We start from the raw sequence: 222513 nt of genomic DNA on the forward strand, positions 1-222513 counted from the left end.
GCCGTCAGCGTCCTCGAAATTGGAAAACCCGGAAGATCTACAGTTCGCCGGAGAAGTCCGCGGTGATCCAGCGGTCAGGCCGAATGGTGAACAGGATTCCCGGCTGCTCAGCCATTCCCGCGACGAACGCGCGGCCGCCTTCCTCCCCGAGGTAGCGGATCGCGATATCCTCGCGGACATCCAGCGGGGCGGGTGTGGTGGTGTCGACGACGGTGCCCTCGACCACGACGTACTGATACGGCGGGTCTTCGCGCTGCGCCACCAGGGTCACCACGCCCGCCCGCTCGATGAGCTTGGTCTTGCGGGACTTCACACCGGTGTTCACCAAGATGTTCCCGCCTGGGGTGTAGCCGTACCAGATCGGCACGCTGGCCGGCGGACGGCCGTCGCTTGCCGCCACGGACAGCACCGCGACATGCGCGCCGGCCAGGAACTCTTCTCGTTGGGTCTCACTGAAAGCAGCCATGGCGTTGTTCAACGACTTCGTGCGGCGGAGCTATTCCCCCAACCCGAGAATCAGCTTGCCGGTGTTTTCGCCACGGAACAGCTTGAGCAGGGTGTCGGGGAAGTCGCCGACGCCGCCGCGCTCGATCTGCTCGTGGGATTGCAGTTCGCCGCTGTGCAACCATTTCGCCAGTTGCGCAACGCCTTCCGGGTACCGCTTTGCGTAGTCGAAGATGACGAACCCGGTCATGGATGCGCGCGCGACCAGCAGCTGCATGTAGTTGGACGGGCCGCGCGGAGTGTCGTTGTACTGCGACACCGCACCGCACAGCACGATGCGGGCACCGTGCGCGAGCCGATTCAGGGCGGCCTCCAACGTCGCCCCGCCGACGTTGTCGAAATAGACGTCGACCCCGTCCGGGGCATGGGCCTTGAGTTCTTTACGCAGGTCGGCGCTCTTGTAGTCGATCGCGGCGTCGAAGCCGACCTCCTCGACCAGCCAGCGACGTTTGTCCTCGCCGCCGGCAATGCCGACCGCTCGGCACCCCTTGATCCGGGCGATCTGGCCGACGATGCTGCCCACCGAGCCGGCCGCGCCGGAGACCAGCACGGTCTGGCCCGGCTCTGGCTTGCCGACATCGAGCAAGCCGAAGTAGGCGGTCAGACCGCTGATGCCGAGGGCACTGAGATACACCGGCGCGGGCGCCAGCGCGGTGTCGATCTTGTTGACCTCGGTGCCGTCGGACAACGCATAGCTTTGGACGCCGAATATCCCGGACACGTCGTCACCGATCGCGAAACCGGGATGCCGCGATTCGACGACATGGCCGACGCCGAGCGCGCGCATCACTTCGCCGATTTCGACGGGCGGGACGTAGCTGCGGCCGGCATTCATCCACGTACGCATCGCCGGGTCGATGGACAGGTAGTCGACCTGGACGACTAATTGCCCTTCGGCAGCAACGGGTTTGGGTTCCTCGACGATTGTCCAGTTGCTGGCTGAGAGCATCTCGGTCGGTCGCGCGGCGAGTCGGCATTGGGTGTTGACGGTGGTCATGAGGCGGTCTCCTGAGCTGACGAGGTGGTGCGTGAAATGTTTGCGGCACAGCCGAAAGCGATTCGGCCGGCCGGGTCTTCGGCGGTCACGGGTATCACGGCGACGGTGTCGGCGCCGGCATCCAGATAGCTCCGGATCCGGTCGGCGACCTGGTCCGGTGTGCCCAGGGCGGCCAGCTGCCGGGCCAGTTCGAGTGGAATCGCCGCGGCCAGATCCGCCCGTCGGGCACCCGCGCGGGCCCGTTCGACGAGATCGGCGAATCCGAGTTCGCAGAACATCTCGCCGTATCCGGGTGGGGCCAGGTACACCGCGACTTGACCGGCCAGCTGGCGCAACGCGGCTTCACCCGGTTGCACCGCAACGGGAACCCACGCCGTGATGTGCGGCGGCGTCCGCCCCCTCGCGGCAGCGTCCCGGTCGATCTGCTCACGGATCTGCGAAACCCGCCGCGGTGACACCAGATTCAGCACGACTTCGTCGGCGAACTGAGCGGAGAGCTTCATCATCGACGGGCCGAACGCGCCGACGCCGATGCGGCTGTCCGGCAACGGATTCCGCAGCCGGAATCCCCGGCAGCGGACGAATCGGCCGTCGTAGTCGCTGCGCTCACCGCGCAGGATCGGTCGCAGGCAGTCGATCGTTTCCCGCATCCGCGCGGCGCTGTGCGACCAGTCCCGGTCGTGCCACCCCGACACGATGAAGGGGCTGGAGGCGCCCAGCGCGATATCGACCTGGGCACCGGTGATCGCGGCAACCGAGCTGGCGCTCAACGCGATCGAGGCCGGTGTCCGCACGCTGATCGGCAGCGGGCCGATCCGCAGCCCCACACCCGGCGCGCGAATACCGATGGCGGTGGCCAATGCGAACGCATCGAACGTCGCCATCTCACCGATCCAAAGCCCACCGATTCCGGCGGCGGCGACCGCCTCGGCGATCTCCATCGCCTCCAAATCGGGCCGGTCCAACCAGAACGGCAGGACCGCTTCGACCGGCGACCTCACAACATCGCCGCCTCGCTGGTCTGCCCCAGCAGGATACGGCCGGGCAGTTCGCGCGACGCCTCGTTCACCTGGAAGTGCGCCGTGGCGGTGAACGCATCGCGCAGTCGTCGTTGCAGCGGTGCGCCATCATAAATGGCACTGCCCCCGGCGAGGTCGTACATCGATCGCACGACATCGGCCGAGACGCGCGCCCCGTGCGTCGCGGCGAGCCGCAGCCGGGTGCGCGCCTCCAGTGGCACCGACGGCCCGTCTTCGGCTGCCTGCCAAGCAGTTTCGATGGCCTGGTAATAGCCGGCTCGCGCCGCTTCGAGGGCCGAATCGGCCGTGGCAACCGCCACCTGGATGGTGGACCGCTGAGCGAGCGTGCGGCTCGCGGCGACACCTTTCTTGGTGCCGGCGAGGTCGACGAAGTCGTCGATCGCGGCCCGCGCGTTGCCCATCGCCGCCGCGGTGATGCAGGCCGCGAAGAACCCGAACGGCGGGAACCGGTACAGCGTGCGGTCGATCACCGGGCCGTCGAAGATCGAGAGCACCCGGCCGTCGGGAACAAAGACGTCCTCGGCGACGGTGTCGTGGCTGCCGGTGCCACGCAGGCCGAGGGTGTGCCAGGTGTCCATGATCTGCAGTTGCTCGGTGGGCAGCGCCACCACCGCCGGTTTGTCGTCCAGCATGCAGCCGGCGAACAGTACGTCGGCGTGGGTGATGCCGCTGCAGAACGCCCAGCGGCCCGAGACCACCACACCTCCGGTGACCCGCGTGGCGGTGCCCTGCGGCGCCCACACCCCCGCCGCCAGGCCGCGGCCGTCGCCGAACAGTTCGTCACGGCTGTGCTGCGGCAGGTATGCGACCAGCAGGGTGGCGGTGATCCCGATCGACACACACCAGCCGGCTGATGCGTCGCCGCGCGCCACCTCCTCGGCGCACCGCAGGGCGACGCCGGCGGGCAGTTCGAGAGCGCCGACCTCGACCGGCGCACCCGCCCGCAACAGACCTGAGTCACGCAGTGCGTCAACCAGTTCCGGGGGCAGCCTGCGGCCGGAGTCGATCTGGTCGGCCATGCCGCGGGCCAGATCGGCGATCTCCCGCGCGCGGGCCAGGACGGGCGCGGTCATGACGTCGGTGTCCATACGTCCTCGCTTCGCACGACGGTGTGTGTGGTTCAGCCACGTTAGCACTACCGGTTTAGTTTTTGAACCGGTACATTGGCTGCACCATGGAATACCCCGACCTGTCCCATCGCTTCGAAGGCGAATCCGTCGCGCGGGCCCTGGAGATCGTCGGCGAGCGGTGGACCCTGCTGATCCTGCGCGAGGCATTCTTCGGTGTGCGTCGCTTCGGTCGACTGGCGCGCAACCTCCAGATTCCGCGGCCCACGTTGTCCACCCGGCTGCGGACCCTCGTCGACAAGGGACTCCTGGACAAGGTGCTCTACGCGAGCGATCCCGACCGTCACGAGTACCGGCTGACCGACAGCGGTCGAGACCTGTTCGCGGCGATCGTGGTGTTGATGCAGTGGGGCGACCAGCATCTCCCGTATCCCCAGGGTCCGCCCATCGTGCTGCACCACCAACCGTGCGATCAGACCGCCGAGCCGATGCTGGTCTGTGGGCACTGCCGACGAGAGATCACCGCATACAACGTCACGCCCGAACCCGGGCCCGGCTTCCGGGCGCCTGTGCTGACGAAGGCTCGGACGACCCGAAAGACCGTCGAAACCAAGTCGATTCAGCGCAAGCGCCAGAGCTGAGCCCGCGGTCACTTCCAGGCGAAGACCGGCTGCTCCAGTTCGTCGACCGGATCGTGGCGACCGTCGAGACAGAGCCAGCGCAGCTGTAACAGCACCGCACCGGTCGGCGCGTGAATGAGGTCATTCCCCAGCGGTATCTGCACGACCGGACGCGAACTCTCCGGGATGGTGATGAATCGCGGTGAGTCTGACCGCTGCAGTTGATGGATTCCGACGCGGTACACCGCCACGACTTCGTCCGGAGCCGGTTGCGGGTCGAGCCGACCGCCGCCCCAGATCACCACCGGGGTGATCACGTATCCGGAGCGGGTCGGATAGTCGTCGAGCAGGCCCAGCACGTTTGACGGGGTCAGCTTGATCCCGACCTCTTCATCCAGTTCCCGAAGAGCCGCGTCGACCGCGCTCTCCCCCGGATCGAGACGACCACCTGGAAGCGCCCATTGCGCCGGATGAGAGGTCAGGCGAGAAGTTCTGCGGCACAACAGGAATGCGGCGCCACCCGATACATCGACCATGCGACCGTCAAGCGTTTCCGGCATCGGGCGTCCGGCGATCCAATCGTCGACAGGCGCCGGATCGATCCGGTCCTCTCCGACCTCCGAGTCGACCAGCAGCACCGCGACCGCCGCGTGCCGTTTGGTCGGATCGGCCACCACGCGACGGTCATGAGCATCGAGCCGGTCCCGGATCTGCTCACGCAGCCGGTCGTCGTAGCGGATGGTCATGACCGCGAGCGTAGCGATCGATACGCCGGCCCGGCCCGTCTCAACCCGCAGTGACCCCAGGTGCCCACGTCCGCTGCTCGACGGCAACGGCCCGGGCGAGGGCAGGCAGACCCTCGCCGCCGTCGAGCGCCGCCGAATCTCCTCAAGGTCGAAGCCGAGGCTCCGCATCGCGGTGATCTCGTAGAGCCGCTCCGCCTGCTCGGCCCGGTACCGCCGATGGCCCGCGCCCGTTCGCGCGGCCGGCGGCGTCGGCGAGTTAACCGACGCTCCATTCCCGGTTGCCGGGTCCGCATTTCCGATTCTTTGACCTTCTCCCGCGACTGAAGATCGCGGGATTCCCTATGCCGGCTGCGCGTCATCGGGTCTTCTCGCTTGCGCGAGCACACCCGCGGTGACGGGTGTTGCCTCCGGTCCGGAGGTGAGCGCGGGCGCGGTGGCCCGGGCGAGGATGGTGTTGGCCGCCTGAATATCCGCGTGGTCTTCGTGGCCACATTGCACGCAACGGAATTCCGTTTGGCTCTTACGGTTTTCCTTCACGCTGTGGCCGCAGTTGCGGCACTCCAGACTGCTGTACGCGGCCGGCACAAACACCAGCTTGGTGCCGGACGCGGACATCTTGTGGTTGAGCCGCTGGGCGATCACACCCCAGCAGTTCGCGTAAATCCCCTTGTTCAAACCCGCTTTCGCGGCTTTCCCGTTCGGCAGGTAGTGCCCCACCATGTCGGGGTCGGGTTTGGGTTTCGGCGAGCGCACCATGTTGCGGGTCGCGAGTTTCTCCACGGCCACCACGCCGTAGGTGGCAGCAATGCGCGTGGTGGTTTTCTCGACCCAGTCCCGCCGCCGATCAGACACCCCGGCGTGTAGCCGTGCGACCCGCGCTTTGACCTTGCCGCGGCGGATACTGCCCTTGCGGGCGCGGGCAAGCTGACGCTGCAGCCGCACCAGCGTCTTGTGCTCGCTGCGGCGCATGATCGGTGCCCGCAGCATCGTGCCATCTGAGAGTGCGAGCGTGGTCGTCACTCCCCGGTCGATACCGACCGCCTGCCCCTGTCTGCCCGCAGCGGCGGTGACCGACGGCTGCGGGGCAGGAAACGCCACATGCCAGCGACCCGCTTTACAGGTGATCCGGGCCATCCCAAGCTTGCCCGCCGGCAGCGTGCGCGACAGCCGGAACTTCACCCGCCCTAGCTTGGGCACAAACATGTGCGCCCACTTACCGTTAATGTTCGCGACGCGGCTATCGCGGACACAGAATCCCTCGTCGACAAACTTGCGCCGCCATGTCGGCCGCCGGTGGGTGCCGGCGAAATACGCCGCCGCGGCGCGGTCGAAGTCCCGCAACGCTTGCTGCTGCACCGACGACGATCCTGACCCCAGCCAGTCGAACCCTTGACGGGCCTGGGCGAGTTGTCTCTGCCGGGCGGCGGGTCCGGGCGCTGAGCGCCCTGACCGGCCCCAAGTGAACTGCTCCACGGCAAGATTCCACACATACCGGGCATCAGCGCAGTGCCTGCACAGCATGAACGCTGCTTGCTCGCTGGTCGGATATAACCGGTACCGGTGCGCCACCGCTACGCCACCTTCCCCGCGCGCGCAGCGGCGACTTTCTGGTTCTCCACATACCGCCTGACCACTTCCAACGGTGCGCCGCCGACAGTAAAGACCAACCAGGACGGCGACCCTAAACACGTCATCCGCGCCAGATGCGCGAACTCCTGGCGCAGCAACCGTGACGACCTGCCCGTGAGGATCTGGACGAGTTTGGATACCGCCACCTGCGGTGGCAACCCGACGAGTAGATGCACATGATCGGGCATCGTCTCGACCTCGATCACGATCCAGCCGAACTCGGTGACCACCTCGGCGATGAGCTGTTTCAACCGCGTCTGGATCGGCCCACCCAACACATCACGGCCATACTTCGGGCACCAAATCACGTGGTACTTCACCGAAAACACCGACTTACGCGTCGACCGGTACTGCATGAACCCCACGGTAAACCCCACCTACGACAAACACGGCCCGCTACACGGACCGCAAAGACGGGATCGGCTCTCCCCCGACAGAAGTTGAAGGCTTGCACCGAAGAAAGTCTCTGTCATCGCCGCGAACCTAGGACCTGACGCTGCGTGAGGTGCAAGAGCGGAGCGCGTTCATCGCTCTGCTGATTTACTGGACGCAATGGCTGACATCACCGTGCTGATCCTCGACGACCACAATTGGTTTCGTGAACAGTTCGCCAAGCTGGACGAGCTGCAGGCCCAGACGCCCGTCGATCAGCGCGCCCTCGAGCGAGTCTGGTGTCCACTCGCGGACAAACTCGACGTGCACGCCTACATCGAGGAAAAGATTTTCTACCCGCAGCTACTGACCCGCGGCAGCGCCGACGCGGAGGGCGAGACGCTCGACGCCATCGGCGACCACAACGACATCCGCGATGGTGTCCGCGATGCCGGTACCGCGGCGATAGCCACCGACGAATGGTGGGCCGCGGTCGGCCGTACCCGAGAGGCCAACGACGATCACATGGCGGAGGAGGAGCGCGAAGGACTTGCCGACTTCCGGCGCAACGCCCCGGTCGGCCTGCGCGAGGCCCTCGGGCTTCAGTACCGCGAATTCATGAACGAACATCCGACGACGCGTGGGCTGAAGATCGTGGACCGCGACCCGGAGGAGTACGTCGCGCAGCAACAAAGCACGCCGAAGCCCAAGCGCACCGACTATTCGCTCGGCATCGGCAGCCTCAAGGGCGAATAGCGCTACCTGGTGCGACGACTCATGCGGCCTGGAGTCACCAGACCGCATGAGTCAACGGTTGCAGTGGGGTTTAGCCGTGACCGCAGCCGACGCCGGCGAGGCATCCGCCCGGCACGCCGTTCGGACCCGCGAACTGCCCGCCGGACCCACAACCGACGCCAGGCACACAGCCTTGGCCACCCGGTCCGCCGTTGGGCCCGCCGTCCTGACCCCCAGAACCGCAGGTGCCGTTAGGGGCACAGCCACTGCCGCCCGGATCCTGCTTGAAGATCACGTGAGTGGGGGCCGCACCGGTCTGGCCTGCACTCGCTTCTGCTGCCGCCACAGGCATTACAGCCATCGCTGCGGCAACCGCGCTACCAACAACAAACGGTTTCAACACACTGAAAATGGACATGACGGTGTTTTACCCCTTGCACACATGCCCAAAACATCGAATTTCACTCGTGATGATTGACGTTGTTGACGATGTTGCCGTCGGGTGCTCGGACGAAGAAACGCCGCAACGCTAGCTCGCCCGGCCCGGCCGGAGTCGGCGATTAATCTGGCGCCATGAGCGCTAACCGGGTTCCCGGCGGGGTAGTCCACAAGCTCCCCGCGGACCTGCGCACAGCGCTGTTGGGAAATTCCCCGGCCCTGGCGGCCTGGAAGGACATCACACCGTTGGCGCGCAACGAATTCATTTGCTGGGTCGATGACGCCAAGCAAGAAGCCACCCGCGCGCGTCGCATCCGCCGCACCCAGGAAGAGCTCGAGGAAGGTCAGCGACGACCGTGTTGCTGGCCGGGCTGCAAGCACCGCGAGCGCACCGGCAAATAAGTCCCGTCCGGACTCTTTACGACCTTTCAAACAAGTACTACGCTCCGTGGTACTACGGCACATAGTAGATGCTCGGCTGGCCTCGGAGCAGCGGCTTCAGCCGTGAGAGGACGGTTGCCATGAACCTCCGACCGGCTCATACCGCAGCGCGCGCGGGCATGAGCGTCGACGCGCGATACCACCCCTCAGCTGCCCTACGGCGGCAACTCAACAAGGTCTTCCCGAGGCATTGGTCGTTCCTGCTCGGCGAGATTGCGCTGTACAGCTTCGTGGTTCTGCTGATCACCGGGATCTACCTGACGCTGTTCTTCGACCCCTCCACGGCCGAGGTCACCTATCGCGGCGTCTATCAGCCGTTGCGCGGGGTGGAGATGTCACGCGCCTACGAGAGCGCGCTCAACATTTCGTTCGAAGTGCGTGGCGGCCTGTTCGTCCGTCAGATCCACCACTGGGCCGCACTGCTCTTCGCGGCATCGATCATGGTGCACCTGGCCCGCGTCTTTTTCACCGGAGCGTTCCGCCGGCCGCGTGAAGCCAACTGGGTGATTGGCTCGCTGCTGCTGATCCTGGCCATGTTCGAGGGTTATTTCGGCTACTCGCTGCCCGACGACCTGCTGTCCGGCATCGGTCTGCGCTGCGCGCTCTCGTCAATCATGCTGGGATTCCCGGTGATTGGCACCTGGCTGCACTGGGCCTTCTTCGGCGGCGACTTTCCGGGCACCACGCTGATCCCCCGGCTCTACGCGCTGCATGTTCTGGTGCTGCCCGCGATCATTCTCGCGCTGATCGGCGCACACCTGGCGATGGTCTGGTTCCAGAAGCACACCCAGTTCCCCGGCCCCGCCCGCACCGAGCGCAACGTCGTCGGCGTCCGCGTGATGCCGGTCTTCGCCGTCAAGTCCGGTGCCTTCTTTGCACTGACCACCGGCGTCCTCGGCGTGATGGGCGGGCTGCTGCAGATCAACCCCATCTGGAACCTGGGCCCCTACCTGCCATCTCACGTGTCGGCGGGATCGCAGCCGGACTTCTACATGATGTGGACCGAGGGCCTGCAGCGATTGTGGCCGGCCTGGGAGATCTACATCGGCCACCACACGGTGCCCGCGGCCGTCGGTGCCGCGATGATGATGGGCGTCGTGTTCGTGATGCTGACCATCTACCCATTTCTGGAAAACCGGTTCAGCGGCGACTCCGCGCATCACAACCTGCTCCAGCGTCCCCGCGACGTGCCGGTGCGTACCGGCATCGGGGCGATGGCGATCGCTTTCTATCTCGTGCTGACCCTGGGCGCGATGAATGACATCATCGCGCTGACGTTCCATATCTCGCTCAACGCGACCACCTGGATCGGGCGCACCGGCATGGTCGTGCTCCCGCCCGTCGTCTACTTCGTCACCTATCGATGGTGCGTGGGCTTGCAACGCAGCGACCGTGCGGTTCTCGAGCACGGCGTCGAAACCGGCATCATCAAACGGCTTCCGCACGGCGCGTACATCGAAGTGCACCAGCCACTTGGACCGCTGCCGCTGGAGTACCAAGGCGCCCCAGTCCCGGCCAAGTTGAACAAACTCGGCTTGGCTGGATCTCCCGGTTCGGGCAGTTTCCTGCACGCCGATCCCGCCGTCGAGGACGCCGCGCTTTCCGGCGCTTACCACGCGGCCGAACGGCGAGCACTGACGGCCCTGCGACACGGCTAGCGCGACGATGCGCGGTTGGGCGACGCCGTCTCGCGAGACATGATGGCGGGATGACCACCGAGATCCGCGTGCTCGACAGCGAGGGCGACCTGCTCGCCGCGGCCAACGTGTTCCGCACCGCCATGATCGGTTTCCCGCGACTGACGGACCTCGCCCCGGGGCAGATCACCCGGATGCTCGAGCCCGGCCGCACGATCGGCGCGTTCGTCGACGACCAACTGGTCGGCACCGCCGATGCCGTGACGAGCCGGCTCACCCTTCCGGGCGGAACCCTGGTCGGGCACGCGGCCGTGACGCACATCGGGGTTCTGCCGTCGTTCACCCGACGGGGTGTCGCCACTGATCTTGTTCGCCACCAGTTGCGCGACGTCGCTGCCCGCGGCGAAGCGGTGGCGACGCTGCGGGCGTCCGAAGCGAACATCTACGAGCGGTACGGCTACGGCGTGGCGAGTACATCGCAGACCGTCGAGGTCCAGACTGCGCGCGCGGCGCTGCGCCCCGGCGTCGGTGCGGGCGGTCCGGTGCGGTTGCTGGATCCCGCCCTCGTGTGGGATGAGTTGCCGCGCATCTACGCCGACCACCGGCCGTCGCGTCCGGGAACCATCGACCGCCCCGACGTGTGGTGGTACGGCGCGCGATTGCGCACCGAATCCGGGCCCGGCCCTTGGTATGTCGCGGTTCACGGCAGTCCTGGATCCGAGACCGGCTTTGTCCGCTACCGCCCGATCGACACCGACAAATGGTTCGTCAGCGATCAGCGCACCATCGTGGTGGAAGACTTCTTCGCGCCCGACATCGACTCCTACCTCGGCCTGTTGCGTTTCCTCCTAGGACTCGACCTGATCGATCGGGTGGTGTTCTGGATGCTTCCGCTCGACGACCCGCTGCGATGGCTGCTGGTCGACCAGCGCGCGGCGCGGGTGACCGCCACCCACGACGAAACCTGGCTCCGCATTGTCGATGTCGAGAAGACATTGACAGCAAGGCAATACGTGGGCGACGGCGCGGTGGCCATCGCCGTCGACGACCCACTGCTGCCGGACAACTCCGTTACCGTGGCGATCACCGGAGACGGCGCCGAACGAACCGACCAGCGCCCGCAACTGCGCATCGGTATAGCCGGACTCGCCGCGGTTTTGCTCGGTGGCGCCACGTGGCACAGTCTGGCCATTCCGGGAGTGGTCCACGCCGATGACCCCGCGCATCTCGCCGTGGCGGATCGATTGTTCGCGGTCCCGCACGCCCCGTACGCGGGATTCTTCTTCTGAACGCGTGACGCCGGTCGGTCAGGTGCAGCGCTTTCTCTTCGGCAACAACGCCATTGGGCGAGAATATGTCTGCCGCTCGAGTCCGCTGGATCAGACCAGGTAGTAATAGTGCTTGGAGTCACCATTGGTCGCGACGGCCTCCGCTGCAACCTTGTCGCCCGACTCGTCGAATCCGCGCAGGGCGTGGGCGTAGCGCACCGCCTTCAGGGTCGCCGAGAACTCTTTTTCCTCCTCGGGGAAGATCCGCTCGCCGGGGAACCAGTCGTCGAAGCCGACGTTCGTCAGCAGCTTTCGCAAATCGTCCTGCACGCCGGCCAGCAATACCACCACACCGCGGTCGGTTTCATCACGAACGAATTGGTCGATCCGCTGGATCACGACGGCATCCGGGTGGCGCACCCGCTTGAGCCGCAGCACCAGGTACTTGATGTTGTCCTTCGTGATTCGCTCGCCGAGTTCCTCGAGGTACTTTTCGAGTTCGGGTGCGGCACCGAAGAACAGCTCGCCTTCGAAGTCGAAGATCAACGTCGACGGATCGGACGGATCAGAGGGCACCCGCTCGCGGACCACCCGCTCAGGCGCCACTACCAATTCCCGCGACTTGAGCTTGGCCGCCCGCGGCACGAACAGCAGGATCGACAGTGCGACACCGAGCAGGACCGCGGTGTCCAGGTCGACGAACACGCCGACGAGCGCGGTGAGCATCACCAGGCCCGCGTCGTAGCGGGACGCCTTGATCGCGTAGCTCAAGCGCTTGACGTCGATCAGTCGTGCAGCAGTGATCAGCAGCAGTCCCGCCAGCGCGGCCCGAGGCATGTAGTGCAGCAGTGGCGCGAACAACAGCACGATGAGCGCGACGCCGATGGAAGCGATCACGCCGGAGAACCGGGTCGCGGCGCCGGCCTGGTAGTTGATCGGCGAGCGCGTCACCGAGCCCGAGCCCGGCACCGCCTGGAAGAAGCCGCCGGTGAGGTTCGCCAAGCCTTCGGCGATGATCTGCCGGTTGTAGTCGATCTTTGCCCGCTCTGGTAGGCGATCGCCTTGGCGATCGACAGCGCCTCGAGCAATCCGATGAACGCGATGGCCAATGCGCCCGGCGCCAACTGGGTCACTTCGTTGAGTTGCACCGATGGGATGTGCGGGTGCGGCAGGCTCTGCGGGATCTTCGCGGTCAGCTTGATCGCGGTGTTGCCGGTGTGATCTTCGGTCGCCCATCCGGCCACGTACGCGATCAGGGCCGCAAAGATCAGCGTTGCCAGCAGATCGAGTTGGGGCAGACCGAATCGCTTCACCACCCGCCGCAGCACGACGGCGAGCACGATGGTCGCGACGCTGATGACCAATGCGCGATAATTGAACGCCTCGCCATGGAACAGGGTGAGGTAGGTACGTTTGATCACCGACTGCCGTGCGTTCCCTTGGTCTTTCACTCCCAGCGCATTGCCGAATTGACCCAGCGCGATCAGAACGGCCGCGGACAGCAGAAAGCCGAGGATCACGGATTCGGAGATGTACCGGGTCAGATCCCCGAGCCTGAACACCGCAATCAAAATCTGGAAGGTGCCGACCAGGATGCCGAGCAGGAACAGCGCCTCGAACAAGACCGTCCGGTTCTCCGGGTCGATGAACGCCAGCGAACTGAACACCAGCAGCGATATGGCACTCGTCGGGCCGTTGACCAGATGTGACGATGACTGGAAAACCGACGCGACGAAGGTCACCACGATCGCCGAGTAGACGCCGAATTTGGGGTCGACGCCGGCCACCAATGCGTAAGTGATGCCCTGCGGCAGCGACACCGCAGCGACCGTGAGGCCCGCTATCAGGTCACGACGTGCTTTGTCCCCGTCGTAGTTCAGACTTTTGATGCGCTCCGAGATGCTCATGGGGTCTTCGTCTTTCGCCGCGAGTGTGCAGACGCGACCCTGGCCGGAGCCGAGGAGACCACGTCGTAGATGCCGTTACTGCCGAAGAACTTTTCCTGCGCGTCGTACCAGCTCTTGGCGATCGCAGTGATGGGGAACAGATTGATGGGTGGCAGCCGATCCGCGTGCTTGGCCAAGATTTCCGGCTTGATCGGCCGGTAGCCATACTGCGCAACCGTCTCCTGTGCCGGGTCGCTGTAGAGGTACTCGAGGTAAGCCTTGGCGTAGGACGCCAGCTTCTTGTCCTTGAGATTCGCGTCGACCCAGGTGACCGCTGGTTCGGCGAGAATGCTGACCGGCGGGTAGACGATTTCGAATTGGTCCTTGTTCTCCGCCACTTCGCGCAGGGCTTCGTTCTCCCAGGTCAAGTGGACGTCGCCGATTTTCTCGACGGAAAAGGTGGTGGCGGCGCCGCGCGCTCCGCTGTCGGCGACCTTGACGTGACTCAGCAACGCCCTGACGTAGTCGCTGGCCTCCTGCTCGCTGCCGCCGCGCGTTGTCACCGAACCCCAGGCCGCGAGAACGGTGAGCTTTCCGTTGCCCGAGCTGCGGGGATTGGGATTGATGATCTCGACACCGTCTTTGACCAGATCCGGCCAGTCGTGGATCCCCAGCGGATTGTCTTTCTCGACGACGAACACGATCGTCGAGGTGTACGGGACCGAGTGGTTCGGCAGGCGGCTCTGCCAGTCGCCCGCAATCAGGCCGCGCTTGCGCAGCGCGTCAATGTCACTCGGAAGTGCTAATGAGACGACGTCCGCCTTCTCATGGCCCTTGATGACTTCAGTGGCCTGCCGGCCCGAACCACCGTGCGACTGCTTGATTTCCACGGTGACGCCGGTTTTCTTGCGGAACTCATCGACGAATGTCTTGTCGATCGCGGCGTACAGCTCCCGGGTCGGGTCGTAGGAGACGTTGAGGATCTGGTTCGGCGCATTGTCGCGATTCAGATTGTGAAGCGCGAGCAGGCTGCCCGCGACGATGATCGCCACGATGCCGAGGATGTTGATCCGCGAAACGGCAAACGGCAGTTGTCCGCGGCGCCGTGCTGGGGGCGCGGGCTCAGTCATCGCCGCCTCCTCGTTTGGGAATCGCAGGGACCGCCATTGCGGGCAATAGGCCCTCCGCGCTGGGTTGTTCTCGCCAGCTGTGAGATTTGGAGCCTAGCCAGCGCGTCCCTGTACGACACCTGTGTAAATCAGCCTGATCGCAATGGGTTTGGGGGCGTAGCGTTTTAGCCGGTCAGCGGGGGTGGCGGCCGATCGGTGGCGACCCGGACCCGAGTCGTCACATCGGCAACTCCGGTACCTGCGTCCGACCATTACCCCTAATTGCGAAACGTGCCCACCCGCGATATCAGCGGCCTGGGTGATATCGCGGGTGGTGCTGAAACGAAAAAGAGTGCTGTCCGGACAGCGCCGCCTACTTAGACCGTCGCTCCAGCAGCTTTCGCACCAGCCGCAACTGCTGGTCGTGGCGTCCGATCAACACGGCGCTGGGCCCACCAGGAGTTGCCGGATAATCGGGGCCGCCCAGCGGCTGAGCTCCTCGCGATCGAGGCTGGCGATCGGCGGATTCACCAGGACGTAGCGGGTGATAGCCAGCCCGATGACGAAGGCGCCCATCAGCCCGATTCGCTGAACAGGATGGTCGGGGGTAGCGGTGATCAGCTTGGGCGCCACCTGCTCGGCGAACACCCGCCGCAACGTCTCGGCGGCCAGCGGACTGGTCATCGCGGCGCGCAGCAGCGCCAAGAAGGTTTCGTCCTCTTCCCATACCGCGAAGAATCGCGGCAGCAGGATGGCCGCCACGTCGGCGGGATCGACATCGGACAAGTCGGGCAGATCGATCTCGAAATCCGCTGCGGCCGCGAACAAATCCTGCTTGCTACCGAAGTAGCGAATGACCAACGCCGCGTCCACCCCGACGTCCGCAGCCACGGCCCGCAGGGTCGTCCGGTCGTATCCCTCGGAGCCGAAGCGACGGCGTGCGGCGGACAAGATGTCCGCGCGTGTCTGCGCGGCGTTGCGCGGCCTGGTCACGGTCATGACGGCGCCGGTCCCATCAACAGCAGCCGGAATACCGGAGCGGCCCACTGCCGCAACTCTTCTCGGCTGAGCTTGGCCGCTGGGACGTTGCCGAGCACCGATCGAGTTGCGGCCAGCCCGATAACGAAGGCGTCGGTCAGCGCGATGCGCTGCTGATCGTGGTCGGGGGTGGCGGCCTTCAACGTCGGGGCGACGTGGACGGCCAGGGTCTCGTTGAGCTTGTCGGCGGCGACACGGCTGGTCATCGCCGCCTGCAACAGCGCCAAGAACGAGTGGTCCTCTTCCCAGATGGCGAAGTACCGGGGCAACAACATGTCGGCGATATCGTCGGGCGCCGCGTCGGTCAGATCGGGAAGCTCGATGGCGAACTCGGTGGCGGTCGCGAAGAGATCCTGCTTGCTCCCGAAATACCGGGTCACCATCGCAGCGTCGACGCCGACGTCCGACGCGATCGCCCGCAGCGTGGTTCGGTCATACCCTTCTGCGGCGAACCTGCGGCGTGCGGAGTCCAGGATGTCCGCCCTGGTCTGCGCAGCATTGCGCGGTCGGTTCGTCATGTTCGACCAACTTTATGTCATCAGCCGTTGACTAACTCCACCGCCACGCGTAGGTTCAAGTCATCAATCGTTGACAAAAGTCATCGGTTGTTGAAAAGGACAGGATCGGCGATCCCATGATCGCGGTGCAGAGCAAGAAACTAATCAGCGAAAGTCCGGCTGTCGCAGCACAGTTGCAGCGACAGCTCCCAGCTTCAGAAACGGCAGTGTTGCCGACACACCACGTCGTCCACGGAGGGGCAAAAAATGAGCGCACGTCTGAGCGGCAACGAATTTGGGGCCCACAAAGCCGGCAGCGTCATAGCCGGCGTGCAGGGCGCTCTGCCTGAGCATCGCTATGAGCAGAGCGAAATCACCGAGATGCTCGCCGCGCTGCCGGCGTTCAAGGATCACGCGGATCTGCTGCGTAAGTTCCATGCAAGTTCCAAAGTCGACAGTCGTTACCTGGTTCAGCCGCTCGAGCAGTACGCCTCGCTGACCGACTTCGGCCGCGCGAATGACATCTGGATCGAGAACGCGGTCGAGCTCGGTTGTGCGGCAATGTCCGCCGCGCTCGACGAGGCCGGGTTGCTGCCCGAGGACGTCGACGTGGTGATGTCAACCACCGTCACCGGCCTCGCGGTGCCGTCGCTGGAGGCCCGCATCGCCACGCGGCTGGGCCTTCGCCCCGATGTACGACGGGTTCCGATGTTCGGCCTGGGGTGCGTCGCTGGTGCCGCCGGAGTCGGACGGCTCAACGACTATCTGCGTGGTGCGCCCGACGACGTCGCGGTGCTGCTGTCCGTCGAACTATGCTCGCTCACCTTTCCCGCGATGACACCCTCGCTGGCTTCCCTGGTGGGTAGCTCGCTGTTCGGCGATGGTGCCGCCGCGGTTGTCGCCGTCGGTAAACGCCGTGCCGAGCAGATCGGCGCTCGCGGTCCGGAGGTGCTCGGTTCGCGCAGCCACCTCTACCCCGACTCGCGGGACACCATGGGCTGGAAGATCGGCCCCACCGGTTTCGGCCTCATCCTCTCCCCGGATGTGGCCAACGTCGTTGAACAATATTTGGCCGACGATGTCGCGGGTTTGCTGTCCACCTACGGGGTGGACATCGCCGACGTCGGTGCATGGGTGAGTCATCCGGGCGGCCCCAAGGTCATCGAGGCAATCGTGTCCTCGCTCGGGTTACCCGACGACGCACTGGAATTGACGTGGCGCTCATTGGCCGAGGTGGGCAACCTGTCGTCGTCGTCGGTGCTGCACGTCTTCCGTGACACGATCGCCAAGCAGCCGCCGGCCGGTAGCCCGGGTGTCATGCTGGCCATGGGGCCCGGCTTCTGCTCCGAGCTCGTCATGCTGCGGTGGCGGTGACCCCGCGATGACCTGGTATGCACTGCTGGTCGGCGCGGTGGCCATCGAACGGCTCTTCGAAGTCCGTGTCGCCGAACGAAATCGCGCCGTCAGCAAGGCACATGGCGGCATCGAGTTCGGCGCCAGCCACTACCCGGCCATGGTGGCGCTGCACTTCAGCCTGCTGGTCGGCTGTCTCGTCGAGCCAATCGCATTGCACCGCAACTTCATTCCAGCTCTTGGCTGGCCAATGTTCGCGCTGGTGCTGGCAGCGCAGGTGTTGCGCTGGTGGTGCATCACCATGCTGGACTACCAGTGGAACACCCGCGTGATCGTCATCCCGGGCGCCAGTCGCGTCACCGGTGGCCCGTACCGGCTGATACCCCATCCAAACTACGTCGCCGTGATCACCGAGGGTGTGGCACTGCCGCTGGTGCACACCGCATGGCTGACCGCGCTTGTCTTTTCGTTGCTCAACGCGTGGCTACTCAGGACCCGGGTCCGGGTCGAGAACGCCGCGTTGGCGAGCCTCGCGTGATCGACCTCCTGGTGGTCGGTGGCGGACCGGCGGGGCTGGCCACCGCGATTCACGGTGCCCGGGCCGGGCTGGACGTGGTCGTCGCCGAACGGCGCCGGGGGCCGATCGGCAAAGCGTGCGGTGAAGGCCTGATGCCGCATACGCTGCGCCATTTGCAGGGGCTCGAGGTGTATCCGCTCGGTAAACCGATCCGCGGCATCAGCTACCGGGATGGTGATCGCCAGGTCGACGCGAAGTTCAAACGCGGCACCGGCCGCGGCGTGCGCCGAACCGTGCTGCACAGTGCACTGATCGACGCGGCAGTCGAAGCCGGCGTCGACATCGTCCATGACGAGATCCGCGGAATAAGCCAGGACGCCAACGGAGTTCGCGCCGGGCGGTGGAACGCGCGCTACCTGGCCGCGGCCGACGGGTTGCACTCCCCCATCCGCCGGTCGCTGGGCTTGGAACAGACCAGTCCCGGCCCGCGGCGCTGGGGCATCCGCCGGCACGTGCAGATCGCACCGTGGACCGACCATGTCGAGGTGCACTGGGCGGCCGGCGCCGAGGCGTACGTGACACCGGTCGCGGACGACTGCGTGGGTGTCGCGCTGCTCAGCTCGAGCCGGGGCGGATTCGACACTCACCTCGAGGAGTTCCCCGCGCTGCGTGCGCGGATCGACGGCCAACCCCACGAACCCGATCGTGCGGCCGGCCCACTGCGGCAGAAGGTTTCCAGCCGCACGGCAGGACGCGTGCTGCTGGTCGGCGACGCCGCCGGCTATGTAGACGCGCTCACCGGCGAGGGCCTCGGGCTGGCGTTCGGCGCGGCCGAAGCGCTGGTGGATTGCGCCCTCGCCGGCCGACCGGGCGATTACGACCGGCGGTGGCGTCAGCTGACCCGGCGCTATCGGATGCTGACCGCCGCTCTGCTGCAGGCCAGCGCCTTCGCGCCGGCCCGGTCACGCATCGTGCCGGCCGCGGTGGCCATGCCGGCGGTGTTCACCGGCATCGTGAATCTGCTTGCCCAGTAGCAGTTGCCGCCGTCAGACCTGATTGAATCCGCCATCGGCGTTGACGGTGGAACCGGTGGTGAAAATGGATAGTCATCCTCCCATCCGTCGGGTGACTCGCGAGAGTGCAACTAGCGGCAGCTCTTCTCGGGAAACGTTTCGCTAGTTGCACTCTCGGCGTCACCGCTAGGCGACCAGCGGTTTGGGAGTGTCGACGATCGAATACTCGCTGGCGTCGCCGGAGACCACCCGGCTGCGCTCGCCGCTGACACTAACCGGAATGTCGCCGGCGAGCGTGATGCGATGCACCGCACGGCGCTGATTGCCGTAATCGGAGACGGCGTAGTGCTGCGTCGCGCGATTGTCCCAGATTGCGACATCGCCGAGTTCCCAGTTCCACCGAATCGTGTTCTCCAGCCAGGTGATCCGATCTTGGAAGATCCGGTACAGCGACTGGAACTCCGAGCCGTTGAGTCCGACGAAGGACTTGGCGAATGAGCCCAGCAGCAGCGACTTTTCGCCTGACTCCGGGTGCACCCGGACCACCGGGTGTTGCGTCTCGTAATGCGTCGAGTGAAACTGGGACGCGTATTTCCCGATCGCCTCGGGGTCGGCTGTCACCGCTGCCAGCTTGGCCGGGTCGATCTGGGCGTAGTCAAATGCGTTGTTGTGCACGGCCCACAGGTTTTCCGCGAGCTCTTTTAGCGGCTGGGGAAGCTGTTGGTAGGCGGCAACGGTGGAAGCCCATGTCGTCGTGCCGCCGCAGGGCGGTAGCTCGACCGCACGCAAGATGGACGCTTTCGGTGGGCGGTCGACGAACGTGACATCGGTGTGCCACTGGTTGGCGCCACCACCGGCGATGGACTCCAACCGCATCACCCGGCTCCCCTCGAACTTCAGCGTCGGATGTGGCGTCGTGGGAACGCCCAGGCTTTCTGCGAACTCATAGTGCGCGTCGTCGTCGAGGTGATCCTGCCCGCGAAAGAAGATCACCTTGTGAGTGACCAGGGCGTGATTGATCGCCGCCGCGGTCTCGGCATGCACAGCACCCAGACGCACCCCGTCGACACGTGCCCCGATGTTCTCGCCCAGCTGCACCACACGTAGGTCACTGCTCATCCCTGCTCCTTCGTCGACATTCAAGCGTAGGCGGCTGACTACACCGGCTGTTGTCAGCTAATGTACACAGATGGCTACAGCGGAGGCAACGGTTTCGACCACGGCGAAGCCAATGGGCAAAGACAAGGTCAGCGCGGCCGTCCTCGAGGCGGCCAGCCAGTTGTTCGCCGAAAAGGGCCCGGCGGCAACCTCGATTCGAGAGGTCGCTGCCCGGGCCGGCGTCAATCACGGCCTGCTGCATCGTCACTTCGGTAGTAAGCGCCAACTTCTGGCGGCGACGCTGCAGCATCTCGCCGACAGCGCCGCGGCCCTTCGGACATCCGGGGCCTCGCAACCGCAATTGGAATCCGCCTACGAATTCCAGGCACGCGTCATGGTGCGCTCGGCCCTCGACGGCTTCCCCGTCGAGGAACTGCAGCAACGCTTCCCGGGCATGGAGGCGTTTCTTCAACAGGTACGCCCCGATCACAGCGATGATCGGACGGCGCGACTACTGGCCGCGCACGGCATGGCCCTCCAGGTCGGATGGGGGTTGATGGGGCCGACTCTGCGGGTGGCGTTCGGGCTGCAGGATCTCGATGACAACGAGATCCGCACGGCTGTCGCTGAGCAGATCGCCAGAATCGTTGCCGCTGAATAGCACGCTCGCGAACAGACCACTCTGTCTATGCGTGCTAATTTGGCTGTCATGCAGACCGCGGAGACTAAGCCGGCGCGGCCCGTCAGCGAGCGCCTCGCACCGCCGCAGCCACCGCGTGCGGCGCTTCGGACGACGGGTAGTGGCCCACCCCAGGTAGTTTCGTGACCACTGCGCGTGACAACACTTTCACCGCCTGCTCGAGAACGTGACTGCCCGACACGGGGTCGTCTAGTCCCCACACCAGATGAAGCGGGCGCGTCCAGTCGGCGAGCGCCGACTCCCATCGCTGATGGTGGATCGCCCGCTCGGCGTTGTACTTGATCAATAGGTGAGATAGCTTGTGCCCGTTGTCTTTCGACATGCCGAGCCACAGGTCGTCGAATTCGGAGTCGCTGAGCGGCGTTCCGCGCACCGCGTCGAGCGCGGAGCGGACCCGGCCGGCGCTGACCCGGCCGGCCAACAGCTTTCCGACCACCGGCAGGATCAGCAATTTCTGCATCCAGGTCGGCCGATAGGCGCTGTAGACGATCCCGCAGTTCAGCATGGTGACGTCATCGATGCCGAAGGGCAGCTGAGCGTGGTTGGCGCGATCGAGAAGTTCCTGACCGACGATTCCGCCGTAGTCGTGGACCACCAGCCGCACCGATGTGAGCCCGAGATGCGCGACGAGATCCTCGACGGTGTCCGCGGATTCGGCCACCGAATACTCGTAGTGGTCGAGTTTGTCCGAGGCGCCGTAGCCGAGGAAATCCAGGGTGATCACATCGTGGTCGGCGGCCAAGTCGGCCGCCATCTCGGCGTAGTCGTAGGACCAGGTCGGAAACCCGTGCAGCAGAAGGGCAGTGGGACCTGCGCCGCGCCGTCGGTAAGCGATCCGGTGGCCACGCCGGCTGGTCAAGTTGTCGTTCTCGGCAATCCATTCGGTCGCGTTCATCGCAGTTGCTCGATGGGGATGTCGTACCGGTCCCGGTACCGGCGCACCCGTTCGCAGACCTCGCCGGCGTCAAGGGCGGTGTCTGACCAGGTGTAGCGACCGTGGCCACCGTCGGACGGGTGGGCTGCCAGGAAATCACGCATCCGCTGCATGGTATCTGGGCGTAGCTCTCGGCCCAACGCTTGATAGATCCCGCCGATAGTGGCCCAGGGATCGTTCATGAAGTCGGTGAACTTGACGTCGATGATGCGATTGTCCGGGACCGCGCCGCTGTCGCGCAGCGCCATCTCAACCCGCAGGCCCTCGAGTAACTCGCGTTCGGATTCGGCATCCTCAGTGACGACGGTGGTCATATCGCGCAGCATGTCCTGGAAAAACTGCCATGCACCGACCGATTCCAGCTCCGCGACATCGTCAGGCATGGCGTTACCGTACGACTGTGCGCTTCGTGGCGAGCGAGTTCCGATGTAGCTCTGTGACCTCACCGTGGCCGGTACGTGCCCGTTGCTCAGCTACCTTTACCGTTCGGCCGATCGACAGCACAGGGTCGAGAATCGATGATGGGCAAGGAGTTTTATGGATTTCGAGGGTGACAATGCCCGCGAACTCATGTCGCTGGCTCACCAGGCTTTACGGATCGATGACGTCGACAAGGGCGCGCTGTGTGCGGCCGCGATCAGGGTCATCGACAACCCTCCTCGAGACGGGATCTTGCGGAACCTGGCTGACCATGTCTGCCAGGCCGTCTTCGACTGGGCGTGCTTCGACGGCTCCACCGCGCGGTTGGAGGGCGTGGTGAAGGGCTACGAGACGGCAGCGCAAACTCTGCGGGCGCTCCAGGTGGAGGACAGGCTGAACACGCTGCGCCACTGACCCGAATCCGCTATGGCTCAAGCATATTGGCGTAGAAACGCCGCCAGGGCCGGATTGACCTGATCGGCATGTGTCAGACTTGGCGTGTGACCGGCGCCTGGCACCACCACCAGGTCGACGGCATGTGGCAGGGCATCTCGGAGCATGCGCCCGAGCTGCACAGGCACCGGCTCGTCGGCCTCGCCGTGCACGACCAACACCGGCTGAGAGATTTCACCGAGACGCGCGGCGATGTCGTCGACACCCATCAGCACCTTGACCGCATCTGCCAGTCGATCATTGGGCTGCTGACGCCAGGACCGAAGCCAGTCGTCGTGAATTTCCGGGTCGCTGAGCAGCATGTCGAGGAGACCCGCGGCGACCGCATCCGGGCCGCCGGTGCGGAATCCTTCACTGATGCCCTGCATTTGAGCTAACGCCTCCGGCGGCCAAGCCGCCCCTGAGGTATCGATCAGGACCAGCGCCGTGGTCCGCTCGGGTGCGAGCAGGGCTGCGCGAAGCGACAAGAATCCGCCCTGCGAATGTCCGACCAAGGCTGCGCGGTCGATATCGAGATGATCCATCAAGCCCAGCAGATCGGTGGCCGAGTCCCAGTAGGAGTACAAGCCATGGTCGTCTTCGGTGAGTCCGTGGAGGCGCTCATCCCATACGAGACAACGAAACTCGGTGCGTAGAGCCTCGATCTGTGGGGCCCACATCCACCGGTTCATCAGGTTGCCGTGGCTGAAGACGACGACCGGCTTGTCGCCGCCGCCGTCCTCGAAGAACAACCTCTGGCCATTGACCGGTGCGAACGGCATCTGCCTATCCTGTCAGCGAAACATCGAGTACTGCCGCATTTTCAGAGCGAGCCCCGCCACGCGCCCCGTGCAGGGGCAGCACCGCGGTGCAGGGGCAGCACCGCGGTGCCGTACCGGACGGACCCGGCGAACCGAAAACCCGCAGCTTGAGCGGGCCGGTGGCCCGGTGCGAGTGGACGAATTCCTCGACGGTCATCGCTGGATGATATCCGTCGCGGCTGTTAGCCCAAAGCGGCTGTCAGGTAACCAGATCCACTACCGAAGGATGCCAGCTCGTCGTCGGGCACTTCGAAACCGTGGGCGGCGTAGGCCTGTTCGGTCGTCTTGATGTCCGTTCGCCAGCCGTGCGCTCCGAGATAGTCGGCGGCCGGGTTGCGGTCGCCGGTGTAGAACAGTTCGGCCAGGTTGATATTCGAGCCGATCCGTTTCGAACGCTCGGTGAGTCGCTCGGCCCAATCCGCGGGAACATTACGCATGTCCATGTGTTCGGTGGCGATCCGGCTACCGGGGGCCGAGAGGGCAACGATGTTGTCGAACAAGCGGTCCTGGGCCGCCGGCGGCAAGTACACCAGCAGACCTTCGGCGCTCCAGGCGGTCGGTTGCTGCGGGTCGAATCCGGCTTCGCGCAGTGCCGCCGGCCAGCCTTCGCGCAAGTCGATGGCGACCGTGGTCCGTTGAGCGGTCGGTGCGGCACCGAGGTCAGCAAGCGTGCGCGTCTTGAACTCGATGACCTGGGGTTGATCGATTTCGAAGACATTCGTGCCACTCGGCCACGGCAGGCGGTAGGCCCGGGTGTCCAAACCCGACGCCAGGATCACGGCCTGGCGAATCCCCGCCTCAGTTGCCTGCACGAAGAAGTCGTCGAAGAATCGGGTGCGCACGGTGATCTGCTCGTTCATCGCGCGGCGATTGAGCAACGGATCGTCACCGTGCTCGATCTGTCCATCGATCAGTTTGACGAAGGTGTCGATGCCAACCGCGCGGACCAGCGGGTCCGCCCACGGGTCGTTCAACAGCGCATCGGGGTTTCGCGAGGCCATTGCTCGTGAAGCTGCGACTGCGGTTGCGGTCGCGCCGACACTGGATGCCAGATCCCACGAGTCCCTGTCCGTACGAGCCATTTTCACCAGCACCTTCTGCGTGAACAATTTACTTAGTCTAGTTAATCATATCACGGAGTGGCCCGGAATTCGAAAAGTTAGGTCAGCTTGGCATATTCCCTGTGCAGCGCGTCGAGGTGACGGAGCGACTCGTCGCGAGGCAGAGTCGGCAACTCGACGGTGACGTGGTCGATACCGAGATCGCGGTAGCCCGCCAGGACGGCGGCCGTCACCTTCCCGACGTGGGAGGCGATCACCGGCACGTCGGGCTCGGCGATCTCGCGTAGCTTCGCCAGGTCACTGGCGAGCGCATCGGCAGAAGGACTCAGCGACAACCAGCCGGCGCCGAGGTCGGCGATGCGGGAGAAGTTCGCCGGACCACCGCCGACGTAGAGCGGTGTGTGCGGCTTCGTCAGCGGCTTGGGCCAACTGTAGATGGGGTCGAAGTCGACGAACTCGCCGTGGAACTCGGCCTTTTCCTTGGTCCAGATCTCGATCATGGCACGCAGCCGCTCGTCCATGACTCGACCACGCACCCGCGGGTCGACACCGTGGTTGGCGATCTCCTCGCGCAACCAGCCCACGCCCACACCGAACAGGAAGCGGCCCTGCGACACAAGATCCAGGGAGGCGACTTCTTTGGCCGTGTGGATCGGGTCGCGTTGCGTGACCAGTGCGATGCCAGTGCCGACGAGCAGTGACTCGGTGGCCACCGCCGCAGCAGTCAACGACACAAACGGATCCAGCGTTCGGTAATACTGCGGCGGAATCGGGCCGCCCATTGGATACGGAGTCTTCGTGTCGGCCGGGATGTGGGAATGCTCGGCGACGAACAGCGATCCGAACCCGCGCGTCTCGAGTGCGACTGCCAGGTCGACCGGGCCGATGCCGGAGGCATTGAAAAATGTGAACACACCTAAACGCATCGACGCTTCCTCCCGCACCCGACTGCCCGCCAAGTTTTTTGACAGCGCGCAGTGCAACTGCGCCGACCGGCGGCCTTATTCCGTAGGCTGCGGACTGTGGTGATTCGCGATCACGGCGATGTCGGAGACGCGCCTTCGGTCCCGCCGCCGCTGCAGCCGGTGTCCATTGCCGCGCAGCCGTCGGCGGCGGAGCAGGCTCGTACCATCGCGGCCGGCGCCAACGCGGCAACGCTGGCCACCCTGACCGCCGACGGCGATCCCTGGGCGTCGCTGGTGGCCTACGGACTGATGGGCGGCGCGCCGGTGCTGTGTGTGTCCAATCTTGCCGAGCACGGCCGCAACCTGGCCAACGACCCGCGTGCCAGCGTGTCGATTGTGGCGGCGAGCAGCGACGTCGACCCGCTGGCGACCGCCAGGATCACGCTGGCCGGCGTTGTCGTGTCGCCCGTCGGCGCGGACCGGGACGCTGCGCGAGCGGCGTATCTGGAGGCGGTTCCCGGTGCGCGGTTCTACATCGAGTACAGCGACTTCACCCTGTGGGTGCTCGGGGTCGATCGGGTGCGCTGGGTGGGTGGATACGGCCGGATGGACTCGGCTACCGGCGCGAATTACCTTGCCGCCGAATCGGATCCGGTGACGCCCGCGGCGGCACGCGCCATCGCACACCTCAACGCCGATCACGCCGACGCGCTCGTGTCGATGGCCCGGGCGTTCGGTGGGTATCCCGACACCGAGACCGCGGTGTGTACCGGCATCGATCGCTACGGCCTCGACCTCCGCGTGCACACCTTGCGCGGCGTCGCCTACACCCGGGTCGGCTTCCCGGACGCATTACATTCTGCTGCCCAATTACGTTCTGCCACTGCAGATTTGACCGACGCGGCCAACGCCGCACGGTAGGCGCTCACGTATCGGTACTCCGGCGACCGCGAGCCCGCAGTCGGTCGATGGCCGCCCGACGGAGCGGCTTGCGAGCAGTGGTCGGGACGTAGCGGGTCATTGCCTGCCCCGTTCTCTTGGCCTGGTACATCGCCAGGTCCGCGTCGCGGAGAATGTCCTCGGCACTGCGACTGTCGTCGGGACGCACGGTAACCAGGCCAATGCTGGCGCTGATCCAAACGTAACGTGCTGCAGCCGAACCATTTTGGCGATCGACGGCGATGGGCTCTGACAGGGCCGCGTGCAGCTGCCTGGCCAGGTGGTCCACCTCTGCGGGTTGTAGGCGTGCGGCCAGCAGCGCCACGAACTCGTCGCCACCGACCCGTCCGACCACGTCTTCGGTACGCAACGCGGCATCAAGGCGCTGCGCCGCGATCTGCAGGACGGTGTCACCGGCGTGATGGCCCAACGCATCGTTGATCGCTTTGAAGTTGTCGAAATCGATGAAAAGCACTGCGCTCAAACGCTGAGCGGCTCCGATGGAGTCGGTCATCACCTCGAGCACACGTGCGCGGTTGGGCAACCCGGTCAGCAGATCGTGGTTTGCCTGGTGCAGCAGCCGCTGGTGGGCGTTGTGGCTTTCGGTGATGTCGACGAACGAAACCAGCACCGACGAACGGACGGGATCAGTGGGGTCCAGCAGCGACCAGTTCACCGACACCCATATCCGCTGGCCGTCGGAGAGTCGGTCGACGCCGTAGACGGCGCCGTGGCGGGGGCTGGCGGTGAGCGTTTCCAATACGGGTCTCTGGTCGCGGCTCAGGAGTGCGCCGTCACCGTCGTAGATCGACACCGTCGCCAGCTTGGCGAACTCGACGGCATCGATACCGTTCTCCGGTACTCCCATGATTCGCAGCGCGGCGGGGTTCACGAATTCCACGCCTCCGCCGGCGCTGCTGACAACCACGCCTTCTTCCAAAGAGCGCACCACCGTCTGGAAGTGCTGCTCTGCGCGCCGGAGCGCGGTTTGGTCGGCGCACAGCACGACATACCCGTCGCTCATCGGTGACACCGACACCCGCATGGTCAGCGCGGAACCGTCGGCGGCACGGTGAATAGCGTGTTCGACTCCCCCGCAGGCGGCGATGCGCGCCGGATCCAGGGCGGCGCCGACCACCTCGCCGACCGGAAGCCCCAACGCGCGCGCGGCCGAGCTGCCGTAGATGGCCTCGGCCGCCGGATTCCAACTGGTGATCTCGCCGTGGGCGGTGGTGGCGATGACGGCATCGCTGACATGAGTGACCAGCGCCGCTTGAAAACGCAGACCAGCCTCGACGGCCTTCTGCGCGCTGAGAGCCCGAAAGATCACCTTGTGGGCCGGCTTGCCCTGCCACCGCGTGCGAATACCGAGCGCCTCGACGGTGAGAGTCGATCCGTCCAGCGGAAGAACGGTGATTTCCAGAGCCGGCGTCGCGTCGCCTTCGTACCGGCGCGCCTCGACGTAGTCACGCACCGCAGCCTGCGAATCCGGATGCAGGAAATCCGCGACGCGGCGCCCCAAGAGTTGATCGGCCGATTCAGCCGCCAAACTCCGTACCAACGCCTGGTTGACGTAGACATAGCGCCCGTCGACGTGGACGCAGATACCCACCGGGCTGTGGTCGAGAAGCCACTGGTAGCGCTGTTCAGCATCGGATCCCAGTGACATGCCTGAATTGCCGGACGCGTCCTCAGTTCGCCCGGCGATGGGCGCGCTGAGTTGAGTGTCCATCTGCCCCACGGTCTTCAATCGGCAGCATTACCACTAGTGCTGCTCAATGCAGATTAAGAGGTTCGGGCACGACAGTCACACCGAAAAAACATTTTCTTAAATTACCGGCTGCGCGATCGCACTCGGATCTCTGAGCTACGCGCGCAACCAAACGGCCTCGAATCCACTGACCAAAGCATCTCGCTGGCCGGAAGGACCGACTTTTAGCTCCCCGATTCGCTTGTCTGAATGTCGTACTTGCGCACAAATTCTCATGCTCCACCCAATGAGCAATCCGCCGCCAATGGTGGCGAGCGTAACTATGTGAAGAAAGCGCCGATTATCGCGTCGCCCTGGCGGCTTCGCGCCGAGCCTTTTCCTTCATGTGGGTTGAACAGCAATGCACCATCTCGAGGTGGTAGCGGTCGCTGCAATCAGGCGAGCAGTAGTTCGATGCGGCTGGTAGCCAATACGGATCAGACAGGTCGCGCTGTTGGTCGTGCGCTTCGAACCGGTGGCCGCAATGCACGCAGGTCTTGATCTTGATCTTGGCTTTGATCCCGATAGCCATGCTCTTCAGATTACGCGCCGTGGCCGCCAATCGGGGCTTTTTTCACGACGTTCACTAACGATCAATCGGCTCCGGAAACGCCTGGCGTGCAATAGGAAGCATCATCGGCCACAGCGAATTACATACCTTGCCAAAGTAATTCAGCGGCGATCGCTTCTCGCCCCACAGCCGTTGCCAACGCGATGCGCGACCATTCCGACCGGGTCGGCGACCAGCAGGCCACGGTCAGGCATATCGGCGCCACGGTCTGTACGCCTGCGGCCCGGGGCGGGCGACGCGGCTTCAACGCGATGCACCACGGGAATGAACCCCGTCATGAGGGCGTTCGGCCTGCGGTGGCGCGCACCAGGATTTGTCTTAATATCAGCCTACCGAGGATTCCTATGCGAAGTCGGAGGTCACGGCGTTGAGGATTCTCAAACTGGCATGGGTTCCGCTGGTCGTGGTCTTGGCATTGATAATCGGGGGCGTCGCTGTGATGCGACTCAACGGCGTCTTTCCCGGGCCCGGTCTGCCCAAGCCTGACCCCCGGGATGCGACCCCGCCGTACGCCCCCAAAACCGCCATCTACGAAATCCTGGGACCGCCCGGGACAACCGGGGTTGTGAACTGGATGGACGCGGAGTCACTACCGCAGAAGGCCAGCTTCACGACGCTGCCGTGGTCGACGACGATCGTCGCCGCGATGCCCGGCATCTTCGCCTATGTCATCGCCCAAGGTGACAGCCCGTCCCTCGGCTGCCGGATCACCGTCGACGGCAAGCTGGTCGATCAGCAGCAGGCCAACACCCGGAACGCGCAGGTTTCCTGCTTGGACAAGTCCGCGTGAGCGAAGAGACGAGCGACACAGACCAGATCCCCGTCACGCAGCGCACCGAAGTTGAGCACAAACCGCGACTGGCCCGCTCCATCCGCATATTGGGGCTGCCGATCGTCATCATCTGGGTGCTGTTGGCGGTCGGCGTCAACGTCTTCGTCCCGCAGCTGGAGAAGGTTGCCGAGGAAGTCTCGGTGCCGCTCTCGCCGTCCGACGCGCCGTCGGTGACCGGAATGAAGCACATCGGAGACAAATTCAACGAGTACGACTCCGACAACCTCGTCCTGGTGACCCTGGTCGGTGACAAGCCTCTCGGCCCGGACGCGCACCGGTATTACGACGATCTGGTCGCAAAGCTCAAGCAGGATACGGATCACGTCGAGCACGCGCTGAATTTCTGGGGGCAGCGATTCACGTCCTCGGGCGTCGAGAGCTACGATCACAAGGCCGCCTACGTCCAGGTCAACCTGAAGGGCGACCAGGGCGGAGCCGTCGGCGACAAGTCGGTGGATTCGGTTCGCACGATCGTGGAGGATTCGAAGCCGCCACCGGGGGTGAAGGCTTTCGTCGCCGGTCAGGGGGCCCTGACCGACGACACGATCGTGGTCGGCAACGCGAGCCTGGCCAAGATGACGATCATCACCATCATCATCATCGCGGTCATGCTGATGTTCGTTTACCGGTCCATCGGCACCGTGCTACTGACGATGGTCATCCTGTTCGTCGGACTGGCCGCCAGCCGAGGCGTGGTGGCGCTGCTGGGCGACACCGGCATCATGGGGCTGTCGACTTTCGCCGTCAACCTGCTGACGGCACTGGCCATCGCGGCGGGTACCGACTACGCGATATTCATGGTCGGCCGCTACCAGGAGGGCCGCGAACGGGGGCTGGACCACGAAGCCGCCTACTACGACATGTTCGCCGGTGTCAGCAAAGTGGTGCTGGGCTCGGGTCTGACGATTGTCGGGGCGCTGTTCTGTCTGAAAGCCACTCGGCTGCCCTACTTCAGTTCGCTTGCGGTTCCCTGCGCAGTGGGTCTGCTGGTCGTAGTGACCGCTGGAGTGACCCTGACGCCGGCGCTGATCGCGTTCGCCAGCGGCTTCGGCCTTTTCGACCCAAAGCGCGAGTTCAACTACACCCGGTGGCGCCGTCTGGCGACAGCCATTGTGCGGTGGCCGGCACCCATCCTCGCCATCTCGGTCATCCTGGCGACCGTCGGCGCCCTGGGGTTGATGGGCTTCACTCCGCGCTACAACGACCTGTATTACCTGCCGGACTCCGCTTCATCAGTGCAGGCGTACAACGCCGCCGACCGACACTTCACCCAGGCCCGGCTGAACCCGGACCTGCTGATGGTCGAATCGGACCACGATCTGCGCAATCCCACCGACATGCTGGTCCTGGACAAGATTGCCGGCGCCATCTTCCGGGTGCCCGGTATCGAACGGGTGCAGAGCATCACCAGACCGCTTGGCCCACCGATCGAAGACGGATCCATTCCGTTCCAGCTCAGTGTGCAGACCGCGCCGATCCGCGACAACCTCAGCTACCTGAAGGATCGCACCGCCGATATCAAGAAAATCGTCGGTTACCTCGACACCCAGATTTCCCTGCTGGAGCGCCAGTACGAGGTGACCAAGGAGCTTGCCGACGCCGCGGACGACAGCGCGAAAACGGCGGCGAAGACGGCGGCCATTACCGACGACATCCGGGACAATATCGCTAATTTCGACGATTTTTACCGGCCGATTCGCAGCTATTTCTACTTCGAGAAGCACTGCTATGACATCCCGATCTGCTTTGCCATGCGGTCGCTGTTTGACTCCCTCGACGGCATCGATCAGCTCGCCGAGCAGATCCACAATCTCGCCGGCGATCTCACCCACACGTCCGCCTCCACCCACGAACTGCTGGCGATCATTCCGCAGAATATCGCTGTCTCCAAAGCGATCCGCGATACGACGCTGACCATCTACAGCTCGTTCGACAGTCTGATCGATCAGTTCGATCGTCTGACCGATACGAACGCCGTGATGGGCAAGTCGTTCAACAACTCTCGGGTGGAGAGCCTGTTCTACCTGCCGCCCGAGATCTTCCAGAACTCCGACTTCCAGTTCGGGCTGAGCTTGATGGTGTCGCCGGACGGCAAGGCCGCCCGCTTCATCATCACCCACGCAGTGGACCCGGCGACGGCCGAGGGAATCGCGTCCGTTCCGCAGGAGCGTCAAGCGGCCAAGGAGGCGCTGAAGCTCACCTCGTTGGAGAACGCCGACATCTACCTCGGCGGCACGGCCGCAACGTTTTACGACATCGCCAACGGCGCCAAGTACGACCTGATGATCGCCGGGGTCGCCTCGATCGTGCTCATCTTCATCATCATGGTGATCGTCACCCGAGCATTGGTCGCTGCGGGCGTCATCGTCGGCACGATCGTGATGTCGCTGGGGGCCGCCTTCGGGTTCTCGACACTGATCTGGCAGCACCTCGGTAACTTCCAGTTGCACTGGGTGGCAACCGAATTCGCATTGATCGTGCTGTTGGCGGTGGGATCCGACTACAACCTGATGCTGGTGTCCCGAATCGAGGAGGAGATCGGCGCCGGCCTCAAAACGGGACTCATCCGCGGCATGGGTGTCACCGGTCCGGTGGTGACCGCCGCCGGCGTCGTGTTCGCCGCCACGATGGGCACGATGATCACCAGCGATCTTCGGGCGATCGGCCAATTCGGCACGACGATCGGCATCGGCCTGCTGTTCGACACCTTCGTCGTCCGATCGCTGATCACGCCGTCGATCATGACGGTGATGGGACGCTGGTTCTGGTGGCCGAAGCGGGTCCGGGTCCGCCCGGCCAGTCAGATGCTTCGCTCTGTCGGGCCGCGACCGCTGGTTCGTGCACTGTTGTACCAGCCGCGGCAAGTCCCGCCTGAGGCGTGAACAGGGCCGACTCTCACTCCGGACTCTGCGGGTCGACCCCCATCACAGCGCCAAAGCTTTCGGACAGGTACGCCATCATCCGCTGCCGCAGCCGTTTATCGCCTTGCGACGTATAATCTTCCGGCATCTCCAAGGCAGTGACGTAGGTGCTGGCGGTGACGGCCGACCACATAGTCAGGGCGCGCTGAAGCCGACGGTTCGTCGGATCGACTCCCATCCAGTCGGCGAGAGGCGCAGTCAGTACTCGCCTCCGGGCGGCCGAAACGGTCCGGTGCAAATTCCGCGTTGTGCTCACGATCCGAGCCATGGCGAGAAGGTGATCGAGCGGCACAGCACCCCGGCCTTCGACGATTGCGGTCACCGAAACAGCGGTGGCGCTCAGCAACGCGCGCTCCGGGTCGCCGCCTCGTGCCGTGTTTCTCAATGCGGCGGCCGTTGCCTGCGCCATGTCGTCGACGATCGACATGAGGACGGCCTCCTTCGCTACGAAATATTTGGCGAAATCAGCATCCGATACGGCGGCCCTGGCTGCGATCTGGTCGGCGGTGGTGGCGTCATACCCCTGGCGCGTGAAGAGTTCCAAGGCCGCGTCGATCAACCGCTCACGACAGTCGTCGGGCGGCAACGACTTTCCCGTTGAGCTGAACCCTGGGTTGGACCCCGTACCCACCGAGTGAGTATCCATCGCAGCCGTGAGTTTAGAGCCGAGTTCACAGATTGGGCCGCGCACCGAGTTGAACGGCTTTCATCCGGCCGTAGCGAGTCAGTGTCTTGTGACGACATCGGACCCGGCGTACAACGTCTCCGAACGCCCATGCACTCTTGACGAATGGACCACTACCGCCACAACGGGCTGACCTTCGACGTGCGCGACGCCGGGCCCGCTGACGGGCCCGTCGTTGTGTTGCTGCACGGCTTCCCCCAACACAACGACAGCTGGGACGTCGTCATAGACCGCCTGACCGCGCAGGGCTACCGCTGTCTGGCGCCCAACCAGCGGGGCTACTCATCGGGCGCCCGCCCGCCGCGTCGCCGCGACTACCGCATACCCGAACTTGTCGGCGACCTCGGCGCACTCATCGACGCCAGCGGAGCGCAGCAGGTGCACCTGGTCGGACACGACTGGGGCGCCGCGGTGGCGTGGGCCGCGGCCGCGGAGATGCACGAACGGCTCAAGACGGTGTCGCCGGTCTCCGTGCCGCACCCTGCGGCCTTCATCAAGTCGTTCGCCAACAGTCGTCAAGGTCTGGCGTCGTGGTACATGTATTTCTTCCAGTTGCCGCGCGTGCCGGAGTGGTCGATGAAGTGGCGCAACGGCGCCATGATGTCCAAGCTGCTGCAGCAGGCCGGGCAGGCGCCGGCGGCGGCCGCGCGGGATGCGCAGGCGATGCGCGAACCGGGAGCCCTGACCGCCGCGATAAACTGGTACCGTGCGATGCCGCTGTCCAGTCCGCGCGCGATCAACCAAAAAGTCTCCGTGCCAACGCTTTACGTGTGGAGCGATGGGGACACCGCGCTGATGCCCAAATCAGCCCACAACACCGCCCGATATGTGGACGGGGAATACCGGTTCGAGATCATGCCTGGAGTTTCGCACTGGATTCCCGATGAAGAGCCCGACAAGCTGGCCGACCTGCTACTCGAGTGGTTCGCCGCCCACTAAGTCCAGGCGGGATCGGCTGTCGCTCAAGGCTTTCTCGATCTGCGACCACGTCTGCTCGACGATCTGCGACACCGGCTGCAGGTCGATGATCCGCGAGGACACCTGACCGGTGTTCGCGACGCTGGCGTCCATGTCGCCATCGAAGTACAGATCGGTGATCCGGCCGAGCAGCTGTAACCCGGGCTCGGCGGCAGCAGCGCGCGCCGCCAACCCGGTCCGCAGCACCCGCATCGTCGGGTTGCCGGGCAGGTCCAGCATCACGGTGCCGTCATCGCCGGCCGCGATGATTTCGTTCTTGAAGTTGGCGTGCACGGAGGCTTCGTGACTGGCGAGCATGCGGGTGCCCATCTGCACACCCTCGGCGCCCAAGACGACTGCCGCCGCGGCGGACCGGGCGTCGCAGATCCCGCCCGCCGCGATGATCGGCAGATCGACTTTGTCGGCGACAAGGGGAAGCAGGACCAATGTCGACGCACCCAGGGCCGACTTGAACCCGCCGCCCTCCACGCCCTCAACCACCAGGGCGTCGACGCCCGCGTCAACGGCCTTCATCGCACCCTTCAGCGATCCGATGACATGGATGACGGTCATGCCGGCATCGTGCAGCCGGGTCGTGAACAGAGCCGGATCGCCGGCGGAGGTGAAGACGTGGTGAACCTCGGCGGCCACCAGTTCGTCGACGATCGACGGATCGCGCTTCCAGCCTTGGATCATCAAATTCGCCGCGACCGGACGGTTGGTCAACTCACGCACCCGGCGCAGGTCGGTGCGGCCTTCGGGGGTCAGGGTCTCGATCATCCCCAGACCGCCGCCTTCGGAGACAGCGGCGGCCAGTTCGGCCCTGGCGATGTAGGTCATCGGCGCCTGGACGACGGGATACCGAACGTTCAGGAGCGATTGGATGCGATTCGTCACGCCCTGATTGTCTGCCAGGCCGCAGCCGGCACTGAGGCGGGATGGTTCGCGCGGTGAGTCCGCGCGAACCAAAACTTGGTCGACCTGGCCCGCGCCGCGCACCATCAGGCAGGCATTGCCGCGAGAGTGCAACCAGCAGCGCATCTCTCGAGACGCGCCACCGCTAGTTACACTTTCGCGGATGGCGCTGCCACGGGGCGCTAGTCCGACGGGCCGAGCGACGTCGGCCTCACTTCCGTTGAAGAACGGTTTGCCGAGCGGCCAGCCGTCCGCGGCAAGCCGCAAAATGTACCATCGGGTACATTATGTTGTCAGACGAGTCGGCAGCTGGCCGCCTTTAACCGCAATACTGTCAACCCGGACGCTCCGATGCTGTACTTGGTAGTACATCGCATCATGCGTTCTCTGACGGAGAAAGGGCTTCGACGTGTCGCATCACTTCGACAGTCCGACGGGTCGCGAAGACCCTCGGCTGAACTTGTGCGATGTGTACGTCTTTGCCGGCGGAGCGGATACGACCGTGATGGCCTTGACCGTGAATCCTGCGGCAACACCGGAGACGGCCATGCCTTTCCGCGGCGAGGCGATCTACACATTTAACTTCGACACCGACCTCGACAGACATCAAAACGTCTCTTTCGCAGCTGAATTCGCCAGCTCGAGCAACGCCGACGACGGCACAGTCCAAACATTCACCGTGCGCCGAGTCGTGCAGGCCAGCCACGGTCAGGCCGGTGACGTGCTGGCGTCGGGAGTTGTTGGCGCGTCCGCGTCCGGCACTGACGGGGTGCGGGCCTTCGCTGGCGTCGTTCACGATCCTTTCGCCGGGGACGCCGCCGCGCTCAACGCGTTCAAGGGCGCTCTGCAGCGCGGTGAGTATCGGCCAACAAGCTTCGACAACCACGTCAACTACTTTCGCGAACGCACCGTTGCCGCGATCGTTGTGGAGGTACCCACCGACCTGATCTCGCAGACACCGCGTGTGGATATGTGGGCGACGGTGACGTTGCACGGCCATGCACCCGACCAGCAGGTCTCACGGTGGGGCTTGCCCTTGTTCACTCACATCTTTCTGCGCGACGACGAGCTGCGTGAACAGTTCAACCGCGCTGCGCCGCCGGAAGACGAAGCCGCCTTCGTCTCGAGTACCGTCGACACTGTCACCCGTTATGTGACCGCCAGCGGCGCCGCCACCGATCCGTCAGCATACGCGCGCCGAGTTGCTGAGCTGTTCGGATCCTTCTCCCTGCCTTACGAATTGGGTACTGCCGCATCGTTTGACTTCGCGGGGTTCAACGGACGAGCGCTGAACGACAACGTTATGGACGTCATGCTGACCCTGCTAGTCAACGCTCCACTGAGCACCGGAATCCGTCCCGACCCAGCGCGATTTGCCACCGAATGGCCATATCTTCTGCCCGCGGCCCCGGGCAGGCCCACGACACATCCGTCACGCGGAGGGAAATAGGAACCGCAAAAAGCATTCGTCGACATTCTGGGAGACGACGGCAGCGTCATGCAGCGCGAGAACATCACCATCGCGCCGTCGTGGCTGATGCGTCTTCACGTTGTCGTCATCGAGATACCCGAGGGCAGTTGGGGCGCTGGCGGTCAGACGATCGACACCGAAAAGATCAGCAAACTGATCGGTGCGACGCAGGGACCCGTTCGGCTGGCGGAAGCCGTCGAACTCGCCTTCAGGATGAAGCAGGCACGCTTGTCTTAGCGCCCGATCTGACAGACCAAGCAGCGCAATATCTTTCACTAGAAACTCCCCGATTGCCGACAGGACGGAAAATCCGCGGCCGACGCTTATCCGATGCCAGGCGTGGTGAGCATGAACGACAAGGTGTTTAGAAAAAGAGACGGCCAGTGCGCCGGCCGAACACGGACAGTTTGGGCGACCAAGGTTCGACCGCCAACAAGAGAGCGGTAGTGAACTTCATTGCGGCGAACCGTGCGATGGCGATGACCAAGCCATACCTTCCTCGTTGATCGCGATGCGAGCAACGTCATGAGTGTCTGTCCCCGTCCTTGTACTGTCAAGTACATACAGATAGACAGATACGGGCTTGAGCGAAGCTGTTAACAGTGTATATGTACGGAGCAGTACAATTGCGTCAAAATCAGGCATGCAACGTGTTTACGCGTCGACCGGTAGGCGGAGTCACGCCGATAGATCGGGGCCCACCTCGAAGGTGCGGACGTGATCGATGGCCATGTCCAACGCGACTTCCATCGGCCGCGAGTCGTGTGCGGTTTGAGCCAGCAGGTAGCCGCCTTGGAGCGCTGCCATCACCCCGATTGCCAGCAGATGGGCGTCGGCGTCGTCACGCAGTACTCCGCTCTGACGCATCCGCACGAAGGCATCGGCCAGCAACTGCTCCCATTCGTCGAAATGCTTTGCCAGCGCTACCCGGGCCGCGTCATTGACATCTGAAAGTTCGCCCGCCAGCGATCCGAGCGTGCAGCCCCAGGCGCCGCGGCGCAGGGCGTTGCTCTGGACGATCGCATTCCGCCATTGCTGGAGGCCGCGAAAGGAGTCGAGCTTCCCCAGTCGCAGCGTCTGCTTCGTCAGGATTTCTTCGGCACGCAAGGCAATGACGTCCTGAACCAGTTCATCTTTGCTGTTGAAATGCTGATAAAACTGCGATTTACCCGCCGTGCTGGCAGCGAGAATCTCCTCCACGCTGGTGGCTGCCACCCCTTTGACGTACATCAATTCGGCAGCCGCTCGAACGATGCGTGCTCGCGTATCTGCCCCACGCCCCTGTCGCCGCGCGGCGGGCTCCTCAGAGTTTGTGGGCACAGAAACATGCTACTGCGGGCAAGCCAAGGCCCCTGAGCAGTATTAATCCCCGAATTCGTCGCCCACGCTTTAGGTGCTGCTCTACCCGCGCGTTAATGTCATTCGGTCGGCTTCAGCGAACAAGTCGGTAGAAAAGTTGAGCAAGTCATGACTGCACCAGCAGATTCGTCGGTACTAGAGGCGCGGATCGGCCATCACTACGAGATGGACGGCACGTACCTCGTCGGCCGCGAGAAGCTCCGCGAGTACGCCCGCGCGGTGCAGGACTATCACCCCGCTCACTGGGACGTCGACGCGGCCGCGCAGCTGGGTTACCCGGATCTGATCGCCCCGCTGACATTCACCTCGACGCCCGGCATGACCTGTAATCGCAGGATGTTCGAGCAGATCGTCGTCGGCTACGACACCTATATGCAGACCGAGGAGTTGTTCGAGCAGCACCGCCCGATCGTCGCGGGCGACGAACTGACGGTCGACGTCGAGCTGACGTCGGTGCGCCGGATGGCCGGCCGGGACCTGATCACCGTGACCAATACGTTCACCGACGCGGCCGGCGAGCGAGTGCACACCTTGCACACCACCGTCGTCGGCGTCACCGCCGCGGACGTGGATCCGGCGATCAAGAGTGCCGTGCAGAACGCGATGATGCACGACGTCGACATCTTCGGGATCGGCGAACACGACTACGAAAAGACGGTGCGGCCCGACGGCGAGGTCCGGTTTGCCGATGAAGGCCTCACCCGCACACCGGGGACGGCGTCGTTCAACGACGTGAAGGTCGGCGACGAACTACCGGCGCGCCACGCCCGACTGACGCGCGGCGACCTGGTCAACTACGCCGGTGTGGCTGGCGACGCCAATCCGATTCACTGGGACGAGGGCATCGCCAGGCTGGCCAACCTGCCCGACGTGATCGCCCACGGGATGCTCACGATGGGTTTGGGCGCCGGGTTCGCCTCGACCTGGACGGGCGACCCCGGCGCAGTCACCCGCTACGCGGTGCGGCTGTCGGCTCCGGCGATCGTGTCGGCCAGAGAAGGTTGCGACATCGAATTCGGCGGCAGAATAAAGTCTTTGGACCCGGAGACCCGATCGGGTGTCGTCATCGTGACCGCGAAAGCCGAAGGCAAGAAGATCTTCGGCATGGCAACGCTGGGTGTGCGCTTCAGCTGACCAGGGCGGCTTCGGTGAGATACGCGCTTCGCCGGTGCTGCCGAGCGGCGCGACGGCGTGAACCCCTGCGGCGAACAGCTTTTCGACGAGAGCGCTCAGCGTGGCAGTCTCCACGTTGCCATCGGAGCCGAACGGCGTGATTGGGTAGGCGATGATGCCATGGATTGCCGGCGTCACGATGGTCTCCTCGGTGGGCGAAGCGGCGCTATTCGGAGAGAGCGTCGGGGTGACGCGCGAGGGCGCGTCGCGCGTAGTAGGCGAAGTTGGCCTGGCTGCGTTTGGCAGTCAGAGCCCAGTCGTGGGCCTCGCGAGCGAGTTCTTCGGGCAGTGGCTTGATCGTGCCGGCGGCCATCGCGGCCAGTTGCAGTTTGGCGCCGCGTTCGATCAGCACCGCCAGCGAGCAAGCCTCTTCGACGCTCGCCCCGGCGATGACCTGTCCGTGGTGTGCCAGCAGTACCGCTTTCTTCTGGCCCAGTGCGGCGCTGATGATCTCGCCTTCTTCATTGCCTACCGGGACGCCGGGCCAGGCCGGCAGAAATGCGCAGTCGTCGTACAGGGGTGTGGTGTCCATGTGGGAAACCACCAGCGGCACTTCGAGCATCGATAGCGCGGCAACGTGAAACGCATGCGTATGCACAATGCATTGCACATCGGGGCGGGCGCGATAGATCCACGAGTGAAAGCGGTTGGCGGGGTTGGCCATACCATCACCGGAAACGACGTTGAGGTCCTCGTCGACCAGAAGCAGGTTGGCGTCGGTGATTTCGTCGAACCCCAGGCCGAGTTGCTGGGTGTAGAAAGTGCCGGGCTGCTCCGCCCGAGCGGTGATCTGCCCGGCGAGTCCCGAGTCGTGTCCCGCGTCGAACAAGGCACGGCAAGTCAGTGCCAGTTTCTGCCGCAGCGTCCACGCGCTGTCGCCGAAATGTTGCTCCATCGCGTCGAGCGAGCGCCGTTTGAGGTCTTCTTTGGCGTCATTGAATGTGGCACCCACTCGAGAACACCTCCGGATCGACAATCAAGCGACGGGGACGGGCGGGAACGCCTCGATCTCCCCGCTTATCTTGCCCGACGATTCGGCGGGCCCGAAAGGCGCACGTGCTGGAGTACATTTCGGCAGGTGCCGCGGTAGGCCGGTGCAGCAGCGAGGGGGTGCAGGTGAATCGACGCGGGCTCGCAGTCGTCGCGCTGTGTGCGCTGATCGTCGTCGTCGGCGGATGGATGCTGACGCGGACGGATCACCCAGAGCCGGCACCGGCCACCGCTGGCGGAGTCGGCGAATCAATTTGCCCGATGACCACTCTGCCGCGCGAGGTGGTCGACACTGTGCGACGCATCCACGCGGGCGGTCCGTTTCCGTTCCCGCGCAGTGACGGCGAGGTGTTCACCAACCACGAGGGCCATCTGCCCAAACAGCACACGGGGTACTACCACGAGTACACCGTGATCACGCCGCGTGCCCGAGACCGGTCTGTGCGACGCATCGTGACCGGTGGAACACCGTTGGCCGATCCGAGTCAGTACTTCTACACCGGCGACCACTACGACTCGTTTTGTCTGATCACTGACGCGGGAAGGCAACGATGACGCGAGAGCCCGCCGAAAGCCGGCCGGTGGTCTACCGCATAGATGGCCGAAAGATCAAGTCCGTCAAGGACTTCTACCGTGAGATCGGGTCAGCTGTCAACGGCCCCGGCGGATACTTCGGTCGCAATCTCGACGCGTTGGCTGACTGCCTGCGGGGCGGATTCGGGACTCCCGAGCACCATCCTTTCGAGTTCGAATGGCAACACAGTGCGCTGTCACGGCGCTACCTCGACGCTGCGCGCCACGGGCAGCGGACGATGTTCGATGCGATACGGGAGGTCTTTCGCGACGCGGGGGTACCGTTGAAAACTGAGTGACAACCCTTCGAGAAAGCGTGGCCATGAACCGCAACACCCTCGCGGACGCCTCCGCCAAACTGATGAACCAGGGCCACCGGCTGATCCTGAAACTCAGCGGTAACCGATTGCTGTCCAACCCGTTTGGGATGCCAGCGGTGGAGCTGCACACGACGGGCCGCAAATCAGGGCTTCCTCGGTCCTGTTATCTGACCGCACCGGTGCACGACGCCCACCGCGTGGTGCTCGTCGCGTCGAAGGGCGGCGACGATCGCCACCCTGACTGGTACCGAAATCTCCAATCGCGTCCCGACGCCGAGTTGGTGATTTATGGCGAACGCCACACGATTCACGCGCGGACAGCCGACGCCGCGGAAAGGGCCGAGCTATGGCCGAAGATCGTTGCCGCATATAAGGGCTACGCCGGCTATCAGCAGCGGACCGACCGTGAAATTCCGGTGGTGATTTGCGAGCTGCGCACCTGAATTAGGTGCACAGAGTGGGGGCGTCGCAGACGTTTCCGGGGCAGTAAGTCTTGTGCGCCGCGTCAACCATCGTGCCGACATCTAGTAACGTGACGCCCCTCTTGTTCAGGTGGTCGTGAATGTCGTCGGCGATCTGCTGGGGCTGCCAACCCCACGTGAGGTCGTAGCAGATGAGGTGTGCCTCACCGATGAGCGCCTCTTCGGTGGTAGGAGGCCACGTCAGCCCGACCGCACTGAGCTTCGCGAGATATGCATTGTCTTGCGGAGTGATGGCATTCGCAATTCCGGTGCTACCCATCAATGCGGAACCGGCCATCGCGAGAAAGGCCAGTCTGGTGAGCGCGCGACGAGGGGTCATCTGGGTTCGCTTTCTCGAATGAATTGACGCGTAGCTGTGCAACTTCAGGTCTGCAGAATAGACGGGGGGCCGCTTTGGCGCGTCCTGATTCGACCGCAATTCCACGTCTATTCACTTTCGGCGGCCGACCTCAGTATCGCGCCGATGCTGTTCATTCCGGCCAGCACCACCTCGAGGGGCTCCGCATTCGCGGCATCCCAGTTGGCAATGACAGCGTAGGAGTATCGCCCGGTGGCTTGCTGGATGGTCCCGACATCAGCCCTAACGCCTGGATCTGAGCCAGTTTTGTTCCTAATCAAGATGTTTCGATCGGTCGGCACGTGCGCCAGCGGGTCGAGGCCGAAAGCAGACGCGACCATGGACAGGTCCATTCCTGTTGCCAGCCAGGTGTTCACCTGTTCTGACACGACGGGAGAAATCAGCTCGTCGCGCGAGAGCTGACCCATCAGGCGCGACAACTCCGACGCTGACCCGGTCGACAGCGTCGACGGATTATCCGGGCCGCGGTGATTACGCACGTAGTCGAGTAACCCCGAGTGGACCAATCCGAGAGATTCGCTCAGTTCGCGAAGTGCCGGAAGGCCGACCTTCTTGAGGACGACATTTGTCGCCAGGTTGTCGCTGACGCTGGCGATCAGGACGCAGAGGTCATCCACCGACAGGCTGTCGACCTGAAGATGTTGCCAGAGACCGGAATCAGCGATCATGAGGTCGGGCTCCCGACGCAGCATGGTGGCGCCGCTGAGCTCACCCGCGTCACGCTGTCGGGCGACCTCGATGAGCAGAAGAACCTTGCCGACGCTCGCCGTCTTCATCGCACGGTCGGCGTTGCTGTCGGCCAACTCGCGGCCCGACGCATCGCGAATGGAAATCGCCCAGTCGACGTCGGTGCTCGCGGATATGGCATTGTCGATCGCTTGCTGGAGCACCTCTAGCCCTTGAGCTGGTCGGACGTGGTTGTGTTGCCTCGACAGTATCGGGCGCCTAGCTGTCGTGCAGGAACAGGGCGGCGAGCGCCGCAGCGGCGCCGACACACGCCGCGATCGTCGCGGCAACCGCCGTCCAGCCGTAGGCATCGAAGGCCACGCCGCCCAACCATCCGACGGCGCTAGAGCCGCCGTAATAGAACAGGTTGTACAGCGATGAAGCTTGGGCTTTTCCTAGCGGTGCCGCTTGGCCGGTCCAGCCGGATGCGGTGGAGTGTGCGCCGAAGAACCCAGCGGTGGCCACCACCAGACCGATCAGGACCGCAATCACATTGCTGCTCAACGTCATTGCGATACCTAGCAGCATGATCGCCACCGACATGAGGAGCACTCGTTTGCGACCGAAGCGGGTGACCTCGGCACCCGCCCGCGACGACGCCCAGGTGCCGGCCAGATACGCGAGGAACATCAGGCTCACGACAGAGGGGGCCAGGTGAAACGGCGCGCGTGTCAGATAAAAACCGAGGAAGTTGTACAGCGCTACGAATCCACCCATCAGCAGGAATCCTTGCCCGAACAGCACCAACTGCCGCGGTGAGCGCAAGTTTGCGGCGAGCCGATGGCCAAGGCTGCCTTCAGGATTCGCGTTGTGACGCAGCACAGGCGTGAATCCGCGCGGATCGGGCGCCAGCCTGACGAAACCCATGGCCGCGATCCCGCAGATCACCGCGACGGTGAAGACGCCGACGCGCCAACCGGCCACCTCCGCAATCGGGCTGGACACGAGGCGGCCAAGCAGTCCGCCTATCGTCGTGCCGCCGACGAATATCCCGGCCGCCCGTGCGGCGTGCACGGGATCTACTTCTTCCGTCAGGTACGCCACCGCTATAGCCGGCACGCCGCCGACCATCAAGCCCTCGACAAAGCGTCCGACGAGCAGCAGCACGAACGTCGGGGCGAAGGGCACCAACACTCCCACCAGGGTGGCGGCGGTCACGGAAATCGAGATCGCTTTCACCCGGCCGATGCGGTCGGCCAGCGCAGACCACGGGATGACGCCGATCGCGAGACCCACCGTCGACGCCGAGATCGTCAGCGCGGCGCTGGCCGCGCCGACATTCAAATCCGCTGAGATCAGCGGCAATACGGCTTGGGGCGAGTACAGCTGGGCGAAAGTCGCGATGCCAGCGCAGAACAGCGCCGCGAGCAGCCGTCCGTAGGCCGCCGAGCCACGGGTGTGGCCTGTCCATGCGCGCTCATCCGTCACGCTTTGAACCGTAAGAAACTGCCTCCTAGCGTGTCCAATGCGTGACGCATGAGATGGCTCACCTGCCGGCAGATCGGTCTCAGCGAGGTACCTGCCGATCTCACACCAGCGTTTGACAAGTGGTACGCGGGGGCGTTTCCGAGAGACTGCTGAAAACGCAGCCGGCCTGGGCGTGGCCAGCCGGTCACGGTGGTGAGCTTTCGCGGAGAGATCGACGCCAGCGACATCGACCACGTCACCGCATTCGCCGTCCGCTCGGCGCTGATGGGCGACGCCCTACTTCTTGACACGCGTGATGTGGAGTTTTTTGCTGTGCAGGGTATTTCATTGCTCAACGCCGTTGAAAAAGCCTGTCGCGGGCTCGATTTGCCGTGGATTCTGGTGGCGAGCAGCGCAGTCGAGCGCGTGTTGCGGGTCAGCGGACAAGCCGACGCCTTGCCTATGGCGAACTCAATTCACGCGGCGATGCAGTATTTCGCTTACATCTCCTTCCTGGCCGCCCATCCGCGAAGCGTGCACGATCTACCGCCGACTCGAGAACGAACGTCAGACCAATCGCGATGACCAGCGGCGCGCGACATCCCGTCGCCGACACCGTTGTCACTTCTCAAGCACTATCGGCCCACTCGATTCGACGAGACTCCGATCCGACCGAACTCGACCTCGACCTCGCAACGATCGCGAATGACCGATGGTTAGGCGTGCTCTGAGTCGGCAATTGGGCTGCTTCGCCGACTCTGGGCCCGTCGTACCGACTCCTCGACGATCCGTGCAGCGACTGCAGCCAGCTTCGTGTTCTCGGTCTGGCTGATGCGCTTCAACCGGTCGAACGCCTCGTCGTCGCTGATTCCGGTACGGCCCCGGATGATGCCGATCGCCTGATCGATCGTTTTGCGGCTGACCAGCGCGCGCTGCAGATTTTCGGCTCGTTCTTGTGCCGCTACCAGCAACTGAGTGTTGTACACCGACACCGCTGCCGGCTGCGCAAACGCCGACCCCAACCGCACCGCATGCTCGCCGAACACGTCCTTGCCGCGGGCGTACACGTTGATCGAGCCCACCACCTGCCCGTCGATCAAAAGCGGCAAGGCCAGCGCTGACGCAACCCCCAAGCGGGCGACCCGGGCGCCGAACCGCGACCATCGCTCATCGGCGCCCAGCGAACCACTGACCACCGCCCGGCGGACTTGCATGCAGCTGATGCACGGCCCCTCGTTGAGCAATTCGTACTGCATGATGTCGATCTCGCGCACCACCGCCGTGGTCGCCGCCCACGCCTGAATCCCCATGGTGGCCCCAACCGGTTTGATCAGCGTCACACCAACGCCGGCACCGTCAACACCAGGGATCGCTCGCGACGCGAACTGTGCCACTTCGCGCAGCACAACTTCGAGGCTCCGCCCGGCCGAAACCATCGCCGACAACCCGTGCATGCCTTTCGCCAGATCCATGTCGTCGGCGGCGGCCTGCTCGGGATTCAGCTCCGACTCCGCAGGCGGCCGGCGCTGAGCCTGAGCATCAAACTCCGTCACGCCGATTCACCTCTCCTCGTCGCCGCAATTCAAATGCTATGAATACCCACTCAACGCGTCCTTACCCGGCAGCGGTCCGCGATTCCGCTAAGTGGTTCGGATCAAACCTCACGCAGGATGGGGTCCGTCCTCCATGTCTGATCGCCTGCGAAAGGCCTCTCTTCCCGCGCATGGCCCGGATCAAGTAAATTCAGGTTGGCTCGAAAAGCAAGCTGGATCGGGTACGAGTTCCGCCGCCGTGGCATAGCCGTGGACTTGAGGCGCATCGGACGCCGAAACTCGACGCGCACGGTGATCGTCTCGAACCCGGGGTCCCGATTGGCCACTTCACCTGACTTTTCCGCGAATTCCTCGTCCCAGCCCACTGCGCTCAGTAACGCCCGCAGCAGTGGCGACAGCCACGCCGAGTGCGCGACCCCCGAGGTGCGCAGCAACGATCGGCGCCGCCGAGCCCAGGCGAGCGGTGCGGACCAGTACCTCTGTGCCCTTCCCGCGTCGGCTCTGCTGGACCGTTTGCCGGTGCCCATGCTCGGCACCGGACTCGACGGCATCGTTGGCTACCACAACCCCGCGTTCGCCAGAATGCTGGGCCACGGGCCCGGTGTCACGCTGACCGGGTACGGTCTGCCTGCCCTGATGGACGTCCATTGGTCAACGCCGCCAGAGGACTGCGTCACCACGCTGCGCACCGCCGGCAATGCCATGGTCGACTGGCTTCACGCCGAAGGCTTTCCGGTCCGCAGCGTGATATCCGAAACCCTGTTCATGCGCGACACCGACAACATCCTGCTGTTTGGCGTCACTGACATCACAGAGCTGATTTGGATGTATCCGCCCGAATGACTATGCGGCGCATGGCCATTGGACAGAGTCGGAGCTGCATCGAAGCTCGTCGTTGATGTTCAGGCCGTCCCAACAAGCCGCGCGATAGGCTTTTGTGGCGCCCCGGGTACCCTTCCGACCAACATCCGACAGGGAGGCTTTGGCATGGCTCGAATCCTGACGGTGTCCGACACCGTCGACATCGATGCGGACGCAGACCAGCTCTACCGGCTGATCAGCGACCCCACCCGGATGCCGGACTGGAGTCCGGAGAACCGCGGAGCGACGATCTTGAACCCGGCGGAAGACGGATCCGCGTTCGTGGGCATGACGTTCGAGGGTCGCAACAAGCGCGGCCGGGCCGCCTGGATCACTCGGTGCACGGTCACCGCCGCCGACCCGGGCCGACGCTTCGCCTTCACGGTCCACACGATCGGGCTGAAAAAGCCGCGGATCCGCAGCGCGAATGCATCGTGGGAGTATCGATTCGAGCCGACCGCCCCTGGCACTACCAGGGTCACCGAAACGTGGAACGACGATAGGACGTCCTGGCCCGATCCGGTGGTCGCGGTGTTCGATCGGATAGTCACCTCGGGTAAGACGTTCCCTGAATTCCAACGCGCCAACATCCGTAAGACCTTGGACGCGCTCAAACACGCAGCAGAAGGTGTCGCGAGTTAGGGCCCGGTTTACCCATCCCGCGACCGGGTACGCGTCGCGAATGGTCAAAGCATTCGGATACAGCAGCAATGGCGGTCCTGACGTGCAGGAGTTCCTCGACCTCGAGATGCCCACCCCGATGCCGGGCGAGCTTCTCGTTGAAGTCCGCAGCGCCGGCGTGAACCCCGTCGACTGGAAAATTCGGTCCGGGATGCTCGGTGCCGCCGCAGCAAGCGATCTGCCCGGCGTACTCGGTCAGGAGGTGTCTGGTGTCGTCCGCGAAGTCGGCAGAGACGTCGAGGGTTTCGCCGAGAACGACGAGATCTTCGGATCGGTGGCGCCAGGTTCGGGTGGCTACACCGAGTACACCCTCGTCACCGCCAGCGCCGCTGCCCACAAGCCTCCCCAGGTGTCGTTCAACGACGCCGCCACGCTGCCCGTCGCGGCCGCCACGGCCTACGACGGCGTCACCCAACTCGATCTCAAAGAAGGCCAGACGCTTCTGATCAACGGCGTCGGCGGTGGGGTGGGGGTCGCCGCCGCGCAGATCGCCCGGGACTTCGGCATCAACGTCATCGGGACCGCGAGCGAAGACAAGCGCGCGGTGGTGGAAACCCTCGGCGCCACCTTGGTGCCCTACGGCGACGGTGTGGACGAGCGCATCAGGCAAATCCTTCCGGGCGGCGTCGACGCGATACTCGATCTGGCCGGCGGCGAGGGCCTGCGGGCCGTGGCGGGCCTGGTCACCGACCACAGCAAGTTGATCAGTGCCGGCGATCCTTCTGTTGCCGAGTTCGGCGGACACTTCATCGAACGCGATGGGACCGGCCGCGTACTGGAGATCGTCGCGGCCCTCGTCGCCGACGATAAATTGGACCCGCACGTGGAGGACGTCCGGCCGCTCGATGAGGCGGCGGATGCGCTCGCAGCGGTCGAGATCGGCCACGCGCGAGGCAAAGTCGTGATCGAGGTCAGCTGAGGAACACCGTGACAGTCAATATCGTCGACACTGGCCCGCGCCGGATCTCGCGATCAGTGGAGGTGGCTGCGCCGGCCGAAGAGCTCTACGCAATGGCGGCCGATCCACGTCGCCACCACGAACTGGACGGTTCGGGGACCGTCCTGGCCAACATCACCATGCCTGAAGAACTCTCGGTGGGATCGAAGTTTTCGACGCACATGAAAGTGCTGGGCGTGCCGTATCGCATCACCAGTACGGTGACCGCGCTCGAACCGAACGAGTTGGTTGAGTGGCGTCACCCGGTGGGCCACCACTGGCGCTGGCAGTTCCACGCACTTTCGCCGACGACGACGCGGGTCACCGAGACGTTCGACTACCACGACGCCGGCCCGATCAAAAATGCGATTGGCTACTACCACTTGATCGGGGCCACGAAGTTCAATGTGACCGGGATCGAGTCCACCCTGGAAAAGCTGCAGAATCGGTACGCGGCCCGCTAACTCAACGGCTACCCCAATTCCTCAGGCCGCCAAGCTTTTCGGGGAACTTAGGCGGGAGATGTGCCAGTCGGCGAGACGCCATCCAGTGCGGTGGGCACGGTCGGGTAGATGGCCAAAAGGTCGTCGATACCCAGAAGTTGCATAGGCTTGACGGTCACCGGCCCTTGGGCTACGACCCGAAACGGAATGGCCAGTTCCTTGCTTTTGCGGTCGGCCTCCATGAGCACGCTCATGCCGGCGGTCGCCAGGAACGTGACCCCGCTGAGGTCTACCACCAATGCTGCTGGTCGGCGGCGCAGAATCGCGCGGATCTGATCCGTCAGCTCCGGAGCGGCGGCCATGTCAACGATGCCCTCGGCGGACAGCACGACCGCGTCGCCCTCGTCTCGCTCGGCCAACGTCAGCGGGGACGTCTTGTCAGGCAACCCGTGCACTCCTCCCGCTTCGATGCGACGGAGATCCAGCCACCGGCGGCGGCCCGCTGATCAACGGGAGAGATTCCCACCAGGGGCGCTATTCAATCGCCCCTCGGCCGGCTTTGTCGGGCCAGAACCGTTGGTCGACGCGAGCACGACATCGTTCGCCCGGCCCGCCGTGGTACGCCGGCGCCATGCCCAACTACCGACCGCGAAAGCGGTGACGAGGCCGCCGATTGCGACGACGGGCCAGAAAATGGTTTGGAGCAACCAGATGCGGCGCTGCACTTTCGCGACCCGCATTGACGCGTGCCGCACTCGAGCCACGTTGTCCATATCCGCCTCCGGTGCCTGATCTATTAGGGGCGGTGAGCGCACGGCCCGGAGTGGATGTACCCCGGCGCCCCGTCCGGAAACCCCACGAACTCGCCCTGAGACCGCCGCTCACACCGCGATGCCGGGATGATGGAGCCGTGAGTTTGCATTTGGGTCTGGTACTGCTGTTGGTTGCGGTCGCTGTGATCGTGGCGGTGCATCGGATCGCTGAACGCACCGGGTTGCCCAGCGCGGCATTGCTGGCCCTCGGTGGTATCGCCTATGCGTTTCTGCCGGGACCGAACATCGAGCTTCGCCCCGACGCCGCGCTGTACTGCATCCTGCCCCCGCTGCTCTACTACGCGGCGTTGGAGTCGTCGCTCGTCGAAATTCGGCGCAACCTGCGCGCGGTGATCAGCCTGTCGGTGGCTCTCGTCCTGGTGACGGCGTGTTCGGTCGGCGTCGCGTTCGCCCTCTTGGTCGGCGGCGCAACGTTCGCGGTCGGGACCGTACTCGGAGCGGCGGTGGCGCCCCCTGATCCGGTGGCAGCGCTCGCCGTCGCGCGCAAGGTCGGACTGCCGGCCAACATCATCACCCTGATCGAGGGCGAGGGTCTGCTCAACGACGCGACGGCGCTGACCACGCTGTCCGTGGCGATCGCTGCGGCCAGCGGGGGCGGCTTTTCCGCGCCGTGGGCAGCTGGGCAATTCCTGTTGGCCGCTGCGGGGGGCTTCGCGGTGGGTGCGGCAATCGCCGTCCTGCGGCGTCTGGTCAGCCGCTGGACATCCGACATCTTGACCGCCAACGCGGTTTCCCTCGCCACACCGTTTGTCGCCTATCTTTCGGCTGAGGAGGTGTCCACCTCCGGTGTGCTGGCGGTGGTGGTCTGCGGCTTGATCGTCGGACACGATCTGCCGCGTTCGGAGTCCGGCGCGAGCCGGTTGCAGACGCGTGCCGTCTGGCGGCTGACCAACTTCCTCCTCGAAGGCTTCGTGTTCTTGCTCATCGGCCAGCAGCTGCCGCGAATCATCAAGGGCCTCAATGCTTTTCCGGTATCGGCAATCCTGGCGGCAGTGGGTGCCACCCTCGCGGTGGTGCTGTTGATGCGCCCGCTGTGGTTGCTGGTCACTCAGCTGCTACCCCGGCCGCTGCACACCCGTCTCGGTGATGTTTCGGGCCCTGATCTCGATGACTCCCCGGTTTCCGTCCCAACCCGGGCAGCACGCGACCGCGACTTGCAGAGACTCAGCGGGCGCGAGGTGTTCGTGCTGAGTTGGGCCGGCACCCGGGGAGTCGTGAGCCTCGCCGCAATCTTCACGGTGCCATTGGTGACCGAAACCGGTGCACCGTTCCCCTACCGGGACCTGCTGCTGTTCTGCACGTTGGTGGTGGTGCTGGTGACGCTGATCGGACAAGGTCTCACGTTCGCCCCCCTGGCCCGTGCCCTGGGTATCCGCGCCAAGCCGGCCGACGAGTCGCGGCTGCGCAAACTGGCCGGCATCGCCGCAATCCGGGCCGCAATCGACCGGATGGACGCGCTGAATCAGCAGAGCGACAGCACGATTGAGCGACAGGCGATCGACACCGTCCGTGCCCAACTCTCGACTCGGCTGAAATCTCGGCAGCAACAACTCGACGTGCTCGAAGTAACCGACACCGACGACGTCCCCGCCTTTCCCAACGACGAGGCACTTCTGGAAATGCGCCGCGCGGCAATCGATGCCCAACGCGACGAACTGGTGCGCTGGCGCGACGCCGGCATGCTTCCCGATCAGGGTCTGCGCGCCCTCGGGCGGGCACTCGACCACGAAGAGGGCATGCTGACATTCAGCAGACCGTGACATCTGGCCGCGATTGGATCGCCACGAAGCGGGTATTTACCCGGCATTGGATTTCACCACGCCAGCCCCGCGGGTGACCAAAGCCGAAGTCCCGGAGTCGTGCCTTTTCCGCGCACGCGGCGTGCCTCGTCCGCACCGCCGTATCCTCGCTGGCCCAGTCGCGGCTGACGACTCCGACCAGGCTCGATCCGCCACACATCGACCGAAGCCGGAGAAGATCGGATGCCCGACGCGCGACCCTTTACCCATCGGGAGAACGGAACCGACGAGCCGACCTGGCTCCTCGACGCCCGCTGGGACGGCGTCCCGCGGCTGGGTCTCGACGCCGTCCTCAAGCGGTATCCCCACGTCGTGCTGGTGGCGCCGCATCCCGACGACGAGACGCTGGCCTTGGGCGGCGCGTTGGCCGACATGGCCGGCAGCGCAGCCACAGTGACCGTCGTCATCGCGACCCACGGCGGCCGCGGACCCGCTTCCACCGAGCGCCGCATCGAAGCAGAGCACGCCATCTCGACGTTGGGTTCGCACGTCAAAACGGTCTGGTGGAACCTGCCGGACGGGAAGCTGCACAACGCCGTGAGTGAGATGGGCGAGCGGCTCCTCGAACTCGTCGACGCACGCACCTTACTTATAGCGCCGATCGAATGCGACGGACATTCAGACCACGAGGCGGTCGCGTCGTCGGCCGAGGCCGTGGCACGTGAACGTGACGCGGCATTACTGCAGTACCCGATCTGGCTCTGGCACTGGGCCAAGCCCGACGATATCGACTGGGACCGGCTCCGCACGCTGGCGCCGTCGCTGTCGGCGCTGGCGGCGAAGTCTGCCGCAATCGATTGCTATACAAGCCAGCTCGCATCACCCGATGGCTATCCCGTCGTCGGACCCGCGGTTGTCGTCCGAGCCCGACGGGTCATGGAAACCGTTGTCGTCCCGCTGCCGCGAGATCTCGCCGCACGCGTCGCGGGTGACATCGGCGCGCATCGTTCGCGAGCGCAGATAGCCGCACCCTTCGACACCATGCTCGGCGACGGCGCGACAGATCCGTGGCGCCTCGACGTGTCCGAATACGAAAAGCGGCGGCTCGCAATCACACTCGCCTGCCTGGGCCGCCAGCACTATCCGACTGTCTTGGAGATCGGTTGCGCCACCGGGCAACTCTCCGCCCAGCTGCGATTGCGCGCCGACCAGGTCATCGGAATGGACGCGAGCGAACTGGCGCTCGACGTCGCTCGCGCACGACCCGATACCGTTGAATGGCTGCTCGGGGCAGCCCCCGCCGACATTCCCGACCGCGAGTTCGACCTGATCGTGCTTTCCGAGGTCGCCTACTTTCTCGACGGCCCCGAACTCCTGGCCACTCTACGGGCGGCCCGTCGGCAGTTGCGCCCGCACGGCGAGATACTCATCGCGAACTGGTCTGCTCCGACTGAGAACATTCCCCTGGATGGGCCGACCGTCGACGCCCAGGCGGCCGCGATCTTTGCCCTGCCGCGCCGGGCCGGCTACCAAGACGCCGACCTGACAATCCAGGTGTGGGGTGAACCGGTGTCGGTCTACCGGGAATGCGCAGGCACCCAATGAGCCGTCTACGCCACATGGCGATTGTGGTGCCCGCCCGCAACGAGGAAGACCACATCGCATCGTGCCTGGAGAGCATCCGAGCATCGATTGGTCACCTTTGGCACGAATATCCTTGTCTGTCTTGCGATGCCGTCGTCATCCTGGATCGGTGTGCGGACCGGACCGGTGCCCTGGTCACCAGCTATGGCTACCGCTCGATTGACAGTAACGTCGGACGAGTCGGGGCGGCCCGCCATCTGGGCGCCACCGATGCGATGGCACGCTCTCGCGATGCAGGCATTCCCGACCACCAGGTGTGGCTTGCCAACACCGACGCCGACAGCACGGTGCCCGAAACCTGGCTCGCCACCCAATTCGACTTGGCGAACGCGGGTTTCGATGTCGTCATCGGAACCGTCACGCCGGCCGGACTGGATCCAGAAGTAGATCTCATTTGGCGGCAGAGGCACGAACTGACCGAGGGGCACCATCATGTGCACGGTGCCAACCTCGGTCTGCGGGCAAGTACCTACGCGCAGGCGGGCGGCTTCGCGGCGGTGTCGCTGCACGAGGACCTCGACCTCGTCAACCGCGTGAAGGCGCGCACCATACGCTGGATGACGACACATCGGACCAACGTCACGACGTCGGCACGCACGCAGTCGCGAGTCGACGGTGGATTCGCCAGCTACCTTTCGGATCTCGGGTCCGGCGATCGGTCATGACAGCTCACCTCGTGCAGGATTGGCTCGGCTCCGGTCGGCTTGAATTGCCCTTGCCCGGCTCGGGACACACCGCCCAACGCTGGCGGCGACTCGCCGCGCTGACTGAGGAGGACGTGGTCGCGGGCCGGATTGCCGAAGCCCACCTCGATGCGGTCGCCATTCTCGACGAGCTGGGCGCCAAGCCGCCCTATACCGATCAGTTGTGGGGTGTTTGGGCGGCTGAGTCCCGGGACGCTCCGGTCGTCGCTACCCGCAGGGGCGACGCGTTCACGCTCAACGGTGTCAAACAGTGGTGCTCGGGTGCTGGGTTGTGCAGTCACGCGCTCGTCACCGCCGCCCTGGACGACGTGAGTCGGGGTCTCTTTGCAGTCGCCATCGATGGCGGCGCCGTCACGCCGCTGCCCAGCACATGGTCCAACATCGGGATGGCCGGCAGCGACACCCGCGCCGTGCAGTTCGCCGATGCGCCCGCGGTCGCCGTCGGCGAGCCCGGCGATTACCTCGAGCGACCTGGCTTCTGGCACGGCGCAATCGGGGTGGCCGCCTGCTGGCTCGGCGGCGCTCGACGGGTGGCCGAGCCCCTCTACCGTCGTGCCGCTGACGGGGCCGCTGATGCGCACACACTCGCCCACCTCGGAGCCGTCGACGCCGCGCTGGCGGCCGGGGAATCGATGCTTGACGTGGCTGCGGCACAGATCGACCGGGATCCGTTGGACCGCAACGGAACCGGCCAGCTCTTGGCTCGTCGAGTTCGGGCGGTGGTGGAGCGGGCGGCCGACGAGGCCATCATACGTACCGGCCGCGCCCTGGGACCCGGACCGCTCTGCCAGGACAACGGCCACGCGCAGCGGGTCGCGGACCTCACCGTCTACCTTCGCCAAAGCCACGCCGAGCGAGACCTGGCCGAATTGGGGCAGCTCGCGGGGACGCGCGCGCTCACAGCGGAATCATGACGACGACCACATTCTCAGCGTCTTCGGAGTTCCCGCCTGAATCAGAACGGGTAACGCTGTGGACGCCGGCTCGCGTGCTGGTGACGCGATCGGCTTTCGAATTGCCCCACGGGGCAAGCATCGTCGCGCGATGCGAGGCCGCCGGTGTCGCCGATATCCGGGTGCTGCCCGGCGACCGGTTGCCGCCGCTAGGGGCCGACAACGATCGCGCCGCCTACGCCCTCGCCAAGCGCACGCTCGCCGTGGTGGTCGCGCCGCCCAGCAAGCGTCGTCTCCAGCCGATCCCGCCGAGCGCGGACTGGCGCATCGACCTCGCCCAGGGCTGCCCCGCACATTGCCAGTACTGCTATCTCGCGGGTTCGCTGTCCGGGCCGCCAATCACTCGCGTGTACGCGAACCTGCCCGAGATACTCGCGGAAATGGACGATCATGTCGGCCGCGGAACCATTACCTCGGCCTCGGCCGAAAGAGCCGACGAGGGAACCACATTCGAGGCGTCGTGTTACACCGATCCACTGGCGCTGGAGCACGTCACCGGCTCACTGTCGGCGACGATCACCCACGTCGGCACCCATGAGTGGACCGCGCCAGTCGGCTTACGCTTCACCACGAAATTCGACCACGTCGCGACGCTCCTCGACCTGCCACATGCGGGCCGTACCCGCGTGCGAATGTCCGTGAACGCCGACGAGATCGCCAGACGGTTCGAGGGAGGCACCGCTCGCCTGCCGCGGCGGGTCGCGGCGCTGCGCAAGCTCGCACTCGCCGGCTACCCCATCGGCTTGACCATCGCGCCGATCATGCCGATCCCCGGCTGGCGCGACGGCTACCGAGCCCTGCTGAAAAACGTCGCCGAAGCCGTCACCGACGTCCCCGACCTCGATCTCACCGTCGAATGCATCACGCACCGCTTCACCCCCGCGAGCAAGGACGTGCTGCTCGGCTGGTATCCGCACACCAAGCTCGAGATGGACGAGTCGGCGCGGACGCGCAAGTTCGGCAAGTACGGCTCCGCTAAATACGTGTACCCGAAGCAGACCATGTCCGAATTGCGCTCATGGTTCGCGACCGAACTCGCGTCGACGCTGCCCGCAGCGCGAACGCTCTACTGGACCTGACTTCACCTGAACTGAGTGCGGCCGCGGGACCTGTTTGACAAGTCGGGGGTGAAGGCGTTCTCTGGAATGTGTTGAATATGCAGCCGGCCTGGGGTCGGTGCCACCGCCGTTCTTCGGCCCGTGGCACGGATTGCTCGTAACACCGCCCAGTTTCTCATTCGGATGGCGCCGGCAAGCCTCCGCGTACGGATCGTTCTCGCACCCTTTGTTGCACAACAGGTTTGAGTCCGTCACTGCGTCCGATCACGAGTTTCGATCAAAAGGAGTGGATATGTATATGCACACCCAGCAACTGATCAACGAGATCGTCGTCGACGAGCCTGACCCGGCCGCCGCCAACGCCCTGCAAGAGGGGTTGGGTGGTCAATTCGGCGAGATGCGGACGATGATGCAATACCTGTTCCAGAGCATGAACTTTCGCGGTGACGTCAAATCGAAGCCGTTCAAGGACTTACTTCACGGCGTCGGCACCGAGGAGATCAGCCACGTCGAGCTCATCGGAACCACCATCTCCCGGCTCCTGGACGGTTCACCCGAGTACACCGGCAAGCCCACCGATTCGGTGGATGCGCCTGGCGCCAAGGGTGCGACGCCGTTGAAGATCGCGTTGGACACCGGCAACATCCACCACTATTTGGTGGGTGCCCAAGGTGCACTGCCGGTGGACGCGGCCGGCAATCCCTGGAGCGGCTCGTACGTCTACAACAGCGGAAACCTCGTGCTCGATCTGCTCTACAACTTGATGTTGGAATCCACTGGGCGCCTGCAGAAGTGCCGCATCTATCAGATGACTGACAACAAGACGGCACGCTCGACGCTCGCCTACCTCATCGTCCGTGATCAGGCTCACGAGAACGCATTCGCGAAGGCCTTGGAAGCGCTGGGCGTTGATTGGGGTTCGGTACTTCCCATCCCGAAGACGAACGCCGAGAAGTTCCCGGAAGTGAAGAAGCTGCTCGACCTCGGGTTGCAGAGTATCCAATACACCTTCAGCGCCGACGATCAGAGCCAAGCGGACCGGTTGTACCGGGGTGCCTCACCGTCGAACGACGGAACTGAGCTCAGCACCGCTGTGATGCCGGAGGGTTTTCCCATGACCATCGCTCCGGAACGTCGCGAAGAGTTCGCACCGGGCCTCGACGTCGAACTGCTCGACCTCATCCAGGCTACCGCCGACGCCGAAATCGCGGCCCTCAAGAAGTAATTCGATACCGGCGGATGGTGTCAGCTTCGCGAGCCGGGGGAACCCTCGAAGTATGAAGGACATGACACAGCAGTTTGTGGCCGCGCTCGACGAGCTGCACCACCAGCGGGAGGTCGGTGCGCTCGTCAAGCTTTTCGCAGAAGACGCCACGCTTGGCAAAGTCGGGATGGCACACGATGAGCGAGGCAAGGACGGTGCCCGGGCGTTCTGGGAGCAGTACCGCGCGGTATTCGACGACATCGACGCGTCGTTCCGGCACCGAGTCGACGGGGACGACATCGCCTTTCTGGAGTGGACGTCGGAAGGCACACTGCGCGACGGCGCCGCCTTCAGCTACGACGGTGTCAGTGTCCTCGAGTCGCACGGCGACACCATCGACGCGTTCCGCACCTATTACGACACCGCCGCTTTCCTGCGCGAGCCAAATGTCACCGATAGTTGAACCATTGCCTGCGATTGACAACCGCGCGGTAAGGGCGTTTGCTCATGATGTTGGACACAACAGCCGGCCTGGGGTCGGTGCCGTCACCATAGTCGTGGCCCACGGCACAGATTGCTCGTGACACCGCCCAGCTTCTGACCTGATTCGTATCACCTCGAATGCCGTCTCATGCCGATCTCCTATCCCCCATTCTGCGGCGGGTGCATTAGTCACGCCGCCCGCAGACGCCCGACAGATGCGTTGGCGCACATTGTCGATCGCGCCGCCGCGGTTGCCGGCGGGCAACCACCCGGATCGGCAACACACCCAGATTGCCGACTGTGCAACACGTTACGAGCACAGCCATGAAAATCGTCTCGAGCGCGACCGCGGTGGACGGTGGTCCCGTGCGCCTCGACGCCGTCCCGATCGGGGTTGAGGGCGAGTCGCGGACTCGGCGTGGTCGGATGGTCACCATCGTCGACATCAGCGGTGAGATCGATGTCAGCAACGTCGAGCAGGTCAGCGACCATGCCGTGTGTTCGGCCCTCGCGGGTAACGCGCTGCTGCTCGACATGACCGGCGTCGGTTTCTTTGATGCACATGGTCTTTCGATGTTGGTCGGCATCGAGGACATCTGCTGCGCAAGCGGGCTACCGTGGGCTTTGGTCGCCAGCCCCGAGGTCGAGCGCGTGCTGTATCTCAGCGGACTCGCAACGGTCCTACCGATCGCCCCCTCGGTGCGTACAGCGATGGAGTATCTCGCCCACAGCACACGCTCGGCGACGCGGTCACGAAGTTCGCGCGGCTAGGCGTGCCCCGAGCTGTCGCTTGCGCTGCTGCGTCGACTTCGAGCCCGGCGTACCGACTCGTCGACGATCCTTTCCGCGACGGCAGCCAGCTTGGTGTTCTCGGTTTGGCTGATGCGCTTCAACCGGTCAAACGCCTCGTCCTCGTTGAGTCCGGTACGGCCCCGGATGATGCCGATCGCTTGGTCGATCGTTTTGCGGCTGACCAACGCGCGCTGCAGATTCTCGGCTCGTTCTTGCGCGGCCACCAACAGTTGGGTGTTGTACACCGACACCGCCGCCGACTCGGCGAATGCTGACCCCAGTCGTACCGCGTGCTCGCCGAAGACGTCCTTGCCGCGGGCATAGGCGTTGATGGAGCCGACCACTTGGTCCTGGATCAGCAACGGCAGGGCCAGCGCTGACGCGACTCCCAATCGGGCGACCCGGGCGCCGAACCGTGGCCACCGCCCGTCGACGCTCAACGAGCCGCTGACCGCAGCTCGGCGGGTTTGCATGCAGCTGATGCACGGTCCCTCGTTGAGCAGTTCGTACTGCATGATGTCGATCTCATGCACTACCGCCGTGGTCGCCGCCCACGCCTGAACACCCATCGTGGTGCCGACCGGCTTGATCAGCGTTACGCCGACCCCGGTGTCTTGGGCACCAGGGATTGCGAACGCAGCGAAAACCGCCACCTCGCCCAGTACCTGCTCAAGACTTCGCCCGGCGGACACCATCGCCGACAACCCGTGCAAGCCCGTCGCCAGATCGACATCATCGGCCGCGACCTGGCGGGGATTCAGCTCCGCCTCCATCGGCGTCTCGCGCTGCGATTGGGCGTCGAACTCGGTCATCGCCGATGCTCCTCACTCCGAGCGCTGTCCCATGCGGCGTGCGCTTGGCAACTGCAAACCGGGCCGAACGGTCTGATCGCTCCTCAAGACAACGCCCCTTGTGGGCCGTCTTCTAGTTTTCCACAATAAAGTTGTTCGGAGCTGATCTAACGGCAGATGGGGATCGGCGCTGGTGCGAGGGACTTCGTCGAAAGGGCTCGCGATGCGTTGCTTTTTCGGCCGCGGGTACCCCAGTGGCCATGACGGTGACTCGAGACATTGCGGCTACCCGACAGCGGGTTTGGGAGGTGCTGGCCAATGGTTGGACGTATTCGGGCTGGGTGGTTGGCAATAGTCGGATCCGCGCGGTGGATTTGGCGTGGCCGGCCCCCGGGGCTCGCATCCTGCATTCCATCGGAACGTGGCCGGCGGTGATCGATGATGAAACCGTTGTGCAGAGCTGCGTTCCGGCTCAGGAGCTTGTTTTGCTCGCGAAGGTGCGGCCTGCAGCGACGGCGCGGATCACATTGCGGCTGAGTGATCTTCCCCGAGCCGGGTGCCGTGTCGAGATGAGCGAAGTGGCTACCAGCATTCCACTGCGCTGGGTGCCGACTGGTGTGCAATTGCTTGGGGTAGCGCCGCGTAACCGGGAATGCACCTGGCGGCTGGCAATGATTGCTGAACAGAATGTCCCTGCCGCCGTCGAGTAGTGCCCCCATTTGGTGGGAAAGCGCCGGGACAAGACAGACTTGGTTGGCCCCAACCGAAAACGGCCCGCCTTATCGAGGTGGGCCGTTCCGGACATCGTCATTCAGCCATGAACTCCTGGTACGCCGATTCGAGATTCGACGGCAGTGCAGTGACGTTGCACTGCCGTTCGGTGTCCCCGATCGGTGCTAGTACGCCACGCAGGTCGTAGTACTCATTGGGGTGCGCGGTGAAATAGTTGCGCAGATCGGACTCCGCCTGCGGCCTGGGCTGCCCGTAAGCGGACATGACGGCCTGGTTCGCGCCCGGATGCGCGGAGAGATACTGCTGCGCAGCTCCGGTCGCAGAGGAAACGGTGGTGTTCACTCCGGCCGGGCTGCAGTCAGGTGCCGCGAGCGCCAACGGCGACGCTGAGATGCCGACCGCCACGATTCCGGCGACGAAACCTGCGCAGATACCCGTAGTGCGGAGGCGTGAGCTGATACGACTGATTTTCATCATCAGTGGCGTCCTTCGAATTGAAGTCAACTAACAGCGGGGAAACACTGCTTGTCCCTGAATCCAACGTAGCTCAGGCGAAGATGCGCGATTCGTTGAAAAAGCCGACTCTCGGACCCCGGGTCAGCGGCCTCAGCCGCCCACAGCCCTGTTTCTGTGCAATGCGAGACAGAAGTTGCTGTTCGGCTGCGCCCGTTTCTTATGAAAGCGCTGCGGCTCTTATGAATACGTGATGGCGATCGTGACGCATCCGTGACCTGCTAGCCACCATGTGCGCGGCCCGGCTTCACCCTTCGTCGACCAGTTATCTCTGATTGAATCCCAGCGGTTTACGCATCCTGCAGAATCGATACACGTGAGCCCTTCCGATTCGAGCCAGAAATATGAGCTCGCGGCGCGAATAGGTAGCTCCGAGTACGCTCGCCCAGACTCTCGACGGTGTAGCTGCCGCCGCAGTGGAGCTGATACCGGGAGCCGACCTTGCGGGAGTGCTTCTAGTGAAGAAGGGCGGCGACTTCGAGTCCCTTGCTACCGATAGTGTGGTCGCACGGGACACCGACGCCGAAACCACCGGCGCCATCCTCGCCGCGCACGCGGCCACCGCGGTCCTGGCCCAACGCCTCGGCGAGCAGATGCAGGTCGCGCTGTTGACGAGAGACCGTATCGGTCAAGCCAAAGGCATCATCATGCAGTCCTTCGGCGTCGACGAGGTACGCGCATTCGAGATGTTGCGGCAGATATCCCAGGAGACTCAGACGAAGCTCGCCGACGTCGCCCCACGGGTCATCGACACCCGCGGTGGCGGCCAATAGGAGCCGGTTGCCACGCCTCGCGTTGAAAGGGTGGTCGGCGCGGCCGGGCCAAAGGTTTCCGCGCCGACGAATCGGGTACATCCCTACGGCGCGCCGAGAAAGTTCAGGTGCGTTGCTCGTCGGAGCTAGAACAAACTGGTCCGCGAATCCAATCTTTCCATTGATCTAGCGCGCTGCGCTGAAACAGGAGTAAATCATGAACAAGACCATCGCGGTACTTTCGGCCACCGGCGCACTGCTGTTCGGCGGAGTGGGCGTTGCTGACGCCGCTGTCAACGGCGGTCCCGCCTCATCGTCGACATCAACGACGTTGGCGGACAACAGCAACGGCGACACCCACCATGACAGCAACGACAACGGCAAGTGGGGCATGTTCGGCCTGCTTGGATTGTTCGGCCTGGCTGGATTGAAGCGTCGCAACTCGACTGACGCGGTCGTCGACGCAGGACCCGCGGCAGGTCGCGGGCGCGTCTAGTACCAGTCTTTGCTTTTCGCAGCCCCCGCCGTGGTTTCGCTACGGCGGGGGCTGTTCCAACTGTTTGCGATAGAAAACCTATGAACGCGTTGACTTTTGCGCGTCATGACCACAAAAGCGGGCTGGGCATGCTCAAGGTGCTGAGAGACGCTCCTCGGGTTCACTCCGCCGAGCCCTGCAGTGCTCAAGACGGTGGGAATGGTCTCAGCGACGATCGATCACGTGACGCGACGCTTTCAGCGGCCGCGCAACCGACAATCCGCCGGATCCTCAAATCCACTGATTGACAGCAGTTCGGCCGTCATCAAATCTGTCGATGCCGGCCGATCTGTCTGCTGACTTAGGTTGTGTGGGTGCGCTGTTCGTGAAATTGGCACCGCCGGACTGTTTCAACATCAGCGATGCGAAGCGCGGATCATGCTGAGTGACCCGGACATCGAACTGAAGACTTTGGTTGTGCACGAACAGTGCGCCTCCCTCGACGCGATCGGGATCGATCTTCGTGACGTGTTCCTGACGCTGGAGAACGAAGGAGTCGAGAAGTTCAAGGATGCCTGGTCGAAACTGCTGAAAGCGACCCAGCAACAGCTCGATACGGCATCGAAATAGTCTGCCGATCAGCAGATCCGACGAAAGGTCAGCAAATGACGGATTGGTTTTCGGGGCCGTAGCGTATTCGAAGGGACCGGCTCGACTTGGCGGGGCTGCCGCTCTCGTCCAATCCCCGCAGCGCCAACAGGTGGCGCCACCGGCGAGCTACCGCCGGGCGGTACGGTGATGTGTCGTTGCCACTGGCAAAATCCACGAGCGCACGTCCCAGCTCACTCATGTCGACCTGCATTTCCTTTGCCGCAGCGGCTAGCTCGCCGACCGCCTCATCCTGCGAGCATCCGCGCCAGCCCATCAGCACACCGATGGCCACTTCGAGTTTGCGACGCGCTTCAAGGCTCTCGAACAGAGCCCCCGGCGTCGCACCAGAACCAGGCAGATCGTTCACCCGCGCATCGCTGTTAATGAACTTCTCGATCGCGTTGACTACCGCGGTGGGTGATTGAACGTGCGCGAAGTGTCCAAGGCCCGGCAGCACCTCCATCCGGCTGCCCGACCGGATCGCGAGCGCCGCAGTACCGTGTTCGATGGGGATGATCGTGTCTCGATCGCCCCAGATCAACAGCGTCGGCACGTCCATTCGAAGCCGCAATCGGTTCAGACCACTCACCGATTGCCCGCGATGGTCGATTACCGACCGCAGCGTGCGCAGGAAAGCTGCGCGGGTCGCTGGGTCCGACAACGAGCTGTAGCTCACCCACATCTGATCGGTCTGGGGCGAGCCGACGCCGACAGCGCTCAGCCATGCACGTATCCGGTTACCAACGGCTAGAACAAATTTCGGCGCGATGACGGGCAGTACGAGTTCGGTGCCCGGCAGCGCCAACAACTTGAGGATCAGGCCCACATCGGGTCCGAGTCCGCCGCTGCTGACCAGTACCAGTCGTCGGCAGTACTCAGGATGCTGATACAAGAACTGCATCGCAATCCCGCCGCCTAACGAATGACCAACGACGGTGGCTCGCCTGATCCCCAACTCGTCGAGCAGATCGCGCAGCCCTGCGGCGAAGGCGCCTAGCGAATAGTCGGTTCGGGGCTTGGCGGAGTGACCGTGACCGAGCAGATCGGGAGCGACCACCCGGTACCGTTCGGCCAGTTGCGGAATGATCGGACGCCAGGTCTCTGAGCTACCGGCCATGCCGTGCAGCAATACGATGGCTTCACCATTGCCGGCTTCTCGATACGCGACACGCTCGCCGTGCATTTCCATGTACCTGAGATCGTTCACCGCATCCCTCCGCCCACTCGTCATCATTGCCTGAGCGCCCACATCTCCGCTGACGCGCTGCCAGTGATAGCCGGGGCGAAATGCGCTGACCACGGCTTGAGTTGGCAAGGAAAACACCACTCCCAGATCGCTAACGGATAAACACGCGGGGAGCGCAAGGTGAGGGCGCGCTGGTGTCCAACGCGTAGGGCGAATACCCGAATTGTGCCCCTACAAACTCAATTCTCGATGGCCCGGGACGGCCACCGGTCCAGTCCTAATGTGCGACCCGCGCACGATGGCTTTCGCCATTCTGCGCAGTGTCAGCGCGTGCACGGGCCGCAAAAGATGCCAGTACAACCGTCCCCCTAGACCACGCGGAAAGACTTTTGCGCTCTGGCGATAACGCGTCTCGGTACCACCGTTCGGTGACACCGCCACTTCCAGCCAGGCGTCGACGGGTACGCGAAAGTCCGTCCGCATGCGTAACAGCGAGCCGGGCTGGCGAACCTCCACCGTCCAACGGTCCGCACCGCGCCGTGACGTCGGCCAGGAAATCGGGAACGAGTACCAGTGGTCTCGACTTGCCGCGGACTCAACAACTTTCCACAACTGATCAGCACCCGCCGGGATCGACGTGGTGCGGTCGTCGCTGTACACCACAGGACCCGCCCACACGGGATCGCTCAGAAGCGACTCCGACGGAGCGTTGAAGCCTGCGACGTCCGACCGCTCCGCGTCCACCTCGGCTGTCGCAACCTGGTTCAGCGCGAGGGCCACCGCCGTGCGGTACGGCGTCAAACCACCGGCGGGCGGGGCAATTACCGTGTCGATGTCATGATCGTTCATCACCGCGTCACTCTGCAACGACTCGACCAGCGGCCGTGCCATGCCTGATGGAATCGGCGTCACCAGACCAACCCACAAACTCGCGAGTGCAGGAGTCAGCAGCGGCAGGACAAGCATCCGACGCCGGCGCAAGCCGGCCACTTGCGCGTACACCTGCATCATGTCGGCATATTCGAGGACGTCCGGGCCACCGATGTCCCAAAGCCGCGACTCTGGAATGTCAACTGCGGCCGCTTCGACCAGATAGTGCAAGGCGTCGCTGATCGCGATCGGCTGGATTTTGTTGTGCACCCACTTCGGGGTTGTCATCACGGGCAACACCTCCGTCAGGTGCCGGACCAACTCGAACGACGCTGCGCCAGACCCCACGACGACGCCCGCTTGCAGGACGACGGTTTCGATGCCCGAATCAAGCAGCAGTGTGCCGACCGACGCTCGAGACGTCAGGTGCCGGGACAGCTGCTCGTCGATCGGGTGTAGTCCGCCGAGGTAGACCAGGCGCCGCACCCCGGCCGAGCGGGCGGCCGTTACAACATTTTTCGCGGAGCGATCCTCTTCGGCCGAGAAGTCTCCCGACGTGCCCATCGAATGCACCAGGTAGTAAACGACATCCATTCCGTCAAACGCGCGCACCAAGGAATCGAGGTCATCCAGATCGCCGCGGACCACATCGGTATTCGCGCGCCACGGCACCGCTGCCAGTTTGTCGGGATCTCTGGCCAAGGCGCGTACCTGATAGCCGGCGTCAAGCAACCGTGGCACCAGCCGGCGGCCGACGTAGCCGGTTGCCCCGGTTACCAGGCAGCGAACAGTTTCGACAGGCATGGGAGCGGGATTCACCATTAGCCGGCGCGGTAAACCAGCGACGAGGCGCGCGAAGCGCAGCCGCCCGATCTCGGCACGTTCCAGCAAACACGACCGCTGAAATACGTCCTCGCGCAGTCTATCTGCGTCGTCTTCGAGCTTTCAGCGCCAAGAGTCAAGCGTGCCGCGGATTCCATCGAGGATTTGTTCGCGGGCGTCCGGTTCGCTGACGAGACGGCGCGACACTTCGGTCAGGTGCTGGCCTTGGACGTGGGCGTACCGTCGCAGTAGCCCAAACGCATCCTCAACAGGAACGCCCACTCGTTCGCTCAAGATGCCTATGGCCTGATCGACCACGACGCGACTGGTCAATGCGGTGCGCAGCTGCGGCAGCACGCTCGATTGCGTGGGGGCATGCTCCTGCAAAATCGCCACACAGGCGATATGCGCCAAGGCCTGAGCGATCAGCAGATCGGCGTCATCGAGTTTGCCGGCGTGAGTGCCGAACAGTCCCAGCGCGCCCAGCACCGTGTTGGCCGCGCGCATCGGTATGGCGTGGACCGAGGCGAACCCGGCCTGTGCGACGGCGGGGGCGAATCGCGGCCACCGTTGCTGCTCGGCGGCCAGGTCGGGAACCGAGACCGGATGTCCGTCGGCGAAGCAGTCCAGGCAGGGGCCCTCGTCGGTCTGGAGCTGAAACAACTCCACCTCGTGCGACCCCTGCGAGGTCGCCGCCATCAGGTGCAGTCGTTGGCGCGGATCGGCCAACAGCAGGCCGGCCGCTTCGACGTCGAGGAGTGTGGCGCAGCGCTCGGTGAGATCGGTCAGCAGCTCAACGATGTCGAAATTATCGAGCAGGCTGTCAACAAGGGAGACGACCGCGTTCAGAATTCGAGCTTCCCGCGGTGTATCGATCATGACGGAATCCCTTCTGCGCCAGTCGCGACTTCTTGCGCGAATGCAGCGGCGGCGCGGTAGTGGTTGCGCATTAGTCGGGGTCCAATCGCAGGCCGTTGCGCAGGATGTCGCGGGCGACCTCAGTGGCGCTGCGGCCAGTGGCGTAGGCGTGTGCGCGCAACCGAACGAGCGCGATGGGCGCGGCGACATCGAGTTGTGCCATCAGCACGCCGGTGGCCTGGCTGACTTCGGCACGTGTCAACGTGGCGAGCTCATTCCACGCGTCGCTGCCCGGCGAGGCGGCGGCCTGATCGAAATCCTGATCGAGCAGGTCCAGTATTGGTATTTGAGCAAGCTCGGCTGCTTCCACCAGACCGGCCACCTGCTCCACGGTCAGCGCAGCGGGTTGCGAGTGGTAAATGTCAAGAGCGCCAACGTATTCGCCGGCCACGGCAATCGGCATCGCGTACACAGCGCGGATCTGGTGGACCAGCATCGCGGCACCATAAGCCGGCCAACGGTTCTCAGCCGGATCAGCCAGGTCCATCACCGTGATAGGGACGCAGCGAGCCACCGCGTCGAGACAGGGTCCCTCACCGTGCGTGAACTGCTCTTCGTCGTAAGTCCGCGCGGCTGGGCCGCTAACTCCCAACGTGCCGATGTTGGCGCCTTCGAACACCAGCGAAATTGCGGCCGCGTCGATATCGAGCAGTTTCACGCATGCCTCACAAAGCTGATTGGCCGCCGCGGTGCCGCGGCACTCGCCCATCGCCGCAAGGAGTTCGTCTTCAATGGTGCGCACCATTACCGTCGCAGTTAACGCGCTAATTCGAGGCAGTTAGATCGCGGGTGGCCGGGCCTTCGAGCAGCGTGCCGTCTGGAGCAAAACGTGATCCGTGCAGCGGGCACTCCCAAGCCTTGTCGGCGTCATTCCAGTTCACGATTCCCCCTAGGTGCGGGCACACCGGCGAGACGCGGTGCTCGGTGCCCGCAACCCGACATCTGGCTTCGAGATGCCAAGGAGGACCGCTCACCACCCCGCCCTCGTCGTCGGTGGGGTTGCGACGGCCGGTGCGCACCACGGGGGTGACCCAACCTTTGGTCAAATTGAACCCGACCTGGAGATTGGATTGCAACGCCGTTCGCAGGCCCGACACTTCGTGCGGGCTCCAGCTGGCGAATGCACTCGACCAGTCCATCCGGCCGCCCAAGATCCGGCTCGACAGCGCCAGCGCCGCAGCGGGACCATTTGTCATGCCCCACTTGTTGAAACCTGTTGCAATGAAGATGCTTTCGCTGCCTGGCAGGATGGGACCGACGTATGGCAGGTCGTCGATCGGCGCGTAGTCCTGCGCCGACCATAAATGCGTCTGCTCCGCTCCCGGGTAGTGCTTGCGGGTCCACGAAGACAGCTCTGCGAGGGCCTTCGACGGGCTCTTCTCGCGGCCAACAGTGTGACTCGCGCCGCCCACGATCAATCGCTCCCCGCCCGCGACAGGTGCGTAACGGACTGAGCGCGATGGCGAGTCGGTGGAAATCATCATGGGCCGGGTGATGTGGCCGGGCACTTTGAATGCAAAGCAGTACGACCGGCTCGGCTTCACTCGCGCGAAGTAACCGCCGCGATCGAGAATCGGAATCCCGGTGGCCAGCACCAGTTGTGGCGCAGTGAGTTCCGTCTCTCGCTGTACGGCGTCGTCGACGTGAATGCGCATGTTCTTGCCGTGGCCCGACACCGTGCGCACGCGGGTGTGCTCGATCAGCCGCCCACCGTGGCGCAAAAGCTCGATGGCCAACGCGTCCAAGAACGACATCGGATCGAACTGCGCCTGTTCGGTTAAGCGCACGCCGCCGTGATACGGAAACGGGACTTCGGCATCGTCTTCCCACGTAGCGGGTAGCCCCACCGCGCGGCACGCCTCGTACTCGGCGCGGGCCGATGCGACGCCGTCGCCGGACTGCGCATAGGTATAAGCGTCTTCGCGTTGAACTGCTACGTCGTGTGAAGCGCAGTAATTCAACACCCAACTCTGACCTTCGCGATTGCCGCACAAGTAATCGCGAGAAACTGTCTCGCCATGCTTCGATAGAATTTTCGAAAGATGGCTGCCCTGAAGCAAACTGATCTTCGCGGTGGTGTTTCCGGTGGTGCAAGCGCCAACGGTGCGGGCTTCCAGAACAAGGACGTCCTTGCCGGCGCGGGCCAGCAGGACCGCGGTCATCAGCCCGGTGATGCCCGCACCCACTACGATGACGTCGGCACGCCGGGCTCCGTCGTCGATCTGATTTGCAGCCCACGGCTGTTCGGCTCGGTCGCTTAGCCATAGGGATTTCACGTTCAAGGTGATACCCCGGCAGCCCAAAGCGGAAACCGTTTGGCAGCAGGCCGAATGCGTGCTGGCCGTAACTCCTGCGCTCGCAGCCGGCGTTGTCGGGTAGACTTGTCGTGCGGCAAACAACGCCGAGTCCGTGCCGGTCGAAGTCGAAGCCGGTGAGCAATCGCTCGATACTTGGACATTCTGATTCATTCAAACATCCGTGCCGCGTGCTCAGAGCGCCTGAGCTCGCGCCAAAGGGTTGCGGGCCAACCTAATTCGTGCCGAAATCTAGGCTGCGGCAGAGAGACACAGACATCGTTGGAGACCACCGAGCGGATCCTTTACATCGGTGCGGTCGCCGCAGTAATGATCACCGCAGCCCGGATCCCTTCGGTGCGGCTGAGCTCTGCGCTGCATCACGTGGCTGACCATCGGCTACCTGGTCGCCCACGGGTCGGCCAAGTCCGGTAGCAACCATCGCGACCACTCCTAGCAACGCGAAGGGCGGCGACCGTCGCGTGCACGGTCGCCGCCTTTAGCATCAAATCGGTTGCGCGATAACGACTCAGAGTTACTCCGGAGGCGGCGCGAAAAGCTGCAGGTCGTTTCCTTCGGAATCCTTGAACGACGCGATACGGCCCCACGGGTGGGTGCTGACCTCGTCGACGAACTGGACGCCTGCCTCCGCCAGCCGCGTGACCTCGTTGAACAGATCGCCGTCGGGCTGGAAGGTGAGAACCGCTCCCCCGGTGCTTCCTTTGTGCGTGTCCTCGCGAGCGTTCAGCCCGATCATGACGCCGTTGGCATCCAACTCCGACCAATCGTCACCTTCGCTCTTCACCGACAGCCCCAGCGTCTGGCCGTAGAACTTGACCGCTCGGGTCATGTCATCGACTGGTAGCCAGACCGTTGCGACACCACTTGCCATGATTACTCCTCAATTTCGTTGTTCGACCGTGCACGGTTACCCGAAAATCGACCGATCCACCGGCGATCTGCAGCGTTCTTGCATCGATTGATGTGTTGCCCCTACCCAACGTGGGTAGTCCTCGATCAAGGAATTCGACCCACCTCGGGCCGCCGAACGGAGATGCCATGACATTCATTGACCAAGCCAAGCGCAAGGCCGGTCAACTGATCGAAAAAGTGAAGGACAGGAAGGCATCCCATGATACGCGAGAAGCTGACGTGACGTCAGATCCCCATGTCGCCAACTCGCGCGAAGGCAAAGACGGCGAAGTCGGCAGATATGTCGGGCGCACGTTTCCCGACACTCCTTTCGATGTCGGACAAAGCGGCGCGGAGGCGCGCAGTGAAGAGAAGCGCCATCGCGTGAAGCGAGAGCAAGCAAAGTGACTGGCGTTGCGCTCGCATGCGACTCGTTTTTTATCCACAACGTTTTTGACCGACAAGAAGGATCGCGCGCATGACCGTACGCCAGAACCCGACCGATCACGCCCGGACGACTCACCAGCGCGCGGGCGAGTGGTTCAAGAATTCTCGCGATGCGGTGGGTCTATTTTTGCTTGCTATTGCTGTCGTGGCGATGGTTGCCTGCCTGGCGGCCGCCGCCTACGGCAGCACGGGATGGTCGTTCTTGATGGGGGGCATCGCCGGCTTCGCCGGTATCACCGCCACCGCGTGGCTACTCATCGAAGGTCGCCGCGTCCGCCGTGTTGAAGCGAAGCGGTCGGCCGACCTACGTCTGTGAGACCGCGAACCTGATCGGGACGCGGCGAATTCATCTACGCTGCAGAGCTTTCCACCAAACCAGCCCACGCTGGTCGCCCGTGTCTTAGACTGACGACACCGGCGCAAGGCGCTCTTGCCGGTGCTGGACGAGGATCGGTGAGTCGCTTGAACCAACGCGACAATGGCCGCAGCCTGACGGCAGGTGCCGTACAGGAGCGGCTTCAACGTCGATACACCGTGCGAGCGGCCGCGCAGCGTTTGGGTGTGCCCACCGCAACGCTTCGAAGTTGGAGCCACCGCTACGGCGTTGGCCCGCCTGGCCATGCGCCAGGCCGACACCGGCTCTACTCCGACACCGACATCGCCGCCCTGCGGCATATGAGCAAGTTGATCGCCAAGGGTGTCGATGCCCGCAGCGCCGCGAGCGCCGCTATGCAAGCCCTGATTCCCGAGCCGGCGCAAGCAACGGCTCTCGTCGCCGCCTTGTTCGCGTTGGAGGAGTTCACTGCGGCGCGCCTGATCGAACGCCACCTCGATCACTACGGGGTGCTCGAGACGTGGGATTCGTTGATTCGGCCTGCCTTTACCGCGATTGCGAACCAGCAGGCCGGCGGTGAGCGCTGCATCGATGTCGAACACTTGCTGTCCTGGACGGTGATGAGCTGCCTGCAGCGAATTCCCATGGCGCGCAGCGATGTAGCCGAGACTACTCTTCTGGCATGCGCTGAGAACGACAGCCACACCCTGCCGCTGGAAGCGGTTCGTGCGGCGTTGTCCGAGCGTGGTCACACGACACTGATGCTGGGTGCCGCGGTACCCACTGCCGCCGTCCTCGATGCCATCCAGCGGCGAGCGACGCCGATCACTGTGCTGCTGTGGGCACAGACCGAGCGCACCGCGGACGTAGCCGCCGTACGGGCGCTGCGGAGAACACGCACCCCCGTGCTCGTTGCCGGTCCAGGTTGGGACCGTGTTCGGTTGCCGGCGGCCGTGGCGTACTTACATTCGCTCACCGAGGCTGTCGAACGCTTGAACGTTGTTGGCACGTCATGAATGCGACTCCACGGGGATGGCGATTTCGTTGCGGCGCAACACCGGAAGGGTCCACGGCGGATCGTAGAACCACGCGGCGGGCACACCTATGGCCTCGAAACCGGTTTCTTTCAACGTCCGTCTCAACTGGGCGGTCTCGCGCGCTACCGCCCGTGCGCTTGTGCTGCCGGAAAATCGGCGCACCGCGACCGTCTCGGCTGGGACAACGACGAGCTCGACAGCTTGATCGTTGGGCCGCGGCAGGGACTCTATTGACTTCCCGGCCGGCATGAAGAACCGGATCAGCCACTCATCCTTGCCCGCAGCGCTCTCCGAGACGGGCGCGGTCATGGGGATCTTTTCACCGCGGGCCGCGCCGTCCTGTTGCACGACCGGTGCAGTCATGGCGATTTTCTCCCGGACTTGGTTGCCCCCGAAGATGTAACCCGCCAGCCGGCGGAATCCGTCACTGCGTGCCGCGACTTCGTCGGCGGTGACTGTCGTTTCTGCGGCAACCCGCGGACCGTAGTGGCGGATCTCAACCCGCGAGGTCACCTGCTCGGCGGTGTACGTCGGTTCCTCTGTGCCATGGCGCACACCCACGATCGCGCCAACGGCACCGGTCAATCCCCGAACCAAGCCCGCGATTTCACCCAGCATGCGTCGACTCCCCTCGTCGTGTCCACCTACCACTGTGTACCCGTTTGGGCTCGATACAGCGGGGTATCAACAATCGTGCCTTCGCGTCGACGTGGCCGCCGGCCAAGGTCCCGAGCCGAAGGAAGCGATATGACAGAACCTGAAAAAGAAGACCCGATGGGTCGGTCGAATGAACTGGAAGACATCGTCGATGAGCTGGACGAGAAGATTGCCGACGAACGCGAAGCCGAAGGCGTCCCAGGCAAACCCAGCGATCGCGAAGACGTCAGGGTCCAGGTATCGGAAAACGAGCCGCCCGACTAACTAGTCGCTCTTGGGTGGTTCGGATGCGCGCTCGTCTCCCGGCGTTGTGGCGGGCTCGGGATCCTCGGGGTATTGCTCCGGGCTGTAACTACCGACCTCGTCGGATTTCTCCGCCGCGCGGTCGGTTTGCTCGCCGCTGCTGCTGGGGCTGTCGCCACCGTTGTTGTCTTGCGCAGACATTTTTGCCTCTCGGTTTCGAGCCGGTATGTGACCCGACGGAGAGCGGCTACCCGCTCACGGCCGTCGACAATCCATCGATCGGGTCATACGCGGATGAGCACTTCGCCCTCGAGTCCGTCCGGGTCTCGGAAGAACAAACTGTGCACAGAGCCGAAGTCATTGACGTTCCCGTCGCTGGCGCCACACTCCATCAGCCGCTGACGGATCGTGTCGAAACTCTTTTTGGACGCGGCCTGCAGACCAAAGTGATCGAGCCGACCGCGCCTCCACATGGGCGTCTGACGGTCGGGCTCGTGGTTGCCTCTGATGGTGAACACGTTGAGCTCCGTGTGAGGCCCGATGCGAATCGTCGTCATGGTCTCGTCCCCCGCATCACCGTGCGGTTTGGTCGGTCCGACCTCTGCCTCGAAAACTTCGGCGTAGAAGACACCAAGCTTGTCGATGTCCTTCGAGATGACGGCGAGGTGGTTGATGCCGTTCAGTAACATTGCGTGGCTCCTGTCGCTCGAGTTCGCCTCCGCCGGGCGGGCATTGATGTGGAGGCTTCCCGGAGTGTGATCTATCAAACCGACGGCGCACCGGTGACCAGCAGGGCCGTTCGTCGGCGCGATTTATTCAGTGCATAGTCTGTCGACGTGGATATCAATGGAGCTAGCGCAGTCGTTACCGGCGGCGCGTCAGGGATCGGCGCGGCGACGGCCCGCCAGTTGGCCGCCAAGGGTGCCCGGGTCGTTGTTGCCGACCTGCAGGCCGACAAGGGAGAGGCCCTCGCCGACGAGATCGGTGGCGTGTTCGTCACCGTCGATGTCACCAAGACTGACCAGATCATCGACGCGGTGAAGACCGCTGCCGACCTCGGTCCGTTGCGCGCACTGGTCAACTCCGCCGGTATCGGGTGGGCCGGGCGCACCATTGGCAAGGACGGAGAGTTCTCGTCCGCTCACGACCTGGGTGCCTACAAGAAGGTCCTCGAGATCAACCTCGTCGGCACCTTCGACTGCATCCGCATCGCGGCCACCCAGATGAGCAAGAACGAGTTGACCGAGACCGGTGAGCGCGGCGCGATCGTCAACATGACCAGCGTCGCCGCGTTCGACGGCCAGATCGGTCAGGCGGCGTACTCGTCATCCAAGGGCGGCGTCGTCGGTCTGACCCTGCCGGTCGCGCGCGACCTGTCCGCGGTCGGTGTCCGCGTCAACACTGTCGCCCCCGGGCTGATCGATACCCCGATCTACGGTGAGGGCGAGGCGTCCGAGGCGTTCAAGGCCAAACTCGGCGAGTCCGTGCTCTACCCGCACCGCCTGGGCAAGCCCGACGAGCTGGCGTCTATGGTCGTCGAGTTGCTCACCAACTCCTACATGAACGCCGAAGTTGTCCGGGTGGACGGCGGAATCCGGATGCCACCGAAGTAAGCGGAGCACTTCCGAAGTTCGATGCAAAATCGCGATCCGGCCGTCTCCTATTTGCGCGTTCGCTTCGCTGACTTCTGACAGCGCTGCGAGCAGTAGACCACCTGATCCCACTGCCCCCGCTGTCGCCACTTCTTTCGGTTGGCGAACGGTCGACCGCATGCGGCGCAGATCTTCACTTCGTCTCGTGGCACTGGAAAGCTATACCCAGCCTCGCTGACCCGCCTTGTTGAATCCCCGACTCGGCCCGCGAGGCTACAACGGTAACAACAGTCACATTGTTAACATCGCGCGATGGAGAACTCGCGCCCGGTTTCCCGGCGTGACGCACTGCGCTACGCCTGCGCCGTGTCGGCGCTGGCCGGATTGGGTGTGGCATCGGTAACTGCCGCCACCTCCGCAGATGCAGCCGCTCCTACGCTGATCGACTTCGCGATGCGGCAGATTCCGGCCCAAGACATCAAGGCTGCCGGCCACGCCGGCGTGGTGAACTACGTCTCGCTGTCGCGTCCCGGCTCATCTTTCGGCGCCAAGCCGATCACCCGGGCCTACGCTGAATCGCTGGCCGCGGCCGGACTCGCAATCGTGAGCAACTACCAATACGGCAAGCCGGGTGGGTCGGTACCGTCGGATTTTACTCGCGGGTACGCCGGGGGCGTCTCCGACGCTCACACCGCGTGGCAGCTGCACAGCGCGGCGGGTGGCGGCCAGAGTGCACCGGTCTTTTTCACCGTCGACGACGACATCAACCGTGACACTTGGAATAATGTTGCGCTGCAATGGTTTCGCGGGATCAACTCGGTGCTCGGGGTGCAGCGCACCGGCGTATACGGCGGTATCAATGTGTGCCAGTGGGCCGCCGGCGACGGCGTGATCGGGAACTCGCGCACGCCGGGCAAGCGGTGGGCCTGGCAGACCCGGTCCTGGTCTCACGGGCAGGTCGACCCTGCCGCAGTTCTCTACCAGCGCATTGTGAGCACCGCGTCGACCCCGGGACCGGTGGTCGGCGGGCTCGAAGTCGACGTCAGCGACGCCCTGGCCCAGGATTGCGGCCAGTGGCAGCTACATCCGTGAGGTCCGGTTCCGCCGCAACCGTGGGCGCTAACGCGTGCTGCCGCGCTCGCGGCGTCGTACTCCGGCCAGGACGTCGGCGTCGGCGCGGAACTGCAAACGGCGTACCTGTCCGGCCTCGACAGTGAAATCGAACGTGACCTTGACCTCGCCCCGGTGAATCCAGGCGGCGCCCGGACGATTCTCGACGAAGACACCCGGACCGCCGGGTGTGACCAGAGAATGGAGAACGCCCGTGAAGACCATGACCTGCCAAGATCTCGGCGGCCCCTGCGATCTCACGCACCGCGGTGAGAGCGCCGACGAGATAATCAAGGCGCAGGACCAACACCGCAAGGAACTCGTGAGGACCGGCGACGACGCCCACGCGCGGGCCCGCGAAGACATGAAGGGACGTTGGCGTCATCCGCTCAAGTCGATCGGCTGGTACGCAAACGTCAAGAAGCGATTCGCCGAGTTGCCGGAGCGATGACGCTCAGGGCGCCGTCGCTGCTAGGCGCACAAATATTGCCCGTTGAGCCGACAGTTCAACGGCGGCGAGTAGGCGCCGGTCAGCACGCCCCTGAGACCGCCGGTGGCTGAACCGCCGGGTGCGATGACGCGATTCCAGTTGGCGGGAGTCAAAAGATAGTGCGTCCCAGATTGCGCCAGGGTGCTGTTCCACGTGTGCGAGACGGATTCTCCCGGCGGCAAATCGAATTCGAGCCTCCAATCGCTTAGCGGCGCCGTGCTCGAGTTAGTGATGGTGAAACGGGCGATGAAACCGGTCTGCCACGCATGTTCCACCGACAATGTCGCCATGGCCGCGGCCGCATGAGCGACGGGGGCGACGGCGAGTCCGGTGGTGGCAACCATTACTGCCGACGCGGCAACGTGAAGCGCTGTGCGCCAGCGTTTCAGGTAGCTGTCGAGTCTGGCCATAGCAGCCAACACTAAAGCCCGACAACCGAGATCGGCCGGCGCACCGCGGGTACGCTGCCGTACCTTTGCGCAACTGACACCGTCATGAAACCTAAGCCTCGCGTTACCCTTCGCCGGGTATCGACCCGGGTGCCGGCACCCGATGATGAACTCGCCCGCCGCCGTTCGCGAATCGGATCACGGATGGCCAGAGGGGCTGAAGATGCAAGCTGGTCCGAGTACGAGTACCGCCGTTCGGTTGCACCGCCGCAGGGCGTCAAGCGGGACGCCAGGGGCAGCTTCAGTTCGACCAGGGGTATGCAAACAGAGGTCCGGTGACTGCAAATGTCAGCAGCCACACGAATGCGCACAAGATCAGCATCCCGACCGCTCGTGCGAAGATGCGCAACGGGTTCGCCGACGCCAGCTCGAACCGGATGACGGTGCTCAGCCTTTCCAGATCGCCGGCACTGAGGAACACGATCCCCGTTCCGACCCTCAGCATGTATCCGCGCGTCCCGTCGGCCCGATTCAAGCGTGAGAGGACAAGCCGATCGCCGACGCGGTCTCGCAGGCCGATGAGGCTGGTTAGCTCAGGTTGTCGCACGGCATACCCCTAGGGTGGGTTGGGACTTCCTGTGCTCGGGCGCTTACACTACTCGCCGCGACCATGCCTCACAAGCGATTTCGTGTTGGCGACATGTGTAAACTGCGGGCCAGCCGCTGCCACCAGGGGCGTCGCGCCGAACCGCTTGGCGCACGACACTTTTGGGGCGGGTGTTCGGCGGCGTTGTTGAGCGGACAGCTACGACAATGCTCGCCGCACACATCCCTCGGTGATTTGCGACCACAACGGTATGCAGCAGTGAAACAGGATCGGACGTCTGAGAGTTCAGCGCGGCGAATAAAGCTCGCAACAGCGCGTCCCAAGCAGAACGATCAGCTCCGCTTGCACCTCGCCGAATAAGAATCCGAGCGCCGCGCCCAGCACCACGATGATCGTGTGCATTTTTCCGGAGTCGACGTATGCGTCCGCGCGACGATGCTGTGTGGCCCCCGCGGCCGCGCATCCGTCGATGCTGGTCCGGCGCGCTGCCTTTCACGGTAAATCGGCAGATCGTTGCCCTAGCTCGGACAGGTGTCCAGGATTTCGGGGCGTGCCCGTCGGATTCACACGCGGTCAAATAAGCGAAACGGTCAGTCTACCAATGTGTTTGAGGTCGAGCGACCCAAAGTCGGCCCGACGTCGCAACCGATGATGCGGTCGGAGAAACAACGCGCACAAGATTTGCTGCCGACGATCGCCGAGCTCTGCGCCTGCGGTGAGCTGCATTAATCGCAGGGGTTCTTAACGTGAACTGTGATAGCTTTTTAGGTGAACAAAAAGCAAACAGGAGACCGCTCATGCCTGGAAAACTGCTGCTCGGTGCCGCTGGAGCTCTCATCTGCATCGGACTGGCCGTACCGGCCGGCGCCGACCCGGTCAATACAGTCGGGGCGGTAGGGGCGCCACAACCCGACGCCGTTCCGACTTTCTTGGCCGCCGCACGGGCAGCCGGTGTCACCGGAACGGATCCGGCGATGCTCGAAGACGGCTATAGCGTCTGTCGGCAACTGTGGAATCAGCAAGCCCCGGGTGCGCAGGTGGCCGCGAGCCTCGTGCGGGACCATCCACAGCTGACCACCGACCAAGCGGGCCAATTCGTACTGGCCGCATACCACTGCTTGTGCCCGGTGCCCGCCGCTTTCGACTACTGGGCATACAGCACCAGCTGACCTGGGCCCGTTCGAACCGAAGCCGGCCCCGAGTAACTCTGAGTCGCGCGCATGTCTAGGACTATCTGCCGTGTGATCGTCGTGAGCTGAAGAGCTTGTCGCCGCGTAGCGGCGCGGCGCGGCGCGAGTAGAGTCCTGGGTCGTCATAGTCTCAGGAGGTCGCGGAGATGGCCGATGTGAGCGGGAGGCTGCACGTTCTTCCGGCAGCATTGCGGTCTGCGTCGGGGGTGATTGCCAGCCATGCCGCGAAGGTGGCCTTGCCTCCGTCCGCTTTGACCAGCTCCACAGAAGCGTCGGGGATGGCGGCGGCTGCCGTGCAGGCAGCGTTCGCCGGTTTCGGCAACGCGCTGTCGAACCGATTATCCTCTGTCGCAACCGATCTCACGGCAGCGACGGGAGCCTTCACTGACATCGACGCCGCGGGCAGCGCCGAGCTGGCTTCCATTGCGCCACAAGGTGCCGGCTAGGGATGGCCAATGTCGCGGGCATCACGCGGTCACGCATCGTGCGATTCGATCAAACGGCAACGGCATTGTCGCAGCTTGCCGGGCAAATGCGGACTGGAGCCACCCAATGGCAGAACTCCACCGACGCCTATATCGAGCAGATCGATACACCGAACGGGACCGAGTGGACCGGACAGGCGGCCACCCGCTATTTCAATGACGCTCGCGCCGACCGATCAGTCGTCAGCAGCGCGGTGGAGCAGGCGCATTCCATCGCCGATGCCGCCGAGCACGGAGCCGATTCGCTGCGCGGTGCCCGAGAGTCGGCGCTAGAAGCCATCACTCAAGCCGAGCAGGACAGCTTCGCTGTCGGTGAGGATTTGTCCGTCACCGACAGAACTTCGCCCGGTTCGAGCGCCGCTCGAGCGGCTCGCCAACAGGCAGCGATCGGACATCACAACTACATCGCCCATTGCGCCAGCCGATTGCAGTCAGAGGACCAACGCATCGCCGCCAAGCTGCACGCCGGTGCGGGCGAGATGACGAGCGCGACCCCAGCTGACTGGAAGAAGCGGCCAGGCACCGCACACGCCCTCGACAACGAGTTGAAGCGCGACCGGCCGCCGGCTGGTTCCCATCCAGGAGACATGTCCTCGGGTGACCTCAAAGCCATCGAGCAGGCCAACCTGAGACTCCTCGACGAGATGGAGCAGGAATACAGTCAGCTGCCCGCGGGCCAAGTGCGAAGTGATCGACTCGCCGACATTGCCGGCATCCGCGATGCCTTGAAAACCCCGGACTCACACCTGATCTACCTTGCCAAGCCAGACGATCCCTCGCAGATGATCCCGGCCGCTACCGCGATCGGTGACCCATTCAAAGCCGACCACGTCTCGGTCACTGTTCCCGGTGTGGGGAGCACGACCCGGCAATCAATCGGCTCTATGACCCGGGAGGCATACGGGCTTCGGCAAGAGGCGCAGGACATCGGTCGTCGGATCGGCGACAACAGCAGCGTTTCGACGATCGCCTGGGTGGGCTACCAGCCACCGCTGACGCTGGACTCGAAAGAGACATTGACCGATGCGGTCGCGAAGGCCAATGCCCCTAAGTTGGAGTCGTTCTTGAGCACTCTGAACTCTGCGTCGTCGAACCCGAATCACACCACGGCGCTGTTCGGTCACTCGTACGGCTCCCTGCTGTCGGGTATCGCGCTCAAAGATGGCGCCAGCGCAGATGTGAACAACGTGGTGCTCTACGGCTCTCCCGGTTTTGAAGCCACATCGCCGGCACAGCTGGGCATGAGCGACGACCACTTCTTTGTGATGTCGGCGCACGACGATCCGATCCGCGCGATCGGGACACTGGCGCCACTGCATGGCTGGGGGGCTGATCCCAATGCGATCATCTACGGCGACACCGACCGCTATCGGTTCACCCACCTCGAGACCCAAGCGGGCACAGTCGATGTCGCCGGTCAAGAACTGAATAAGACTGGTGCCAGCGGACATTCAGAATACGGGCGGGATCCATTGCAGAGAATGACCGGATACAATTTGGCCACGATACTGCTCAACCATCCCGAACTCTCGGTCAAAGAAACTCTGCCGCCCCAATGAACGCCGGGCATCGAATCATCGCGGCCGTCGTGGCCGGGGCACTCGCTGTGTCCGGTTGCAGCGGCTGCTCGGAGTACCAGAAACTTCGGAAGGGTGTGGACCAGTTGAGTCATCCCGATAGCGGACCGCGACCGCTCACTGACGAGCAGAAGATCAAGCTGATCGACAGCATGCGCGCCAAAGGCTCATTCGAGGCCGCCCGCGATCGACTCACCGGCAGTGCCCAGGCGATTGCGGAGCAGATCAGCACCGCAGTGCCCGGCCAAACTTGGAAATTCGCCGATGACCCCAATGAACGAGACGCCTACCAAAACGGGTCACTCTGCGACGATCTCGACCCTGACCTAGCGCGGCGACCCAGAGCCAGGACCGTCGAGTTCGGCGCCACATTCAACACGGATGGATTCACCGCCGCTGTAGGCGTCGTTCGACAAGAAGCCGTCAAATACGGTGCCACGCAACAGAGCTCACTATTCAACGAGCCGACCAAGCGGGATTACGATGTGCAAGGCGACGGGAACGAGTTCAACCTCGGCCAGGCCAAGATCGCCACCCTGCTCATCACCGGTGACTGCTTTCTGTTTCAGAAGGTCCTCGACACCCCGCCCGGGCAATTCCCTGGCCGCTGAATCGCGGATCGGTGAGCCGAGTCCAGGCGCGCCAGTCAGACCGGCCACACCTCACGGCGCCACGCGGCGTCCCAGAACATCCACTCATAGCGGGCGGTCGTAGCGAAATGGGCTCGGGCGCGCGCATCGTCGGTGGGGCTCAGAGTCGAGCCGACGTCGTCGGCCAGCGCCAGCACCTCGGCGACGATGGTCTGGTACTCGTCGTCGGCATAGGTGTCGATCCAGCGCTGGTAGCGCGGATCCGGCGATCCGCGCTTGACCAGCTCGGCGCCCACCTCGGCATAAATCCAGTAGCACGGCAGCACCGCGGCGAGCCCCTCGGCAAAGGTCCCGCGGTGAGCGGTGGCTAGTAGGTAGCTCGTGTAGGCGAGGGTGGTTGGTGCGATCGGCATGGCGTCGATGGTCCGGATGCCCAGCTCGGTGAGCAATGACTCGTGCAGGGCGAGCTCGACTTCGGCGGTGCTGGCGGCGTGCCGGGCAAACATGCCGACGCCGGCGTGTGTGGGTGCCTTGCTGCCCACAACGGTGAGAGTGCGAGCAAAATCCCGCAGATAGTGAGAATCCTGGGCGACGTAGTGGCTGAAGAGCTCCGGGGCGAGGCTGCCGTCGGTCAGTCCAGCCAGGAAAGGGTGCTTCACGATCGCCGCGTAGGTGCCGGCAGCTTCGGTCCACAACCGTCCCGTCCAGCCGCCTCGCCTCACGTCCCCGATGATTCCAGCCTCGCGGCCCCACTACTCGATCGGGTCCGACCCCAATCCCCTCAAATACCCGCTTTGCGGACCCGCGACACCTCAATCGATGCAAAAGCGCTGCAGATTTGAGTTCGGGGTGGCGTTAACACTTGGCGCACTGCCCATCTGGCGGCAGCGTTTGACAAGACGGCAGAAGGGGCGTTCTCTGGAAAGTGCTGAGAACACAGCCGGCCTGGGGGCCGACGCCGTCGCCTGATCTTGGACTGCGGCACGGAACGCATACTTTCGCACTACCGCCCAGATCCAAAGCGAATCTCTTTCGTTTCGACGCCTGCATGCCGATCGAAGACATTTGCTCTTCCTTTCCCTACTTACGTTGCGCGCCAATCTTATTCGAGCTCCGCGAAACCGCCAGTCTCAACTGCTTGCGGGACAACGATGTTCGGCTCAGAAGACCACTGCATAGATTCCTCAGGAACGAGCCATCATGTCTGTTGCACAACAACCGACCACTTCTCAAGGCGACGTGGCCTTCCATTACGGCGACCTCACCACCGAACGCGACGGCATCGAGATGCGGGCATACTCTTGCCATCTGGCCACGGTGGTGGCGATCAGCGGCGACGTCGACGCGACAAACGTCGCCCGCTTCACCGCTCACATCACGCACCTGGTCCCGCTGGGAAATGCGCTACTCGTTGATCTCAGCGGCGTGAGCTTTTTCGCGGTGCGGAGTATGTCAGCTTTGCTCGCCGTCGACGGCGCTTGCCAGCGCGTCAGAACACCGTGGGCGCTGGTCACCAGCCACGCCGTCAAACGGGTGCTGCGTCTGAGCGAGTGCAGCTACATCCTTCCCACCGTGAGCACGGTGCCCGCAGCGATGGATTATTTCACTCACCTAACGCGCATGCGCAGGCAAGTTCCGTGACCGCCAGACAGCGCGGCACCCACGCAATGACGCCGACATCGAGTGCAACGACGTGGTGACGGCCATGCGGTCAAACGCCGCGATGATCGACACCATTCATTATCCGGTCGGTGACCTGGTGGGCACCCTCGCCGATCATGCCGGACTTTTTCGCAACGTCGATCCCGCCGCGGTTGCCGCGGTGACCGATCGGCTGTCGTCCCTGCGTTTTTCGCGATATCAGAGCATCTACACCGAGGGCGATCCCGGCGAACAGCTGTACATCATCGTCTCGGGCAAGATCAAGCTCGGTCGTCACTGCCCCGACGGCCGCCGGCATCTGCTGGCGATTGCCGGGCCTACCGAAATGTTCGGTGAGCTCTCGATCTTCGACCCTGGACCACGGACCTCGAGTGCCACCGCCCTCACTGACGTACACGCCTTGGCGATGCACCGCGACGTCGCTTCAGCCTGGATCGCCGATCAGCCCGAGATCGCCCAACGACTGTTATGGCTTCTGGCGCGCCGATTGCGCCGAACCGACGACGACCTATCCGACCTTGTTTTCACCGACGCCGCAGGCCGGGCCGCCAAGCAGCTGCTACGACTGGCCCGGCAATTCGGCATCCGTGAAGGCGGTGCAATCCGGGTGAACCACGACCTCACCCAGGAGGAACTCGCCCAGCTGATCGGGGCCTCACGCGAAACAGTCAACAAGATCCTCGCCGACTTCAGCCAACGCGGATGGATCCGCGCGTACAGCAAGAGCGTCGTCATCACCGACACCGAGCGCCTCGCCGACCGGACCCGGTCCACCCCGGATCAGGTCAGCAGCCACAACCCACCTTCACACCCAACCGGTTGACGGAGAAGTCTGCTATGCCCGACACATCAAAGGCTGGGTCGATCGCCGCGGCACAGGCCGACGCAATCGACTCGCGTTATCACCTCTCGGCCGCGGTTCGCCGGCAACTGAACAAGGTCTTCCCGACGCATTGGTCATTCCTGCTGGGCGAAATCTGCTTGTACAGCTTCATCGTGCTGCTGCTCACAGGCGTCTATCTCACGTTGTTCTACGACCCGTCGATGACCGAGGTCACCTACAACGGTGTCTATCAACCCCTGCGCGGGCTCGAAGTGTCGAAGGCTTATGCGTCCACCCTCGACATCTCCTTCGAAGTCCGGGGCGGTCTGTTCGTCCGCCAGGTTCATCACTGGGCCGCACTTATGTTCGCCGCGTCGATCATGGTGCATTTGGCTCGCGTCTTTTTTACCGGCGCGTTCCGGCGACCGCGCGAGGCGAATTGGGTCATTGGCGTGATTCTGCTCATCCTGGCGATCTTCGAAGGCTTCTTTGGCTACTCGCTGCCCGACGATTTATTGTCGGGGACGGGGATTCGCGCGGCATTGTCGTCGATCACGCTGGGTATCCCCGTCGTCGGCACCTGGTTGCACTGGCTGCTTTTCGGCGGTGACTTCCCCGGTGACATCCTCATCCCGCGCCTCTACGGCATCCACATCCTGCTCTTCCCCGGCATCATGCTGGCGCTCATCGGCGCGCACGTCGCGCTGGTGTGGTTTCAAAAACACACTCAGTTCCCGGGCCCCGGCCGGACCGAACGCAATGTCGTCGGCGTGCGGGTGATGCCGGTGTTCGCGGTCAAATCGGGCGCCTTCTTCGCTTTGAACGCCGGCGCCCTGGGGTTGATGGGAGGCCTGTTGCAGATCAACCCCATCTGGAATCTCGGCCCCTACAAGCCATCTGAGGTTGCGGCGGGCAGCCAGCCGGACTTCTACTTGATGTGGACCGACGGGCTGATCCGCCTCTGGCCGGCCTGGGAGCTCTACATCGGACATCACACGGTGCCCGCCGCTGTGGCCGTCGCGCTGATACTGGGTCTGGTCTTCATCCTGCTGACCGTGTACCCGTACTTGGAGAAGCGGTTCGCCGACGACAGCGCGCACCACAATCTGTTGCAACGCCCGCGTGATGTGCCGGTTCGAACGGGTATTGGCGCGATGGCAATCGCGTTCTACGTCGTGCTGACCTTCTCGTCGTTCAACGACATCATCGCCTATAAGTTCCACGTCTCGCTGAACGCGACGACGTGGGTCGGACGCATCGGGATGATCGTGTTACCGCCGATCATCTACTTCGTCACCTACCGGTGGTGCGTAGCCCTGCAGCGCAGCGACCGCGCGGTGCTGGCGCACGGCATCGAGACGGGCATCCTCAAGCGGTTGCCGCACGGCGCGTACATCGAATTGCATCAGCCGCTCGGCCCCGTCGACGACCACGGCCACCCGGTTGCACTCGAATACCAAGGCGCGCCAGTGCCGGTCAAGATGAACAAACTCGGCTCCGGAGGCTCGCCGGGCTCCGGCAGCTTCCTGTTCGCCGACCCGCCCGCCGAGGACCGGTCAAACACCGACATCGCACACGCCTCCAAACAGCGGGCCCTCGCGGCGTTGCGAGATCACCAGGACGACGCAGCTTCCAACGGCCACTCCAACGGCCACTCCAACGGGCACTCCAACGGGCACGCAAACGGGCACGCAAAGTCCTAGGGTCGCGGCCTGCAGATCCAATGCTCCTCGCATGCGGAACGAGCTCAACGTCCAGCTTGATCAGGTCGGGACGGATGATGTCGAGCAGTGCGAGCGAATCAGGTTGTGCGCTAACGTTGTCGATGCGATCGTGAATCCCTCGGATCGAAGAGCAGTCAGGACCGGACTCGAATTCTTTTACTACGACGGGCTGCTCCTCAACGGCATCATTTAGCCCGTCGACACCCGCGAACCCGGCCGCCGCCCGTATCAGGGGCCGAACGCGTCGGCGGGAACTTCGCGCTCACCGGCTCGGATGGCTGCGATGATGCGGCTGGCGACGGCATCGGGGTCGAGGCCTCGAGGGAGCCGGGGCGCATTGCCGGCGATCGGGCGGGTCGCCAGGCCGGTCTCGGTGTGTGGCGGTCGCGCGTCGGTCACGGTGACACCGGCGACGCGCAGTTCGCGACTCAACGCACGGTCCGCGGCGGTGAGTGCGGCTTTGGATGCGGCGTAGGCGGTCATACCGGCGAGTGGCTGCTCGGCGACCACGGCGCTGATGTTGGCGATGAAACCGCGGGACGCGGTGAGCGCGGGGAGTGCGGCGCGGATGAGCCAGAGCGGCCCCAAAACGTTGGTGAGGAAGAGCTCTTCGACCACGGCGTCGTCGGTCTCGGCGAGCGAACCGAACGCGACGATCCCGGCGGCGTTCACAAGGCCGTCGATCCCGTTGTTCGCGGACAGGGCGGCGCTGACGATCGCCCTCCCCGCGTGGCCGTCGCGCAGGTCGGCGGGGACCACGGTTGCGTCGATCCCGAGCGCTTCGAGGGCGCTCTGATCGCGAGCAGTCAACGTCAGTCGAGCGCCGTGTCCGGCGAGTTGTATCGCGATCTGTCGACCTATACCACCGCTGGCTCCGGCCACCACGATCGATGCGCCTTCGAGGTCACGGTCTGTCAAGTCAACTTCTCGGGTTTGAGCGGCGCGGTGGCACGGAGGCGTTTTGCAGCGGCTACACGGACCGAAACACCCGACGCCCAGTGCGACGCAACGGGTGTGCAGCCGACTGCGAAGCCGGCTGACTCCACAAGTCCGGTGTCGCAGTACCGGACGCGTGCCGGCTCGAGTGCGCCGTCGCCGCCTGTCTGGCCTGTGATCACGTCGGGTACAACACGAGCGAACGTTCGGTTTCCATAGACGGAGTGCCTATTCGGTTCTTGCTGGTGCGGCGCGTCATGTGTTGCTACGCGCGCACTTCCGCTGTCCTCAGAGGTTGCTCCTCGAGGCGATCGGAGTTGCCCGCCTCGATGTAAGCGGTTTCCACGCCGGCGAAGACGGGGTCGTCGGCGAAGGACTTGAGCCGGGCAATCTTGTAGATGAGCAGTCCATAGAGAGCCTTGGCCGCGATGTCGGCGACGGAGTATCCGAGCTGCTTGCCGACCCACAAGTCGGCACCCTTGAAGCCAAGGATCGGCAGTAGGTAGGCGATCGGATAGACGCCCCATGTCGCGAACAGCAGGATCCGCAGACGGCTGACAGTCTGGCGCACGGCCGGCGGCTGACTGTCCAGCGATCGAGTCAGCTGGACGAACAAGACGTAGACGATGTAAGCGAACGGGATGGTCGCCAGCAGGCCGAATATATTGCGGCTCAAGTTGTCTCCGCTGAGCTCGCCGCAATAGCCGAGGACGATCATCAGCGTCGCGGCCGGGATCAGCCGCCACAGCAGAGCTGCCTGCAGCTTCTTCGCCAAGGCCAGCACCACCACGAGTTCGACAAGCAGCAACGGCACGGTGAGCAGCCAGTCGACATACCGGTAGGCCTCATTGAACGACGCCCCACGCGCCTGGGCGTAGATGCCCCGCCCCCCGGCGCCGTCGGTAACGAACGCTGCACGGAACGAATCGAAGATCCGGAAATAGTGGTAGGCCGCGATGCCGCAAACGATCGCACCGACAACGAGTGCCTGCCGATAACGAGGGAGCACCCGCGGTTGGACGACTAAGAGGTAGATCGAGGTGAACAACTGCGAGGCAATCACCAGTGACAGCAGGTTGTACACCGTGTCAAACTCACCCTGCGTTAATTGATCGGGAATCATTTCCGCCTCCCTAGGCATCGTTGAGACAGCTCGCGATGATCACGATCGGTCCGGGAATGTGTTGCCAGACAGGTGGTCTGAAAGGTTTCGGCCGCCGCACTCAGCTGTGCGCAACTGATCACCGCCGACCAGAGCGAGTCGCGCCTCGGTCGGCCTGGCGCACAACCAAGGATCGAGACCGGTGGTCGCGCCGGGGACGAGCTTGGGGGCGGTGGCAACTTCAAGGTCATTCCCTAGATGGGGTCTTGACCGATTCGTTCGGCGTGAGCGACTGCTCATGAGGCCGGGAAAACAGCTTGCCTCAACCCGAACTGGCTGACAGTCTCAACAAAATCGACGCTACACCCCTTTGCGACGGGCCGCTACGCACGCGCGTCAACAATGGTCAACGCGATGAACGGGTTCCGAAATGCCCTCGTGCAGAGCTGATTCGCCCAAAGAAGGCCGGACCCGTCCATTGCAGGTGTAAGGGATTGCACACGTGCTGAAAACGTTGACTCCGCGCCGCGCGAGTCTCTGTGGTGAATTATGCCGGCAGTGGAGTCGGACGTTCTGTTGGGGACTTCTCGGCGGTAGGTAGCGAGCGTTGGTCACGTCGGTCGGCGTGCCACTGCATGTCGATCCGCCGGATCCGGCGGCCCTCGATGAATAGCCACGCGGCCCCACCGGATAGGGCGAGCCCTGCCGCGATGCCTGCGCCGATCGCCCACCCCGTTTTTCCGTTCGCCGCTGCGGCCAGGCAGACCGGTACGCCAACCACGCCGGCCGCCAACAGAAAAAGTCCGAGCAAGTCACGAGAGTTCTTGAACCACTCCCCGGAACGTGGCTGCGTCGTCCGCGAGTGATCGATCCAATCATGCTTCTTTACCACGATGATCTTTCCTTCGCTTCGCCGATTCAGACTAAGAAGGGTTACCCGCACGCGCAGCCTGGCGAAACCTAGACACAGGTTCGCCCCACGGCCAGGAGCTGTACATCGCGCGGGCTGGCGGTCACAACAGGTATGAGACATTTATGGGCGCGGCAAGCGGTCGACACGACAGCGCTTGCCAGAGCCCCTCCCCCTCAATCGATTTCACACCAGGTCTGATGCGGAGCAGGCTGGCGATGTCAGTGTTTACAGCGCTGAAGCTACGGGCTGACCGCGGAAGTCGTAGCCTATTGGTGTGCCGATTTGCTTGTCACCTGCGGGGACTCTCGGCGCCTTTCCGGGGGCGACGTGAGTACTGCGGCGGGTGCGTTCGGGCTTCGCATCAATCGCCAGGTAGACCGAGTTGCTTTGCCGCGCAGCGGCGTTAAATGCCGGCGATCAGGGCGACGCGGCCTGAGTCCGGTAGGGGCAGAAGGGGATTGTATGGACTCGCCACGACGTCGCCGGGCTCCACGCCTGGAAGAAACTTGCGCCAGTCGCCGCTCACCATCGTCGGCTTGGGCACCACCCGGACGCCGTCGGCGAAGTAGGTGGTGGCTAGCGCCATCCGTGCGACGGTGGTGCGATTCGCGCCGGCTGTGTGGAAACAGTTCGCGGCATGGAAGCTGACCTCGCCTGCCGCGAACGGTCCGTCCTCCACTCGCACCGCATGGCTGCGTAAAGCATCCGACACAGCTCGGTCATACGACGTGCCGTGCTTATCGAATTCGATGCCGGCCAACAGTGCTGTGGTGTCTGCACCGCGAGCGAAGGCAAGCGGCCCCATCTCGCGCGGGGTGGGTTGCAACGGGATCCATGCCGTCAGCACATCCGAGGAATCGAGCGGAAAATGATGGGCGTCGTAATGCCACGGGGTGCGGCCTGCGCCGGGTTCCTTCGACAGCGCGTTGTCGTGATACAACCGCACCTGTCGCGTCTTGAGGAGCGCGGCACAGATGGAGCCGATGCGCGGGGACATTACCGCGGCGCGTACCAGGTCGTCTTTCCGCCACATCATCTCTAGACTTCGAAACCCAACCGAGGGGTCAACCGCGGCGTCGAGCATCATGTGCAGCTGAACCCGGAGCCGTTCCAGTGCGCCAGTTGTCAGCACGTTAGGCAGCTTGACGAACGACTCCTTCCGGAAACGCTCGACCTGAGCCGCGGTGATCGGGTATGGCTCTGCCAACTCGGTCGCAACCTCGTGATCGGAGGGCAGCAGGCCCGGATCGTGCGGCGGCGGACCGACGAGTGGACCGTCGGGGGCGGGGCCGTCGGCAAGCGACATGTACCAGTCCCACCACTGCTCGTTACCCCGGTCCCACGCGACGGCGACATCGGAGGCCTTACCCGCCGCTGCCGACTCCGACAGATGCGGGTTGCGAATCACGGCTGCTCCCAAGTGATGAGGTGCGCCTCATGCCGGAATTCGTAGGAGCCGTCCGGTGCCCGGCGGCCGGCGAGATAGTCGGCGAGCGGCGAGCGGCTCTCCATCTCATCCAGCGAAACGGCGTCATCGAACGCGCAGCGCTGCAGGAACCCCGCGACGACAGCCCGATCGCATGTCCCTGTGCCGTAGTGCAATACCTGCACCTCGATCGGCGCCCCGGCTGCGCGAAGGGCTGACGCGACGCCCTCGGCGTCGGTGTAGGGCGTCGCGTCGGAGTTGAATGTCGCGCGGTAGGCGTCGTAGAAGGTTAGGTAGTGCGAGCCGGACGATGCCTGTGCGACGGCCCCAAAACCGCCGGGGCGCAGCGCCGCAACCATCCTGGCCGCACCGGCGGCGAGCTCGCCGGGCGGCAGCGCGTACAGGGCGTGGATGGCCCAGGCCACGTCGTACCCGACACCGGTGAAGTCCTGCAGCAGCACCTTGTGCTCTCTTGCAGCGACGAACGGCGGGGCAAGCGCCGCACGCGCCTCTGCGATGCTGAATGCGGACGGGTCGAGGAGGTCCACCTCGACGATGGGCTGCGCGGGCAGCCCGGCAGCGAGCAGCGCCGCCGGGAACTTCCCACTCCCGCAGGCCACGTCAAGCAGCCGCAGCCGGGCGTTGGCCGCGTGCCCGCTCAGATCGGCACCCCAATCGCGGACAGCGGCGAGTTGCCGATAGTCCTCTGTGGCGAGTGCGTAGAAGGACTCCATCTCGGATCGCCCCGCTTCGCTCCAGTGGTCCAGGCTGCGGCGCGCGGTGTCAGGTCGGGTCATCCTTCACCATAACCGCGGATCCCGGCGGCTTGCGTCCGCGGCAGAGCTGGTCGCCTCGGTTTGCCCCAGCGCAGTGTGGGGAATTCATGGTTGTGATTGTGCAGAGCCGACCCGTCCCGCTCGATCGGCTGCGGGAGCAGGTGCGCGACAAGCCTGCGTTGCCGGCCCTGTCGCGCCAGCGGTACGCACTGACCCACGCGCAGTACGAGGCGGCCAGCGATCAGCGCCCCCGGCTGCAGGAATGGCTTGTCAGGGAGCTTCCGCCGCTGCTGGCCGAGCGCGACCCGGTGCGGATCGTCGGTGTCGGTGTCGGGGACGGCAGCATCGACGCTCCGCTCGCCGCCGCGCTGGCCGCGGACGGCCGCCGGGTGCACTATACCGGGGTTGAGCCAGACACTGCGTCAGCGATGGGATTCGCGAGCCGGCTGAATGCGCTTGGTGCCGCGGCACTTATCCCCACCGTCGTTATTGGGAATTTCGACGACCACGACGCCGGTCATCCCGCCGATCTCGTGCACTTCGTGCACTCGCTGTATTACGTCGCTGACCTGTCTGCAGCGCTCGACCACGGCTTGAGCATGGTCCGGCCCGGCGGGCTGCTGCTGGCCGCCACCGCACCGCTGCGTCCGTTATGTGTGCTCACCGAACTACTCTGCCCTTGGGGCGGGCGGCAGCCATGGTTCGCCGACGACGTCCGCGCGGAGCTCGACTTCCGCGGCCTCACGGTTCACGCGGTAACTCTGGTCGGACACCTCGACCTCCGCGTCGCCCTGACAGAGCCACTCGGGCGCGGGGAAGCGGTGCTGGACTTCCTGGTCGGGGCCCGCACTGCTGCACTGGGGCGTGCAGCCCGCGCGCAACTAATCGACTATCTGCGCGACATCTCCTTGCCCGGCCAACCCGGTGTCGTACCACACCCGTTGGACATCACCATCGCTCGCGTCCCCTAACACCGGCAGCGTCAACAACACCCAGTGCGGTTCGCTCGCGATATGTTGAGATAAACGATTAGCTGCCGAGAAGCACTGCCCTGCAAACAAAACGGCTCAACGTCGGAACAGCTTGTTCCCTAGCCAAACCACCGGGTCGTATTGGCGATCCACGACTCGCTCCTTCATAGGAACGAGCGCATTGTCGGTTATCTTGATGCTCTCGGCGCAGACTTGCGTGCAGCACTTGGTGATGTTGCAGTAGCCGAGTCCATGCTCCTCCTGCGCTTGTTTGCGCCGGTCGCCGGTGTCCAGAGGATCCCCGTCACTTGATGCGCATCGCGGAACTGGAAATGCAACCCTAACGGCGTTTTCTACCAACGAATCTCGGGTCGTCGACAGTCCTGCCAGCCATCGGCATCACGTGTATCGCGCGTTGCCTCCCGGCGCGAGGGTGGTCGCACACGGAAAGTAAATCCGGCCCGCGTAACTGGGCAGTGTCGCCAGCGACCACCTCCCACTGCGCGGTATGCGTTGCCCGAACGGGATGGCTGATGTCAGGACCCGGCAGGTACGTCCCCGCGCCATTCACCGGTCTCGCCGCCACGCGACTCGATGAAATCCTTAAATCGTTTCAGGTCCGATTTCACCTGTCGATCGTCGACACCTAACATCGCGCCCGCTGTCTCAACGAAACCTTCGGGCTCCCAATCGATCTGCGCAGTGACCCTGGTCTGCTGCTCGCCGAGCCGGTGAAAGGTGATCACACCGGCATGAGTGGTACCATCGGTGCTTCTCCACGCCACCCGCTCCTCGGGGTGCTGCTCGGTGATCTTGGTATCGAATTCACGATGTGCACCACCGATATTCGTTACCCAATGGCTGTGCTCGTCGTCGGTCTGCGTGATTTGCTCGACACCACCCATGAACTCGGGGAAGGACTCGAACTGCGTCCACTGGTTGTAGACCGCCGCAATCGGCACCTCTACATCCACCGATTCAACTACCGATGTCATGAAAACCTCCTAATATGTTGGCACTGCTTGAATCGCTGTTACTACAACGGCCGGGAGGGACCGACGACTCGTCGACCCGGCACGACTGTGTTGATGCTTCATACCGTGACTGAAGCGCCTCGGCAGCCGTATGGGTCGCAGGTCGCGCAAAGCCCGGTGTCGCACCTTGCCACGGTCACGCTGTCCCGGCGCCGTTTGGGGATGCACAACCCCGCGCGCAAGGCTGACGAAACTTACTACGCAGAGCCGCAATTGAATGCAACGATGTGTGATAACGATGATCTCGAGACAATCGAGTTGAGAGCGAAATGTCGGCATGAGTCTTCGACTCAGGAAAGACCAGCACATCTGCTGGCTTTTCGCGGACTGGCTGCGGTCTCAGCACTTTCGACGTTACACCCCGTCGTGACCAACTGCCACGCCGCTGCTGGAAGCGGACTGGCCGGCGCCACGTCGACCGACGACACCAGCGGTGATCGCTTCGCGGCGCGCAGGCTGAGTTGCTCGCATTTGTTTGTTGCGCGTCAATCTGGTCGGTGTAGCGTGGATAACGCTGAAAAGCCCAGCCCGGTCCGGGTCGGGGTCTCCGTTTCGCGTCGGCCCCGCTGAGTAGAAGCTCACGCCGGACGAACCGACAAGACCGCCGTCGCTGATGTTGCTGTGATCCGTTCACTCACGGGGAGCAGTACGGGTTTGCGATAACGGTCCCACCTGCTGTGATCACGCGCGTCCGTCTCCGTCGTGCACTATCCGCACCTGGGTCGTGACAGAAACGAACGGCGCATTTTCCCATTGTGCACTGTCCGTTCACCGCAACCTGTCCCATCCATTCTTTCGAAAGGGCTCTGTGCCATGCCGATTGACGAAGTTGCTGATTCCAATGACTTCTCGCTACCCATGCGGTGGGCACCGGCTCAGATCGCAGCACTAGCCGTCGGGACGGTGTTCCTGTTGGTCGGTGTGCTGGGCTTCATCCCCGGCTGCACGACTCATTACGATCAGCTGGCTTTTGCTGGACATCACTCCGGGGCAATGCTCTTGGGGCTCTTCGATGTCTCGGTCCTGCACAATATCGTGCACCTCGGGTTCGGCTTTGCCGGTGTTGGGTCAGCGCGGCGTTTTCGCCCGGCTCAAGGCTATTTGATTGCCGGGGGCGTCTTTTACCTGTTGCTATCGCTCTACGGGCTACTCATCCACCGCAGCAGTGCATTGAACTTCGATCCGGTCAACAGCGCCGACAACTGGCTGCACCTGGGGTTGGCCGTCGGAATGATCGGGCTGGGTCTGGCGTTGCTCGGGCGCCGATCCGACACTGCTGCCGTAGGCCAGGTGAGCGCCTCGAACGTGTCTCGGTGACATGCCCCCAAAAACCCGGTTGCATTGCTGCGACGCGGCGAGCGCATGCGGAGCCAGCCGGGTCCAGCTCAATTTCCGCAATGGCGGATAGGTCTACGACGACGGTGACACCGCGGATCGGGCCGAGAAGCTGAGCGGCACCGTCACCGACCTTCTCTGGTCGTTGGACTGTGACGTCGAAACGGAAGCACGAAAGTAGGCATGCAAATGACGGATCAGACATTTCGTTTTCGCTTCAGCCCGGCATATCAGTTGGCGGCCCTGCCATTTGGAGTGACACCGTCTCGCTGTGTCGTCACTGTCGGTGCGGGACGGCTGCTCGCCCGCTTTGGATCGTGGCGTGTCGCGTTCGAGTTGAACAATATCGCCGACGTGGACGTCACCGGGCCATACCAATTCGTCAAGACTGCCGGCCCGGCTCGCCTATCGTTGGCCGATCGCGGCCTGACTTTCGCCAGCAACAGCGACCGCGGCGTGTTCGTATCCCTGCGGAAGCCCGTGCCTGGCATCGAACCAACAGGGCTGATCCGCCACCCTAATCTGACTCTGACAGTCGCGGACTGCTACGGACTGATCCAGGCGCTGGCTCTCGCTGCGAAATGAAGTCATCCGCTTTCGCGTGGCCTCCACCGCCGCGGCAATCGTCGGGTCTTCGGTGAGCGCCACGTTGGATGGGTCAACCGCCCAATGGTGCTGGCTTACCGCCTGATTCCAGCTATTTTCGACGCGATCGCCGGACGGCTGACACGCAAGTTCGCGTTTACCTCAGAGGCAATCGACATCACAAGCGGCAACGTCTCGCAATCAACAGCCATACCAGATTTTAGAAGTTCGGCGCGGCCCGCTTTGCTACCTGCGCCGACGAACGGCGATCGCGGCTCGTGAAAACGTCCGGTGGGGCCTAAATGCTGGCCGTCGAGCCGAGAGCGGGTGGACGGTGAAATCGGCTCGACCGCTCTGAGTTTCAGCGGCCGAGCAGAGCGTGCCCGCACGCGGTGAGGCGATGTGACCGCAGCGTTTGACAAGTCGATGGTAAGGGCGTTTTCTGGAAGGTGCTGAGAGCCAACAGCCGGCCTGGGGCCGCTGTCGTCGCCCATCTGGGTCCGCGGCACGGAATGCGTCACTACCACCGCCCAGATCTCGACCCGGTTCGTCCGTCAGAAAGTCGTCGTATGCCGACTTCCACGGCCCGACGGGGGCCAGCGTTGACGCCGGTATGGGTCTATGACCACCGACTCAGTTGCAATGACTACAGCGACGAACCCAACGATGTTGGCTAGCAAGTTGTCTCACTCTGCGGCGCATGCCGGATATGCGCGTGGTCTGGTGTTCGGGACCGCCCGTGCCCGCAGTAGACCTATCGACATCTACATCCCTCAGGCGAGCACGGTCGCTGACAACCCGAGGACCACCGCCTCGCCTTCTACAGGACAGCAGGTAGAGGATTGACATGGCAATCAGCGACGTCGGAGCCTACACCCACCTCACAAACGCTGATATCGAGGAGTTAGGCCGCGAGCTCGATGCGATCAGAACCGCTGTCGAGGAGTCCAGGGGCGAGCGGGACGCACACTACATACAGCGGACAATCCAGCTGCAGCGCGGTTTGGCGGCCGCTAGCCGATTGTTGTTGTGGGCAAGTAGGAACCGGGTCGGCTGGATCATCGGGACGGTAATGCTCGCGGTCGCGAAGAGCATCGAAAACATGGAACTAGGTCACAACATCGGCCACGGTCAATGGGATTGGATGAACGACCCCGAGATCCACTCCACCACCTGGGAGTGGGACATGGTGGGAGTCTCCTCGCAATGGCGCTACTCCCACAACTACCGCCACCACGTGTTCGCCAACGTTCTCGGCAGGGATGACGACCTCGGCTATGGCGTCCTGCGGGTGTCTCGCGATCAGCCGTGGAATCCTGGTCACCTCGTGCAGTCGCTACGAATGCTGCTGCTAGCCGTCGGGTTCGAATGGGGCATCGCGCGGCACGGCTTGCACTCCGAAAGGGACCGCGCCGCAACAGACGCAGAGAAGTCGCTGCACACCAAAGCGCTGTATCGCAAGATCGCCCGCCAAGCCGGCAAGGACTATCTGGTCTTTCCGTTACTCAGCGGACGAGGCTGGCGACATATTCTGGCAGCAAACGCAATCGCCAACGTGGCGCGCAATCTGTGGACGTCCGTGGTCATCTTTTGCAACCATTTTCCCGACGGAGCCGAGACCTTCACTCCCGATGTGTTAGAGGGTGAAACCAAGCCCGACTGGTATTTGCGGCAGATGCTCGGTGCGGCGAACTTTCGCGCGGGCCCGCTGTTGGCGTTCATGAGCGGCAACCTGTGCTACCAGATCGAGCACCACTTATTCCCAGACCTGCCCAGCAACCGGTATGCCGCGATCTCGACACGCACCAAAACCCTATGCGAGAAGTACGACCTGCCTTACACCACCGGATCCCTGCCCCACCAGTATCTTCAGACCGTCCGGACCGTCCTCAAGCTCTCCGTCCCCAAAAACTTCCTCTCCGCGGCCTGCCACGCTGGACCCGGAACCCGGTCGCAGCCCTGCGAGTCCCGTTCTCACAAAGACAGATAGGAACTGTCGGCGTTTGGTTCCGGCGGTGCGGGTACTCGACATCATGGATCCGCCAAAGCTGCCGCCGGAGCTGAATCAGATCGTCGAATTCCTGGCATTTGCGGCCAGGGGTCATGGCGGCGCGCTTGAGCCGCGTGAATTCCAGCGCTTCAAGTCTGACCTCATCGAGGCGCCGCAGCGTTGGACCGTCGCCCAGGCGCCTGCGCGGTCTTTCGAACGTCAGTGCCTGATGGCGGGTTTATCGTCCGCCGACACCGATGACTTAGTTGCTTTGCTGCGACGCGCTCAACGCGGCGAGCACATGCGGGTCACCAGTCGATTCGATCGTGGCCATCGATACGACCTGTCTGACGACTGGACACCGCCCGACCAGTCCGGCCCCGTCCGATAACGCACGCGTCGAGGCTAGAGACGGCCACCCGCGGTAACAGGACTCAGCGGATGCGGTCAAGCAGGTTGCGGGCCGCGAGGGTGGCAGTTGAACGGTCGTAGGTGATGGTGAAGTCGAAAAGTCGGTGAGGCCAAATCGGTATTGAACGGGCAGTGGGTGGGTGCTCGGGATGAATTTCGTTGTCTTCCAGAGCTATTGAGGCCGACTGACCTATTGCCGAGTGGCCGGCTCGGCCCCGCGTCGTGACGTGTCGTGTCGTATCGTCAAAAATTTGCCGCAATCGCTGCCGGAGCTGCCGTCGTGAATGCACGCGCGTTCGTGTCATGGGGGTTGGGGGTTGCGCCATGAGGCGTCAGTGATTGGTGAACCACTGTTGTGGGTAATGCTGAGCGATGGTCGCCAATGGGGGCGCGGGTGACGACTCATTCGACGTATTGGTGGTTGGCGGTGGCAACGCCGGGATCAGTGCAGCAGGACGACTGATCAGGCGAGGAATCACCGACGTCGCCGTCATCGAACCGCAAAGCGTGCACGTCTACCGCCCGTTACTGTCTTACGTCGGTGGCGGCCAGGCTTGCATGCAAAGCGCCCAGCGGGCCCAGAAAGCGGTAACGCCGCGCGACTGTACCTGGCTACAGGATTGCGCTGTCGAAGTCGACGCCGCGGCCCACACCGTGCGATGCGCGTCCGGGCGCAGCTACCGATACAACGACGTGGTGCTGGGGCCGGGCTTGGTCCCCGACACTGATGCGTTGGCGGGTATCGACGCAGCGCTGGACACACCTGCGGTGGCGAGCAATTACCTGGACGCAGCCGAAAAGACTTGGGAGCTCGTGCAATCAATGGCGGCTGGCGGACGCGCGGTGTTTACCGTGCCTCGCGCACCGGTGAGCTGTACCGGAACGACTCTCAAGCCGCTGTTTCTGGCCGCAGCGCATTGGGCGCAGACCAAACGACTGTCGGCGATCGACATCGCACTCGTGATCGACCGCCCGCAGATGCTCGGAGTCCCCGACCTGGATGCTCGCCTCCTGAACCACCTGGACGACCTCGGTGTCGAAATCTTTCACGACACCGTCGTGACCGAGCTCAATCCGGATCAGCGCGAGATCACCGTGGACGACCACAACGGGACCACGACGCGGCTGCCCTACGACTTCCTGCACCTCGTACCGCCATTTCGGGGTCCGCGCTGGCTCGAGACTTCACAACTGACCGGAGACAATCCGCACGGGCTCGTCGACATCGATCCGCGCACCTTCAGACATCGCACCCTGCCCAACGTATGGGCAGCCGGCGACGGCGCCAACGTCGACACCGACCCCTCCGGTGGCGCCCTGCGAAAGCAGATATCGATCTTGGTCGACAACCTACTCGCCACCAGGACCGGAGCCCAATTCTCTTACTACGACGGATATACCGTTGCTCCGATCGCAATCAGCAGCCATCGACTCATCCTCGGCGAATTCGACCGCACCGGCTCCATCGCCTCGTCGCTGCCCTCCTTCCTCGACCCGCTCAAGCCGCGGCGCACGGCGTGGGCCCTCGACCGCTACGCGCTACCACAGGTCTACTGGAAGCTGCTCCTCAACGGCATCCTCTAGCCGCTTCGGTGGCGCTGGCTTCGTACTGGGGCTTTGGTCTGCGGACCTGAGAGCGGTTTTCTGACGTGGCTTCGAACAGTCGTCCGCTTGCGCGAGTGCTACGTCGTGCTGGGTAGCTCGGTGGCGCTCGTGTCGGCCCTTTGATGGCCGATGAACTCGAGCCCGGCGCGAATTGCAGGGCGGTGGCGCAGGATTCGGTAATGAGCTAGCCGGCCGAGCCCTCGCGTGGTCACTAATCGTGCGCCGTGCCATGACGTGGCCAGTCGCTCACTGGCGGCGTAGGGGCTGTCCGGGTCGTCGGGGTCATGGATGAGAAGCAGCGGTGGGTAGTCGGCTCGCCGACCGATCCGCGTCATGTTCGTCTCTTGTAGCGGCATGGCGATTCGTTTTTCCAGACGACGGTGCAGGCCCGCGCGAATTCGGCGGCCGAAGCCGTGACGCGCGGCGAATAGGTCCAGGTAGAGGGGAAAATCGCCCATGGGCGCTAAGAAAACCAAGCTCCCCACGTGTGTGCCCTGCGCCGCGGCCAATGCGGTCGCGTTGGCTCCAAGTGAGTGAGCTACCACCGCGTAGGCGGGCCCATGGGTCTCGATCATGGCCGCAATCGCGTTGGCGCACTCGATGGCTGTGGTACGCCCGGGAGCGAGCGCGCCCGGATCGGATTCGTTATGGCTGGGCAAGTCGAACGCGATGACCCGGTACCCCGCCTCCATCAGGGGTTTGACGAACACTGCCAAATGCGGGCGCTGCCCGCCCCAACCGTGTACCAGATATATCGGCGGCCCCTCGCCCCATTCCTCACCGGCGACCCGATGCCCATCCCAATACGCTTCTACCGGCCTGCCCGAGGACACACCAGGCGGCATGCGCAGACTCGACTCCAGAACCGGTGGGGTACACCATAATTCGACTGCCCACCGCGATCCAAGGTAAGGCGCCAGGCGCTCGAGTACCCAAAAAAGTCGGCGTACTCGGGCGGCGACCGGGGGAAGGACTCCGGAGCCGACGACGTCGAGCGGGGGCAGTTCGCCGGCCTGTGCTTGTGCCAACGTCGGTCGAGGTGCTCCTTCCGTCATGAACTGAGATCGTAATGAGGGCCGGCCCGCGTATTCAGTGGGCCTCGTTGGCGTCCCCGGGGTGGGGCACGTTGTTCTCGTCGACGTAGGCCTCGTGTTCGGTGTCGACATCCTGGTGGTCACGTGGACCTTCGTTGGTTCCGTCGGCGTCGATCGCATCCGCGGCGTCGCTGGGCATCGTCATGTGCACGTCCTTCCACTCGTCTCGTCGGGCGCGTTCCCGCCGAGAGGTATGTCGGAGGAAGTGTGCCCCGTCCGGGCTGCGCCGAACCGGGGCGAGTGTTAGAGCTCCCCGGCCCGCCAGCACCGCGCACCGACGTCTTCCCTGTACCCGCGGTTTCGAATGAGCGCTGGTGGGCAATACGGCCAGAGTCGGTGATCGGGCGAGCCAACACGATGGCGCAATTAGTAGTCGATCAACACCTCATTCGCCTTTGGCAGGTATCGATTCGAACATCACCAGACACGAACGTACGCCAACGATCATCGTCCCCGATTCGTTGGCACGTCGCTCAACCCCAGCGACCAACAACCACCGCACCACGGAACCGGCACGATCCGTTGTCGGGCACCTGATTCATCGCCTTACCGACCAGCCGCACTGCACCAGAAAGACGCCAGCATGACCGAGCAACTCACGCCGCACTTTGCAGACGTGCAGGCGCATTACGACTTGTCCGACGACTTCTTCCGCTTGTTCCTGGACCCGACGCAGACCTACAGTTGCGCCTACTTCGAGCGTGACGACATGACACTGGAACAGGCTCAGATCGCGAAGATCGACCTCGCTTTAGACAAATTGGCACTGCACCCGGGGATGACACTGCTCGACATCGGCTGTGGCTGGGGCGCCACGATGCGGCGGGCAATCGAGCGCTACGACGTCAACGTCATCGGTCTGACCCTGTCGAAAAACCAGGCCGTTCACGTACAGAAGTCATTCGACGATATCGACAATCCCCGCACCAAACGGGTGTATCTCAAGGGCTGGGAAGAGTTCGACGAACCCGTCGACCGGATCGTATCGATCGGCGCGTTCGAGCATTTCGGCCACCAGCGCTACCACGACTTCTTCACGAAGGCGTACCGCGCGCTGCCTACCGACGGCGTCATGCTGCTGCACACCATCGTCCGGGTGACCTTCAAAGAGCGCCAGCAACGGGCTCTGCCGATGACGCACGAGCTGGTGCACTTCATCAAATTCTTGCTGGCCGAGATCTTTCCCGGCGGCTGGCTGCCCACCGGCCCGATCGTCGAAGAACACGCCACCGCGGCCGGCTTCACCATCACCCGGACCCAGTCACTGCAGGCCCACTACGCCCGGACCCTGGACAGCTGGGCCGCCAACTTGCGGTCCGAGAAGGACGCCGCCACCGCGACCCAATCGCACCTGGTCTACAACCGCTACCTCAAATACCTGACCGGCTGCGCCGATTTATTTCGACACGGTTATACCGACATCAACCAGTTCACGATGAAAAGATAGCTGGGGGACGCGTTTGGTCACGGTCGCGTCGGGTATTTCTTACTTGTCTAACGCTGCAATCCAGTCGGCGTCCCATTCAAAGTCCGCGAGGGCGACGCCGCTGGCTAATTGCGCGCCGTGTAGCGGCAGTCCGACTTGGAACGCAGCTCCCAATGATCCAAATCCCTGAAAGAGTATCGGCCGCGCGCCGTTTGGCGAGGGTCCGTCCCACGGACGTAGTGCTGGCTTCGACCAGGCTGTATTCGTCGCTTCCTCTGGTGGGTAAGTATCTTGAACCGTTCGCGGGCCTCACCGCACTGGCTTTGTGGGGTCATCAATACGCCCCTTCAATCCTCAGTGCTGCGGTTGTCCGCCGCACCGCCGCGAACGCACCGCCACCGGCCACCGGCCAACAGGCCGACGACGATGCTGCGGCCGACTTGTTCGACAGCAATGGAGATCGAGTGCCTCCCTTCGTGCGGGCGCGTGCCCAACGGCGACAATGGTTGTATCGCAGTTCAATTCGTTACGGCGACGATCCGGCTCAGCTGCTCGACATCTGGCGGCAACCTGTCTTACCCGCACATCCGGCGCCTGTGCTTCTTTTCGTTCCGGGTGGCGCATGGGTCCGTGGCTCGCGGGTCCTACAAGGGCACACCTTGCTTGCCCACCTGGTGAAGCAAGGTTGGGTGTGTGTGCCGATCGACTATCGGGTCTCACCAGTACATCGCTGGCCGCGTCATATTACGGACGTCAACGCCGCGATCGCGTGGGCGCGGGCCAATATCGGTCGCTACGGCGGCGATCCCGGCTTTGTCGCGGTCGCGGGGTGCTCGGCCGGCGGCCATCTTGCCGCGTTAGCTGGGCTTACCCCCGGCGACCCGGCGTTCCGCGGGGAACTGGCGCGCAACGCCGACACGTCAGTGGACGCCGTCGTCGGCATCTACGGACGCTATGACTGGCAGGATCGCTCCACGGCGATACGCAGGACCTTTCAACGCTTCTTGGAGCAAGTGGTAGTGGGGCGCAGTCAGTCTCGTCATCCCGACATCTTCACGGCCGCCTCCCCTGTCGCGCGGATTCACAAGAAGGCACCGCCGTTTCTGATCGTCCACGGTGAACAGGACGGCCTTATTCCGGTCGATGAAGCCCGACACTTTTACCGCACGCTGCGTGCGGTCTCCGGTAGCCCCGTCGAATATGTCGAGATGCGCCGCGCCGGCCACGCCTTTGACCTGGTCACCACCTCGCACGCGCGCTATTTGGCCAATGCGACCACCGATTTCCTGACGACAGTGCACAAGAGCCACATCGCGGAGCAGGTCGCGGCATCAGTCGGCAGCTAGGGAAAAGTGGTCGGCCTTGCTCAGCGTGAGCGCAACTAACGAGCAGACTTTAGTCGCGCAATTCGCGTTCGCCAGCGAGGAACGCTAATTTCTCAGGTGTGATGTTTTCCGCTGTCGCCCGGTCTGTAGCCACCATCCTCCCGCTGATAGTCGGCGTGTTTCTGTTCGCGAATCCAACATCGGTCGGCCCCGCCCCGGCGGTACGCCTGGTTGACGATGCCAACCCGCTGGCAGGCATGCCCTTCTACGTCAACCCCACCTCGGCGGCCATGCGCTCTGCGCAGAAGGCCGATCCCCCCAGTCCGGAGTTGACCGCCGTCGCCAACACGCCGCAGGCGTACTGGATCGTTCCGGGCTCGTCGGCGTCTACGGTCGCGAAATACGCCGGTGACGCAGCGGCCGCAGGGGCGCTCCCGGTGTTCACGATCTACGGCATTCCGCACCGCGACTGTGGCAGCTTCGCCGCGGGCGGCATGGGTTCGGGCGACGCCTACCGCGGATGGATCGACGGCATCGCAGGCCAGATCGGCGCTTCACGAGCAGCGGTCGTCGTCGAACCCGACGCGCTTGCCATGGCGGACTGTCTGTCAGGGGACCAGCGCCAGGAGCGCTACGACTTGATCCACTACGCCGTCGACTCGCTGGCGCGCAATCCGGCCACGGCCGTGTACGTCGACGGCGGCCACATCCACTGGCACAGCGCCGAGGACATGGCCGACAGACTCGACAAAGCTGGTGTCAGCCACGCGCGGGGATTCAGCCTCAACGTCGCGAACTTCTACACCACCGAGGACGAAATCGGTTACGGCGATGCGATTTCGGCGCACTCCAACGGCGCGCACTACGTGATCGACACGTCACGCAACGGCGCGGGCCCGGCGCCCGCGTCCAAGCTCGACTGGTGCAACCCCAGCGGTCGGGCGCTGGGCGCTGCGCCGACGACTGCGACCGGCAACGGACATGTCGACGCTTTCTTGTGGATCAAGCGTCCAGGTGAGTCCGACGGATCGTGCAATGGGGGCCCGCCGGCCGGGACCTTCGTGAACCAGTACGTCATCGACATGGCTCACAACGGCGGTCCTGTAGACCTGGCTCACGCGGGTCACTAGGAGCGCTCGTCGTCACAGACGCTGTGCGGCGAGCTGTTCACACGAGTAACCGGAGGGGAACGATATGTCCGGCTGGACGAGGGGAAGGCTCCTCACCGCCTTGAAGACAGCGGGATTGGCGTCGATCCTGGCGTCAGCCTCGGCGCTGACGCCAGGAACCGGCCCTGCGTTGGCGGACCCGCCTCCTCCCGATCCGGGGGCCGTCGCCGATCCGAACCCGGCGCCGCCGCAGGGCGCAGCGCCATCCAGCCCATTAAGGCTCGTCCCTGCCAACGGATCGACGGTGGGTGTGGGTGAACCGGTCGTCATCAACTTCCCGGGGCCCGTCGACGACGCCGGCGCAACCGAAAACGCCATCCACATCACTTCGGAGCCGCCAGTGGAAGGCAAGTTCTACTGGATGACGCCCACGCAGTTGCGCTGGCGCCCGCTGAACTTCTGGCCGGCACACACCGCGGTGACCGTCGACGCCAGTGGCACAGTGTCCAGCTTCCAGACCGGAGACACCCTGATCGCCACGGCCAACGACCCCACCCATCAATTGGTCGTCACGCGCAACGGCGCTGTGGAGAAGACGATTCCGATGTCCATGGGCATGGCAGCCGGTGGGCACCAGACTCCCAACGGCACCTACTACGTCCAAGAGAAGAAGCCGTCCGTGGTGATGGACTCCTCGACGTACGGGGTTCCCGTCGGCTCGACCTATGGCTACAAGACCACGGTCGAGCTCGCCGTCCGGTTCGACGACAGCGGCGACTACGTGCACAGCGCACCCTGGTCGGTGGACGATCAGGGTAAGCGCGACGTCAGCCACGGCTGCATCAATATCAGCCCAACCAATGCGCAATGGTTCTTCGACAACTTCAAGGCCGGCGATCCCATCGTGGTCGCCAACTCCAGCGGCGGCACCTACTCACGACACGACGGCTCCAACGACTGGCAGCTGTAGCTCACAACCAGCGGGTGAAGGCCCGATCCGCGACGTGAAGGCGGCCCTTAGACTGACTCCGTCGGCATTACTCGGCCAGGCTCCGGGGAGGGAGGTCTGCGATGACACGACCAGACCGTTTGGCGCACGAGGTAGATCCAGGTCCGGTTCAGATCCAAGCCCGCAAGGTGCGCTTCGACGTCACTGATGTGCCGCTCCACTGGATTCCCGGCCACCCCGTCGCCTCGAACGTGATCGGCCTGCTCAACCTGATCCTGCCTGCGGCTGAGCGCTGGTTCGTCGCCACGTACAACGAGGCGCTTCCTCTGGTTAAAGATCCGAAGCTGGCCGAGGACATGCGGGGCTTCATCGGCCAGGAAGGCGCCCACGCCGAGGTCCATGAGCGGCTGTTGCACGAATTCATGGAGCAACGGGGCATAGATCCCACGCTGATGCTCAGCCAGATGGAGTACGTCTTCACCAAGGTGCTGTCCCCATCAACATCGGAGGATCCCAAGCGTCGGATGAACCACTTGTGTGACCGGCTGTGGTTCATCGCGGCCCTCGAGCATTACACCGCGGTGATGGGTGACTTCGCACTGAACTGCACCTGGGACGACTACGGCGCCGATTCGACAATGGCCGATGTGTTTCGCTGGCATGGCAGCGAGGAGGTCGAGCACCGCAGCGTTGCCCACGATGTTGCGGTCTACTTCCACGACAGTTATGTCGACCGCATCGGCGCCATGGTGATGGCGATGATCGGTATCTATTCGTTCTTCCAGCGCGGCGCCTCGTTCTTGATGAAGGCCGATCCGAACGTGGACATCGGGTGGTGGAAAACGCAGCGATTGCGCGCCCGCGATTCCAAGTTGGGTCTGCTCCCCAAGTACCGCAAGCTTTTTGGCTCCAACACGCTGGCTTACTTCCGGCCCGGCTTCACCCCCGAACAGATGGGATCGACGGCGCAGGCGGTCGCCTACCTGGCCCGGTCCCCTGCCGCTCGCGCGGCGCATATTTGATGTCGCTGCGCGAGCGCTACCGGCGGCTGCCACCAAGCACGTCCGGGCGGTCACGCCACGACTTATTTATCGGTCTGATCGACGCGGCCGTGTCCGGCGTGTGGACGATGACGGGAAACATCCGGCAGATGGCGGCGCCACGCGAACTAGGCCGCACTGTGACGCTGACGGTCGCGGACCGCCAGGTTGTTGCCCACGACCAACACGTGGTGGCCCTGACTCTCACTGCTCCCGACGCCAGCCGACTGGTGCCGTGGCGTGCGGGCTCGCATCTGGACATCCATCTGCCGAGCGGACTGACGCGGCAATACTCGCTGTGCGGCGACCCTGAGGTCACCGATGCATATCGGATCGCGGTGCGGCGGATTCCCGATGGCGGTGGTGGCTCGATCGAGGTGCATGACGCCCTGCCGGTCGGGGCGACCGTCACTACCAGCGGCCCGCGCAACGCGTTTCCGCTGACGATGCCCGGCTACGGCTCGCCGTCGCGGCGGTTGCGGTTCATCGCCGGCGGTATCGGCATTACGCCGATCCTGCCGATGCTGAACATGGCGGCACGGCTGGGCGTCGAGTGGTCGATGGTCTACGCCGGCCGCAGCCGCGACAGCCTGCCATTCGTCGAGGAACTCGACCGGTTCGGTGACCGCATAGAGATCCGCACCGATGATCGGTCCGGCATTCCGACCGCTGAGGAACTGCTGGGCGACTGCCCTGACAACACCGCCGTGTACGCCTGTGGTCCGGCGCCGATGCTGACCGCGATCCGGACAAAACTGGCCGGTCGCGACAACGTCGAACTGCACTTCGAGCGGTTCGCGGCACCCCCGGTGCTCGACGGCAGCGAATTCGAGATCACCGTCGCCTCATCGGGGGCGACAGTCCTGGTCGGTGCCGACGAAACTCTGCTCTCGGCACTGCGGCGCGCCGAGGTGCCGACCCCATATTCGTGCCAGCAGGGCTTCTGCGGAACGTGTCGCACCCGGGTGCTCGATGGCGAGGTCGAACACAACGACACCCTCTTGACCGTTCCGGAACGTGACAGCGGCATGATGCTGGTCTGCATATCCAGAGCGGCACCTGGCGAACGACTGATCCTCGATCTCTAAGACGTCGCGAGTCTCCGCTATTTGAAATCCCTTGCGGCATAATCGTTTGCCTTGCTTGCACGGCGGCCTGTCGCGCGAGCTTCCACAATGCTGCGCAACGTCAGCACGGTGAGCTCGCTGGGAGCAAAAACCCGGAAGGGCGGGCCCCAGAACCCGCTACCCCTACTGGTGTACAACTGCGTGCGCTCACTGTGCCTGCTCAACCCGTGCACCACGGGTTGATCAAGCCGGACCAGGAAGTTGAACGGCCAGATCTGCCCGCCGTGGGTGTGCCCCGAGAGTTGCAGATCGACATCCGCCGCGACCGCGTGCGAGACGAGCTTGGGCTGGTGAGCGAGGAGCAGCACTGGCAGCGACGCGTCTGCCCCCGCCAGCGCCGCGCCGACGTCGGCGCCGTTCCCCTCGAGACCCGATCCCGGCGCGGTCACGTCGTCGACGCCGGCAATCACGAGCGCGTCGCCGCCGCGTTCGACGACGATGTGTTGGTTGCGCAGCGTTTCCCAGCCGATGCCCCGCATGAAATCCAGCCAGCCCTCGACATCACTGAAGTACTCGTGGTTGCCGGTGACGTACACGCGGGCGTGCGTCGCGCGCACACCGGCGAGCGGAGCGGCCTGCGCCTCCCGCACATCCGCTGTGCCGTCGGCGATGTCACCGAGGTGGCACACCACGTCTGCGTCGAGTCCATTGACGCGGTCAACCACCGCCGCGGACCAGCCAGCGCGGTCGAGCGGGCCGTAGTGCGTATCGGTGATGATCGCCAACCGCAGGCCGTCCATCCCTGCGCCGAGCCGCGGAACCGTCACGTCGACGAGCCTGACGCGCGGCACCCGCATCGCCTCGAAATGGCCCCACGCGAGCAGCGCAACGACCACCACGACGACGGTGACCGCGACGATCCGCGACCTCGCCGGATCCCCGACGCCGAATACCAGCAGGGCCAGCCGAAGCACCTGGGACAGGACGGACCAGACGAAGAGCACCCAGATAACACCCAGTAGCACGTCGCCCGTAATCGCCGCCCCGTCCCGGTGCCTACGCCCATGCCCCCACACCATCGTCATCGACAGCGCGACCATCGCGGCGGCGAACGCGAGCGTCCCGATCACGAGCACGGGGGTGGGCCACCGGGTGCCCGCGAACAACAGCGTCCACCACGGCACCCCGAACAGCAGCAGCACGATCGAGGACACCACGAGCAGACGGAATCTGCTGCGCCGCGCTCGCGAGTGTTCTTGTGCCCGCAGGGCCTTATCAGCCATTGACAACGACGCTACCTGGCACCACGCCACCGGCATCGAGCACAGCGGTTGCCCAAGGGCAGGCCCGACGCCAGGCCAAGCTTTGCATAGTGCAATACTTTGTGACGTGACTGGTCTCGATCGCGACGAACTTTCGGAATACCTCAGCGCCGTGCGCAGTCTTGCATTAGTGGCTGAACGCAGCGCCGAACAAGTCGGACTAACGCTGGCGCAGATGCGTTTGCTGTTCACCGTCGCCGATCTGAGTCAGGGCTCATGTTCAGCGGTGGCTGCCCGATTGCACGTCAGTGTGTCGTCAGTGACCCGACTGATCGCGCGGCCGACGATGTCCGCATTGGTCTCGCGAACAGTCAGTCCGACCAATGCATCGGCCGTCAATCTGGAACTGACCGCCGAGGGCGCCTCGATCGTGCATCGCGTCACGGTGCACCGCGAACAAATCCTTCGCAGCGCTCTGGCCGACGTGGATGAGGAGTTACGAATGGTCGCCGCATCGGTGCTCGCGCGGATGACCGACCGAATCAGCGCGGTGGTGGCGTCATGACCGGGCGACTATCAGACTTTGCCGTCGATCGACGGATGCTGCTGACGGCAGCGCTGGCACTGCCTATTGGCGCCCTCTCGGCGGGCGCTGCATGGTGCCTGCTGCGTCTGATTGCCGTGGTGACCAATCTGGTTTTCTACCAACGCTTCAGCGTCGACTTGGTGGCACCGGGAGCCCAACACCACCCGTGGTGGCTGGTGTTGGGTGCGCCGATCGCTGGAGGCTTGATAGTTGGTGTGATGGCGCGGTTCGGCTCAGAGAAGATCCGCGGCCACGGCATGCCTGAGGCCATTGAGGCGATCCTGATCCGGGGTAGCCGCATCGAACCGAAAGTCGCGCTGCTCAAGCCGATTTCGGCGGCAATCAGCATCGGCACCGGCGGACCTTTCGGCGCCGAGGGGCCCATCATTATGACCGGCGGAGCGCTGGGTTCCATTCTTGCTCAGCATCTGCACCTGACCGCTGACGAACGCAAGATCCTGCTGGTATCCGGCGCGGCGGGCGGTATGGCCGCAACATTCAACTCGCCGCTGGCGTCTATTCTGCTAGCGGTCGAGCTGCTGCTGTTCGAGTGGCGTCCGCGCAGCCTAGTGCCGGTGGCGACATCGGTTGTCATCGCCACCGTGGTCCGAGGATTCATCCTCGGCCACGATCCCGTGTTTCCGGTCGCCGCGCACGTCACGGACATCGCTTGGAGCACAAATGTTTTAGCGCTCGTGATCGGACTCTGCGGTGCCGCGGTCGGTATCGTTGCCACTCGGCTGGTCTACCTGGCCGAAGACGGATTCTCGCGCCTACCGATCCACTGGATGTGGTGGCCGGCAATCGGGGGCCTTCTCATCGGATCGGGCGGGCTGGTGCAACCTCGAGCGCTTGGGGTCGGCTATGACGTCATCAATGATTTACTCACAGGTCGAGCAGGCTTGTCGCTCATCGTGGGGATCCTTGTCGTCAAGACCGCCATCTGGTCGCTGTCGCTCGGTTCAGGAACCTCGGGCGGAGTACTCGCTCCGGTGTTCATGATCGGAGGCGCTTTGGGGGCACTCGTCGGTCAGCTGCTTCCCGGAGTGTTCCCTGGTTTCTGGGCGATCCTAGGCTTGGCCTCGGTGGTCGGTGGCGTTCTGCGCTCTCCATTGACCGGCATCGTGTTCACCCTTGAGTTGACCCACGCGTGGCCCGCGCTGCTGCCCGTGGTGATCGCCTCGATCACCGGCTACGCCGTCTCGGTGCTGGCACTCGACCGCTCAATCCTGACCGAGAAGATCGCCAGGCGCGGCTTACATTTGACCAGCGACTACACCACCGATCCGCTGGAAACGTTCTTCGTGAATGACGTTGTGCGCCCGGGATTGCCGCCGGTGCCAGTGCTCGGTGATGTCGCGACACAGGACACCCTGCGACACGCAGCCAACGTGTTCGCCGAGACCGGCGGCGGTCCGTTGCGTGTGCACGACCGCGACGGCGAGACAGTCGGGCACATACTCATCGAAGACATCCTGGTGGCCCGCCTGCACGACCTCACCGAGGCAACCGATCGCTCGCGATACCTGAACACCTTCACCCGCACCAGGCAACGAACGGGGTCGTCGCAACCTGGAGCCGACTGATGGCGACACTGGCCACCGGTAGGCCACGAAATTCGACAAGACACGCCCAGGTACTCAGACAACGTCGGCGTGTCGCAGACGCTTTCTGACGTCCGTGCATGAACCCAGGCACAGGGGTACATTCCGCTTCGAGGCCGAACTACGCTGACAGTGTCCGTGTAGTCCGGCCGAGCTGCAGACTCACCCGCTGCCCGACGGAAGAGTTCGGCGTTTCCCTGCTCCAGGAATTCGATCGACGAAGCGACCGAGCCGCACGACAGTGTTGTCCAGCGGTTCGACGATCTCGGTGAGTCGCTGCAACGTGGGCAGGATCGCGACGAGTTCGTCGATGCCGGTCGCCAGCTTCTTGGCGTGGGTGTCGATGCCCTGGGCCGCGGTACTCAGGCCGGAGATTTCCTCGGCGATCTTGCCGGCGTTTCGGTCGATACCCGCGGCACTGGCGGTGAGCTCGGACAGATTGCCGGCGATGATCTCGGCAGCGCGCCGCAGTTCGGCCACGTCGTCCAGCGTCGAGCCGACGCGGTCGATCAACGACGCCAATGCGACCGCGCGGCGCGCTGTTTTCCGCAGGGTGGTCTCGGTCCAGCTGAGCGCCCCGCCGAGCCCGGGCACGGCGCTGACGTCTACCTGTGGTGTTGAGTAGCCAATGAGCTGCATGAGATGGATTGTGCATCGCGGCACCTCAGTTCGAGGCGACCTTCCTGAGGTTGGTGTCAACCGTCACCGATGTCCGCGTGTCGAACACGTAGTCGTCGAGCTTGAACCTGCGGCTGCGTATCGCGGATTCCAGCGTTGTGGTGGGCCGCAGCGGGACGTCCCCATTCTTGTCGAAGTAATAACTGTTCGCGTTGGCGCAACTGCTCTGCCAGAAGATCTGGTTGCCCCGACGCGACAGCATTTCCTCGAAAAAGCGATCGTTGGCTTCCTGCGTCACTTCGACATAGTTGGCGGCTCGCGCCCTGGCGTTGCGGAGCACCCGCAGGATGTGCGCGGTCTGCGCCTCGATGAGCGCGAAATAGGACGAACCGTTGTAGCCGTAAGGACCGAAGATCGTGAAGTGGTTGGGGAAGCCGGGAACCGAGATGCCCTCGTAGGCCTGGAGTCGCCGACCCTCCCACCAGTCGGTGAGATCGACGCCGCCGACTCCGCGCAACGTATAGGTCGGCATGTTGTCCGGGTCCATCACCTTGAAGCCGGTGGCGAGGATCAGCACGTCGAGGCCGTGCGCCGAACCGCCGGAAGTGTGCACCGCGTCGCCGGTGATGTGCGAAATCGGCGTCGTCTCGAGGAAGACGTCGGGCCGATTGAAGGTCGAGAGATAGCTGTTGTGAAAGCTCGGCCGTTTGCAGCCCAAACCATAACGGGGCGAGAGCTTTTCGCGATTCTGCGGGTCCTTCACCTGAGACTTGAGGTACCTCAGCGCCGCGCGCTGAGCCAATCGCCGCACGTGGAGCAGTCCTTCGTAATGCGCGGGAACCGGGAAGGTTGCCTCGACGAACAGTTGGCTGACCATCCGTATTGCTGACCTGGACCCCGGAAGGTGTTGCAGCGTCCACTGAATCGGAGACGCGAGCTTGACGTCGGGCTTTGGTAGACACCAGATCGGGGTGCGCTGAAAGACCGTCAGGTGCTCGACCTCGTCGGCGATCGCCGGGATGATCTGCACCGCCGACGCCCCGGTACCGATGATGCCGACCCTTTTGCCGCGCAGGTCTTGCGTGTGATCCCAGCGCGACGAGTGCATGGTCAGACCGGCGAAGTCGCCGACCCCCGGGATGTCGGGCATGTTGGGCCGAGTCAGCACACCGCACGCGTTGATCACGAACCGCGCGGTGAGCACCTCACCCCCGGCCAACGTCACCCGCCACCGGTTCGCATTGTCGTCCCAGTCGGCTGCGGTCACGGTCTCGCCGAAGCAAAGATTCGGCATCAGCCCGTACTTGTCCACGCAGTCCTCGGCGTAAGCCTTCAATTCCGAACCCTTAGCGTAGCTGCGAGACCAGTCCGGTCGCTGCTCGAACGAGAATTGGTAGCTGAACGACGGAATGTCCACGGCGATACCGGGATAGGTGTTCCAGTGCCAGGTCCCGCCTGGCCCGTCAGCTTCGTCGAGGATGACGAAGTCGGTGAACCCGGCCTGCTTGAGTTTGATCGCGAAGCCGATGCCCGCGAAGCCTGCGCCGACGACGACGACCTCGAAGTGCCTTCCGGATAGGCGGATGTCGGACGGGGTCACAAGTCTTCCTCCTGAATGACGTGGCCGCTGCGCGTGTTCTGCGCCGAGGCACGGTGGACGTCGCCGATGAGGCCGGCCACGAGGTCTGGCCGGTCGTATTGCGGGCAGTGCCCGGTGCCCGGCAGCACCCTGGTGGTGACCTCCGGGTGCGAGCGCCGCAACATGGTGGCCCCGCGGGCGGGGCTGATCCAGTCCCGTGCGCCCCAAGCCACCGTGACCGGGACGTGGAACGGTCTGGCTTCAAGCACGTTCGGGTCGATGAGTTCGGCGATGGTCGGCCCGCCTAGCAGCAGCTGTCGACGCAGGTCGCCGGGGCCCCAGTGCGAGGCGTACTGCGCCCTGGCTTCGCTGGACATGTGACCGCGCGCGACTGCCCGCGCGAAGCCGGCGCTGATTAGTGCTGGGGCAGTGTTGGTGCCCCGCAGCACAGTTGGGCCGCCCAGCCCGAGCAGGCATCGGGCGGCCGGAGTGCTGCGATGTGCCAACCGCATCCAGATGGGGGTGACGAGTCCAGCCGGGCCGATCGCGAGCACAGCAGCCAAGGGCAACCCAGCCCGCTGGGCGACGCGTAGCGCGGATGTTCCACCGACCGAATTCCCGACCACGACCACGTCGGCTCCATCCCCGTAATTCTGTACCGCCGCCGCGACGAAATCGTCCACCACCCCGAAGAACGACGCGCCGGCCGGGCGCTCCGCCCGTCCGTGATACGGAAGGTCGACGGCGACGGCGCGGTGGCCTTCGCGTGCCACCCGGTCCATCACGGCCCGCCAACCGTCTGCGGAATCGGAATAGCCGTGAACGAGCAGAACAGTGGAACCGCCACCATCGGATTCGAGTACCCGGGTGCGTATCCCGCCGATCGTGGCGACCGGCGCGGTACGGGACTTGGCTCGCGTAACTACCCGCCCGGTCACACGCGGGCCGCCAATCCGTTCAAAACGGGTAACAGTCGCAGCACGTGGTATACCAGCTGTGTCTCCAAACCCACCGACACCATTGCGTGATTCTTGCTCGAGGACCGCGCGACCGCCTTGGCGACAGCGTCGGGCGAGTGGCTCATCCGGAATGCCCTAGCGAGCAGGTCTTTCTCGTTGACGACGCTGCCGCGCAGCCGGGTGTTCTGCAGAATCGGCGTGTTGATGACCCCCGGGCACACCACGGAGACTCCGACATTGTTGCGCGCCAAATCGGCTCGCAGGCAACGTGAGAACATCACCACAGCCGCTTTCGTCGCGCAGTACGTGGCCATTCGGCGATTGGGCAGATAGCCTGCGCCGGAGGCGATGTTGACGATCTGCCCGTGCCCTTGCTCGACCATGGCGGCTCCAAATGTCCGGCAGCCATGAACAACTCCGTCGAGGTTGATCGACCGCAGCCACGTCCAGTCGTCCTCGGTGGTGTCCAGGAACGCTCCGCCCACGCCGACGCCGGCGTTGTTCACGAGGATGTCGACCGGCCCGACCTGGGTCTTGAGGTCCTTGACCGCCTCAGCATCGGCCACGTCGCAGACGTATGAACGCGCTTGGGCGCCAATGTATCTGCATTCCTCGGCGGTAACTTTGGCGGCAGCCTCGTCGATGTCGGTGCAGACCACAGTCGCGCCGAGTCCAGCATAACGCAGCGCGGTGGCGCGGCCGATCCCACTGCCCGCGCCGGTGACGACCACGACTGCCCCGCGGGGTTCGACGCCGCTCATGCGGATACCTTCCGCTCGCGGGCGAACATCTTCAGCCCGTGACGGGGACGCAGTGTGAGGGTGGCCTCCGGTTCCACGGGATGGCCTGGAATCAAGTCGAATACGTATCGCTGGCTGAGCATGGTCGTGATGAGTACCGACTCCATGGTGGCGAAGCCTTGGCCGATGCAGCTGCGCTTGCCGCCACCGAAGGGCAGGTAGGCCGACCGTGGACGATCCTTGCCCGCACCGGGGAGGAAGCGGCTGGGATCGAACTGCTCGGGGTTTGGCCACCAGCGTGGGTCGTGATGCACCAGATGCGCCGGGATGATCACCGTGGTGCCCTTGGGGATTTCTTGATCGCCGACGACGTCGTCGTGAACCGCGACCCGCGGGATCGCCCAGGCCGGCGAGAAGTACCGCATCGCCTCCAGGAACACCGCCGTGGTCCACGGCAGGTCGGACAGGTCATCGGCGGTTGGGGTCCGTCCTTGCAGGACGGTGTCGACCTCGTCGAGCATTCGAGCACGCGCATCAGGGTTGAGCGCCAACAGGTACCACATCCACGACAATGCGTTGGCGGTGGTTTCGTGGCCGGCGAGCATGAGCGTGATCGCTTCGTCGCGAACGCGTTTCATCGGCATGGCACCTCCCTCGTCGGACGCGTTGAGCAAGTGGTTGAGCAAATCGGGTGTGTCGATGGGACGCGCGCGGCGCTCGTTGATGAGCTGCCACACCGCGTCGTCGATGTGCCGGACGATGCGTTGGATACTGCCGAACGGTGGGGGCAACGGCAGCGGCGTGAACGCCACCCGGGACAGCCCGCGCCAGACCTCCTTGGGCGGAGCAGTGACCAGGAACAGCCGCAACATGCGCTCACCAAACCGCAGACCGCCGGTCACCTTCGATGACATTTGAGCGGCCACCGGTCCAAAACCCTGACTGAACAACGAGTTTCCAACCACGTTCAAGGTGAGCTCGACCATCTCGTTGACCATCTCCAGCTCGAACAGCGGCCCGCGCTGCCGGTAGTCGGCGAGCAGGGCGTCGACGGGTTCGATCATCAGGTCGACGAGACCGTTGAGATGCCGCTTGGCGAACATCGGCGAAAGCATCGTCCGGTAGCGCTGCCACGAGTCCTCTTCGTCGGTGAACAGGCTGACTCCGAGGATCGCCCGCAGCAGTTCGTACTCGTAGGACTTGTAGTAGTTGAGGCGCCCCGCATGCAGTACGTGGTCGATGTCGTCCGGATGACACAGCGCTACAAAATGCCTTGTCGCCGTGCTAAATCGAGCGACATCGTAGCCCGCGATGCGGCTGACCCAGCCGTTCTTGGGGCTCAGCCCGACGGTCATCGCATCGCGCGACATCGTGAACCTGTTCAGCGTGGTGGTCGGCCGCCGAACGGCTTCCAGCCGAGGGGTCACATCACCTGGTGTCGCATCGTTCGACGCGGTGACTGGGCAGCTCATCGATACCTCCGAGTCAGAGTTGCGGGCGCCCACCGTGCCAACTGGCGGCATCCGCCATAAGTGGTGTCGCGTGACACCACTTTGACCGCCGGGTGCCCGGGTGTCAAGATGTCCACGTGAGCAGATCTGGCGTATGGGGTGGTCGCACCTCCGAACAACGCCAGCTAGAACGGCGTTCCCGGATGATCGCGGCGGCTGTCAAGATCTGGAGCGACGAGGGTTGGGCTGTGGTCAGCATGCGCCGAATCTGCGCCGAGACGTCGGTGAACGACCGGTATTTCTACGAGGAGTTCAGCGATAAGAATGGACTGCTCGCGGCGACCTGGGAGACGGTTCGCGATGACGCTCTCGCGACCCTTACTCGGGAGTACGAGGTGTGGGGCGAGCACCCGTCCTGGGAGGAATTGACCCGGCAGGTAGCAACGGCGTTACTCGATTGGATGACGGTCAATCCTGCCTACGCACGTATCTTGCTTAACCGCGACGAGAGCAGCCGGACGTTAGAGCTATTGCACCGCAATGCCTTTCACCGTGCAGTTGACCTCGTCATCGGAGTAGCCCAGCCTCGATTAAAACCCGGGTTCGACGAAGAGGGCCTGAAGATGGACGCCGTGGCCGGTATCGGCGGATTCATCGAACTGCTTCGTGCCTGGCAATCCGGCTATCTCGAGGTCGACGCGCGTCGCATCGTCGAACACACCAGCCGTTCGGCCGCGCGGTACCGTGGCCGGTATAAGTGAAACCTATGCCGAGCCGGGCTTTGCACAGTGCGCAATACCTTGCCGGGTGGCCGATCTCGATTTATTTTTCGAATACCTGAGCGCCGCGCGCAGTCTTGCGGTGCTGGCTGATTGCGGCCGACCTTGTCGGCGTTGGTCTCGCGAACCGTCTGTCCGACCAACGCATCCGCGGTCAATCTAAAATTGACCGTCGAGGGCGCACAAAACCGGTCAAGCCGCGCTCATCCGGAAGGCCGCTTCTGCCGCGCGCTGACGTCGGCAAGCTAATCGAATTACGGCCGGGTGTAGCGCGAGTGGTTCGCTGACGGTGTCAGCGCCGGACTTACGCAGGCGGCTTTGAAACAGGCCGTCTGCCAACAGGTAGGACGCCACCGCTACCCGGCGAGCACCCGCCTTCCGTGCCTGCGAGACTGCATCAGCCACCGACGGGAAGCCGGAGCCATCGCGACACGGCGCGGCGAAGGCGACCGACACCCGACTGCCGACCAGAATGGACAGCATCGTCGCGGCGAGAGCGATCTCTCTCTGCGCCTGCGGATCACGACTCCCAGCGGCCGCGAGAATGACGTCATCGTCGAGGCGCCAGCCCGATTCGACCAACCGGTCGAGCATCGCGTGGGTCAGATGCCATGACGGCCCGAGGGGGCGAGTGATTTGGACCGCTGGGTGCCCGGACGCCGCGACAAATCTTGGCACGTCGGACCGCACGTGCTGACCGCTGGACAGCAACACCGGCACCAGCACGGTCGGATCGTCGTGCAGGGTCTGCAGGACTTCATCAGGCGCCGGGCTGAGCACGTCGACGAATGAGACCAGCACTATTTCGTCCAGACTGCGTGCCATGGCCGCAGCAAGATCGTTGATCATCCTGACGCCGTGCGGATTCCGCGTTCCGTGCGCCACCAATAGGGTCGCCATGTCAAACACGAACCGTGGCCAACGCCGGCTGTTCGTGGGGCGAGCCAGACGGCAAACGCACATAAAACCGCAATGTCACCAGCGCCGCGATGAGGTAGAAGCAGGCGAACTCCCAGAAGGCTGCGGTGGCCGTGCCGTGGGCGATGTAGGAGTTACGCAGGACGAGGTTGATTGCCACGCCGCCAAGACCGCCGATCGCGCCGGTGATGCCGATCACCGCTCCGGACATCGACCGGGAGTAGTCGGCTCGGGTCTTCTCGTCCGCGTCCAGCGATCGTGACGCCGCCTCGAAGATCGACGGGATCATTTTATAGACCGCACCGTTGCCGATGCCGCTGAGCAGAAACAGCGCGACGAAGCCGAAAACATACGCGGTCATGGTGGCTGCCGTGATGTGACGGCCGGTGTGCGTGGCGGCGGTCGCGAGTACACCGACGCCGGCGATCATCCCGCAGAAGGCCCACAAGGTGACCACGCCGCCGCCGACCCGGTCGGCGACCCGTCCGCCGTAGATGCGTGCGATGGAACCGAGAAGTGGCCCGATGAAAGCGATTTCGGCCGCGTGCAGCGATGCCTGTGCGGCACTCTGTCCACGCGCGGCGAACGAGATCTGCAGCACCTGGCCGAACGCGAACGAGAATCCGATGAAGGAGCCGAAGGTGCCGATGTAGAGCAGACTGACCAGCCAGGTGTGACGATGGCTCAGCGCGGCTCGCATGGCGGCGGTGTCGACGGACACGATGTCAAGGTTGTCCATGAATCGTGCCGCTCCGATCGCGGCGACGATCAGGGCCACCAGATAGAACGCGCACACCCAATACGGTTGCCGGTTGCCCGCGGTCACGATGACGAACAGGCCGATGAGTTGGACGGCGGGAACGCCGATGTTCCCGCCGCCCGCGTTGATTCCCAACGCCCAGCCTTTGAGGCGCTGCGGGAAAAATGCGTTGATGTTGGTCATCGACGACGCGAAATTGCCGCCACCCAGACCGCTGAACGCCGCGCAGATCAGGTACACGCACAACGGCCGGCCCGGTTCGGCGAGCACGACGATCGTCGCGATCACGGGCACGACCAGGACGCAGGCGGAAAATACCGTCCAGTTGCGACCGCCGAAGCGAGCGGTCGCCATGGTGTACGGCAACCGGAGCGTCGCGCCGACCAGCGTCGCGGTGGCGGCGACCAAGAATTTGTCACCGGCGGTGAGGCCGTACACCGACTGCGGCATGAACAGGATCATCACCGACCACAGCGACCACACCGAGAAGCCCACGTGTTCAGCGGCCACAGACCACAACAGATTTCGCCGTGCAACGGCTTGGCCGCCGGCCTCCCACGCGGCTCGGTTCTCTGGATCCCAACCTGTAATCGTGTGCGATCGCGCCACCGATTTCTCCTTCGTTCGCGGCATACCGACACGAACGTAGGGACCCCATGTTGCCGAACGGATGCCTGCGGTGTCACCGTCGTGAAATCGCCCTCACGCTCGCGTGCAGCGCGCGGTGAGCGCGCACGTCGGGTGGCTGGCTTGTCGTGCAACGACGTGCGCTGAACTACAGTGTCGGCATGGTAAGCACAACTGCGCCGCAGCTGGAGCCCGAGAAGTCGTTCCGGTTCGACTGGGCGGAATGTGCCGGAGCCGTCGGCGATCTCGGTGTGCTGGTGCCTATTGCCGTGGCATTGATCGTCAAAAATGGTCTGACGCCGACCGCGGTGCTGTTGCCGGCCGGGCTGTTGTATGTAGTCGCCGGCCTGGTCTATCGGTTGCCCGTGCCGGTGCAACCGCTGAAGGCATTTGGTGCGATCGCGATCGCGCACGGCTTCGGCGCCGACGACATCGCCGCGGGCGCTTTGCTGATGGGCATAATCTTTTTGGTGCTCGGCGGGTCAGGTCTGTTGGATTGGGTCGCGAAAGTGTTTCCGCATCCGATCATTCGGGGCATTCAGCTCTCCGTGGGGCTGCTCTTCTGCCAATTAGCCTGGCGGCTGGTGTCCTCAACACCGAAAGCCTTTGCCGATCATCAGCATTCGTTTTGGTGGCTGGCGGGTGCCACTGGAGTGGTCATCGTGGCGGCGTTGGTCTTTCGGCATCGCGAGATCACCCTGCTACTCGTTCTGGTGGCCGTCGTGGCGATGGTGCTGGCGTTTCGCGGTTCGGTTACGTTCGGTCCCTCGGCGGTGCACATCCCGCATCTGAGCCGGGCCGCATTTGCCGCCGCCGCAGTCGCTTTGGTGCTCCCCCAGGTGCCGTTGTCGTTCGCCAATTCCTGTCTGGCCACCGCCGACACCGCGCGCACGTACTTCGGTGATGCTGCCCAGCGTGTTCGTCCCGGGCGACTGGCCATCACGATCGGTCTGGCCAATCTGTTTGCCGGCGGCATCAGCGGAATGCCGGTGTGCCACGGCGCCGGCGGTATGACCGCACACCGCGCCTTCGGCGCTCGCAGCGGCGGCGCACCCGTCATGCTCGGCAGTGTGGTGATCGCGCTCGCGTTGGTGTTGGGCGCCACGATGACCGCGGCACTATCCGGATTTCCGGTACCCATCTTGGCGGGCCTGCTGACGGTCGCCGGCCTGTTGCACATCACGCTGCTCAAAGATCTACAACAACCGGCGCATTGGGCGCTGGCGATCGCGGTCGGGATCGTCGGCTTCCTCAGTAACCTCGCCATCGCCATGGTAGGAGCGCTGGTGATCTGGTGGCTGGTCCGCGCGATTCATCAGAGGCGGGCCAACCGCACTGCCACCTAACGCCCGTGGTCATAGCCGGCGATCTGGTCGAGAGCATGTTCTATCACGTCGGCAAGCACCCCGAGGCCGTCGCGCACACCACCCGGTGAACCCGGCAAGTTGATCACCAGGGTCCTGCCGGCCACCCCGCACACGCCGCGGGACAGCACTGAGGTCGGGACCGTCGGTAGCCCGGAACGTCGGATCGCGTCAGCCAGACCCGGAATCTGGTAGTCGAGTAGCGCCACGGTCTGCGCCGGGGTGTCGTCCGTTGGCGAGATGCCGGTACCGCCGGAGGTGATCACCAGGTCGACGCCATCGGCGATCGCCTCCCCCAGCGCGGCGCCGACCGGTGCGCCGTCGTCGACGACAACCGGCCGGACCGACCAGAGTCCTTGCTGGTCAAGCCATTCAACGATGATCGGCCCGCACCGGTCCTCGTAGACCCCAGCCGATGCCCGGGTCGAGGCGATGATGACGCGCGCCGACCGGGTCGCCGTCATCGCACCCACGACCCGTGGCGGCCGCCGTCCTTCCGCACCACCCTGATGTCATCGATGCGCGCCGCCGGGTCCACCGCTTTGACCATGTCGTAGAGCGTCAAAGCGGCCACACTCACCGCGGTGAGCGCCTCCATCTCCACCCCGGTGCGATCGGTGCTGCGCACCGTCGCAGTGATGGCGACATCGGCATCACCGATGGCGAACTCGACCTCGACGCCGGTCAGCGCCAGCTGGTGGCACAACGGAATCAGCTCGCTGGTGCGTTTGGCGGCCAGAACCCCCGCGACGCGAGCGGTGGCCAGGGCGTCGCCTTTGGCCAGCCCACCGGCCGAGATCAACTGCACCACCTCGGCGGTGGTACGAAGCGTGCCCGCGGCAACCGCAGTGCGGTGCGAGGGCGTCTTCTGGGTGACGTCGACCATGCGAGCCGCGCCGTGGGCGTCGATATGCGAGAGCGGACCCGAGTCAGCCACGTCTCTCATTGTGTCAGGTGCCTAGCGCAGGTCCCAGATTTGGACCTGCTCGCCAGCCGGAATCTCGGTGACGTCGATCGGGACGTCGAGCAGGCAGTTCGACGACGCCAGCCACCTCAGGTGGTGTGACCCCGGCGGGCCCTGACATGCGACGGTGCCCGCGGCGTCGTCGAAAATGCCGCGACGAAACTGCCGTTTGCCGACCGGCGAGGTCAGCGTCTCGGTCACAACCGCGGATCGACGCGGCCGTTCCGCATCGGGCAGCCCCATGGCGGAGCGCAGCGGTGGGCGGATGAACACCTCGAAGGACACCAGCACGCTGACCGGGTTCCCGGGCACCGTGACGATAGGCACGCCGGCGACGTGCCCGGCGCCCTGCGGCATGCCCGGCTGCATCGCCACCTTGGCGAACTCGACGCCCTGGTCTCCGGCTCGACCGAAAGCGTCCTTGACGACTTCGTGGGCGCCCGCGCTGACGCCGCCGCTGGTGATGATCAGATCCGACTCGGCGGCGTAGCAGTCCAGCAACGCGGTGAATTCCGCGACGTCATCGGCCGCGGTCGCGACGGCGACCACCTCGGCGCCGGCCTCGCGGATCGCGGCGGCCAGCATGGCGGCGTTCGACTCGTAGATCTGGCCCGGCCGCAACGGGTTACCCGGGGCGACCAATTCGGCGCCGGTCGAAATCACCAGCACCCGTTGGCGCGGGATCACGCTCAGCCGGGGTAAACCCAGCGCCGCGGCCAGCCCGATCACGGCCGGGGTGACCACCTGGCCGGCCCGCAGGACAGTAGAGCCAGCGGCGACATCCTCGCCCGCGCGGCGGATATGGCGGCCCTCGACGCTAGGGGCGGTGATGCTCACGACGTCGGTCCGCCCGTCGGTTGCCTCGACGGGCACCACCGCGGTCGCCCCGTCCGGGATCGGCGCACCCGTCATGATCCGATCGGCTGTCTTCGGCTCGAGAACGGGGATGTCGGTGCGACCGGCCGGAATGTCTTCGGCCACAGTCAATTTCACGGGAAAATCGGCTGTCGCCGCAGCGACGTCCTCGGCACGCACCGCGTAACCGTCCATCGCGGAGTTGTCGAAGACCGGCAAGTCGAGCGTCGCCGTCACGTCCGCTGCGAGTACAAGACCCTCGGCGTCGGCCAGCGTGACCAGGCGGGCAGGTCGAGCCGTGATCAACTCGGCGACAATGCGTTGATGTTCCTCGACCGACCGCATGGTGCTCGTCAATATAGTGGGTGGCGATGACACTGGTAGTGCGTGCCGTCCTGACGGATCGACCGATTGTGCTCACCGAACACGAAGACCTGGTGAGCCATCCGTCCGCGGGGGCCGTGGTCGGGTTTGTCGGGATGATCCGGGACCACGACCACGGGCGCGACGTGCTGCGGCTGGAATATTCGGCCCACCCGTCGGCCCCCGACGTCATCGCCGAGGTGGTGACCGAGGTCGCCGCACAATCCGCGGGTGTGCGCGCTGTCGCCGCCAGTCACAGGATCGGCGTGCTGGAGATCGGCGAGGCCGCACTGGTGGTTGCGGTCGCCGCGGAACATCGTCAGGCGGCGTTCTCCTGCTGCGCGGAACTGGTCGATGCCATCAAGGCGCGGCTTCCGGTCTGGAAGCGGCAATTCTTCGCCGACGGCACTGACGAATGGGTGAACTGCGCGTAACCGCCTGCGAAATCTAGCCGCCGGCAAAAGGTGGGAGCACGTCGACGGTGTTGCCGGTTTTCAGCGCTCGTCCGCGGTCCCGAACAGCGATCCCGTCCAACAGAAACGAGCACCGTAACAGCACCCGGGCCAATTCCCCGTTGCGCTCGCCCAACCCAGTGACGAGCTCGTCGACCGTGGTACCCGACCGCACGGTCAGCAGCTCGGAGTCGGATCCGACGGTAGCGCGCGCCGCCGCGAAATACCTTACGGTGATGCCGATCTCGCTCGTCACATCAACCGCCGATCGCGCTCATCGGGCGGCTCGGCTGGACGAAGTCCGGGTCGTTGATGCCGTGGCCTGCCGGCTTGTCCCACATCGCCGCCCGCCACGCGGCCTCGATTGCAGCGTCGTCGGCCCCGCGGCGCAGCAGACCCCGAAGATCGGTCTCCTCTATCGCGAATAAACAGCTGCGTAGCTGGCCATCAGCGGTCAGTCGGACGCGGTCGCAGGTCGAACAGAACGGATGTGACACCGATGCGATGAGGCCCACCGTCCCCGTAGCGCCCGTCGCAGTGTCGGTGATTCGCCACAGCTCGGCCGGCGACGCGCCGCGCGCCGCGGGATCACGCTCCAGCGTGAAGAAGTGGCGGCGCAGCTGGGCCAACACCTGGCCCGCGGTCACGGCTTTCGCACGGCGCCATTGGTGCTCGGCATCCAGCGGCATCTGCTCGATGATGCGCAGCTGGAAGTCGTGGCGAAGGCAGTGGCGCACCAGTGGAATGACGTCGTCGAGGCCGGTGCGCGGGTCCAGCACGGCATTCACCTTCACCGGCCGCAGACCCGCCGCATGGGCGGCCTCCAGGCCGGACAGCACGTCGGCTAGCCGGTCGCGGCGGGTGATGGCCGCGAAATTCGCTTCTTCGATGCTGTCCAGGGAGACGTTCACCCGATCCAACCCGGCCCGTGCCAAGCCCGCCGCATGTTCGGCCAACAGAATGCCATTGGTGGTCAGCGCGATCTCGGGTCGCGGCTGCATGGCTGCCGTGGCGGCGACAACGTCCGCCAAGTGCTTGGCCAGCAATGGTTCACCGCCAGTGAGGCGCACCTTGGTTATGCCGAGCCGGGTCACGCCGATGCGGAGCAGCCTGGCGATCTCGTCGGGCCGGAGCAACTGCTCGGCTTCCAGCCACGGCAGGCCCGCGGCCGGCATGCAATACGTGCAGCGCAGATTGCAGCGGTCGGTCAGCGATACCCGCAGGTCGGTCGCGATCCGCCCATAGCCGTCCACCAAGGGACCGGTGGCGGGGGCACGCGGTGATGCGGCGCCGTCGATCCGAAGCGGCACCGAAGGTACCCCTAACGTCGTGATCGTCATGGCACCGTCCGAGTCTGGTCGCGAGCAATACCACCATTATCCCTCGGCCTGGCGAGACCGCACTTTCGCACGCTTTCCTGCAGGTCATGGGGTCAACTAGGATGAATCCGTGCCATCGATGCGGATCCGTCAAGCGGCTGAGCTGCTGGGAGTCAGCGACGAAACGGTGCGGCGCTGGATCGACAATGGCGCTTTGTCTGCCAGCCAAGACGACTCGGGACAAAAGGCGATCGCCGGAGAAGTCTTGGCCGAGTTTTGGCGCCAGAACGCCGGGCCGTTACCGCCGAATCCGCTCGGCACCGGCAGCTCGGCGCGCAATCGCTTCGTCGGCTTGGTCACCAATGTGATCAGCGACAAGGTGATGACACAAGTCGAGATGCAATGCGGGCCCCATAGCGTGGTGTCTCTGATGAGCACCGAGGCCGCGCGCGAATTGAAACTCGAGCCGGGCAGTCTCGCCGTGGCCGTCGTCAAGGCCACTACGGTGATCGTCGAAACGCCTAGGGCGCGCGAGGAATTGGGTTCGGACTCATAGGCGTCGAGCCGGTTACAGGCTCCGTATCAACGCCGCCCGACCCTTGGTGCGCAGCCGGTGCACAGCAGAACCCCGGTATTTCTTCATCCTGGCTGCCATCTTGTTGCCGAGTTCCTCGACTTCGGCATCGCTGATCTTCGCCTCCGGCGGCGCGGGAATGAGATCCCGTTCTTCCTCGTCGGCATGCGCCTCCAGCACCGTCTTGAACGAGTTCCATTCGTCCTCGTAGCCAGGCGCGCTCGGCGGCGTCCTGAGCAGCACGGAAAGCTGGTCGACGACTTGCCGATGCTCGGCATGAGCCACCGCGATGAGCTTGCTGGCGTCACGTAAGGCCGGATAGTAGATGTCGTCTTCGATGCGGAAGTGGATATCGAGTTCGATCAGCAGCTCGTCAACCAACGCTTGGCGCTCGTCACTCTTCACCGGCGCGTCGCTGATCTTGCGGCCGAGGCCCTTGATCACCACGTGGTGCTCTTTCAAAACGTCGTAGGCGTTCACTTGGTTATTCCTTTCGGCGCGTCGCGCACTTGGTTGTCGTGGCCGCGCACTTCGACCATTCCGTCGACGAGTCTGGCGTCATAGTGCGGCAGTGGCGCCGCCGACGGGCCCCGCAACACCTGTCCTGAGTCGACTGAGAACCAGGACCCATGCCACGGACACACGATCCGGCCGCGATCGACCCAACCATCGGCCATCGGCGCCGCCAAGTGCGGACAGAATTCACCAAACACGGACACTTTGCCGGGCTCGGTCTGGCACACGACCAGGCCAACCCCGTCAACCTCCACGCGTACCGGCTTGCCGTTCAGCGACTCCGCGGCCAGCACTGGCGTCCAATCGTTGGTTCGCAGCCGCGCACCCGACTGGTCTATTCCAATACCGGACTCGAAGACCAGGGCCCCGCCGAGGTAACTACCGCCGACAGTGGTCGCGTACCCCACGCCGGTCAGGACCATCCCGCGCAGGTGACGGCCCTGGCGACGGTATAACCATGACCGCACGTAGAGCGTGGTTGCCACCAGGTTCACCACTCCGTGCACCAACCCGACGCGGCGTTCCGCCTCCTGGGTGTGCTGCCAATCGGTGACGCCGGTGATCGCGGCGCCGACACTGGCGACGATGCCGACCCCCAGCGCGTGGCGGGCGAACCTCGACGCGTCGCGGATTTCGGCGGCGCGACCAGTTGGCAGCACACTGAACACGTCCAGCGCCACAGTCGTCCCGAGCGCCCCGCTGGCCAACGACGCCAACGGCGGATGAACGGGATGTCCGAGCCAAACTCCGTGCAACGCGTTGGTGACGGTATCTCGAGCTCTGCCTAAACCGTTGTAGGCAAAACTCAGCACATGCTCCAGCCGATAGCTCGGTCGATCCAGCCAATCTAGACGCCCGATGGCCGAGACCGCCTTCGGGCCGACTTGTCGCAATCGAGCATGCCCGCCGTGCGACCGATCCGCCATGGCAACATATCCTTCCCGAAGCTATCCACCTACCGGACGCGCTCCGAGCACTGTTCTGATACGCGGGCCACGCGCCCAACGGTCCACGGTAGCGGTGCTCGCTGTGACTCCAGTCGTCGCTCGCTGCCAATCAGCCAAGCGCTGGGTCACGATCACCGCAGATGCGGACTTTTCACGCACTCTTCGGGAATTTTTGCGGACTTTCACTGAGAGATTGGCTTGGGTCGTCGGCAACCGCAGATACCGTCTGTGCAGCAACCACTTTCAGGTGCCGCGCTCGTTTGCCGATCGCCTCCGCGGGGTAGGCCCGTGCCGTGGACGCAGTGCTCGCACGGTGGAAGCGCAGCCAGGCCTATGACTGGTTGCGGCTCAAAGGCTACGTCGCTTTTGATCTACCGCGAACGGTGACGGCGCTGGGCGTAGTGCTGATGGCGGGCGTTGTCGCGGTTCATGCATATGTGCTGATCAGCCGGCCGTCGTCGCCGGGATATTTCGTCGCCTACGCAACGATCCTGGGAGCTTGCTGTCTGTTGACTGACGCGTTTCTGTTGCTAGGGCGCTATCCCGTTGTGCTGCAACTAGGATGGTGCTTTGGTGATCTGGTGTCGGTCGTGTTCCTCGGGGTGTATCTGGTTAGTCGGGTGGTGCCACTACCCGCGCTGCGAGCGGTGACCGGCCGGTGGGATCTCGCGCCCGGAACGTTAGCAGTGGTGTTCGCGCTGGGCTTCATCGTTGTGCACATGTCGGTGCTGCTGCGGATCAACGTGGCTCATCCGCGACGGCAGCAGTGGTCCGACTAACGGGAACCCCGCGATGACAACGTTCGATTATCCGGTGTGGCTGCGCGTCGACCACTGGCTCAACCTGTTGTTCGTCACCTTGATCATCCGCAGCGGCCTGGAGATCCTCGCCACCCATCCCAAGCTGTATTGGAATGACGACAGTAGACCGGGGAGCGAATGGGCGCGCTTCACCCGCAAGGTGATGCCGAAGAACAGGCTGTACGACACCCTCGACGAAGAAGAGGACTACAGCCCGTTCATCTCGTTGCCCGGCCACGCACAACTGGGCCTTGGGCGGCACTGGCACTTTGTCGCAGTGATCGGCTGGATTTTGGTCGGACTCTCCTACTACATCCTGCTTTTCGCTACCGGACAGTGGCATCGTTACTGGCCCGCATCGTGGTCGATCTTCGCTGAGGCGTGGAACGACATCGTCACCTACATGACGTTCAACCTGCCGCCGTTGTTGCCCGGTGAACCCCTGGACGCCATGCAGAAGCTTGCTTACGCCGGCGTGGTGTTCGTGCTGGCGCCGTTTCAGATCCTCACCGGCGCAGCGCAATCCCCGGCCATCGAGGCCCGATTCCCGTGGTACGTCCAGATGTGGGGCGGGCGGCAATGGGCGCGCAGCCTGCATTTCGTGGGACTGGTCGCCTTTGTCGGCTTCATCGTCATCCATCTGTCAATGGTGTTCTTTTGGGGCTGGGGCAAGCTCACCGCGGCAATGATCTTCGGCTCGGTCCGCAACACCAACTGGGCGACCGCGTGTTCGCTGCTGATCATCGCGGCGGTCATCGCCATCCACGTCGCGGCAACGCTGTGGAGCCTTCGCAACCCTCGTTCGGTTCAGCGCAGGCTGGACGCTATCGTCGGATCCGTTCGACGGATTCTGTTGCGGCCGTTGAATTCACGGCAGAACTATGCCGAGCGGAAACTGACCACGCAGCACCGCGTCAACGGCAAGCCGCCCTGTTCGACCGAGTACAAGGTGATGGCCGTGCACAACTTCACCGACTGGCGGCTGCGGGTCGGGGGCCTAGTGGAGAATCCGGTGACGCTGGATTTGGCGGAGTTGCGCGCACTGGGTGAACCGGAAACCCAACGGACAATGCACAACTGCGTGCAGGGTTGGACCAGCATCGGGCAGTGGAGCGGACTGCACCTGAGCGCCTTGGTGGAACTGGTGCGGCCGCTGCCGGAGGCGAAGTACATCTGCTCGATGACCATGCAGGACAACGATCGCGACGAGCCCGCGTCGCACGGCGGGGGTCAGTTCTATGAAGTGATGGACCTCGAACTGGCCTATAAGCCGCAGACCATCCTGGCCTACGAAATGAACGGCAAGCCGTTGCCGATCAAACACGGTGCACCGTTGCGGCTTCGGGTAGAGACCCAGGTCGGCTTCAAGATGGCCAAGTGGATCAACCAGATCGAATTCGTCAACGACTACTCCGGCATCGGAAAGGGCGCGGGAGGTTGGCGCGAGGACAACGTCTACTACTCCAAGGACGTGGAGATCTAGGATGACCGACCTTGCGATGGTGCGCCCCGAACTGATCAGCCTGGACCCCGCTGATGGCGAACGGGTTCTGGCCAACGTCGCCGCGAAAGGCGGCCACTGCGAGGCCTGCGGCGCAACCGAGTTCAACGTCGGACGTGCGCTGTATCTCGGATATCTGTTTCTCGACGAGGAAGACGACGCCTACATGGTGGCGTTAACGTGCAGCAACCCGGACTGCACGCAGCCGCACACCGGAATCAGGCTGCGCGAGAAGGACTTTCTCAGCGGCGACGGAACCCGAGCCCGCGCCGCGACGTGGCTGGCCTCGGCTCCCGTCGGCCGTTAGCTTCAGCGGCGGCATCGCTGAACACCGGCCGGGCAAGTCCGACCCGATTGATCACGTCGGACAACTCCCGCAACTCGTCGCACAGGGTTTGAAACCGACTCTCGTCCGCCTCGTCGAGAAGCCCGCGCGAACTGTAATGCACCAGCCGCGGCAATCGCCCGGCGAGCGCCGCGCCCCACCTGATGCTGACATCGTATTTTTGGCCCTCGTCCACGTCGTCGTGTAGGCCGAGTTCTTTGAGCGCCGTTATCTGTTCGGTAAGCCACTCGACGTCATCGTCGATATTCACCGCTGCGGTATTCTCGCCCATCTCAGCCGTCATGCTTCTCCACGTGTCATGTCAGAGGCTCGGTTTGGCGACACTGACCACCAGCGGTGTCCCCGCGAAAGTGAGATACACCCGGTGTGGTCCGAGGGCCATGCCGGACAGCGGCGCCGCGCGCTGGGCCTCGGGGAGGCTTGTTCGGTAGTTGGTGATCCGCAGCACCGGGATGGTGCCATGCGGGTAGCCGGTGACATCGTTGGTCTCCAGCGCCACGACCTCCCGCTCGGTGGCCGCATAGATGCGGGTGTCGTCAGTGCTGATTCGACGAATCAGCGACGGCAACTTGGTCGAGGCCAACACCGTCAAGCCCTCCCCACCCCGTTGCGAGTCGACCGCATAGAGCACGTCGCCGTCGCGGCGTGCGACATAGCTTCGGCTCACTGCGGTGCCGTCGCCTGCCGAGGACGCGACATCCATGGGCAGCGACCCATGTTGCTCGGGCGGCGACACGGATCCTTTGTAGTAGCGAATTCCCGAGGACCCGTAGATGTGATATTCGATTTCACGTCCTCGGTTGGCCCCGTCGAGAATGTCCGAGGGATGACCGGCGATCTTGGCCGTCGGCAGTGCGCGAAAGCCGTATTCGTCGACAGGAGTCACTGACGAGCCGTCCGCCGACAGCGCAAGCAACATCCGCATGCCGCTGTCTTCGGAGACAAAGGCGGGGGCCGGCCCGGCGTCGAACTCGTCGACTTCGCGCAGAGTGTCGAGGTCGATCACCGCGACCTTGCCGCGTTGGGGCTGTGGCACGAAGATGTGCCGATCGTCTTTTCGGCTGATCTGCAGGTTGCGTCCCGCCGCCATCGGTGACGACGACCGCGTCGTCGGCCGGCCACCGAGCGGATCGATGACTTCGGCGAGCCGGCCGTCGTCGGTGAGCCCGATGAGGGCGTGCATTCGGTACGACCACACCGGGTTGTGCAGCACCGCACCGACCGAAGCCACAGACACCTCGGGCGCACTTTCCAACATCGTTCCCGGCGTCGCGCATCCCGCGGCGGCAAAAACTGTGGCAAACAGCGCTATCCGCCAGCGCCACAGCGGCGTCTTTCTGTTCTCAGACCAGTTCGACATGACTCCTGCAATGTTCTTCGCCTTTGCTCGCCTGAGCAATACCCCGCACGTCGCGGTGTGCCACACACAGATCATTGGCAGTGGACGCTGACGTAATCGTCAGTTTCCCTGCGGTGCAGCCGGGAATTCTGGCAACTATTGGTCAACGCATAGGCAGAGGAGATTCTCATGGGCGATACTTCCCGCGACCCCATCGACCATGAATGGACCAGCCGGCCGCGCGTGGGGCAAGCACTGAAAAGTGGAGCCAAAATTCCTGGACTGCTGTTTGTCACGGCCGGCTTGACTGCGTTCGCGATCGGTTTGACGTGTTTCGCCCGCCACCAAGCGAATTTCGGGGTCGCCGCAATCGTTTTTGCGTTGCTGGCGGCCACCATCGGCGCAGTCTGGCTGATAAGAGAAGCACGACGGGTCCGTGGCCTTGAAGACAATGCGACGCCGGCCGAACTGGGGCCAGCTTAGGCACGGGCGCACGGTCCGGCCACCGCGCGTTTTGAACGCTCCGCGATCGATCCACCAAATTATCCCTCGGCGACCGGTGCACTGCTTCGGCGACGAGGCTTTCGACCCGACATGGCTCATGTCAGTGGTAGAGCGTGGATCTGGATGAGGGCGGGGGCACGATCTGGTCGCGGCGGGTGTCGCGAACGAATTACTCTATGGCCCAGCGCTTTTGGGCTTAGGTAGGGTGCCGGCGGTGAGCGGCTCCGATAGCCGAGCTAGTTCATTGGTGGTGGTTGGGGTTGGAAGGGGTCGTACCACCACCACTGGGCGCGCTCGCCGGTGGGTCCCGGGCAGGGTGGGACCGCGGGCGGGGGACGGTTCGGTGGGCGTGCCAGCGATCCTGCGCTCAGTTCTCGGCCGGCGCTGTCGGTGACGACGAGATTCTCGGCGGGTCCGGTGATGGTGATGGCGCCGCGGTGGTGCAGCCGGTGGTGATACGGACACACCAACACCAGGTTGGACAATTCGGTCCGGCCACCGTCTTGCCAGTGCCGGATGTGGTGTGCGTGCAAACCGCGGGTGGCCCCACAGCCAGGAACCACGCAGCTGCGGTGGCGGTGCTCAAGGGCGCGGCGAAGCCGCCGGCTGATCACCCGGCTCGCTCGGCCGGCCCCGATGACCTGGCCGTCACGTTCGAACCACACCTCACAGGTGGCGTCACAGCCCAGGTAGCGGCGTTGGGCGTCGGTGAGCAGCGGGCCCAGATGCAGCGCGGCGGCGTTGTCCTTGACATCGACGTGCATCACCACCGTGGTGTGCTGCCCGTGGGGGCGCCGGGTCGCCTCGGCGTCCCAGCCCGCCTCGATCAGGCGCATGAACGCCTCGACGGTGCTCGGCACCGGGGGTGTCTGCTCTGATCCGCGCTCGCCGGTGCCGCTGTCCTGGGTCCACTCGGCGAACAGCGCCTCACGGTGCGACGCCAGTGCCGCCTCGAAGGTCGCCGCGTCCAGCTGACCCAGGGTGATCCGCCAGCTGGTGGTGTGCTCGCCAGAGGTCGTGGTGATCGGGGCTGCGGCTGGGGCCGCGGATCGGGTTCGGGTCGCGGCTCCAGCTTGACCGCGGTGCGCAGCTGGCTCACCGTCGCGCAGGACGCCAGCTGGGCGTAATGCTCATCAGACCCCGCGCCCGCCCGCCCCGCGATGACCCCGACCTGATCCAGCGACAACCGGCCCCCCCGCATCCCGGACGCGCAGCGGGGAAACTCCGGAAGCCGGCGCGCCACCGTGGTGATCGTGTGAGCGTTTCCCGAGGAGCAGCCCAGCTTCCAGGCCACCAACGCCGCCACCGACCGCGCACCCGTAGCCCCGCACAGCCCATCACGATCCAGCTCGGCGACGATCTCCACGATCCGTCCGTCAATCGCGTTGCGCTGACCCGCCAACTCCGCCAACTCCTCGAACAACACCTCCACACGCTCAGCAGGGCTCACCACCACCAAAGGAGACGCAGTCAACGACATAACGAAATCATCCCAGCCAGGTCCGACACGTTTCGGCCGACGATCCACGCCCAGATGCTGCCATCGTCAAAGAACATTCGACCAGAGCGGTCACATGACACGACTCGACGGAATTAGGCTCTCACGATGAGCGCCAAAGCCGCCAAGAAGGTCGACTTCACCCGCCTGGCCAAGGCATTGGAGGGCTACGAGTTCGCCTACCTCGTCACCGTCGACGAGGACTATCGCGTGCACACCGTCACCGTCGAACCGGAGCTGAACGGGGAAGTCTTCGATGTCGGCCTGATCCGTGGCCGAACCCGCAACAACGTTGAAAGTCGCAGCGCCGTAACACTGTTGTGGCCACCGAGCGAGCCAGGTGGTTATTCGCTGATCGTGGATGGCCATGCCGAAATCCCCGATACGGGGGAGTCCGATGCCGATGCCGCGCTTCAGGTGGTACCGACCCGCGCTCTGCTGCATCGCAATGCCGACTCGGAGATGCCAGAGTCCGCGACAGGTTTCCCGCACGACTGTGTGGTTTTTTCCACGCCTTAAGTGTGATGTCACTTAGCCGCGGATGAGCTGACCGGGCTCCAGTTGTGATTCCTATCACCGCTTCGACGTCTTTCTCTGCCATGAGCTGCGGATTTGGCGACCTCACAACGACCGAGCAGGCAGGTGGCAGGTCGAATTGATAAGTCTGTAACCGCCGACCAGGAACGTCGAAACACGGGGGAATCACCATGAGGTCCGATTGGCGGGGACGGGAAGGCGCATGGAGACGGTCGCGACGGTGTGCGGTTACTGCGGCGTGGGTTGCGGCATGGACCTGCACGTCGCTGACGGCGTGGTGACTAAGGCGACCGGGCGCGCCGATCATCCGGCTAACCGGGGTCGACTGTGCACCAAAGGGACCACGACGGCCGACATGCTGCGTGCGGGCGGACGACTCGCCACAGCACTGGTGCGGCCTGAACGCGGTGCCGAAGTCGTGCCGACCGGTATAGATGCCGCCGTAGACACTGTGGCGCAGAGGCTTTCGGCGATCCGGGACAAGCACGGGGCTGACGCGATCGCCCTGTATGTGTCGGGCCAGATGTCCATCGAAGCGCAGTATCTGGCCAACAAGCTCGCCAAGGGCTACCTACGGACTCAGTGGATCGAGTCCAACTCTCGACTGTGCATGGCCAGTGCTGGCACCGGCTACAAGCAGTCGCTCGGGGCGGACGGTCCGCCGGGCAGCTACGACGATTTCGACACTGCTGACCTGTTTCTGGTAATCGGCGCAAACATGGCCGACTGTCACCCAATCCTTTACTTGCGCATGATGGACCGCGTCCGCGACGGCGCGAAGCTGGTGGTCGTCGATCCCCGTCGCACCGCCACTGCGGCGAAGGCGGACTTCTACCTGCCGGTGCGCCCGGGAACCGATCTGGCGTTGCTGAACGGGCTGCTGCGGCTGGTGCGCGACGCCGGCGGCGTAGATGACGAATTCGTGGCCGCCTACACCGAGGGCTGGGAGCCACTGAACGCCCTGCTCGACGAATATCCGGTCGATCTCGTCGCCGACATCACCGGCGTCGACGAGGCAGATCTGCGGGCCGTCGCGGAGCTGATTTGCGGCACGAAGAACTGGGTGAGCCTATGGACGATGGGTCTCAATCAATCAACCCACGGCACCTGGAACACCAACGCGCTGTGCAATCTTCACCTCGCGACCGGCGCGATCTGTCGTCCGGGCGCGGGCCCGTTCTCGCTGACCGGACAGCCCAATGCGATGGGCGGACGGGAGATGGGATACATGGGCCCGGGCCTGCCCGGGCAGCGGTCCGCCCTGGATCCCGACGACCGGACCTTTGTCGAGGAACGCTGGGGGCTCGACCCCGGCACCATCCGCGCTGAGGGCGGCACCGGCACGATTGACATGTATCGCAAGATGGCCGAGGGTCAGATCCGGGCGGCGTGGATCATCTGCACCAATCCTGTTGCGTCGGTGTCGAATCGGGCATCGGTGATCGCGGGTCTGCAGCGCGCCGAGCTGGTGGTGGTCCAGGATGCTTTCGTAGGTGTCGAGACCGCTGAATACGCCGACGTGGTGCTGCCCGCCGCGCTGTGGGCCGAGGCCGACGGGGTGATGGTCAACAGCGAGCGCACGCTCACTCATTGTGCGCCCGCGTTGTCCCCTCCCGGCGAGGCCATGCCGGACTGGCAGCTGATCTGCCGGGTCGCCGCCGCCATGGGCTACGACGGTTTCGAGTTCGATTCCGCCGCGGAGGTTTTCGCGGAGCTGACCGGTTTCCATAATCCTTGCACCGGGTGGGACCTGCGCGGTGTGGATTACCAGCGGCTGCGCCGCGCGCCGGTGCAGTGGCCCGCCGCGCCCGGCTGCGACGACCGCAATCCAATCCGATATCTCAACGACGGCATCAGCCAGGATCTACTCACCGCTGACGACGGCACCGTTCCTGCGTTGGCATTCCCGACGCCGAGCCGTCGCGCCCGATTCCTGCCGCGGCCGCACCTGCCCGCAGCAGAGCTGCCCGACGACGAGTTCCCTCTTGTGTTCACCACTGGTCGGCTGGCGCACCAGTGGCACACCATGACCAAGACCGCAAAGGTGGCCAAGCTCAACAAGCTCAACCCCGAACCGTTTCTGCAGCTGCATCCCGAGGATGCCGAGCGGCTTTCGGTGCGCGACGGCGAAAAGGTCGAAATCCGTTCCCGCCGCGGCAGGGCGGTGCTGCCGGCGGCGGTCGACGACGCGGTGCGTCCGGGTGTGTGCTTCGCGCCGATGCACTGGGCCGACGCGTTCGGACCGGACCTGGCGGTCAACGCGGTGACCAACGATGCGGTCGACGCCGACTCGCTGCAACCCGAATTCAAGGTGTGCGCCGTTGCTGTCAGTGTGGTCGAGACAGAGTCTGTCCCAACGCAACCGACGCCGGAAGTCGCTGTGGCACCTGTCGAGGCACTCGCCGCGGCCCTGGGCCCGCTGCCGTCGCCCGCGACGCTCAACAACGACGAGCAGTTGTACCTGTCCGGCTTCCTGGCCGGTGTCCGCGCGCACCCACCGGAGGACCGGGTTCCGACACTGCCCTCGGTGACACCGCTGGCGCCGGGAAACCGGGCATGGGTCGACGGGGTACTGGCCGGGATCTTCTCCCGCACAGCCGGATCCACCGCCTCTGAATCTGAGCGGGTCCCGGCTGGCCCGATGGCGACGGTGGTCTGGGCGTCGCAGACCGGCACGGCAGAAGAGTTTGCAAAGACCTGCGCCGAGCGTCTCTCCGGCGCGGGTGTCGTCACGCGGCTTCGCGGAGCCGACGAGGTGTCGTTGACCGATCTGAGGGGGACGGTGGCATTCGTCGTGGCCACCACCGGCGACGGGGACCCACCCGACAACGGCATCGCACTGTGGGACGCGCTGGCCGCCACCGAACCTGGAGACGTGGATTCGCTGGACTACGCCGTCCTCGGGTTCGGCGACTCGTCCTACGCCGATTTCTGCGGCTTCGCCCGCAAGCTCGATGCCCGGCTGGAGCATCTGGGTGCGCGGCGCATTGTCGACCGGGCATCGTGCGAGCCGGACTTCGAAACCACGGCGTTGGCGTGGACCGACCGCGTCGCCGCGGCGATGACCGTGGACCCGCCACGCCGACCGGAATTGAAACAGGTTGTTGCACAAACATATTCGCGGCGTAATCCACTATGTACAACCGTCACGAGCAACATCGCCCTGTGTGGCGCTGACTCTGACAAAGACGTACGCAACGTCGGGATACATCTGCCGGAGAACGCCCTCGAGTACGGGCCAGGCGACGCACTTGGCGTATGGCCGCACAACCGGCCCGAGGTGGTGGCCGAGTTCCTCGAACGCGCCGGCCTGGACGGCTCCGCGGAGGTCACCATCGTGGGCGAGACAACGATACTGGCCGAATTGTTGGGTGCACGAATGGATATCACCCGGATCACGCCGGACCTGGTGCGTTTTGTCCACGAGCGTCACCCGGCCGATGACCTTACAGCTGTGATCGACGACCCGGCAAATTTTGCGAAATGGTCTCATGGACGCCAAGTACTCGACCTGCTGGCGAACTACCCGGTCGAGGCGGAGTTGGGTGAGTGGTTGCAGGTGCTGCGGCCGTTGACGCCGCGGTTGTACTCGATCTCGTCCAGTCCGCTCGAGGACTCGACGCAGGTGCACGTGACCACCTCTGTCGTCCGCTTCGAGTCGACGGCCGCCGCGACCGACGGTGCCATCCGTTACGGCGCCTGCTCCGGCTATCTGGCGAATCTGGCGGCCGGCGCTGACGTGGAGGTATTTGTGCAGCGCAACAAGCACTTCCGGCCGCCGCAGGACCCGAACGCGTCCGCAATCATGATCGGACCCGGAACCGGCATCGCCCCGTTCCGGGGCTTCCTGCACGACCGCGCGGCCCGCGGGCACACCGGCGGTAACTGGCTATTCTTTGGCGAGCGCCACGAAGCCACCGAGTTCTACTATCGCGACGAGCTGGAAACCTTCGCCCGGTCGGACGTGCTCACCCGATTGGACACCGCATTCTCCCGCGATGGCGACAAGAAGCTCTACGTCCAGGACCGGATGCAGGAAAACGCCGCCGACCTGTGGAAGTGGATTGCCGACGGCGCCTACGTGTACGTCTGCGGCGACGCGTCCCGGATGGCCCGCGATGTCGACGAGGCGCTGTGGGGCATCATCGCCCAGCAAAGCGCTCGCAGTCCCAAAAGCGCGGCCGCGTATCTGCAGGCGATGTCTGCCGAACGCCGTTACGTCCGGGACGTCTATTGAGCACCGCCGCCAACACCGTCCATCGCCGACCGCTGCGGGCCATCGTGCTGGCCGGCGGCGCGTCGCGCAGGATGGGCCTCGACAAGCCCGAGCAGCATGTGGGTGGACGACGGCTACTCGACGTCGCGCTCGCCGCGGTGGCGGCCGCGGACACCGTCGTGGTCGTCGGGCCGCCACGGCAGGTGCCTAAAGACGTCATCGTGGTGTGCGAGCAGCCGCCCGGCTCGGGGCCGGTCGCCGCACTCGCTGCGGGCCTCGCGGCGCTGCCCGACGGCCGGGCCGACATCGCAGTGCTTGCGGCCGATCTGCCGCGGATCACTCCTGAAGCGGTGACGGCGCTGACAGCGACACGCGGCGACGCTCCAGTCGCGGTGGCAGTCGACGAGGGCGGCGAGGTTCAGTACCTCACCGCAGTCTGGGATTCGGCGGCGTTGGCTTCGGCGCTGGCCGGCACACCGCGGCGGGTGCGCGACCTGCTGCCTAGCGATGCCGTGACGGTGGTGGCGGGTGACGTGACCGATGTCGACACCCCCGGACAGCTCGCCGCGGCGCAAGCAACCCTCACACCTGAAATTCGCTCGAAGTGAGGAAGGCGTGACGGGGAGGCAACCGGGCGCGACGCCGTCGCAATACCGGACTCTTAGCGTCGTAACGGACAGAGGACGAAAGGGGTAGACGAGTGCCGGTACGCACGGTAGTGGTCATCGGGCACGGCATGGTCGGACACCGATTCGTGGAGGCGCTGCGCGCGCGGGACAGCGACGGCGCCTGGCGGGTTGTCGTGTTGGGCGACGAGGCCGACGCCGCCTACGACCGGGTCGGCCTGTCGTCCTATGTGGGCGCCTGGGACCGTTCGCTGCTGGCGCTCGCCGGCAACGACTACGCCGGCGACGATCTTGTCGACTTGCGCCTCGGCGGCGCGGCTACGGGCATCGACCCAGACGCCAAACGTGTCACCGTCGCCGACGGCTCGGAATTGGATTACGACGCGCTGGTTTTGGCGACCGGTTCGTACCCCTTCGTCCCGCCGGTGCCGGGCAAAGACAGCAAGCGCTGCCATGTCTACCGCACGCTGGACGACCTGGATGCGATCCGGGCGGATGCCGAGGCCGCGCTGGCCCGTGACCGTGAGGCTGTCGGCGTTGTGGTGGGCGGCGGACTGCTCGGGCTGGAGGCGGCAAACGCGCTGCGGCTCATGGGGATTCGACCGCACATCGTCGAATTCGCGCCGCGGCTGATGCCTCTCCAGGTCGATGAGGCCGGCGGCGAGCACCTGATGCGCTTGGTGCGCGACCTCGGGATCGGCGTGACCGTCGGTGCCGGGACCTCGGCCATCGAAACGGTCGATGGAGACAGTCTTCGAGTGACCCTCAGCAACGACGAGATCATCGATGCTGCGCTGCTGGTGTTCTCTGCCGGCGTTCGTCCACGCGACGAGCTGGCCCGGGCGGCAGGTCTCGAGATCGGCGAGCGTGGCGGTGCGGTCTGCGACTTATCCTGCGCGACAAGCGATCCCGACATTTACGCCATTGGCGAAGTTGCCGCAATTGATGGCCGCTGCTACGGCCTGGTCGCGCCCGGCTACACCACGGCTGAAATTGTGGTCGACCGACTGCTGGGTGGCACCGCAGAGTTCCCCGGTGCCGATTTGTCGACCAAACTGAAGCTACTCGGCGTCGACGTTGCGAGCTTCGGCGACGCGCTTGCGACCACACCCGGCGCGCTCGAAGTCGTGATCTCTGATCCGATCGGCGGGACCTATTCCAAGCTGGTGCTGTCCGACGACGCGCAGACCTTGCTTGGCGGCGTCATGGTCGGCGACGCATCCAACTACGGTGTCCTGCGACCACTGGTCGGCTCGAAGCTGCCCGGCGACCCTGTCGGGCTGATCGCACCCGCCGGCTCCGGCGACGGGCTCGCCATCGGTGTGGGCTCGCTTCCCGACGACGCCCAGATCTGCTCGTGCAACAACGTCACCAAAGGGGCGCTGCGCACGTCCATCGCCGACGGTTCGTGCACCGTGGCAGATCTCAAAAGCTGCACCGCCGCCGGGACCTCTTGCGGCTCCTGCGTGCCGCTGCTCTCGCAGCTGCTGGCGGCCGAGGGCGTCGAACTGTCAAAGGCGTTGTGCGAACACTTCTCTGCGTCTCGTGCCGAGCTGTTCGAGATCGTCCAGGCCAGCGGCATCCGCACCTTCTCCGGCCTGATCGAGCGATACGGCACCGGCACCGGCTGCGACGTCTGCAAGCCAGCCGTGGCGTCGATCCTCGCCTCGACAAGCTCCGAGCACATCCTCGACGGCGAGCAGGCGTCGCTGCAGGACACCAACGACCATTTCCTGGCCAACCTGCAGCGCAACGGCACCTACTCGGTGGTGCCACGGGTCCCCGGTGGGGACATCACCGCAGAACAGTTGATCCTGATCGGCGAGATCGCCCGCGATTTCGGCCTTTACACCAAGATCACCGGCGGGCAACGCATCGACATGTTCGGGGCCACCGTCGATCAGCTGCCTCAGATCTGGGCCCGACTGGTCGAGGGCGGCATGGAATCCGGTCAGGCCTACGGGAAGTCGCTGCGCACCGTCAAGAGCTGTGTCGGCACCGACTGGTGCCGCTACGGGCAGCAGGACTCGGTGCAGATGGCCATCGACCTGGAGTTGCGCTACCGCGGGCTGCGGGCACCCCACAAGATCAAGATGGGTGTCTCCGGGTGCGCCCGCGAGTGCGCCGAAGCCCGCGGCAAGGACGTCGGTGTCATCGCCACAGAGTCCGGCTGGAATCTCTACGTCTGCGGAAACGGCGGTATGACACCGAAACACGCCCAACTGCTCGCGTCCGATCTCGATGACGACACTCTCGTCCGTTATGTCGACCGGTTTCTGATGTACTACATCCGCACCGCAGACCGGTTGCAACGCACCGCGCCGTGGCTGGAAAACCTCGCGGGCGGACTAGACCACCTTCGTGAGGTCGTCATCGACGATTCGCTGGGTCTCGCCGCGGATTTCGAGGCTGCCATGGCGCGGCATGTGTCCGGCTACTCGTGCGAATGGAAAGCAGTCCTCGAGGACCCCGACAAGCTGTCCCGATTCGTCTCATTCGTCAACGCGCCGGGGGCACCTGATCCGACCGTCGAATTCACCCGGAAGAACGGACGCAAGGTACCAGTGCTTATCGGCACCCCGGCCGTGCGGCCCCACTGACACAGGAGTTGCCTCGATGTCCCCTTCCCTCAACGTGATTCGCTGGCGCGGCGACTGGACGCCCGCGTGCCCGTCGTCTTGGCTTCAGCCGATGCGCGGCGTGGCAGTGCTACTGCCCGACGGCGCGCAGGTGGCGTTGTTTCTACTGGCAGACGGCAGCATTCGGGCCGTGGGCAACATCGACCCGATCGGGCGCGCCGCGGTGCTTTCCCGTGGAATCGTCGGCGATCGGGACGGCGTGCCTGTCGTGCAGTCGCCTTTGAAGAAGCAGGCGTTCAGCCTTGTTGACGGACGCTGCCTTGATGCAGAAGGCGTTTCGGTCCCGTTTTACGACACTCGCGTCGCGGTGGACGGGACCGTCTTCGTCGCCAACTCCCCCGACATTCGCTTCGGCTACCGACGACCCGGGCGCTCAGCCTGATCCGAGTCGTCGGGCATGTAGTCGACAGCAAGGCGATATCCCCGCTTGACTGCGGTGGCGACGAGTTCTTTGGTACCGAGCGCGGACCGCAGCCGTGCAATCGCCGCCTCGACCACGTGCGGGTCGTCGCCGCCCAGGGCTTCCAACAGCGTGTCGCGGGAGACGATCGCGCCCGGCTCCCGAGCCAGCAGCTTGAGCAAGGTCAACGAGTTGGGCGAGAGATCCCGCACGTCGCCGTCGATGACGGCGCAGTTGGCGCGCATGCCGACGGTGTGTCCGGCAACGACCAGATTCGGTCTGCGGCTCGGAAGTTCGTCGGCGACGACGCGGGCGAGCGCCCCAAGACGCATCCGCTCCGGCAACACCGGCGTTACTCCGAGTTTCTCGAGGGGCCGGGCGGTCACCGGTCCCACGCAGAACGGGATGACGGCGGATGTCAGGATCCGCCGCACGGCTTCGATGAAACCAAGCTCGTCGGCCCGCATCAGGAACGAAGCCGCCGCCGGAGCCGAGGTGAAGGTGATCGCATCAACGCTGCCAAGCACGACATCGTGGACTAGACCATCGAGCGCAGCCAACTCAACGGGCGGCATCCAGCGGTACACCGGCACCGAAACAACCGTTGCACCGCGCTCCACGAGGGTGTCTACGAAGCCCGGCACCGGATCCCAGTCGTCTGTCGCTCCGTGTAGTTGCACTGCCACCCGCTTGCTGTCAAGATCTTCGGCGGTCAGATGGCAGAGCACCTCCTCGGATGACTCCGACACCGGCGACCACTCTTCATGCAGACCGGCCGCCCGCAAAGCGCCGGTGGCTTTCGGCCCGCGCGAAATAACCCGGGCTTTACCCAGCGCGGCCAGCAGCGCCTCGGCCATGCCCCAACCTTCGGCCGCTTCGACCCAACCGCGAAAACCGATTCCGGTCGTTGCGATCAGGAGGTCGGGTGGTGTCGCGATCACATCCTCGGTCGCCGCGCGCAGCCGCGCGTCGTCGGCGAGCGGCACCATTTGCATCGCTGCCGCAGCCACCACCTGTGCGCCACGGCGGCGCAGCATTGTCGCGAACTCGTCGACGCGGCGCGATGCGGTGATGGCAACCGTGAAACCCGTGAGTGACAAGCCGTCAGGCCCCATCGTGCCGTCGGCTCTCGTGATGTCCCACCGTTTGTCCCTGCCGGTTTCCGCCCATGTCCCCCACGAACCTAGGCCCAAGATGTTGCTCCGTTACTGTCCGCGATGTCGACATCGTGAAATCGGTCTCACAGCTCACGGGAGCGCGTTGTGAGCGGGCCGGCCGCGGTTGTCCAACGGCTCGTCGCTGCACTGATGCTAGTCCGAAACGTCTCACCGGGCCCGCTTCGTCGTCGCGAAACCGTCGTCATCGACCGCAAGCGAGCACACATTCGGACAGCGCATCTAACGCGGTCACGCGGGCTGCCGACGATTTAGCCGAGCTGTCGCTGCTGCGATTATCTGCTCGCGTTGTCAGGTTCAGCAGTGCTGTGCGAGTCGGTCTGACGAACGTGCCGCCCGGTGGCGGCAAGCCGGACGGCGTAGATGAGCGAGCTGAGGCCGTATAGAGCCGCGACCAGGAGCAGCCAGCGGCCGTAGAAGGGTTGCTGATCTTGCCCGGTGGCTGTGAAGTAGCTGGATTGCCCCTGCTGGATGATTCCGGGAAAAAACAGCAACAGCGACAGTCCCGTCGCCAGGGTGGGCACACGGAGGTAATTCAGCGGCGACACCCGCGGTGCAGGCCGCACGCAACGACCTCGCACTGCTGCAAGAGCACCCGTCAGGGAGCGGTCGGCGAGTGCGTAAAGCGGAAACAGGACGAGGTCATGCGCGATGACCGCTGCGAGAAACCAGACCCCGATCGACTGCCACCACACCTGCTGGTTCCACAACGCATGCGGTCCAAGTAGGGACACGACATATCCCGCCAGCGCCAACGCGGCGATCGTTCCCAGCAGATGCAACGGATTACTTCCGTAGAAGGCAGTGAAACGGGCAAAGAGTGCGCGCATGTCAGGGCGCTCCAAATTCGATGGACCGCACCCATTTGGTGTTGTGCACACCCGGCAGCGCGGGCACGATGATGCGCGCCGGATAGCCGTGATCGGCAGACAGGTCGACGCCGTTGACTCGAAGAGCCAGCAGCGAATCTGGGTTGCCCACCTGATTGGCCTGCAGGACGGCGTGATTGAAGCCGCCGAAGCGCTCCAGTGAGCGCACGGTTGCCCGGGCGGGATTGGGCATCCCAGCCACGGCGGCCAGATCGCCTAGACGCACTCCGCTCCACGTCTGGGTCGTCGACCACCCCTCGACGCAGGCGATCGGCAGTTCGGCGGTGTGCTGCGGCATCGCTTCGAGGGTGGCCCGCTCCAGCAGCATCTGACCCGAAGGGCTCCGCAGGGTGAGCCGCCAGTTGGCGCCGGTGTCGGCCGGAGTGATGGCGGCGGCCGTCGCGGTCCGGTTCACCTGGAAATCGTTGGGGCCGTCGCCGCGGCTGCGCCCGCGCGGCAACAACAGCGCCGCTCGGCGGCTGAACCCGCCGAGCGTTTGTCCGGCGGTGAGCACTGCGACGAACAGCGCGCCGCTGCCGACGAGGGCCAGCGCGCCGCGGCGGCTCATCGTGGGCGGTGCGGGATCGGCGGCGACCAGACCGTCGACGTCCGGTGATTCGGGACGGGTGTCGGCGCGCGAGGTGCGCAGGACAGCGCGAAACGACAGCGACCGCAGGCCGCTGACCATCTTCGGCAATTTGATTCCGACGTGGACCACAAAACCTGCGATGAACACCCACGCCCCGAAGTAATGCGCGGTGTAAAAGCTGAATCCGAATACGTAGTCATACTGAATGTTGAGCACTCCGGTCGCGAGCTCGAAAAGAATGCCGCCCACCAGCATCAACAACGAGAGCCGCTCCACAATCTGCGCGATCGATCGCACTGGTGGCCATGCGAACAGCCGTGGAATGACCGACCAGAGTTTGGCCAGCACCACCGGGATGATGACGAGACCCAACCCGACGTGCACGCCCTGCGTGAGGCGGTAAAGCCAGGAGGGCCGGCTCGGCCAGTCGAAGGTAGGCAGTTTGAGCCATCCCACGTCATGAGGGATGGCTTGACCGAACTGCGGACCGTACGCGATGTAGGACAGCAACCCCGTCAGCGTCACCGCAGGCAGCCCGATGAGCAGCACCGAGCCGAACACCGACGTCAGCCAGGGCCCCCGTAACGGACTGCGCCATCGCTGCAGCAGGCCGACCCCGGGTGGGCGGTGCCGCTCCAACGCACGCCACAACGGCGCAGGAAACCCGTACACCGCCTCGGTTCCGTCGTGCGCCCGGTCCGGGCTGCGCGAGGCGACGAGGCGACGCGCTTCAGCAGATTCCCCCGACGGACTCGGTGGCGGGTTCGGGGCTGTCATCAAGCCCGACTTTACTTCGCTGGCCGTGCACGGCCGTGTCTTCGCCGCTAGCGTGCCGTTGCGACTCTGGGATCGCCTGCCTTGCAAAGCTGTTATCTGTCCTGCGGCGGCTCGCCGCTGGGGCGGCTGTAACGGTCTTGGGCGCGCCGCACCGTCTCGTCGACGAGGTTTCGAGCGACTGTCGCCAGCTTGGTGTTCTCGGATTGGCTGATGCGTTTGAGCCGGTTGAATGCGTCCTCGGCGGAGCCACCGGTGCGGCCCCGGATGATGCCGATCGCCTGATCAATCACTTTGCGGCTGACCAATGCGCGCTGCAGGTGCTCTGCTTTCTCCTGGGCCGCGACGAGCAGCTGCGTGTTGTACACCGACACCGCCGCAGCCTCCGCGAAGGCGGTCCCTAACCGCACTGCGTGCTCACCGAATACGTCCTGTCCCCTGGCGTAGACATTGATCGAGCCCACCACCTGCTCGTCGATCAGCAGCGGCAGCGCGAGCGCTGAGGCCACCCCCAGCCGCGCGACCCGGTCACCGAAACGTGGCCATCGCTGGTCCGCCCCCAGGGACCCGCTGACCGCCGCACGCCGTGTCTGCATGCAGCTGATGCACGGTCCTTCTTTGAGAACCTGGTATTGCATGAGGTCGATGTCGTGGACTATTGCTGTGGTCGCCGCCCAGGCCTGGACACCCATGGTGCTGCCGAGCGGTTTGATCAGCGTCACTCCCACACCTGTGTCACCGGCACCCGGGATGGCTTGTACGGCGAACCCGGCGACGTTGCGAAGCACCGCCTCCAAGGTCCGCCCGGCCGACACCATCGCCGACAGCCCGTGCAACCCCGTTGCCAGATCCTCGTCATCGGCGTCGGCCCGCCCGGGATCGAGATCAGCCTCGACCGGCGCCTGCCGTTCTGCTTGCGCGTCAAACTCCGTCATCGCCTACGTCCTCAAGTGGGCGTCTCGTCGCGTGCCACTGCGCTCCGCAGCTACCAAACGACCTGATAGCCGCGCGGTCTTCACGGCAACGCCATCGCCGTCGACGGCAATTGCCCAATATAAGCGACCCGACGACGTCGTGCGCCGGGCCGCTTCGTGCCCGGCGCCGGCCCAGCTGCCTCTGCGGTGCCCGCACGGCGCTCGCATCCGCTCGTTTTGGCGGCGTGCTGGGGCGGCTCGAGTCGCGGCAACCAACCGTGTCTGAGTCGGGGTCCTGCCGAGCCGCGATATGGAGTAACGGTCAAGTACGAGCGATGGCCTCAGCGCTCGCCATCGCCGACGGTCGCGACCGTCGGGTGAGCTTTGGCCCAGTCGGTCAGGAACTTTTCCGCCGCGGTCTGACCATTGGCGAACAGCTTGTCACGCTGGTCGGTGGTCAGCCCGAAATCAGTGCTGGCGATGCCCATCGTGTCCACGAACACCGTCCGGGCGCCGACGCCCTCATCTGCCAGCGGGTAGCGGTTCCACTCCCCCATGGCCGTGTGCGCAATCGAGACGACCTCACCGAGGTCGCCCCGCACCGGCACGTCCGGTGTGTTCAGACCCGGACGCGACGAGAGCTTGATCCCGAACGTCGGCCACCGGTTAGGCCGGTCGTCGGTCCGGTCGAATACGGTCACCGGGAAATTCTGCAGCAGACCGCCGTCGACCCAGGTGCAGGCGCCCAGGGCCGTCTTTTGCTCGAAGGGCTGGAAGAAGAACGGGATTGACATCGACGCGCGGACCGCGTCCACGATCGGGTAGCTGTCGATGACCGCAATCTGCCGGGCCGGATCACGCTGATCCTTGGTGCTCAGCAGGTAGTAAGGCAGGTCCCAGGGCAGCCGGGCCAGGGTGCCGCGGGTCAGGTCCGAGGTGTGGGTGACCAGCCGGTAGCGCTGGTACGGGGCTAGGGCGGTGCCGTCGTCTCCGGTGATCTTGAGGTCGGCGAAAGTGCGGATACCCAGCGGTTCAAGCTTCGAAGTCAGCCACTCCTGGACGTAGGAACTGGCGTACAGGCCCTGGTGGTTGACCAGCGCGGTCGCGTTCCCGATCAGGCCCAGATGCTTCTCGGCCCAGGTCTTCTGCATGAACCGGGTGTAGTCCAGCTCGGCCATATCCGTCTGAAGCTGAGTAAGCGGGACTTTCCTGACCTGATATGCGGCGATAAGGGCGGCCACGATAGCGCCGGCCGACGTGCCCCCGATCCGGGGAAAAACAACGCCGGCCTCATGCAGGGTCAGGACGGCCCCGACTAGGCCGATCCCCTTCACTCCCCCGCCCTCGAGAACGAGATCCGCGCCCGGCCCGGCCTCCGCTCGCTCTTCCAGTGTCATACTCTGGCCCGCCTGGCCGCCCGCCGTTGTCATCCCTGCCTCCGCGAATTCCCAGTCACTAGTGAAAATGTGACATAAGTACAGGCCCAAGGTCCGGCCGCTGTCCAGCGAATGGCGCTTTCCGCGCCGGGCTGCGGGTCCTGGTTGGCTGGCCCTAGGTGACAGGCGGATCCGCGTAGTCCGTGGCACACCTGACGAGGGGTGGTCTCGAGGCAGCAGCGCCATCAGGTGGTGTCATCGCCACCCACGACACCGGGTCCCCACTTCATAGGTGCGGCAGCCACCCGCCCACAATCGCGACAAGATAAAACCTGGACTCATGGAGCCTCGGCCCGCAGGTGCTGCCGCGGCGGCCGCGCGAAGACAGGTAGCTGACTACTCGTGCCGAAGGTTCGCAGCTGCCATAACGTCACCGACAGCTCACCCCGGCGCCGCGCCGGTCGCCATCACGTCACCCATCGACCTCGAGGAGACAACTGTGTCATGCAAACGACGCCGCCCACCAGCGCGCCGACACCTGCACCTCGTCGACAGCGCCGAGGTTACCGCTTCGCCTGATTCTGTTCGGCCACAACACTATCGCGCCGCACCCGATGCGAGCGAGCACTCCACCGTAGACCCCGACGACCCGGTCGGCACGCCGCTGATGTGGTGACGCGGACAGGCGGACTGTTCGCCGGGAGCGCTCGGCACCCGACCGGATCGCCGAGGCGATCAACACAACGTTCGGCTGAAACATCCCGCGGCAAAAGGTTTTTCGCCGGGTCAGTGACCGGTGAAGTTGGCTTTGCGTCGTTCGGCGAAGGATTGGATGCCTTCTGCGCCGTCGGCCGTTGCGAAAAGCGCGGTGACGTCGGATACCAGGGTGGCGGCGGCGGCTGGATTGCCCTGGTCGCGGCTGCGGTGCGCAGACGCCAATAGTGTTCTGACCCCGAGCGGCGCGGAGTCCTCGGCGATGGCGGCGGCCAAGGCGGTGGCACGTTTGAGGGCATCGTCACCGTCGGTGGCGATCTGCTGAATCAGGCCGATGCGGAAGGCTTCGGCGGCGTCGAACTCGTCGCCGGTGAGGATCCAGCGCATCGCGTTGCCCCAGCCGGCTTCGCGCCAGAACCGCAGAGTCGCTCCGCCGAAGGGGTAGATCCCGCGTTTGATCTCCAGTTGACTGAACCGGGTGTTGGTCGCGGCGATGCGGATGTCGGCGGCGAGCAGAAGCTCGATACCCAGCGTCATGCACCAGCCCTGCGCGGCGGCGATGACCGGTTTGGTCCAGTTGTAGTCGAGCCGCCACGGATCGAGGCCATCCTCGGGGAAGGTACTGGTCCCGGAGACCAGGGCTGGGGCGACGTCGAGCATGTCCAGGCCGCCGGTGAAGTGGTCGCCGTGACCGAACAGGACTCCGGCGCGCAGGTCGTCGTCATTCTCCAGGATGGCGTAGGCCTGCGACAGCTCGGCGAGCATGGTCGTGGTGAACGCGTTGCGCTTCTCAGGCCGGTTGAGTCCCATGAGCAGGACGTGTCCGTCGCGTTCGACGGTGATGGTGGCCGCGGTTGCCATGGCGTTCTCGCTTTCGGTGGGCTCTGGATGAAGCGTTATCGGGTGGTGCTGAGTCCGCCGTCGACGGGGATGACGGCGCCGGTGATGTAGGCGCTGGCGGGGCTGGCCAGGAAGGTGGCGATGCCGGCGATGTCGTCGGGTCTTCCGATGCGGCCCAGCGGCAACTGCGCCCCGACGGCCTCGGATCCGGCCGACAACAGCGTGGCGGTCATCTTGGATTCGAATAAGCCCGGTGCGATCACATTGACCAGGATCCGGGGGGCGAGCTCGCCGGCGAGGTGGCGGGTGAGCATGTGGACTGCGGCCTTGCTGGCGCTGTAGGAGAAGTTGTTCATTCCCGACAACGGGGCCCGCAGGCCGTCGACGCTTCCGGTGTTGACGACGCGGGCGGGATCGTCGTCGCTGGCGCCCGCCGTGAGCAGCGGCACCAAAGCGCGGGTCAGCAGGAAGACACCTTTGACGTTGATTGCGAATACCTTGTCGAATGCCGACTCGGGAAAATCGGCGAACGGTGCACCCCAGTTTGCTCCGGCGTTGTTGAACAGCGCATGGACGGCGTTCTCGCGGCGTGACAGCTGTGCTGCCAACGAGTCGATGCCGCTGCGGGTACCGAGATCGGCGGGTATCGACTGGACGGGTCCCACCCCTGCGAGCGCCTCGACTGCGGCGTCGAGCTCGGCGGCCTTGCGACTGCAGAGATACACGCGGGCTCCGGCCGCCAAGAGTCCCCGCGCGATCATCAGACCGATGCCGCGACCCCCGCCGGTCACCACCGCGACCTTGCCGTCCAATCGGAACGGATCACCAACCACTTCGTTCACCTCGACTGTTCGTTGGGTCCTGTCCTCGCCGTGACATATGCAAGCACGATAAGGCGTTACTATGCAAGTCTTCATAGAAAAACCAGCGAAAGTCCCCGCGTTAGCAGGCGTCTGTTGACAAGACGTGCTGCAGGCCAACGGATTTGACCGCATAGCATCATTCTGGGCTTCCACCGGTTCGGTCGGTTTGACCAAACAATTATGAAGGGTGTAATAATGCTTTAAGACGGCCGCGGGCGTCGTCGAAAAACACGCGAGGTGATCAGGTGGCACGAGTGGGGCGCGACACCCGGCGCGACATGGTGGTCAGCGCCGTGGAAGTGTTGCGGGAGCGCGGCGCTGACGCGGTGACGCTCGATGCCGTCCTGACCCGCAGCGGTGCCCCGCGCGGATCCATCTACCATCACTTTCCCGGTGGTCGGCGCGAAATCCTCAGCGAGGCTTTGGATTTCGCCGGTGACGCTATTGCCGCCCTGATCGAGAGGGTGGCCGAGGCAGGGCCCAACCCGGCGCTGCGCGAGTTCAGCGCGTTCTGGACAGAGATCCTGCGCGACAGCGACTACACCGCCGGATGTCCAGTGGTGTCGGTCGCGGTGAGCAACGCCGATCAGGGCGGTGCTCAGCTGGCGGATCAAGCCGGCGACATCTTCGAACGCTGGTGTAGCGCGATGCGCATGGCGCTCGTTCGCGATGGCCTGACCGCCTCGGGTGCCGATCGGATGGCCACCATGGTCGTCGCCGCGGTGGAGGGTGCGGTGGTGCTGTGCCGCGTTCGCCGCAATACCGCACCGTTGGACGACGTCGTGCGCGGACTGGAGTTGCTGATCGACATCGAAAAGCTGATGGCCCGCAACGATTTTGAGAAGGAAACCCGACCGTGACCATGATGATTGACAATTCCTCGTCTCTGTTCGACCTGCCGTCGGATGTCGCCGACGTTCGCACCTGGGCGCACGACTTCGCGGCAAAATACATTCGGCCCGTCGCCGCCGAGTACGACGCCCGTGAGGAAACGCCGTGGCCCGTCATTCAGGACGCGGCCAAAGCCGGGCTGTACACCCCCGAATTCGCCCTGCAAGCCTTCACCGACCCGTCCGGGCTGATGCTTCCGGTGGTCGCCGAGGAGATTTTCTGGGGTGACGGCGGGATGGGCCAAGCGCTGCTGGGCACCTTCCTGCCACTGGCTGCGCTGATGCGAGCCGGCACCCCCGACCAAGTCCGGACCTGGACGCCGGAGTTCTTCGGCACCGTCGAGCAGCCTGCCGTCGCGGCACTGTGCGCGAGCGAACCCGACGCGGGCAGCGACGCCGCCAACATCCGAACCCACGCCCGATTCGACGAGGCCAGCGGAGACTGGATGCTCAACGGCATCAAGACCTGGGCAACCAACGGCGGCATCGCCGGTGTCCACGTCATCAACGCCACCGTGGACCGGGACCTCGGTGCCCGCGGACACGCCCTGTTCCTCGTCCCGCCCGGCACCCCCGGGCTGAGTCAAGGCCAGAAATTCTCGAAACACGGTCTGCGCGCCTCGCACACCGCCGAGGTTCTGCTCGAGAACGTCCGAATCCCAGCCGATCTCGTCCTGGGCGGCAAGGACGCCCTCGACGCGCGTCTGGCCGCGGCGCGTGAGCGCCGCAAGGTCCGGGTTCCCGCGGCCATGGCCGCCTTCGAAGCGACCCGCCCCTCGATCGCCGCCATGGCCGTCGGAGTGGCCCGCGCCGCCTACGAATACGCCCTGGACTACGCCAAAACCCGCGTGCAGTTCGGCCGGCCCATCATTGCCAACCAGGGCATCGCCTTCATGCTCGCCGATATGGCTACTGAGATCGACGCCGCCCGGTTGCTGGCATGGCGGGCCTCGCACCAACTCGCCCGCGGCATCCCCTTGGTCAACGCCGAAGGCAGCATGGCGAAACTGAAAGCCTCTGAGGTGGCCGTCCGTACCACCGAACAGGCCATCCAGATACTCGGCGGCAACGGCTACACCCGCGACTACCCCGTCGAACGCTGGGCCCGCGACGCCAAGATCTTCACCATCTACGAAGGCACCAGCGAAATACAGCGTCTGATCATCAGTCGTGCCGTCTCTGGGATGCGCATCGAATGAATCACACTGCCATACAACCAGATCCGCTCATCCGGGACGAGGAGTAACCGCCATGCCCATGGTCACCGTTGAACACCTGGCCGGTCGGCTTTCCGCACCGCAGAAGGCAGACCTCGCCGAAGAACTGACCAAGGTCCTCCTCGAGATCGAAGGCGGCGGCGACACACCCTTCGGCCGGGCCGCCAGCTGGGTGCGCTTCCGTGAAATCCCGGCCGATGATTGGTTCGTCGGCGGCCTCAACGACGGAACCCACGTATCCGAAAGTGGATTATTCCTTGTCGAGATCTACGTACCCGAAGGACTGCTCGACCAAGACCGCATCTCGCAGGCGCATCACGCCACCAACCAGGCGATCGCCCGAATCACCGGCGCCGACGACGCGCAAGGGGCCACCGCGTCGGTCTGGGTTCAGGTATTCGAATGGCCCGAGGGTCACATGGCTGCGGGCGGTCGAACGTCGGGTCTGTTCCGAATCGCCAAGCGTGCCGGCCACCCCGCCGAGCATCCAGTGCTCGAATTTCCCCGGGCCTACTTCGCCGCCAAGGACCGTTCCCTTCACGCCGGCAACTTCCCCGAAAAGACCTCGGGCCGCGCGCTCGATCGCTACTGATCCCGCCGCGCGTCCACGCGGAATTGCCCGTCCGGCAGCATGTATGGAAACGATCGACAAGATCGGCGACCGAACCTCGCCTCTCGGATGAGCACCGTTCGTTTGAGAGAAAGTGGGATCGCTCCAATTCGAGTGCACTGAGTGCATATTCGCCGAGTCACCAACTATCGATGCAATGGACACGTCCGGGTAGCCCGGTCACCGGCGAACCCTTGCCGCTGCGAAAGTATCGGCTTCCAGCCGTTTGACAGAATAGGCCGTACTATCCTCAGCTTCGTTTCAGGGAAACTAAGGTGCTGATGTGAGCATTTTGGGGTGCCTTCGTGGTGTTGCTGTCATCGCGGTCGCCGGCTTGATCGCCGACTCACTGCCGCCACTTCCGCAGCTACCCACGGTGCTGTCGACTGCCATCCGACTTGCCAGCAATGACGCAGCGGATTCGCCGCTCGGCGATGGCACGGCATTGTTGATGGGCGGCACCAGTATTCCGCAACCAAGCCCGCTTTACCTCGATGCCGCTGACACACTGTATCTGCACCCGCGTGGATTCGACGGCACCCTGCAGTCGTTATTCACCCCCGAGGATGTAAGCCCCACGTCGGAGACGCGGGGCGAGCAGATTCTCGACTCCACGATTCTGCAAGAGTTCAACAACGGAGAACTGAGCGCGCAAAATCCCGCGGTGGTGTTCGGCTACTCGCAGAGCGCCTCGATCTCCTCGGCCGTGATGCGTGAGCTTGCCGGTCAGGGAGTGCCCAGCCGTGATGTGCACTTCGTGTTGATCGGCGATCCGGACAACCCTGCCGGAGGCTCGGAGGTAGCGACCGGCGACCTTTCCCCGCAATATCTCATGGCCAACGTCGCGACGCCGAACGATCTCTACCCGACGGACGTCTACACCCATGAATACGACGGGGTCGCCGATTTCCCGAAGTATCCGCTCAACCTGCTCTCAGACCTCAACGCTGCGTTGGGCTTCATCTACGAGCACGGCACTTATCTGAGCCTCACGCCCGAGCAGATCAGCGGTGCTGTTCAACTGCCGACGACGGCGGCCGACACCATGGTCAACTACTACATCATTCCGGCCGAAAGCCTGCCGTTACTGGATCCGTTGCGGTTGATCCCGATCATCGGACAGCCCCTATATGACCTGCTCGAACCCGATACCAAAATTCTGGTGGACCTCGGCTACGGCAGTATCGACCAGGGGTGGGCATCGGGAGATGCCGACCTCGTCAGCGCTTCCGGATTGTTTCCGACTGACCTGAATCTCGGCGATCTTTCCACCGCTTTAGGTAACGGTCTGCAGCAAGGCGTCAGTGACTTCATCGCCGACTTGGGCAACCCGGACACGTACCAAATCACCTCCCTGGTTGATAATCCGTCGTTGTCTGCGGTCGCCGAGGCGGGGTACCTCTACGGCTTCCTCGACACGCCACACCCGACGCTGTCCGAAGCCGTACAGGGCATCACCGAGCTGCTTCAAGCGTTCACCGCCATGTCTTGAGCTCCACGGCAGCCAATGAGGCTGTGCCGCTTAGAGACGGCAACACCTGGGCGTGGATCGCCCGCCGAATCTTGTCGGACCTGGCTGCGATGATGTCGTTATGTCGTTGACCGCATCGCCTCCGGTGGTGGTGAGCCCTGCTGAGCGTGTGGAGGTGTTGTTCGAGGAGTTGGCGGAGTTGGCGGGCCAGCGCAATGCGATTGATGGGCGGATCGTGGAGATCGTCGCCGAGCTGGATCGCGACGAGCTCTGCGGGGCTACGGGCGCGCGGTCGGTGGCGGCGTTGGTGGCCTGGAAGCTGGGCTGGTCCTCGGGAAACGCCCACGCGATCACCACCGTGGCGCGCCGGCTGCGGGAGTTCCCGCGCTGCGCCCAAGGCATGCGGGAGGGCCGACTGTCGCTGGATCAGGTCGGGGTCATTGCGGCGCGGGCCGGTGCGGGGTCTGATGAGCACTATGCGCAGCTGGCGGCCTGCGCCACGGTCAATCAGCTGCGCACCGCGGTCAAGCTAGAACCGCGCCCCGAACCCGAACCTCGGCCAGAGCCCGAGCGCTCGATCACCACGACCAGCACCGAGCGGGGCAGCTGCTATCGGATCACCCTTGGCCACCATGACGCCGCGAAGTTCGACGCCGCCTTGGCGTCTCATCGTGATGCGCTGATCGCCGAGTGGAAGCACGATCACGGCGGTGGCGCGGACGCCCCCGATCAGCGGGCCCCGTTGCCGGGCGCCGCCGAGGCGTTTATGCGCCTGGTCGAGGCTGGCTGGGACGCCGAGGCCACGCGGCGCCCACACGGGCAGCACACCACCGTGGTGGTGCACCTCGACGTTGAGCAGCGCGCTGCGGCACTGCATCTGGGTCCGCTGCTGCCCGAGGCCGAACGCCGCTACCTGACCTGTGATGCCACGTGTGAAGTCTGGTTCGAACGACACGGCCAGGTCATCGGGGCCGGCCGGGCGACCCGGCTGATCAACCGGCGGCTGCGCCGCGCACTGGAACATCGCGACCGCATGTGCGCGGTTCCTGGCTGTGATGCCACCCGTGGTCTGCACGCCCATCACCTCCGGCACTGGGAAGACGGCGGCCCCACCGAGTTGGCCAACCTGGTGCTGCTATGCCCTCATCATCACCGGTTGCACCATCGCGGGGTCATCACCATCACCGGACCCGCAGACGCGCTCATCGTCACCGACAACGCCGACCGACCATTGAGCCCGGGATCGCTGGCGCGCCCACCAACCCAACCCCCACCCAAGGTGGCGCCCTGCCCAGGACCTACCGGCGAACGCGCCCACTGGTGGTGGTACGACCCCTTCCAACCCCAACCACCACCACCACAGAATTAGATCTGCTATCGGAGCCGGTCACCACCGGCGCCCTGCCTAAGCCCAAACGCGCTGAGGCACAGCGAAATTCGTTCGCGACACCCGCCGCTACCGGATCGTGCCCCCGCCCTCATCCAGATTAAGCCAAGTCGCGTCGGGCCTACTCGAAACATGTTTCGCCGAATTCGAATCTTAAGTATTCTCGCCCTGATCCCAATGTCCGAGCGGCGGTGGCGATCAATGTCGAGCAACAATCGCGTGTCAATGAGTTTCGATGGGAATGGCAATCTTATTGCGGCGCAACATCGGAATCGTCCACGGCGGGTCATAGAACCACGCGGCCGGCGCACCGGTGGGTTCGAGGCCCGTTTCGCGTAAAGTTCGCACCAGCTCGGCAGTCTGGGATGCGACCGCACGGGCGCTGGTGCTGCCGGAAAACCGGCGCACAGCGATGGTCTCGGCCGGCACGGTCACGAGCCGCACCGCCCGATTGTTGGGTTGGGGCAATGACGTTAATGATTCCCGTGCCGGCATAAAGAACCGGATCACCCATTCGCCATTGTTACCAGCGCTTTCGGAGACCGGTGCGGTCATCGAGATCTTCTGACCGCGAACAGCGTTGTCCTGCTGCACAACCGGCGCCGTCATCGCAATCTTTGTGTCGGCGTGATTACCGCCAAAGATGTAACCTGCCAGACGCCGGAATCCTTGGCTACGCGCGGCTACTTCGTGGGCGACGACGGTCGTTTCTGCAGCGATCCGCGGGCCGTAGTGGCGGATCTCGAGGCCCGGACCCGCCCGCTCGACGGTGTGTTCCGGCTCCTCGGTCCCTTGACGAACACCAACGATTGAACCGCCCGTTTCCACAAGTTGTTTCGCTAGGCCAGCTATCACCTTCAGCATGTCCCGCTCCTCTCGCTTTCGCCGCCTTCGACGGCATATTGGGGCTCTTCGGTCCCGCCTCGCAGACTGATCGCTGACGTGGTCGCTTCGGCTCGCTGAGTCACGAGTGTCGCGGCTGTATGGGTCGTGGGCCGAGTCGAGATCCAGCCGGTGGCGACCAAGCCGATGACCAAGAAACCGGCGGCGACGTAGCTGGCTAACGACAGTCCTTGTGTCATTGCGTCTTTGGCTGCGCGGCCCACCAATGCTGTTGCGGGCTGGTCGCTTAACGGTCGGATCGCCGCGCCGGCGCTGGCGGTGACGGCGCGGCTGAACCGGTCGGCCTGGCCCGCGGGTGTGCCCGACGAGGTCAGGTTGTCGTACAAGGCCGCGCCCAGGATCGAAAAGAAGACGGTCGTCAAGATCGCGATGCCCAGCGCTGAGCCAAGTTGACGGAAGGTGCTTTGAATACCCGAGCCTTGCCCGGACACCTCATCGGGAATGTCGTCGAGTACCACGTTGGTGACCTGCGCGGTGGCGAACCCTACGCCGGTCCCGTAGACAAACAGGACCAGCGCGATGTGCCACCACGGCGTGTCCGTGGAGGCCAGCGCGCCTAGTGCCGCCAGCCCGAGAGCTTCGAGCCCGAGCCCGACGCGGACCAGCGCCAGCGGGGACGCGGCGGCGGCGACGCTGAAACTCGCGCCGCTGGCGACGACGCTGCCCACCGCGACGGGTAGCAGCGCAAGACCCGCCTGTACAGCGGTGTAGCCCACGGTGAACTGCAGCCATAGCGGAAGCACGGCGATGATGCCGAATTCGCCGATGCCGATGATCAACGTGGCCACGTTGCCGCCCCGAAAGGAAGGGATGGCAAACAACCGCAAATTCATCAGAGGCTCAGTGACCGGGTCGTCGTTCCGCGTCAACGCGGCTTGCCGCACGGCGAACCCGGCCAGCGCCCCCACCGCAACGATCAGCGCGACGAATACCGGTGAAGTTGTTGCGGTCCAGGATAATCCGCGCAAACACAGCGGCGCGGTGGTAATCACCCAACCATAGGTACGGCCCTCGATCAGGCCGAAAGCAAGCAGGCCAAGTCCGGTTACCGACAGTGTCGCACCGACGACGTCGAGCCCGCCGCGGCGACGTGGGGACCTATCCAAGAACACCGCCGCACCCGCGAGGATCACCACGGACAATGGGATGTTGACGCCGAACGCCCACCGCCACGACAGGTGTTCGGCAAGCCAACCGCCCAGCAGTGGACCCAGCGCCGATGCGGCGCCGATCGTCGAACCCCATACGGCAAACGCCTTCCCACGCGCCTTACCGGTGAACATGGTGTTCAGCAGCGCCAGTGACGTCGGCAGGACCACCGCGCCGCCAATACCCTGTAGGAAGCGGGCACCGATCAACAGCCCGCCGCTGGGGGCCAGCGCGGCGAGCAGACTCGATGCGCCGAACACCACCACGCCGACCACGAAGATGCGACGCGCCCCGAATATGTCGCTGACGCGGCCGACCAGCAGCAGCAGGGCCGCGAAAATGATCGCGTAGGACTCCTGGATCCACTGTGTTTGGGTGGAATCCACCGACAGGTCGCGCACAATTGACGGAATGATGACGTTGACGATGGTGGTGTCCACCACGATCAGTGCGACACCGAGCGCGATGATCACCAAGCCAAGCCAACGTCTCGTCGACAACGACAAACGCAACACAATGCCTCCGTGGTGAAGTAACTTCATTGTGAAGCTATGCGGGTTCGTACGGGAAAGCAACGCAGATGGACAACAAAAAGGTTGCGGCGGTCGCCGAACGTCGCCGCCGACTGGTCGAAGAGCTGCGCGACTACGGCGCCACCTACAACCGTTACGGACGCGCCTTCGCGACGTGGATGGGCCTACATTCCACCGACGCCGACGCGTTGGTGGAGATCGTCAACGCCGAACAACGCGGCGAGCCGCTGACACCTGCGCGGTTGGCTGCACGAATCGCCTTGACCAGCGGAGCCACCGCGACCTTGCTCAATCGTCTCGAGCGTGTCGGCCACATCGTGCGCTCTCGCGAGCACCACGATCGCCGACTGGTCACGCTGCGCACTGGCCCGCACGTCCATCGATGCGCTGAGCAATTTTTCGGCCCTCTGGCCCGGCGCCTCGACACCGTGATGACGCGCTACCCCCCCGAGGTCGTGCAGCAGTTCCAGAATTTGATCGCGGAACTGCACACCACGATGAACGACCACCTCGACACGGGTGACTTTGGCCGCTGAGGTCACGCGGGGGGGCGATTCTCCGTACGCATTCGGGTGGTTGGAATGGGCACCGCACGAAGGGGTTCACATCGTGTTTCTTGGCTAGTAATCATGTGGGCGCATTGAACTCAGCGCCGGGTTCGGCTGAGTGGCTGTCGAGTTCGTCGAGCAGCCCGGCCATGTCGCGAGCGAGACTGTCGAGTCGGCGCGTTTCGGCGGCGGCCCGGCGGATGGGGTCACCGTTGGCGACGGTGTCCAGCATCGATGGACCATCACCGAGTTCGACTGTGTAAATGACCTCGGTCAGCCCGACCCACGCGGATCGTGATAGCTCGAAGGTCCAAGTGGCGGTGGGGTGTTCGGGGCCGCTGACGGCGAAGGCGAAACGCCGGCCTGGCTCGGCGGCGGTCACCGTCGATGTCGCAGTCCAGGACATGCCGGCAACACTGTTATCGGACGTGAACTGGTCCCCGATCGTGACACGGTCGGGGAATTGGCGGCGCGTCCAGGCGACGGCGACGAGTTCCTCGGAGTGGGCGGCGGTGGCGACGACGTCGGTCACTGCGGCGTAGACATCAGCGGGGGCCGCACCGATGAGGTGGGTGACGGTGCGCTGTTTGGCTGGCGGCGTCATGAGCTGTTCGTCGAGAACCGTGGATTCTCGGCGGGGGTCGACGGGTGTGACAGCAGATGTGCTGCGTCGTGCCAGGATTCGGGGAGCTGGTTGCCGGTCAGCTGGAGTTGTCGGGTCTGCAGTGGGCCGAGGCGGCCGTGGAAGTGTCTCATCACGTCGCCGTGTGGGCCGGTGGTGAGGAAGCGGGCGAGCGCGGCGGGGTCGTGGAAGGCGCTGTAGGTCCAGAAGTCGAGTCGCCATGGGCGGGTGCGGATTCCGTAGGCGCTCATTGCGTCGGTGCTGTTGATCTGGGTCAGGACGGGTCGGATGGCGCGGAAGAATCCTGCTGCGCGCCAGGCTTTTCGGATGCGGAAATGGGTGATCGACACGGTGTAGACGTGGCCGGGGTCGATCGCCTGGTTGTTGTGCAGGAATTCGGTCATGATCGGTGGGGGTGCTGGCTGAGGCTGCGGCGGTCGTGCTCCAGCCGGTCGAGGAGCAGCTGCTGGCGGTGGGGGTCGCGGGCGTGGTCGGGTAGGGCTTTGGGGGTCAGCTTGCTGGTGAGGTAGGTGTGGCCGGCATCGCCGGGTTTGTCGTCGGCGGCGCGGAGGATGCTGGCGGCGGCCTTATCGGCTGAGGAGAAGAACGGTCGCCAGGGCCGTAGGTAGATCGGTAGACCTGAGCCGGCGGTCATGTTGCTGCGGGTGGGTCCGGGGTCGATGCTGCGTAGCGTGATCCCGGCTGCGGCGTAGTCGGCGGCCAGCGCGGCGGTCGTCATCGAGGTGGCGAGTTTGGAGTGGGCGTAGATGCCGAACAGTTTGCGGACCGACCCGGTGGGCCGGATCAGGGTGTCGAGGTCGAGTGGCCCGGCGCGGAACAGCGCGAACGACGAGACGGTGATCACGGTGCTGCCGGCGGTGAGCCGGTCCTTGAGCCCGGTGGTGAGCAGGTAGGGGGCCAGCGTGTTGACGGTGTAGTGGTGTTCGAATCCTGTTGCGGTGTAGTGGTGTTCGGGTAGCAGGACGCCGGCGTTGTTGATCAACAGATCGATGAAGCGGTCAGTCTCGCGAACCCCCGCGACCGCCTCATAGGTGCTGGCGGGGTCGGCCAGGTCTGCGGTAATCCGTTGGACGCCATCACGGTGCGGGGCGGCGCTGCGGTTGATCGTGATCAGCTGCCAGCCCGCGTCAAGTAGCCGGTGTTCGAGGGCGGCGCCGATGCCGTGGGTGGTGCCGGTGACGACGGCGATCCGCTGGGTGGGGGTGGAGTTCATGGTGTGCCTTTCACGGTGGTGCTTGGGTGTGCGGGCAGGGCGACGGCGACCACGGCGGCGCCCAGGACACAGATGATCGCCGCAGTCAGACAGCCGGCATGCAATCCGGACAAAAACCCGTCGGCCACGCTGGCGCGGATCGCCGCGGCCGGGCCGGTGGGGGCGTGGGCGGCGACGGCCAGGCCTTGGGCGAGTCCTTCGCGGGCGAGGCCTTGAGCGGGTGGGGGCATTTGAGCCAGCGCGGTGCTGGCGTCGAGGTGACGCAGATAGAGGGTGGAGTAGATGCTGCCCAGCACCGCCACGCCAAGGGTGCCGCCGATCAGGCGGGTCGCGTCGTTGACTGCTGATCCGGCGCCGGCCTGCTCGGGGCGCACCACCCCCATGATCGCGTCGGTGGCCGGGGCGGTCGTCAGCCCCAGGCCGCCGCCCAGCAGAACCATCTGGCCGGCCATCTCCAGGTAGCTCACACTGGCGACCAGGGTCGTCGACCAGGCGAACGCAGCGGCCAGCATCAGCAGTCCCAGCGTGACGACGCGTTTAGTGCCGAACCGGGCGATCGCCACCCGGGTCCCGATCACCGATCCGGCCGCTATCGACAACGCCACCGGCAGGATCCGGACGCCGGTGCCCAGCGGGTCGAAGCCTTGGAGTTCCTGCATGAATTGGGTGATCAGAAAGATGAACCCGAACAGCGCGAAGAACGCGACGGTGACCGCGCCGCTGGCCGCGGTGAACCGCAGGTTGGCGAACAAGCCGACGTCGATCAGCGGGTCGGTGCGGCGCCGCTCGGTCACGACGAACACCGCCAACGCAGCAGCGGCCAAGGTGAACCCGCCCAGAGTCGGTACCGAAAGCCAGCCCCGCTCAGGTGCTTCGATGATCGTGTAGACCAGCGCGCCCAGGAACAGCACCGATAACACCAACCCGCCACGGTCCAGCCGCGGGCGATCCGGGTCACGGGTGGCCGGCACCACCCGCCAGGCGGCGATCGCGGCGACCAGCGCGGCCGGCGCCAGCGCCAAAAACAGACTGCCCCACCAGAATGACTGCAGCAGGGCGCCGCCCAGGATCGGGCCGATCGCCACGCCTAGCCCGCTGACCGCGCCCCACGCCCCGATCGCCGCGGCCCGGTGGCGGGTGTCGGGGAAGGTGGTGGTGATGATCGCCAGCGTGGTCGGATAGATCAGTGCTGCGGAGGCACCCATGGCGAAGCGGGCCGCGACCAGCGGCCCAGTCGCGGTGCACACCGCGGCAGCCACACTGGTGCCCGCGAACAGCATCAGCCCGCCGACCAGAATGCCGCGGCGCCCGAACCGGTCCCCGATCGTGCCGCCGGCCAGCACCAAAGCGGCGAAGGCCAGGTTGTAGGCATCCACGATCCACTGCAAGTCCCGGGTCGAAGAGCCCAGCGTGGTGTTCAGCGTCGGCAGCGCGACGTTGACGATCGTGGTCTCGACATTGATCGCCAACGCCGCCAGCAGCACCACCACCAGCACCAGGACCGGGCGCCGCGCACGGTGCCGTCCGTGGACAGCGGGCGTCGAAGCCGGCTCGGCGGTGCGCGCCATGGTCGGAGCGGAATCGATGGGTAGCAACATGCCGGTCGCCTCAGCTTCGTAGTTAGCAGTGTAAACATCTACAATCGCAGCAATAGTTAGCAGTGTCAACATCAGGAGTTGGGCGATGGCGGGACGAGCGGCGGCCGACCGGAGCTATCACCGTCGCGACCTGCGCGAGACGCTGCTGGCCGAGGGCATAGAACTGGCCCGCGTCGGTGGCCCTGAGGCGGTATCGCTGCGCGACGTGCAGCGCCGAGCAGGCGTCAGCAACTCCGCGGCCTACCGTCACTACGCCGACCGGGACGCGCTCCTGGTCGCGATCAGCGGCTATGCCACCGACCTAATAGCGCAGGCCATGACGCGGGCGATGGAGCAGGCAATGACCGCTCAACCGCACGCCGATGCCAGGGAAGCTGCGCGAGCCCGGTTCCGGGCCACCGGTGCGGCTTACCTGGACTTCGCGCTCACCGAGCCGGGGCTGTTCGCCACGGTATTCATGGCCGACACCTCATCCGTCGACCCGATGAACAAAGCACAGCACCAACACCACGGCGGCCAGCGACCGGGGCCTTATCAGCTGTTGGTCCACACCCTCGACGACATGGTGGCCACTGGGGCCCTGGACCCTGACAAACGCGAGTTCACCGACGTCGCAGCGCTGTCCGCCGTCCACGGCCTTGCTGTACTGCTGCTGCACGGACCATTCCGAGGCCTCGACGAGCGCGATCGACGCCGCGCGATCGATCGGCTGCTCGACGTCGTCGAAGCCGGAACACGCTGACCAAACCCGCGGTCTTTCACTAATCGCTTTCAGCAGAGAGTCATTCGGCGCACCGCGATCACAACCGGAAGCGGTAGGCACCGTGACGCGCACTCGATTGACCACCAGTCAGTTGGCGTACCGGGGAACGGGCGCGATCAACAACGATCGTCTGCAAGCAACGGGTGGACGCGGCGCTTCGTCAGCACATATGAAGGCGCTCGCGCCGCCTAATCACGCGATTCGTCCCCGGACTGTGTGCGAAGAATCTACGAAATCTGGCCTAATCAATAGCTTTGTCACGAGAAACGCGAAAATTATCGCTCTACATTGCCGGAAACGATGAGCGCTCTCTCGGTCGTCAGGACGGCTGTAGTCTCCAACGCCTGGACTGAGCATCTCAGCGGTCTCTCAGCGCGTCATGCCTATGCTGGAGCTTCATGGAGAGCACGCAAGATCATGAGGATGGCAATTCGTGTTCTTCTGGTGCGCAAATACGCAGCGGCACAACAGTTTCGGCGGTGCATCTTTGCGCTGAAGGACCTTTGCGCTCGGCAGGTTTCCGCCTCGATCAGGTAAGGGTGACCCGCGGCCCGGCTACGCTGTTGGCGCAGATCAGCGCGAGCATTCCGGCAGGGCGCTGCACCGCCGTGACGGGGGCCAGCGGGGCCGGAAAATCGACTCTGCTGCGGCTACTGAACCGGCTCGCCGAACCCACGGCCGGAGGTATCACCCTCGACGGTGTGCCCATTGCCGAACTGGACGTCCTGGCGTTGCGGCAACGTGTCGGTCTGGTCGCGCAGTCCCCGGTGTTGCTGACCGACCGAGTCATCGACGAGGTCCGCGTCGGCCGCGACACCTTGCCTGAGGCCGGGGTGGCCGAGTTGTTGGCGCGCGTGGGGCTGGAGCCGTCGTTCACTGAGCGCGCGACCGCGGAGCTGTCCGGCGGGGAGGTGCAACGGCTGTGTCTGGCGCGGGCGTTGGCCGTGGAACCGAACACGCTGCTGCTTGACGAGCCGACTTCGGCGCTGGACGGGGCCTCGGCCGAGGTCATCGGCGCGTTGGTAGCCGACTATGTGAGCGCGGGCGGAACCGTGGTCCTCGTCAGCCACGACCACAGTCTCATCGAAAGCGTCGCCGCGCAGGTCTTCGTCCTTGACCACGGGCATCTCGTCGCGTGCGGGTCCCCTGGCGGTCTCGATATCTCTGCGGCCTCATGACGTCATTTGCGACCGGCGGCGTCGAGTGCCGGGAGCGCGGTCTTGATGAAGCGGCGCCAGCAGCTGTGCACGGGAAATGATTTGGCAAACGATGAGAAGGAGTGGTCGCGATGGTGTGGCAAGGGGTCTTGGCAAAAGCAGCGCCCACAGTGGTTACCGGCGTGGTCGGAATGATCGCGTACGAGGGGCTACGCAAAGTGGCGGAGAAGAAGCCGCTGCGAGCAGCATCTGTTTCGGTTACGGCCTGGGGTCTTCGCGTTGCGCGGGAGGCTGAGGGAAGCGCCGCACGGGCTCGACTGGCGGTCGCCGACGTGGTCGCCGAGGCCGCGGAGCGCATCGGAGACGAAACTCCACCGCCGGCGACTCCCTCAGGACATGACCCCGCGGAGAGTGATGATGCTGTGCACTGATGCCGGCGTCAGACCGACTGTTGTGTCGGCTGCGGCCGGACGGATGCGTGTGCACGCTGTCGGGTTTCGTCACGACGCGGCCCGAGCCGTCGCGATCGAGGAGCTGGTCGCCGGGGTGAACGGTGTGCGTGCGGTGCAGGCGTATCCGCGTACCGCATCTGTGGTGGTTTGGTATGCGCCCGGAGACTGCGACACCGCGGCCGTCCTGTCAGCGATCGCGAGTGTGGAGCACGTCCCTGCCGCATCGGCGGGCGCGCGTTCTGCACACTCCCCGGTTTCCCGCGGCGGCCGCTTGCCGAGCACGTTCATCGGCGGGCTTGCGCAAGCACTATTGTTTCCGCGCGGTGACACGTTAGAGCCTGCACCGGAGATCGAGCGACTGCGTGCCGCGCTGGGCCGGATCGGCTATGACCTCGCGCCAACTGCCGCCCCCCAGCCGTCGTGGAGTAAGGCTGTCAAGCGCGGCGGTATTCGCACCCACTCGCGGTGGATGTGGCTGGCCCTGCCGCTGGGTCTGGTGGTGGTCAGATTGACCGGCTTCGGCGTTCACTCGCTACAAGGGTGGGCGGCGGTTATCAGTCCTCAAGCAGGACGATCTCGTCGCGTACGGGTCCGGCGGCCCTCATCACCCCTTGCCGTGATGGCCACATCGGCGCTGGCCGTACCGAGCTGGAGCGGGGTCGTCGTATCGCTGATCTTGGTCTCGGTAGCGGGAGCGGTCGCCTATCGGCGGCGGCTGGGTCTCACCCGGGAAATCGTCGTCGCCGCCGCACGCGCCGCAGTGCAGCTAGTCACGGCCGGCGCACTCCTCCGCATCTTGTTCCAGCGGACGAGTCTGCTCGGCGCCGCCGGCTGGGTGACGGGGATGGTCGTGATTGCCGGGCAGGTCGCCGGCCGCCGCGGTGCGGGGCTACCCCAGGCCAGGGTCGCCGCCACCAGCGGAGTTGCCACCAGCACCGTCTTCACGCTCTTCACTCTGTTGACCGGACGGGTTATCGCTGCCGAGACCCGCGTGATTGTTCCGGTCGGCGGCATGATCGTCTCCTCCGCCATGCTGGCCGCCGGGAGCGCTTTGCGGCGGCTCGACGACGACGTTCGCCAATCGCGGCCAGCCATCGAAGCCCGGCTATCTCTCGGCCAATCCGGACGGCAAGCGATCCTCCCGCTCCAACGCTCTGCCCTGCGCACCGCGTTGATTCCGGCAATCGACTCCACGAAGGTCGTCGGCCTGATCAGCCTGCCCGGTGCCATGACCGGACTCATCCTGGCCGGGATAAGTCCGCTCACCGCGATTCGCTACCAGATCGTGGTGATGTATATGCAGCTGGCCGCTACCGCGCTGGCCGCGCTGGTAGCTGTCCGGGTCGCAGAAGAGTCGCTGTTCGACGACGCGCAACGCCTGATTCAGGTGAACCGGCCGGACGAGCCGAGTTGACCGGCACCGAATCTCGACCGTCACAGCTTCTCGAGCCGACCATCGACCACCGCAAGCGGGCTTCTGCGACCCGAACGTTGTTGCAGCACATCGTGTCCGGTCAATAGTTCACTGTGGTGGCGGCACATAGCCGCCCGCTGAGTTGCGCAACTGCCAGAGCTGGGCAGGGCAATAGATGTTCACTGCATTCGAGATCAGGTAGTTGGCGGCGTATTCGTCGTTGGGTCGCACATCGGTTTTCACATCACCCATGACTTGGGCGTAACTGGCGCCGCGGCTGATCTTGTCGCAGATGCCGTGGGCGTAGTCGATCGCATCGGCCGAGTTCGCGAAACTGTATTGCCGGCGCACGGTGATGTCATAGATGAATTCCACATCGGGCGCCGGTACTGCATGTGCCGCCGGGACGTCGGCGCCGTGCGTGGCGGCGAGAATGATGACGGCTAACCAGATTCCACGCTGCAACGGACTCTCCTCACGGTGCCAACGTTTTCGAAAGCGGAGTTATAAAGTCTCGGGGTCATCACGGTTGCCCATACACCGCAACGAGAACGCTGCGGTCGAAGCTGTTCTCCGACCAGACGCCGATCTGAGTGTTGGCGCAATTCGACATGATCGCCAGGTAGTCGGGCCGGTAGTACCAGTTTCCCATGATGTCGAGGTCATTGATGGCCAACGAATGGTTGATGGCCACCGTTTCGGCGACCACGCCGGTGTAGCCGGCACCGCGGGTGCGGTCCTGCACGGTCGACCCGTCTGATCCGATGTCGCCATCGAGGCCACGATTGTTGAGTACGTCAATCGTGTGGCGCTGCGCGGCGAATTGCAGCTGCGGGTTGATCTTGAGGTTGGTGGTACAGCCGGCTTGCCTCTTGATGGTGTCGACGTTGACGACGATGCCGTTGTTGAGCCGCAAGTTGTCGGCGTGAGCAATCGGCGCGGTGATGATCGCGATGACCGGTATTGTCATCGTCAATACGCGTCCGCGAATATCCCTGTCAGTCATGGCATCTCATCGTTGTGGAGTTGCTAGTGGATGTTTGCGGCGAGATCGCCGGACATTGCGCCGAGCTGTCGGCCCCATGTCGGCCAGTCGTTGCCTCCGCCTCGGCCCAGGTCGAAGTGGCCGTTGTTGCCGCCGACATCTCTGTAGTGCGAGTAGAACGTCGCGTTGGTGCCTTGCGAGATGTCGCCGTAGCCGGCCATTGCGCCCTGGTCGGTCGGGGCTCCGCTGCCCGGGCTGTAGACCCAGAGCCGGGCGTTGTTGTCGACGAGCTGCTGGATGTTCTGGTTTGGCGAATGCCACTTCCAGCGCCCCAGCTGCGGCGGGCCCCACATGTGGTCACTGTCGGCGCCGCCCTGCCGGAGCGCCGCGGTGATCGCCCCGTCCACCCCGGTGCGTTCGGGAGCAAGAAACCCCGACAGCGCTCCGGCATAACGGAATCGATCCGGGTGGAAGGTCACCAGCGCCGCCGCCGCATACCCGCCTTGCGAGACGCCGACGACACCGTGCCCACCAGGCGCCAAACCTTTGTTGGCGGCCAACCAGTTCGGCAGCTCACTGGACAGGAACGTCTCCCATTGCTTGCTGCCGTCCTGCTCCCAATCGGTGTACATGCTGTCGGCCCCGCCGGCCGGTGCCACTACCGAAATCCCCTTGCCGGCAAGCGTGTTGAATCCACCGCCAGCGGTCACCCAGTTGCTCACATCCGGTGCGGCGTTGAACCCGTCGAGCAGATACGCCGCGTGCGGCCCACCGGCTGAGAAAGCCACCGGAATATCGCGGCCCATCGACGCCGACGGCACCAACAAGCTCTCGAATGCCGCCGCCTTCGTGGTGCCCGCAGAACTCGACATCGCGGTGACCACACACCATCCCGCAGTCAGCGCAACGACGCAGAACTGCCGCAAACGGGTAGACAGATTGTTCATTTTCGCCTCACTTACCTACACCGGGTCGAATTGCGAAATGAGCCAGCGACCATGCACCGTCTCGAGAGTGACTCGCACACTGGACGTGCTCTGTGTCGGCGCGTCGTTGCCGATGCTGGTGGTCTGATCGACGAAAAGAAGCACCACTGCGTGCTGTCCGGTTGCCGATACCGAGGCCGCGGCGGGTACCGAAGCCACAGCCGAAATGTGCTGCTGTTTGGCGCCGGGAGCGACAACGTCGTTGACGAGCTGCGTGTATTGCTGACTGAAGCCGCCAGTGAGCCGATCGGAGGCAGCTTTCAATTCCCGGTCGACGGTTTCGGGCTTGTACGACAGGATCGCGATGGTGCTTTCGGTGGCCGCCCGTACAGATTCCGCTGCCGCCGTGCGGGATTCGCGGGCCGAGCCGTCGACCCATTTCAAGTAAGCGACGCCGAGGCCAAGAGCCAACGCCATAACTGGCAGCGCGACAGCCAGCAAGCGAGCCCAGGAGTGTCGGCCATCCTTCTCAGCCGGCACTTGGTCTGCGGCGTCAGCCGCCTCCGCCTCGTCGGCCACGTCATCACGCTCGGCAACGTCATCCCCTAACGACTCGTCGGCGAACGGGTCAGCGTTATCGCTCATCGCGGATTTCCTCTCGCGCACTGAAAGCCGGTCGGCTGCTCACGGCACAAACTCGACATTTGACACCTTGGCACTATCCCCCGTCTTGTCGACAGTGAGGCGCATCCGCCATCTGCGGGGCTCTGGGTCTGCTGGCGCTGCGGCCATTGACGTCTTGACCGCTACCGCAACGAGCACTTGCGCTTGGTCTTTCGTAGAGGAGAGCAGACCCGCCTCGGCGATGGTGCCCTCCGTTTTAGATTGCATCTTTTGGACGACCTCGACGAAAGGTTGTGACCGGTTCTGGAATTCATCGTGAAAGGCGCCGGTCGCCGAGTCCAAGACCCGCTTGACGTCGGCATCGACTTCGGTGTAGCTGATCGTGGTGAGATTGATCGCGGTCTGACGCGCGACCTGCACGTAAAGGTTGCGCTGCGCCTGCGCCTGATGGTCGTTGTGCACGCGATATCCCAGCCAGCCCGCTAAGCCGACCAAAGCCACGATGGCGGCAGCGGCCGCCGCGATCACACCTCTGGCGCCCGAAAACCATTGTCGTTCAGGCTTTTCAGTGTCCACGTCCGCGACGTCTTCAGCATCCTCGGCATCGACATCCTGGCCGTCGATGTCCTCGGCAGCGTCGACGGATTCGGTTTCTTCGGCGGCACCATCATGGTCTGCCATGTCTAGCGGTTGTCTTCGGCGCTGGCACGCACGCGGACCTTGAGCGCGGCCAGCTCCGCGGCCGAGTAATGAGTGCCCGCTCTGACCACGGCGTTGATCCGGTGCAGATTTTTTACGTCGTCGAGGGGGTTGGCGTCCAGCACGATTAGGTCGGCGTTGCGCCCGGCTTCGACGGTTCCCATGGTGTCCTCGCGGCCGAGATATCGCGCCGGGTTGATGGTGGTCATCTGCAGGATCTTCAGCGGTGACAGACCCGCCTTCGCCAGTTCGGCAAACTCCTGACGCAGGGTCAACCCGGGCGCCATCATGGATCCGCCATCCGTCCCGGTCATCATCGGCACACCGTTGTCCGCAAACAGCTTTGCCAGACTCAGCTGGCGTGGATACAGGTGTCGGTAAGTCGTTTGCGCCTCGGCGGGCAGTGTCAGGAACTTCGCCGTCACAGTGCGCCACCTCTTGATGTTCTTGGCCGGCAGGTAGGCCAACGATTCGTCGGCTTCGTATTCCGGCGCGCCGGCGTACTCCATGCTGCGCAGCCGAACCAGCGTTGGCACCTGCCAGGTTCCGTGGTCGGCGAGCTCTGCTGCCACGGCGGCGGCTTTGTCTTCGCTGTAGGTGTCCAATGCGCGCTGAATCCGGGCAATGTCGATGGGATCGGAGAATGCTGCGGGGTTGACCAGGAGCTTCTGCATCCGCCATCCCACGATGCGTTCGAGGAAAGGGATTTTGACCGGCGGCGCCTTGATCACCGGTCGCTCGCAGGCCTCCGAGCGCAACTCTTCGTCGATGGTGGAACAGGACGCCCATACCGGCGAGCCCGGTCCGAGATGCTCGACGGACCGGAATCCAGCCCGTGAAGCGGCCACGACGTCGACACCCTCCTGGAGGTGACCGAGAATTGGAATCCCGACGGCGACGGCTTCTTCGACCGCTGCCAAGAAGACCTCGGGGTCGGCCATGACCATCTTCACGAAGTCGGCCCCTTGGGCCTGCTGGCGCCTGATCTCAGCGGCGGCAGCCTGGCTCGATCCGGCATTGAGTGGTGTGAGAATGGTGCCGGGTGTCTCTAGCAGGGCTGGCGCCATCGAGCCGATCGGCAACGTGTTGTTGCGTCGTTTCTTCAGCAGGGCAGGCGAACCCGACATCTGGCGAAATCCGGTAACGCCCTCGGCGAGCATCAGGCCGAGGCTCCCCGACGGGTTGCCGAGGTTCAATGCGTGCGAATGCATGTCGTTGTAGCCCGGCACGATGAATCTGCCCGATGCATCGATGCGTTCCGTGGTCCGGTCCTCGCGGGCGGTTCCACGCGGGAACACCTCGACAATGCGGCCGTCTCGTATCCGGATGCTGACATCGGCCGCGATGCTGCCGTCCCGCGGATCGACCACGGTTCCGCCGTCCAGAAGCAACGTGCGGGAGGTTCCGGTGTCGACCGCGACGTCCCGCGCGCTCGAGTCCTTGGCCCGTTCCAAGCCAACGAACCCAAGACGTAAAAAACGAGGCGCTGAAAGGGGTTGCGCGTATGCGCAGCAAGGACAACCGGCTGACTGCATCTCTAAAACCTACTTTCGGAGTTCACCCCAACGGCTGATATCGCCGGTAGGAGACGGCTTGGCCACTCACAGCCGGCCAGAAACCGTTCGCATGAGCGCCTCCGGATCGGACGCTCGGCTGCCGCGCCACGCGACGTGTTGGTCAGGTCGAACCAGCACCAACGAGGCCGCAAACAGATCTTCGGCCAACTCACAGTCCACTTTCACGGCTGCGACCGGAATGCGCAGCGAGGCAGCGGCTTCAAGAAGTTGCCGCCCTGGTGCCCGGTTCACCGCACCGACCAGACTGTACTCACTGCCCAAGCTGTCGAAGAGTGAGCGATGCCCGGCAAGCCACTTGTGCGGCAGTCTGTTTCCGGCTGCGGCGCTTGGAGCGTAGACGCCAGGTTGCGGTGGCGCGACGTCGAAATCCGTCGCGGCGTCGTCACCGACCACTATTGGTGAATCGGCATAGGAAGTTCCGAGTACGAGGTCCAGGCTGTGAAATTCGGCGCGCTTTCCCTGCTGTGTGGCGGCAGCCACCGCCGGTTGCGCGCAGGTGAAGTCGTCGTCGCTGCCCATCAGGCGCGGGTCGGCAAGCTGGGGGCCCAAAATGGACATGTTCTTGGTGGCCACGGTGATCGTCTCTTGGGCGACCGGCCGGCGCTCGAATTCGTAACTGTCCAAGAGTGTTTCGGAACCCCATCCGTTGAGCACCGCGCTGAGTTTCCAGCCGATGTTGGCGGCATCGCCGATACCGGTGTTGAAACCGTGGCCTCCCCATGGAGGATTCTGGTGGGCGGCATCGCCGGCCAGGAAGACTCGGCCGGATCGGAACGTGTCGGCTACCTGCATACGTGCTCGCCAGGGATCGGTGGCGAGCACCTCGATCGCGACCGGGTCGGCTCCGTCGCCAATCAAATTGTGTATCAGGCGTGCCGGATTGACACCGCCCGCTTCGGCGCTGACGCCCATGATGACGCACCACCACTCGTCGACGAGATCCAATCGACCCACCAAGCCCGGTTGACCGGGGTTGAGGACCCAGTAATGCACGGCGTCGCCGAGACGCATCCGGGACGCCAGCGCCTCGGCACGAAAGACGACGTTGAAATTCGGCCGCTCGTCGGTGCTGCCCTCGTACTTCGCACCGATTGCCTCGCGCACCACGCTGCGGGACCCGTCGCATCCGACGAGATACTCGGAGCCAATGAGGGTGAGGTCGCCGGATTCGTCGGCGACGGTGGCCACGACCCCGCTGTCGTCCTGGGTCAGGGCGACGAGCCGGTGACCGACGAGCAACTCGGCCGTGGGAAGCTCGCCGACCCGGTCGCGCATGATGGACTCGATCAACGGCTGTGGAGCCTGCTGGCCGCCTTCGGCCACCAGGTCGTCATCGATGAGATCCAGCCCGAGGCAGTGGTCGAAGCGTGTTACTTCACGGCCCAAAAGTGTTGTGCAGAAGACGACTTCATCAGACCAGGATTGGGGTATCGGCGCACGCCGCCTGACGGTGCCCGCGATCCCCCAACGGCGGAAGTGTTCCATCGTCCGTGTGGACGTCGTCTTGGCGCGCGGCCTCAACCACGAGACGTCCACGCGTGGCTCGACGACGATGCAGCCGGTGCCGTGTTGAGAGAGTTCTAGTGCCGTGGCCAGGCCGACGGGGCCGCCGCCGATGATCAGCACCTGCGTGCGTCTGGGCACCTCACCGGCCGGCTCTTTCACCGTGGTTGGATCCGCGCGCCGCGGGTTCGCGAAGAGCGACTTCCGCTCTTGGCGTTCGTCTTTGGATCCTGGGGTACGTTCGCCGCATCAGTTCGATAGGCATCGAGGGCCGTCCGAGCGGTGACTTCGTTGCGCGCAAGATGGTCGAAGATGGCTTGCGCGGCGAGGTCGGGATCTCGCTTGCGGAATGCTGCGATCAGGTCCTCGTGGGCTTGTTCGCGGCGCTCGTGCTCGTGTGGGTCGTAGTCGAGGAGTCCGAACCCGATCCGCACGTATCGTTCTGCCGCCCGCCACAAGGTGGTGAGCACTCTGGTATCCCACATCGTCGCCGCGGGTTCCAGGAGTGCCAGGTGAAATTGGAGATGGCTGTCGTAGATGCCGTCCATTCCGAGATTCTCGTCGCCGAATTGCACTGCCTGCGCTTCGAGACGATCGAGTTGATCGACCGTCAGCAGCACGCACGACCGGCGGGCGAGCTCGGGCTCCAGCACGCGCCGTAGCCGGTAGATGGCGTGCAGGTCGTCGAGATCCAGCGGTGCGACGGTCGCGCTACGGCCGGGCCGGATGACGACGAGGCCTTCTGCCTCCAGGCTTCGCAGTGCCTCGCGAACCGGGATAAAGCTCACGTCCAGCATGGTGGCGATTTCGCGGAGCGAAAATTCCTGTCCGGGCGTCAGCACACCCGAGAGAATCGCCCGGCGCAGCTCGTCGGTGACTTGGGCGACAACCGACCGCGACGAGATCGGCCGAATAACGGCGTTTGACGACGTCAAGAGCCAACCCTCTTCCACAACGGCGAAACCTACGTATTGTGCAGCAGACGATAGCAACTATATATCGCTTTGAGGAGAGTTCGTGCGCTGCTATTTTCAGTTTTCCTGCGATGTTTGCTGTTCAGAGATAACGTAAGCCTCTCAAACTCGATCTCCGGTTAGCGTCTTGCTGTTATCACATATCGCTGCTACGTTGTGTCCCACGCCACAGCGGCGCTCCGATGAATGCACGGCGCCGGCAGAGGGGAGCCGCTATGTCCGCCAGTCCCAAGTTCGCTCACGTCGTTTTCCAAACCGGTCAGCCGGCCCAGATGCGCGACTGGTACTGCACCGTCTTGGACGGTCACGTCGTCTACCAGGACGAGGCCTTGTGCTTCATCGCTTACGACGACGAACATCACCGAGTCGCGCTGATAACGCTTCCGGATGGGTCGCAGCGCAAACATCCCACCACCGCCTGCGCACATCACGTGGCCTACACGTTCGAGAACCTCGACCAGCTGCTCGAACGCTACGTGCTGCTGCGCGCCCACGGGACAATGCCGGCGGTCTGCATCGCCCACGGGGTGACGACGTCGATCTACTACCAAGATCCCGACGGCAATTTCGTCGAGATGCAGATCGACAACTTCGCTACGCCCGACGAAGCTACTGATTACATGCGCGGTCCCGAGTACGCGGGCGACTCGGTCGGCCCGGCTTTCGATCCCGACGCGATGCTCGCGGCCCGCCGCGGCGGTGCCCGCGTCGAGGAACTCACCAACCGCGCCTGGTCACTACGTGCCGGTTTGCCCGATCCGATGCCGATTCTCGTCGACGTGTGAAGCCCACCCGATGACTACCTTCACCGAGACACTCGACATCGTCGAACGCGTACGCGCGATCCAGCGGCTTGTGGAGAAGAACTCCGATGACGGTGAAGCCGCCCGCCGTGTCGTCGAGGAGTCCATCACCGCCCTCACCGAGGCCGGCGCATTCAAGATCGCTCAACCGCGCCGGTACGGCGGGTACGAAACCTCAGTGCGCACCATGCTCGATGTGTCGTCAGCCGTCGCCGAGGCGGACGGCGGGACCGCCTGGGTAGTCACGCTGTGCAACGTATTCGCCTGGGTGACGAGCTTGTTTCCCGAACAGGCCCAGGACGACGTGTGGGCAACCAATCCGGATGCGAAGGTCTCCGGGGTGCTAGCCCCGACCGCCGAGTCGACACCGGTGGATGGCGGGGTTCGGGTTTCCGGACGCTGGCACCACAGTCCGGGCTCCTGGCATGCCGACTGGGCGGTCCTCGCGTTTCCCATCAGTGACACGAGCGGGGAGATCGTCGACCACGGGTTTGCTCTCATTGCACGAGAAGATCTCGAACTCGAAGAGACCTGGTTCACCGCCGGAATGAAGTCGTCGGGTTCGAACTGCTTGATTGCCAGTGACGTGTACGTGCCCGATCACCGCATCCTGTCGATGATGGGCGCGATCTACGGTGACTACCGCAGCGAGCACATCGACGTGCCGCTGTATCGCTCCGCCTTGATCCCGGTGCTGGCACTCGCGCTCGCCGGCCCGCAGCTGGGGTTGGGCCGCAAAGCCTTGCAACTCGTCAAAGAGCACGCCGCCCACAAGCCGGTCTCGTATACCTATTACGCCGCTCAATCGGACTCGGTGGCGTTCCAGCTACAGGTCGCCGAGGCGGCGATGCTCGTCGACACCGCTCACTTGCACGCCCAGCGCGCAGCCGAGGACATCGACTCCGCGGCGCGGCGCGGCGTGTATCCAGACGAGCTGGGCCGTGCGCGAGTCCGCGCTGACGCCGGATGGGTCCTCGACCACATCACCAAAGCGATCGACATCCTGATGTCCGCACACGGAGGATCGTCCTTTGCCGAAACCAATCCACTGCAACGCATCTGGCGTGACTCCGCGGTAGCTGCCAGAGACGCGGTCACATTGCCGATTGTCAACTACGAAATATACGGCAAGGCCCTACTAGGCCGAGACGACCAGATCACGCCTCTGATCTAGCGTCCCTGCGGGGATGGCCACAGCCGATTCAAGGAGATGGAAAGTGAACACCCAACCCGTTGATTCGTGCCTCATATGCGCGATGGAGACCGCTGAAAGTGGTTCGGTGATCTTCCGAGATGACTTGTGGGCCGCCGAGATCGGACCTGGGATGGAAGTCCCCGGATGGTTTGTGCTGCGAACCCGGCGCCATGCCGAACTGATCACCGGACTCGATGACGCCGAGACCGACGCCCTCGGACGCCGGCTGCGCGCCCTGGTCGCTGCCGTTGCCGAGGTCACCGCCGCGCCAGCGACATACCAATTGGTCTTCGGTGAGGACTACCGCCATTTCCACGCTCTGGTCACTGCGCGCGGCGATCACATCCCGTCCGATCGGCGGCGCGGCGACATCCTCAAGCTGCGCGACGAAGGTCATCGAGACGTCGCAGCCTGCCGGGCAATCGTCCCGAAAATCCGTGCGGCGTATACCCGTATCACCGAGTACGAGCGGATATCGGACACGGTCGGTTAGGCACTTCGAGCACATGACGAGGTTGGACATGCGGAATCTCAGAACGAGTGTCGACGGACACGCCGTCTCGGCGACTCTCCACGTTGCCGGTACGCCGCACCCGGGAAGCCCGCTACTGGTCGCCTTGCACGGCGGCACCTACACCAGCGAATACTTTTGCATCGCCGGCTCACGCACCGGGTCGTTCGTCGACATTGCGACGCGCAACGGATTCTCGGTGCTGCGGATAGACCGGCCGGGGTACGGTGCCAGCGATTTGCTGCCGGAGGACGAGAACACCTTCATCCGGCAAGCAGAACTACTCGAGAGCGCCATCTCGGGCATGCTCGACGACTGCCCGGCCGACTCCGTGGTCCTCGTCGGACATTCGATCGGAGGTATCGTTGCGCTCGAAGTCGCTGTACAACAGCGTGATTGGCGGCTGATCGGCGTGGCTGTCAGCGGCATGGGTGCGGCCATCCCCGTCGGTGGTGCAGCAGAACAACTCGGCGCACTCCCCCTCAGCGGTGTCGTCGACCTGCCCGTCGAGGAACGGGAGCAGCTGTGGTACGGACCCGCGTCGAGCGTGTCCGCGGACGCGGTCGTCTCGGCGCGGTCTTCGTTCGCACCGACACCCATGATCGAATTGAAGTCAGCGCCCAAGTGGGCAGCACAACGCCTCGACGAGGTTGCCTTGGCCATCACGGTCCCGGTCCATCACACGCTTGCCGAATTCGACGCGCTCTGGGACGCCTCGCCTAGGGCCCGAGACTTGTTTCTTGCCAAGTTCAGCCCGACACTGCCCGTCCACTCCGAAATCATGGCGGGAGTTGGCCACAGCATAGATCACCACATGCTGGGCGCCGCAATGCATTACAACCAGCTCGCGTTCGCCCACCAGTGCATGCTGCAGCAGGTGGCATCGTCTAATCCGGTCTAGGAGGAAGGCGCTTCGATGAGGTTTGCCAATGTCAACGGTCGGGCCTGCGTTGCCCAAGGAGAACACTTCTTCGACATCGCGCGGGCAAGCGGTGGCCGTTTCAGCTGCGATGTGCAAGCCGCCTACCGCCGGTGGGGCGAGCTGACCGGGTGGTTCGCCACCGACTTCTCCGCCGAGGGCCACCTTCCCGCATCAGGTACTTTCGGCGCACCTGTCCCCGCACCGTCGCAGGCGTTCGGCATCGGCCTCAATTACGCCGACCACGCGCAGGAGGCAGGCCTGCAGACGCCAAAGTCGCCGTTGGTGTTTCCCAAGTTCGCGTCCTGCATCGCCGGCCCGTACGACGGTGTGTTGCTTGACAATGACACGGTCGACTGGGAAGTCGAGTTGGTGGTCGTGATTGGATCGGGCGGTCGAAATATCGAGTCCGAAGCTGCCTGGGCTAACGTCGCCGGCTTGACCATCGGCCAAGACATCAGCGATCGCACGCTGCAATTCTCCGATCCGTCGACCCCGCAGTTCGGATTGGGCAAGTCCAAACCGGGTTACGGACCGATCGGGCCTGTCGTGGTCACCGCCGACGAATTCGACGATCCCGGTAGTTTGGCGATCACCTGCGCCGTGAATGGCGAGAAAATGCAGGACTCCAACACAAATCAACTGATCTTCGACGTACCTGCCCTGGTGTCTTATCTCTCCTCGGTCGTCATCCTGCGCCCGGGTGATCTCATCTTCACCGGGACTCCGTCCGGAGTCGGTGCGACCCGGACCCCACCTCGGTATCTCCGCGCCGGCGACGTGGTGGTCAGCGAGATCGAAGGGATCGGTGCGCTGGTCACCGGGACGACAGGATGACCACCGCCCATTCCGGCGAGAACGTACGAAATGCGGTTGCCACCGGCGAACTGCTCGACGAGGTTGCCGCGCATGTGCTGTGGATATCAACGGCAATGATCCACCACGCCAACCGCATTCGCCCCAATCCCAGCGGGCTGAAGGTCGGCGGGCATCAAGCCTCGTGCGCGTCGATGGTCTCGATCATGACGGCGCTGTGGTTTACCGAGCTGCAGTCGGGTGATCGCGTGTCGGTGAAGCCGCACGCATCGCCGGTACTGCACAGCATCAATTATCTGCTCGGGACCCTCGACCAGAGCCGTCTGACCACGCTGCGGGAGTTCGGCGGCCTGCAGAGCTATCCCAGCCGATCCAAAGACCCTGACCCGGTGGACTATTCGACGGGATCAGTCGGAATCGGTGCCACCGCGCCGATCTGGGGAGCCATCACACGCCGCTACGTCACTACCACGCTGGGCGACACCGGTACCGGACGGCAGTACTCGCTGGTCGGCGACGCCGAACTGGACGAGGGCGCGGTATGGGAGGCGATCCTCGACCCATCCGTGCAGGAACTCGGCGAGATCGTCTGGATCGTCGATATGAACCGCCAGTCGCTGGACCGGGTGGTGCCCAACATCGCCGCGGGCCGACTCGAGACGATGTTCGCCGCGGCCGGCTGGCAAGTCATCACCGTCCGGTTCGGCAGGCTGCTCGAAGACCTCTTCAGCCGTCCCGGCGGGGCGGCGCTGCGGCGCCGCATCCTCGACATGCCCAACTCCGAATACCAGCGGCTGCTGCGCTGCTCGGCACCGGAGCTGCGCGCCCGGCTGCCCGGGCAGGGCGACGGTGCCGACGCCATCGGCAACCTCATCACCGGCCTCGACGACCGCACCCTGGTTCGGGCGATCGGCAACCTCGGCGGCCACGACATGGACTCGCTGCGGTCGGCCTACGGGCAGATCGACGACACCCGGCCGACGATCATCATCGCCTACACCATCAAGGGGTACGGCCTTCCCACCCAGGGACATCCGCAGAACCACTCGTCTTTGCTCACCGACGAGCAGTTCAGCGACCTCGCGGTGAGCCTCGGCCAGGCCCCCGCGCAGCCCTGGCGTCGCTTCGATGACGGTTCGCCGGCCGCCGAGCTGTGCCTCGCCACCGCCGAGCGGCTGCTGCGCGCCCCACTTCCGACTGGAAATCCACCTGCGGTGCCGACCGACCTCGGGCGCACCCCGCCTGCTGTTTCGACCACTCAGGCGGCGCTCGGCCGGGCCCTGCTGGACCTCACCCGCGAGGCGCCCGACGTCGCGAAGCGGATAGTCACCGTCAGCCCGGACGTCAGTTCCACCACCAACTTGGCCGGCTGGCTGAACAAGGTCGGGGTGTGGTCACCGGGCGAGCGCCGCAACTGGTTCGACGACGACGGCGAAACCATCATGCACTGGCGGGAGAAACCGACCGGACAACACATGGAGCTCGGGATCGCCGAAACCAACCTCGTCGGGCTGATCGGGGAGCTCGGTGCGGCGTGGAGCCGGTGGGGTCAACCGCTGTTTCCAATCGGCGTCCTCTACGATCCGTTCGTCGAACGCGCGCTGGAACCCTGGTCGTACGGCATCTATGCCGGGGGCCAGTCCATTCTCGTCGGTACCCCGTCGGGGGTCACCCTGGCCGCCGAAGGCGGAGCGCACCAATCGATCAAGACCCCGTCCATCGGACTCGAGCAACCCGGATGCACAAGCTACGAGCCGGCATTCGCCATCGAGGTGGAGTGGACGCTGTTGGAGTGCATGTCGCGGCTGGGCAGGCCCGACGGGCGGTCGTCCTACCTTCGGCTGTCCACCAGGCCCGTCCGGCAGGAGTTGGCCGACGTCCCCACCGACGCGGCCGCCCGGGAACGCCGCCGTCGCCACGTTGTCGCCGGCGCCTACACGCTGCGGGCCAACGCCGGCGCCGCGGCGACGATCGTCGCGATGGGGGCGATGGTGACCGAAGCGTTGGACGCCGCAGATCGGTTGGCGCAGATCGGGATCGGCACCGAGGTGGTGTGCGTGACCAGCCCGGGACTTCTGTTCGAGGCCGTTCAATCCCGGCAGGGCCTCGGCGCGGCGCCGACGTGGATCCTTGATCAGGTCTTCCCAGCCGATCGCGCGGTGCCGATGGTCACCGTGCTCGACGGGCACCCGCACACGCTGGCCTTCCTTTCCTCAGTCAACCGGGTGCCGAGCAAGTCGCTGGGCGTCAGTAACTTCGGGCAAGTGGGATCGCTCGACGCGGTGTACTGCTACCACGGCATCGACACCGACAGCATCGTGCGCGCAGTGCTCGACCTGACCACGTGACGGCACGGGGGAACAAATGATCTTGGTGACGGCCGGATTCGGCAATCAGGGCAGGTTGCTGATACCGAAACTGCTTGCGGCCGAGCAGCCTGTCCGCGCCTGCGTCCAGTCGAAGGCCTCCGCAGAATCCCTGCGCGCCTTGGGTGTCCACGACGTCGTGGTCGGAGACATCAGCGAACCGGCGACGATGAAGCGCGCAGTGCACGGCGTTGACAAGATCTATCACGTCGGGCCGACCGCGCATCCGCGGGAACGCGACATGGGATTCGCCATCGTCGACGCGGCGCGCGCCGAAGGCGTGCAACACTTCGTCTTCAGTTCGGTACTACACGCGATCACCACCGACCTGGTGCAACACGAGATCAAACGTGACATCGAGGAACACCTGCTGTCCTCCGGGCTGGAGTTCACCATCCTGCAGCCGTCAAATTACATGCTGCCCTTGAAACTTCGGCCGGCGTTCGAGCGGGGCGTGTTCGAGCTGTCCTGGGCTCTGGACCGACGCCAGTCCGTGGTCGACCTCGGTGATGTGACCGATGTCGCCCGCCTGGTGTTGACCGACAGCGAGCGGCACGCCGGGGCGACCTACGAATTGGTGGCGCCCGGTCGCTACACCGCGCACGAGCTGGGTACCATCATCGCCGGCGTGCTCGGACGTCGCATCGAGGTGCGCCAAATCGACGCCGACACTTATCTTCGCGCCTGGTTCGGCGACGCCGATCCCGCGCAGTTCCCGCACCAGGCCAAGGTCCTGCGCGCGATCTCGGCTCGCTACAGCAGCCATGACTTCATCGGCAACCCGAATGTACTGACCTGGCTATTGGGCCGGCCACCAACGACTTTCGAAGAGTATGTGCGTCAGCAATACACCGCGTTCACCCATAGTGAGGCAATCGGATGAAGCTCAGCGGGAATACCATTCTGATCACCGGCGGAGCCGGTGGCATCGGACGAGCGCTGGCCGAGGAATTTCACCGGCGCGGAAACGACGTCATCATCGCGGGTCGCCGCGCAGCGGCACTGAACGAGGTCGTCGCGGCCAACCCGGGCATGAACGCGGTCGAACTGGACGTGTCCGAGCCGTCCAGCATCGACGTCGCGGTCCCCACTCTGCTTGCGACGTATCCGGCGTTGAACGTCGTCGTCAACAATGCCGGTGTCATGTACGACGACGATGTCAGTCATGCGCTCGATCATGAGCTGCTGAACACCACACTTGCCACCAACCTGCTCGGGCCGCTGCGGCTGAACTCGGCGCTGATCGCCCATCTGCGACAACGGCCCGCCGCCACCATCATCAACGTCTCCTCGATGCTGGGGTACGCACCGCTGGCGACGTCGGCGATCTACTCGCTGACCAAAGCCGCCCTGCACTCGTACACCTTGTCCCTGCGGTACCGGCTGCGCGGCTCGTCGGTCACCGTGCTGGAAATCGCTCCGCCCTATGTCCAGACCGGCCTACAGCAGCGAAACACCACCGACCCACGCGCAATGCCGTTGTCGGACTACGTATCTGAGACCATGGACATCCTGGCCACCGATGAGGTGCAGGTACTGGTCGAGCGCGCCAAGGCCAGGGCCACCGCGCAGCGGCCGGACGAAGTCGCCGTCATGGAGAACTTCAACGACATGTTCCTCAGCGGTTAGCCACAGTCGGTCAGTTCCCCTTCGGAGGCATCAGCATCGACTGCCAGGTCTGGTCCCGCGGCGCAGTCTGAGACAAGTTCGACTGGGTGTACAACCGTCCGTCGGGACCGACGTAGGTACCAGTGGCCGGATCGTATTGCGCCGCGGCCAGGGGCGGAGCCGTCGCTGGCGCAGGTGCTGTTGCTTGCCGAGGTGTCCCCGGCGGAAGCTGCGGAATGTCCTGACCGGACATGGTGGCGTTGGGGTCACCCTTCCAGGCGTATCCGTCGTTGAGCGGTACGTAGTTTTCGTTGCTCTCACACAGTTTCACGGTAGGAGCGCGCTTGCCGGGAACGGTTTGGCACGGATAGTTTCTCGCGCCCCGAACACCGAATCGCGCGTCCTGCGGCACCCGGCAGTACAGCTCGCCGGCGGGACGGTCAGGGTAGTCCACCATGCTGGGCGCTCGCTGTTGCTGGGCCGGCAAAAAGCCGGTCATGCAAACCGGTGGAAGGTTGAGGTTGAGTTGGAAGTCCAAATACAGGCCCTTGTAAGCCTGCTTGGTGTTCAGATTCCCCATTTGTGTGCCCTGGACGACGGCAATAGCCTGCGGAAGCAAGACCAGTAACTGTTCGATGGCGGGCTGATAGGTGACGGCCACTTGTCCTACGCTGACCAGGTTGGCCAGCAGCAGCGGCAAAGTGGGCTGCAGCCGTTCGAAGAGCTGGCGGCCCTCATCGGCGGCTGGGCCGCCGTTGCGCAGCACTCCGGCGACCGACGCGTCGCGTGACCGCAGCTGGTCGGTGATGCTGGCCAGGTGTGCCGCCCAGGCCTGGATAGCGTCGGCGGTGTGAGCCTGGGAGTCCAAAATTGGCTGGGATTTCTCGATCAGCGAGACCAACGGGTCGAGGTTGCGGTCGGCGTCCAAGGCCAATTGAGTGGACCCCTTGACCAGCCGCGACAGCTCCGGGCCCAATCCCCCTATGGCAGTGTAGCTTTCGTCGATCGCGGTTTTCAGGTTGTCCCGCGGGATCGCTGCCAGGCCGCGGTCGGTGGCGTCCAGCAGCGAATCGATGTCGGCAGGCACCACGGTGTTGCGTACCTCGACGACATCACCTGCCTTCAGCGGCGGAGAGACTCCGATGCGGGGACGCAGCTCGACGTACTGTTCGCCAATCGCGGATTGGCTGTGGACCTGGACCTGCAGATCCGAGGGAATGTTGATGCCTGATCTCAGTGACAGCACTGCCCGGACGCCGGTTCGGGTCAGGCTAACGCTTTTGACCTCGCCGACCTCGGTGCCCCGGTACGTGACGTTGGCTTTGGGATACAACCCGGCGGCCCGCTGGAGCTCGACAGTGACGGTGTAGTGCCCGGCGCCGAACAGCATCGCCGGCGCGTTGATGTAGCGGAAGATCATCACGGCGCCGGCGGCCAACGCGACCACCGCAAAGACGGCCAGCTGGATTTTGATGCGTCGATCAAGGCGCATGTCAGCGCCCTTGATCGCGATGGTAAGGAACCACCAGCGGGTTGCCGCCGGTGGCGGGGCTAGGCAGTTGGCCGATGGTGCGGCCCCACTGCATCTCGAGCTGGGTCAGATTCCCTTCGAATCTGGTTCCGGTGAACAGCGACGTGTCCAGGCGGCTCAACGTCAAGTCGAGGATCAGGCTGATGTTGACGGCGTCGCCGCGCACGAATTTGGTGATGTTTTCCTTGGGAAACGGATAAGTGGACAGCAGACTGAGTGAACGCGTCAGCGCCGGACCGGCGTTGGCGAGCGAATCCAGCACCGGCCCAATGTCTTTGAGCTCCTGCACGAGCGCATCTTTGGTCTGGTTGACCGAGTCCGCGGCCAGCGCGCTGAACTTGCCGAGTCTGTCGAACGCGTCGGCGAGGTTGTCGCGTTGGTTTTTGAGCGTGGCCAACGCATCAGGGATGGTGTGTAACGCTTTGTCCACCACCGGTTTTTGGTGGGCGAATTGACCGGCCAAGTTATTGAGGCTGTCGCTGGCCGCGATGATGTCGCCTTTTTGTTGGTCGAGGTGGCCGATGAATTCGTCGAGCCGCTGAATCAGGCTGTGTAAGTCGCTTTCTCGCCCGGCGAAGGCGGTGCTGAACGCTTTGGTGATGTCCTGGATCTGACCGAGCCCTCCCCCGTTGAGCAGCATCGAAGCCACGGAAAGGGTTTGCTCGGTGGTCGGGTAGGCGCCGGCGCGCGACAGCGGGATCATCGATCCGTTCTGCAGCCGCCCTTGCGGCGGCGCATCGGTGGGTGGGGCCAGTTCGATGTGCAGCGTTCCCAAAAGACTGGTTTGTCCGACTTTGGCGGTGGCGTTGGCGGGCAGGGCCACGTCCCCGTTGATCTTCATCGTGATCAGCGCGTGCCAGTTCTGGCGCTCGATCCGGGTGACGGTGCCGACCGTCACGTCACTCACCCGAACCCGCGAATTCGGTTGAATATTCGAAACATCCGGTAGTTGTGCCTGCACCTGGTAAGACCCGGGTCCACGACCCTCAGTGCCCGGTAGTGGCAACGAATTAACACCACGCCACCCGCACCCGGAGAGAACGGCCGCGGCTACCGCCAGGATCAGGCAACCGAGAACGTTGCGGCCCAACATGTTCCCGATCATCGGCCACCACCCGGGGGCACCATCATGCCTTGCAAGCCTTCGGCGGGATTTGTCGCCACCGTCGCTTCGGCGCTCAGCGGTGGTGGCGGCTGGGCCGGTACCGACTCGGGCGGCGGTGCGTCCGTCGGCGGGGTGGGCCGGTAGTCCGGACGCATCCAGTCCTCGCTGTAGGTGATCTCATTCGGCCGGGCCTGAGCGTTGATGAACGGGTTAAAACCTAACGGCAGAAAGTTGTACTGCCGGTTCTTGATGATCGGCGCCAAGTACTGCACGCACAGTTTCGCCGACTGCTGGCTGCCCAGCCGCGCTGCCGCCTGGATCGCTCCGCACAGAAAGGTGATCGGGTTGGCGAAGTTGTTCAGCCCGAGGATTCCGGTGATCGAGCCATGCGCCGGCTCATAGATGTTGACGAAGTTCTGCAACGCATTGGGCACCACATGCAACGTTTGCTTGACATCGTCGAGGCTGTCGACAACGGCCTTGGAGACCGACGCCAATTTGTCCGACGTCGTTCCCAATGCCGCACGATTGTCGGCAACGAAGCCAGTCACGTCGTCGAGGGCGGTGTTGAGGTCGCCGACCGCCCGGGCGACCTCGCCCGGATCGTTGGCCACCAGCGACGTGACCGAAGCCAAGTTGTCGTTGAGTTGCGCCATCAGGTCGGCGCTGTCATGAAGGGCCACCACCAGGGTCGAGAGGTTCTTCACGGTGTAGTAGATGTCACCGCTGTGATCGCCTAGCGCCGAAACCGCCTGCGACAGTTTGATTACCGTGTCGCGGATGTGTGCGCCCTGGCCGCGCAGGTTGTCCGCGGTGGTGTTGATGATCGCGCCTAACGGGCTGACCCCACCGGGTTGGGTCGGTTGCAGGCTCTGGGTGAGTTTTTCCAGTTGCTGGCGGAAGTCGTCGAACTCCACCGGGACCGCGGTGCGACTTTGCGGTATTACCGCACCATCGGCGAGCGTCGGGCCTCCGGTATAAGCGGGGGTGAGTTGGATGGCACGCGCGGTGATCAACTTCGGCGACAAGATCACCGCGTTGACGTCCTCGGGCACCCGGTATTTGTGATCGAGCGAGAACGTGATTTTGGCACGCTGCGGCTGCGGCTCGATATTTTCGACATGGCCCACCTTGACCCCGAGGATGACCACATCGTCGCCGACGAAGATGCCGTTGCTGTTGTCGAAGTACGCGACGACCGAAGTCCTGGTGACCTTGGGCAGCGACCACACCGCCACGATGCCGCCGAGCAACACCATTACCAATAGGAACGCCAACCCAATCCGGCCGCTGCGAGATCTCACGGCGTCCCCCCGCTACCAGGGGCCGGAACCTCACCCGGTGCGGGCACGTAGATCGGCGAAGATGGGGGTTGCGGCTTGGACGCTAATCCCGGTGGCGCCGGGGCGGGCGGCCCCGGGGGTGGGCCGCCGGGCGGCGGCGCCGGCAGTGGCTCCCGGTAGGGGTAGCAACCCGAGCCCGAGCCCGTGCCCGTGCACGGTTGGTCGCCCGGGTTACCGGTGATCGCGTCGGGCAGCGTCCGATTCGGTTCCCCGCCCTGGCCAGTCCGGGGATACGGCACCGGCAGCGGCGGGGTCCCCGGCTGGCCGGTCTGCGGGTCTGTCCGCTTCGACGGCAACAACACATTGGGGTCCAGCCCGAGGTCGGAGAACGCGGCGTCGATGAACGGTTGCAGAAACTGGCCGGGCAACAGGTTGGGGACGTAGGCCTTGAAGAAGGGGCCCGCCGACACGGACTCCCCTAGCGATAGCGCATAGGTGTTGAGCAGCTTGATCGACTTCTGGACCCGCTCTTTGCGGTTGTCGACTATGGTCAATACGTCGTTGAGCTTGTCCAGCGCGGGCCGCAGCTGCGCGCGGTTGTCGGCAACGAATCCGGAGAGTTGTTTCGAAAGTGCTGAAACATCACCGGAAACCTTATCCAGCGCCGAGCTTTGCGTTTTCAGCTGCACCAGCAGCGCGTCGGTGTTGTGGATCAAGCTGACCACCTGATCGCTGCGTTGGGCCAGCACGGTCGTGACCTTGGCGGCGTTGGCCAACAGATTCCGCAACTCGGCGTCGCGGTCGTTGAGCGTTTGCGAGAACCGGGCCACGCCGTCGACCGCGGTCCTCAGATCCGCTGGGGTGTCTCGGAATGTCTGCTGCAGCGTACTCAGCGACTGGTTGAGCTGATCGGTGTCCAACCCGTGGATGGTTTGTGTCAGATCGCCGAGCGCATCCGGTAGTTGGTAGGCCGGAGTGGTGCGGTCCATCGGGATGGGGCCCGTCAGCTGGCCGTCCCCGCGCGGCGTGATCTCGAGCACCTTCACACCGAGCAGGCTTTTGGCCTTGATGGCGGCTTCCGTGCGATCCCCGAGGTGGATGTCCTTTCGCACGTCGAACTTGATCAGCACGCGCGCACCGTCGAGTTCCACACTGGTCACCGCGCCCACCTGAAAGCCCGACACCCGCACCCGTGCGCCGGAGTCCAGCCCGCTGGACTCGGCGAAATAGGCGGAGTATGCGTGTTTCTGCGCGGCGAACATCGGCAGCTTGTTGTATTGCAATGCGGCCAAGACGATCCCGGCGGTCGCCGCCACGCCAACAACGCCGATCACCGTCAAATTGCGTTCAGAAAATGACTTCATTTCGGGGCGCACCGCCCGGTGGTCTGGCTGGCGAGCTTGACGTACACGGGTTGACCGCTTCTGCCATTGACCTTCAGCACCGCGTCGCAAAGATAGAAGGTGAAGAAGTCGCCATACATTCCTTGCCGGCCGAGAGCCTGGTAGGCATCGGGCAACGTGTTGAGCAGGTCATCGAAGTAGTCGTGGTCGGCCAAGACGATGCTGTTGGCCCGGTCCGATTGCGCGACGGTGTTTTTGAACGGCGGGCGGCCCCGTTGCAGCAGATCAGCAATCGTCCCCGCCGCGGCATCGCCGTAGGCCAGCGCGTTGCTGATGTCGCTTTTCCGAGCGGCGAGCCGCTCCACCAGGCCGGCCAACGAGGTGACGGCTTTGTCGAACTGCTGACTTTGATTGCCCAGTGAACCCAGCACGGTGTTGAGGTTGACGATCACCTGCCCGATCAGCGCATCGCGATCCGCGAGCGTGTTGGTCACCGTGGTGGTTTGGGCCAGAAATGCGCCTATTGCCCCTCCTTGGCCTTGGAACGCCTGGATCAGCTGGCCGGTGAGGGCATTGACCTGTACCGGATCCAGCGCCCGAAACAGCGGGCGGAAGCCGCCGATCAATGCGTCCAGATCTAACGCCGGCTCGGTCCGGTCGACCGGGATGCTTTGACCCGGCTGGAGGCGAGCGACTCCTCCTGCGCCCTCTTGTAATTGCAGATAACGGTCGCCGACGAGGTTGTCGTAGCGGATCAGCGCCTTGGTGCCCTGGGTCAGCAACACGGTGTCATCAGCCGAGAACTGGACGACCACGACGTTGTCGCGCCGTATCGAAATGTGTTTGACTTTGCCCACTTCCACCCCGGCGATGCGCACGAAGTCGCTCTGCTTGAGGCCGCTGATGTTGGTGAACTCGGCGTTGTAAGTCTGCTCCGGCTGAAATCGCAGTTGCCCGAATACCATGAACAACCCGAAAGTGACCACGCCGCAGGCTACGACGAAGATGCTGAGGCGCCACAACGCACCAATGGTCTTGTCTCTCATGGCTGCATCCCCTTAATGCTTGTCGTCAGGGTGATGTCGGTGACGGCGGGCCGGGGGGCGGCGCTCCCGGCGGCGGCGGGTACAGCGGTGTTCCGTCCGGGCCGTATAGCGGCGCTCCGTATGGGGGCGCGCCCGGGTACGGTATCGGGCCGATCGCCGGCGGTTTGTCTCCGCGGACACTGGGCGGTTGGGGGGTGCCGCGAGTCACCGGGAAGTAGTCCACGTACCAGGGGTGACCGATGCCGGGGTTGGGTCGGATGTCCAAGCCGGTGCCCCAGCCGGTGTTGGTGACCAATTGGCGTACCGGATAGTTTTTGGAGACGTCGGGCAGTGAACCGCACCCGGGTTGGCCGCCGGGACCGCCTTTGGCGGCCACTATCGGCAGATTGTCGGGGTATCGGTAGGGGTCGTCTCCGAATAGCAGGCCGTCGTCGATCTGGATGGTGCGGCCGTTGCCGCCGGCGCTCTCGTAAGCACCATTGTCCAGTGACCATTTGGCACCCATGAGCAGACAGGTCAATTCGGGGTTGTATTTCATCAACAGGTCCGTCGTCGGTTTCAGTACGTTGATCGCTTGCACCAGATTTCCGCGGTTTGGGCCGATCAGCTCGATTCCAGCTTGGGAGAACCCGATCGCGTTGAGCAGCAACGCATTCAGTTCTGCTGAGTGCGCGGTGACCGTCGTGGCCGTCACGCTGGCGGCATCGAGAGTGGCCAGAATATGCTGCGCTGCAGCACTGTAGGCGTCACTGCCGCCCTTGAGCGACCGCAGGTCTTGGCGGACCGTTCCCATCCGTGGGTTGACCGCCCCGAGCACGTTGTTCGCGGCGGTGGTGGCCTCACCGATGCGTTGACCGCGGCCACGCACAGCCTCGGCAAAGGCCGTCAGCACCGCGTTCAGCTTGGGTGGGTCGACCTGGTGCAAAACGTCGACGAGGCTCTGAAAAACGGTGTTGACTTCGGTGCTGACGTTCTTGGACCGCAACACCGCCCCAGCCGAAATATGTTGCGGGCTGGGGCTATCCGGATAGATCAGATCGACGTACTTGGCACCGAAAATGGTGGTCGCGCGGATCTGCGCTTCCGCGTTGGCGGGAATGTCACCGATCTGGTCGGGAAACAACTCCAGCTGGAGGCGAACCGGGTTCTGCCCGCCCGCAACGCCCGCAACGCGACCCACTTGCACACCGCGCATCTTGACCTTGGCGCCCGATTCCATGGCCACCCCAGCGCGGTCTGATGTCACGGTGACCGGCACATAGGTTGTCAATGTCCCGGCGAATGCGGCCGAACACACCCAAATCAGTGCCGAGACAACCGCAATCAAAACCGCTGTCCACCACGCAGGGTGGATCCGGTACTGCTCAGCGGTGCCGTCCACGCGCTAGCCCGAGAGATTGAAGTTGCCGGACTGACCGTAGATCGCCAGTGAGAGAAAGACGGTCAATACCGCCGACGACACCAACGAGGTACGCACTGCCCGGCCCACCGCCTCACCGACGCCGGCCGGCCCTCCGGAAGCGGTGAACCCGTAGTAGGTGTGCACCAGCATGATGACCAGACCCATCGTGACGGCCAGGAAGAATGACCAGATCAAACTCGACGGGTACAAGAATGCGTTGAAATAGTGGTCGTACACGCCGGCCGATTGGCCGTAGATGCGGGTTGTGCACAGCCGGGCCGCCAGGAAGCCGGACAACGCCGCGATGCAATACAGCGGGACCACCACAATCACCCCGGCCACCACGCGGGTGGACGCCAGGTAGGCGATCGAGCGGATACCCATGGCTTCGAGGGCGTCGATTTCCTCATTGATGCGCATCGCGCCCAGTTGAGCAGTGGCGCCGGCGCCGATGGTGGCGGCCAGCGCGACCGCCGCCGTCAACGGCGCAGCCAGCCGGACATTGAAGTACGCCGACGCGAACCCGGTCAGTGCCTCCACGCCGATATCGGCCAATTGGTTATAACCGGCCACCGAGACCAGCGCCCCGGTCGTCATGGTCAAAAAGGCGACAATCACGACGGTGCCGCCGATCACGGCGAGCGCACCGGTACCCAAACCCATCTGCGCGATCAAGCGAAGCAGCTCGGACCTGTAGTGCACGAATACATCCACGCTGTAGCGCAGAGTCTTGGCGTAGAACCGTGCCTGGATACCGACCCTGGTCCAGCCGGCCGCCCACTGCCGGACCTTGCGCGAGGTGCGGGGCAGCCGCGCACTTGCGACGGTCATGACGTCACCTTCACGCCTACCGCCGTCGCAACGATGTTGATGGCGAACAGCGCCATGAACGTGTAGACGACGGTTTCGTTGACTGCGTTGCCGACACCGGCGGGGCCGCCGCCGACCGAAATACCCTTGTAGCACGCGACCAGCCCGGCCGCCAGACCGAACAGCGCCGCCTTGATGATCGCGATCAGCAAATCGGGAGCTCGGGTGAGCACCGTCATACCCGATACATACGCCCCCGGGGTGACGTGCTGGACAAACACCGAGAAGATGAATCCGCCCACCAGGCCGACCAGGATCACGACCGAGGACAGCAGCACCGCGACGAGCGTCGCCGCGAGCACGCGCGGAACCACCAGCGCCTGAATCGGGTTGATGCCCATCACCCGTAGCGCGTCGAGTTCCTCTCGGATGGTGCGCGCCCCAAGGTCGGCGCACATCGCTGTCGCACCGGCACCGGCGACCACCAAGACGGTCACGATCGGGCCGATCTGCGTAACGGTGGCGAAGGCCGCGGTTGTGCCGCTGAAATCGGCGGCTCCGAACTCGAGCAGCAAGATGTTGAAGGTGAATACCACCAGGACTGAGTAGGGCACGGCCAACATGACCGTCGGCATCAGCGAGACCCTGGCCACGAACCACGCCTGGCGGACGAATTCCGACCATGCGAACGGCCTGCGCGGAATGGCAACCAGCGTGTCGAGTGCCATCGCGAAGAAGCCGCCCAGGGCTGAGGCGGGCTTCCACGCCGGCGTCAGCGCAATCATGAGTTACTCACCGCAGCAACGACTTTGGCCAGCCGGCCCGGATGGTCCGTAGCCGGGGATCGCGCAACGGTGTTACAGCTCGCATATGCGGCGCACCCTCCTGCTAATTCACCATGCTGAATCAGCCCGTCTGCCAGTAGTTTGGGGCGACTTGGGCCACGTGTCAATAGATTCAGCACTATTAAACATGTTGAATTCGGCTGGTGACCGGTATCCTGGTGCGGCTGGCACGCAGCGGAAGGCAGACATGACGACGGACCCACCCGCCCTACGGCGCAAGGATTGGGAGCGCCCGCGTTTTGATCGCCATCAGACGCGCCCAGAACAGGCGGCCGAACACCTGGCGACAATGGCCGCTTCAGCCGAGCCCGGTGATCGGCTCGGAACGAAGGAGGATTTGCGGATCAGCTGCGGGGTGGCAGTCAGCACCTTCAACGAAGCATTGCGGATGGTTCAAGCCCGGGGGCTGGTCACCGTGCGATCGGGCCCCGGGGGTGGTTTGTTCGCCAGCCGCCAATCGCCGATGGTGCGCCTCGGCAATTCGATGCTGACCGTTGACGACGATGCCGCCTCCGTTGCCGAAGCAGGGCGCCTGCGCGAAGCGTTGAATCCATTGCTGGTAGAAGACGCACTGGAATATGCGTCGGCCCACGACATCTCCGCTCTGCGTAGAGAACTGGACCACATGAAGGTCGCCGTCGGCAACGTCGACGGCACCACGTTCGCACGCGCAGGCCGAAAGCTGTACGCCCGCATGGCCGAAATCAGCCCGAGCGCCATCTTGCGATCGTTTTATCCGATGCTGCTCGACGTTATCGAGTCGCACCTGCTGTCGGAGGGGCCGGTCGATGATGAGCAGTTACCCGAAGACATTCACGCCCGCTACGAATTGCACGTCGCATTGGTCGATGCAATCGCCGACCGTGATGTGCGTGCCCTGGACTTGATCCGCGAACAGGACACGTTCTAAATCAGTGTCGCGCCGGTTACCGCGAGGCAGCACACAGCCAATGACATCGCTCAGAGTCAACAACTTTCGTTGCGAGCGATACCCCAAACTCGTGCAGATCTTCCGGCCTAGCCGAGCGGATACGGTCCTGGGCCTTTGATCAGCCGGATGACCGGGGCGCTGGTGACCTCGCGCAGTCCGGGCAGCGCGGCGATCGAGGTGGTGAGATAGCGGTACAGCGAGCCGGGGTCAGGGCACAGTGCATGCGCGATGATGGCGTAGGGGCCGGTGCAGGCTGCGGCAAAGGTGATTTGGGGATGTGACGCGAGCGCCTCGCCCACGGCCTGCAGGTCCGACGGTTCGGTCTTGAGCCACAACACCGTCTCGGCCTCTCCTCTGAGCAGGCGGTTGTCGAGTTCGACGTCGAAATAGAGTGTGCCGTTGGCCCGTAGCCTTTCTAGCCGACGGCGGACGGTCGCACTCGGCGCCGACACTGCCGCTGATACCTGCTCGATCCGCATCCGGCCGTCCACGCTGAGCTGGTCGAGAATCTGGCGGTCGACCGCGTCTATTGACGGGTCAGCCAAGGCAGCGGAGATTGGGGTCATTGTCGGGGTCAGTGCCTGAACTTGTTCCGGCCGCAATGCACCGAGTTTTTCCACCGCACCGCGTCGCCCGCCGTAGTACTGATGCAGCCGGCAATGCGCCTGGACCTCCAAGACGCGACCGGTCCGCGGCAGCGTCGAGAGCAGCAGGTCGTTACCGGCCCAGGGGGCGCGCACGGTGCACGTGATCTCGGTACCGCCGCCCAGCAACATCACCCACGAAGTGTCCAGCCGCCGGGCCAATGCCGCTGCAATGGACTGTGCTGTATCGGGAGTCGTCCGCAGTCGCAGATACCATTGCGCCTCCCCGGTGGCTGAAGGATCGGTGAGGCCCAGGACCCGCAAGGTCCGGTCGGCCCGCAGCCGCGCGTAACGACGGGCCACTGTTTGGTCGGAGACGCCCATCACCGCCGCCAACGTCGCAAACGACGCCCGACCGTCGATCTGAAGGGCGTGCGCCAGTTGGCCGTCTAGATCGTCGAGTTTCTTCACAAGATGCTTCGAAGTGTCGGAATGACTCATTCTATCGGGTTTGACGACTGATCTGTCACTGTGCGGGCGGACGATGGCCACATGGGCACGGTGTCAGCTGTGCTCCCAGATGCCTCAGGAGTTTCGATGCAATTGACCGAGCAGCTCAGCACTGTCGTGTGGAACCCGGTCACCGGCTGCAACCAAGTGTCAGCCGGCTGCGACAACTGCTATGCGCTCCACATGTCGCGGCGGCTCAAGGCGTTCGGGCAGCAGAAGTACCAGACTGACGGTGACTCGACGACATCAGGCCCGGGCTCTGGCGTTGCCTGGCATCCTCGTTCGCTCGAGCAACCGGCGCGCTGGAAGCGCCCGCGTGTGGTGTTTACCTCGTCGATGGGTGATCTCTTCCACGCTGCGGTCCCCGTCGCATTCCTGCGGGAAGTCTTCGCGGTGATAGCCGACACGCCACGACACACCTATTGGGCGGTGACCAAAAGACCAGCGCGTGCGCGCAAACTCGCCGATCAGCTCAACTGGCCCATGAATCTGTGGTTGGGGACCTCCGTCGAAGATTCCCGGGTCCTGCACCGGCTTGACGACGTGCGCCGTACCCCGGCGCCGGTGAAGATGTTGTTCTGCGAACCGCTGCTCGGACCGCTGCTCAGTCTCGACCTCGATGACATTGGCTGGGTGACCGTCGCCGGCGAGGCCGGCCGCAGGTCTCGTCCCATGGATCCGCAATGGGTACGCAATATCCGCGACCAGGCTTGGAACGCCGGTATTCCTTTCTACTTCAAGCAGTGGGGTGGACTCAGGTCTCGCGCATTGGGGCGTGAACTGGATGGCCAGGAATGGAATCAGCTGCCCTACGGCCTCTGCGTCTGACTCATGCGTCAACGACCGACTCACGCTGTGCACCCAACGACGGATGCGCGCCTCCGCGGCAGGCGCTCCGCGACGCAGGACGAATTCGACCCGATCGCCGAGCCATGGCGACACTCAGCTCGTCTAAGGCGTCGCGTGGTCTCCTGGGCTACGCGGATTAGATCCGCATGATGTTCTCCGCGTTGCGGTGAGCGATCGCGTTTCGCTGGTCGTCGGTGAGATCGGCCTGCTCGAGGAATTCCGACACGTTGTCGCGGATGACGTAGGGGAAGTCTTCCGAATAGATGATCCGTTCGGCGCCGATCTCAGCGACGATGAAGTTGAGCTGGTTGTGGCTGTACATCCCGGAGGGTGTCGCCCAGACCTGACTACGGTAATAGGCGCTGACCTCGCGTTCCAGGCGGTAGTCCATTGCGCCGGTCAACTCGTCGAGCCGGTCGAGCCAGCCGGCGACGAATTCACCCCAATGGCCGCTGAGCAGTTTCAACTCAGGGTGGCGATCCAGCGCGCCGGAAAAGATCAGCCGCAGTATATGGATACCCGCCTCGGCGTGCCAGCCGAACGCGGGCCCGGAAAACATGAAATGTACTGCAGCCGGCCACCTTCCGGCGTAGTAGGCACTAGACACCGGATTCTCCGGGAGACCGGGGTGGATGTAGATGGGCAGGTCTACCATTTCGGCTGCGGCCAGAACAGGGTCGAACCGCTCGTCGTCGAGGAACAACCCTTCACAGCTGCCCGCAATGAGCGTCCCGACGAAGCCCAGCTCGTTGACACATCGCTTCAGCTCGTCCGCCGCTGCAGCGGGGTCATACAACGGCAGCGTCGCGAATCCACGGAATCGCGTCGGATGCTCCGAAATCTGTTGTGCAAGATCATTGTTGACTCGCCTGCATAACTCGACGGCCTCCGGGTGAGCAAGATTGCCCGGACTGTTGACCCCGTGCGACACGACCTGAAGGTCGATCCCGACCCGGTCCATGTGGGCAAGGCGGTTACCCGCCAGCCGCTCCGCTGAATCCTGGTCGGGCATAGAATTTCGCATGAAGTCCGCGAAACCGTCGTCAGGAATGACGGGCGACGGCCCCGCCAGTTCCAGGACGCGTTCGATAGCTTTCGAGTGATGGAAATGTTCTTCGACAGTAATGATTCGCAACGAACTTCCTTCCCCTGCGTTCAATGACAAAGCTCGGGCCGCGCTTGACGATCAGCCGATCGCGAAGGCCGCAACGCCGTGAACCACGGCTGCACAGGCTGCTCCGCTCAGCATCATCCATTCGCCGCGGGACCAACCGATGGCGGCGTCCGCCAGCTGGACAACTGCGGCCGCGATCAGGCAAAACATGCTCACAGTGCCTGCCGACGTCAGCGGCGCAATCCCGGTGAGAAGCCCCAACGGCAGCGCCCTGGCCACGTACATCCACACGTAGAACCGTTCACCGGCATCCGGTGTACCGCCCGTGTGGCTCAACGCTGCTGGGTGCACCGCGGCCACCAAAGCGAATGCGACGCTGCAGGCAGCCACCACGGCATTGACCGCCAGCAGTACGGTTACCCCGGTCGCCATGTCCGAACCTCCGTTCAATTCGCCTTGCTGTCGAGCTCAGTCGCCGGCACGCCCACCGGGGTGGAAGAACACCTCGTCATCGTGGTCTCAGGAGAAAGGCTTCGACGGCTTGGTCTGTCAAGGCGCCGCCCGGTCGTCCAGGGCCGGCGGCGATTTCGCGGCTCGCGACGTTGAGCTTTCATCGCCATGCCTCCCAAGCGATCATCGTGCGAAGCGGCCCGGCATAGAGCGGACGGACCGCCCCCGACGCCCATCGCTGTTCGATCAAAGATGCAAGGGAGGCAGTCGCTTTGAGCGGATCGTCGTCCAGGTAAAGCACCGTGATGTATTGCGGGCCGGTGTGCCAGGTCGCTGCGGGCACCGCCCACGAGCGCGTCGAACCGAACATCCACGCCCCGGCCATCCCGGGCCGGCCCACCAGTTCGGGGTAGTGCAATGCGTGCAGCCACTGCACCCAATGGTCGAGGTTCCCGTCCCCGGTGGGTTCCTCGACGAGCAGGACAATGCCTCGATGCGGCCGAAACGGCACGACTTCAGAGGAGATCTGGGCGCCGGGCGCGGCATATGCGCGTAACAGCGCCGGGCCCGCCAGCTGCAGCGGCCTCTTGGCGTGTGGGAATCGGCCCATTTCGCGAAGCTGCGAGCCGAGCCGAACGAAGTCCTGCAGTGTCTTCTCAACGTTGTCGCCGACCAGATAGTTGACCACATTTCTGAGGTCGCCGAACCTTTCGTGCGCGGCAATACATGAACCGGGGTAGGCTCCGTCGGCGATCCAGCGTGACCCGAGCACGATTCCGGGCAGCTGATATTGCTCGGGCATGTGGTCTAGCAGATGCCAACGGAGATAATCAGTTTCGTGATCACCAGCATCGCTGGCGGTGAAGCTGAAGATGCCGGCCTTGACGCGGTTCATCAAATGTCGCCTCGGCCTGATGTTTCTTTAGCGATCATCCGGCGCCGATCGCGTCGGGGAAGCGACGCGCCAGGATACTGCGCACGCCGTCGTGCCACGGTACTTTGCATGAGCCGTCAGCCCAATTGAGGACGGTGACGGGCACCGAGGCCACGTCGAACAGCGGACCGCTTGCTTGCTCGGCGATATCGTCTTCGGATATCGGCGATCCCCAATTCTCGTAGCCGAAGGGAACTCCGACGGGTTGACCCGCCAGCATCTGCTGGCAGTACATCACCGGCACACCACCGTGGCTGGCCATCCCGTACCCGATGTTCATCCGAGCGATGGTGGATGGCAATTCCAGCATGCGCGCCGCAGCGTGAACGACGCCCTCGGAGGCGATTTTGGCCACCGGATAACTTTGTCATGTAGGACGCCAGGCCGCCCACTGACATCCGGCTGGCCGTCGGGGGCGACGGTAGCGATACGACCCAAGGGCTGGGAGTTGAGGTAGGCAACTTCTTCGTCGGTGAATGACATCGCGTCGCTCCTTTCATGTGTCGTGGCGGGCTGTGACTCGTCGCCATCGGTGAATGCTGCCTCAGTAGCGCGGTCCTTCGGTGAGTATCAACCCACGTCGAGGGTGATTTTGCCGCTGGCATGCCCGGTGGCGCTGAATTGCTGGGCTTGTGCTGCCTCGGGAAGAGGGTAGCTACGGGAATGCCGGATGTGTAGGGCACCGGATACCGCCAGTTCGGCCAGTTCGGTGAGCACGCCGGTGTTGTGGTCGCCGGGACCGCCCGGGTCGAAGGGGAAGCCCAACTCGAAGGCGGCGGGATCGGCCAGGCTCACGATGCGGTCGGTGCCACCGCGCAGGGAGACCAGATCCTCGAGCCCCCCGAGCCCGGCGGCATCCAGGGCGGCGTCGACCCGGGGGCTGATGTCGCGGACCCGTTGCACGAGGCCGTCGCCGTAGCGGACCGGGGTGGCGCCCAATGCAGCGACGTAGTCCGCGTTGGCGTCTCCGGCGGTGGCGATGACAGTCGCGCCGCGCGCAACGGCGAGTTGAACAGCGATCGAGCCAACCACACCGCTTCCGCCCAGGATCAACAGCACCTCCCCGGCCGCGACGTCGAGTTGGCCCACCCCACGCAAGGCAGTCTCCCCAGCGACCGGCAGGGCGGCTGCCTGGGTCCAGGTGAGCTCGGCCGGCTTGGGGATCGCCACCTCGGCCAGGGCGTAGTCGGCGTAGGCGCCGGCGGGGAACCCGCCGTCCCAACCTTGCACCTGGGTTGCTGCCGCAGCGGCCCATCCGAATACCTCGTCGCCGACCGCAACGGCGGCGTCGGGACCGGCGGCGTCGACCACGCCGGCCAGCTCCACGCCCGGGCGCTGCGGCATCGGCTGCTCACCGAGGTGGCCTTCCCGGATCTTCCAGTCAATGCCGTTGACCGCCGCGATTTTCACCGCGACGCGGACCTGGCTGGGACCGGGCTCGGGGACAGGCACCTCAACGAGGGTCAAAACCTCGGGCCCGCCAAAGGTGTCGTATTCGATGGCACGCATAGTGCAATCCTTCCTCTCGAGTCTGATGGCATTTAATGTCATCATCGTATCACCTCGATGTCATCATGTGTCATCAGTGAGTCTGGGAGAGATCCGCTCACCCGACCGTCGGCCACGTCAGTCAGCTGCCGCCCGCCAGCGCAGTGAGCTCATTCACCAGGGCATCGATGTGGTTCGCGATGTCGCGGTCGGCGGTGTCGGTGATCCACCGTTCGACGGCGATCTTGAAGATGACCACACCGGTTTCGGCGGTCAGGGTCGCCGCTGGTTCTGCCATCCCGCGTCCACGCAGCGCGGCTGCCACGGCCGTCGACAGTCGCGACAACTTGATCAGTTCCCGCTCCTGCAGCGCCTCATTGACAGCGATCACTTCTTGCCGCAGACGTGCCTGTTCGCGGGGGCGGCTGGCAAAAAACATCGCGACTGCCGGCTTGAGTCCGGCGGCGAAGGTCTTCAGAGGGGAACCCGATTCGGGCGCGCCCGCCACGGCGAGCACCAACAATTCGTGCAGCGGGTCTTCGCCGGAGAACAGCACTTCGCGTTTGTCGACGAAGTGCCGAAAGAAGGTCCGCTGCGTCAGCCCCGCCCGCCGCGCGATCTCGGCCACCGTCGTCGCCTCGAAGCCACGCTCGCTATACAGCTCCAGCGCCGCCTGCTGCAACCGCCCCCGCGCATTGGCCTCCCACCGACTCATCGCTTGATCATAAATGACGGCACACAATGTCATCGCCGAACACTTCCAGTGGCGCGTCGTAATGCCGGGTGCCAGCCTGATGAGGCTCATCGGAGGCCGCGATCCCGTTTCTCAGAAAGCATTCGGCACCCCGGCCTAAAACCGCTGAGACGGGGTAGCCATCAGGGCATGACAACACCCGGATTGATCATCGTCGGCAGCGGTCCGGCAGGCATAAGCGCCGCCGAGTCGTTCCGCCAGCACAATTCACACGACGCGATCCGCATTCTGACCGACGACCCCGCCCTGCCGTACGCTCGGCCGCCGTTGAGCAAGGAGTACCTGCGCGGCGACGCCGAGGTTGCCGACGCCGAGTTGCATCCCGCCCAATGGTTCGACGAAAAGGGCATCGAGCTGATCCGGACCGGAAGCGTCAACGAACTCGATTGTGCCGGTCAACAACTGACCGCGGGTGGAACCGACTACCCATACCGCTGGTTGGTGCTGGCGTGCGGGTCCAAGCCGTCGCCATTTGAGGTGCCCGGAGCCGAGTTGGCACTGAAGCTGCGGTCACTGGCCGACGCCGAGACGCTGCGCAACACCGCTGCCGAAGCTGATTCCGCTGTGGTGATCGGGGCGGGGTTCATCGGTTGTGAGGCGGCGGCATCCCTTGCGATGCGAGGAGTGTCGGCTACCCTCGTCTCCCCCGACCGCGTGCCCCAAGCTACCCGTTTGGGCGAGGACGTCGGCGAACGGATCCTCGGCCTGCTGACGCAAGCGGGAGCGCGCTATGCCGGATCGGTGTCCGTTACCGGGCTCGAAGAGGGAGTGGTGCACCTCGACAACGGGGTGTCGATCAACTGTGATCTCGCACTCGCGGCTACGGGTGTTCAACCGCAATCTGCGCTGGCGATCTCGGCCGGCATCAACACCAGCGATGGCCGGATCGTCGTCGACTCACACATGCGGACGTCGGCCGACAATGTCTTTGCCGCCGGGGATATCGCAATGGCCTACAACATCACCGCCGGCCGGCGACTCGCGGTGGAGCACTGGCAGGACGCGATGGACCAGGGCTCGATCGCTGGTGCCAACGCCGCGGGCCGGCCCGACGAATGGGACGCTGTGCCTGGCTTCTGGACCACCATTGGCGGGGCAACCCTGAAGTATCACGCCTGGGGAGACGGGTTTCAGCGATCCCGGTTCATCGAGCACGACGACGGCTTCACCGTCTGGTATGAAGTCGACGATGCAACAGTCGGGGTTCTCACTTACAACGCCGACGACGACTACGACCGCGGCGAAGACCTGATCCGGCGCCGATGCCCCATCCAGCATTAGTGCGACGCCACGGTCAGGCATCAGCTGCTTCGGATAAAACCGTTAGCGTGATCCGCCTTTCGTTGTTTGACAGCGTGTTTCGCATGTCGGCGAATTGAGCCGATGCGCATCAGCCCGAGCGGCCTAGTGACCGTCGATCGCGTGATCACCGCACCGCCTGCAACGCGCGACGCCCCACGCCGGGCGGGATGCTAGAGACCGGTGCCCAGCGCTGAACTCACGGAAACCCGTTCGGCCGCGCTGTGTCAGCGTCGCGCGAGATCGCGTTGTTTAATATTTTGAACGATCTCGAATTTCTGCCTGCTCTCGGCGTGGCGCCGTTAGTGGTGTGAAAGCTCTCAACGGTATCGCGCAAATAGCAGAGAGTTGTGTGTCGAAATGGAGTACGAAGCTCAGCCGGATCGGGACGTATGGACCCGTGCGGGGCTGACCCGTGCCGAGAGCATCTCAGCGGAGGAGGATCTCGCCGACGGCTTGCGAAAGCTGACGGCGTTGGTGGCTGGCGCTCCGAGCTTCGACGACCTGTTAGCGGAGATCGCCGGGTTCGCCGCGCACGCCATTCCCGGGGTCGACGGTGCAGGGGTGACGTTGATCGAGCCCAGGAGCACCACTATGGGCATCGCGGCGTCGGCGGTGACGGCGCCGTTCGTCCGCGAGATCGACATCCTGCAATACGAGACGCTGCAGGAAGGGCCCAGCATTACCGGTATGAAGGACGGTGTCGCGGTGATCAGCTGCTCGTTGGGCGGCGATCGGCGCTGGCCGCGATTCGGCGCCGGGGCGGCCCGGTTGGGCGTGGCTTCGTCGATGTCGTTGCCGCTGCTAATCGCCGATCAGGTGGTTGGCTCGGTCAACTGCTATGCCCACTGGCGGGATGCCTTCGGTGAGCACGCGGTGCGGCTAGGGACGCAGTTCGCGCAGCCAGCAGCGTTCTCGGTGTACAACGCGCAGTTGATAGCCGCGGCACGCGACACCGCGGAGCGTCTGCAACATGCGCTGGTGATCCGCGAGGTGATTGCCCAGGCGATCGGCATCATCCGAGGCCGCACCGGAGCTACCGCCGAGGACGCATTCAACCGGTTGCGGCGGATCAGCCAGACCGAGAACACCACACTGCACGAGGTCGCACGCCGGGTAGTCGAGGATGCGGACCGCCGTGTTGCGCAGTGAGTCGGTGTCCTCATGACTGTCGGGACGGAAGCGAATCGTCACGGCGGGTGATTCGGCACGAATCTCGGGCGGCAAGCTCGAGCGATGGTGGTAACCAGGGCGTCGCCGATATCGACGGAGAACGTGCATCACACACGCGCATACCGGGTCCGGCCGCTCGGGCGGGGCAAATAACAGGTCGCGGACTCTCGCTCGACCTGACACGGTCCCCGGTTACGTCCTGGCGGCAGATAACAGATTGCAACCAGGCAAGTTGGCCGGAAGGCCTTGTGGGGGAACTTATCTCGGGAAGGGTAATGATTCGGTGACGGTGACGTTGAGCGCTTCCTGCCGTATCGTGGAATTAGGTCCTAGCATGGTGGCGAGCTGAGGTTCGAACTCTCGGCAGGCGGCAACCAGCGGTGCAGCGAACTTCTGCAACGCGGCATCGGTGAGTTCAGCTTCGGGGCCGGCGATCGCCAAAGATGCCAGGGGACTGCCGTTTTCGGGGTCGAGCAGGGGCGCGGCGATTCCGCTGACGCCTTGATGGTTGGCGCTGTGGCTGGTGGCATATCCATCCTGGCGGATACGGCGCAACCGGGCTCTGGTCGGTCGTGGTTCGCTGGGGGGCCGACTTGCGACAATGGATTCGATCTCAGCCGGGGCGAGGTGAGCGAGAATGACTAAACCGCTGCAACCGGTGGTCAGTGGTGCGCGCTCGCCGACATGCACGGCTTGGCTCAACTCCCAGTCGGTGGTCTGGGCCTTGAGGACCAATACGCGATGGGTTCCGCCGCGCAGATGCAGGGTGGCGGTTTCCGACGACAGTTGCGCCAGCCGGTTCAAGACGGGCACCGCTCGGCGTAGCAAGGCCGGTCGGGGACCGATCAGCGACGCCAACCCGATACTGCGACCCCCGACGCGATATCCCGCGCGACCGACATGATCGACGTATCCCGCGTGCTGGAGCGCCCGCAGAACACGGTAGGTCTTTGGCTTGCCCAGACCGGTAGCGGCTACTAACGAGTCGAGGCTGGCAGGTTGATTCGCCGCGGCGAGGGTCTCGATGACCTGCAGCGCACGGATCGCCCCGTGTCCATCAGCGGAACTGTCCACCATGCCCTATCGGTTGCGCTTACTGAAACCTGCGTTGCATAGGTTACCCCCGGGATCTGAAACCTTCCGCAAAGGCCGACCTCATCGCCCTGGTGCGGACACGAACCGACAACCGCTGCGCCGCACGGGAGCTCGGGCACGTCACCGTTGATGGCTTGGCAAGCAGAGCCGGGGACGGCGAGGTCATCACCAAAGGAGTGATGTCTGTGGATCCATTGCCGACGAGGCGCGCGCCGGCCCATGGACACCGCCCTACCGACACCAGCGCTGCTTCGGTTGCAGATAGTGCAACTTATGTGGCGGACGGCGCCTCACAGGCCGGAAGCTTGTCGCACCGATTTCGGACTGCGCAATCGGTGTGACACAAAGGACCCGCACATGGCCAACAGCACCCGCCCGATGGCGTTGATCGCGTTTCTTCAGGCCCAGAACTGTTCGAATTACGTTGGCTCATGGCGCCACCCAGGCTCGATCCCTGATTTTCTGTCCCCGCAGTATTTTCAGCGGATCGCCCGCACCCTGGAGGACGGCCGGTTCGATATGGCCTTCTTCGACGACCGGCTGGCCATGCCCGAAATCTATGGCCGCAGCGCCGATCTGGCGGTGGCGCACGGTATCCGGGCCGTCAAACTCGATCCGACAGTCGCGTTGATGGCGATGGCCGCTGCCTCGACACATCTCGGTTTGGGCGCCACCTATTCCACCACCTATCACGAGCCGTTTCACGTGGCCCGACTCTATGCGACGCTGGATCACCTGACCGGCGGCCGGGTGGCTTGGAACATCGTCACGTCCCTCAACGACGCCGAGGCCGCCAACTTCGGCCGCTCGGTGCATCTGGACCACGACGAACGCTACGACCGCGCCGACGAGTTCGTCGAGTTGGTGACAAGGATGTGGACGTCGTGGCAGCCCGACGCGCTGATCCTGGATAAGGACGCCGACCGGTTCGCCGACCCGGCAAAGGTGGCCGCGATCGACTTCACCGGCAAGTACTTCGACGTCCACGGCACCTTCACAGTGCCGCGGTCTCCGCAGGGCCATCCGGTGCTGCTGCAAGCCGGCCAAAGCGGGCGGGGCATGGCGTTCGCCGGTAAATGGGCCGAGGTGGTGTTCGCCGCTTACCGGGCCAAAGAGGCCGGCGTCGAGCAGTACCAGGCACTCAAACAGGCCGTGGCTGACGCCGGCCGCGACCCCGACGCGGTGGTGGTCGCGCCTGCGATCGGGGTGATGACCGGCGAAACCGAGGCGATCGTGGCCGAAAAGCTGCGTTTGCTCGACGCGCTGGCCCGACCCGACGACGGGTTGGCGTTGCTGTGTGAAACCCTCAACGTCGACTTCTCCGACCGGCCGGTCGACGAGCCCTTCACCGACACCGAACTGGCGGGCATGTCCTGGCACAGCCTGCGCGACAGCGTGATCCGGGCCAGCGGCACAACCAACCCGTCGGTGCGTGACTTCGTCGAAGTCTCTGGGCGCGGCACGCTGCGGGAGGCACCGACCTTCGTCGGCACCCCAGCCAAGGTGGCCGATCAACTCGAAGACTGGTTCGGCGACTGCTGCGACGGGTTCGTCATCGCGGCCGGGGCCATCCCGGGCTCCTATGAGGACTTCACCCGCCTGATCGTGCCGGAACTGCGCCGGCGCGGCCTGGTGCCTGAGCGCTACGAAGGTGCCACGCTACGCGAAAACATGGGTCTTCCCGCCATCACCGAGCCGGCATGACCGCGCTGACCACGATCTTGACCCCGACCGGGATGCTGGGATACGGCTATCCCGAAGCCGACTTCTGGGAGTGCATCGAACGCGGAGTCGACGCCATCGTCGTCGACTCCGGCTCCACCGATCCCGGTCCCTATTTGCTGGGCCGTGGCGAGCTGCTGGTTGACGAATCGGCCTACCTCCGGGATCTGACCCCGATGGTTGCCGCCGCCGCGCGCCACCACATCCCGCTGATCGTCAGCTCCGCCGGCGGCGCCGGCATCGCGGCCCAGGTCGACCGCATCGCCGAGCTGATCGTCGACATCGCCGAACGCGACGGCCACCGGCTCACCATGGCCCGCATGTACAGCGACATCGACCCCGAGGTCGTCATCCAGCGCCTGGACAACGGTGACGTCGCCGCCAATGTGCGCGGGGAGGTGCCCACGCGCGCCGACGTCGAATCCTGCACCAACATCGTCGCCCAGATCGGTGCCGAACCCTTCGCCAAGGTGCTCGCCGAGGGTGTGGACGTCATCGTCGCCGGCCGCGCCTATGACCCCGCACCACATGCAGCGTGGGGCATCGCGAAAGACGTCGATCCCGGGATCGCGTGGCATGCCGGGAAGATCCTCGAATGCGGCGGCGCCTGCTGCGAACCTAAAGGCAGCGGGGTGCTGGCCACCTTGGAGCGCGACGCCTTTGTGCTGACCCCCATGAGCCCAGGCGCGCGCTGCACCCCGCTGTCGGTCGCCGCCCACACGCTCTATGAAAAAGCGCGACCCGACCTGCTCCCCGGGCCCGACGGCGTGCTTGACCTGACCGGCTGCACTTACACCGCCGTCGACGAGCGCACCGTGCGGGTCACTGGCAGCCGCCACCGCCCGCAGCCGCCGACGCTGAAACTGGAAGGCGCGGCGGTGGTTGGGCATCGCGCGGTGTTCATCGGCGGCGTACGCGACCCCATCCTGATCGCCGGCATCGACGCCTTCCTGGACACCCTGCGCGGTCACCTGAGCGCGCTCTATCCCCAGCTCGGCGACGGCACCGCGCAGCTGCACTTCCACATTTATGGCCGCAACGCGGTCATGGGCGAGCGCGAACCCATCAACGCGACGGCCCACGAAGTCGGCATTCTTGGTGAAATCACCGCGCCCACACCGGAATTAGCCAAAGCCATCGCCAGCATGGCCCGCATCGGCGTGCTGCACCTGCCCTACCCCGGGCAGGTCGCCACTGCCGGCAACTTGGCTCTGCCGCTGAACCCGATGGAGAACTCCATCGGACCGGTGTGCGCGTTTCGGCTCTACCACGTCATGGGCGCCGACGGCCTGCAGCCGACCCGCACCCGTATCGAGCAGATAGGCACGCCATGACCGCGCTTCACGACCTGGCGCAGGTCATTCGCAGCAAAAACGCCGGCCCCTACGAGATCACCTTCGACATCCTGTTCACCGACCCGGCGAACTATCGCCGGGTCCGCGACAGCGGCGCACTGACGAAGGACACGGTCGCCGCGCTGTACGGACTGAGCCTGGATGACCTGACCTACGCCGACTGGTTCGAACCCGCACTCGCATTCAAATTCACCATCATCCGGCCCGGCGACCAAGGCGGAATCGGTGAACGCGACACCTTCGGCGCCCAACAACACGCGCCACTGCTCGACATTGCAATCCCAGGAGACGACCAATGATCCCGACCACTGTCGGCAACGAAGCGTTGGCCGCGCAACTGGCCACCATCGTCAACGAGTTGAGCTGGCACGATGTTCCCGAACCGGTCCGCGCGGTCGCCAAACTTCACGTCCTCGACGCGCTGGGAGTCGGGTTGGCCGCGACTGGCATGGACTTTGGCCACGCCATCCACCGCGCCGCCCAACGCCTCGGACACGGCGATCAGGCCCACGCACTCGGTTTCGGCACCCCGCTGCCGGCCGCCTCGGCGGCGCTGGTCAACGGAACCCTGTTCCACGGCCTGGACTTCGACGACACCCATATCGGCGCCATCTATCACGCCACCGCCCCTGCGCTGGCCGCAGCGCTGGCCGTCGCCGAAGAACAGCACGCCTGCGGTGATGAACTGCTCTTCGCCTACATCGTCGGCCTGGAAATCGGATGTCGGCTGGCGTCCGCCGGAGCCGGGGAATTTCACGGCCGCGGCTTTCACCCCACCGGGATCGCCGGTGCGTTCGCCGCCACCTGTACCGCCGCGGTGCTGCGCGGCCTCGACGCGGACACGCTGACCAGTGCGCTGGGGTTATGCGGCAGCCAGGCCGCCGGCATCCTGGAACTGCACGGATCGTGGCTCAAACGTATGCATCCCGGCTGGGCCGCTCACGCCGGGATAGCCGCGGCCACGATGGCCGAAGCCGGATTCCGCGGGCCGGCAACCGTTTTCGAAGGCGCCGGCGGGCTTTACAACAGTCACCTCGGCCACACCGTCACCGCCGACGACCTCGGTCTGCAGGACCTGGGCAGCCGCTGGATGACCACCGGCATCGCGCTCAAACCCTACCCCTGCTGCCACTTCACCCACGCGTTCGCCGACGCCGCCGCAGGCGTACTGGCCGACCTAGGCCGCGAACGTCTGACAGCGGAGGAAGTCGCAAGCATCGAATGCCCCACCGCCCCCGCCCTGATACCCATGGTCACCGAACCCGCCGACAAGAAAATCGCGCCCACAACGATTTACGACGCCTTGTTCAGCGTCCAGTACGTCGTTGCGACCGCCCTGGCCGGGCGCCGAGTCGACCTGGCCGCCTTCTACGACCAGTCCCTCGACCACCCCGACGTTCTCGCCCTCGCCGCATTGGTCACCTGCCCGCCCGACCCCGACAGCGACTTCCCCATCCACTTTCCCGGAGAAACGGTGGTCCACCTCAAGGACGGTCGCACGGTGCGCCGACGCATCCCGGCCAGCCTCGGCACACCCGAGAATCCGTTGAGCGACAGCGACATTCAGGCCAAGTTCTACGCCAATGCCGCACGCGTCCTTGACACCGCGCAGGCCCAGCACATCGCCGAACTCGTCGACACGCTCGACAAGCTGCCCGGCACGGCCACACTCGTCGAGTCCTGCGTCATCGCTAGCCCATGTAACGACGTACAGCCCTCGTAATCAGGAGCAACCATGGCCGGTGAAACCACCGAACGCATAGACGACTCGGCGCACTTTCGAAAGGTGCTGGGCCACTACCCGACCGGCGTCAGCATCATCACCGCCCTCGACAGCGACGGTCGCCTGCGAGGGATGGTTGTCGGATCGTTCACCTCCGTGTCGATGGACCCGCCGCTAGTTGCGTTTTACGCGGCGCACACTTCCCGCAGCTACGCCCAGATCAAGCCAGCCGGCCGGTTCTGTGTCAACGTGCTCGCCGCCGACCAAGAACCCCTGACCCGAACCTTCGCCTCCCGCGACGTCAACAAATTCGCCGACGTGGACTGGCACGCAGCACCCAGCGGAAACCCGATCCTCGACGACGCGGTCGCCTGGATCGACTGCGAAACCGACGTCATCAATTCCGCCGGCGACCACGACATCGTCATCGGGCGCGTCATCGACCTCGACGTCGCCGCACCACGCCCATCACTGTTGTTCTTTCAGGGCGGATACGGCAGCTTCTCACCACACTCCCTGATGCTGCGCGACGCACGATTCGCCACCCAGCTCCAACTGCTCGACAAAGCACGACCCGTCATGGAAGCCGTCGCCGCGCGAACCGGAGCACAGGTCGTCGCCACGCATTGCGACGGCACCGAGTTGACCCTGCTGGCCAGCGCCGGCACCCCCGCCGACCCGCGCACTACCCAGGTCGCGATCGGCCAGCGTCTGCCCGTCAAGCCGCCCATCGGCATCTGGTGGATCGCCTTCGCCGACGACGCCCCAGTGAATGACTACCTGGCCGACCTGCAACCCGAGATCCGCGAACGCTGCTGCGATGCGCTCGCCCAGATCCGACAACGCGGCTTCGCAGTCGGCTCATCCAGCGTGCAAGACCAACTCGGCGATCTGCTCGAACGTAGTCTCACCGCGACGCCAACATCCGGCGGGCCCTCAATTGCTTTGCCGCCCATCGATTTCAACCCCGACGACTACAACCCTGCACGCGTGACACCCGATGTCCGAGTTGGCGATACACCCGAGATCGTCAACCTGTGGGCCCCTTCCTTCGACACCGACGGCAAACCCAGCCTCGGATTCGCACTCGCCGGATTCCCGATCGGCACTCGACTGCTGTCACACATCGAAGCCCTGCTCGAAATCACTCGCGAAGTCACCTGCCTCGCGGCGCCGTGACAGAGAGGTTCCAATGACCGCCACTACCGCCCCGACCCGCCATCATGTAACGCAGCGAGCCGAATGCGCCACGCCTCCGCCGGCGCGCTTCGACCGCCTCGAGCGGGCCGTCGCCGACATCGCGGCTGGTCGCGCGGTCGTGTTGGTCGACGACACCGGGCCTACGGCCGAGGGCGAGCTCGTCATCGCCGCGCAGAATGCGACCACCGAGCTGGTGGCATTCATGATCCGCCACGGCAGCGGATTCCTCTGCGTCCCGCTGCCGGCCGCTGATTGCGAACGCCTCGGTCTACCACCAATGCAGACAGTATGGGAGCGCGGACGTGCACCCGCCTTCACCGTCACCGTCGACGCACGCAGCGGCATCGGGACCGGAATCTCGGCCGCAGACCGGGCCACCACCATCCGGCTGCTCGCCGACGCCCCACCCGCGCTATAGACCTCACCCGGCCCGGACACGTCGTCCCGCAGCACACCCAAGATGGTGGCATCCTGGCCCGGCCGGGTCGACCCGAGGCCGCCGTCGACCTGGTACGCGCCGCCGGGCTGCGTTCCGCCGCGGCGACCTGCACCATCGTCAGCATGCGCCACCCCATCCCACCCGCGCTATAGACCTCACCCGGCCCGGACACGTCGTCCCGCAGCACACCCAAGATGGTGGCATCCTGGCCCGGCCGGGTCGACCCGAGGCCGCCGTCGACCTGGTACGCGCCGCCGGGCTGCGTTCCGCCGCGGCGACCTGCACCATCGTCAGCATGCGCCACCCCATCGAAATGGCGGCAACCGATGAACTCCGAGACTTCGCGGCCCAGCACGAGCTGGCCACCGTCTCTCTTCGCGACGTCATCACGTGGCGCCGCGAACGCCAAAGCACCGTCTTCGCACCTGCGATGGTTGACCCTGAAGACCGAGTTCGACGATCTCGACGTTGTGCAGGCGCCCACCACGATGCCGTGGGGGCAACGTTTCGGTCCTGATCCGCGACCCTGAAGGGTCGTTGATCAACCTCTACACGCCCGTGACGCCGGACGGAATCAAGCTGCAGCAGAACCGGACGCCCAAGATGCTGCCAGAATCCACGGGAGACTCGTAATGCAAATTGTGGCAACCGGTTTCGGTGATCCGTCGGTGCTGAAGATCGTGCCGACGAATGATGTCGCGCCAACCACCGGCGAGGTCGCCATCGACGTCCGTGCCGCCGGGGTGAATCATGTCGACTACACCAGGTACGCGGATCGCGCGGGCGCCGAGAAGCATGGCGAACGTGACAACCCGTTCCCCATGAAACTAGGGGTGGAGGTTTCTGGGGTGGTCAGCGCCGTGGGGGCAGACGCCCATGGACCCGCAGGACCCATTGTCGTGGGCGACGAAGTGATCGCCTATCGGGTGAGCGGGGCTACACCGACCGACTCGTCGCGCCCGGCTCGGCGGTGGTGCCGAAACCGAGCGCGTTGTCGTGGACGCAGGCGGCGGTCATGATGCTCGACGGCACTACCGCTGCTCACGCGTTGGCCGCCGTGACCGCCCGAGCAGGCCAGACCGTGTTAGTGCATGGAGCCTCAGGCGGGGTGGGCTCATTGCTGGCTCAACTGGCACGCATCGATGGGATCAACATCATCGGAACTACCAGCGAGCATCACTTCGACCGCGTTTCCCGGTTCGGCGCGACACCGGTCACCTACGGACCAGGGCTGCGTGAACGTGTCGAGCAGGCGACCCCGGGCGGCGTCGACGCAGCAATCGACCTGGTCGGCACCGCAGAGGCCGCCGACGTCTCACTGGCACTGGTGTCGGACCGCTCACGCATCGCCACCGTCGTCGACGCCGAACGCGCCCAGCGGCACGGATTTCAGGCACTCGGTGGCTCGCAAGGCCAAGACGAGGCCGGCATCGAAATACGGATGAACGCGCGACTACGTCTACCGCACTTGCCCAGGCCTCCCTGCTCATGGTGGACGTCGCCAGGACCTTCACCTTCGCCGAAGTTGCGCAGGCGCATGAGTTGTTGGCGCGCGGCGGTGCCGGCGGGCGGATCGTCCTGACCCCGGCTGAGTCAGGCCGATGAGCCAGGCAGTCGCACCGCTCGCGATCGGTTCAGTGTCGGAACGTCCGTGCAGAACCGTCACGAAAACAATGGAGGAGCCGGGGTCCGTGACCACGTCAAGACGCCTTGGCCGCCGTCGGTGAGTCGCCCGAAGTCGTTGTGCGCCAGCGCTACTCCCCGCAGAGCGGACGTGGATGTCGGTCTGCGACGTACCCGATCACCGCGACCTGTCCGTCGACGGCGTCCTCACGCGAACTGCGGTTCAGTCAGCGCGGGACGCTGCGTACCGCCAGCCCTGGACCGGCGACGGCGTGAATGGTGTCGGCGCTCACTTCGCTGCCACACTCTCGGCACACCAATTGGTGTCCCGCGGGGTGACCGCAGGTGTGCTCGAAGACCACCGGCGGGCCGTTCGGTGCGTCGTAGGCGTCACCCCAGGCGATCAGGGCGCTGATCACCGGGAACAGATCGCGTCCCTTCGACGTCAAGCGGTATTCGTTCCAGTCGCGGGCCGCGGTGTAGGGCACCTTTTCGACGATCTCTGATTGCACCAGTTTGTCGAGGCGGGTCGCCAGTACGTTCTTGGCGATCCCCAATGTGCGCTGGAGCCCGGCGAATCGGCAAGGTCGCAGCATCAGCTCACGGATGATGAGCAGCGTCCAGCGCTCGCCGACCGCCTCGAGCGCGCGAGCGATCGAGCAGTTCTGGCCGGAATAGTCGCTGCTGAGCACGCCATTGAGGATAGCGGAGCGGTCTTACCATGCAACCAGCTCGCGAGTCAGCGCCCTGCGTGGTTGCATCATAAGACCAACGTCCGTTAACGTCCATTTATGAGACTCGACATTGATTTCACGACCGAAGACCGCACCGTACTCCGCGGGTTCTTCCACCGCCCAGCACAGTGCCCCGCACCGGGAATCGTTATGGCTCATGGTTTTTCGGGGGTGAAGGAGCAGGTCGACCACTACGCGGCGTCGTTCGCCGAAGCCGGTTTTTCGGTGCTTGTCTATGACCACCGCGGATTCGGGGCCTCCGACGGCACGCCCCGGCTGGAAGTGGATCCGTCGCGACAGCTCATCGACTGGCGCGACGCGCTGACCTTCATGGCAGGGTTGCCCGACGTCGACGACTCCCGCGGCCTGGGCGTGTGGGGGTCCAGCTTCGCCGGTGGGCTGGCCATGGTCCTGGCGGCCAACGACAGCCGGGTCCGCTGCGTGGTAGCGCAGATCCCGCACGTCAGCGGGCACCGCAACGGGCGCCAGATGTTCAACCAGACGCAGCGTGCCGAACTGCGCGAGCGCCTCGGCGACGATCGGATTCAGCGGCTGGCGGGTGGCGAGCCAGCCATGATTCCGGTGTTCTCCACCCACCCCGAACAGCTCTGCGCGTTACCCCCCGGGATGGACGAACGCTCCATCGAGGCGGCAGCCCGGGCCGCACCGTCCTGGCGCAACGAGGTCACCGTGCGCTCGGTGGAAAACATGAACGAGTTCGAGCCGGCCGGCTGGGTCCCCTATGTGTCGCCCACGCCACTGCTGATGATCGTCGGCACACACGACATCTGCACCTTCCCGCGGCTGCAGCTCGACGTCTTCGCCACCGCGCGCGAACCCAAACAGCTCGTGCTCCATCCCGGTGGGCACTTTGAGACCTACACAAAATACTTCGCGCAGACCAGTCGCCCCGCTGCCGACTGGTTCACCCAGCACCTCACCGAGACTGTGGTTGCATCATAAAACCTCAGGTGTTAAGTTGCACTGCGTAAGACAGTCGCCGCGACCAACGATCGCGCCACGGCGAGGCTTACCCCAAATCCGGAACGCGAAGAGACTGGAGAACACCGAATGCCCATGTGCGACGCTTATTTTCCGGCTGGTGCCCTGGATGCCGAGGCAGAACACCAGCTCATCCGCAATGTGACGGAACTGCTGGTTGACCACGAGATGCGGCGGATCGCCGAGTTGATGGACGATCCGGACGAAGTGCAGTCGGGACGCAGGCGCGCGCTGCTGACGGCGTGGACGTTTCTGCATCGGGTCGAGACGTTCGTCGGGGGCGACCTCATGGAGGCTCCGTTCTACAAGTTCGTGGCCTCGATCCCTGAGGGAAACATCGACGACCTCTTCCGGGACGCGGTCGTACCGGCTATCACCGCCGCGGTCGCCGACGCTGAGGGCGGCCAATGGCCACACCCCAAACGCCGGGTCTGGGTCTTCACCCGCGACATCCCCGACGGCACCTGGGGTGCCAGCGGGCGCACCGTGCACCTGGGCACGATCGTCGATTTCGTCACGCCCGGCTGGGGCGGCGAGGCAGAACAACGGCTAGCCGCGATGCGCCGCGAGTCGGCCGCCGCGACGCTGGCGCTCGTCCAAGCCGGGCAGCCGACGCCGTGACCGAACCAACCCAGCCCACGGCAGCCGAGGCCGATACCCTCAACGGATCTTCGACGTTACGGCTCGAGGTGATCACCAGCCCCACCCGGCAGATCCTCGGTGGTGCAAACCGCACCTTCTCACCGACCACCTCCACGCTGATCTCCGGGAACACCGACGCCGTGCTGGTCGACACCCAATTCATCATCGACGACGTCGACGCCCTCGCCGACATAATCGACACCAGTGGCAAGAACCTGACCACGATTTACATCACCCACGGCCACCTCGACCACTATTTCGGCATCGCGCGGTTGCTCACCCGATTCCCCTCCGCCCGCGCGGTGGCCACCCTCGCGGTCGTCGACCACATCGAATCCGCTGTGGAAGATGACCTGAAATGGGGCCGCGGGCTGTTCGGTGACGTGGTCGCTCACCCTGATGTGTTACCGACACCGCTCGATAGCAGCGTCATCGAACTCGAGGGCCATCAACTCCGGTCCGTTGAGGTAGGCCAAGGTGACATCGCGCCCTCCACCGTTCTGCATATCCCCGCCCTGGAGGCTGTCATCGCCGGCGACGTGGCCTACAACCAGATCCACCAGATGATGGCCTTCGGCGGGCCCGAGCAATGGCATGCATGGATGCACAGCATCGACCACATCAAACGCCTCGCCCCGATGATCGTCGTCGCCGGCCACAAGAAACCCGACGCACCCGACACCGACATTGCCGCCATCCTCGATGGCAGCCGCGACTACATTCACGACTTCGCCACCGCGGTCAACACCAGCAGCAACCCCGCCCAAGTCGTCGCGGTTATGACCGAGAAATACCCCAACCGCGGCAACCTCACCACCCTCAAGGCCTCCGCCGCCGCAGCCTTCTCCTGAACCCGCCCCGGGTGGCGGGGGTCTGTCAAGAGCGACATCTAGACAGGTCTCTGCGCCGAGCTGCTCCAACGGCATGCGGAAATCGCTGCGCGGGAGGACGATTGGCCCTCATAACCCCTCGCGCCGCGAATTCCGCCGCGCTGCAATTTGTCACCGATCGGGCCCCACAGCCGCCGACCGCACCAGCGTAGTGGCGGTGCGCCCCGCACTTGCGATGGCCTCGTCCGGCGTCAGTCCACACAGGTCGATCAGCGTGAAGTAGGCCTCCGCGCTGGCCACCACCGCCAGGTCGCGCCTGAGTTGAGCGAGGGCGTCCGCGTCGAGGGTTGCGGTCAGCGGTTTGAGGGCGATGTCGATGAGGCCGAAGCGCCGGCCCGGCCGAAGCGATGCATCTGCCGGACGCGCGATCGTCGTCGACATCATCACGCGCACCGCGCCTTCGTATGCCTGGACCTCGCGCATCAGCGCCTCGGTGGCGAACGCGATTCTTCTCGTCGCGTCATGGTGTTGCGACACCGGCGCCATCACGTCCTGCGCGGTGGGCCAAACGTCGGCCAGCGCTTCACGTATTAGCGCGGCGAGGTCGGGGAAGTACCGGTACGCGGTGGCCTCCGACACCAGTGCCTTCTGAGCGACGGCGGGCATGGTAGGCGCGGCGCCCGACTGCACGAAGGACCGCGCAGCGTCGAGGATCGCCGTTCTGGTCCGTTGCTTCTGGTTTCGCCGGCCACTGTCCAGGTTCGCCGTCATGCGATACCTCCTCGTCATGAGAGCTTACTTGCACAATGTTGCTCATACGAGTTAGGTTTGGCGTTATAAGAGTTACTCTCACGACGAGGAGCAGATAGTGCCAAGGACTGCGACCGCCGACCCCAACCAGGGAAGTGCCCCCATCAAGGGGCCGACCATGATGCGGACCATGGAGGACGGCTCGCACCCCAAACACCGGCTGGGCGTGCGGATCCCATCGTACGACGCCGGCCCGGGCAGCTGGGTGCTGATCAAGTCCGGCGCCGCACTCCTGTGCCGACGTCACCGACGAGCCGACCTTCCTGTCAACACCTTCACTCCCGATCTGCACGTGCAGTACTTCCGGGAGACATGCACGACCCCATCGAATCCGGTTAGCCGGTCATGACGGAATCCAATGCCGCGGTCATGGTCCGCTACGCCACGCAAACCTCCACCGAGTTCGCACCGAAGGAGTGACCATGAACCTCACCACGACCACCGTCTCCCCCGCCGTGGCCGGCATCGGCGCAGTGCCGATCACCTTCACCGACCGCGGCGAAGGGCCAGTGAATCTTCTGCTGCACGGCGGCGGCGGATCGGCCACGGTGACCGCATTCGCCGATCAGCTGGCCGAGGCGAGCCGCGCACGCGTCATCGTCCCCGTTCACCCTGGCTTCGACGGCACCGACCGTCCCGAGCGGCTCAGCAGCATCACCGGGCTGGCCAGCCTCTACGCAGCGCTGCTGGACGAACTCGACCTGCGCGACGTCACCGTCATCGGGAACTCGATCGGCGGCTGGATCGCGGCCGAGCTCGGACTTCTCGCCCCGCCGCAGGTGTCACGCATCGTGCTGGTCGATGCGGTCGGCATCGACGTGCCTGACCACCCGGTTGCCGACTTCTTCTCACTCACTCCCGCGCAGGTTGCCGAGTTCAGTTACGCCGACCCCGGCCGATTCGGGATCGATCCCACCACGCTGAGCCCCGATCGATTGGCGATCATGGCGGCCAACCGCGAGGCGCTCTCCGTATACGGCGGATCAACGATGACCGATGCCACGCTGTCGACCCGATTGAGCGCGATGTCGGTTCCGACGCGGGTGATCTGGGGCGAGGCGGACCGCATCGTCGACCCCGACTACGGCCGTGCGCTGGCTGCGGCGATACCCGCCGCCGGGTACCTCTGTTTGCGCCGAACGGGGCACCTTCCGCAGATCGAAACCCCGTCGCAGCTCATCGATGCCATAACGTCGACCGCCACGTCATGAGCTCGGTGTCAGTCGGCTGATCGGTAAGGGGGCCGTTGAGTGCGCTGTCACGTCGTCACGTGTTGTGATGCTCGAGCCAGGGCCAAGGGCTGCGGTGCGGGTGGTGTTGCTGGTGACGACTCGGCGATAGGCCCGTTCGCGGCCGGGATGACGCTGACGATCACCAGTTCGACCGCGGTCAGCGCTGTCGCCGTCGATCGTGACGATATCGACGAGCGCGGCGGGCCGCTGTGCTCGAAGCCTGCGACGAACGATCGCGCTCTGCTTTGCGGTCAACCGAAGCCGTTGCGCAACAGGTTGTTCGGTCGTCGAGTTCGATGCCGATTAGGGTGTGCTCAAGACGCGGCGACGCTCCCGCCATCTCCGGATACCCATCCGGCCGCCACGACCGCCCGTCACTCTGCAGGAGGCGTCAGCCGGTGAAAGCGTTGCACTTCGTAAAGACGGGGACGTTGGCGTGGCGTGACGTCGCCGATCTACGGGTCAACGGCCCACTCGAGGCCGTCGTGCGTCCGCTGGCGTCAACGGCGTGCGACCTGGACCGAAGCATCATCGCGGGTCAGGTCGATTTCGGTCGGGACTACCCCATCGGCCACGAGTGTGTCGCCGAAGTGATCGACGTCGGCGCGGCGGTGCGACACTTCGTTCCCAGCGACATCTGCGTCGTGCCCTGGCATATTTCGTGCGGCGTATGCGCTCAGTGTCGACAAGGTTTACCGACCGCGTGCTCGACCGTGCCGGGGCTCTCCGGTTACGGGGCGCCGATCGCCGGGCATTGGGGTGGGCTGTTCTCCGATGAGGTCAAAGTGCCCTTCGCGGACGGGATGCTGACCCGCCTGCCGGACACCATCGAACCGGTCCGGGCTGCCAGCGCCAGCGACAACCTCACCGACGCTTACGTCGCCGCCTGGCGGGGCTTGTCCCGCCACCCCGCAGCTGCGGTGCTGGTGGTGAGCAGTCTGCCCAGCCTGGGTCTGTTCGCCGTCGACCAGGCGCTGGCACTGGGGGCTGCCGGTGTCGCCTTCGTCGACCCAGACGAAGAGCGGCGCGAGCTCGCCGCGCAACTGGGTGCTGCCGCCTATCCGGCGATCGATCCTGCCCGTCACCACAGCGCGTTTCCGATCGTGCTGTCGGCCACCGCTGAACCCAAACGACTCGCCGACGCAATCCGGTGTCTGACCCCGGGTGGGCACCTGTCCAACATCGGCATGTTCTTTCAAGACGTGCGGATGCCGGTATGGGAGATGTATCAGCGCGACGTCACCTTCTCGACCGGATTCGTCAGCATCACACCGCACGTGCAGCACGTCCTGTCGCTGCTGGAGCGAAACCGACTCCACCCCCAAATCTTTGCGACCACACACGAATGGGATAGTGCACCCGACGTTCTGCTCGAGCCACACGTCAAACCCGTTCTCACGCGACCGCCGCTGCCGCGGTGAGAACCGTGAGTACCGAGGCCTGGAACATCTCGACGGCGATCTGAGAGCTCGGCGCGTCAGCGTGCCGGGAGTGCTACGAAACGTTTGAGTTTGCCGCTGCTTTGATGACGGCCCAAGGTCTGGACGGTGCGTAACGTGACGGCGGGGTCCGTTACGCCGTGGCGCTGCATCGCCGCGACCAACGCGGGGACCAGTGGTTGCAGGTCGGCGTCGGCGACGACCAGTACCTCTGCCCCGCCCTCGGTCTGCAGGACCTGGTATTCGACGATGCGCGCGTCAGTGCCCAGAACGTGGCGAAAGGCACTGGCGGGGACCGTGTGTGAGCCGTAGACGAAGTCGTCGTCTCGGCGGCCGGTGATGGCGCCGATCCGGGCGAACGCGCTCCCGCAGGGGCACGGCCCGGGCATCATGGTGATCTCGTCGCCGAGGTCATACCGGATGAACGGGAACGTACGGTTGGACAGGCCCGTAGCCAGCGTCCGGGCCGCTGGTTCGTCGGGCGCGACGGGTGACCCGGTGCGGTCGACCCGTTCGAGGATCACTTCGTCCTCGCAGACGTGCAGCCCTGGTCCTAACCCGCATCCGACCGCTTGTACGCCCAGTTCCGTTGAACCCCAGAGGTTGTACAGCGGTACCTGCCAGGCGTTGACGATCGCGTCCCGATCCTCGGACAACAGCGGCTCTGAGTTGGTACTCACCCGCACGGGGCGGATGCCAATTTCCCCGGCCAGTGACGCGCGAGCCAGTCGACCGATGACGCTGGGGTAGCCCACCAGGTGCGTCGGAGCGTATCGGTCGACCGCTGCCAGGACCTCCGGGAACGGGGCCCCCGCTTCGACGACGACGGTGTCCATGCCCGCGACGGTGGGGACGTCGAACAACGGCGTGCTGGCGTGGGGAGGCCCACCAGCGGCAAGTACCGCCAGCCGCGGATTCGGCGTCGACTTGGTGCGCCGTTCATCGCGGGCCTGCATGCGCCACGCCAGGCACGCGGTGGTGACGAAGAACTGCCAGTCCCAGACATACACCCCGCGCACCCCGCTGGAGCCGCCGGAACTGAACACCTGCTCGTCGTGCCGGGTATACGAAAACCCGCTCTGCTCGCGCAGTACGCGTTCGGCACCGTGGCGATCGAGCTCCGGCGTCGTGATGATCGCATCCCAGCCGCCTTGGGCCTGGACCTTGGTGAGCATCGGAATCGACGACAGATCGGCCGACGTCACCGCCTCGACGTCCAGACCTCGCAGCCGCTCGGCGTAGAACGCGGAACGCTCGCGGGCGTATCCGAGCAAGGCACGCAACCGAAGGTCCTGGTGCCGACGAATCTGCGCCGCCGACCACTCGAGGCGGCCCACATGATCCTCGAGTGCGGCCTGCACGGCATCGAGGTGAGCTCCGCGCAGACGTTGATAGGCACGTGGCGACATGCTGGCTCCCCTTCGTCCACCTGCGATCTTGACGCATGACTCAGCGGTGCACCAGCGGTCGGCTCAGAGCCGGTAGAGCCTGCGCGCGTTGTGGGACAGGACATTGCTCGCGTGCTCGCCGCCGACCGCCTCAGCCACCCGAAGGATGTCGCCGGGCTGAAAGGGTGTACGGGCCCGAGTCGAGGGCAGATCGGTGCCGAAGACCAACCCGGAGGGGTTCACGTTGACGATGTGGGCCATCAGCGCGTCAGGATCTGTGTGGTGGATCCGACCGAAACCCGTGGCCTTGACGACCACGCCACCGGCCACAAGATCCAGCAAGGTACCGGTGACGTCATCGGACATCCCCAGGTGATCGATGCTGACCTGCGGCAGGGCTTGCAATGTCGGCGCAAGGTCTGGCAGGTCGGCAGCGTCGACGTACAACTCGCTATGCCACCCGGCCACCTCGTGGACCCGCCGGGCCAGCGTATCCAGCTCGCCCACCGGCGCTGACCCGCCACGATAGAGGTTGAACCGCACCGCCCTCACGCCAGCAGCATCCAATTGACGGATACGCCCCGGTGACACATCCACTGGCAGCTGCGTCACCCCCACGTAGCCAGGACCCAAGGCCTCCAGTGCGCAGACCAGGTATTGCTGATCGAAACCCTGAAACGAGCCGCTGACGACTGCGCCGCCCGAGACCCCCAGGGACCCAACGCTGCTGCAGTAGTCAGTCACGGTGAACGGGTCGGGCACGTAGCCGTCGTTCGCTATCAGCGGGAAACTCGGATCGACGACATGGAAGTGCGCGTCGAAGACCGGTTCGGTGATGTCGACCATGATCGGCCTATCACTCTCCCGCAGGGGCGTCTGCAAGGCCCCACGCACACAGCTCGACCGTAGTTGATTCTGGAGGCCATCCCAATGATAGAGACCACCCAGATGCCGGTGGGGCGAAATACGTCCGGCGGTCGCGGTCCCTTTCCACCACGCGCAGCGAGCATTCCGGGATGACGGGCAGGTCGGGCCGCAAGCTCTTCAGGGGCCAACGGTTTGACCAGATCGCCGACGGAATGGTCAACGTCGAGTCGTTCAGCTGGAGCCGCGTTTCGTCGTCGCCTGGTTGGGCACCAAACGGGTCGTCACCCTGGGGCTGCTGATGCTGGCCGCCGCGTTCGCCTGGTCCCGACGGGCACAGGCATACGACTTTCACGGTTCACACTGAGGACGGTGACCCTTAGAACGAGCCGGATGTGGAACCGAACAGCGAGACGATGTCGTACATCAGGTTGCCCAGAGCGCTGGCGTCGCCGTGCGTGAGGAGGACTTCGGCCAGGTCATTACTGCCGGCCACGGTACTGGTGGAGCCGGCCACCGCGTTGTCGGCGGCGCCCGTGGTGCCACTGAAGGGGTCCGAGACGTAGGCGATGTCGTTGTTGCCGAGGTTGACACCGCCGTAGCCGCCGGCGACAGCGGTGCTGTTGTCGGGGCCGTAGACGTAGGCGTAGTTGCCGTCGCCGTGGGACGCCTCGACATTCGAGAAGTCCTTGGTGTAGTTGGTGTCGGCGATCGCGGAGTTGTTGTTGCCAAAGCCCGCAAACGCACCCTGGCTGTTGCCGGTCTCGGTGCCGAACGTGTTGGCGTAGTCGTTGTTGCCGCCGACCGAGTCGGAGCCGTCACCGAATCCGGTGATGTTGCCGTAGACGTAGGCGGTGTCACCGTTACCGGCGGTGGACCCCTCTCCGATCAGCGCGCTGTCGCCGGCGGAAGCGCCGCCGCTGCCGCCGTCGGTACTACTGATGGGGTTGTTGTTGCCGAAGTCGTACGCCGAGTCGTGGCTTGAGCCGGTGGTGCCGCTGTCGATGCCGCCGATCAGGCTGCCGCCGCCGGCGTAGGAGCCGAAGGTTGCGCCGTTGTAGCTGGAGGGGTCTGCATTGTTGCCGACGTCGACGGCCGAGTCGTAATTAAAGTTCGTGGCGCCGGCGGTGAGCGATCCGGCATTGGCGAGAGCATGGGTGCCTGCAGCCAGGGCGTAGTCGCCGGTGCCACCCTCGGCGGTGGCCTTGGCGCCGTCACCGTAGGCGATCGCCAGGCCGTATTGGCCGGCCACCGTGGTGGCGGTGGCTTCGTTGCCGAGTGTGGGGAACAAATCTGTCCCGTTGAATGAGACCTGGAAATCCGTCACCGTGGCGGCCGGTGACGCACCACTGAGAAGACCATCAACCGACGACAACCAGTCGTTGGACGTGTCTGCCGACGCGATCGGCATGTGGGCCCATGCGGCCCCAATGCCCAACCCGATTGCCAGCGTGCCTAGCCGAGCGATCCTGCGGATGTTGACCATAATTCTTCCTCTCCTCGCCGCACCCGGGACGGTGCGCGATTCTGCCAATCACCGAGCCAGTCACTGACGGCTTAAGCTTAAGCATCTGATTAGTTCAAAGTGTGAAGTACCTGTAAAGTTTCTTAAGTTTTCACATGTGAAGCGGCCTCGGTCGGCCGCTGCAACGTGGGGATCCGAGCACCGGCCCGCGTGTGCTGCCGCACCTAGTCCCCCGATCGGCCAGTCCGCAGGCGCCGTCCTTCAGTTGAGCAATGCGTGTTGCAGGCCAATCCCAGACCCGTGAGCGCGAGGTTCGGTCATCAAGCTGGCGAACTCTCTCCCCGATGGGTGATGCGTCGTTCCGTGCGCGCCTGCACCGAAGGTCGCCGCCGCCACGACCCGTACCGCCTATCGCGTCACACGTGAGCGGACGCCCTCGATCCCGAGCCGATAAGCTCGCTGACTATTTTATCGCGACTTTCTCAGCCTGTGTTCTAAGTACTAGCCAAGTGTCAAAAGGGCGCACCACAACAGCGCACCCGCCAAGCCGGGGGGCATCGATCTGGAGTTGATGACACGACTGTCGTTTGTTGCGATGGCCGGGGAGATGCCGCCGCTGGTCGACCTGCGGCAACGCGAACAGGGCATCGAACTGCGCATCGAACACTCGCCGACGAGTAATCCCAGCAACGACAACGGTTTTCCCGCCTCGAGGTCTGCCCGGGCGACACCCTCAGGACGGTTTCTCAAGGCGCGGCCGAGGAACCGCGACCGCGAACGGCATACACCCTGTCCGTCGTTGAATACTCGTCCAGCATGGTCGTCGCTGAGCCCGCGGTAGGCGCACCCGTTCGGTTGTTCTGGTCCCCAAGTCGCCGTTGTTACTGGGCATCGGATAACAGTCCCAGTCAAAGCGGCCAGCCCATGGCCTCTTCTCACGGCAGCCCTGGATTTGTCACTGCTGTTGGCCAGGGCGGCGTTATTCGCGTTTGCGCGGACCGGCATCGCCATCGCCCTGCGGCCTCGGCACGAGCGTTGGCGGTGTCAACTGCCCGGGCTGGGGCCAGTTGCTGAACGCCTCGGCATAGCTGTGGCTCATCACCTCAAGCACGGTCCCCCAAGGGTCGGTGGTGTAGGCCAGCGTCCAGGGTCGTCCGGGCACGAATTGGTTGGGCTGCGCGAGTAGCGCGCCGCCGTGATCGACGATGTGATCGACCATGGCCGCAACGTCGGGGTGGGTGATGCAGAGATGCCACAGCCCGCGCTCGAGCCACGGCGGCGACTCCTGCGTCGGCCGGGGCCCGCGGGTCGGCGGGTCGATGAACTGGAACAGCTCGATTCCTACCGAATTCCCGGTGAGCAGGTGGGCCTGCCAGGCGCGGCGAAACCTGCCGCCGAAAACCGACGACGCCTCGGCGTGTCCGGTGACTTCGAGTTCACGCGGACCCATGATGCACCGGAAGCCGAAGACAGCCTGGTACCAGTCGATCGCAGCATGAATGTCGGGAACCGTCACCCCGACATGGTTGACAGCAAGGGCGGCCTCTGGAGCAAACATCATTGTCACCTCTTATTCCGAGTGTTCAATATATTGGACACTGTTGTTTAGTATACTGTAAGCGCTGGGTACCGCGATGGTCGCTGAGCAGATTTGCCCTTGATTTAGCTGCGCATACCGGCGAATTAAGGACGGATCGCTAGTCTAGTGTGTCGTTTTGTGTACGATCTGTACGTTACAGTACACATGGGAGTGATCATGGATAATCAGCCAGCTGTCCACGCAGCAAGCGCACCGACGAACGATCTCGGCGGACGGATCCGCCAGGTCCGCACCGCGCAAGGTATGTCGGTGCGGGGACTCGCCGCCCGGGCGGGGTGCTCGCCGAGTCTCGTCTCCCAGGTGGAGCGCGGAATGACCGCGCCGTCCGCCCGCGTGGTCTATGAACTGGCCAACGAACTGGGCATCACGCTGGATTCCTTATTCAGCAGTGAAGGGGCCGCCTCGGCAGAACCGGTAAGCATGGCGCATAACGGTGCCGATCACCCGGGCTCCGCGAGAAACGGCGCCGCAACTCCGGACACGGGCTCGTGGGGCCGAGCGACGGGTCCCGACGGGGCGGGCATCGTGCAGCGGGCGAATGATCGCCGCACCATTGAGCTTTCGTCGGGTGTTCGCTGGGAACGCCTCACCCCCACCCACGACAGCAAGGTGGACTTCCTCGAGGTCGTCTACGCCCCCGGCGGGCAGTCCTCCGACAGCGGGCAGGCCGTCCGACACGACGGCCGCGAATACCTCTATGTCCTGCACGGTGAACTCGAAGCCGTCATCGGATTCGACACCTTCCGTCTCCTTGAAGGAGATTCCCTGGCCTTCGACCCGACAACGCCGCATCACTACCGCAACCCTACGACGGAGATCGTCCGCGCCTTGTCCGTCGTCGTACACCAGCACTCGACATAAGCCAACTCAGGCAGACCCGAGTGATCCATTGCCTATGAAGGAGAAGCGTTGAACGACAACACCACTGGAGGACCCGGGATCGACGGGCCACGGCGTGTCGGCTTTATTGGTCTCGGGAACATGGGATCTGCCATGGCGGTGCAGCTGATCGAGGCCGGCTACGACGTGACGGTGTGGGCGCGGACGGCACGCAAGGTCGATGCGCTCGTGGAACGCGGCGCGGCCCGCGGCGAGGACCCAGAAGACGCCATCGCAACCGGCGTGGTCTTCTCGATGCTGTCCAACGACGATGCGGTCCGCCAGGTTTTCACCCCCGAGCGGCTCAACGCTGCACCGGAAGGGTGTATCCACGTCAACCACGCCACGATCAGCCCCGCCACCGCGCTCGACTTCGCCTCGATGGCACGAGAAAACGGCACCCGGTATGTCAGCGCACCCGTCCTTGGCCGCCCGGAGGTGGTGGTTGCCGGCAAGGTCACCATTTTGGCATCGGGCGAGCCAGAGGGGCGGACCGTCGTGACTCCGCTGCTTGAAGCGATCGGCCGGCGGGTTTGGGATTTCGGGCCGTCTCCAGCGTCGGCTCTCGCCGTGAAGGTCTCCGTCAATTACCTCATCGTCCATGCATTACAGGCACTTGCAGAGTCGGTCACCATGCTCGAACGGCAAGGTCTGAACACTGAGCAGTTCATCGAGGTGATCAACGATTCGGTCTTTCCGGGACCGGTCTACCGCGGGTACGGCCACGCGATCGCCACGAGCAATTACACACCACCCGGCTTCACCAGCAGGCTCGGACTCAAAGACCTTCGGTTGGCCCTCGGCCTCGCTGAGGAACTGAGCGTCAATCTGCCCACCGGCGCGGTGCTGCGAGGGATCTTCGAGGAAGCCGTCGAGGACGTCGGCGAGGACTTGGACTGGGCCTGCATCGCTGAGGTCACCAGGCGCCGCGCCGGTGGTGACCGACACCAACCGTAACGACACCACCTACATACTGGAGATGAAAACCGTGTCATTACAAGAATTTCTGTCCACCCCGACGTTCGAAGAGTACCGGGAACAGTTCAAGGATTTCTTCATCCTCGACCGCCGCGACGACGGAGTGCTGCTCGCCCAAGCCCACACGCACGGCGACTCGATCAAACTGAGCGTGCAAAACCACCGGGCCCTCGGCCAGTTCCTCAAAACCGTCGGCGCGGATCCCGAAAACGAGGTGCTCATCCTCACCGGCTCGGGGCGCGACTGGATGATGGGTTCAGACCCACAAGGATTCGAAATCGAGGAAAACGACCTTGAATACTGGGCATACGAGTACGCCTACAAGGACGGCCGCACCAACGTGAGCAGCCTGATCAACGATCTGCAGATTCCGACCATCGGCCTGATCAACGGCGACGGGTACCACTCTGAACTCTTGCTCATGTGCGACTTGACCCTGATGTCCGAAGATGCGCACATTTACGACCTGCATTACGGCATCGGCTCGATCCCCGGCGACGGCGTTCACAGCTGTTTCCAGGAGCTGCTGGGCGTCAAGCGGGCGGCGTATGCCCTGCTGACCGGCGAGTCCATCGATGCACGCGCCGCGTTGGACTACGGCATGGTCAACGAAATCCTGCCCCGGAAGCACCTCGTCACCCGCGCGTACGCTATCGCCGACCACATCATGAAACAGCCGCGCACGATTCGGCGTTTGACCACGCAGATCCTCCGGCGGCCGTGGAAGAAGCGGATTGTCGACGACCTCGATGGCGGGTTCGGCATCCAAATGTTCGGGCACCTCACGAAGCGGACAGCCGCCCACAGCGACGACCACATCATCAACGCCGGCCGCTACGTCCGAGAGGGCCGTCGAACCCCCTTCGGCTGAAGCGCACCCGAGTGTCGCCTCCGCTGACTGCCGCGAATGACCGCGTTGCCCCCAAGTCTGTTCTTAGAAACTTTGCGGTTCGGCCCCACCAGTGCCGAGAATGACCTCTGTGGCTTCTGGCTGAAAGCCTTCGAAATCAGCGCTGTTCCGGACAGCATCTCGACCATGACGAGAGGACAGGATGACGCGCGTCTTAGTGATCGGATATGCGCCCGATGCAGTCGATTTCACCGACCCGGCCATGCCGCCGGGCTTGAACGAGAACCTGATCGCCGAAGGCATAAAAAGGGACTTGCAGCTGATGCATGACCGGGGTTGGGAAGCGGAGCATCTACCAATCCGGGCAGACGAAACGTTGCGTGGCGACATTCTGGACCGCCTCGCACGCCAGTCTTACGACTGCATCGTGATCGGCGCCGGCGTCCGCATGACAACCAAGCATGTGGCCGAGTTTGAACACGTTATCGACGCTGTCCGGCATGGGGCACCGCTGACGCCACTCGCCTTTAATTCGAGTCCCGACAGCAGCGGCGAGGCCGCTGTCAGGTGGCTGCCCGAGGCTTAGCTTCTGACGCGCAATTGCGTGTCGCTGGCGGTTCGGCCGGCGTGAATGTGCCTGCGTTACAGCGGATGCTCGGGCACGATGCCGTCCACCGCTTCAATGACCGCGTGATTCAGTTTTCCGAAATTAGTTAGTTGTGGAGGAGACTGTGGCCAAACGATCAAGTTTGTCAGTGCCGGGCAGTGCGGCCGATGGCACCATCATTGCGACGGCCCCGGTGGCCCGCACCTGATTGGCTTAGCGTGGCGCCCATGCCGAAATTAAACACAGTCCAACTTGCTTCTGTCCGCGTCATCACCGATGACCTCCCGCGTCTCGTCCGGTTCTACGCGGTCCTTACGGGCGCGACCCCGCAATATCTGACCGACGACTTCGTCGAGCTGGTCACACCGTCGGCCACGTTTGCCCTGAGCGGCCCTGACCGAGTCGCGTTCATCAGCGAAAATCGGCCGCGCGCAGGCGCCAACAACACCGCGATCGTCGAATTCCTGGTAGAGGACACCGAGGCCCTCTACGCCATCCTAAAGACCGAGTTCGACGATCTCGACGTTGTGCAGGCGCCTACCACGATGCCGTGGGGCAACGTTTCGGTCCTGATCCGCGACCCTGAAGGGTCGTTGATCAACCTCTACACGCCCGTGACGCCGGACGGAATCAAGCTGCAGCAGAACCGGACGCCCAAGATGCTGCCAGAATCCACGGAAGACTCGTAATGCAAATTGTGGCAACCGGTTTCGGTGATCCGTCGGTGCTGAAGGTCGTGCCGATGAATGAGAAAAGGCTATGGGAGTTGACCGGGCGGCGGCGGAAACGGTAGGTAGAGATTGTCGCTGGTGAGC

The 222513-nt window shown here is 64.5% G+C and carries 229 protein-coding genes and 11 pseudogenes; 120 read left to right on the forward strand and 120 right to left on the reverse strand.

Annotation, left to right across the window (positions count from 1 at the left end; translation table 11 throughout):
- Positions 1-37: 37 nt before the first annotated feature.
- From ACQY5A_RS24950 to ACQY5A_RS24965, 4 genes are read right to left on the reverse strand one after another with little or no spacing between them, the layout of a single operon-like run.
- Complete coding sequence (locus tag ACQY5A_RS24950; protein WP_428342918.1) at positions 38-466, reverse strand: pyridoxamine 5'-phosphate oxidase family protein; 429 nt, start codon at positions 464-466, stop codon at positions 38-40.
- A gap of 30 nt (positions 467-496) precedes the next feature.
- A complete protein-coding gene (locus ACQY5A_RS24955; protein ID WP_428342919.1) occupies positions 497-1501 on the reverse strand; it encodes an NADP-dependent oxidoreductase in 1005 nt (334 codons plus the stop codon).
- Positions 1498-2442, reverse strand: coding sequence for an LLM class F420-dependent oxidoreductase (locus tag ACQY5A_RS24960; protein WP_428343332.1), 945 nt, complete (start codon positions 2440-2442; stop codon positions 1498-1500). The genes ACQY5A_RS24955 and ACQY5A_RS24960 overlap by 4 nt, the downstream gene beginning before the upstream one ends.
- Before the next feature lie 56 nt (positions 2443-2498).
- Positions 2499-3629 (reverse strand): acyl-CoA dehydrogenase family protein, encoded by a 1131-nt coding sequence (locus ACQY5A_RS24965; protein ID WP_428342920.1) that lies wholly within the window; start codon positions 3627-3629, stop codon positions 2499-2501.
- An 86-nt stretch (positions 3630-3715) separates the two neighbouring features.
- On the opposite strand from ACQY5A_RS24965, the gene ACQY5A_RS24970 reads away from it, so the two are divergent.
- On the forward strand, positions 3716-4249 hold the full coding sequence (locus tag ACQY5A_RS24970; protein WP_428342921.1) for a winged helix-turn-helix transcriptional regulator: 534 nt from the start codon (positions 3716-3718) through the stop codon (positions 4247-4249).
- An 8-nt stretch (positions 4250-4257) separates the two neighbouring features.
- Here the strand turns inward: ACQY5A_RS24970 and ACQY5A_RS24975 are convergent, their stop codons facing one another.
- The 4 genes and pseudogenes from ACQY5A_RS24975 to tnpA form a co-directional block, all read right to left on the reverse strand.
- Entirely contained in the window at positions 4258-4974 is a 717-nt protein-coding gene (locus ACQY5A_RS24975) for an NUDIX hydrolase (RefSeq protein ID WP_428342922.1), read from the reverse strand.
- 141 nt (positions 4975-5115) lie between these two features.
- Positions 5116-5310: pseudogene (locus tag ACQY5A_RS24980) on the reverse strand (MerR family transcriptional regulator); the annotation flags it as partial.
- 3 nt (positions 5311-5313) lie between these two features.
- Positions 5314-6543 (reverse strand): RNA-guided endonuclease InsQ/TnpB family protein, encoded by a 1230-nt coding sequence (locus tag ACQY5A_RS24985; protein WP_428342923.1) that lies wholly within the window; start codon positions 6541-6543, stop codon positions 5314-5316.
- A 2-nt stretch (positions 6544-6545) separates the two neighbouring features.
- Positions 6546-6959 carry an IS200/IS605 family transposase gene (gene tnpA, locus ACQY5A_RS24990; RefSeq protein WP_428342924.1) on the reverse strand — a complete coding sequence of 138 codons (414 nt, stop codon included), beginning with the start codon at positions 6957-6959 and terminating at the stop codon, positions 6546-6548.
- A gap of 196 nt (positions 6960-7155) precedes the next feature.
- On the opposite strand from tnpA, the gene ACQY5A_RS24995 reads away from it, so the two are divergent.
- The gene (locus tag ACQY5A_RS24995; protein WP_428342925.1) at positions 7156-7731 is read left to right on the forward strand and encodes a hemerythrin domain-containing protein; all 576 of its coding nucleotides are present in this window, start codon (positions 7156-7158) and stop codon (positions 7729-7731) included.
- A gap of 70 nt (positions 7732-7801) precedes the next feature.
- Here the strand turns inward: ACQY5A_RS24995 and ACQY5A_RS25000 are convergent, their stop codons facing one another.
- Positions 7802-8110, reverse strand: coding sequence for a PE-PGRS family protein (locus tag ACQY5A_RS25000; protein ID WP_428343333.1), 309 nt, complete (start codon positions 8108-8110; stop codon positions 7802-7804).
- A 173-nt stretch (positions 8111-8283) separates the two neighbouring features.
- Between ACQY5A_RS25000 and ACQY5A_RS25005 the strand changes: the two genes are divergently transcribed.
- The 3 genes from ACQY5A_RS25005 (at position 8284) to ACQY5A_RS25015 (ending at position 11515) form a co-directional block, all read left to right on the forward strand.
- Complete coding sequence (locus ACQY5A_RS25005) at positions 8284-8550, forward strand: YdeI/OmpD-associated family protein (protein WP_428342926.1); 267 nt, start codon at positions 8284-8286, stop codon at positions 8548-8550.
- Positions 8551-8669: 119 nt separating this feature from the next.
- Positions 8670-10247 (forward strand): cytochrome bc1 complex cytochrome b subunit, encoded by a 1578-nt coding sequence (gene qcrB / locus ACQY5A_RS25010; protein ID WP_428342927.1) that lies wholly within the window; start codon positions 8670-8672, stop codon positions 10245-10247.
- A gap of 50 nt (positions 10248-10297) precedes the next feature.
- On the forward strand, positions 10298-11515 hold the full coding sequence (locus ACQY5A_RS25015; RefSeq protein ID WP_428342928.1) for a GNAT family N-acetyltransferase: 1218 nt from the start codon (positions 10298-10300) through the stop codon (positions 11513-11515).
- 90 nt (positions 11516-11605) lie between these two features.
- Here ACQY5A_RS25015 and ACQY5A_RS25020 read toward each other — a convergent pair.
- The 4 genes and pseudogenes from ACQY5A_RS25020 to ACQY5A_RS25035 all read right to left on the reverse strand — a co-directional run bounded on the left by ACQY5A_RS25020 (position 11606) and on the right by ACQY5A_RS25035 (position 16045).
- A pseudogene (locus ACQY5A_RS25020) lies at positions 11606-13401 on the reverse strand (SulP family inorganic anion transporter).
- Positions 13398-14510, reverse strand: coding sequence for a sulfate ABC transporter substrate-binding protein (locus tag ACQY5A_RS25025; protein WP_428342929.1), 1113 nt, complete (start codon positions 14508-14510; stop codon positions 13398-13400). The pseudogene ACQY5A_RS25020 and the gene ACQY5A_RS25025 overlap by 4 nt, the downstream one beginning before the upstream one ends.
- Before the next feature lie 414 nt (positions 14511-14924).
- A complete protein-coding gene (locus ACQY5A_RS25030) occupies positions 14925-15488 on the reverse strand; it encodes a TetR/AcrR family transcriptional regulator (RefSeq protein WP_428342930.1) in 564 nt (187 codons plus the stop codon).
- Complete coding sequence (locus tag ACQY5A_RS25035; RefSeq protein WP_428342931.1) at positions 15485-16045, reverse strand: TetR family transcriptional regulator; 561 nt, start codon at positions 16043-16045, stop codon at positions 15485-15487. The genes ACQY5A_RS25030 and ACQY5A_RS25035 overlap by 4 nt, the downstream gene beginning before the upstream one ends.
- A gap of 246 nt (positions 16046-16291) precedes the next feature.
- Between ACQY5A_RS25035 and ACQY5A_RS25040 the strand changes: the two genes are divergently transcribed.
- Genes ACQY5A_RS25040 through ACQY5A_RS25050 form a run of 3 tightly spaced genes read left to right on the forward strand, consistent with a single transcriptional unit; the run spans position 16292 to position 18928 of the window.
- Positions 16292-17398: a type III polyketide synthase gene (locus ACQY5A_RS25040; protein WP_428342932.1), complete on the forward strand. Its 1107-nt coding sequence runs from the start codon at positions 16292-16294 to the stop codon at positions 17396-17398.
- Between the two features lie 7 nt (positions 17399-17405).
- The gene (locus ACQY5A_RS25045; protein ID WP_428342933.1) at positions 17406-17915 is read left to right on the forward strand and encodes an isoprenylcysteine carboxyl methyltransferase family protein; all 510 of its coding nucleotides are present in this window, start codon (positions 17406-17408) and stop codon (positions 17913-17915) included.
- Positions 17912-18928, forward strand: a complete 1017-nt coding sequence (locus ACQY5A_RS25050; RefSeq protein ID WP_428342934.1) for an NAD(P)/FAD-dependent oxidoreductase — start codon at positions 17912-17914, stop codon at positions 18926-18928. Before ACQY5A_RS25045 ends, ACQY5A_RS25050 begins: the two co-directional genes overlap by 4 nt.
- Before the next feature lie 165 nt (positions 18929-19093).
- On the opposite strand, the gene ACQY5A_RS25055 is transcribed toward ACQY5A_RS25050, so the two are convergent.
- Positions 19094-20026 (reverse strand): TauD/TfdA dioxygenase family protein, encoded by a 933-nt coding sequence (locus ACQY5A_RS25055; protein WP_428342935.1) that lies wholly within the window; start codon positions 20024-20026, stop codon positions 19094-19096.
- Positions 20027-20096: 70 nt separating this feature from the next.
- Here ACQY5A_RS25055 and ACQY5A_RS25060 point away from each other — a divergent pair, with 70 nt between their 5' ends.
- A complete protein-coding gene (locus ACQY5A_RS25060) occupies positions 20097-20666 on the forward strand; it encodes a helix-turn-helix domain-containing protein (protein WP_428342936.1) in 570 nt (189 codons plus the stop codon).
- 82 nt (positions 20667-20748) lie between these two features.
- Here ACQY5A_RS25060 and ACQY5A_RS25065 read toward each other — a convergent pair whose 3' ends face one another.
- Both ACQY5A_RS25065 and ACQY5A_RS25070 read right to left on the reverse strand, forming a co-directional pair.
- The gene (locus ACQY5A_RS25065) at positions 20749-21600 is read right to left on the reverse strand and encodes an alpha/beta fold hydrolase (RefSeq protein ID WP_428342937.1); all 852 of its coding nucleotides are present in this window, start codon (positions 21598-21600) and stop codon (positions 20749-20751) included.
- Positions 21597-21902: pseudogene (locus ACQY5A_RS25070) on the reverse strand (sulfotransferase family protein); the annotation flags it as partial. The gene ACQY5A_RS25065 and the pseudogene ACQY5A_RS25070, both read right to left, overlap by 4 nt.
- A gap of 274 nt (positions 21903-22176) precedes the next feature.
- Here ACQY5A_RS25070 and ACQY5A_RS25075 point away from each other — a divergent pair.
- The gene (locus tag ACQY5A_RS25075) at positions 22177-22473 is read left to right on the forward strand and encodes a hypothetical protein (protein WP_428342938.1); all 297 of its coding nucleotides are present in this window, start codon (positions 22177-22179) and stop codon (positions 22471-22473) included.
- Between the two features lie 17 nt (positions 22474-22490).
- Here ACQY5A_RS25075 and ACQY5A_RS25080 read toward each other — a convergent pair whose 3' ends face one another.
- The 4 genes from ACQY5A_RS25080 to ACQY5A_RS25095 all read right to left on the reverse strand — a co-directional run bounded on the left by ACQY5A_RS25080 (position 22491) and on the right by ACQY5A_RS25095 (position 25299).
- Positions 22491-23273: an alpha/beta fold hydrolase gene (locus tag ACQY5A_RS25080; protein WP_428342939.1), complete on the reverse strand. Its 783-nt coding sequence runs from the start codon at positions 23271-23273 to the stop codon at positions 22491-22493.
- A gap of 4 nt (positions 23274-23277) precedes the next feature.
- Positions 23278-23469: a hypothetical protein gene (locus ACQY5A_RS25085; protein WP_428342940.1), complete on the reverse strand. Its 192-nt coding sequence runs from the start codon at positions 23467-23469 to the stop codon at positions 23278-23280.
- Between the two features lie 25 nt (positions 23470-23494).
- Positions 23495-24394, reverse strand: a complete 900-nt coding sequence (locus ACQY5A_RS25090; RefSeq protein ID WP_428342941.1) for a class I SAM-dependent methyltransferase — start codon at positions 24392-24394, stop codon at positions 23495-23497.
- Between the two features lie 77 nt (positions 24395-24471).
- A complete protein-coding gene (locus ACQY5A_RS25095; protein WP_428342942.1) occupies positions 24472-25299 on the reverse strand; it encodes an LLM class F420-dependent oxidoreductase in 828 nt (275 codons plus the stop codon).
- A 96-nt stretch (positions 25300-25395) separates the two neighbouring features.
- Here ACQY5A_RS25095 and ACQY5A_RS25100 point away from each other — a divergent pair, with 96 nt between their 5' ends.
- Positions 25396-26199 (forward strand): HugZ family protein, encoded by an 804-nt coding sequence (locus ACQY5A_RS25100; RefSeq protein WP_428342943.1) that lies wholly within the window; start codon positions 25396-25398, stop codon positions 26197-26199.
- Positions 26200-26203: 4 nt separating this feature from the next.
- Here ACQY5A_RS25100 and ACQY5A_RS25105 read toward each other — a convergent pair whose 3' ends face one another.
- The gene (locus tag ACQY5A_RS25105; protein WP_428342944.1) at positions 26204-27949 is read right to left on the reverse strand and encodes a diguanylate cyclase domain-containing protein; all 1746 of its coding nucleotides are present in this window, start codon (positions 27947-27949) and stop codon (positions 26204-26206) included.
- A gap of 319 nt (positions 27950-28268) precedes the next feature.
- Entirely contained in the window at positions 28269-28499 is a 231-nt protein-coding gene (locus tag ACQY5A_RS25110; RefSeq protein WP_428342945.1) for a ferric uptake regulation protein, read from the reverse strand.
- A gap of 448 nt (positions 28500-28947) precedes the next feature.
- On the opposite strand from ACQY5A_RS25110, the gene ACQY5A_RS25115 reads away from it, so the two are divergent.
- Both ACQY5A_RS25115 and ACQY5A_RS25120 read left to right on the forward strand, forming a co-directional pair.
- Complete coding sequence (locus ACQY5A_RS25115; RefSeq protein ID WP_428343334.1) at positions 28948-29328, forward strand: MmpS family transport accessory protein; 381 nt, start codon at positions 28948-28950, stop codon at positions 29326-29328.
- Positions 29325-32252, forward strand: a complete 2928-nt coding sequence (locus ACQY5A_RS25120) for an RND family transporter (protein ID WP_428342946.1) — start codon at positions 29325-29327, stop codon at positions 32250-32252. The genes ACQY5A_RS25115 and ACQY5A_RS25120 overlap by 4 nt, the downstream gene beginning before the upstream one ends.
- Positions 32253-32265: 13 nt before the next feature.
- Here ACQY5A_RS25120 and ACQY5A_RS25125 read toward each other — a convergent pair whose 3' ends face one another.
- The gene (locus ACQY5A_RS25125) at positions 32266-32877 is read right to left on the reverse strand and encodes a TetR/AcrR family transcriptional regulator (RefSeq protein ID WP_428342947.1); all 612 of its coding nucleotides are present in this window, start codon (positions 32875-32877) and stop codon (positions 32266-32268) included.
- A 204-nt stretch (positions 32878-33081) separates the two neighbouring features.
- On the opposite strand from ACQY5A_RS25125, the gene ACQY5A_RS25130 reads away from it, so the two are divergent.
- Complete coding sequence (locus ACQY5A_RS25130; protein ID WP_428342948.1) at positions 33082-33915, forward strand: alpha/beta fold hydrolase; 834 nt, start codon at positions 33082-33084, stop codon at positions 33913-33915.
- On the opposite strand, the gene ACQY5A_RS25135 is transcribed toward ACQY5A_RS25130, so the two are convergent.
- Positions 33889-34830 (reverse strand): NAD(P)H-dependent flavin oxidoreductase, encoded by a 942-nt coding sequence (locus ACQY5A_RS25135; protein ID WP_428342949.1) that lies wholly within the window; start codon positions 34828-34830, stop codon positions 33889-33891. The two genes, ACQY5A_RS25130 and ACQY5A_RS25135, sit on opposite strands and share 27 nt — an antisense overlap.
- 427 nt (positions 34831-35257) lie before the next feature.
- On the opposite strand from ACQY5A_RS25135, the gene ACQY5A_RS25140 reads away from it, so the two are divergent.
- Positions 35258-36298, forward strand: a complete 1041-nt coding sequence (locus tag ACQY5A_RS25140; protein WP_428342950.1) for a DUF4331 family protein — start codon at positions 35258-35260, stop codon at positions 36296-36298.
- On the opposite strand, the gene ACQY5A_RS25145 is transcribed toward ACQY5A_RS25140, so the two are convergent.
- Both ACQY5A_RS25145 and ACQY5A_RS25150 read right to left on the reverse strand, forming a co-directional pair.
- A complete protein-coding gene (locus ACQY5A_RS25145; RefSeq protein ID WP_428342951.1) occupies positions 36281-36595 on the reverse strand; it encodes a hypothetical protein in 315 nt (104 codons plus the stop codon). The two genes, ACQY5A_RS25140 and ACQY5A_RS25145, sit on opposite strands and share 18 nt — an antisense overlap.
- Before the next feature lie 402 nt (positions 36596-36997).
- Entirely contained in the window at positions 36998-37639 is a 642-nt protein-coding gene (locus tag ACQY5A_RS25150; protein ID WP_428342952.1) for a TetR/AcrR family transcriptional regulator, read from the reverse strand.
- Between the two features lie 147 nt (positions 37640-37786).
- Between ACQY5A_RS25150 and ACQY5A_RS25155 the strand changes: the two genes are divergently transcribed.
- Complete coding sequence (locus ACQY5A_RS25155) at positions 37787-38812, forward strand: fused (3R)-hydroxyacyl-ACP dehydratase subunits HadA/HadB (protein ID WP_428342953.1); 1026 nt, start codon at positions 37787-37789, stop codon at positions 38810-38812.
- An 81-nt stretch (positions 38813-38893) separates the two neighbouring features.
- Here the strand turns inward: ACQY5A_RS25155 and ACQY5A_RS25160 are convergent.
- A pseudogene (locus tag ACQY5A_RS25160) lies at positions 38894-38989 on the reverse strand (dihydrodipicolinate synthase family protein); the annotation flags it as partial.
- 28 nt (positions 38990-39017) lie between these two features.
- Positions 39018-39803: an aldolase gene (locus tag ACQY5A_RS25165; RefSeq protein WP_428342954.1), complete on the reverse strand. Its 786-nt coding sequence runs from the start codon at positions 39801-39803 to the stop codon at positions 39018-39020.
- Positions 39804-40030: 227 nt separating this feature from the next.
- Between ACQY5A_RS25165 and ACQY5A_RS25170 the strand changes: the two genes are divergently transcribed.
- The 3 genes from ACQY5A_RS25170 to ACQY5A_RS25180 are packed head-to-tail and all read left to right on the forward strand — an operon-like array spanning position 40031 to position 41177.
- A complete protein-coding gene (locus ACQY5A_RS25170) occupies positions 40031-40396 on the forward strand; it encodes a ribonuclease domain-containing protein (protein WP_428343335.1) in 366 nt (121 codons plus the stop codon).
- Complete coding sequence (locus ACQY5A_RS25175; RefSeq protein ID WP_428342955.1) at positions 40393-40713, forward strand: barstar family protein; 321 nt, start codon at positions 40393-40395, stop codon at positions 40711-40713. Before ACQY5A_RS25170 ends, ACQY5A_RS25175 begins: the two co-directional genes overlap by 4 nt.
- Positions 40714-40736: 23 nt before the next feature.
- Positions 40737-41177, forward strand: coding sequence for a nitroreductase family deazaflavin-dependent oxidoreductase (locus ACQY5A_RS25180; protein WP_428342956.1), 441 nt, complete (start codon positions 40737-40739; stop codon positions 41175-41177).
- Between the two features lies 1 nt (position 41178).
- On the opposite strand, the gene ACQY5A_RS25185 is transcribed toward ACQY5A_RS25180, so the two are convergent.
- The 3 genes from ACQY5A_RS25185 to ACQY5A_RS25195 all read right to left on the reverse strand — a co-directional run bounded on the left by ACQY5A_RS25185 (position 41179) and on the right by ACQY5A_RS25195 (position 43728).
- The gene (locus ACQY5A_RS25185) at positions 41179-41535 is read right to left on the reverse strand and encodes a DUF732 domain-containing protein (RefSeq protein ID WP_428342957.1); all 357 of its coding nucleotides are present in this window, start codon (positions 41533-41535) and stop codon (positions 41179-41181) included.
- A 107-nt stretch (positions 41536-41642) separates the two neighbouring features.
- Positions 41643-42464, reverse strand: a complete 822-nt coding sequence (locus tag ACQY5A_RS25190) for a serine hydrolase (RefSeq protein ID WP_428342958.1) — start codon at positions 42462-42464, stop codon at positions 41643-41645.
- Between the two features lie 55 nt (positions 42465-42519).
- A complete protein-coding gene (locus ACQY5A_RS25195) occupies positions 42520-43728 on the reverse strand; it encodes an MFS transporter (protein ID WP_428342959.1) in 1209 nt (402 codons plus the stop codon).
- 192 nt (positions 43729-43920) lie between these two features.
- Between ACQY5A_RS25195 and ACQY5A_RS25200 the strand changes: the two genes are divergently transcribed.
- The gene (locus ACQY5A_RS25200; protein ID WP_428342960.1) at positions 43921-44292 is read left to right on the forward strand and encodes an STAS domain-containing protein; all 372 of its coding nucleotides are present in this window, start codon (positions 43921-43923) and stop codon (positions 44290-44292) included.
- Positions 44293-44423: 131 nt separating this feature from the next.
- Here the strand turns inward: ACQY5A_RS25200 and ACQY5A_RS25205 are convergent, their stop codons facing one another.
- Positions 44424-45260 (reverse strand): GAF and ANTAR domain-containing protein, encoded by an 837-nt coding sequence (locus ACQY5A_RS25205; RefSeq protein ID WP_428342961.1) that lies wholly within the window; start codon positions 45258-45260, stop codon positions 44424-44426.
- 318 nt (positions 45261-45578) lie between these two features.
- Between ACQY5A_RS25205 and ACQY5A_RS25210 the strand changes: the two genes are divergently transcribed.
- The 4 genes from ACQY5A_RS25210 to ACQY5A_RS25225 all read left to right on the forward strand — a co-directional run bounded on the left by ACQY5A_RS25210 (position 45579) and on the right by ACQY5A_RS25225 (position 48203).
- Entirely contained in the window at positions 45579-46103 is a 525-nt protein-coding gene (locus tag ACQY5A_RS25210) for a hypothetical protein (RefSeq protein WP_428342962.1), read from the forward strand.
- A 144-nt stretch (positions 46104-46247) separates the two neighbouring features.
- Positions 46248-46763 carry an SRPBCC family protein gene (locus ACQY5A_RS25215; protein WP_428342963.1) on the forward strand — a complete coding sequence of 172 codons (516 nt, stop codon included), beginning with the start codon at positions 46248-46250 and terminating at the stop codon, positions 46761-46763.
- Positions 46764-46803: 40 nt separating this feature from the next.
- Positions 46804-47721 carry an NADP-dependent oxidoreductase gene (locus ACQY5A_RS25220; protein ID WP_428342964.1) on the forward strand — a complete coding sequence of 306 codons (918 nt, stop codon included), beginning with the start codon at positions 46804-46806 and terminating at the stop codon, positions 47719-47721.
- 8 nt (positions 47722-47729) lie between these two features.
- Positions 47730-48203, forward strand: coding sequence for an SRPBCC family protein (locus tag ACQY5A_RS25225; protein ID WP_428342965.1), 474 nt, complete (start codon positions 47730-47732; stop codon positions 48201-48203).
- Between the two features lie 47 nt (positions 48204-48250).
- On the opposite strand, the gene ACQY5A_RS25230 is transcribed toward ACQY5A_RS25225, so the two are convergent.
- Positions 48251-48628, reverse strand: coding sequence for an STAS domain-containing protein (locus ACQY5A_RS25230; protein ID WP_428342966.1), 378 nt, complete (start codon positions 48626-48628; stop codon positions 48251-48253).
- Positions 48629-49092: 464 nt separating this feature from the next.
- On the opposite strand from ACQY5A_RS25230, the gene ACQY5A_RS25235 reads away from it, so the two are divergent.
- The 8 genes from ACQY5A_RS25235 (at position 49093) to ACQY5A_RS25270 (ending at position 57571) form a co-directional block, all read left to right on the forward strand.
- Positions 49093-50775 (forward strand): cation:proton antiporter, encoded by a 1683-nt coding sequence (locus ACQY5A_RS25235; RefSeq protein ID WP_428342967.1) that lies wholly within the window; start codon positions 49093-49095, stop codon positions 50773-50775.
- A gap of 222 nt (positions 50776-50997) precedes the next feature.
- Positions 50998-52359: a PIG-L family deacetylase gene (locus ACQY5A_RS25240; RefSeq protein ID WP_428342968.1), complete on the forward strand. Its 1362-nt coding sequence runs from the start codon at positions 50998-51000 to the stop codon at positions 52357-52359.
- Positions 52356-53063: a glycosyltransferase gene (locus ACQY5A_RS25245; protein WP_428342969.1), complete on the forward strand. Its 708-nt coding sequence runs from the start codon at positions 52356-52358 to the stop codon at positions 53061-53063. The genes ACQY5A_RS25240 and ACQY5A_RS25245 overlap by 4 nt, the downstream gene beginning before the upstream one ends.
- Positions 53060-54016: an acyl-CoA dehydrogenase gene (locus ACQY5A_RS25250; RefSeq protein ID WP_428342970.1), complete on the forward strand. Its 957-nt coding sequence runs from the start codon at positions 53060-53062 to the stop codon at positions 54014-54016. Before ACQY5A_RS25245 ends, ACQY5A_RS25250 begins: the two co-directional genes overlap by 4 nt.
- A complete protein-coding gene (locus ACQY5A_RS25255) occupies positions 54013-55134 on the forward strand; it encodes a spore photoproduct lyase family protein (protein ID WP_428342972.1) in 1122 nt (373 codons plus the stop codon). Before ACQY5A_RS25250 ends, ACQY5A_RS25255 begins: the two co-directional genes overlap by 4 nt.
- 271 nt (positions 55135-55405) lie before the next feature.
- Entirely contained in the window at positions 55406-56338 is a 933-nt protein-coding gene (locus ACQY5A_RS25260) for a manganese catalase family protein (RefSeq protein WP_428342973.1), read from the forward strand.
- Between the two features lie 61 nt (positions 56339-56399).
- Positions 56400-56780: a nuclear transport factor 2 family protein gene (locus ACQY5A_RS25265; protein WP_428342974.1), complete on the forward strand. Its 381-nt coding sequence runs from the start codon at positions 56400-56402 to the stop codon at positions 56778-56780.
- Positions 56781-57124: 344 nt separating this feature from the next.
- Positions 57125-57571 carry an anti-sigma factor antagonist gene (locus ACQY5A_RS25270; protein WP_428342975.1) on the forward strand — a complete coding sequence of 149 codons (447 nt, stop codon included), beginning with the start codon at positions 57125-57127 and terminating at the stop codon, positions 57569-57571.
- Here the strand turns inward: ACQY5A_RS25270 and ACQY5A_RS25275 are convergent.
- On the reverse strand, positions 57568-58404 hold the full coding sequence (locus tag ACQY5A_RS25275) for a GAF and ANTAR domain-containing protein (RefSeq protein ID WP_428342976.1): 837 nt from the start codon (positions 58402-58404) through the stop codon (positions 57568-57570). The two genes, ACQY5A_RS25270 and ACQY5A_RS25275, sit on opposite strands and share 4 nt — an antisense overlap.
- Before the next feature lie 239 nt (positions 58405-58643).
- On the opposite strand from ACQY5A_RS25275, the gene ACQY5A_RS25280 reads away from it, so the two are divergent.
- A complete protein-coding gene (locus tag ACQY5A_RS25280; protein WP_428343336.1) occupies positions 58644-59093 on the forward strand; it encodes an SRPBCC family protein in 450 nt (149 codons plus the stop codon).
- 97 nt (positions 59094-59190) lie between these two features.
- Here the strand turns inward: ACQY5A_RS25280 and ACQY5A_RS25285 are convergent, their stop codons facing one another.
- Complete coding sequence (locus ACQY5A_RS25285) at positions 59191-59589, reverse strand: heme-binding protein (RefSeq protein WP_428343337.1); 399 nt, start codon at positions 59587-59589, stop codon at positions 59191-59193.
- A 407-nt stretch (positions 59590-59996) separates the two neighbouring features.
- Here ACQY5A_RS25285 and ACQY5A_RS25290 point away from each other — a divergent pair.
- From ACQY5A_RS25290 to ACQY5A_RS25300, 3 genes and pseudogenes are all read left to right on the forward strand, one after another.
- Positions 59997-60401 (forward strand): annotated as a pseudogene (locus ACQY5A_RS25290) (ANTAR domain-containing protein); the annotation flags it as partial.
- Between the two features lie 196 nt (positions 60402-60597).
- Complete coding sequence (locus tag ACQY5A_RS25295; RefSeq protein WP_428342977.1) at positions 60598-60876, forward strand: WGxxGxxG family protein; 279 nt, start codon at positions 60598-60600, stop codon at positions 60874-60876.
- A 477-nt stretch (positions 60877-61353) separates the two neighbouring features.
- Positions 61354-61485 (forward strand): annotated as a pseudogene (locus ACQY5A_RS25300) (transaldolase); the annotation flags it as partial.
- A 28-nt stretch (positions 61486-61513) separates the two neighbouring features.
- Here ACQY5A_RS25300 and ACQY5A_RS25305 read toward each other — a convergent pair.
- From ACQY5A_RS25305 to ACQY5A_RS25330, 6 genes are all read right to left on the reverse strand, one after another.
- The gene (locus ACQY5A_RS25305; protein WP_428342978.1) at positions 61514-62713 is read right to left on the reverse strand and encodes an alpha/beta fold hydrolase; all 1200 of its coding nucleotides are present in this window, start codon (positions 62711-62713) and stop codon (positions 61514-61516) included.
- Positions 62714-62923: 210 nt separating this feature from the next.
- Positions 62924-64366, reverse strand: coding sequence for a DUF2867 domain-containing protein (locus ACQY5A_RS25310; RefSeq protein WP_428342979.1), 1443 nt, complete (start codon positions 64364-64366; stop codon positions 62924-62926).
- 141 nt (positions 64367-64507) lie between these two features.
- Complete coding sequence (locus ACQY5A_RS25315) at positions 64508-65263, reverse strand: GAF domain-containing protein (protein WP_428342980.1); 756 nt, start codon at positions 65261-65263, stop codon at positions 64508-64510.
- 70 nt (positions 65264-65333) lie between these two features.
- Positions 65334-66047: a GAF and ANTAR domain-containing protein gene (locus tag ACQY5A_RS25320; RefSeq protein ID WP_428342981.1), complete on the reverse strand. Its 714-nt coding sequence runs from the start codon at positions 66045-66047 to the stop codon at positions 65334-65336.
- A gap of 19 nt (positions 66048-66066) precedes the next feature.
- Positions 66067-67578: an FAD-dependent oxidoreductase gene (locus ACQY5A_RS25325; RefSeq protein WP_428342982.1), complete on the reverse strand. Its 1512-nt coding sequence runs from the start codon at positions 67576-67578 to the stop codon at positions 66067-66069.
- A 553-nt stretch (positions 67579-68131) separates the two neighbouring features.
- Positions 68132-68488: a VOC family protein gene (locus ACQY5A_RS25330; protein ID WP_428342983.1), complete on the reverse strand. Its 357-nt coding sequence runs from the start codon at positions 68486-68488 to the stop codon at positions 68132-68134.
- Positions 68489-68655: 167 nt separating this feature from the next.
- Between ACQY5A_RS25330 and ACQY5A_RS25335 the strand changes: the two genes are divergently transcribed.
- The 3 genes from ACQY5A_RS25335 to ACQY5A_RS25345 all read left to right on the forward strand — a co-directional run bounded on the left by ACQY5A_RS25335 (position 68656) and on the right by ACQY5A_RS25345 (position 70305).
- A complete protein-coding gene (locus tag ACQY5A_RS25335) occupies positions 68656-68916 on the forward strand; it encodes a hypothetical protein (RefSeq protein WP_428342984.1) in 261 nt (86 codons plus the stop codon).
- Between the two features lie 70 nt (positions 68917-68986).
- A complete protein-coding gene (locus tag ACQY5A_RS25340; protein WP_428342985.1) occupies positions 68987-69271 on the forward strand; it encodes a protein UsfY in 285 nt (94 codons plus the stop codon).
- A gap of 218 nt (positions 69272-69489) precedes the next feature.
- Complete coding sequence (locus ACQY5A_RS25345; protein WP_428343338.1) at positions 69490-70305, forward strand: MerR family transcriptional regulator; 816 nt, start codon at positions 69490-69492, stop codon at positions 70303-70305.
- On the opposite strand, the gene ACQY5A_RS25350 is transcribed toward ACQY5A_RS25345, so the two are convergent.
- Positions 70300-70944: an SOUL family heme-binding protein gene (locus tag ACQY5A_RS25350; protein ID WP_428342986.1), complete on the reverse strand. Its 645-nt coding sequence runs from the start codon at positions 70942-70944 to the stop codon at positions 70300-70302. The genes ACQY5A_RS25345 and ACQY5A_RS25350 overlap by 6 nt on opposite strands.
- Positions 70945-71073: 129 nt before the next feature.
- Between ACQY5A_RS25350 and ACQY5A_RS25355 the strand changes: the two genes are divergently transcribed.
- Positions 71074-71247 carry a hypothetical protein gene (locus ACQY5A_RS25355; protein WP_428342987.1) on the forward strand — a complete coding sequence of 58 codons (174 nt, stop codon included), beginning with the start codon at positions 71074-71076 and terminating at the stop codon, positions 71245-71247.
- On the opposite strand, the gene ACQY5A_RS25360 is transcribed toward ACQY5A_RS25355, so the two are convergent.
- Together ACQY5A_RS25360 and ACQY5A_RS25365 are read right to left on the reverse strand one after the other, a co-directional pair.
- The gene (locus ACQY5A_RS25360; protein ID WP_428342988.1) at positions 71248-71427 is read right to left on the reverse strand and encodes a hypothetical protein; all 180 of its coding nucleotides are present in this window, start codon (positions 71425-71427) and stop codon (positions 71248-71250) included.
- 83 nt (positions 71428-71510) lie between these two features.
- Complete coding sequence (locus ACQY5A_RS25365; protein WP_428342989.1) at positions 71511-71915, reverse strand: VOC family protein; 405 nt, start codon at positions 71913-71915, stop codon at positions 71511-71513.
- A 147-nt stretch (positions 71916-72062) separates the two neighbouring features.
- Here ACQY5A_RS25365 and ACQY5A_RS25370 point away from each other — a divergent pair, with 147 nt between their 5' ends.
- Positions 72063-72839, forward strand: a complete 777-nt coding sequence (locus tag ACQY5A_RS25370; protein WP_428342990.1) for an SDR family NAD(P)-dependent oxidoreductase — start codon at positions 72063-72065, stop codon at positions 72837-72839.
- Between the two features lie 47 nt (positions 72840-72886).
- Here the strand turns inward: ACQY5A_RS25370 and ACQY5A_RS25375 are convergent, their stop codons facing one another.
- Positions 72887-73030 (reverse strand): DUF2256 domain-containing protein, encoded by a 144-nt coding sequence (locus ACQY5A_RS25375; protein WP_428342991.1) that lies wholly within the window; start codon positions 73028-73030, stop codon positions 72887-72889.
- A gap of 100 nt (positions 73031-73130) precedes the next feature.
- Between ACQY5A_RS25375 and ACQY5A_RS25380 the strand changes: the two genes are divergently transcribed.
- Entirely contained in the window at positions 73131-73910 is a 780-nt protein-coding gene (locus ACQY5A_RS25380) for a DUF1906 domain-containing protein (protein WP_428342992.1), read from the forward strand.
- Between the two features lie 27 nt (positions 73911-73937).
- Here the strand turns inward: ACQY5A_RS25380 and ACQY5A_RS25385 are convergent, their stop codons facing one another.
- A complete protein-coding gene (locus tag ACQY5A_RS25385) occupies positions 73938-74153 on the reverse strand; it encodes a hypothetical protein (RefSeq protein WP_428342993.1) in 216 nt (71 codons plus the stop codon).
- Between ACQY5A_RS25385 and ACQY5A_RS25390 the strand changes: the two genes are divergently transcribed.
- Positions 74152-74379: a hypothetical protein gene (locus ACQY5A_RS25390; RefSeq protein ID WP_428343339.1), complete on the forward strand. Its 228-nt coding sequence runs from the start codon at positions 74152-74154 to the stop codon at positions 74377-74379. The two genes, ACQY5A_RS25385 and ACQY5A_RS25390, sit on opposite strands and share 2 nt — an antisense overlap.
- A 20-nt stretch (positions 74380-74399) precedes the next feature.
- Here ACQY5A_RS25390 and ACQY5A_RS25395 read toward each other — a convergent pair whose 3' ends face one another.
- Positions 74400-74828, reverse strand: coding sequence for a cellulose-binding domain-containing protein (locus tag ACQY5A_RS25395; RefSeq protein ID WP_428342994.1), 429 nt, complete (start codon positions 74826-74828; stop codon positions 74400-74402).
- A gap of 280 nt (positions 74829-75108) precedes the next feature.
- The gene (locus tag ACQY5A_RS25400; RefSeq protein WP_428342995.1) at positions 75109-75312 is read right to left on the reverse strand and encodes a hypothetical protein; all 204 of its coding nucleotides are present in this window, start codon (positions 75310-75312) and stop codon (positions 75109-75111) included.
- An 899-nt stretch (positions 75313-76211) separates the two neighbouring features.
- On the opposite strand from ACQY5A_RS25400, the gene ACQY5A_RS25405 reads away from it, so the two are divergent.
- The 4 genes from ACQY5A_RS25405 (at position 76212) to ACQY5A_RS25420 (ending at position 79277) form a co-directional block, all read left to right on the forward strand.
- Positions 76212-76583: a DUF732 domain-containing protein gene (locus ACQY5A_RS25405; protein WP_428342996.1), complete on the forward strand. Its 372-nt coding sequence runs from the start codon at positions 76212-76214 to the stop codon at positions 76581-76583.
- A 167-nt stretch (positions 76584-76750) separates the two neighbouring features.
- Positions 76751-77050 (forward strand): hypothetical protein, encoded by a 300-nt coding sequence (locus tag ACQY5A_RS25410; protein ID WP_428342997.1) that lies wholly within the window; start codon positions 76751-76753, stop codon positions 77048-77050.
- A 2-nt stretch (positions 77051-77052) separates the two neighbouring features.
- Positions 77053-78648 (forward strand): alpha/beta hydrolase family protein, encoded by a 1596-nt coding sequence (locus ACQY5A_RS25415; protein WP_428342998.1) that lies wholly within the window; start codon positions 77053-77055, stop codon positions 78646-78648.
- The gene (locus ACQY5A_RS25420; protein WP_428342999.1) at positions 78645-79277 is read left to right on the forward strand and encodes an LppA family lipoprotein; all 633 of its coding nucleotides are present in this window, start codon (positions 78645-78647) and stop codon (positions 79275-79277) included. Before ACQY5A_RS25415 ends, ACQY5A_RS25420 begins: the two co-directional genes overlap by 4 nt.
- Before the next feature lie 35 nt (positions 79278-79312).
- Here the strand turns inward: ACQY5A_RS25420 and tenA are convergent, their stop codons facing one another.
- A complete protein-coding gene (gene tenA / locus ACQY5A_RS25425; RefSeq protein ID WP_428343000.1) occupies positions 79313-79978 on the reverse strand; it encodes a thiaminase II in 666 nt (221 codons plus the stop codon).
- Between the two features lie 478 nt (positions 79979-80456).
- Here tenA and ACQY5A_RS25430 point away from each other — a divergent pair, with 478 nt between their 5' ends.
- From ACQY5A_RS25430 to qcrB (ACQY5A_RS25440), 3 genes are all read left to right on the forward strand, one after another.
- Positions 80457-80897, forward strand: coding sequence for an STAS domain-containing protein (locus ACQY5A_RS25430; protein ID WP_428343001.1), 441 nt, complete (start codon positions 80457-80459; stop codon positions 80895-80897).
- Positions 80898-81015: 118 nt separating this feature from the next.
- Positions 81016-81741 (forward strand): Crp/Fnr family transcriptional regulator, encoded by a 726-nt coding sequence (locus ACQY5A_RS25435; RefSeq protein ID WP_428343340.1) that lies wholly within the window; start codon positions 81016-81018, stop codon positions 81739-81741.
- Positions 81742-81755: 14 nt separating this feature from the next.
- Positions 81756-83444, forward strand: coding sequence for a cytochrome bc1 complex cytochrome b subunit (gene qcrB, locus ACQY5A_RS25440; RefSeq protein WP_428343002.1), 1689 nt, complete (start codon positions 81756-81758; stop codon positions 83442-83444).
- 249 nt (positions 83445-83693) lie between these two features.
- Here qcrB (ACQY5A_RS25440) and ACQY5A_RS25445 read toward each other — a convergent pair whose 3' ends face one another.
- The 5 genes from ACQY5A_RS25445 to ACQY5A_RS25465 all read right to left on the reverse strand — a co-directional run bounded on the left by ACQY5A_RS25445 (position 83694) and on the right by ACQY5A_RS25465 (position 88639).
- On the reverse strand, positions 83694-84383 hold the full coding sequence (locus ACQY5A_RS25445; protein ID WP_428343003.1) for an SDR family NAD(P)-dependent oxidoreductase: 690 nt from the start codon (positions 84381-84383) through the stop codon (positions 83694-83696).
- Between the two features lie 283 nt (positions 84384-84666).
- A complete protein-coding gene (locus ACQY5A_RS25450) occupies positions 84667-85524 on the reverse strand; it encodes a bacteriorhodopsin (RefSeq protein ID WP_428343004.1) in 858 nt (285 codons plus the stop codon).
- Positions 85525-86050: 526 nt separating this feature from the next.
- A complete protein-coding gene (locus ACQY5A_RS25455) occupies positions 86051-86395 on the reverse strand; it encodes a protein UsfY (RefSeq protein ID WP_428343005.1) in 345 nt (114 codons plus the stop codon).
- Between the two features lie 424 nt (positions 86396-86819).
- Positions 86820-87824 (reverse strand): phytanoyl-CoA dioxygenase family protein, encoded by a 1005-nt coding sequence (locus tag ACQY5A_RS25460; protein WP_428343006.1) that lies wholly within the window; start codon positions 87822-87824, stop codon positions 86820-86822.
- On the reverse strand, positions 87821-88639 hold the full coding sequence (locus ACQY5A_RS25465) for a methyltransferase (RefSeq protein ID WP_428343007.1): 819 nt from the start codon (positions 88637-88639) through the stop codon (positions 87821-87823). The genes ACQY5A_RS25460 and ACQY5A_RS25465 overlap by 4 nt, the downstream gene beginning before the upstream one ends.
- A 98-nt stretch (positions 88640-88737) precedes the next feature.
- On the opposite strand from ACQY5A_RS25465, the gene ACQY5A_RS25470 reads away from it, so the two are divergent.
- Entirely contained in the window at positions 88738-89589 is an 852-nt protein-coding gene (locus ACQY5A_RS25470) for a methyltransferase domain-containing protein (RefSeq protein ID WP_428343008.1), read from the forward strand.
- Positions 89590-89685: 96 nt separating this feature from the next.
- Here the strand turns inward: ACQY5A_RS25470 and ACQY5A_RS25475 are convergent.
- Positions 89686-89889: pseudogene (locus ACQY5A_RS25475) on the reverse strand (succinate dehydrogenase/fumarate reductase iron-sulfur subunit); the annotation flags it as partial.
- A gap of 236 nt (positions 89890-90125) precedes the next feature.
- Positions 90126-90584 (reverse strand): SRPBCC family protein, encoded by a 459-nt coding sequence (locus ACQY5A_RS25480; RefSeq protein WP_428343009.1) that lies wholly within the window; start codon positions 90582-90584, stop codon positions 90126-90128.
- Between the two features lie 897 nt (positions 90585-91481).
- Between ACQY5A_RS25480 and ACQY5A_RS25485 the strand changes: the two genes are divergently transcribed.
- The 5 genes from ACQY5A_RS25485 (at position 91482) to ACQY5A_RS25505 (ending at position 96528) form a co-directional block, all read left to right on the forward strand.
- Positions 91482-91940 carry a DUF4383 domain-containing protein gene (locus ACQY5A_RS25485; RefSeq protein ID WP_428343341.1) on the forward strand — a complete coding sequence of 153 codons (459 nt, stop codon included), beginning with the start codon at positions 91482-91484 and terminating at the stop codon, positions 91938-91940.
- Between the two features lie 207 nt (positions 91941-92147).
- Entirely contained in the window at positions 92148-92543 is a 396-nt protein-coding gene (locus ACQY5A_RS25490) for a hypothetical protein (RefSeq protein ID WP_428343010.1), read from the forward strand.
- 847 nt (positions 92544-93390) lie between these two features.
- The gene (locus tag ACQY5A_RS25495) at positions 93391-94533 is read left to right on the forward strand and encodes a fatty acid desaturase family protein (protein ID WP_428343011.1); all 1143 of its coding nucleotides are present in this window, start codon (positions 93391-93393) and stop codon (positions 94531-94533) included.
- Positions 94534-94558: 25 nt separating this feature from the next.
- The gene (locus ACQY5A_RS25500) at positions 94559-94924 is read left to right on the forward strand and encodes a hypothetical protein (RefSeq protein ID WP_428343012.1); all 366 of its coding nucleotides are present in this window, start codon (positions 94559-94561) and stop codon (positions 94922-94924) included.
- A 392-nt stretch (positions 94925-95316) separates the two neighbouring features.
- Complete coding sequence (locus ACQY5A_RS25505) at positions 95317-96528, forward strand: FAD-dependent oxidoreductase (RefSeq protein ID WP_428343013.1); 1212 nt, start codon at positions 95317-95319, stop codon at positions 96526-96528.
- Positions 96529-96626: 98 nt separating this feature from the next.
- On the opposite strand, the gene ACQY5A_RS25510 is transcribed toward ACQY5A_RS25505, so the two are convergent.
- Positions 96627-97604, reverse strand: a complete 978-nt coding sequence (locus tag ACQY5A_RS25510; RefSeq protein ID WP_428343014.1) for an alpha/beta fold hydrolase — start codon at positions 97602-97604, stop codon at positions 96627-96629.
- Between the two features lie 34 nt (positions 97605-97638).
- Positions 97639-97788, reverse strand: coding sequence for a hypothetical protein (locus ACQY5A_RS25515; protein WP_428343015.1), 150 nt, complete (start codon positions 97786-97788; stop codon positions 97639-97641).
- Positions 97789-98226: 438 nt separating this feature from the next.
- Here ACQY5A_RS25515 and ACQY5A_RS25520 point away from each other — a divergent pair, with 438 nt between their 5' ends.
- The 6 genes from ACQY5A_RS25520 (at position 98227) to ACQY5A_RS25545 (ending at position 104580) form a co-directional block, all read left to right on the forward strand.
- Entirely contained in the window at positions 98227-99090 is an 864-nt protein-coding gene (locus ACQY5A_RS25520) for a cyclopropane mycolic acid synthase family methyltransferase (RefSeq protein WP_428343016.1), read from the forward strand.
- A 152-nt stretch (positions 99091-99242) separates the two neighbouring features.
- Positions 99243-100415, forward strand: coding sequence for an alpha/beta hydrolase fold domain-containing protein (locus ACQY5A_RS25525; RefSeq protein ID WP_428343017.1), 1173 nt, complete (start codon positions 99243-99245; stop codon positions 100413-100415).
- A 101-nt stretch (positions 100416-100516) separates the two neighbouring features.
- Entirely contained in the window at positions 100517-101524 is a 1008-nt protein-coding gene (locus ACQY5A_RS25530; RefSeq protein WP_428343342.1) for a glycoside hydrolase family 6 protein, read from the forward strand.
- Between the two features lie 64 nt (positions 101525-101588).
- Positions 101589-102473, forward strand: a complete 885-nt coding sequence (locus ACQY5A_RS25535; protein WP_428343018.1) for a L,D-transpeptidase — start codon at positions 101589-101591, stop codon at positions 102471-102473.
- A 101-nt stretch (positions 102474-102574) separates the two neighbouring features.
- A complete protein-coding gene (locus ACQY5A_RS25540) occupies positions 102575-103474 on the forward strand; it encodes a metal-dependent hydrolase (RefSeq protein ID WP_428343019.1) in 900 nt (299 codons plus the stop codon).
- Positions 103474-104580: a PDR/VanB family oxidoreductase gene (locus ACQY5A_RS25545; protein WP_428343020.1), complete on the forward strand. Its 1107-nt coding sequence runs from the start codon at positions 103474-103476 to the stop codon at positions 104578-104580. The genes ACQY5A_RS25540 and ACQY5A_RS25545 overlap by 1 nt, the downstream gene beginning before the upstream one ends.
- A gap of 17 nt (positions 104581-104597) precedes the next feature.
- Here the strand turns inward: ACQY5A_RS25545 and ACQY5A_RS25550 are convergent, their stop codons facing one another.
- Entirely contained in the window at positions 104598-105842 is a 1245-nt protein-coding gene (locus ACQY5A_RS25550; protein ID WP_428343021.1) for a metallophosphoesterase, read from the reverse strand.
- A gap of 106 nt (positions 105843-105948) precedes the next feature.
- On the opposite strand from ACQY5A_RS25550, the gene ACQY5A_RS25555 reads away from it, so the two are divergent.
- Together ACQY5A_RS25555 and ACQY5A_RS25560 are read left to right on the forward strand one after the other, a co-directional pair.
- Positions 105949-106386: a MarR family winged helix-turn-helix transcriptional regulator gene (locus ACQY5A_RS25555; protein WP_428343022.1), complete on the forward strand. Its 438-nt coding sequence runs from the start codon at positions 105949-105951 to the stop codon at positions 106384-106386.
- On the forward strand, positions 106383-107993 hold the full coding sequence (locus ACQY5A_RS25560; RefSeq protein ID WP_428343023.1) for a chloride channel protein: 1611 nt from the start codon (positions 106383-106385) through the stop codon (positions 107991-107993). The genes ACQY5A_RS25555 and ACQY5A_RS25560 overlap by 4 nt, the downstream gene beginning before the upstream one ends.
- A gap of 180 nt (positions 107994-108173) precedes the next feature.
- On the opposite strand, the gene ACQY5A_RS25565 is transcribed toward ACQY5A_RS25560, so the two are convergent.
- Genes ACQY5A_RS25565 through ACQY5A_RS25585 form a run of 5 tightly spaced genes read right to left on the reverse strand, consistent with a single transcriptional unit; the run spans position 108174 to position 113277 of the window.
- Positions 108174-108650, reverse strand: a complete 477-nt coding sequence (locus ACQY5A_RS25565) for a hypothetical protein (protein ID WP_428343024.1) — start codon at positions 108648-108650, stop codon at positions 108174-108176.
- A 25-nt stretch (positions 108651-108675) separates the two neighbouring features.
- Positions 108676-110229, reverse strand: coding sequence for a flavin-containing monooxygenase (locus ACQY5A_RS25570; protein WP_428343025.1), 1554 nt, complete (start codon positions 110227-110229; stop codon positions 108676-108678).
- Positions 110226-111146: an alpha/beta fold hydrolase gene (locus ACQY5A_RS25575; RefSeq protein ID WP_428343026.1), complete on the reverse strand. Its 921-nt coding sequence runs from the start codon at positions 111144-111146 to the stop codon at positions 110226-110228. The genes ACQY5A_RS25570 and ACQY5A_RS25575 overlap by 4 nt, the downstream gene beginning before the upstream one ends.
- Complete coding sequence (locus ACQY5A_RS25580; protein ID WP_428343027.1) at positions 111143-111928, reverse strand: SDR family NAD(P)-dependent oxidoreductase; 786 nt, start codon at positions 111926-111928, stop codon at positions 111143-111145. Before ACQY5A_RS25580 ends, ACQY5A_RS25575 begins: the two co-directional genes overlap by 4 nt.
- Positions 111925-113277 carry a cytochrome P450 gene (locus ACQY5A_RS25585; protein WP_428343343.1) on the reverse strand — a complete coding sequence of 451 codons (1353 nt, stop codon included), beginning with the start codon at positions 113275-113277 and terminating at the stop codon, positions 111925-111927. Before ACQY5A_RS25585 ends, ACQY5A_RS25580 begins: the two co-directional genes overlap by 4 nt.
- A gap of 218 nt (positions 113278-113495) precedes the next feature.
- On the opposite strand from ACQY5A_RS25585, the gene ACQY5A_RS25590 reads away from it, so the two are divergent.
- A complete protein-coding gene (locus tag ACQY5A_RS25590) occupies positions 113496-114119 on the forward strand; it encodes a TetR/AcrR family transcriptional regulator (RefSeq protein WP_428343028.1) in 624 nt (207 codons plus the stop codon).
- Between the two features lie 210 nt (positions 114120-114329).
- On the opposite strand, the gene ACQY5A_RS25595 is transcribed toward ACQY5A_RS25590, so the two are convergent.
- Positions 114330-115037: a sirohydrochlorin chelatase gene (locus ACQY5A_RS25595; RefSeq protein WP_428343029.1), complete on the reverse strand. Its 708-nt coding sequence runs from the start codon at positions 115035-115037 to the stop codon at positions 114330-114332.
- A gap of 1 nt (position 115038) precedes the next feature.
- A complete protein-coding gene (locus ACQY5A_RS25600; RefSeq protein ID WP_428343030.1) occupies positions 115039-116448 on the reverse strand; it encodes a nitrate/nitrite transporter in 1410 nt (469 codons plus the stop codon).
- A 155-nt stretch (positions 116449-116603) separates the two neighbouring features.
- On the opposite strand from ACQY5A_RS25600, the gene ACQY5A_RS25605 reads away from it, so the two are divergent.
- Positions 116604-117788, forward strand: coding sequence for a putative sulfate/molybdate transporter (locus ACQY5A_RS25605; RefSeq protein ID WP_428343031.1), 1185 nt, complete (start codon positions 116604-116606; stop codon positions 117786-117788).
- On the opposite strand, the gene ACQY5A_RS25610 is transcribed toward ACQY5A_RS25605, so the two are convergent.
- From ACQY5A_RS25610 to moeA, 3 genes are read right to left on the reverse strand one after another with little or no spacing between them, the layout of a single operon-like run.
- A complete protein-coding gene (locus tag ACQY5A_RS25610) occupies positions 117785-118270 on the reverse strand; it encodes a MogA/MoaB family molybdenum cofactor biosynthesis protein (RefSeq protein WP_428343032.1) in 486 nt (161 codons plus the stop codon). The two genes, ACQY5A_RS25605 and ACQY5A_RS25610, sit on opposite strands and share 4 nt — an antisense overlap.
- Entirely contained in the window at positions 118267-118752 is a 486-nt protein-coding gene (gene moaC / locus ACQY5A_RS25615; protein WP_428343033.1) for a cyclic pyranopterin monophosphate synthase MoaC, read from the reverse strand. Before moaC ends, ACQY5A_RS25610 begins: the two co-directional genes overlap by 4 nt.
- Positions 118753-118764: 12 nt before the next feature.
- The gene (gene moeA / locus ACQY5A_RS25620) at positions 118765-119970 is read right to left on the reverse strand and encodes a molybdopterin molybdotransferase MoeA (protein ID WP_428343034.1); all 1206 of its coding nucleotides are present in this window, start codon (positions 119968-119970) and stop codon (positions 118765-118767) included.
- A gap of 26 nt (positions 119971-119996) precedes the next feature.
- Between moeA and ACQY5A_RS25625 the strand changes: the two genes are divergently transcribed.
- Positions 119997-120422: a molybdenum cofactor biosynthesis protein MoaE gene (locus ACQY5A_RS25625; RefSeq protein ID WP_428343035.1), complete on the forward strand. Its 426-nt coding sequence runs from the start codon at positions 119997-119999 to the stop codon at positions 120420-120422.
- A gap of 13 nt (positions 120423-120435) precedes the next feature.
- Here ACQY5A_RS25625 and ACQY5A_RS25630 read toward each other — a convergent pair whose 3' ends face one another.
- Together ACQY5A_RS25630 and moaA are read right to left on the reverse strand one after the other, a co-directional pair.
- Positions 120436-120696: a MoaD/ThiS family protein gene (locus tag ACQY5A_RS25630; protein WP_428343036.1), complete on the reverse strand. Its 261-nt coding sequence runs from the start codon at positions 120694-120696 to the stop codon at positions 120436-120438.
- Between the two features lies 1 nt (position 120697).
- Complete coding sequence (gene moaA / locus ACQY5A_RS25635) at positions 120698-121780, reverse strand: GTP 3',8-cyclase MoaA (RefSeq protein ID WP_428343037.1); 1083 nt, start codon at positions 121778-121780, stop codon at positions 120698-120700.
- A gap of 109 nt (positions 121781-121889) precedes the next feature.
- Here moaA and ACQY5A_RS25640 point away from each other — a divergent pair, with 109 nt between their 5' ends.
- On the forward strand, positions 121890-122315 hold the full coding sequence (locus ACQY5A_RS25640) for a TOBE domain-containing protein (protein WP_428343038.1): 426 nt from the start codon (positions 121890-121892) through the stop codon (positions 122313-122315).
- Between the two features lie 12 nt (positions 122316-122327).
- Here ACQY5A_RS25640 and ACQY5A_RS25645 read toward each other — a convergent pair whose 3' ends face one another.
- Entirely contained in the window at positions 122328-122813 is a 486-nt protein-coding gene (locus tag ACQY5A_RS25645) for a hemerythrin domain-containing protein (protein ID WP_428343039.1), read from the reverse strand.
- On the reverse strand, positions 122810-123775 hold the full coding sequence (locus ACQY5A_RS25650) for a Rieske 2Fe-2S domain-containing protein (protein ID WP_428343040.1): 966 nt from the start codon (positions 123773-123775) through the stop codon (positions 122810-122812). Before ACQY5A_RS25650 ends, ACQY5A_RS25645 begins: the two co-directional genes overlap by 4 nt.
- 314 nt (positions 123776-124089) lie before the next feature.
- Between ACQY5A_RS25650 and ACQY5A_RS25655 the strand changes: the two genes are divergently transcribed.
- Genes ACQY5A_RS25655 through ACQY5A_RS25665 form a run of 3 tightly spaced genes read left to right on the forward strand, consistent with a single transcriptional unit; the run spans position 124090 to position 126404 of the window.
- On the forward strand, positions 124090-124575 hold the full coding sequence (locus ACQY5A_RS25655; RefSeq protein ID WP_428343041.1) for an oxidoreductase: 486 nt from the start codon (positions 124090-124092) through the stop codon (positions 124573-124575).
- Between the two features lie 13 nt (positions 124576-124588).
- The gene (locus tag ACQY5A_RS25660) at positions 124589-126079 is read left to right on the forward strand and encodes a molybdopterin-dependent oxidoreductase (RefSeq protein WP_428343042.1); all 1491 of its coding nucleotides are present in this window, start codon (positions 124589-124591) and stop codon (positions 126077-126079) included.
- 1 nt (position 126080) lies between these two features.
- Entirely contained in the window at positions 126081-126404 is a 324-nt protein-coding gene (locus tag ACQY5A_RS25665; RefSeq protein ID WP_428343043.1) for a hypothetical protein, read from the forward strand.
- Here ACQY5A_RS25665 and ACQY5A_RS25670 read toward each other — a convergent pair.
- Both ACQY5A_RS25670 and ACQY5A_RS25675 read right to left on the reverse strand, forming a co-directional pair.
- Positions 126340-126726, reverse strand: coding sequence for a hypothetical protein (locus tag ACQY5A_RS25670; RefSeq protein WP_428343044.1), 387 nt, complete (start codon positions 126724-126726; stop codon positions 126340-126342). The two genes, ACQY5A_RS25665 and ACQY5A_RS25670, sit on opposite strands and share 65 nt — an antisense overlap.
- A gap of 18 nt (positions 126727-126744) precedes the next feature.
- Positions 126745-127803, reverse strand: a complete 1059-nt coding sequence (locus ACQY5A_RS25675; protein ID WP_428343045.1) for a hypothetical protein — start codon at positions 127801-127803, stop codon at positions 126745-126747.
- Positions 127804-127971: 168 nt separating this feature from the next.
- Between ACQY5A_RS25675 and ACQY5A_RS25680 the strand changes: the two genes are divergently transcribed.
- The gene (locus ACQY5A_RS25680) at positions 127972-128265 is read left to right on the forward strand and encodes a hypothetical protein (RefSeq protein ID WP_428343046.1); all 294 of its coding nucleotides are present in this window, start codon (positions 127972-127974) and stop codon (positions 128263-128265) included.
- 257 nt (positions 128266-128522) lie between these two features.
- Here the strand turns inward: ACQY5A_RS25680 and ACQY5A_RS25685 are convergent.
- A pseudogene (locus ACQY5A_RS25685) lies at positions 128523-129766 on the reverse strand (HNH endonuclease signature motif containing protein).
- Positions 129767-129892: 126 nt separating this feature from the next.
- Here ACQY5A_RS25685 and ACQY5A_RS25690 point away from each other — a divergent pair.
- The 5 genes from ACQY5A_RS25690 to nirD all read left to right on the forward strand — a co-directional run bounded on the left by ACQY5A_RS25690 (position 129893) and on the right by nirD (position 138184).
- A complete protein-coding gene (locus ACQY5A_RS25690; RefSeq protein ID WP_428343047.1) occupies positions 129893-130303 on the forward strand; it encodes a pyridoxamine 5'-phosphate oxidase family protein in 411 nt (136 codons plus the stop codon).
- Between the two features lie 220 nt (positions 130304-130523).
- On the forward strand, positions 130524-134558 hold the full coding sequence (locus tag ACQY5A_RS25695; protein ID WP_428343048.1) for a molybdopterin-dependent oxidoreductase: 4035 nt from the start codon (positions 130524-130526) through the stop codon (positions 134556-134558).
- Positions 134555-135145 (forward strand): molybdenum cofactor guanylyltransferase, encoded by a 591-nt coding sequence (gene mobA / locus ACQY5A_RS25700; protein ID WP_428343049.1) that lies wholly within the window; start codon positions 134555-134557, stop codon positions 135143-135145. The genes ACQY5A_RS25695 and mobA overlap by 4 nt, the downstream gene beginning before the upstream one ends.
- 128 nt (positions 135146-135273) lie before the next feature.
- Positions 135274-137763 carry a nitrite reductase large subunit NirB gene (gene nirB / locus ACQY5A_RS25705; RefSeq protein ID WP_428343344.1) on the forward strand — a complete coding sequence of 830 codons (2490 nt, stop codon included), beginning with the start codon at positions 135274-135276 and terminating at the stop codon, positions 137761-137763.
- A gap of 16 nt (positions 137764-137779) precedes the next feature.
- Positions 137780-138184: a nitrite reductase small subunit NirD gene (nirD, locus tag ACQY5A_RS25710; protein ID WP_428343050.1), complete on the forward strand. Its 405-nt coding sequence runs from the start codon at positions 137780-137782 to the stop codon at positions 138182-138184.
- Here the strand turns inward: nirD and ACQY5A_RS25715 are convergent.
- The 7 genes from ACQY5A_RS25715 to ACQY5A_RS25745 form a co-directional block, all read right to left on the reverse strand.
- Positions 138157-139317 (reverse strand): uroporphyrinogen-III synthase, encoded by a 1161-nt coding sequence (locus tag ACQY5A_RS25715; RefSeq protein WP_428343345.1) that lies wholly within the window; start codon positions 139315-139317, stop codon positions 138157-138159. The genes nirD and ACQY5A_RS25715 overlap by 28 nt on opposite strands.
- 335 nt (positions 139318-139652) lie before the next feature.
- Entirely contained in the window at positions 139653-140207 is a 555-nt protein-coding gene (locus tag ACQY5A_RS25720) for a hypothetical protein (RefSeq protein ID WP_428343051.1), read from the reverse strand.
- Position 140208: 1 nt separating this feature from the next.
- The gene (locus tag ACQY5A_RS25725) at positions 140209-141612 is read right to left on the reverse strand and encodes a molybdopterin-dependent oxidoreductase (RefSeq protein ID WP_428343052.1); all 1404 of its coding nucleotides are present in this window, start codon (positions 141610-141612) and stop codon (positions 140209-140211) included.
- Positions 141613-141704: 92 nt separating this feature from the next.
- A complete protein-coding gene (locus tag ACQY5A_RS25730) occupies positions 141705-142544 on the reverse strand; it encodes a GAF and ANTAR domain-containing protein (protein ID WP_428343053.1) in 840 nt (279 codons plus the stop codon).
- Between the two features lie 320 nt (positions 142545-142864).
- Positions 142865-143953, reverse strand: a complete 1089-nt coding sequence (locus tag ACQY5A_RS25735) for a patatin-like phospholipase family protein (RefSeq protein WP_428343054.1) — start codon at positions 143951-143953, stop codon at positions 142865-142867.
- A 732-nt stretch (positions 143954-144685) separates the two neighbouring features.
- Positions 144686-145474 (reverse strand): crotonase/enoyl-CoA hydratase family protein, encoded by a 789-nt coding sequence (locus tag ACQY5A_RS25740; protein WP_428343055.1) that lies wholly within the window; start codon positions 145472-145474, stop codon positions 144686-144688.
- A 35-nt stretch (positions 145475-145509) separates the two neighbouring features.
- Positions 145510-146286, reverse strand: a complete 777-nt coding sequence (locus tag ACQY5A_RS25745) for an SDR family oxidoreductase (protein WP_428343056.1) — start codon at positions 146284-146286, stop codon at positions 145510-145512.
- A 275-nt stretch (positions 146287-146561) separates the two neighbouring features.
- Between ACQY5A_RS25745 and ACQY5A_RS25750 the strand changes: the two genes are divergently transcribed.
- The 5 genes from ACQY5A_RS25750 to ACQY5A_RS25770 all read left to right on the forward strand — a co-directional run bounded on the left by ACQY5A_RS25750 (position 146562) and on the right by ACQY5A_RS25770 (position 151873).
- Positions 146562-147176 carry a TetR/AcrR family transcriptional regulator gene (locus tag ACQY5A_RS25750; protein ID WP_428343057.1) on the forward strand — a complete coding sequence of 205 codons (615 nt, stop codon included), beginning with the start codon at positions 146562-146564 and terminating at the stop codon, positions 147174-147176.
- 2 nt (positions 147177-147178) lie between these two features.
- A complete protein-coding gene (locus ACQY5A_RS25755; protein WP_428343346.1) occupies positions 147179-148405 on the forward strand; it encodes an acyl-CoA dehydrogenase family protein in 1227 nt (408 codons plus the stop codon).
- Between the two features lie 52 nt (positions 148406-148457).
- The gene (locus ACQY5A_RS25760) at positions 148458-149015 is read left to right on the forward strand and encodes a tautomerase family protein (protein WP_428343058.1); all 558 of its coding nucleotides are present in this window, start codon (positions 148458-148460) and stop codon (positions 149013-149015) included.
- 301 nt (positions 149016-149316) lie between these two features.
- Positions 149317-150525 carry a PE-PPE domain-containing protein gene (locus ACQY5A_RS25765; protein ID WP_428343059.1) on the forward strand — a complete coding sequence of 403 codons (1209 nt, stop codon included), beginning with the start codon at positions 149317-149319 and terminating at the stop codon, positions 150523-150525.
- Positions 150526-150625: 100 nt separating this feature from the next.
- The gene (locus ACQY5A_RS25770; RefSeq protein ID WP_428343060.1) at positions 150626-151873 is read left to right on the forward strand and encodes an HNH endonuclease signature motif containing protein; all 1248 of its coding nucleotides are present in this window, start codon (positions 150626-150628) and stop codon (positions 151871-151873) included.
- A 240-nt stretch (positions 151874-152113) separates the two neighbouring features.
- Here the strand turns inward: ACQY5A_RS25770 and ACQY5A_RS25775 are convergent, their stop codons facing one another.
- Positions 152114-152755 carry an SOUL family heme-binding protein gene (locus tag ACQY5A_RS25775; RefSeq protein ID WP_428343061.1) on the reverse strand — a complete coding sequence of 214 codons (642 nt, stop codon included), beginning with the start codon at positions 152753-152755 and terminating at the stop codon, positions 152114-152116.
- Entirely contained in the window at positions 152749-154416 is a 1668-nt protein-coding gene (locus tag ACQY5A_RS25780) for a DHA2 family efflux MFS transporter permease subunit (RefSeq protein WP_428343062.1), read from the reverse strand. The genes ACQY5A_RS25775 and ACQY5A_RS25780 overlap by 7 nt, the downstream gene beginning before the upstream one ends.
- A 107-nt stretch (positions 154417-154523) precedes the next feature.
- Between ACQY5A_RS25780 and ACQY5A_RS25785 the strand changes: the two genes are divergently transcribed.
- Positions 154524-155012, forward strand: coding sequence for a MarR family winged helix-turn-helix transcriptional regulator (locus ACQY5A_RS25785; protein ID WP_428343063.1), 489 nt, complete (start codon positions 154524-154526; stop codon positions 155010-155012).
- A gap of 91 nt (positions 155013-155103) precedes the next feature.
- Here ACQY5A_RS25785 and ACQY5A_RS25790 read toward each other — a convergent pair whose 3' ends face one another.
- The 4 genes from ACQY5A_RS25790 to ACQY5A_RS25805 are packed head-to-tail and all read right to left on the reverse strand — an operon-like array spanning position 155104 to position 158478.
- The gene (locus ACQY5A_RS25790; RefSeq protein ID WP_428343064.1) at positions 155104-155628 is read right to left on the reverse strand and encodes an SRPBCC family protein; all 525 of its coding nucleotides are present in this window, start codon (positions 155626-155628) and stop codon (positions 155104-155106) included.
- Complete coding sequence (locus tag ACQY5A_RS25795; protein WP_428343065.1) at positions 155625-156050, reverse strand: hypothetical protein; 426 nt, start codon at positions 156048-156050, stop codon at positions 155625-155627. The genes ACQY5A_RS25790 and ACQY5A_RS25795 overlap by 4 nt, the downstream gene beginning before the upstream one ends.
- On the reverse strand, positions 156047-156880 hold the full coding sequence (locus tag ACQY5A_RS25800; RefSeq protein ID WP_428343066.1) for an SDR family NAD(P)-dependent oxidoreductase: 834 nt from the start codon (positions 156878-156880) through the stop codon (positions 156047-156049). Before ACQY5A_RS25800 ends, ACQY5A_RS25795 begins: the two co-directional genes overlap by 4 nt.
- Entirely contained in the window at positions 156877-158478 is a 1602-nt protein-coding gene (locus ACQY5A_RS25805) for an MFS transporter (RefSeq protein ID WP_428343067.1), read from the reverse strand. The genes ACQY5A_RS25800 and ACQY5A_RS25805 overlap by 4 nt, the downstream gene beginning before the upstream one ends.
- Positions 158479-158563: 85 nt before the next feature.
- On the opposite strand from ACQY5A_RS25805, the gene ACQY5A_RS25810 reads away from it, so the two are divergent.
- The 4 genes from ACQY5A_RS25810 (at position 158564) to ACQY5A_RS25825 (ending at position 162264) form a co-directional block, all read left to right on the forward strand.
- A complete protein-coding gene (locus ACQY5A_RS25810; RefSeq protein ID WP_428343068.1) occupies positions 158564-159220 on the forward strand; it encodes a TetR/AcrR family transcriptional regulator in 657 nt (218 codons plus the stop codon).
- A gap of 560 nt (positions 159221-159780) precedes the next feature.
- Positions 159781-160419 carry an ABC transporter ATP-binding protein gene (locus tag ACQY5A_RS25815; RefSeq protein WP_428343069.1) on the forward strand — a complete coding sequence of 213 codons (639 nt, stop codon included), beginning with the start codon at positions 159781-159783 and terminating at the stop codon, positions 160417-160419.
- Positions 160420-160529: 110 nt separating this feature from the next.
- Positions 160530-160829, forward strand: a complete 300-nt coding sequence (locus ACQY5A_RS25820) for a DUF1490 family protein (protein ID WP_428343070.1) — start codon at positions 160530-160532, stop codon at positions 160827-160829.
- Positions 160795-162264, forward strand: coding sequence for an ABC transporter permease (locus tag ACQY5A_RS25825; RefSeq protein WP_428343071.1), 1470 nt, complete (start codon positions 160795-160797; stop codon positions 162262-162264). Before ACQY5A_RS25820 ends, ACQY5A_RS25825 begins: the two co-directional genes overlap by 35 nt.
- Positions 162265-162372: 108 nt before the next feature.
- On the opposite strand, the gene ACQY5A_RS25830 is transcribed toward ACQY5A_RS25825, so the two are convergent.
- The 8 genes from ACQY5A_RS25830 to ACQY5A_RS25865 form a co-directional block, all read right to left on the reverse strand.
- Positions 162373-162729, reverse strand: coding sequence for a DUF732 domain-containing protein (locus tag ACQY5A_RS25830; RefSeq protein ID WP_428343072.1), 357 nt, complete (start codon positions 162727-162729; stop codon positions 162373-162375).
- 58 nt (positions 162730-162787) lie between these two features.
- Positions 162788-163234 (reverse strand): CAP domain-containing protein, encoded by a 447-nt coding sequence (locus ACQY5A_RS25835; protein ID WP_428343347.1) that lies wholly within the window; start codon positions 163232-163234, stop codon positions 162788-162790.
- A 59-nt stretch (positions 163235-163293) separates the two neighbouring features.
- On the reverse strand, positions 163294-164196 hold the full coding sequence (locus ACQY5A_RS25840; protein WP_428343073.1) for an alpha/beta hydrolase-fold protein: 903 nt from the start codon (positions 164194-164196) through the stop codon (positions 163294-163296).
- Between the two features lie 15 nt (positions 164197-164211).
- Positions 164212-164820 (reverse strand): hypothetical protein, encoded by a 609-nt coding sequence (locus tag ACQY5A_RS25845; RefSeq protein WP_428343074.1) that lies wholly within the window; start codon positions 164818-164820, stop codon positions 164212-164214.
- A 39-nt stretch (positions 164821-164859) separates the two neighbouring features.
- Positions 164860-165480, reverse strand: coding sequence for an Mce protein (locus ACQY5A_RS25850; RefSeq protein WP_428343075.1), 621 nt, complete (start codon positions 165478-165480; stop codon positions 164860-164862).
- A gap of 2 nt (positions 165481-165482) precedes the next feature.
- Positions 165483-166952, reverse strand: coding sequence for an amidohydrolase family protein (locus ACQY5A_RS25855; RefSeq protein WP_428343076.1), 1470 nt, complete (start codon positions 166950-166952; stop codon positions 165483-165485).
- A 147-nt stretch (positions 166953-167099) separates the two neighbouring features.
- Positions 167100-168740, reverse strand: a complete 1641-nt coding sequence (locus tag ACQY5A_RS25860; RefSeq protein ID WP_428343077.1) for an FAD-dependent monooxygenase — start codon at positions 168738-168740, stop codon at positions 167100-167102.
- A complete protein-coding gene (locus tag ACQY5A_RS25865) occupies positions 168737-169513 on the reverse strand; it encodes a GntR family transcriptional regulator (RefSeq protein ID WP_428343078.1) in 777 nt (258 codons plus the stop codon). The genes ACQY5A_RS25860 and ACQY5A_RS25865 overlap by 4 nt, the downstream gene beginning before the upstream one ends.
- A 254-nt stretch (positions 169514-169767) precedes the next feature.
- Between ACQY5A_RS25865 and ACQY5A_RS25870 the strand changes: the two genes are divergently transcribed.
- From ACQY5A_RS25870 to ACQY5A_RS25905, 8 genes are read left to right on the forward strand one after another with little or no spacing between them, the layout of a single operon-like run.
- Complete coding sequence (locus ACQY5A_RS25870) at positions 169768-170337, forward strand: VOC family protein (RefSeq protein ID WP_428343079.1); 570 nt, start codon at positions 169768-169770, stop codon at positions 170335-170337.
- Positions 170338-170347: 10 nt separating this feature from the next.
- On the forward strand, positions 170348-171529 hold the full coding sequence (locus ACQY5A_RS25875; protein ID WP_428343080.1) for an acyl-CoA dehydrogenase family protein: 1182 nt from the start codon (positions 170348-170350) through the stop codon (positions 171527-171529).
- 43 nt (positions 171530-171572) lie between these two features.
- Positions 171573-172043, forward strand: coding sequence for a hypothetical protein (locus ACQY5A_RS25880; protein WP_428343081.1), 471 nt, complete (start codon positions 171573-171575; stop codon positions 172041-172043).
- 28 nt (positions 172044-172071) lie between these two features.
- Positions 172072-172962 carry an alpha/beta hydrolase gene (locus ACQY5A_RS25885; protein WP_428343082.1) on the forward strand — a complete coding sequence of 297 codons (891 nt, stop codon included), beginning with the start codon at positions 172072-172074 and terminating at the stop codon, positions 172960-172962.
- Between the two features lie 15 nt (positions 172963-172977).
- Positions 172978-173817, forward strand: a complete 840-nt coding sequence (locus ACQY5A_RS25890) for a fumarylacetoacetate hydrolase family protein (protein ID WP_428343083.1) — start codon at positions 172978-172980, stop codon at positions 173815-173817.
- Positions 173814-176144, forward strand: a complete 2331-nt coding sequence (locus tag ACQY5A_RS25895; RefSeq protein WP_428343084.1) for a transketolase-like TK C-terminal-containing protein — start codon at positions 173814-173816, stop codon at positions 176142-176144. Before ACQY5A_RS25890 ends, ACQY5A_RS25895 begins: the two co-directional genes overlap by 4 nt.
- 16 nt (positions 176145-176160) lie before the next feature.
- On the forward strand, positions 176161-177045 hold the full coding sequence (locus tag ACQY5A_RS25900) for an SDR family oxidoreductase (RefSeq protein ID WP_428343085.1): 885 nt from the start codon (positions 176161-176163) through the stop codon (positions 177043-177045).
- On the forward strand, positions 177042-177791 hold the full coding sequence (locus tag ACQY5A_RS25905) for an SDR family oxidoreductase (RefSeq protein WP_428343086.1): 750 nt from the start codon (positions 177042-177044) through the stop codon (positions 177789-177791). The genes ACQY5A_RS25900 and ACQY5A_RS25905 overlap by 4 nt, the downstream gene beginning before the upstream one ends.
- 10 nt (positions 177792-177801) lie before the next feature.
- Here ACQY5A_RS25905 and ACQY5A_RS25910 read toward each other — a convergent pair whose 3' ends face one another.
- Genes ACQY5A_RS25910 through ACQY5A_RS25945 form a run of 8 tightly spaced genes read right to left on the reverse strand, consistent with a single transcriptional unit; the run spans position 177802 to position 187075 of the window.
- A complete protein-coding gene (locus tag ACQY5A_RS25910) occupies positions 177802-179262 on the reverse strand; it encodes an MCE family protein (RefSeq protein WP_428343087.1) in 1461 nt (486 codons plus the stop codon).
- Between the two features lies 1 nt (position 179263).
- Positions 179264-180394 carry a virulence factor Mce family protein gene (locus ACQY5A_RS25915; protein ID WP_428343348.1) on the reverse strand — a complete coding sequence of 377 codons (1131 nt, stop codon included), beginning with the start codon at positions 180392-180394 and terminating at the stop codon, positions 179264-179266.
- An 8-nt stretch (positions 180395-180402) separates the two neighbouring features.
- Positions 180403-181665, reverse strand: a complete 1263-nt coding sequence (locus ACQY5A_RS25920; RefSeq protein ID WP_428343349.1) for an MCE family protein — start codon at positions 181663-181665, stop codon at positions 180403-180405.
- A 41-nt stretch (positions 181666-181706) separates the two neighbouring features.
- Entirely contained in the window at positions 181707-183053 is a 1347-nt protein-coding gene (locus ACQY5A_RS25925; protein WP_428343088.1) for an MCE family protein, read from the reverse strand.
- Positions 183050-184078 carry an MCE family protein gene (locus ACQY5A_RS25930; RefSeq protein WP_428343089.1) on the reverse strand — a complete coding sequence of 343 codons (1029 nt, stop codon included), beginning with the start codon at positions 184076-184078 and terminating at the stop codon, positions 183050-183052. Before ACQY5A_RS25930 ends, ACQY5A_RS25925 begins: the two co-directional genes overlap by 4 nt.
- A gap of 25 nt (positions 184079-184103) precedes the next feature.
- Positions 184104-185459 carry an MCE family protein gene (locus ACQY5A_RS25935; RefSeq protein ID WP_428343090.1) on the reverse strand — a complete coding sequence of 452 codons (1356 nt, stop codon included), beginning with the start codon at positions 185457-185459 and terminating at the stop codon, positions 184104-184106.
- 3 nt (positions 185460-185462) lie between these two features.
- Positions 185463-186311 (reverse strand): ABC transporter permease, encoded by an 849-nt coding sequence (locus ACQY5A_RS25940; protein ID WP_428343091.1) that lies wholly within the window; start codon positions 186309-186311, stop codon positions 185463-185465.
- On the reverse strand, positions 186308-187075 hold the full coding sequence (locus ACQY5A_RS25945) for an MlaE family ABC transporter permease (RefSeq protein ID WP_428343092.1): 768 nt from the start codon (positions 187073-187075) through the stop codon (positions 186308-186310). The genes ACQY5A_RS25940 and ACQY5A_RS25945 overlap by 4 nt, the downstream gene beginning before the upstream one ends.
- Positions 187076-187160: 85 nt before the next feature.
- Here ACQY5A_RS25945 and ACQY5A_RS25950 point away from each other — a divergent pair, with 85 nt between their 5' ends.
- Entirely contained in the window at positions 187161-188045 is an 885-nt protein-coding gene (locus tag ACQY5A_RS25950; RefSeq protein ID WP_428343093.1) for a FadR/GntR family transcriptional regulator, read from the forward strand.
- A gap of 107 nt (positions 188046-188152) precedes the next feature.
- Here the strand turns inward: ACQY5A_RS25950 and ACQY5A_RS25955 are convergent, their stop codons facing one another.
- Positions 188153-189151, reverse strand: coding sequence for an Lrp/AsnC family transcriptional regulator (locus ACQY5A_RS25955; RefSeq protein ID WP_428343094.1), 999 nt, complete (start codon positions 189149-189151; stop codon positions 188153-188155).
- A gap of 96 nt (positions 189152-189247) precedes the next feature.
- On the opposite strand from ACQY5A_RS25955, the gene ACQY5A_RS25960 reads away from it, so the two are divergent.
- On the forward strand, positions 189248-189988 hold the full coding sequence (locus ACQY5A_RS25960) for a DUF5131 family protein (protein WP_428343095.1): 741 nt from the start codon (positions 189248-189250) through the stop codon (positions 189986-189988).
- 157 nt (positions 189989-190145) lie between these two features.
- Here the strand turns inward: ACQY5A_RS25960 and ACQY5A_RS25965 are convergent, their stop codons facing one another.
- The 7 genes from ACQY5A_RS25965 to ACQY5A_RS25995 form a co-directional block, all read right to left on the reverse strand.
- Positions 190146-191144 (reverse strand): amidohydrolase family protein, encoded by a 999-nt coding sequence (locus tag ACQY5A_RS25965; RefSeq protein WP_428343096.1) that lies wholly within the window; start codon positions 191142-191144, stop codon positions 190146-190148.
- A gap of 51 nt (positions 191145-191195) precedes the next feature.
- The gene (locus ACQY5A_RS25970; RefSeq protein WP_428343097.1) at positions 191196-191555 is read right to left on the reverse strand and encodes a hypothetical protein; all 360 of its coding nucleotides are present in this window, start codon (positions 191553-191555) and stop codon (positions 191196-191198) included.
- A 178-nt stretch (positions 191556-191733) separates the two neighbouring features.
- A complete protein-coding gene (locus tag ACQY5A_RS25975) occupies positions 191734-192468 on the reverse strand; it encodes a hypothetical protein (protein WP_428343098.1) in 735 nt (244 codons plus the stop codon).
- Between the two features lie 34 nt (positions 192469-192502).
- Positions 192503-192862 carry a hypothetical protein gene (locus ACQY5A_RS25980; RefSeq protein WP_428343355.1) on the reverse strand — a complete coding sequence of 120 codons (360 nt, stop codon included), beginning with the start codon at positions 192860-192862 and terminating at the stop codon, positions 192503-192505.
- A complete protein-coding gene (locus tag ACQY5A_RS25985) occupies positions 192784-192990 on the reverse strand; it encodes a pyridoxamine 5'-phosphate oxidase family protein (RefSeq protein WP_428343099.1) in 207 nt (68 codons plus the stop codon). The genes ACQY5A_RS25980 and ACQY5A_RS25985 overlap by 79 nt, the downstream gene beginning before the upstream one ends.
- Before the next feature lie 87 nt (positions 192991-193077).
- Positions 193078-194016, reverse strand: a complete 939-nt coding sequence (locus ACQY5A_RS25990; RefSeq protein ID WP_428343100.1) for an NADP-dependent oxidoreductase — start codon at positions 194014-194016, stop codon at positions 193078-193080.
- A 121-nt stretch (positions 194017-194137) separates the two neighbouring features.
- Entirely contained in the window at positions 194138-194710 is a 573-nt protein-coding gene (locus ACQY5A_RS25995; protein ID WP_428343101.1) for a TetR family transcriptional regulator, read from the reverse strand.
- Positions 194711-194878: 168 nt separating this feature from the next.
- On the opposite strand from ACQY5A_RS25995, the gene ACQY5A_RS26000 reads away from it, so the two are divergent.
- Positions 194879-196030 (forward strand): NAD(P)/FAD-dependent oxidoreductase, encoded by a 1152-nt coding sequence (locus ACQY5A_RS26000; protein WP_428343102.1) that lies wholly within the window; start codon positions 194879-194881, stop codon positions 196028-196030.
- A gap of 378 nt (positions 196031-196408) precedes the next feature.
- Positions 196409-197200: a GAF and ANTAR domain-containing protein gene (locus tag ACQY5A_RS26005; RefSeq protein ID WP_428343103.1), complete on the forward strand. Its 792-nt coding sequence runs from the start codon at positions 196409-196411 to the stop codon at positions 197198-197200.
- Between the two features lie 279 nt (positions 197201-197479).
- Here ACQY5A_RS26005 and ACQY5A_RS26010 read toward each other — a convergent pair whose 3' ends face one another.
- On the reverse strand, positions 197480-198298 hold the full coding sequence (locus tag ACQY5A_RS26010) for an IclR family transcriptional regulator (RefSeq protein ID WP_428343104.1): 819 nt from the start codon (positions 198296-198298) through the stop codon (positions 197480-197482).
- A 375-nt stretch (positions 198299-198673) separates the two neighbouring features.
- On the opposite strand from ACQY5A_RS26010, the gene ACQY5A_RS26015 reads away from it, so the two are divergent.
- The 10 genes and pseudogenes from ACQY5A_RS26015 to ACQY5A_RS26060 all read left to right on the forward strand — a co-directional run bounded on the left by ACQY5A_RS26015 (position 198674) and on the right by ACQY5A_RS26060 (position 206360).
- Positions 198674-200020: an LLM class flavin-dependent oxidoreductase gene (locus ACQY5A_RS26015; protein WP_428343105.1), complete on the forward strand. Its 1347-nt coding sequence runs from the start codon at positions 198674-198676 to the stop codon at positions 200018-200020.
- The gene (locus tag ACQY5A_RS26020) at positions 200017-201372 is read left to right on the forward strand and encodes an acyclic terpene utilization AtuA family protein (protein WP_428343106.1); all 1356 of its coding nucleotides are present in this window, start codon (positions 200017-200019) and stop codon (positions 201370-201372) included. The genes ACQY5A_RS26015 and ACQY5A_RS26020 overlap by 4 nt, the downstream gene beginning before the upstream one ends.
- On the forward strand, positions 201369-201692 hold the full coding sequence (locus ACQY5A_RS26025; protein WP_428343107.1) for a DUF4387 domain-containing protein: 324 nt from the start codon (positions 201369-201371) through the stop codon (positions 201690-201692). The genes ACQY5A_RS26020 and ACQY5A_RS26025 overlap by 4 nt, the downstream gene beginning before the upstream one ends.
- Complete coding sequence (locus ACQY5A_RS26030; protein ID WP_428343108.1) at positions 201689-203116, forward strand: MmgE/PrpD family protein; 1428 nt, start codon at positions 201689-201691, stop codon at positions 203114-203116. Before ACQY5A_RS26025 ends, ACQY5A_RS26030 begins: the two co-directional genes overlap by 4 nt.
- A 12-nt stretch (positions 203117-203128) precedes the next feature.
- The gene (locus ACQY5A_RS26035; RefSeq protein ID WP_428343109.1) at positions 203129-204295 is read left to right on the forward strand and encodes a flavin reductase; all 1167 of its coding nucleotides are present in this window, start codon (positions 203129-203131) and stop codon (positions 204293-204295) included.
- A 13-nt stretch (positions 204296-204308) separates the two neighbouring features.
- A pseudogene (locus ACQY5A_RS26040) lies at positions 204309-204883 on the forward strand (3,4-dihydroxy-2-butanone-4-phosphate synthase); the annotation flags it as partial.
- Between the two features lie 20 nt (positions 204884-204903).
- Positions 204904-205086 (forward strand): annotated as a pseudogene (locus ACQY5A_RS26045) (3,4-dihydroxy-2-butanone-4-phosphate synthase); the annotation flags it as partial.
- A gap of 301 nt (positions 205087-205387) precedes the next feature.
- Positions 205388-205774 (forward strand): alcohol dehydrogenase catalytic domain-containing protein, encoded by a 387-nt coding sequence (locus ACQY5A_RS26050; RefSeq protein ID WP_428343110.1) that lies wholly within the window; start codon positions 205388-205390, stop codon positions 205772-205774.
- Positions 205774-206100 (forward strand): annotated as a pseudogene (locus ACQY5A_RS26055) (zinc-binding dehydrogenase); the annotation flags it as partial. The gene ACQY5A_RS26050 and the pseudogene ACQY5A_RS26055, both read left to right, overlap by 1 nt.
- Positions 206101-206141: 41 nt before the next feature.
- On the forward strand, positions 206142-206360 hold the full coding sequence (locus ACQY5A_RS26060; protein WP_428343350.1) for a zinc-binding dehydrogenase: 219 nt from the start codon (positions 206142-206144) through the stop codon (positions 206358-206360).
- A 245-nt stretch (positions 206361-206605) separates the two neighbouring features.
- On the opposite strand, the gene ACQY5A_RS26065 is transcribed toward ACQY5A_RS26060, so the two are convergent.
- A complete protein-coding gene (locus ACQY5A_RS26065; protein ID WP_428343111.1) occupies positions 206606-207070 on the reverse strand; it encodes a winged helix-turn-helix transcriptional regulator in 465 nt (154 codons plus the stop codon).
- A 99-nt stretch (positions 207071-207169) separates the two neighbouring features.
- Between ACQY5A_RS26065 and ACQY5A_RS26070 the strand changes: the two genes are divergently transcribed.
- The 3 genes from ACQY5A_RS26070 (at position 207170) to ACQY5A_RS26080 (ending at position 209607) form a co-directional block, all read left to right on the forward strand.
- Positions 207170-208075 carry an alpha/beta hydrolase gene (locus tag ACQY5A_RS26070; RefSeq protein ID WP_428343112.1) on the forward strand — a complete coding sequence of 302 codons (906 nt, stop codon included), beginning with the start codon at positions 207170-207172 and terminating at the stop codon, positions 208073-208075.
- A gap of 114 nt (positions 208076-208189) precedes the next feature.
- Entirely contained in the window at positions 208190-208735 is a 546-nt protein-coding gene (locus ACQY5A_RS26075; protein ID WP_428343113.1) for a hypothetical protein, read from the forward strand.
- Positions 208732-209607, forward strand: a complete 876-nt coding sequence (locus tag ACQY5A_RS26080) for an MBL fold metallo-hydrolase (RefSeq protein ID WP_428343114.1) — start codon at positions 208732-208734, stop codon at positions 209605-209607. The genes ACQY5A_RS26075 and ACQY5A_RS26080 overlap by 4 nt, the downstream gene beginning before the upstream one ends.
- A gap of 150 nt (positions 209608-209757) precedes the next feature.
- Here the strand turns inward: ACQY5A_RS26080 and ACQY5A_RS26085 are convergent, their stop codons facing one another.
- Complete coding sequence (locus tag ACQY5A_RS26085) at positions 209758-210357, reverse strand: TetR/AcrR family transcriptional regulator (protein ID WP_428343115.1); 600 nt, start codon at positions 210355-210357, stop codon at positions 209758-209760.
- 97 nt (positions 210358-210454) lie between these two features.
- On the opposite strand from ACQY5A_RS26085, the gene ACQY5A_RS26090 reads away from it, so the two are divergent.
- The 3 genes from ACQY5A_RS26090 to ACQY5A_RS26100 all read left to right on the forward strand — a co-directional run bounded on the left by ACQY5A_RS26090 (position 210455) and on the right by ACQY5A_RS26100 (position 213049).
- Positions 210455-210745 (forward strand): hypothetical protein, encoded by a 291-nt coding sequence (locus tag ACQY5A_RS26090; protein WP_428343116.1) that lies wholly within the window; start codon positions 210455-210457, stop codon positions 210743-210745.
- A 73-nt stretch (positions 210746-210818) separates the two neighbouring features.
- Positions 210819-211607, forward strand: coding sequence for an alpha/beta fold hydrolase (locus ACQY5A_RS26095; protein WP_428343117.1), 789 nt, complete (start codon positions 210819-210821; stop codon positions 211605-211607).
- Positions 211608-212026: 419 nt separating this feature from the next.
- Positions 212027-213049, forward strand: coding sequence for an alcohol dehydrogenase catalytic domain-containing protein (locus ACQY5A_RS26100; protein WP_428343118.1), 1023 nt, complete (start codon positions 212027-212029; stop codon positions 213047-213049).
- A gap of 56 nt (positions 213050-213105) precedes the next feature.
- On the opposite strand, the gene ACQY5A_RS26105 is transcribed toward ACQY5A_RS26100, so the two are convergent.
- The 4 genes from ACQY5A_RS26105 to ACQY5A_RS26120 all read right to left on the reverse strand — a co-directional run bounded on the left by ACQY5A_RS26105 (position 213106) and on the right by ACQY5A_RS26120 (position 218342).
- A complete protein-coding gene (locus ACQY5A_RS26105) occupies positions 213106-214476 on the reverse strand; it encodes a phenylacetate--CoA ligase family protein (RefSeq protein ID WP_428343119.1) in 1371 nt (456 codons plus the stop codon).
- Positions 214477-214539: 63 nt separating this feature from the next.
- A complete protein-coding gene (locus ACQY5A_RS26110) occupies positions 214540-215301 on the reverse strand; it encodes an amidohydrolase family protein (RefSeq protein ID WP_428343120.1) in 762 nt (253 codons plus the stop codon).
- 397 nt (positions 215302-215698) lie between these two features.
- Positions 215699-216805, reverse strand: coding sequence for a hypothetical protein (locus ACQY5A_RS26115; RefSeq protein WP_428343121.1), 1107 nt, complete (start codon positions 216803-216805; stop codon positions 215699-215701).
- Positions 216806-217763: 958 nt separating this feature from the next.
- Positions 217764-218342 (reverse strand): VOC family protein, encoded by a 579-nt coding sequence (locus ACQY5A_RS26120; RefSeq protein ID WP_428343122.1) that lies wholly within the window; start codon positions 218340-218342, stop codon positions 217764-217766.
- A gap of 198 nt (positions 218343-218540) precedes the next feature.
- Between ACQY5A_RS26120 and ACQY5A_RS26125 the strand changes: the two genes are divergently transcribed.
- The 5 genes from ACQY5A_RS26125 (at position 218541) to ACQY5A_RS26145 (ending at position 222387) form a co-directional block, all read left to right on the forward strand.
- The gene (locus tag ACQY5A_RS26125) at positions 218541-219245 is read left to right on the forward strand and encodes a helix-turn-helix domain-containing protein (protein ID WP_428343123.1); all 705 of its coding nucleotides are present in this window, start codon (positions 218541-218543) and stop codon (positions 219243-219245) included.
- Positions 219246-219293: 48 nt separating this feature from the next.
- Positions 219294-220220 (forward strand): NAD(P)-dependent oxidoreductase, encoded by a 927-nt coding sequence (locus ACQY5A_RS26130; protein ID WP_428338652.1) that lies wholly within the window; start codon positions 219294-219296, stop codon positions 220218-220220.
- Entirely contained in the window at positions 220201-221112 is a 912-nt protein-coding gene (locus ACQY5A_RS26135; protein ID WP_428343124.1) for an enoyl-CoA hydratase/isomerase family protein, read from the forward strand. The genes ACQY5A_RS26130 and ACQY5A_RS26135 overlap by 20 nt, the downstream gene beginning before the upstream one ends.
- A gap of 181 nt (positions 221113-221293) precedes the next feature.
- Positions 221294-221677, forward strand: coding sequence for a hypothetical protein (locus tag ACQY5A_RS26140; protein ID WP_428343125.1), 384 nt, complete (start codon positions 221294-221296; stop codon positions 221675-221677).
- Between the two features lie 248 nt (positions 221678-221925).
- The gene (locus ACQY5A_RS26145) at positions 221926-222387 is read left to right on the forward strand and encodes a VOC family protein (RefSeq protein WP_428343126.1); all 462 of its coding nucleotides are present in this window, start codon (positions 221926-221928) and stop codon (positions 222385-222387) included.
- Positions 222388-222513: the final 126 nt, after the last annotated feature.

This window comes from Mycobacterium sp. (genome assembly GCF_965277065.1).
GTDB lineage: Bacteria > Actinomycetota > Actinomycetes > Mycobacteriales > Mycobacteriaceae > Mycobacterium.

What these genes read in the sequence shown, in the direction of transcription:
- ACQY5A_RS25735 (WP_428343054.1), bottom strand. Translation starts at nt 143,953, where the DNA reads ATGACAACGGCGGGCGGCCAGGCGGGCCAGAGTATGACACTGGAAGAG.
- ACQY5A_RS26070 (WP_428343112.1), top strand. Translation starts at nt 207,170, where the DNA reads ATGAGACTCGACATTGATTTCACGACCGAAGACCGCACCGTACTCCGC.
- ACQY5A_RS25465 (WP_428343007.1), bottom strand. Translation starts at nt 88,639, where the DNA reads ATGACCCGACCTGACACCGCGCGCCGCAGCCTGGACCACTGGAGCGAA.
- ACQY5A_RS26105 (WP_428343119.1), bottom strand. Translation starts at nt 214,476, where the DNA reads ATGTCGCCACGTGCCTATCAACGTCTGCGCGGAGCTCACCTCGATGCC.
- ACQY5A_RS25850 (WP_428343075.1), bottom strand. Translation starts at nt 165,480, where the DNA reads ATGGCAGACCATGATGGTGCCGCCGAAGAAACCGAATCCGTCGACGCT.
- ACQY5A_RS25955 (WP_428343094.1), bottom strand. Translation starts at nt 189,151, where the DNA reads ATGAGTCATTCCGACACTTCGAAGCATCTTGTGAAGAAACTCGACGAT.
- ACQY5A_RS25180 (WP_428342956.1), top strand. Translation starts at nt 40,737, where the DNA reads ATGAACCGCAACACCCTCGCGGACGCCTCCGCCAAACTGATGAACCAG.
- ACQY5A_RS25240 (WP_428342968.1), top strand. Translation starts at nt 50,998, where the DNA reads ATGCCCGACGCGCGACCCTTTACCCATCGGGAGAACGGAACCGACGAG.
- ACQY5A_RS25265 (WP_428342974.1), top strand. Translation starts at nt 56,400, where the DNA reads ATGACACAGCAGTTTGTGGCCGCGCTCGACGAGCTGCACCACCAGCGG.
- ACQY5A_RS25650 (WP_428343040.1), bottom strand. Translation starts at nt 123,775, where the DNA reads ATGGCGGATCGGTCGCACGGCGGGCATGCTCGATTGCGACAAGTCGGC.
- ACQY5A_RS25895 (WP_428343084.1), top strand. Translation starts at nt 173,814, where the DNA reads ATGACCACCGCCCATTCCGGCGAGAACGTACGAAATGCGGTTGCCACC.
- tnpA (WP_428342924.1), bottom strand. Translation starts at nt 6,959, where the DNA reads ATGCAGTACCGGTCGACGCGTAAGTCGGTGTTTTCGGTGAAGTACCAC.
- ACQY5A_RS24975 (WP_428342922.1), bottom strand. Translation starts at nt 4,974, where the DNA reads ATGACCATCCGCTACGACGACCGGCTGCGTGAGCAGATCCGGGACCGG.
- ACQY5A_RS25365 (WP_428342989.1), bottom strand. Translation starts at nt 71,915, where the DNA reads ATGTTACTGAACGGCATCAACCACCTCGCCGTCATCTCGAAGGACATC.
- ACQY5A_RS25530 (WP_428343342.1), top strand. Translation starts at nt 100,517, where the DNA reads ATGTTTTCCGCTGTCGCCCGGTCTGTAGCCACCATCCTCCCGCTGATA.
- ACQY5A_RS25505 (WP_428343013.1), top strand. Translation starts at nt 95,317, where the DNA reads ATGGTCGCCAATGGGGGCGCGGGTGACGACTCATTCGACGTATTGGTG.
- ACQY5A_RS26125 (WP_428343123.1), top strand. Translation starts at nt 218,541, where the DNA reads ATGGATAATCAGCCAGCTGTCCACGCAGCAAGCGCACCGACGAACGAT.
- ACQY5A_RS25525 (WP_428343017.1), top strand. Translation starts at nt 99,243, where the DNA reads ATGATCCAAATCCCTGAAAGAGTATCGGCCGCGCGCCGTTTGGCGAGG.
- ACQY5A_RS25045 (WP_428342933.1), top strand. Translation starts at nt 17,406, where the DNA reads ATGACCTGGTATGCACTGCTGGTCGGCGCGGTGGCCATCGAACGGCTC.
- ACQY5A_RS25825 (WP_428343071.1), top strand. Translation starts at nt 160,795, where the DNA reads ATGACCCCGCGGAGAGTGATGATGCTGTGCACTGATGCCGGCGTCAGA.
- ACQY5A_RS25690 (WP_428343047.1), top strand. Translation starts at nt 129,893, where the DNA reads ATGAGCGCCAAAGCCGCCAAGAAGGTCGACTTCACCCGCCTGGCCAAG.
- qcrB (WP_428343002.1), top strand. Translation starts at nt 81,756, where the DNA reads ATGCCCGACACATCAAAGGCTGGGTCGATCGCCGCGGCACAGGCCGAC.
- ACQY5A_RS24995 (WP_428342925.1), top strand. Translation starts at nt 7,156, where the DNA reads ATGGCTGACATCACCGTGCTGATCCTCGACGACCACAATTGGTTTCGT.
- ACQY5A_RS25340 (WP_428342985.1), top strand. Translation starts at nt 68,987, where the DNA reads ATGACCGTACGCCAGAACCCGACCGATCACGCCCGGACGACTCACCAG.
- ACQY5A_RS25720 (WP_428343051.1), bottom strand. Translation starts at nt 140,207, where the DNA reads ATGCGCGCACTCTTTGCCCGTTTCACTGCCTTCTACGGAAGTAATCCG.
- ACQY5A_RS25310 (WP_428342979.1), bottom strand. Translation starts at nt 64,366, where the DNA reads ATGCCTGTCGAAACTGTTCGCTGCCTGGTAACCGGGGCAACCGGCTAC.
- ACQY5A_RS25025 (WP_428342929.1), bottom strand. Translation starts at nt 14,510, where the DNA reads ATGACTGAGCCCGCGCCCCCAGCACGGCGCCGCGGACAACTGCCGTTT.
- ACQY5A_RS25945 (WP_428343092.1), bottom strand. Translation starts at nt 187,075, where the DNA reads ATGATTGCGCTGACGCCGGCGTGGAAGCCCGCCTCAGCCCTGGGCGGC.
- ACQY5A_RS25420 (WP_428342999.1), top strand. Translation starts at nt 78,645, where the DNA reads ATGAACGCCGGGCATCGAATCATCGCGGCCGTCGTGGCCGGGGCACTC.
- ACQY5A_RS25315 (WP_428342980.1), bottom strand. Translation starts at nt 65,263, where the DNA reads ATGATCGATACACCGCGGGAAGCTCGAATTCTGAACGCGGTCGTCTCC.
- ACQY5A_RS25545 (WP_428343020.1), top strand. Translation starts at nt 103,474, where the DNA reads ATGTCGCTGCGCGAGCGCTACCGGCGGCTGCCACCAAGCACGTCCGGG.
- ACQY5A_RS25260 (WP_428342973.1), top strand. Translation starts at nt 55,406, where the DNA reads ATGTATATGCACACCCAGCAACTGATCAACGAGATCGTCGTCGACGAG.
- ACQY5A_RS25875 (WP_428343080.1), top strand. Translation starts at nt 170,348, where the DNA reads ATGACTACCTTCACCGAGACACTCGACATCGTCGAACGCGTACGCGCG.
- ACQY5A_RS25695 (WP_428343048.1), top strand. Translation starts at nt 130,524, where the DNA reads ATGGAGACGGTCGCGACGGTGTGCGGTTACTGCGGCGTGGGTTGCGGC.
- ACQY5A_RS25970 (WP_428343097.1), bottom strand. Translation starts at nt 191,555, where the DNA reads ATGGCGACCGGGGTAACCGTACTGCTGGCGGTCAATGCCGTGGTGGCT.
- ACQY5A_RS25335 (WP_428342984.1), top strand. Translation starts at nt 68,656, where the DNA reads ATGACATTCATTGACCAAGCCAAGCGCAAGGCCGGTCAACTGATCGAA.
- ACQY5A_RS25940 (WP_428343091.1), bottom strand. Translation starts at nt 186,311, where the DNA reads ATGACCGTCGCAAGTGCGCGGCTGCCCCGCACCTCGCGCAAGGTCCGG.
- ACQY5A_RS26000 (WP_428343102.1), top strand. Translation starts at nt 194,879, where the DNA reads ATGACAACACCCGGATTGATCATCGTCGGCAGCGGTCCGGCAGGCATA.
- ACQY5A_RS24960 (WP_428343332.1), bottom strand. Translation starts at nt 2,442, where the DNA reads ATGGAGATCGCCGAGGCGGTCGCCGCCGCCGGAATCGGTGGGCTTTGG.
- ACQY5A_RS25845 (WP_428343074.1), bottom strand. Translation starts at nt 164,820, where the DNA reads ATGAGCGATAACGCTGACCCGTTCGCCGACGAGTCGTTAGGGGATGAC.
- ACQY5A_RS25495 (WP_428343011.1), top strand. Translation starts at nt 93,391, where the DNA reads ATGGCAATCAGCGACGTCGGAGCCTACACCCACCTCACAAACGCTGAT.
- ACQY5A_RS25795 (WP_428343065.1), bottom strand. Translation starts at nt 156,050, where the DNA reads ATGACCGAATTCCTGCACAACAACCAGGCGATCGACCCCGGCCACGTC.
- ACQY5A_RS25565 (WP_428343024.1), bottom strand. Translation starts at nt 108,650, where the DNA reads ATGCAGCTCATTGGCTACTCAACACCACAGGTAGACGTCAGCGCCGTG.
- ACQY5A_RS25015 (WP_428342928.1), top strand. Translation starts at nt 10,298, where the DNA reads ATGACCACCGAGATCCGCGTGCTCGACAGCGAGGGCGACCTGCTCGCC.
- ACQY5A_RS25605 (WP_428343031.1), top strand. Translation starts at nt 116,604, where the DNA reads ATGGTAAGCACAACTGCGCCGCAGCTGGAGCCCGAGAAGTCGTTCCGG.
- ACQY5A_RS25680 (WP_428343046.1), top strand. Translation starts at nt 127,972, where the DNA reads ATGGGCGATACTTCCCGCGACCCCATCGACCATGAATGGACCAGCCGG.
- ACQY5A_RS25175 (WP_428342955.1), top strand. Translation starts at nt 40,393, where the DNA reads ATGACGCGAGAGCCCGCCGAAAGCCGGCCGGTGGTCTACCGCATAGAT.
- ACQY5A_RS26075 (WP_428343113.1), top strand. Translation starts at nt 208,190, where the DNA reads ATGTGCGACGCTTATTTTCCGGCTGGTGCCCTGGATGCCGAGGCAGAA.
- ACQY5A_RS25960 (WP_428343095.1), top strand. Translation starts at nt 189,248, where the DNA reads ATGCAATTGACCGAGCAGCTCAGCACTGTCGTGTGGAACCCGGTCACC.
- ACQY5A_RS25185 (WP_428342957.1), bottom strand. Translation starts at nt 41,535, where the DNA reads ATGACCCCTCGTCGCGCGCTCACCAGACTGGCCTTTCTCGCGATGGCC.
- ACQY5A_RS25885 (WP_428343082.1), top strand. Translation starts at nt 172,072, where the DNA reads ATGCGGAATCTCAGAACGAGTGTCGACGGACACGCCGTCTCGGCGACT.
- ACQY5A_RS25535 (WP_428343018.1), top strand. Translation starts at nt 101,589, where the DNA reads ATGTCCGGCTGGACGAGGGGAAGGCTCCTCACCGCCTTGAAGACAGCG.
- qcrB (WP_428342927.1), top strand. Translation starts at nt 8,670, where the DNA reads ATGAACCTCCGACCGGCTCATACCGCAGCGCGCGCGGGCATGAGCGTC.
- ACQY5A_RS25450 (WP_428343004.1), bottom strand. Translation starts at nt 85,524, where the DNA reads ATGATTCCCGATCAATTAACGCAGGGTGAGTTTGACACGGTGTACAAC.
- ACQY5A_RS25835 (WP_428343347.1), bottom strand. Translation starts at nt 163,234, where the DNA reads ATGACAATACCGGTCATCGCGATCATCACCGCGCCGATTGCTCACGCC.
- moaC (WP_428343033.1), bottom strand. Translation starts at nt 118,752, where the DNA reads ATGAGAGACGTGGCTGACTCGGGTCCGCTCTCGCATATCGACGCCCAC.
- ACQY5A_RS25275 (WP_428342976.1), bottom strand. Translation starts at nt 58,404, where the DNA reads ATGACCGAGTTCGACGCCCAATCGCAGCGCGAGACGCCGATGGAGGCG.
- ACQY5A_RS25725 (WP_428343052.1), bottom strand. Translation starts at nt 141,612, where the DNA reads ATGACAGCCCCGAACCCGCCACCGAGTCCGTCGGGGGAATCTGCTGAA.
- ACQY5A_RS25085 (WP_428342940.1), bottom strand. Translation starts at nt 23,469, where the DNA reads ATGACCGTCGAGGAATTCGTCCACTCGCACCGGGCCACCGGCCCGCTC.
- ACQY5A_RS25170 (WP_428343335.1), top strand. Translation starts at nt 40,031, where the DNA reads ATGCTGACGCGGACGGATCACCCAGAGCCGGCACCGGCCACCGCTGGC.
- ACQY5A_RS25905 (WP_428343086.1), top strand. Translation starts at nt 177,042, where the DNA reads ATGAAGCTCAGCGGGAATACCATTCTGATCACCGGCGGAGCCGGTGGC.
- ACQY5A_RS25805 (WP_428343067.1), bottom strand. Translation starts at nt 158,478, where the DNA reads ATGTTGCTACCCATCGATTCCGCTCCGACCATGGCGCGCACCGCCGAG.
- ACQY5A_RS25600 (WP_428343030.1), bottom strand. Translation starts at nt 116,448, where the DNA reads ATGCCGCGAACGAAGGAGAAATCGGTGGCGCGATCGCACACGATTACA.
- ACQY5A_RS25040 (WP_428342932.1), top strand. Translation starts at nt 16,292, where the DNA reads ATGAGCGCACGTCTGAGCGGCAACGAATTTGGGGCCCACAAAGCCGGC.
- ACQY5A_RS25090 (WP_428342941.1), bottom strand. Translation starts at nt 24,394, where the DNA reads ATGGCTCGTACGGACAGGGACTCGTGGGATCTGGCATCCAGTGTCGGC.
- ACQY5A_RS26015 (WP_428343105.1), top strand. Translation starts at nt 198,674, where the DNA reads ATGGCCAACAGCACCCGCCCGATGGCGTTGATCGCGTTTCTTCAGGCC.
- ACQY5A_RS25715 (WP_428343345.1), bottom strand. Translation starts at nt 139,317, where the DNA reads ATGGGGCCTGACGGCTTGTCACTCACGGGTTTCACGGTTGCCATCACC.
- ACQY5A_RS25395 (WP_428342994.1), bottom strand. Translation starts at nt 74,828, where the DNA reads ATGGCCAGACTCGACAGCTACCTGAAACGCTGGCGCACAGCGCTTCAC.
- ACQY5A_RS25760 (WP_428343058.1), top strand. Translation starts at nt 148,458, where the DNA reads ATGCCCATGGTCACCGTTGAACACCTGGCCGGTCGGCTTTCCGCACCG.
- ACQY5A_RS25755 (WP_428343346.1), top strand. Translation starts at nt 147,179, where the DNA reads ATGATGATTGACAATTCCTCGTCTCTGTTCGACCTGCCGTCGGATGTC.
- ACQY5A_RS25975 (WP_428343098.1), bottom strand. Translation starts at nt 192,468, where the DNA reads ATGAACCGCGTCAAGGCCGGCATCTTCAGCTTCACCGCCAGCGATGCT.
- ACQY5A_RS26010 (WP_428343104.1), bottom strand. Translation starts at nt 198,298, where the DNA reads ATGGTGGACAGTTCCGCTGATGGACACGGGGCGATCCGTGCGCTGCAG.
- ACQY5A_RS26005 (WP_428343103.1), top strand. Translation starts at nt 196,409, where the DNA reads ATGGAGTACGAAGCTCAGCCGGATCGGGACGTATGGACCCGTGCGGGG.
- ACQY5A_RS25990 (WP_428343100.1), bottom strand. Translation starts at nt 194,016, where the DNA reads ATGCGTGCCATCGAATACGACACCTTTGGCGGGCCCGAGGTTTTGACC.
- ACQY5A_RS26095 (WP_428343117.1), top strand. Translation starts at nt 210,819, where the DNA reads ATGAACCTCACCACGACCACCGTCTCCCCCGCCGTGGCCGGCATCGGC.
- ACQY5A_RS25245 (WP_428342969.1), top strand. Translation starts at nt 52,356, where the DNA reads ATGAGCCGTCTACGCCACATGGCGATTGTGGTGCCCGCCCGCAACGAG.
- ACQY5A_RS26035 (WP_428343109.1), top strand. Translation starts at nt 203,129, where the DNA reads ATGGCCGGTGAAACCACCGAACGCATAGACGACTCGGCGCACTTTCGA.
- ACQY5A_RS25610 (WP_428343032.1), bottom strand. Translation starts at nt 118,270, where the DNA reads ATGACGGCGACCCGGTCGGCGCGCGTCATCATCGCCTCGACCCGGGCA.
- ACQY5A_RS25280 (WP_428343336.1), top strand. Translation starts at nt 58,644, where the DNA reads ATGACGGTGACTCGAGACATTGCGGCTACCCGACAGCGGGTTTGGGAG.
- ACQY5A_RS25400 (WP_428342995.1), bottom strand. Translation starts at nt 75,312, where the DNA reads ATGCTGAGGGTCGGAACGGGGATCGTGTTCCTCAGTGCCGGCGATCTG.
- ACQY5A_RS24970 (WP_428342921.1), top strand. Translation starts at nt 3,716, where the DNA reads ATGGAATACCCCGACCTGTCCCATCGCTTCGAAGGCGAATCCGTCGCG.
- ACQY5A_RS25540 (WP_428343019.1), top strand. Translation starts at nt 102,575, where the DNA reads ATGACACGACCAGACCGTTTGGCGCACGAGGTAGATCCAGGTCCGGTT.
- ACQY5A_RS25785 (WP_428343063.1), top strand. Translation starts at nt 154,524, where the DNA reads ATGGACAACAAAAAGGTTGCGGCGGTCGCCGAACGTCGCCGCCGACTG.
- ACQY5A_RS25075 (WP_428342938.1), top strand. Translation starts at nt 22,177, where the DNA reads ATGGATTTCGAGGGTGACAATGCCCGCGAACTCATGTCGCTGGCTCAC.
- ACQY5A_RS26140 (WP_428343125.1), top strand. Translation starts at nt 221,294, where the DNA reads ATGACGCGCGTCTTAGTGATCGGATATGCGCCCGATGCAGTCGATTTC.
- ACQY5A_RS25385 (WP_428342993.1), bottom strand. Translation starts at nt 74,153, where the DNA reads ATGGTCTTCACGGGCGTTCTCCATTCTCTGGTCACACCCGGCGGTCCG.
- ACQY5A_RS25130 (WP_428342948.1), top strand. Translation starts at nt 33,082, where the DNA reads ATGGACCACTACCGCCACAACGGGCTGACCTTCGACGTGCGCGACGCC.
- ACQY5A_RS25930 (WP_428343089.1), bottom strand. Translation starts at nt 184,078, where the DNA reads ATGAGAGACAAGACCATTGGTGCGTTGTGGCGCCTCAGCATCTTCGTC.
- ACQY5A_RS25155 (WP_428342953.1), top strand. Translation starts at nt 37,787, where the DNA reads ATGACTGCACCAGCAGATTCGTCGGTACTAGAGGCGCGGATCGGCCAT.
- ACQY5A_RS25415 (WP_428342998.1), top strand. Translation starts at nt 77,053, where the DNA reads ATGGCCAATGTCGCGGGCATCACGCGGTCACGCATCGTGCGATTCGAT.
- ACQY5A_RS25820 (WP_428343070.1), top strand. Translation starts at nt 160,530, where the DNA reads ATGGTGTGGCAAGGGGTCTTGGCAAAAGCAGCGCCCACAGTGGTTACC.
- ACQY5A_RS25660 (WP_428343042.1), top strand. Translation starts at nt 124,589, where the DNA reads ATGACAACGTTCGATTATCCGGTGTGGCTGCGCGTCGACCACTGGCTC.
- ACQY5A_RS25430 (WP_428343001.1), top strand. Translation starts at nt 80,457, where the DNA reads ATGTCTGTTGCACAACAACCGACCACTTCTCAAGGCGACGTGGCCTTC.
- ACQY5A_RS25920 (WP_428343349.1), bottom strand. Translation starts at nt 181,665, where the DNA reads ATGGTGTTGCTCGGCGGCATCGTGGCGGTGTGGTCGCTGCCCAAGGTC.
- ACQY5A_RS25800 (WP_428343066.1), bottom strand. Translation starts at nt 156,880, where the DNA reads ATGAACTCCACCCCCACCCAGCGGATCGCCGTCGTCACCGGCACCACC.
- ACQY5A_RS25740 (WP_428343055.1), bottom strand. Translation starts at nt 145,474, where the DNA reads ATGGCAACCGCGGCCACCATCACCGTCGAACGCGACGGACACGTCCTG.
- ACQY5A_RS26085 (WP_428343115.1), bottom strand. Translation starts at nt 210,357, where the DNA reads ATGACGGCGAACCTGGACAGTGGCCGGCGAAACCAGAAGCAACGGACC.
- ACQY5A_RS25925 (WP_428343088.1), bottom strand. Translation starts at nt 183,053, where the DNA reads ATGAAGTCATTTTCTGAACGCAATTTGACGGTGATCGGCGTTGTTGGC.
- nirD (WP_428343050.1), top strand. Translation starts at nt 137,780, where the DNA reads ATGTCCCCTTCCCTCAACGTGATTCGCTGGCGCGGCGACTGGACGCCC.
- ACQY5A_RS25995 (WP_428343101.1), bottom strand. Translation starts at nt 194,710, where the DNA reads ATGAGTCGGTGGGAGGCCAATGCGCGGGGGCGGTTGCAGCAGGCGGCG.
- ACQY5A_RS26020 (WP_428343106.1), top strand. Translation starts at nt 200,017, where the DNA reads ATGACCGCGCTGACCACGATCTTGACCCCGACCGGGATGCTGGGATAC.
- ACQY5A_RS25870 (WP_428343079.1), top strand. Translation starts at nt 169,768, where the DNA reads ATGTCCGCCAGTCCCAAGTTCGCTCACGTCGTTTTCCAAACCGGTCAG.
- ACQY5A_RS25405 (WP_428342996.1), top strand. Translation starts at nt 76,212, where the DNA reads ATGCCTGGAAAACTGCTGCTCGGTGCCGCTGGAGCTCTCATCTGCATC.
- ACQY5A_RS25510 (WP_428343014.1), bottom strand. Translation starts at nt 97,604, where the DNA reads ATGACGGAAGGAGCACCTCGACCGACGTTGGCACAAGCACAGGCCGGC.
- ACQY5A_RS25790 (WP_428343064.1), bottom strand. Translation starts at nt 155,628, where the DNA reads ATGACGCCGCCAGCCAAACAGCGCACCGTCACCCACCTCATCGGTGCG.
- ACQY5A_RS26110 (WP_428343120.1), bottom strand. Translation starts at nt 215,301, where the DNA reads ATGGTCGACATCACCGAACCGGTCTTCGACGCGCACTTCCATGTCGTC.
- ACQY5A_RS25675 (WP_428343045.1), bottom strand. Translation starts at nt 127,803, where the DNA reads ATGTCGAACTGGTCTGAGAACAGAAAGACGCCGCTGTGGCGCTGGCGG.
- ACQY5A_RS25900 (WP_428343085.1), top strand. Translation starts at nt 176,161, where the DNA reads ATGATCTTGGTGACGGCCGGATTCGGCAATCAGGGCAGGTTGCTGATA.
- ACQY5A_RS25330 (WP_428342983.1), bottom strand. Translation starts at nt 68,488, where the DNA reads ATGGCAAGTGGTGTCGCAACGGTCTGGCTACCAGTCGATGACATGACC.
- ACQY5A_RS25360 (WP_428342988.1), bottom strand. Translation starts at nt 71,427, where the DNA reads ATGTCTGCGCAAGACAACAACGGTGGCGACAGCCCCAGCAGCAGCGGC.
- ACQY5A_RS25665 (WP_428343043.1), top strand. Translation starts at nt 126,081, where the DNA reads ATGACCGACCTTGCGATGGTGCGCCCCGAACTGATCAGCCTGGACCCC.
- ACQY5A_RS25080 (WP_428342939.1), bottom strand. Translation starts at nt 23,273, where the DNA reads ATGCCGTTCGCACCGGTCAATGGCCAGAGGTTGTTCTTCGAGGACGGC.
- ACQY5A_RS25295 (WP_428342977.1), top strand. Translation starts at nt 60,598, where the DNA reads ATGAACAAGACCATCGCGGTACTTTCGGCCACCGGCGCACTGCTGTTC.
- ACQY5A_RS25550 (WP_428343021.1), bottom strand. Translation starts at nt 105,842, where the DNA reads ATGGCTGATAAGGCCCTGCGGGCACAAGAACACTCGCGAGCGCGGCGC.
- ACQY5A_RS25270 (WP_428342975.1), top strand. Translation starts at nt 57,125, where the DNA reads ATGAAAATCGTCTCGAGCGCGACCGCGGTGGACGGTGGTCCCGTGCGC.
- nirB (WP_428343344.1), top strand. Translation starts at nt 135,274, where the DNA reads ATGGTCGGACACCGATTCGTGGAGGCGCTGCGCGCGCGGGACAGCGAC.
- moaA (WP_428343037.1), bottom strand. Translation starts at nt 121,780, where the DNA reads ATGACGATCACGACGTTAGGGGTACCTTCGGTGCCGCTTCGGATCGAC.
- ACQY5A_RS25350 (WP_428342986.1), bottom strand. Translation starts at nt 70,944, where the DNA reads ATGCTGGGTGAAATCGCGGGCTTGGTTCGGGGATTGACCGGTGCCGTT.
- ACQY5A_RS25410 (WP_428342997.1), top strand. Translation starts at nt 76,751, where the DNA reads ATGGCCGATGTGAGCGGGAGGCTGCACGTTCTTCCGGCAGCATTGCGG.
- ACQY5A_RS25285 (WP_428343337.1), bottom strand. Translation starts at nt 59,589, where the DNA reads ATGAAAATCAGTCGTATCAGCTCACGCCTCCGCACTACGGGTATCTGC.
- ACQY5A_RS25585 (WP_428343343.1), bottom strand. Translation starts at nt 113,277, where the DNA reads ATGTCGCGCGATGCGATGACCGTCGGGCTGAGCCCCAAGAACGGCTGG.
- ACQY5A_RS25915 (WP_428343348.1), bottom strand. Translation starts at nt 180,394, where the DNA reads ATGTTGGGCCGCAACGTTCTCGGTTGCCTGATCCTGGCGGTAGCCGCG.
- moeA (WP_428343034.1), bottom strand. Translation starts at nt 119,970, where the DNA reads ATGCGGTCGGTCGAGGAACATCAACGCATTGTCGCCGAGTTGATCACG.
- ACQY5A_RS25480 (WP_428343009.1), bottom strand. Translation starts at nt 90,584, where the DNA reads ATGACATCGGTAGTTGAATCGGTGGATGTAGAGGTGCCGATTGCGGCG.
- ACQY5A_RS26145 (WP_428343126.1), top strand. Translation starts at nt 221,926, where the DNA reads ATGCCGAAATTAAACACAGTCCAACTTGCTTCTGTCCGCGTCATCACC.
- ACQY5A_RS25730 (WP_428343053.1), bottom strand. Translation starts at nt 142,544, where the DNA reads ATGACGGAGTTTGACGCGCAAGCAGAACGGCAGGCGCCGGTCGAGGCT.
- ACQY5A_RS25890 (WP_428343083.1), top strand. Translation starts at nt 172,978, where the DNA reads ATGAGGTTTGCCAATGTCAACGGTCGGGCCTGCGTTGCCCAAGGAGAA.
- ACQY5A_RS25910 (WP_428343087.1), bottom strand. Translation starts at nt 179,262, where the DNA reads ATGCGCCTTGATCGACGCATCAAAATCCAGCTGGCCGTCTTTGCGGTG.
- ACQY5A_RS25215 (WP_428342963.1), top strand. Translation starts at nt 46,248, where the DNA reads ATGGCTCGAATCCTGACGGTGTCCGACACCGTCGACATCGATGCGGAC.
- ACQY5A_RS25985 (WP_428343099.1), bottom strand. Translation starts at nt 192,990, where the DNA reads ATGTCATTCACCGACGAAGAAGTTGCCTACCTCAACTCCCAGCCCTTG.
- ACQY5A_RS25775 (WP_428343061.1), bottom strand. Translation starts at nt 152,755, where the DNA reads ATGCTGAAGGTGATAGCTGGCCTAGCGAAACAACTTGTGGAAACGGGC.
- ACQY5A_RS25490 (WP_428343010.1), top strand. Translation starts at nt 92,148, where the DNA reads ATGACGGATCAGACATTTCGTTTTCGCTTCAGCCCGGCATATCAGTTG.
- ACQY5A_RS25840 (WP_428343073.1), bottom strand. Translation starts at nt 164,196, where the DNA reads ATGAACAATCTGTCTACCCGTTTGCGGCAGTTCTGCGTCGTTGCGCTG.
- ACQY5A_RS25580 (WP_428343027.1), bottom strand. Translation starts at nt 111,928, where the DNA reads ATGAGCGGCGTCGAACCCCGCGGGGCAGTCGTGGTCGTCACCGGCGCG.
- ACQY5A_RS24955 (WP_428342919.1), bottom strand. Translation starts at nt 1,501, where the DNA reads ATGACCACCGTCAACACCCAATGCCGACTCGCCGCGCGACCGACCGAG.
- ACQY5A_RS25485 (WP_428343341.1), top strand. Translation starts at nt 91,482, where the DNA reads ATGCGGTGGGCACCGGCTCAGATCGCAGCACTAGCCGTCGGGACGGTG.
- ACQY5A_RS25005 (WP_428342926.1), top strand. Translation starts at nt 8,284, where the DNA reads ATGAGCGCTAACCGGGTTCCCGGCGGGGTAGTCCACAAGCTCCCCGCG.
- ACQY5A_RS26025 (WP_428343107.1), top strand. Translation starts at nt 201,369, where the DNA reads ATGACCGCGCTTCACGACCTGGCGCAGGTCATTCGCAGCAAAAACGCC.
- ACQY5A_RS25595 (WP_428343029.1), bottom strand. Translation starts at nt 115,037, where the DNA reads ATGGCGACCCTATTGGTGGCGCACGGAACGCGGAATCCGCACGGCGTC.
- ACQY5A_RS25390 (WP_428343339.1), top strand. Translation starts at nt 74,152, where the DNA reads ATGACCTGCCAAGATCTCGGCGGCCCCTGCGATCTCACGCACCGCGGT.
- ACQY5A_RS25520 (WP_428343016.1), top strand. Translation starts at nt 98,227, where the DNA reads ATGACCGAGCAACTCACGCCGCACTTTGCAGACGTGCAGGCGCATTAC.
- ACQY5A_RS25560 (WP_428343023.1), top strand. Translation starts at nt 106,383, where the DNA reads ATGACCGGGCGACTATCAGACTTTGCCGTCGATCGACGGATGCTGCTG.
- ACQY5A_RS25105 (WP_428342944.1), bottom strand. Translation starts at nt 27,949, where the DNA reads ATGGACACTCAACTCAGCGCGCCCATCGCCGGGCGAACTGAGGACGCG.
- ACQY5A_RS25515 (WP_428343015.1), bottom strand. Translation starts at nt 97,788, where the DNA reads ATGACGATGCCCAGCGACGCCGCGGATGCGATCGACGCCGACGGAACC.
- ACQY5A_RS26050 (WP_428343110.1), top strand. Translation starts at nt 205,388, where the DNA reads ATGCAAATTGTGGCAACCGGTTTCGGTGATCCGTCGGTGCTGAAGATC.
- ACQY5A_RS26030 (WP_428343108.1), top strand. Translation starts at nt 201,689, where the DNA reads ATGATCCCGACCACTGTCGGCAACGAAGCGTTGGCCGCGCAACTGGCC.
- ACQY5A_RS25380 (WP_428342992.1), top strand. Translation starts at nt 73,131, where the DNA reads ATGGAGAACTCGCGCCCGGTTTCCCGGCGTGACGCACTGCGCTACGCC.
- ACQY5A_RS25055 (WP_428342935.1), bottom strand. Translation starts at nt 20,026, where the DNA reads ATGAGCAGTGACCTACGTGTGGTGCAGCTGGGCGAGAACATCGGGGCA.
- ACQY5A_RS24965 (WP_428342920.1), bottom strand. Translation starts at nt 3,629, where the DNA reads ATGGACACCGACGTCATGACCGCGCCCGTCCTGGCCCGCGCGCGGGAG.
- ACQY5A_RS25095 (WP_428342942.1), bottom strand. Translation starts at nt 25,299, where the DNA reads ATGCGTTTAGGTGTGTTCACATTTTTCAATGCCTCCGGCATCGGCCCG.
- ACQY5A_RS25950 (WP_428343093.1), top strand. Translation starts at nt 187,161, where the DNA reads ATGCGGCGCACCCTCCTGCTAATTCACCATGCTGAATCAGCCCGTCTG.
- ACQY5A_RS26120 (WP_428343122.1), bottom strand. Translation starts at nt 218,342, where the DNA reads ATGTTTGCTCCAGAGGCCGCCCTTGCTGTCAACCATGTCGGGGTGACG.
- ACQY5A_RS26115 (WP_428343121.1), bottom strand. Translation starts at nt 216,805, where the DNA reads ATGGTCAACATCCGCAGGATCGCTCGGCTAGGCACGCTGGCAATCGGG.
- ACQY5A_RS25030 (WP_428342930.1), bottom strand. Translation starts at nt 15,488, where the DNA reads ATGACCGTGACCAGGCCGCGCAACGCCGCGCAGACACGCGCGGACATC.
- ACQY5A_RS25250 (WP_428342970.1), top strand. Translation starts at nt 53,060, where the DNA reads ATGACAGCTCACCTCGTGCAGGATTGGCTCGGCTCCGGTCGGCTTGAA.
- ACQY5A_RS25035 (WP_428342931.1), bottom strand. Translation starts at nt 16,045, where the DNA reads ATGACGAACCGACCGCGCAATGCTGCGCAGACCAGGGCGGACATCCTG.
- ACQY5A_RS25625 (WP_428343035.1), top strand. Translation starts at nt 119,997, where the DNA reads ATGACACTGGTAGTGCGTGCCGTCCTGACGGATCGACCGATTGTGCTC.
- ACQY5A_RS25355 (WP_428342987.1), top strand. Translation starts at nt 71,074, where the DNA reads ATGACAGAACCTGAAAAAGAAGACCCGATGGGTCGGTCGAATGAACTG.
- ACQY5A_RS25810 (WP_428343068.1), top strand. Translation starts at nt 158,564, where the DNA reads ATGGCGGGACGAGCGGCGGCCGACCGGAGCTATCACCGTCGCGACCTG.
- ACQY5A_RS25320 (WP_428342981.1), bottom strand. Translation starts at nt 66,047, where the DNA reads ATGGTGCGCACCATTGAAGACGAACTCCTTGCGGCGATGGGCGAGTGC.
- ACQY5A_RS25770 (WP_428343060.1), top strand. Translation starts at nt 150,626, where the DNA reads ATGTCGTTGACCGCATCGCCTCCGGTGGTGGTGAGCCCTGCTGAGCGT.
- ACQY5A_RS25670 (WP_428343044.1), bottom strand. Translation starts at nt 126,726, where the DNA reads ATGACGGCTGAGATGGGCGAGAATACCGCAGCGGTGAATATCGACGAT.
- ACQY5A_RS25110 (WP_428342945.1), bottom strand. Translation starts at nt 28,499, where the DNA reads ATGGCTATCGGGATCAAAGCCAAGATCAAGATCAAGACCTGCGTGCAT.
- ACQY5A_RS24950 (WP_428342918.1), bottom strand. Translation starts at nt 466, where the DNA reads ATGGCTGCTTTCAGTGAGACCCAACGAGAAGAGTTCCTGGCCGGCGCG.
- ACQY5A_RS25065 (WP_428342937.1), bottom strand. Translation starts at nt 21,600, where the DNA reads ATGAACGCGACCGAATGGATTGCCGAGAACGACAACTTGACCAGCCGG.
- ACQY5A_RS25255 (WP_428342972.1), top strand. Translation starts at nt 54,013, where the DNA reads ATGACGACGACCACATTCTCAGCGTCTTCGGAGTTCCCGCCTGAATCA.
- ACQY5A_RS25060 (WP_428342936.1), top strand. Translation starts at nt 20,097, where the DNA reads ATGGCTACAGCGGAGGCAACGGTTTCGACCACGGCGAAGCCAATGGGC.
- ACQY5A_RS25220 (WP_428342964.1), top strand. Translation starts at nt 46,804, where the DNA reads ATGGTCAAAGCATTCGGATACAGCAGCAATGGCGGTCCTGACGTGCAG.